Annotated in this window: 166 protein-coding genes, 2 tRNA genes and 4 pseudogenes (1 of these 172 only partly in view); 118 read left to right on the top strand and 54 right to left on the bottom strand. The window is 35.7% G+C overall.

Annotated features, from left to right (window positions below; genetic code table 11):
- Positions 1-84 precede the first annotated feature (84 nt).
- From PK35_RS01335 to cmk, 4 genes are all read left to right on the top strand, one after another.
- Entirely contained in the window at positions 85-735 is a 651-nt protein-coding gene (locus PK35_RS01335) for a rhomboid family intramembrane serine protease (protein WP_044624851.1), read from the top strand.
- Positions 736-910: 175 nt separating this feature from the next.
- Positions 911-3,361: an endopeptidase La gene (gene lon, locus PK35_RS01330; protein ID WP_044624850.1), complete on the top strand. Its 2,451-nt coding sequence runs from the start codon at positions 911-913 to the stop codon at positions 3,359-3,361.
- A 160-nt stretch (positions 3,362-3,521) separates the two neighbouring features.
- Complete coding sequence (gene porQ, locus PK35_RS01325; protein WP_044624849.1) at positions 3,522-4,541, top strand: type IX secretion system protein PorQ; 1,020 nt, start codon at positions 3,522-3,524, stop codon at positions 4,539-4,541.
- 118 nt (positions 4,542-4,659) lie between these two features.
- Positions 4,660-5,361 carry a (d)CMP kinase gene (cmk, locus tag PK35_RS01320; protein ID WP_044624848.1) on the top strand — a complete coding sequence of 234 codons (702 nt, stop codon included), beginning with the start codon at positions 4,660-4,662 and terminating at the stop codon, positions 5,359-5,361.
- A gap of 93 nt (positions 5,362-5,454) precedes the next feature.
- On the opposite strand, the gene PK35_RS01315 is transcribed toward cmk, so the two are convergent.
- The 4 genes from PK35_RS01315 to PK35_RS01300 form a co-directional block, all read right to left on the bottom strand.
- The gene (locus PK35_RS01315) at positions 5,455-6,177 is read right to left on the bottom strand and encodes a dioxygenase family protein (protein WP_044624847.1); all 723 of its coding nucleotides are present in this window, start codon (positions 6,175-6,177) and stop codon (positions 5,455-5,457) included.
- A gap of 96 nt (positions 6,178-6,273) precedes the next feature.
- Positions 6,274-6,957 carry a LytR/AlgR family response regulator transcription factor gene (locus tag PK35_RS01310; RefSeq protein ID WP_044624846.1) on the bottom strand — a complete coding sequence of 228 codons (684 nt, stop codon included), beginning with the start codon at positions 6,955-6,957 and terminating at the stop codon, positions 6,274-6,276.
- Entirely contained in the window at positions 6,958-8,028 is a 1,071-nt protein-coding gene (locus tag PK35_RS17010; RefSeq protein ID WP_052825748.1) for a sensor histidine kinase, read from the bottom strand.
- A gap of 142 nt (positions 8,029-8,170) precedes the next feature.
- The gene (locus tag PK35_RS01300) at positions 8,171-8,551 is read right to left on the bottom strand and encodes a LysM peptidoglycan-binding domain-containing protein (protein ID WP_044625197.1); all 381 of its coding nucleotides are present in this window, start codon (positions 8,549-8,551) and stop codon (positions 8,171-8,173) included.
- Between the two features lie 327 nt (positions 8,552-8,878).
- Between PK35_RS01300 and rpsA the strand changes: the two genes are divergently transcribed.
- The 6 genes from rpsA (at position 8,879) to PK35_RS01270 (ending at position 14,169) form a co-directional block, all read left to right on the top strand.
- The gene (gene rpsA, locus PK35_RS01295; RefSeq protein ID WP_044624845.1) at positions 8,879-10,711 is read left to right on the top strand and encodes a 30S ribosomal protein S1; all 1,833 of its coding nucleotides are present in this window, start codon (positions 8,879-8,881) and stop codon (positions 10,709-10,711) included.
- 119 nt (positions 10,712-10,830) lie between these two features.
- Positions 10,831-11,370 (top strand): bifunctional pyr operon transcriptional regulator/uracil phosphoribosyltransferase PyrR, encoded by a 540-nt coding sequence (gene pyrR, locus PK35_RS01290; protein ID WP_044625196.1) that lies wholly within the window; start codon positions 10,831-10,833, stop codon positions 11,368-11,370.
- 151 nt (positions 11,371-11,521) lie between these two features.
- Positions 11,522-12,451: an aspartate carbamoyltransferase catalytic subunit gene (locus PK35_RS01285; protein ID WP_044624844.1), complete on the top strand. Its 930-nt coding sequence runs from the start codon at positions 11,522-11,524 to the stop codon at positions 12,449-12,451.
- 4 nt (positions 12,452-12,455) lie between these two features.
- Positions 12,456-12,788 carry a hypothetical protein gene (locus PK35_RS01280; RefSeq protein WP_044624843.1) on the top strand — a complete coding sequence of 111 codons (333 nt, stop codon included), beginning with the start codon at positions 12,456-12,458 and terminating at the stop codon, positions 12,786-12,788.
- Between the two features lie 2 nt (positions 12,789-12,790).
- The gene (locus PK35_RS01275) at positions 12,791-13,267 is read left to right on the top strand and encodes a DUF3291 domain-containing protein (RefSeq protein ID WP_044624842.1); all 477 of its coding nucleotides are present in this window, start codon (positions 12,791-12,793) and stop codon (positions 13,265-13,267) included.
- On the top strand, positions 13,264-14,169 hold the full coding sequence (locus tag PK35_RS01270; protein WP_044624841.1) for a ribonuclease Z: 906 nt from the start codon (positions 13,264-13,266) through the stop codon (positions 14,167-14,169). The genes PK35_RS01275 and PK35_RS01270 overlap by 4 nt, the downstream gene beginning before the upstream one ends.
- Here the strand turns inward: PK35_RS01270 and PK35_RS01265 are convergent.
- Entirely contained in the window at positions 14,159-14,581 is a 423-nt protein-coding gene (locus PK35_RS01265) for a hypothetical protein (RefSeq protein ID WP_044624840.1), read from the bottom strand. The genes PK35_RS01270 and PK35_RS01265 overlap by 11 nt on opposite strands.
- An 86-nt stretch (positions 14,582-14,667) precedes the next feature.
- Between PK35_RS01265 and pdxH the strand changes: the two genes are divergently transcribed.
- From pdxH to PK35_RS01250, 3 genes are all read left to right on the top strand, one after another.
- Entirely contained in the window at positions 14,668-15,315 is a 648-nt protein-coding gene (gene pdxH, locus PK35_RS01260; protein ID WP_044624839.1) for a pyridoxamine 5'-phosphate oxidase, read from the top strand.
- 170 nt (positions 15,316-15,485) lie between these two features.
- Positions 15,486-15,983: a CAP domain-containing protein gene (locus PK35_RS01255; RefSeq protein WP_044624838.1), complete on the top strand. Its 498-nt coding sequence runs from the start codon at positions 15,486-15,488 to the stop codon at positions 15,981-15,983.
- Between the two features lie 399 nt (positions 15,984-16,382).
- Positions 16,383-17,135 carry a lysoplasmalogenase family protein gene (locus PK35_RS01250; RefSeq protein ID WP_044624837.1) on the top strand — a complete coding sequence of 251 codons (753 nt, stop codon included), beginning with the start codon at positions 16,383-16,385 and terminating at the stop codon, positions 17,133-17,135.
- Between the two features lie 10 nt (positions 17,136-17,145).
- Here PK35_RS01250 and PK35_RS01245 read toward each other — a convergent pair whose 3' ends face one another.
- Complete coding sequence (locus PK35_RS01245; RefSeq protein WP_082048491.1) at positions 17,146-18,234, bottom strand: heparan-alpha-glucosaminide N-acetyltransferase domain-containing protein; 1,089 nt, start codon at positions 18,232-18,234, stop codon at positions 17,146-17,148.
- A 104-nt stretch (positions 18,235-18,338) separates the two neighbouring features.
- Here PK35_RS01245 and PK35_RS01240 point away from each other — a divergent pair, with 104 nt between their 5' ends.
- Genes PK35_RS01240 through PK35_RS01230 form a run of 3 tightly spaced genes read left to right on the top strand, consistent with a single transcriptional unit; the run spans position 18,339 to position 21,688 of the window.
- Positions 18,339-19,757 carry an alanine/glycine:cation symporter family protein gene (locus PK35_RS01240; protein ID WP_044624835.1) on the top strand — a complete coding sequence of 473 codons (1,419 nt, stop codon included), beginning with the start codon at positions 18,339-18,341 and terminating at the stop codon, positions 19,755-19,757.
- Positions 19,714-19,968 (top strand): DUF4212 domain-containing protein, encoded by a 255-nt coding sequence (locus PK35_RS01235; protein WP_044624834.1) that lies wholly within the window; start codon positions 19,714-19,716, stop codon positions 19,966-19,968. Before PK35_RS01240 ends, PK35_RS01235 begins: the two co-directional genes overlap by 44 nt.
- Complete coding sequence (locus PK35_RS01230; protein WP_414629292.1) at positions 19,958-21,688, top strand: sodium:solute symporter family protein; 1,731 nt, start codon at positions 19,958-19,960, stop codon at positions 21,686-21,688. Before PK35_RS01235 ends, PK35_RS01230 begins: the two co-directional genes overlap by 11 nt.
- A 54-nt stretch (positions 21,689-21,742) precedes the next feature.
- Here the strand turns inward: PK35_RS01230 and PK35_RS01225 are convergent, their stop codons facing one another.
- Positions 21,743-22,663, bottom strand: a complete 921-nt coding sequence (locus PK35_RS01225) for an AraC family transcriptional regulator (RefSeq protein WP_044624832.1) — start codon at positions 22,661-22,663, stop codon at positions 21,743-21,745.
- A gap of 228 nt (positions 22,664-22,891) precedes the next feature.
- On the opposite strand from PK35_RS01225, the gene PK35_RS01220 reads away from it, so the two are divergent.
- From PK35_RS01220 to acs, 3 genes are all read left to right on the top strand, one after another.
- Positions 22,892-24,388 carry an aldehyde dehydrogenase family protein gene (locus PK35_RS01220; protein ID WP_044624831.1) on the top strand — a complete coding sequence of 499 codons (1,497 nt, stop codon included), beginning with the start codon at positions 22,892-22,894 and terminating at the stop codon, positions 24,386-24,388.
- A gap of 212 nt (positions 24,389-24,600) precedes the next feature.
- Complete coding sequence (locus PK35_RS01215; protein WP_044624830.1) at positions 24,601-24,957, top strand: DUF779 domain-containing protein; 357 nt, start codon at positions 24,601-24,603, stop codon at positions 24,955-24,957.
- Between the two features lie 37 nt (positions 24,958-24,994).
- The gene (acs, locus tag PK35_RS01210; RefSeq protein ID WP_044624829.1) at positions 24,995-26,902 is read left to right on the top strand and encodes an acetate--CoA ligase; all 1,908 of its coding nucleotides are present in this window, start codon (positions 24,995-24,997) and stop codon (positions 26,900-26,902) included.
- On the opposite strand, the gene PK35_RS01205 is transcribed toward acs, so the two are convergent.
- The 4 genes from PK35_RS01205 to PK35_RS01190 are packed head-to-tail and all read right to left on the bottom strand — an operon-like array spanning position 26,903 to position 31,396.
- A complete protein-coding gene (locus tag PK35_RS01205) occupies positions 26,903-27,538 on the bottom strand; it encodes a 3'-5' exonuclease (RefSeq protein ID WP_238320849.1) in 636 nt (211 codons plus the stop codon).
- A gap of 38 nt (positions 27,539-27,576) precedes the next feature.
- A complete protein-coding gene (locus PK35_RS01200; RefSeq protein ID WP_044624827.1) occupies positions 27,577-29,493 on the bottom strand; it encodes a DUF294 nucleotidyltransferase-like domain-containing protein in 1,917 nt (638 codons plus the stop codon).
- Between the two features lie 24 nt (positions 29,494-29,517).
- Positions 29,518-30,132, bottom strand: a complete 615-nt coding sequence (locus PK35_RS01195) for a fumarylacetoacetate hydrolase family protein (RefSeq protein WP_044624826.1) — start codon at positions 30,130-30,132, stop codon at positions 29,518-29,520.
- 52 nt (positions 30,133-30,184) lie between these two features.
- Positions 30,185-31,396, bottom strand: a complete 1,212-nt coding sequence (locus PK35_RS01190) for a multidrug effflux MFS transporter (protein WP_044624825.1) — start codon at positions 31,394-31,396, stop codon at positions 30,185-30,187.
- Positions 31,397-31,496: 100 nt separating this feature from the next.
- Here PK35_RS01190 and PK35_RS01185 point away from each other — a divergent pair, with 100 nt between their 5' ends.
- Positions 31,497-32,081, top strand: coding sequence for a Crp/Fnr family transcriptional regulator (locus PK35_RS01185; RefSeq protein WP_044624824.1), 585 nt, complete (start codon positions 31,497-31,499; stop codon positions 32,079-32,081).
- Positions 32,082-32,187: 106 nt separating this feature from the next.
- Positions 32,188-32,757, top strand: coding sequence for a YceI family protein (locus PK35_RS01180; protein WP_044624823.1), 570 nt, complete (start codon positions 32,188-32,190; stop codon positions 32,755-32,757).
- Between the two features lie 70 nt (positions 32,758-32,827).
- On the opposite strand, the gene PK35_RS01175 is transcribed toward PK35_RS01180, so the two are convergent.
- The 4 genes from PK35_RS01175 to PK35_RS01160 form a co-directional block, all read right to left on the bottom strand.
- The gene (locus PK35_RS01175) at positions 32,828-33,391 is read right to left on the bottom strand and encodes a DUF1579 domain-containing protein (RefSeq protein ID WP_044624822.1); all 564 of its coding nucleotides are present in this window, start codon (positions 33,389-33,391) and stop codon (positions 32,828-32,830) included.
- Positions 33,392-33,464: 73 nt separating this feature from the next.
- Positions 33,465-34,145: a PrsW family intramembrane metalloprotease gene (locus PK35_RS01170; protein WP_044624821.1), complete on the bottom strand. Its 681-nt coding sequence runs from the start codon at positions 34,143-34,145 to the stop codon at positions 33,465-33,467.
- Complete coding sequence (locus tag PK35_RS01165) at positions 34,146-34,700, bottom strand: NUDIX hydrolase (RefSeq protein WP_044624820.1); 555 nt, start codon at positions 34,698-34,700, stop codon at positions 34,146-34,148.
- A gap of 120 nt (positions 34,701-34,820) precedes the next feature.
- Positions 34,821-35,909, bottom strand: a complete 1,089-nt coding sequence (locus PK35_RS01160; protein ID WP_044624819.1) for a M42 family metallopeptidase — start codon at positions 35,907-35,909, stop codon at positions 34,821-34,823.
- 103 nt (positions 35,910-36,012) lie between these two features.
- On the opposite strand from PK35_RS01160, the gene PK35_RS01155 reads away from it, so the two are divergent.
- The 3 genes from PK35_RS01155 to PK35_RS01145 are packed head-to-tail and all read left to right on the top strand — an operon-like array spanning position 36,013 to position 37,815.
- Positions 36,013-36,696 carry a DUF4294 domain-containing protein gene (locus PK35_RS01155; protein WP_044624818.1) on the top strand — a complete coding sequence of 228 codons (684 nt, stop codon included), beginning with the start codon at positions 36,013-36,015 and terminating at the stop codon, positions 36,694-36,696.
- Complete coding sequence (gene trhA / locus PK35_RS01150; RefSeq protein ID WP_044624817.1) at positions 36,696-37,322, top strand: PAQR family membrane homeostasis protein TrhA; 627 nt, start codon at positions 36,696-36,698, stop codon at positions 37,320-37,322. The genes PK35_RS01155 and trhA overlap by 1 nt, the downstream gene beginning before the upstream one ends.
- A 1-nt stretch (position 37,323) precedes the next feature.
- Positions 37,324-37,815, top strand: a complete 492-nt coding sequence (locus PK35_RS01145; protein WP_044624816.1) for a GNAT family N-acetyltransferase — start codon at positions 37,324-37,326, stop codon at positions 37,813-37,815.
- 87 nt (positions 37,816-37,902) lie between these two features.
- Here the strand turns inward: PK35_RS01145 and PK35_RS01140 are convergent, their stop codons facing one another.
- From PK35_RS01140 to PK35_RS01125, 4 genes are read right to left on the bottom strand one after another with little or no spacing between them, the layout of a single operon-like run.
- Complete coding sequence (locus tag PK35_RS01140) at positions 37,903-38,331, bottom strand: DUF4268 domain-containing protein (protein WP_044625195.1); 429 nt, start codon at positions 38,329-38,331, stop codon at positions 37,903-37,905.
- Between the two features lie 43 nt (positions 38,332-38,374).
- Entirely contained in the window at positions 38,375-38,677 is a 303-nt protein-coding gene (locus PK35_RS01135) for a GIY-YIG nuclease family protein (RefSeq protein WP_044624815.1), read from the bottom strand.
- A gap of 40 nt (positions 38,678-38,717) precedes the next feature.
- Positions 38,718-39,392 (bottom strand): ZIP family metal transporter, encoded by a 675-nt coding sequence (locus PK35_RS01130; RefSeq protein ID WP_044624814.1) that lies wholly within the window; start codon positions 39,390-39,392, stop codon positions 38,718-38,720.
- A 32-nt stretch (positions 39,393-39,424) separates the two neighbouring features.
- Positions 39,425-40,156, bottom strand: coding sequence for a class I SAM-dependent methyltransferase (locus tag PK35_RS01125; RefSeq protein ID WP_044624813.1), 732 nt, complete (start codon positions 40,154-40,156; stop codon positions 39,425-39,427).
- A gap of 210 nt (positions 40,157-40,366) precedes the next feature.
- Between PK35_RS01125 and PK35_RS01120 the strand changes: the two genes are divergently transcribed.
- Together PK35_RS01120 and PK35_RS01115 are read left to right on the top strand one after the other, a co-directional pair.
- The gene (locus PK35_RS01120) at positions 40,367-41,521 is read left to right on the top strand and encodes a THUMP domain-containing class I SAM-dependent RNA methyltransferase (protein WP_044624812.1); all 1,155 of its coding nucleotides are present in this window, start codon (positions 40,367-40,369) and stop codon (positions 41,519-41,521) included.
- Positions 41,522-41,885: 364 nt separating this feature from the next.
- Entirely contained in the window at positions 41,886-42,488 is a 603-nt protein-coding gene (locus PK35_RS01115; protein ID WP_044624811.1) for an MCP four helix bundle domain-containing protein, read from the top strand.
- A 60-nt stretch (positions 42,489-42,548) separates the two neighbouring features.
- On the opposite strand, the gene PK35_RS01110 is transcribed toward PK35_RS01115, so the two are convergent.
- From PK35_RS01110 to galK, 6 genes are all read right to left on the bottom strand, one after another.
- Positions 42,549-43,589 carry an agmatine deiminase family protein gene (locus tag PK35_RS01110; RefSeq protein ID WP_044624810.1) on the bottom strand — a complete coding sequence of 347 codons (1,041 nt, stop codon included), beginning with the start codon at positions 43,587-43,589 and terminating at the stop codon, positions 42,549-42,551.
- Complete coding sequence (locus PK35_RS01105; protein ID WP_044624809.1) at positions 43,589-44,482, bottom strand: carbon-nitrogen hydrolase; 894 nt, start codon at positions 44,480-44,482, stop codon at positions 43,589-43,591. Before PK35_RS01105 ends, PK35_RS01110 begins: the two co-directional genes overlap by 1 nt.
- Positions 44,483-44,745: 263 nt before the next feature.
- Positions 44,746-46,233, bottom strand: coding sequence for a ComEC/Rec2 family competence protein (locus tag PK35_RS01100; RefSeq protein ID WP_044624808.1), 1,488 nt, complete (start codon positions 46,231-46,233; stop codon positions 44,746-44,748).
- Positions 46,234-46,309: 76 nt separating this feature from the next.
- Positions 46,310-47,875, bottom strand: coding sequence for a hypothetical protein (locus PK35_RS01095; protein WP_044624807.1), 1,566 nt, complete (start codon positions 47,873-47,875; stop codon positions 46,310-46,312).
- Positions 47,876-47,951: 76 nt separating this feature from the next.
- Positions 47,952-48,974, bottom strand: a complete 1,023-nt coding sequence (locus PK35_RS01090) for a UDP-glucose--hexose-1-phosphate uridylyltransferase (RefSeq protein ID WP_044624806.1) — start codon at positions 48,972-48,974, stop codon at positions 47,952-47,954.
- Between the two features lie 15 nt (positions 48,975-48,989).
- On the bottom strand, positions 48,990-50,138 hold the full coding sequence (gene galK / locus PK35_RS01085) for a galactokinase (RefSeq protein ID WP_044624805.1): 1,149 nt from the start codon (positions 50,136-50,138) through the stop codon (positions 48,990-48,992).
- A gap of 247 nt (positions 50,139-50,385) precedes the next feature.
- Here galK and PK35_RS01080 point away from each other — a divergent pair.
- Positions 50,386-50,459 (top strand) — tRNA-Arg (locus PK35_RS01080).
- A 200-nt stretch (positions 50,460-50,659) separates the two neighbouring features.
- Positions 50,660-51,637 (top strand): formylglycine-generating enzyme family protein, encoded by a 978-nt coding sequence (locus tag PK35_RS01075; RefSeq protein ID WP_238320848.1) that lies wholly within the window; start codon positions 50,660-50,662, stop codon positions 51,635-51,637.
- A gap of 1 nt (position 51,638) precedes the next feature.
- Here PK35_RS01075 and PK35_RS01070 read toward each other — a convergent pair whose 3' ends face one another.
- Positions 51,639-52,328: an NUDIX hydrolase gene (locus PK35_RS01070; RefSeq protein WP_044624803.1), complete on the bottom strand. Its 690-nt coding sequence runs from the start codon at positions 52,326-52,328 to the stop codon at positions 51,639-51,641.
- A 432-nt stretch (positions 52,329-52,760) separates the two neighbouring features.
- Between PK35_RS01070 and PK35_RS01065 the strand changes: the two genes are divergently transcribed.
- From PK35_RS01065 to PK35_RS00980, 19 genes and pseudogenes are all read left to right on the top strand, one after another.
- A complete protein-coding gene (locus tag PK35_RS01065) occupies positions 52,761-56,051 on the top strand; it encodes a SusC/RagA family TonB-linked outer membrane protein (protein WP_157841047.1) in 3,291 nt (1,096 codons plus the stop codon).
- Positions 56,052-56,060: 9 nt separating this feature from the next.
- Positions 56,061-58,184 carry a RagB/SusD family nutrient uptake outer membrane protein gene (locus PK35_RS01060; protein ID WP_082048490.1) on the top strand — a complete coding sequence of 708 codons (2,124 nt, stop codon included), beginning with the start codon at positions 56,061-56,063 and terminating at the stop codon, positions 58,182-58,184.
- Positions 58,185-58,560: 376 nt separating this feature from the next.
- A pseudogene (locus tag PK35_RS18005) lies at positions 58,561-58,629 on the top strand (hypothetical protein); the annotation flags it as partial.
- 85 nt (positions 58,630-58,714) lie between these two features.
- Entirely contained in the window at positions 58,715-60,265 is a 1,551-nt protein-coding gene (locus tag PK35_RS01055; RefSeq protein WP_044624801.1) for an alpha-N-arabinofuranosidase, read from the top strand.
- Between the two features lie 9 nt (positions 60,266-60,274).
- Entirely contained in the window at positions 60,275-61,996 is a 1,722-nt protein-coding gene (locus PK35_RS01050) for an arabinan endo-1,5-alpha-L-arabinosidase (protein WP_082048489.1), read from the top strand.
- A gap of 60 nt (positions 61,997-62,056) precedes the next feature.
- Positions 62,057-62,986, top strand: a complete 930-nt coding sequence (locus PK35_RS01045) for a glycoside hydrolase family 43 protein (protein WP_117624639.1) — start codon at positions 62,057-62,059, stop codon at positions 62,984-62,986.
- A 5-nt stretch (positions 62,987-62,991) separates the two neighbouring features.
- Positions 62,992-63,978 carry an arabinan endo-1,5-alpha-L-arabinosidase gene (locus tag PK35_RS01040; protein ID WP_044624800.1) on the top strand — a complete coding sequence of 329 codons (987 nt, stop codon included), beginning with the start codon at positions 62,992-62,994 and terminating at the stop codon, positions 63,976-63,978.
- Between the two features lie 3 nt (positions 63,979-63,981).
- Positions 63,982-65,943, top strand: a complete 1,962-nt coding sequence (locus PK35_RS01035; protein WP_082048488.1) for a glycoside hydrolase family 127 protein — start codon at positions 63,982-63,984, stop codon at positions 65,941-65,943.
- Between the two features lie 8 nt (positions 65,944-65,951).
- Positions 65,952-67,664, top strand: a complete 1,713-nt coding sequence (locus PK35_RS01030; RefSeq protein WP_082048487.1) for a GH39 family glycosyl hydrolase — start codon at positions 65,952-65,954, stop codon at positions 67,662-67,664.
- A gap of 21 nt (positions 67,665-67,685) precedes the next feature.
- On the top strand, positions 67,686-69,026 hold the full coding sequence (locus tag PK35_RS01025) for an MFS transporter (RefSeq protein ID WP_044624799.1): 1,341 nt from the start codon (positions 67,686-67,688) through the stop codon (positions 69,024-69,026).
- A gap of 3 nt (positions 69,027-69,029) precedes the next feature.
- Positions 69,030-70,031 (top strand): family 43 glycosylhydrolase, encoded by a 1,002-nt coding sequence (locus PK35_RS01020; protein WP_044624798.1) that lies wholly within the window; start codon positions 69,030-69,032, stop codon positions 70,029-70,031.
- Positions 70,032-70,215: 184 nt separating this feature from the next.
- Positions 70,216-72,198 carry an alpha-L-arabinofuranosidase C-terminal domain-containing protein gene (locus PK35_RS01015; RefSeq protein WP_044624797.1) on the top strand — a complete coding sequence of 661 codons (1,983 nt, stop codon included), beginning with the start codon at positions 70,216-70,218 and terminating at the stop codon, positions 72,196-72,198.
- A gap of 154 nt (positions 72,199-72,352) precedes the next feature.
- Positions 72,353-74,026 carry a ribulokinase gene (locus PK35_RS01010; RefSeq protein ID WP_044624796.1) on the top strand — a complete coding sequence of 558 codons (1,674 nt, stop codon included), beginning with the start codon at positions 72,353-72,355 and terminating at the stop codon, positions 74,024-74,026.
- 1 nt (position 74,027) lies between these two features.
- Positions 74,028-74,729 carry an L-ribulose-5-phosphate 4-epimerase gene (locus PK35_RS01005; RefSeq protein WP_044624795.1) on the top strand — a complete coding sequence of 234 codons (702 nt, stop codon included), beginning with the start codon at positions 74,028-74,030 and terminating at the stop codon, positions 74,727-74,729.
- A 24-nt stretch (positions 74,730-74,753) separates the two neighbouring features.
- Positions 74,754-76,256, top strand: coding sequence for an L-arabinose isomerase (araA, locus tag PK35_RS01000; RefSeq protein WP_044624794.1), 1,503 nt, complete (start codon positions 74,754-74,756; stop codon positions 76,254-76,256).
- 27 nt (positions 76,257-76,283) lie between these two features.
- A complete protein-coding gene (locus PK35_RS00995; protein WP_044624793.1) occupies positions 76,284-77,477 on the top strand; it encodes an aldose epimerase family protein in 1,194 nt (397 codons plus the stop codon).
- Between the two features lie 38 nt (positions 77,478-77,515).
- Positions 77,516-79,081 (top strand): solute:sodium symporter family transporter, encoded by a 1,566-nt coding sequence (locus tag PK35_RS00990; protein ID WP_044624792.1) that lies wholly within the window; start codon positions 77,516-77,518, stop codon positions 79,079-79,081.
- A 145-nt stretch (positions 79,082-79,226) separates the two neighbouring features.
- A complete protein-coding gene (locus PK35_RS00985; protein WP_044624791.1) occupies positions 79,227-81,545 on the top strand; it encodes a type IA DNA topoisomerase in 2,319 nt (772 codons plus the stop codon).
- The gene (locus tag PK35_RS00980; protein WP_044624790.1) at positions 81,538-82,119 is read left to right on the top strand and encodes a pseudouridine synthase; all 582 of its coding nucleotides are present in this window, start codon (positions 81,538-81,540) and stop codon (positions 82,117-82,119) included. The genes PK35_RS00985 and PK35_RS00980 overlap by 8 nt, the downstream gene beginning before the upstream one ends.
- Before the next feature lie 68 nt (positions 82,120-82,187).
- Here PK35_RS00980 and PK35_RS00975 read toward each other — a convergent pair whose 3' ends face one another.
- From PK35_RS00975 to PK35_RS00950, 7 genes and pseudogenes are all read right to left on the bottom strand, one after another.
- Positions 82,188-82,823 carry a hypothetical protein gene (locus tag PK35_RS00975; protein ID WP_044624789.1) on the bottom strand — a complete coding sequence of 212 codons (636 nt, stop codon included), beginning with the start codon at positions 82,821-82,823 and terminating at the stop codon, positions 82,188-82,190.
- A 5-nt stretch (positions 82,824-82,828) separates the two neighbouring features.
- Positions 82,829-83,323 (bottom strand): RNA polymerase sigma factor, encoded by a 495-nt coding sequence (locus PK35_RS00970; RefSeq protein ID WP_044624788.1) that lies wholly within the window; start codon positions 83,321-83,323, stop codon positions 82,829-82,831.
- Between the two features lie 101 nt (positions 83,324-83,424).
- The gene (crcB, locus tag PK35_RS00965) at positions 83,425-83,790 is read right to left on the bottom strand and encodes a fluoride efflux transporter CrcB (protein ID WP_044624787.1); all 366 of its coding nucleotides are present in this window, start codon (positions 83,788-83,790) and stop codon (positions 83,425-83,427) included.
- Between the two features lie 22 nt (positions 83,791-83,812).
- Positions 83,813-84,835, bottom strand: coding sequence for an SRPBCC family protein (locus PK35_RS00960; protein ID WP_044624786.1), 1,023 nt, complete (start codon positions 84,833-84,835; stop codon positions 83,813-83,815).
- A 392-nt stretch (positions 84,836-85,227) separates the two neighbouring features.
- Positions 85,228-86,559: a DUF5723 family protein gene (locus PK35_RS00955; protein ID WP_044624785.1), complete on the bottom strand. Its 1,332-nt coding sequence runs from the start codon at positions 86,557-86,559 to the stop codon at positions 85,228-85,230.
- A 437-nt stretch (positions 86,560-86,996) separates the two neighbouring features.
- Positions 86,997-87,212 (bottom strand): annotated as a pseudogene (locus PK35_RS17280) (helix-turn-helix domain-containing protein); the annotation flags it as partial.
- 52 nt (positions 87,213-87,264) lie between these two features.
- Positions 87,265-87,447, bottom strand: coding sequence for a hypothetical protein (locus PK35_RS00950; protein ID WP_044624784.1), 183 nt, complete (start codon positions 87,445-87,447; stop codon positions 87,265-87,267).
- 77 nt (positions 87,448-87,524) lie between these two features.
- Between PK35_RS00950 and PK35_RS00945 the strand changes: the two genes are divergently transcribed.
- On the top strand, positions 87,525-87,911 hold the full coding sequence (locus PK35_RS00945; protein WP_044624783.1) for a pyrophosphohydrolase domain-containing protein: 387 nt from the start codon (positions 87,525-87,527) through the stop codon (positions 87,909-87,911).
- Between the two features lie 65 nt (positions 87,912-87,976).
- On the opposite strand, the gene PK35_RS00940 is transcribed toward PK35_RS00945, so the two are convergent.
- Positions 87,977-88,051, bottom strand: a tRNA-Pro gene (locus tag PK35_RS00940).
- Between the two features lie 166 nt (positions 88,052-88,217).
- On the opposite strand from PK35_RS00940, the gene PK35_RS00935 reads away from it, so the two are divergent.
- The 8 genes from PK35_RS00935 to scpA all read left to right on the top strand — a co-directional run bounded on the left by PK35_RS00935 (position 88,218) and on the right by scpA (position 97,264).
- Complete coding sequence (locus PK35_RS00935) at positions 88,218-90,518, top strand: TonB-dependent receptor (RefSeq protein ID WP_044624782.1); 2,301 nt, start codon at positions 88,218-88,220, stop codon at positions 90,516-90,518.
- 23 nt (positions 90,519-90,541) lie between these two features.
- Positions 90,542-91,666 carry a PQQ-dependent sugar dehydrogenase gene (locus tag PK35_RS00930; protein WP_044625189.1) on the top strand — a complete coding sequence of 375 codons (1,125 nt, stop codon included), beginning with the start codon at positions 90,542-90,544 and terminating at the stop codon, positions 91,664-91,666.
- A gap of 7 nt (positions 91,667-91,673) precedes the next feature.
- A complete protein-coding gene (locus PK35_RS00925) occupies positions 91,674-92,075 on the top strand; it encodes a c-type cytochrome (RefSeq protein ID WP_044625188.1) in 402 nt (133 codons plus the stop codon).
- Positions 92,076-92,140: 65 nt separating this feature from the next.
- Positions 92,141-92,746 (top strand): uridine kinase, encoded by a 606-nt coding sequence (gene udk, locus PK35_RS00920; RefSeq protein ID WP_044624781.1) that lies wholly within the window; start codon positions 92,141-92,143, stop codon positions 92,744-92,746.
- Between the two features lie 4 nt (positions 92,747-92,750).
- Positions 92,751-93,065 (top strand): FtsB family cell division protein, encoded by a 315-nt coding sequence (locus tag PK35_RS00915; RefSeq protein WP_044624780.1) that lies wholly within the window; start codon positions 92,751-92,753, stop codon positions 93,063-93,065.
- Positions 93,066-93,067: 2 nt separating this feature from the next.
- Entirely contained in the window at positions 93,068-94,435 is a 1,368-nt protein-coding gene (locus tag PK35_RS00910) for a methylmalonyl-CoA mutase subunit beta (RefSeq protein ID WP_044624779.1), read from the top strand.
- Positions 94,425-95,036, top strand: a complete 612-nt coding sequence (locus PK35_RS00905; protein ID WP_044624778.1) for a hypothetical protein — start codon at positions 94,425-94,427, stop codon at positions 95,034-95,036. The genes PK35_RS00910 and PK35_RS00905 overlap by 11 nt, the downstream gene beginning before the upstream one ends.
- Positions 95,037-95,107: 71 nt before the next feature.
- A complete protein-coding gene (gene scpA / locus PK35_RS00900) occupies positions 95,108-97,264 on the top strand; it encodes a methylmalonyl-CoA mutase (RefSeq protein WP_044624777.1) in 2,157 nt (718 codons plus the stop codon).
- A gap of 12 nt (positions 97,265-97,276) precedes the next feature.
- Here the strand turns inward: scpA and PK35_RS00895 are convergent, their stop codons facing one another.
- From PK35_RS00895 to PK35_RS00880, 4 genes are all read right to left on the bottom strand, one after another.
- On the bottom strand, positions 97,277-97,744 hold the full coding sequence (locus tag PK35_RS00895) for a DUF7000 family protein (RefSeq protein WP_044624776.1): 468 nt from the start codon (positions 97,742-97,744) through the stop codon (positions 97,277-97,279).
- Positions 97,745-97,755: 11 nt separating this feature from the next.
- Positions 97,756-98,667, bottom strand: a complete 912-nt coding sequence (locus PK35_RS00890; protein ID WP_044624775.1) for a TIGR01777 family oxidoreductase — start codon at positions 98,665-98,667, stop codon at positions 97,756-97,758.
- A gap of 298 nt (positions 98,668-98,965) precedes the next feature.
- Positions 98,966-99,694 carry a tRNA (5-methylaminomethyl-2-thiouridine)(34)-methyltransferase MnmC2 gene (gene mnmC2, locus PK35_RS00885; RefSeq protein ID WP_044624774.1) on the bottom strand — a complete coding sequence of 243 codons (729 nt, stop codon included), beginning with the start codon at positions 99,692-99,694 and terminating at the stop codon, positions 98,966-98,968.
- Between the two features lie 8 nt (positions 99,695-99,702).
- Positions 99,703-100,206, bottom strand: coding sequence for a DUF4920 domain-containing protein (locus PK35_RS00880; protein ID WP_044624773.1), 504 nt, complete (start codon positions 100,204-100,206; stop codon positions 99,703-99,705).
- Between the two features lie 102 nt (positions 100,207-100,308).
- Here PK35_RS00880 and PK35_RS00875 point away from each other — a divergent pair, with 102 nt between their 5' ends.
- Positions 100,309-101,367 carry a branched-chain amino acid aminotransferase gene (locus tag PK35_RS00875; RefSeq protein WP_044624772.1) on the top strand — a complete coding sequence of 353 codons (1,059 nt, stop codon included), beginning with the start codon at positions 100,309-100,311 and terminating at the stop codon, positions 101,365-101,367.
- A 120-nt stretch (positions 101,368-101,487) separates the two neighbouring features.
- Complete coding sequence (locus PK35_RS00870) at positions 101,488-102,519, top strand: LacI family DNA-binding transcriptional regulator (RefSeq protein ID WP_044624771.1); 1,032 nt, start codon at positions 101,488-101,490, stop codon at positions 102,517-102,519.
- Between the two features lie 31 nt (positions 102,520-102,550).
- On the opposite strand, the gene PK35_RS00865 is transcribed toward PK35_RS00870, so the two are convergent.
- From PK35_RS00865 to PK35_RS00860, 3 genes are all read right to left on the bottom strand, one after another.
- On the bottom strand, positions 102,551-103,768 hold the full coding sequence (locus PK35_RS00865; protein ID WP_238320875.1) for a sialate O-acetylesterase: 1,218 nt from the start codon (positions 103,766-103,768) through the stop codon (positions 102,551-102,553).
- Positions 103,769-103,873: 105 nt separating this feature from the next.
- Positions 103,874-104,488, bottom strand: a complete 615-nt coding sequence (locus tag PK35_RS17790; RefSeq protein WP_238320847.1) for a sialate O-acetylesterase — start codon at positions 104,486-104,488, stop codon at positions 103,874-103,876.
- A 9-nt stretch (positions 104,489-104,497) separates the two neighbouring features.
- Positions 104,498-106,765, bottom strand: a complete 2,268-nt coding sequence (locus PK35_RS00860; RefSeq protein ID WP_044624770.1) for a glycoside hydrolase family 3 C-terminal domain-containing protein — start codon at positions 106,763-106,765, stop codon at positions 104,498-104,500.
- Positions 106,766-106,958: 193 nt separating this feature from the next.
- Here PK35_RS00860 and PK35_RS00855 point away from each other — a divergent pair, with 193 nt between their 5' ends.
- From PK35_RS00855 to PK35_RS00835, 5 genes and pseudogenes are all read left to right on the top strand, one after another.
- On the top strand, positions 106,959-109,136 hold the full coding sequence (locus PK35_RS00855) for an alpha-glucuronidase family glycosyl hydrolase (protein ID WP_044624769.1): 2,178 nt from the start codon (positions 106,959-106,961) through the stop codon (positions 109,134-109,136).
- Positions 109,137-109,171: 35 nt separating this feature from the next.
- Positions 109,172-110,283: pseudogene (locus PK35_RS00850) on the top strand (endo-1,4-beta-xylanase).
- A gap of 33 nt (positions 110,284-110,316) precedes the next feature.
- On the top strand, positions 110,317-111,771 hold the full coding sequence (locus tag PK35_RS00845) for an MFS transporter (protein ID WP_044624768.1): 1,455 nt from the start codon (positions 110,317-110,319) through the stop codon (positions 111,769-111,771).
- 13 nt (positions 111,772-111,784) lie between these two features.
- A complete protein-coding gene (locus tag PK35_RS00840) occupies positions 111,785-112,825 on the top strand; it encodes a glycoside hydrolase family 43 protein (RefSeq protein WP_044624767.1) in 1,041 nt (346 codons plus the stop codon).
- A gap of 356 nt (positions 112,826-113,181) precedes the next feature.
- Positions 113,182-113,751, top strand: a pseudogene (locus PK35_RS00835) (amidohydrolase family protein); the annotation flags it as partial.
- An 11-nt stretch (positions 113,752-113,762) separates the two neighbouring features.
- On the opposite strand, the gene PK35_RS00830 reads toward PK35_RS00835, so the two are convergent.
- The 9 genes from PK35_RS00830 to PK35_RS00790 all read right to left on the bottom strand — a co-directional run bounded on the left by PK35_RS00830 (position 113,763) and on the right by PK35_RS00790 (position 121,620).
- A complete protein-coding gene (locus PK35_RS00830) occupies positions 113,763-114,200 on the bottom strand; it encodes a hypothetical protein (protein WP_044624766.1) in 438 nt (145 codons plus the stop codon).
- On the bottom strand, positions 114,190-115,440 hold the full coding sequence (locus PK35_RS00825) for an ABC transporter permease (protein WP_044624765.1): 1,251 nt from the start codon (positions 115,438-115,440) through the stop codon (positions 114,190-114,192). Before PK35_RS00825 ends, PK35_RS00830 begins: the two co-directional genes overlap by 11 nt.
- Positions 115,437-116,066, bottom strand: coding sequence for an ABC transporter ATP-binding protein (locus PK35_RS00820; protein WP_082048485.1), 630 nt, complete (start codon positions 116,064-116,066; stop codon positions 115,437-115,439). The genes PK35_RS00825 and PK35_RS00820 overlap by 4 nt, the downstream gene beginning before the upstream one ends.
- A 112-nt stretch (positions 116,067-116,178) precedes the next feature.
- Positions 116,179-116,658 carry a DUF4625 domain-containing protein gene (locus PK35_RS00815; RefSeq protein ID WP_044624763.1) on the bottom strand — a complete coding sequence of 160 codons (480 nt, stop codon included), beginning with the start codon at positions 116,656-116,658 and terminating at the stop codon, positions 116,179-116,181.
- 7 nt (positions 116,659-116,665) lie between these two features.
- Positions 116,666-117,439, bottom strand: coding sequence for a DUF4625 domain-containing protein (locus PK35_RS00810; protein WP_044624762.1), 774 nt, complete (start codon positions 117,437-117,439; stop codon positions 116,666-116,668).
- A 41-nt stretch (positions 117,440-117,480) separates the two neighbouring features.
- The gene (locus PK35_RS00805; protein ID WP_117624638.1) at positions 117,481-119,805 is read right to left on the bottom strand and encodes a TonB-dependent receptor; all 2,325 of its coding nucleotides are present in this window, start codon (positions 119,803-119,805) and stop codon (positions 117,481-117,483) included.
- A gap of 159 nt (positions 119,806-119,964) precedes the next feature.
- Positions 119,965-120,261 carry a hypothetical protein gene (locus tag PK35_RS00800; protein WP_044624760.1) on the bottom strand — a complete coding sequence of 99 codons (297 nt, stop codon included), beginning with the start codon at positions 120,259-120,261 and terminating at the stop codon, positions 119,965-119,967.
- 31 nt (positions 120,262-120,292) lie between these two features.
- Positions 120,293-121,210: an NAD(P)/FAD-dependent oxidoreductase gene (locus tag PK35_RS00795; protein WP_044624759.1), complete on the bottom strand. Its 918-nt coding sequence runs from the start codon at positions 121,208-121,210 to the stop codon at positions 120,293-120,295.
- A 14-nt stretch (positions 121,211-121,224) separates the two neighbouring features.
- Positions 121,225-121,620: a MerC domain-containing protein gene (locus PK35_RS00790; protein ID WP_044624758.1), complete on the bottom strand. Its 396-nt coding sequence runs from the start codon at positions 121,618-121,620 to the stop codon at positions 121,225-121,227.
- Positions 121,621-121,741: 121 nt separating this feature from the next.
- Here PK35_RS00790 and PK35_RS00785 point away from each other — a divergent pair, with 121 nt between their 5' ends.
- Positions 121,742-122,113: a Fur family transcriptional regulator gene (locus PK35_RS00785; protein ID WP_044624757.1), complete on the top strand. Its 372-nt coding sequence runs from the start codon at positions 121,742-121,744 to the stop codon at positions 122,111-122,113.
- Between the two features lie 33 nt (positions 122,114-122,146).
- On the opposite strand, the gene PK35_RS17005 is transcribed toward PK35_RS00785, so the two are convergent.
- Entirely contained in the window at positions 122,147-127,000 is a 4,854-nt protein-coding gene (locus PK35_RS17005) for a LamG-like jellyroll fold domain-containing protein (RefSeq protein WP_052825738.1), read from the bottom strand.
- 325 nt (positions 127,001-127,325) lie between these two features.
- On the bottom strand, positions 127,326-128,216 hold the full coding sequence (locus tag PK35_RS00775) for a helix-turn-helix domain-containing protein (protein ID WP_044624756.1): 891 nt from the start codon (positions 128,214-128,216) through the stop codon (positions 127,326-127,328).
- Between the two features lie 228 nt (positions 128,217-128,444).
- Between PK35_RS00775 and PK35_RS00770 the strand changes: the two genes are divergently transcribed.
- From PK35_RS00770 to PK35_RS00690, 17 genes are all read left to right on the top strand, one after another.
- Positions 128,445-129,509 (top strand): Gfo/Idh/MocA family protein, encoded by a 1,065-nt coding sequence (locus PK35_RS00770; RefSeq protein WP_044624755.1) that lies wholly within the window; start codon positions 128,445-128,447, stop codon positions 129,507-129,509.
- Between the two features lie 186 nt (positions 129,510-129,695).
- Entirely contained in the window at positions 129,696-132,194 is a 2,499-nt protein-coding gene (locus tag PK35_RS00765) for an L-rhamnose mutarotase (RefSeq protein ID WP_044624754.1), read from the top strand.
- A 77-nt stretch (positions 132,195-132,271) separates the two neighbouring features.
- Positions 132,272-134,542, top strand: coding sequence for a glycoside hydrolase family 31 protein (locus PK35_RS00760; protein WP_044624753.1), 2,271 nt, complete (start codon positions 132,272-132,274; stop codon positions 134,540-134,542).
- Positions 134,543-134,567: 25 nt separating this feature from the next.
- Positions 134,568-135,317 (top strand): phytanoyl-CoA dioxygenase family protein, encoded by a 750-nt coding sequence (locus PK35_RS00755; protein WP_044624752.1) that lies wholly within the window; start codon positions 134,568-134,570, stop codon positions 135,315-135,317.
- A gap of 111 nt (positions 135,318-135,428) precedes the next feature.
- Positions 135,429-137,021 carry a sodium:solute symporter gene (locus PK35_RS00750; RefSeq protein ID WP_044624751.1) on the top strand — a complete coding sequence of 531 codons (1,593 nt, stop codon included), beginning with the start codon at positions 135,429-135,431 and terminating at the stop codon, positions 137,019-137,021.
- 2 nt (positions 137,022-137,023) lie between these two features.
- A complete protein-coding gene (locus PK35_RS00745) occupies positions 137,024-137,896 on the top strand; it encodes a hypothetical protein (protein WP_044624750.1) in 873 nt (290 codons plus the stop codon).
- A 68-nt stretch (positions 137,897-137,964) separates the two neighbouring features.
- A complete protein-coding gene (locus PK35_RS00740) occupies positions 137,965-139,332 on the top strand; it encodes an MFS transporter (RefSeq protein WP_044624749.1) in 1,368 nt (455 codons plus the stop codon).
- Positions 139,333-139,443: 111 nt separating this feature from the next.
- A complete protein-coding gene (locus tag PK35_RS00735) occupies positions 139,444-141,564 on the top strand; it encodes an alpha-L-rhamnosidase-related protein (protein WP_044624748.1) in 2,121 nt (706 codons plus the stop codon).
- A gap of 9 nt (positions 141,565-141,573) precedes the next feature.
- Positions 141,574-144,435, top strand: a complete 2,862-nt coding sequence (locus PK35_RS00730; RefSeq protein WP_202903798.1) for a glycoside hydrolase family 2 TIM barrel-domain containing protein — start codon at positions 141,574-141,576, stop codon at positions 144,433-144,435.
- Positions 144,436-144,623: 188 nt separating this feature from the next.
- Complete coding sequence (locus tag PK35_RS00725; protein ID WP_052825736.1) at positions 144,624-145,763, top strand: glycoside hydrolase family protein; 1,140 nt, start codon at positions 144,624-144,626, stop codon at positions 145,761-145,763.
- Positions 145,764-145,912: 149 nt separating this feature from the next.
- Positions 145,913-149,197, top strand: coding sequence for a glycoside hydrolase family 2 TIM barrel-domain containing protein (locus PK35_RS00720; RefSeq protein WP_044624746.1), 3,285 nt, complete (start codon positions 145,913-145,915; stop codon positions 149,195-149,197).
- Entirely contained in the window at positions 149,197-152,577 is a 3,381-nt protein-coding gene (locus PK35_RS00715) for a glycosyl hydrolase (RefSeq protein ID WP_052825734.1), read from the top strand. Before PK35_RS00720 ends, PK35_RS00715 begins: the two co-directional genes overlap by 1 nt.
- On the top strand, positions 152,567-153,997 hold the full coding sequence (locus PK35_RS00710) for a sialate O-acetylesterase (RefSeq protein ID WP_044624745.1): 1,431 nt from the start codon (positions 152,567-152,569) through the stop codon (positions 153,995-153,997). Before PK35_RS00715 ends, PK35_RS00710 begins: the two co-directional genes overlap by 11 nt.
- 140 nt (positions 153,998-154,137) lie before the next feature.
- A complete protein-coding gene (locus PK35_RS00705; protein WP_044624744.1) occupies positions 154,138-156,423 on the top strand; it encodes a DUF5703 domain-containing protein in 2,286 nt (761 codons plus the stop codon).
- Complete coding sequence (locus tag PK35_RS00700) at positions 156,413-158,866, top strand: pectate lyase family protein (protein WP_052825732.1); 2,454 nt, start codon at positions 156,413-156,415, stop codon at positions 158,864-158,866. The genes PK35_RS00705 and PK35_RS00700 overlap by 11 nt, the downstream gene beginning before the upstream one ends.
- 68 nt (positions 158,867-158,934) lie before the next feature.
- The gene (locus tag PK35_RS00695; RefSeq protein ID WP_044624743.1) at positions 158,935-160,950 is read left to right on the top strand and encodes an aceric acid hydrolase; all 2,016 of its coding nucleotides are present in this window, start codon (positions 158,935-158,937) and stop codon (positions 160,948-160,950) included.
- Between the two features lie 47 nt (positions 160,951-160,997).
- Positions 160,998-162,779, top strand: coding sequence for an L-fucose isomerase (locus PK35_RS00690; protein WP_044624742.1), 1,782 nt, complete (start codon positions 160,998-161,000; stop codon positions 162,777-162,779).
- Between the two features lie 382 nt (positions 162,780-163,161).
- Here the strand turns inward: PK35_RS00690 and PK35_RS00685 are convergent, their stop codons facing one another.
- Together PK35_RS00685 and PK35_RS00680 are read right to left on the bottom strand one after the other, a co-directional pair.
- Positions 163,162-164,631, bottom strand: coding sequence for a sodium:solute symporter family protein (locus tag PK35_RS00685; RefSeq protein WP_044624741.1), 1,470 nt, complete (start codon positions 164,629-164,631; stop codon positions 163,162-163,164).
- 76 nt (positions 164,632-164,707) lie between these two features.
- Complete coding sequence (locus PK35_RS00680) at positions 164,708-165,625, bottom strand: dihydrodipicolinate synthase family protein (RefSeq protein WP_044624740.1); 918 nt, start codon at positions 165,623-165,625, stop codon at positions 164,708-164,710.
- 262 nt (positions 165,626-165,887) lie between these two features.
- On the opposite strand from PK35_RS00680, the gene PK35_RS00675 reads away from it, so the two are divergent.
- From PK35_RS00675 to PK35_RS00495, 37 genes are all read left to right on the top strand, one after another.
- Positions 165,888-169,199, top strand: a complete 3,312-nt coding sequence (locus tag PK35_RS00675) for a SusC/RagA family TonB-linked outer membrane protein (protein WP_044624739.1) — start codon at positions 165,888-165,890, stop codon at positions 169,197-169,199.
- 19 nt (positions 169,200-169,218) lie between these two features.
- The gene (locus tag PK35_RS00670) at positions 169,219-171,198 is read left to right on the top strand and encodes a RagB/SusD family nutrient uptake outer membrane protein (RefSeq protein WP_044625182.1); all 1,980 of its coding nucleotides are present in this window, start codon (positions 169,219-169,221) and stop codon (positions 171,196-171,198) included.
- Between the two features lie 259 nt (positions 171,199-171,457).
- On the top strand, positions 171,458-173,164 hold the full coding sequence (locus tag PK35_RS00665) for a pectate lyase family protein (RefSeq protein WP_044625181.1): 1,707 nt from the start codon (positions 171,458-171,460) through the stop codon (positions 173,162-173,164).
- 13 nt (positions 173,165-173,177) lie between these two features.
- Positions 173,178-173,849, top strand: coding sequence for a DUF3826 domain-containing protein (locus tag PK35_RS00660; protein ID WP_044624738.1), 672 nt, complete (start codon positions 173,178-173,180; stop codon positions 173,847-173,849).
- A 142-nt stretch (positions 173,850-173,991) separates the two neighbouring features.
- Positions 173,992-175,680 carry a pectate lyase family protein gene (locus tag PK35_RS00655; protein ID WP_044625180.1) on the top strand — a complete coding sequence of 563 codons (1,689 nt, stop codon included), beginning with the start codon at positions 173,992-173,994 and terminating at the stop codon, positions 175,678-175,680.
- A 24-nt stretch (positions 175,681-175,704) separates the two neighbouring features.
- Positions 175,705-178,854, top strand: coding sequence for a DUF6298 domain-containing protein (locus tag PK35_RS00650; RefSeq protein ID WP_044624737.1), 3,150 nt, complete (start codon positions 175,705-175,707; stop codon positions 178,852-178,854).
- 6 nt (positions 178,855-178,860) lie between these two features.
- Entirely contained in the window at positions 178,861-180,288 is a 1,428-nt protein-coding gene (locus tag PK35_RS00645; protein ID WP_044624736.1) for a glycoside hydrolase family 140 protein, read from the top strand.
- 9 nt (positions 180,289-180,297) lie between these two features.
- Positions 180,298-181,866: a glycoside hydrolase family 28 protein gene (locus PK35_RS00640; RefSeq protein WP_044624735.1), complete on the top strand. Its 1,569-nt coding sequence runs from the start codon at positions 180,298-180,300 to the stop codon at positions 181,864-181,866.
- Between the two features lie 6 nt (positions 181,867-181,872).
- Complete coding sequence (locus PK35_RS00635) at positions 181,873-182,796, top strand: glycoside hydrolase family 43 protein (protein ID WP_238320845.1); 924 nt, start codon at positions 181,873-181,875, stop codon at positions 182,794-182,796.
- Position 182,797: 1 nt separating this feature from the next.
- Positions 182,798-184,648 (top strand): exo-alpha-sialidase, encoded by a 1,851-nt coding sequence (locus tag PK35_RS00630; RefSeq protein ID WP_044625179.1) that lies wholly within the window; start codon positions 182,798-182,800, stop codon positions 184,646-184,648.
- A 1-nt stretch (position 184,649) separates the two neighbouring features.
- Positions 184,650-187,433 (top strand): glycoside hydrolase family 78 protein, encoded by a 2,784-nt coding sequence (locus PK35_RS00625; RefSeq protein ID WP_052825728.1) that lies wholly within the window; start codon positions 184,650-184,652, stop codon positions 187,431-187,433.
- The gene (locus tag PK35_RS00620; protein ID WP_044624733.1) at positions 187,430-188,851 is read left to right on the top strand and encodes an acetylxylan esterase; all 1,422 of its coding nucleotides are present in this window, start codon (positions 187,430-187,432) and stop codon (positions 188,849-188,851) included. The genes PK35_RS00625 and PK35_RS00620 overlap by 4 nt, the downstream gene beginning before the upstream one ends.
- Positions 188,838-191,312 (top strand): glycoside hydrolase family 95 protein, encoded by a 2,475-nt coding sequence (locus PK35_RS00615; RefSeq protein WP_052825726.1) that lies wholly within the window; start codon positions 188,838-188,840, stop codon positions 191,310-191,312. Before PK35_RS00620 ends, PK35_RS00615 begins: the two co-directional genes overlap by 14 nt.
- 11 nt (positions 191,313-191,323) lie before the next feature.
- Positions 191,324-192,886: an MGH1-like glycoside hydrolase domain-containing protein gene (locus tag PK35_RS00610; RefSeq protein WP_044624732.1), complete on the top strand. Its 1,563-nt coding sequence runs from the start codon at positions 191,324-191,326 to the stop codon at positions 192,884-192,886.
- Positions 192,887-192,924: 38 nt separating this feature from the next.
- The gene (locus tag PK35_RS00605) at positions 192,925-195,636 is read left to right on the top strand and encodes a glycoside hydrolase family 78 protein (RefSeq protein WP_238320844.1); all 2,712 of its coding nucleotides are present in this window, start codon (positions 192,925-192,927) and stop codon (positions 195,634-195,636) included.
- A gap of 27 nt (positions 195,637-195,663) precedes the next feature.
- Positions 195,664-197,595 (top strand): exo-alpha-sialidase, encoded by a 1,932-nt coding sequence (locus PK35_RS17780; RefSeq protein ID WP_082048482.1) that lies wholly within the window; start codon positions 195,664-195,666, stop codon positions 197,593-197,595.
- Entirely contained in the window at positions 197,595-200,279 is a 2,685-nt protein-coding gene (locus PK35_RS00595; RefSeq protein ID WP_044624730.1) for an alpha-d-galacturonidase, read from the top strand. Before PK35_RS17780 ends, PK35_RS00595 begins: the two co-directional genes overlap by 1 nt.
- A gap of 28 nt (positions 200,280-200,307) precedes the next feature.
- On the top strand, positions 200,308-201,735 hold the full coding sequence (locus tag PK35_RS00590; RefSeq protein WP_052825725.1) for an alpha-L-fucosidase: 1,428 nt from the start codon (positions 200,308-200,310) through the stop codon (positions 201,733-201,735).
- A gap of 132 nt (positions 201,736-201,867) precedes the next feature.
- Entirely contained in the window at positions 201,868-202,842 is a 975-nt protein-coding gene (locus PK35_RS00585) for a glycoside hydrolase family protein (protein WP_202903797.1), read from the top strand.
- Between the two features lie 92 nt (positions 202,843-202,934).
- On the top strand, positions 202,935-206,468 hold the full coding sequence (locus PK35_RS00580; protein ID WP_082048481.1) for a malectin domain-containing carbohydrate-binding protein: 3,534 nt from the start codon (positions 202,935-202,937) through the stop codon (positions 206,466-206,468).
- A gap of 19 nt (positions 206,469-206,487) precedes the next feature.
- Positions 206,488-208,908: a glycoside hydrolase family 2 TIM barrel-domain containing protein gene (locus tag PK35_RS00575; RefSeq protein WP_044624729.1), complete on the top strand. Its 2,421-nt coding sequence runs from the start codon at positions 206,488-206,490 to the stop codon at positions 208,906-208,908.
- 8 nt (positions 208,909-208,916) lie between these two features.
- Positions 208,917-210,158 carry a ribulose-bisphosphate carboxylase large subunit family protein gene (locus tag PK35_RS00570; RefSeq protein WP_044624728.1) on the top strand — a complete coding sequence of 414 codons (1,242 nt, stop codon included), beginning with the start codon at positions 208,917-208,919 and terminating at the stop codon, positions 210,156-210,158.
- Complete coding sequence (locus tag PK35_RS00565; protein WP_044624727.1) at positions 210,159-211,544, top strand: four-carbon acid sugar kinase family protein; 1,386 nt, start codon at positions 210,159-210,161, stop codon at positions 211,542-211,544.
- Between the two features lie 26 nt (positions 211,545-211,570).
- A complete protein-coding gene (locus tag PK35_RS00560) occupies positions 211,571-212,233 on the top strand; it encodes an aspartate/glutamate racemase family protein (RefSeq protein WP_044624726.1) in 663 nt (220 codons plus the stop codon).
- A 77-nt stretch (positions 212,234-212,310) separates the two neighbouring features.
- Positions 212,311-213,552: a bile acid:sodium symporter family protein gene (locus tag PK35_RS00555; protein WP_044624725.1), complete on the top strand. Its 1,242-nt coding sequence runs from the start codon at positions 212,311-212,313 to the stop codon at positions 213,550-213,552.
- 122 nt (positions 213,553-213,674) lie between these two features.
- Positions 213,675-214,973, top strand: a complete 1,299-nt coding sequence (locus PK35_RS00550; protein ID WP_082048480.1) for a nucleoside hydrolase-like domain-containing protein — start codon at positions 213,675-213,677, stop codon at positions 214,971-214,973.
- Between the two features lie 11 nt (positions 214,974-214,984).
- Positions 214,985-216,412: a DUF1593 domain-containing protein gene (locus tag PK35_RS00545; protein WP_082048479.1), complete on the top strand. Its 1,428-nt coding sequence runs from the start codon at positions 214,985-214,987 to the stop codon at positions 216,410-216,412.
- Between the two features lie 7 nt (positions 216,413-216,419).
- Positions 216,420-217,877: a DUF1593 domain-containing protein gene (locus PK35_RS00540; protein ID WP_082048508.1), complete on the top strand. Its 1,458-nt coding sequence runs from the start codon at positions 216,420-216,422 to the stop codon at positions 217,875-217,877.
- Positions 217,878-217,884: 7 nt separating this feature from the next.
- Entirely contained in the window at positions 217,885-219,249 is a 1,365-nt protein-coding gene (locus tag PK35_RS00535) for a glycoside hydrolase family 88/105 protein (protein ID WP_044624724.1), read from the top strand.
- Between the two features lie 20 nt (positions 219,250-219,269).
- Positions 219,270-221,831 (top strand): exo-alpha-sialidase, encoded by a 2,562-nt coding sequence (locus PK35_RS17270; RefSeq protein ID WP_131474382.1) that lies wholly within the window; start codon positions 219,270-219,272, stop codon positions 221,829-221,831.
- An 18-nt stretch (positions 221,832-221,849) separates the two neighbouring features.
- On the top strand, positions 221,850-223,190 hold the full coding sequence (locus PK35_RS00525; protein WP_044624723.1) for a pectate lyase family protein: 1,341 nt from the start codon (positions 221,850-221,852) through the stop codon (positions 223,188-223,190).
- A gap of 23 nt (positions 223,191-223,213) precedes the next feature.
- Positions 223,214-225,577 carry a DUF5916 domain-containing protein gene (locus tag PK35_RS00520; protein WP_052825721.1) on the top strand — a complete coding sequence of 788 codons (2,364 nt, stop codon included), beginning with the start codon at positions 223,214-223,216 and terminating at the stop codon, positions 225,575-225,577.
- A 228-nt stretch (positions 225,578-225,805) separates the two neighbouring features.
- Complete coding sequence (locus tag PK35_RS00515; protein ID WP_044624722.1) at positions 225,806-226,573, top strand: DeoR/GlpR family DNA-binding transcription regulator; 768 nt, start codon at positions 225,806-225,808, stop codon at positions 226,571-226,573.
- 110 nt (positions 226,574-226,683) lie between these two features.
- Positions 226,684-228,099, top strand: a complete 1,416-nt coding sequence (locus tag PK35_RS00510) for an L-fucose/L-arabinose isomerase family protein (protein ID WP_044624721.1) — start codon at positions 226,684-226,686, stop codon at positions 228,097-228,099.
- 18 nt (positions 228,100-228,117) lie between these two features.
- Positions 228,118-228,942 (top strand): transketolase, encoded by an 825-nt coding sequence (locus PK35_RS00505; RefSeq protein ID WP_044624720.1) that lies wholly within the window; start codon positions 228,118-228,120, stop codon positions 228,940-228,942.
- 6 nt (positions 228,943-228,948) lie between these two features.
- Entirely contained in the window at positions 228,949-229,920 is a 972-nt protein-coding gene (locus PK35_RS00500; RefSeq protein ID WP_044624719.1) for a transketolase family protein, read from the top strand.
- Positions 229,921-229,931: 11 nt separating this feature from the next.
- Positions 229,932-230,686, top strand: partial view of a D-ribose ABC transporter substrate-binding protein gene (locus PK35_RS00495; protein ID WP_044624718.1) — the 5' portion only. Its footprint extends 205 nt past the window's final position; 755 of the gene's 960 nt are visible here — the first part of the coding sequence; it begins with the start codon at positions 229,932-229,934; its stop codon lies off the right edge, out of view.

Here is a 230,686-nt window from a genome sequence, read left to right as displayed (position 1 = left end):
TAAGTTTTAGATTTGTGCATGCAAAAATACAGCAAATTTTCATTTTAATTAAGATGAAAGCTTACAAAGTAAAAGCATAAAATTATGGGCAAAATAGATTTAATAACAGTAATTTTAATAGGAGCTAACGTATTAATTTCATACAAAGGGTTTAATGATTATAATTTTTTTGAAAAATATAAGTTGCAAGTTGACCCCATAAACAAAGGCGAGCAAATACGCTTGGTAAGTTCTGGTTTTTTACATGCTAATATGCAACATTTGTTGTTTAATATGTTATCGCTTTACTTTTTTGCCGATGTGGTTTTAATGCACTTAGGTAATGTTAAGTTTTTAATCGTGTATTTTGGTAGTTTGGTTTTAGGAAGCTTGTTATCGGTTTATTTTCATAAAAACGAATATCATTACAGTGCGGTTGGTGCTAGTGGCGCCGTTTCGGGTATTATTTATTCGGCTATTTTATTGCAACCTGGTATGAAATTGATGTTTTTTATGATACCAATTCCAATTCCCGCTTATATTTTTGGTGTAGGCTATTTATTGTATTCCATTTATGGTATGAAAAAACAAATTGGAAACATTGGTCACGATGCGCATTTTGGTGGTGCCGTTGGCGGGTATTTAATAACACTTTTATTATCACCTTGGCTTTTTAGCACTAATTTGTTAATGGTTGTTCTTTTAGCCATTCCTATTCTTGTTTTACTCGTTTTGAAGAAAACAGGGAAGATGTAAAAAATGAATTTTCGGTATTGTTTCTAAAATGGCACAGCAATTGACTTTATACTTGTGTTACTGAATGATTTGCGTTTTTTAAGTGATTGAAATTCAGTATATTTAATTGTTTTACTAGAAATAAAAATAAGAGTCAGTTTTGTTTTTTAATGACAGATTGACCTGCTATGTATATATGAAGAAATCTAAATTTACAACGCTTGACAGTTTGTCACTTCAAGATTTTGATGAAAATGCAGAATTAATTCCATTGATGACACCTGAAGACGAAGAAGCGATAAATAATGAAGAATTACCAGAGACTTTACCCATTCTTTCTTTAAGAAATACGGTGTTGTTTCCAGGTGTAGTTATTCCAATTACGGCGGGTAGAGATAAATCTATCAAGCTTATTAATGATGCCAATAAAGGTGGAAAAGTTATAGGTGTTGTTGCTCAAAAGGATGAAGCTGTCGAAAATCCATCAGCTAAAGAAATTCACAAAACTGGTACAGTTGCCCGTATTTTACGTGTTTTAAAAATGCCTGATGGTAATGTAACCGTTATTATTCAAGGAAAACGACGCTTTAAAGTGGCTGAGGTTTTAACCGAAGAACCTTACATGAATGCTACGATTCGCGATTTACCCGAAGCAAAACCTGCTGTAAAAAACAAAGAGTTTTCGGCAATTATCGATTCTATAAAAGATTTAGCGCTCGATATTATTAAAGAAAGCCCGAACATTCCTAGTGAAGCTTCATTCGCCATTAAAAACATTGAAAGCAACTCGTTTTTAGTGAATTTTGTGTCATCTAACATGAATTTGTCGGTTGAAGAAAAACAGTCGTTACTAGAAATGGACGACCTTAAGCGTCGTGCTTTGGCAACTTTAAAGTTTATGAATGTTGAGTTTCAAAAATTAGAATTGAAAAACGATATTCAATCCAAAGTTCAAATGGATATGAACCAGCAGCAACGTGAGTATTTCTTGCATCAACAAATGAAAACCATTCAAGAAGAATTGGGAGGCGTTAGTCACGATCAAGAAATTGAGGAGATGAAGCTCAAAGCTAAAGATAAGCAATGGGATGAAGAGGTTGAGAAACACTTCGAAAAGGAAATTGGTAAGCTGCAACGTATGAATCCGCAGGTTGCTGAATATTCTATCCAACGTAACTATTTGGAGCTGTTTTTAGATTTACCATGGAATGAGTTTAGCGAAGATAGATTCGACCTAAAACGTGCCATGAAAATTCTAGATCGCGATCATTTTGGTTTAGAAGATGTAAAACGTCGCATTATTGAATATCTAGCGGTTTTAAAGCTACGTAACGATATGAAATCGCCTATTTTATGTCTTTACGGCCCTCCAGGTGTTGGTAAAACATCTTTAGGAAAATCTATTGCAGAAGCTTTAGGGCGCGAGTATGTGCGCATTTCGTTGGGTGGTTTACGTGACGAAGCTGAAATTCGCGGGCATCGTAAAACCTATATTGGAGCTATGCCTGGGCGTATCATTCAAAGTTTAAAAAAGGCAGGAACATCAAACCCAGTTTTTGTTTTAGATGAAATAGATAAATTATCAAACTCGCATCAAGGCGATCCGTCGTCAGCGATGTTAGAAGTTTTAGATCCAGAACAAAACAGCGAGTTTTACGATAACTTTTTAGAAATGGGTTACGACCTCTCTAAAGTGATGTTTATTGCCACATCAAATAGTTTATCAACCATACAACCTGCGTTGTTAGACCGTATGGAAATTATTAACGTTACCGGTTATACCATTGAAGAAAAAATGGAAATTGCGAAACGTCATTTATTGCCAAAGCAACTTAAAGAGCACGGTTTATCTACTAAAGATTTAAAAATAGGTAAAGCTCAACTAGAAAAAATAGTTGAAGGTTATACACGCGAATCGGGTGTGCGTGGTCTTGATAAGCAAATAGCAAAAATGGTGCGTTTTGCGGCCAAAAATATTGCCATGGAAGAGGATTACAACATAAAAGTTACCAACGAAGATGTTGTTGAGGTTTTAGGTGGTCCAAAATTAGAACGCGATAAATACGAAAATAATAATGTTGCTGGTGTCGTAACAGGTTTAGCTTGGACGCGTGTTGGTGGCGATATCTTATTTATTGAATCGATTTTATCTAAAGGAAAAGGTGCATTAACTATTACAGGGAATCTTGGTAAGGTGATGCGTGAATCTGCAACCATTGCGATGGAATATATCAAAGCAAATGCTGATGCTTTTGGTGTTGATGCTTCGGTTTTCGATAAATATAACGTACATATTCACGTGCCAGAAGGAGCCACTCCAAAAGATGGGCCAAGTGCTGGTGTAACGATGTTAACCTCGTTGGTATCGTTATTTACACAACGTAAAGTGAAGAAAAGCATAGCCATGACTGGCGAAATTACGCTGCGCGGTAAAGTGTTGCCTGTTGGTGGTATTAAAGAAAAAATTCTAGCAGCAAAACGTGCTAGAATAAAAGAAATTTTACTTTGCGAAGATAACCGTAGAGACATCGAGGAGATTAAACCAGAATATTTAAAAGGTTTAACCTTCCACTATGTTAGCGATATGAGCGATGTTATTAAAATAGCTTTGACCAATCAAAAGGTGCAAAATGCTAAAAAACTCTAGTTTTATAAAGCTATAAATACTTTAAATGTCATTTTAAATTTAATGAAAATTCTACTCTAGAAATGAGTATTTCAAATTAGTTTAAAATGACATTATTTAATTAAAATAAATGCTGTTTATCGCCGTTTTAAGATAGATTTATTTACTTTGCGCTGTAAATATGCTAAGAAAAACTGTCCTACTTTTAATTGTTGTTATTGGTTATGTGTCCTATGCTCAAATAGGAGGCGAACATACCTATCAATTTTTAAATTTAATTTCTGCTCCACGGCAAGCAGCTTTAGGCGGTAAGGTGTTAACTAATGTAGATTACGATGTTACCCAAGCGCTTTACAATCCAGCCACAATAAATGTAGATATGGATAACCAATTGGCCTTAAACTACACGAGTTATTTAGGTGGTATTGGTTATGGTACAGCGGCATATGCATATACTGTAGATAGACGTACACAAACTTTTCATGCTGGGGTAACTTATATAAATTACGGGAAATTTGATGGCTATGATGAAGATGGTAACTCCACAGGAACATTCTCTGGAGGCGAAACTGCATTATCTCTTGGTTATGCGACGCAAATAGGGTATTCCGATTTTTATTTTGGAGGAAATTTAAAATTAATTACTTCTAAACTCGAAGAATACACCTCGTTTGGAGCTGCGGTAGATTTAGGTTTAATTTATATTGATGAAAATTTAGATTTTAATGCAGCATTAGTCGTTAGAAACTTAGGTTCACAAATTACTACTTATGCAGGTTTACAAGAATCACTGCCATTTGAGGTTGCTTTAGGTTTATCTCAAAAACTTGAAAATGTGCCTATTCGTTGGCATGTTACTTTCGAGAATTTACAGCAATGGCCAATTGCGTTTTCAAATCCCTCACGAACCACAAGCGATTTAAATGGAAATGAAACCGAAGAGAAAGTGGGGTTTTTAGGTGAAATTATTCGACATACCATTTTAGGCGCTGAAATTTTTCCAGAAGGCGGTTTTAACATAAGAGTTGGATATAATTTTAGGCGAGGCGAGGAGCTTCGTGTTTTAGAGCAACGTAACTTTTCTGGTATTTCGGTAGGTGTAGGTTTAAAAATGAACCGCTTGCGATTTAGTTATACTCATGCCAAATACACCAGTGCCGCCAATGCTAACTTTTTGGGCTTGCAGATAGATTTGCAATAATAGATAATCTATAGTTTTAAATTTTCATTGTTATTTTTACACTTTCAATTCGTTTTAATTTAAGTATTTTTGCCACTTCAAACTTTTAAATATTTAAGGTAATTACGTCAGTTTTATAATGCAAGAAATCACCATAGCTATAGACGGATTTTCGTCAACAGGAAAAAGTACAGTCGCCAAACAACTCGCTAAACATTTGGGTTATGTGTATGTAGATACGGGCGCTATGTACCGTGCTGTTACGTATTATGCTATGCAAAATGGTTTTATCGATGCATCGAATTTTAATGTTGATGGATTAGTAACGGATTTACCTAAAATTGAAATCGGTTTTAAATTTAATCCAGAGAAAGGTTTTGCTGAAGTGTATCTTAATGGTGAAAACATAGAAAAGCAAATTAGAACTTTAGAAGTATCGAGTTTTGTAAGTAAAGTTGCGGCTATATCTGAAGTTAGAAAAAAACTGGTAGAGCAGCAGCAAAAAATGGGGCAGGATAAAGGTATTGTAATGGATGGTCGCGATATTGGAACCGTGGTTTTTCCTGATGCTGAACTTAAATTGTTCATGACAGCGTCACCTGAGACAAGAGCAGAAAGACGTTACAACGAATTGATTGAGCGTGGAGATAATATTGAATACGAAGCAGTTTTAAAAAACGTACAAGAACGTGATTATATCGATTCTAACCGTGAAGATTCCCCGCTTGTAAAAGCAGAAGGCGCTATAGAAATAGATAATTCTAAAATGACTTTAGAAGAGCAGTTTACTAAAATTCTTCAGTTAGTTGAGGTTGCTATAAAACAAAATAGTGAGACCTAAAAAAGACTCTACTTTTTCAAGCAGAGCCTCTAAAAACAATTCAAATTAAATCAATCAAAAAAAAAGCTATTAACCCAAACTCAGGGTAAATATTTATACAGTAATTGTTTTTAAAAGAGTGTATCCGTCGGTAGTGTTGCCAGTAATTGAGTCTAGCATATTTCCGTCCAAACTATCGGAAAAAACATTGTCACTTTCATTTAAAGTATTGGCTTCTCCGTTATAATCGGATGTTGCATAAACTGTGTCGCAAATATCTTTAGGAAAAGCTATTTGTGTTACGCGAATAGAGTTTTCGTTTTGATCTAAAACTTCAATGTGTATGTGTGGTGCTCTACCATTGTACCAACCAGGAAAAATGCTAATAAATGAAGCTTGCCCGTTGGCATCGGTAGTTTGTCTTCCTCTTAAAAAGTGGTTGTTGGTGTAATTTGTGCTTTGCATCCCTGTGCCGCCATATTCGGAGTAATCGCCTTGAGCATCGCAATGCCATAAATCAACATAAACTCCAGAAAGAGGCTCGCAATCGTCGCTTTGGTCTTGTATGGTTAGTGTAATTAATAAGGCTACACCAGAGCGATCGCCAATAATGTTTTCTCTAACTAAATCGGAAGGAGTCTTAATTGGAAACGGACCCGCAGTCTCACTTGGCGATAGTGAGCAGTCGCCATCGGTTTCACTGCCAGTATCATTGCTGTCGTTTGTATTTTTAATGTCTTCAGAATCTTCAGTTGAACATGCCGATAATAATGCAGGAACCGCCACAATAGTGCCAAGACCTGCTAATCCTTTTTTAAAAAAATCTTTTCTTTTCATAGCTATTAGTTTTTCATATTAAAGTAAATGTATCTAATAGGTTATTGATAAAGAATTTTATGCGGTTTGTTATCTAAAATTTGCGGTAAAAATGAATTAAAGTAAGTTTTCTAACATTTTTTTATAACTATTTCCCAACGGAAGACTAATGTATCCTAACGATATTTCGCTTGTAGAGATGTGTTTAATATTTTTTGAAGGAATAATATAAGATTTATGAATGCGGATGAATTGATTTTCGGGTAAGTTTTCTAAAATACCTTTCATGGTTGATCGTGCTACAATGGTTTTTTCATCTTTAATATGAATTTTAACATAGTCGTCCATAGCTTCAATATATAAGATAGTTTCCAACGGAATACGATTAAGTTTATAGTTAGCACGAATAGATAAATGTGTGTTTTCTTCAGGATTATTATGTTCTGAAGCTTTTAGTTTCTGTACACGGTCAATAGCTTCGTTAAAGCGTTCAAGAGAAAAAGGTTTTAGTAAATAATCTACGGCATTTACATTAAAACCTTCAACTGCGTAGTGGTCGTAAGCTGTGGTGAAAATAACTTTGATTTCTCTGTTTAAACTTTTATAAAATTCGATGCCGTTAGTTTTGGGCATTTCTATATCTAAAAAAATAACATCAATAGGGAATTTGTTGAGGTATTTCTTGGCATTAGTTAAATCGGAAAAGGTTTTTTCTAAACGAACTACGGAAGAAGAATTGCAATAAACGTCTATTATTTGAAGGGCAAGAGGTTCGTCGTCTATGGCAATGGCTTTAATCATTTATTCTAATTGAATGGTTAAATGTACTCTAAATTTATCAGCTTCTTTCGAAATTAATAAATCGTGTTTGTTTGGGTATAAATACTTGAGTTGTTTTTTAGTGTTTTTTAATCCTTTTTCGGTTGGTTTATTCACTTCAGAATTAGCAACAGCAACAATAGTATTTTCAACGTTTAAAGTTAATAATTTAGTGTGGTCTACTTCAATATTAATAAAAATTTGTGACGATTCGGTGGTGTTTACGCCATATTTAAAAGCATTTTCAATAAATGAAATGAGTAACAAAGGTGCAATTTTACATCTATTAAAATCACCCTTAAAATTTGTAATGAGTTTTGTGTTTTCGTTTAAACGTAGCTGCTGTAAATCGATAAAATTTTTAATATATTTTATTTCTTTTTCTAAGGAGATGTAATCCTTATTGCTTTCAGACACGACGTGGCGCATTAAATCGGATAGTTTTAAAATAGCGTTAGGTGCTTTATCAGATTTTGTTAAAGCCAACGCATACAAACTATTTAAAGTATTAAAGAGAAAATGCGGATTAATTTGCGCTTTTAAATACGAAACTTCGGTTGTTAATTTTTCATTTTTAATTTCATTTAAGTGCTCATTAAATTTCAAGAATAAGGACAAAATAAAAACTCCAAAAAACTGAAATACATAATTATCGCGCGACAGTAAACCTACAAAAGGATGCTTTTTAAAACCATTAACTGGCGGAGGTGTATTTTGAAATGGATTATTTACTGGCGGGTTGAAAGGTGGAGCATTAAAATCTTGAATTAAAGCCTGAGGTAATTTTAAAATAATGAGATAACAAACAATCATAGTAAGCGCAAATAAAAGCCATTTTTTAGTGATGTAAAGTTTAGGAATAATGACATAATAATTCACATAGAAAAAAATGACTAGTAACGTGTAGCTGAGTAAACTTTGTTGAAATCCTTTTACGCTAAGCATATCAAAACCAGAGCTTAAATCTGGTGATGCTAAAAAAGGAATACTAATTAAACCAATCCCTATTAGTAGGTTTACTAGTAAAGGTTTGTTTTTTAAAATGCTTGTCATGAGTTTAATGTTGCTACAAACCTATTAATATTTGGGGTTACGAGAAAGAAATTGCGGTTTATGCATGAAATAATAAGGTGAATGCATAAAAAAAAGACGAACCCAAATGGCTCGTCTTCATAAAAACTATAAGTTTTATTATTTATAAGTTTGGAATCACCAATACTTGATCTGGGTGAATTAAATCTGGGTTTTTTAATATATCGGTATTCGCAGCAAAAATTTCTTTGTATTTCATAGCATCACCGTAGTAGTGTTTAGCTATTTTTCCTAAAGTTTCTCCGCTAGCAACAATATGTCTGTGGTAAACCGTTTCGTCTTCAACAGTTATGTTTGCTTTAATATCGGTTGGTTTTTCGCCACCAATTTCTTTTATTTTATCCCAAATAATGTTTTTTTCGTATTGGGTTTTAGCCATACCTTTTACTTTTAAAATATCGCCTTCAACCCAAACGTCGCCATTTTGAATGTTTAACGCTTCACCTAAATCTAGAACTGGTTGGTATTTTTCTTTTACTGCCATGTTGTAAGTTTTAATTAATTTATGTTTAAAGATAATAATTTTTTTACAAGAACTTATTAATTGTATTTTAACTTTGTTCTCACCTTTAAGACACACAAAACTTAAAAAAGTCACAAATAATTTATCTTCTCATAATTAGGTAATTAAGTTTAATGTTTGTATTTTTGCACTCCTTTTAGCGAATCGACGGAAAAGATAAAAGGAATCTGATTTAAAATAAATGATAACGCTTCTGTGTGTCAGTCGCTTAAATCTTCCGTAGCATACAGAATACAAAATGTAGGTTCAACTTTAAATATTAAAGAAAAATCTGCAAAAATTAATTAAATGGCTGAAAAAGCACAAGACGCTCAAGTAGAATCTACTGAAGCTAAAAAAGAAGAAGCTCCAGTAGTATCTGAAGCTCAAGCAAACCCTGAAAAATTCTTAAAAGAGTTTAACTGGCACAATTACCAAGAAGGTATTGATGAGGTTGACGATTTACAATTAAAAGAATTTGAAAAATTAGTAGCTGAAAATTTTGTTGATACTTTAGACGACGAAGTTGTTGAAGGTACCGTAATTCACATTACAGATCGCGATGCTATCATCGATATTAACGCAAAATCTGAAGGTGTAATTTCATTAAACGAATTTCGTTACAATCCTAACTTAGCAGTTGGAGATAAGGTTGAGGTATTAATTGATGTACGTGAAGATGCAACAGGACAATTAGTATTATCTCACCGTAAAGCTCGTGTAATTAAAGCATGGGATCGCGTAAATAAAGCTCACGAAACTGGAGAAATCGTTAACGGTTTTGTTAAATGTAGAACTAAAGGTGGTATGATTGTAGATGTTTTCGGTATCGAAGCATTCTTACCAGGTTCTCAAATTGATGTAAAACCAATTCGCGATTACGATCAGTACGTTAATAAAACAATGGAATTCAAGGTTGTTAAAATTAACCACGAATTTAAAAACGTTGTTGTGTCTCATAAAGCACTTATCGAGGCTGATATCGAAGAGCAAAAGAAAGAAATTATTGGTCAGTTAGAAAAAGGTCAAGTATTAGAAGGTGTTGTGAAAAACATCACTTCTTACGGTGTATTTATCGACCTTGGTGGCGTAGATGGTTTAATCCATATTACAGACCTTTCTTGGTCTCGTATTAACCACCCTAACGAGATTGTAGAATTAGACCAAAAACTTAACGTGGTAATCCTTGATTTTGATGAAGATAAATCAAGAATCCAATTAGGTTTAAAACAATTAAGCAAGCACCCATGGGAAGCTTTAGCTGATACTGTTGCTGTTGGTGATAAAGTAAAAGGTAAAGTTGTTGTAATTGCAGATTATGGTGCATTTATTGAAGTAGCTGATGGTGTTGAAGGATTAATTCACGTATCTGAAATGTCATGGTCTACACATTTACGTTCGGCGCAAGATTTCGTAGCTGTTGGCGACGAGGTTGAAGCGGTTATCTTAACTTTAGATAGAGAAGAGCGTAAAATGTCTCTAGGTATTAAACAATTACACCCAGATCCATGGACAGATATTACAACTAAATACCCATTAGGTTCTAAGCATACTGGTGTTGTACGTAACTTTACAAACTTTGGTGTATTTGTTGAATTAGAAGAAGGTATTGATGGATTAATTTATATTTCAGATTTATCTTGGACTAAGAAAATTAAGCACCCAAGCGAGTTCTGTGCAGTTGGCGATAAGTTAGACGTTGTTGTATTAGAATTAGATGTTGAAGGACGTAAATTAAGCTTAGGTCATAAACAAACTACCGAGAATCCTTGGGATAAGTATGAAACTGAATTCGCTTTAGAATCTGTTCATACTGCTGAAATCTCTGAATTAGTAGACAAAGGAGCAACTGTTGAGTTTAACGAAGATATCGTTGCATTTATTCCTTCTCGTCACTTAGAGAAAGAAGACGGAAGTAAACTTAAAAAAGGTGAAAGCGCAGAGTTTAAAATCATTGAATTTAACAAAGAATTTAAACGTGTAGTAGCATCTCATACTGCTGTATTTAAAGCTGAAGAAGCTAAAATAGTTAAGCAAGCGGTAAGAAAAGCAGAAGCTGCAGCTGCCGAAGCTAAACCAACTTTAGGTGATGCAAACGATGCTTTACAAGCATTAAAAGATAAAATGGACGGTAAAGCTTAATTTACCAAATTTTATAAAATTAAAAAGCCTCGCAAATTGCGAGGCTTTTTTTATTTCTAGGTTTTCACTTCAAGTTTTTTACATTACCTTTGTTTTCCAAATATATGTTTGGAAAAATTATGAGTCAAAAAGTGTTACTTAACGAAAAAGAGGTAAACATCATTCTTCATCGATTGGCTTGTCAACTTATTGAAAAACATCACAAATTTCAGAACACGGTTTTAATTGGTTTACAACCAAGAGGTATATTTTTAGCCGATAGATTAGCAAAAATTTTATCCGAAGATTACAAAATAAAAAACATCCCTTTAGGCTATTTAGATATCACTTTTTTTAGAGATGATTTTCGCCGCGGTGATAAACCACTTGAAGCCAATAAAACAAAAATAAACTTTTTAGTTGAAGATAAAAATATTGTGTTTATTGATGATGTTTTATATACTGGACGAAGCATTCGTGCGGCATTAACAGCTATTCAATCTTTTGGAAGACCAAACGAAATAGAGTTATTAACCTTAATAGATAGGCGTTTTAGTAGGCATTTACCAATACAACCTAATTACCGAGGTAGGCAAGTAGATGTTATAAACGAAGAAAAGGTTAGAGTAAATTGGAAAGAACGCGATCAAGAAGATTCGGTTTACTTAATTGAAAAATAAATAAAGGTTTAAGATAGAAACTCGTAGCTTGAAGTTTTGTATCAGGTTGAGTGAAATCTAATCTTGTAAAACAAAAATGATTAACTAAAGTTTAGTTTAAAGTAAGCAGAAGCAACTTTTAACTTTTAACTTATCAACTTTTAACTTAAACATGAGCGAATTAAGTGTCAATCACTTATTAGGAATAAAGTATCTTAACAAAGAAGATATTAAACTTATTTTTGAAACTGCCGATCATTTTAAAGAAGTTATAAATCGGCCAATTAAAAAAGTCCCTTCGCTGCGCGATATAACAATAGCCAATTTATTTTTTGAAAACTCAACACGAACCAAGTTGTCCTTTGAATTGGCCGAAAAGCGTTTATCTGCCGATGTTATAAACTTTTCTTCAGCCCAATCATCTGTTAAAAAAGGCGAAACTTTAATAGATACGGTAAATAATATTTTATCGATGAAGGTCGATATGGTGGTTATGCGTCATCCTAATCCTGGAGCAGGTGTGTTTTTGTCTAAGCATGTTAATGCGAGTATTGTAAATGCTGGCGATGGTGCGCACGAACACCCAACACAAGCTTTACTCGATTCATATTCTATTCGCGAGAAATTAGGCGAAGTTAAAGGAAAAAAAGTGGTTATTGTGGGCGATATTTTGCATAGTCGCGTGGCCTTATCTAACATTTTTGCGTTGCAATTACAAGGTGCTCAAGTTATGGTTTGTGGCCCAAAAACATTAATACCAAAATACATCGATAAATTAGGCGTTAAAGTAGAAACTAATTTGCGTAAAGCCTTAAATTGGTGCGATGTGGCCAATATGCTTCGTGTACAAAACGAGCGCATGGATATTAGTTATTTTCCAACAACAAGGGAATATACCCAACAATTTGGGGTTAACAAAGCGTTGCTAGATAGTTTAGATAAAGAGATTACAATTATGCATCCTGGTCCAATAAATCGTGGCGTGGAAATTACTAGCGATGTGGCCGATTCTAGTCAATCTATAATTTTAGACCAAGTACAAAATGGTGTTGCCGTTAGGATGGCTGTTATTTATTTATTAGCTTCAAAAATTAAACAATAAGGCTATGATTATAGATAAAAATGAAAACACAACCTTAATAACCCAAGAAAATGCTTCGGTTATCGAATTGGTTAAAAAAATAGAAAGCTTATACCCAAAATTTAAAAACGACAATATAATTGTTAATTTAAATACCTTAAAAGCTATTCCTTTAGAAAAAATTATTGAGTTTTTACAGCTTTCAAATAAACATCGCGGAGCAAAACATTCGTTTGTTATTGTAAATCAAGGCATAGATGTTGATAAAACACCCGATGAAATAATTATTGTACCCACACTTCAAGAGGCTTACGATATTATTGAAATGGAAGAAATGGAACGCGATTTAGGTTTTTAAACATGCAACAATTTTATCTCGCGCAAGTAAATATAGCCAAACGTTTGGCACCTATGGACGATCCTATTATGCAAGATTTTGTAAATAATGTAGATAGAATTAATGCCATTGCAGATAACAGTGATGGCTTTATTTGGCGTTTGCAAGACGAAGATAAAGATGAAGTTGCTCAAGTTTTTCAAGATGATTCAATTATTGTAAATATCTCTGTTTGGAAAAATTTAGAAGCACTGTTTAATTATACCTATAAATCAGGTCATGTCGAGATTTTCAAACGAAAAAAAGAATGGTTTTCAAAAATTGAAATGAGTCATATGGCGTTTTGGTATATTCCTAAAGGAGACATCCCGACCTTGCAAGACGCAAAGCATAAATTAGATTATTTAAACGAAAATGGCAGTTCGCCTTATGCGTTTACTTTTAAAGATAAATTTTCAATTACCGATTTTCTTAATTATAAACCTCTAAAGCAAATATGAGGTTAACCATTTTAGGCTGTTATAGTGCCACACCACGAACTTTAAATAATACCACATCTCAGGTGTTAGAAATAAACAATCACATGTTTTTAATTGATTGTGGTGAAGGCACACAGGTACAGTTACGCAAGCATAAAATAAAATTTAATAGGATAAAGCACATATTTATATCGCATTTACATGGCGATCATTTTTTTGGTTTGGTTGGTTTAATTTCAACCTTTAGGTTATTAACACGTGAAGCCGATTTACATATTTATGGCCCAAAGGGAATTAAAGAAGCGATTACCTTGCAACTTAAATTATCCGATTCATGGACAAACTATAAACTATATTTTCATGAATTAACATCAAAAAAATCAGAATTAATTTTTGAAGATGATAAAGTAGAGGTACACACCATTCCTTTAGATCATAGAATTTACACCAATGGTTATTTGTTTAAAGAAAAAGAAGGTGAGCGTAAACTAAATATTGATGCCGCAAAAGAAGCTAATATAAATGTAGCGTATTATCGTAAACTAAAACAGGGTTTTGATGTTGAAAATGAAGATGGTGTTTTAATCGATAATAAAACAGTAACCTTTCCTGCGAATGCGCCAAAAAGTTATGCCTTTTGTAGCGATACCAAATACAAAGAAGCAATTGTGCCAATTATTAAAAACTGTGATGTACTGTATCATGAATCTACATTTTTAGACAAACACGCGCATTATGCCGAAAAAACAAAACATACTACAGCAAAACAAGCGGCAACTATAGCTAAAATGGCGAGTGCAAAAACCTTACTTTTAGGGCATTATTCCACACGATATGATGATTTATCGGTATTTAAAAATGAAGCTAAAACAGTTTTTAAAAACGTAAAGCTTAGCGAAGACGGTAAAGTTTTCAATTTCTAGTCTTTAATGCCTCTATATTATTTGCCCAGGCAATGGCGTCTTTTAAACAGCTAAATCGGTTTAAATTGTTGCTGGCAAACACACTTTCAATCGAAGCATTCATTAGCGTATTATTGTTGTAAATAACAATAGCGCTAGCTACAATAAAACTGTAATGAGATCGCCATTTGACCCAAATTTGAGGATTAACAGAGTAGTCGTTAACCCGATTTGTTATATAAGCCAATTTTGGTTTAGTGTTGTAATGGTCGAGTAGCTCACAAATTAAAATTTCAACCTTTTTCCAGTCAAAATGTTCACCTTCATACACTTCGGCAACAACATAACGTTTAGTTAAGTAAAATGTACCAAAAGGTAGCAACAGTTTGTGAGGACTCTCAACCATGTAAAAGGGAGAATCTTCGAATTTCATATTAGTAACTTAGGGGCTACAAAATTAAGATTTTTATTACAATAAAATATTTATTTTCAATAAATTATTTTAGTTATTTTGTATTTATGAATACAGATTTAAGTAATTACAGAAAATCTTACGAAAAAGGGGCTTTATTAATTAATGAAACTCCCGAAAACCCTATGGAATTATTCCAAAAATGGTTTTACGAAGTTGATAAATTTTTTGTTGAAGATGAAACTAATGCCATGACCATTTCGACCATAGGTTTGGATGGATTTCCTAAAAATAGGGTGGTTCTTTTAAAAAAATATACTTTTGAAGGTTTTATTTTTTACACCAATTATAATAGCGAAAAAGGACAAGCCATAGCAAATAACCCCAACGTTTGCTTATCCTTTTTTTGGCATGGCGCCGAACGACAAGTTATAATTAAAGGCAAAGCGGAAAAAATTGCTGAAAATTTAAGCGACGGATACTTCGAGTCGCGCCCTAGGGGAAGCCAATTGGGTGCATTAGTATCAAATCAAAGTGAAATTATTGAAAGTAGAGATTTTATTGATAAAAAACTTGAAAGGCTACAACAAGAACTTGAGGGCAAAACAATTTCTAGACCAAAACATTGGGGCGGTTATATTGTAAAACCTGTTGAATTTGAATTCTGGCAAGGGCGACCAAACCGATTGCATGATAGAATTCAATATAAACTTCAGCCCGATTATAATTGGTGTAAAAACCGACTATCTCCTTAATTTAACGCTGAAATACTTGTTTTTTTGAGATCTAAATGCATTTCAACGATTAAAAACATAAAAAATCGCTGAAATACATGTTTGTTGTCGATTTTAACATTTCATTAACAACTTGTTCGGTATAAGGCTTGTAGTTTTACAATCCCAAACCTACAAAACTTAACCTACAAATGAAATTGTTTAACAAACTACCATTTTTGGTGTTTATGGCTATTATTACGTTGTCTTCTTGTACAACAGATAGCATGGATACCGAAAGCGCATCACTAGAGTTGCCCCAAAATACTCTTGATGCCAAAGATATTGAAATTGAAATATTAAATTTAATTAATAACCATCGTACATCTATAGGTTTAACACCTTTAAACGATTTGGATGTTGTAAAATCGGTAGCTTATAGTCATACCGATTATATGGTTGTTAATGATGAGGTTTCTCATGCCAATTTTTATACCCGTAGTAATTACTTAAAACAACATGCCGGTGCAACCAAAGTAACCGAAAATGTAGCCTATGGTTATAGTTCGGCAGAAGCTGTTGTAAAAGCATGGTTACGAAGCGAATCTCACAAAGAAAATCTAGAAGGCGATTTTACAAACTTCGATATTTCGGCTGAAACCAATGCCGATGGTCGCTGGTATTTCACAAACATATTTATTAAAAAATAATATTGCTTTTGCAATATACCCGCATAACCTTTTTAATTAACTGATTTTTAGCAATTACGAAATTAAGAGGTTATTATTAATAGCTTTTTTAAGTTATTACATATTTAGCTTTGGGATTAAGAACTCTCTCATTTATTTTGAGAGAGTTTTTTTAATTTTTGATATTCTGTTCTTAATTAACGTTTATAGGTGTTAGCTTTGTAAAGAAAAAAAATACTTTTTCTCTTACTTTAATTTGTTTTAACTAGAATTGATGTTATTTTTTTAGGTTTCTTCAGCTGTAATTTGTTTAAGAGTACTATCTAAAAGCAATGGTTATAATATTTCTAATTATTTATATAAGAATAGATTACACGCAATAGAAACTATCAAATTAATAAATAGTGGATTATTTTGGCCATGTGTTTTCCATTGCTAGGTAGAAAAGTATTTTTTCAATCTGTAATAATTACTATTGCCTATCATTTATTATTTTCTTTAAGTTACTTTCTGTTATCGGTAATAGATATTTTAGTAAAAACGTTTACCAACCTATTTTGGTTACGATTTACAACTAAGTGCTCGGTAATTATATTATTAATACTATATTTTTGGTTTAAAACAAAACCCGCAGCGGTAGGTAAAAATTATATTTTACTTGGGTTCTGCTTTTTCGCGCTTGGAGGTGTTACTACGCTATACGCTATCGATAAATCAGATTTTCCTTATGCTTCAATAGCTTTAATTATAGTAGGGAGGTTATTGATTAGTATTAAAATGGGAAAAATTATAGATTTTAATTTAACCAGAATACTGCTGTTTATTTTAATTTATAGTATTGTAACTTTTTTACTTTTTAAAACCATTTATCCCGCCTTGGGTGATTATTTTCAAATTATTTTTATTTGGTTTTATGTGTCACTAATTTTTATCGTATTTGCTTATTTACGAAAAGGTATTGTAACTAAAGCAAATTACTTAACCATATTATGTGGTATTATATCGTTGTATGTAAGCGATGCTTTAGTATTACTATTCTTTTTTGGTGGTTTTGTAGATTTTCAATTAATAGGTATTGGTATATCGTATCATTTAGGACATTATTTGTTGGGGATTGGGTTTTTAGAAGAAGTTTTTATTGATAATTCGAATGATGGAAATCCATTCTGTTAAAAGATAAATTTTAGCCTTTTATTTTATCTACCAGTTTTCGTATTAAATTGTAAATAAAGGTGTTGGTTTTAACATAATAAAATGCAATAAAACAGACTACTATCATAAAAACTACAGCCCCAATTACTGCTTCAATAGGTTCTAACGATTTGGTTAAATAGCGCTTTATTCCATATCCTGTAAAGCTTCCGTAAAGTAAAATAAAATGAATAACATATATCGATAATGTTTTTTTACCAATATTGGTTATTAATGATTGTTTTAAAAATTGCTCTAAAGCATAAAATAAACCAAATAAAATAAATACGTTACCAAGTCTGGAAAACAAATAATTGTAGTTTGCACTTAGTTTTAATAACTCGATACCCGTTATATGGCTTAATTCAATTAAAAACCAACTCGATAAATAAATTAAAAATCCGCCAGAAATAAAAAATGCGATGATAGCATACACTTTGAATTTTGATTTATGAGCATAGTTAAAAAATATGATAGATAAAAAAGCTCCAAAAGCAGTATAACCAAACCACGGCAACATGGTAAAAATAGAGCCGTTTGCTTTCGATAAATAATTTGAAAAAAATAGTGGTATGTTATTTAGAGTTAATGTTCTATAAAGTGGTTCGGTTACAAAAATTAAACAGCCAACAACCAATAATAGCAAAGAAAATACTAGTTGATGCTTTTTTAGTAGTATATGGAGTAATACTAATATAATTAGTGATAATCCTATGCATTGTAATACATCAATAACTAAAAGATAATTACTAAAATAACCATTTATCCAGTTTAATATATTAATTCGTAAACTGTAGCCTAAAACAATTAATAGTAAGCCTCGAAATAATCCTTTTTTTATACGAATTTTATCATCTCCTTTTTCAAAAGCGCGTAAAAGTAAATAGGTAAATACCAACCCCGAAATGGTAAAAAACACAGGCGCTGTTATGCCTCTAAAATAACTCCAAGTATTGTAAATTGAGTTTGTTGTATCTCTGTAAACTGGGGCAAGCAATGTATCTATAAAATGCCCTTGAAGCATCATTAAAATCGCAAATGCACGAACGGCATCAATAAAGTATAGTCGGTTTGCTTGCAATGTTGGTTAGTTTATTAGGGTTAAATATACTTTTTAATAATTAAAAACTTTATCTTGGTACAATATTATCAAATTTTCACAAAACGGATTCGCGATTAATTTTTATGAATGAGATTATAAAAACATTCTCTAATTACGCATGGGGCTTACCCTTGGTAATTTTACTTATTGGTGGCGGCTTGTATTTAATTTTCCTTTCAAAATTTTTACCATTTCGGTATTTAGGTCATGCTATTCAAGTATTACGCGGCAAGTACGATAACCCCGAAGATGTAGGCGAGATAAGTCATTTTAAAGCTTTAACAACCGCATTGTCATCTACAATTGGTATGGGAAATATCGCCGGAGTTGCAGTTGCCATTTCAGTTGGTGGTCCTGGTGCCATGTTCTGGATGTGGGTAAGTGCCGTAGTTGGTATGTCTACTAAATTTTTCACCTGTTCATTGGCGGTAATGTTTCGCGGAAAAGATTCTAATGGAAGCCTTCAAGGTGGCCCGATGTATTTTATAACCGAAGGATTAGGGAAAAACTGGAAACCTTTAGCCGTTATGTTTAGCCTTTTCGGAATGATAGGTGCGTTGCCAGTAGTTAACGTAAACCAATTAACCCAAGCGGTAAATGATATTGTTTTAACACCAAACGGCGTCGAAGTCGGATTAAAATCCAATCTTATTTTAGCATTGATTCTAGTTGTTTTTACTTCACTAATTATCCTTGGCGGATTACAACGTATAAGTAATGCCGCTTCCAAAATGGTACCAAGTATGGTGTTGCTTTATTTTGTGTTGGTGCTTTTTATTTTAATATCGAATTATCAAGAAGTGCCACGTTATTTCATTATGATTTTTGAGAATGCCTTTTCAGGAAAAAATTATAATGGTGATGCGTTTTATGGCGGAGTTTTAGGCGGGTTAATTTTGCTTGGTATCCGTCGCGGTGCATTTTCAAACGAAGCAGGTATTGGTACAGCACCTTTAGCGCATGGTGCAGCAAAAACAAGCGAACCCATTCGCGAAGGCTTAGTGGCTATGCTTGGGCCAGCTATCGATACACTAATTGTGTGCACGTTAACAGCGCTTGCCATTTTGGTTACAGGCGTTTGGGAAACAACCGAAAGTAATGGTGTGAGTTTAACCGCAAATGCATTCGATTACGCCATTCCCGTTTATGGAAAATATTTATTAATGATTTGCGTTTTGGTATTTAGCGTATCTTCCTTATTTTCATACGCTTATTATGGTGCCAAATGTTTGTCCTTTTTAGTAGGAGCAAACCATAAGCATTATTACAATTACATTTATATAATTAGTATTGTTTTAGCAGCAACAACACCATTTGCCACCATGTTAAATTTAATTGATGGTGTTTTTGCGCTCATGGCAGTACCAACTATGTTAGCAACCTTAATTCTTGCGCCACAAGTTATACAAGAATTTAAACGCTACATTTTTAAAATAAACCAACAAAAACTAAAAAAACATGACAAAAAACAAAGCGAAAGCCTATTGGAAAGAAAACATTAGGTATCTCATTATTTTATTATCCATTTGGTTTCTGGTGTCTTACGGTGCCGGAATTTTATTTAAGGATGAACTAAACCAATTTCGCCTTGGAGGATTTAAAGTCGGGTTTTGGTTTGCGCAGCAAGGGTCTATGTACGTGTTTGTGCTACTCATTTTTGTTTATGTTCGCCTGATGAATAAACTGGATAAAAAATATGGTTATGATGAGTAGTTTTTTGTTTGCTGAAGGCTTAGGTGTACAAAACTGGACGTACATTTTAGTAGGAATTACATTCGCTATTTATATAGGCATCGCCATTTGGTCCAGAGCAGGTTCTACCAAAGAATTTTACGTTGCTGGCGGTGGCGTATCCCCATTAGCTAACGGAATGGCAACTGCTGCCGATTGGATGAGTGCCGCTTCCTTTATTTCCATGGCTGGAATTATCTCTTTTGCAGGATATGATGGTGCTGTGTATTTAATGGGATGGACAGGTGGTTACGTGCTACTCGCTTTATTGTTAGCGCCTTATTTGCGTAAATTCGGAAAGTTTACCGTTCCCGATTTTATTGGCGATCGTTATTACTCAAAAACAGCGCGATTAGTCGCCGTATTTTGTGCGTTATTGGTATCCTTTACATACGTCGCAGGACAAATGCGTGGCGTGGGCATTGTATTCTCTAGATTTTTAGAAGTCGATATTAACACAGGCGTAATCATTGGGATGATTATTGTGTTATTTTATGCGGTTTTAGGCGGTATGAAAGGCATCACCTATACGCAAGTAGCGCAATATTGCGTGCTTATTTTTGCCTTTATGGTGCCTGCCATTTTTATATCTATTCAAATGACGGGAAATCCAGTACCACAATTAGGTTTTGGTAGTACCTTGGCCGATGGTTCTGGAACCTATTTATTAGATAAATTAGACGGATTAAGCACCGAGCTTGGTTTTAGCGAATACACCGAAGGTTCAAAAACCACCATCGATGTGTTTGCAATTACCTTAGCATTAATGGTTGGTACAGCAGGATTACCGCACGTTATTGTTCGGTTTTTTACTGTAAAACGCGTAAAAGATGCCAGAAAATCTGCAGGATTAGCCTTGCTACTTATCGTTATATTATACACCACAGCACCAGCAGTTTCGGTATTTGCGAGAACAAACTTAATTGAAACCGTGTCAAATCAACCATACGACAATGTTCCAGAATGGTTTAAAAAATGGGAAACCACAGGGCTAATTTCATTTACCGATAAAAACAACGATGGCTTAATAAAATATGTAGCCAACGAATCGGAAAACGAATTAACAGTAGATAGAGATATTATGGTGCTTGCCAATCCAGAAATTGCAAAATTGCCTAATTGGGTTATTGCTTTGGTTGCAGCTGGTGGTTTAGCCGCGGCTTTATCAACTGCTGCCGGATTATTATTGGTTATTTCTGCCTCAGTGTCGCACGATTTAATCAAAAAAATTGCAAAACCAGATATATCGGAAAAAGGTGAATTGATCGCAGCGCGTTTATCAGCAGTAGGCGCGGTTTGTGTGGCAGGTTATTTTGGCATCAATCCGCCAGGGTTTGTTGCTGCAGTGGTTGCTCTAGCGTTTGGTTTAGCGGCAGCGTCATTTTTCCCTGCCATTATTTTAGGAATTTTTTATAAAAAAATGAATAAAGAAGGCGCCATTGCAGGTATGGTGGTTGGTATAACCGCGATGCTGTTGTATATGATTAAATACAAACTCGGTTGGTTTGATGACACCTTACCCGATAAAAGCGAATGGTGGTTTGGCATCTCGCCAGAAGGCTTTGGTACGGTTGCTATGGTTTTAAACTTTATTGTTTCTATTGTTATTATGAAGTTTACACCAAATCCGCCAGAAGAAGTACAAGAAATTGTAGAAAATATTAGAATACCAAGTGGAGCAGGCGAGGCGGTAAATCATTAAAAAAATATTTACTGTTTAAAGCAAGTTTTACCTAAAAACTTTAAAAAGCATCTGTTACTTCGTCGAAACAGACGCTTTAAATTGTTGTGGAGTCATCAATTCCATCTTTTTAAATTGTCTGTTAAAATAACTCGTATTATTAAACCCAGATTTATAGGCGATTTCAGAGATACGTAAGTTTTTAGTTTCTTTAATAAGTTTTTTTGAAAACTTAATCTTTTCAGAATTTATATAATCAATAGGAGAAACGCCAAGGGTATTTTTAAATTTCTTATGAAAATGCGAGGCACTCATACATGCTTTTTCAGCAAGCAAATCAACAGTTATATCTTTATTAGTTAGATTTTTTTTGATGTATTTAATAACATATCCAATGCGCGTATCATTAAAAACACCATCGGTATCGTTAAGTAAAAAAGCCTTTGCCTTTGTTTGCAGTAAACGCACAATTAATTCCTGAATCATTAAATCTAACAGAACATCTTTTGATGTTGTATTTCTCGTAAATGTGTAAACTAAACGCTCAACAAGATGGTTAACATCGGTATTATTTATTAAATGAGATGCTTTATTACTTAGTTTCCAATTGTTGTTTTCGCGTTCAATGGCAACATGATTATTAAATTTATCGACCACTTCATTAATTTTAGTACTATCTATACCAAGTGCTAAACATTGTGTTGGGTGCTCTAGAGTTGCTACCGGAAAATCAATTACCATTTCTTTATTGGTTGGCATGACTACCGATTCACCTGGAAAAAAATCAAAAGAGGGCATACCATCTAAATGCATTACTTTTTGTCCAGACAACATACTTGCTATTACAGGAAAGTTAAATGTTAACGATACTTTTTCGGCGTATTTATGAGTTTCATAAATGTTTAACTCAGCATAATCGGCATTGTAAGTGGTTCGATTCTCAACCAAAGTAGTGAGTTTTCGGTTGTTAATATGATGACGTAGTAGTTGGCTCATAAACAATAATACTAAATTTTAGGTAGTAATTTTTTAAATGATAGATATGTTCAACTCAATAATAATTCTGTTCAAGTTTTTCACAATTTAATAAAATATCTTTATAAAAATTACAAATTAACTATGTTTTTAGGTGTAAAAATGAGATTTGTTAAAAAATGTTAACGTATTAATTATTCTAAAATCATCAGTTAGTAATTCATGTTAAACTAAAATAAATAAGAAAAAATGAGTTATTCTAAACCAGAATTTAAAGCTTCCTACGGAAATTTTATAAACGGAAAATTTGTCGATCCAATTGGAGGCGCGTATTTTGAAAACACGTCGCCTATAGATAAATCGTTAATAGCAAAATACCCAAGATCACAAAAAGAAGATGTTGAATTAGCATTAGATGCGGCGAATGCGGCTAAAGAAAGTTGGGGTAACACCTCGGCTACAGAACGTGCTGCTTTGCTAAATAAAGTTGCCGATATTATTGAAGCCAATTTAGAAGAATTTGCATTAGTTGATACCTGCGATAACGGTAAACCTATTCGCGAAACTTTAAATGCAGATATTCCTCTTTGTGTAGATCATTGGCGCTATTTTGCAGCTTGTATTCGTGCCGAAGAAGGTAGCGCAACCGAGTTAGATTCCAATACATTATCAATGAATATTAAAGAGCCATTGGGGGTAGTTGGCCAAATTATTCCCTGGAATTTTCCATTATTAATGCTCTCTTGGAAATTACCCCCAGCTTTGGCTACTGGTAACTGCGTGGTGTTAAAACCTGCAGAACAAACGCCATCTTCTGCTACCTTATTAATGGAAAAAATAGCCGATGTATTCCCTCCAGGTGTTATAAATATTGTACATGGCTTTGGTCCAGAAGCTGGAAAACCCATAGCATCAAGTTCTAGGGTTGATAAAGTGGCTTTTACAGGCGAGACTACCACAGGACAACTAATTATGCAATATGCCTCTAAAAACCTAAATCCGGTAACTATGGAGTTGGGTGGTAAATCGCCAAATATTTTCTTTAATAGTGTTATGGATGCCGATGATGCTTATCTGGATAAAGCTATTGAAGGCGCTGTGTTATTCGCTTTTAATCAAGGAGAAGTTTGTACTTGTCCGTCGCGTATTTTAGTTCAAGAAGATATTTACGACAAGTTTATGGAACGTGTTGTGACTCGAACCGAAGCCATAGTTCAAAATAGTCCATACGATTCAAGCTGTATGGTTGGTGCGCAAGTCTCAAACGACCAATACGAAAAAATTCAATCGTACATAAATATTGGTAAAGAAGAAGGTGCCAAAGTACTATGTGGTGGTGGTGCTAATAAGGATGGCGATTTAGCAAATGGATATTTTATTAAGCCAACAATTTTAGAAGGCCATAATAAAATGCGAGTCTTTCAAGAAGAAATTTTTGGGCCTGTAGTTTGTGTTACAAAGTTTAAAGATGAAGCAGAAGCCATAGAAATTGCAAACGATACGCTATATGGTTTAGGTGCTGGTGTTTGGACCCGTGATGCACATCAATTATATCAAATACCGCGAGCTATAAAAGCGGGTAGAGTGTGGGTGAATTGTTATCATGCGTATCCAGCTCATGCGCCATTTGGTGGCTACAAAAAGTCTGGTTTTGGTAGAGAAAATCATGTGATGATGTTAGACCATTATCGCCAAACCAAAAACATGTTAATTTCTTACGATAAAAACAAATTAGGATTCTTTTAATAGTATTTAAAACGATTAAGAATTGTTGACAGTAAATTTATTAAATCCTCTATTTTAGGTTTTGGTTTATTATGGTTGGAAAGGCTGAATATTTTCGTTCAGCCTTTTTTATTTTTCAAAAAGTTTTCCCTTCAAACCAAATGAAAACATAATTATTTATTAAAAGCTAAAATTGAATCAATTATATAAAAAAACTTTATTAATTTAATAATATGGAACGTATTGCAATTACAGCAGAAGCAGCCGAAATAGTTAAGCAATTAAAAGAAAAACACGGTGCATTAATTTTTCATCAAAGTGGAGGTTGTTGCGATGGATCTTCACCCATGATTTTTGAAAAAGAAGATATGTATCTAGATGAAAGTGATGTGTTTTTAGGTACACTTGAAGGTGTGAATTTTTATATGAATAAAGATCAATTTGAATATTGGAAACACACACATTTAACGGTAGGCATTACAGAAGGCCGTGGCGCCAGTTTTTCTTTAGAAATACCTTTAGGCTTACGTTTTATTATTCATTCTAGATTATTAACACCCGAAGAAGAAACATTTTTTAGTAAGAAATAGAAATGCTATTTTTAGCGAAATAAAAACTAAATAATTCATGAGTAATTACCACATAAAGCACTTAGAAGAGTATTATCAAGTCTACAGAAAATCAATAAGAGAGCCAGAAAACTTCTGGGAAGAAATAGCCGAAGAGCATTTTATGTGGCGTAAAAAATGGGACAAGGTTTTAAGTTGGGACTTTAGTAAACCCGAAGTAAAATGGTTTGAAGGTGCACAGCTTAACATTACCGAAAATTGTATCGATAGGCATTTAGCCACTCGAGGCGATAAAACAGCGATTTTATTTGAACCCAATAATCCAGATGAAGAAGCCGAACATATAACTTACAGTCAGTTGCATCAGCGTGTTTGTAAATTCGCTAATGTTTTAAAATCTCAAGGTGTTAAAAAGGGCGATCGCGTTTGTATTTATTTACCAATGATTCCTGAATTGGCAATTTCAGTATTAGCTTGTGCTAGAATTGGAGCTATTCATTCGGTTGTGTTCGCAGGATTTTCATCATCGGCATTAGCCACACGAATTAACGATAGCGATTGTAAAATGGTTATTACTAGTGATGGATCGTATCGTGGCTCTAAAACCATCGATTTAAAAGGTATTGTAGATGATGCCTTAGAAGATTGCCAAGGTGTAAATTCGGTTTTAGTAGCAAAACGTATCCATTCAGAAATTGAAATGAAAGCAGGTCGAGACCACTGGTTACAACCACTTTTAGATGACGCTAGCGATGTATGTAAAGCCGAAATTATGAATGCTGAAGATCCGTTGTTTATTCTTTATACATCCGGTTCTACAGGAAAACCAAAAGGTATGGTACACACCACTGCTGGCTATATGGTTTATACCGCTTATACATTTAAAAACGTATTTCAATACCGCGAAAAAGATGTGTATTGGTGTACTGCAGATATTGGCTGGATTACAGGCCATAGTTATATTGTTTACGGGCCTTTATGTAACGGTGCTACGTCTGTTATGTTTGAAGGCGTGCCAAGTTACCCAGATTTTGGTCGTTTTTGGGAAATTGTCGAGAAACACAAAGTCAATCAATTTTACACAGCACCAACAGCTATTCGTGCTTTAGCCAAGGAAGGTGTTGACCATTTAGAAAAGCATGATTTAACCTCATTGAAAGTTCTAGGAACAGTAGGTGAACCAATTAATGAAGAAGCATGGCATTGGTACGACGATAACGTTGGAAAGAAAAAATCACCAATAGTTGATACGTGGTGGCAAACCGAAACAGGAGGCATAATGATTTCTCCAATTCCGTTTGTAACACCAACGAAACCAACTTATGCAACTTTGCCGTTTATTGGTATTCAGCCTGCTTTAATGGATGAAAACGGGCAAGAAATTAAAGGTAATCAAGTCGATGGACGCTTGTGTGTTAAGTTCCCTTGGCCAAGTATGGCACGAACCATTTGGGGGAATCATCAACGTTACAAAGACACCTATTTTTCAGCGTTTGAAAATAAATATTTTACGGGTGATGGCGCACTACGCGACGAAGTTGGTTATTATCGTATTACAGGTCGTGTTGACGATGTTATTATTGTTTCTGGCCATAATTTAGGAACCGCACCAATTGAAGATGCTATAAACGAGCATCCAGCAGTTGCAGAAAGTGCTATTGTTGGTTTTCCTCATGACATTAAAGGTAATGCCCTTTACGGCTATGTTACTTTAAAAGAAACGGGAGAAAGTAGAGATCAAAATAACTTGCGTAAGGAAATTAATCAATTAATTACAGAGCAAATTGGACCTATTGCCAAATTGGATAAAATACAATTTACAGCAGGTTTACCTAAAACCCGAAGTGGTAAAATCATGCGTCGTATTCTGCGCAAAATAGCTTGTAAAGATACCAGTAATTTAGGCGATACAAGTACCTTGCTAAACCCTGAAATTGTTCAAGGTATAATGGATGAGGCGTTGTAATTAGCGCCCCAATAAATAGCCCCATTTTAGATTTTTACGTTTATCTAAGCGCGCTAAAATTTTTAAAAATACCATAGCAGTAATAAGCGCATCGCCACTGGCGGTGTGCCTATCTTCTTTGGTTACGTTTAACTCATCAGATAAATCGTCTAAACTATAGTGTTCCTTTAAATTATCGCGATAAATAATATGTTTCGATTTGTTGTATAAAATACCCGTGTCTATAAAACGGTTTTTTAGTTTATCTAAACCGTTTCTTATTAGCATTTCGTTTACCATTTTTTTATCGAAACCCGCATGATGCGCGACTAGAACAGCATCTTTTATATAGTCTAAAAATAGTTTTATAGCTTCGATTTCAGTTATTTTTTGTAACGATCCTTTTTTTAGTAAACCATGAATTTTAACAGTTTCGGGTTTAAAAACATCTTGTTCTATGTATATTTCTAAACTTTGATTGACTTGAATTGTTTTACCCGTTATAGAAACGGCTCCAATTGATAAAATACGATCGGTTTTTGAATCAAAACCAGTAGTTTCAGTATCGAAAGCAACAAAACGCGTTTCTTGTATAATACCTCTTTTTTTTGATTTGAATGTGTTTAAATATTCCAACCAAAAGTCGGGATAATTCACCTCATTTTTTTTTCTCTTAAACCAATTGAACACCATATTTAGCCAAAGTTTTTTAAATCGAATTTAAATTTTAAGGTTTCTTGTATTTCGTTAATGGGTTTAAAACAGCGGCGTAGTTTTAGTTTTTCTTCTTTTGTTAAACTTTCTAATTCAATAAACTTTCCAGAGTTTTTATGCAATAAACCTTGTCTGGCTTTAAATTTTGAAAGCGCTTTAAAAGCATAAGAGCAGGAGTGATAGAGTTCTTTGTTTTCAGGCTCTAATTCTGCCATTTTTTCGTAACGTTCTGCCGTATTGTTAATACCTTTTACTTTATTTATTAAAACAAGTAATCTTGCCGAATCAATAAGTGGCATTAAAGCACGGTTTTTTATATTAAATAAATCTTTTTGCTCGCCGTTTTGCTCCACCAAAAATTGTTTAAAGAAACCAACTGGCGACGGACTTTTTATGGCATCTCTTCCTAAATATTTAAAAAATAAAGAGGTTTGATCGATGGTTTCAAAAATAGTATCAGTTAAAGTATCAACTAAGGTGTCGTTTCCATAAATATAACTATAATCGAAAAATATAGATGAAAGCAGTACCGCCTTTTCATCGGGTTCTAAAATCCAATTTTTAAATTGCTCTTGCCATTCGCTAACCGATTTACACCATTCGGGGTTGCTTGCCATCATATCAGCTTCACAATATTCAAATCCAATTTTATTTAATCGTTCGGTAACACGTTTGGCAAGTTCTAAGAAATAGGTTTTAGTTTTTTCGTAATCGGCTTCAGGAACATCTTCAAAAATTAAAGCGTTATCTTGGTCGGTAAACAATAATTGTTCACGTCTCCCTTGGCTACCTAATGCTAACCACGCAAACGAAACTGGTGGTTCTGTAGCCATTTTACTTACGGCAATTTCAATGGCTTTGTGGGTTACAGCATCGTTAATTTGCGCCATAATTTTCACAATATGCGAAATAGGTATGTTTTGCTCTAAATAACTTTTAAGGAGCGTATTTGCTTTTAAGCGCGCTGTTCTTAGTTTTTTAGTTCGGTTAGCACGTTTAATTTCTTTTAAAATCACCGAAGGATTATTTCCTAAGGTAACTAACACGTCATGATGTGTTAAAATACCTATAGCCTCAGAATTTGTAGTACCATCTTTTGTAATGCATAAATGCCCAATACTATTTTTAATCATTTGTAATTGGCCATCGGCGACAGTAATGTCGGGTTTACTGGTTATAACGGGCGAAGTCATAATATCGGTAACCACAGTTTCAATAGGGAATTTACCAGTAGCAATTTTATTTTTTATATCGCTATTTGTAATCATACCAACCGGATGCTTCTTGCTGTTCGTTACAATAATACAACCAATTTTTAGCGTACTCATTTTAATAGCGGCATCACGAATAATAGTATTTTCTTTGCAGGTAACTGGGTTCTTGGTATATTCTGCAGTTTGAAAATTAACAATATCGTTGGATGTGGTAGGTATATAATCTACAAAAACTTCGGCGTTTTCTTCAGCGGTATAAGGGTCGTAAGCATTTGTAGCGAAGGCTGTAATTAAATATTTATAAACTTTTGCGTTGTTATCTGTTACCGATTGAAAAATCGCAATTGGTACGGCATACACAATAGATTCTTCGTTAGCGGTTGCTGTTAGTTTATAATTTTCTTTGGCAATAAGTGGGCGAACGCCAAAAACATCGCCCACATCGTTTATGTTTAAGTTTTTTTCAACGCCATTAAGATTGTAATGCAATGTGATGGCACCATCTCTAACCATGTAGAAATGTTCGTTAAAATGATCTCCTTGATTAAACACTGTATCGCCTTTTTCTAAATACATGATATTGACTTCGGAAGCGATTTTTAGTAAATCGGAAGTATTAATCATATTAAAGGGCGGATACTTATTAAAAAAATCGGCTACACGCTCTGCAATAGAGTTTTTCATAATGACATTCTAAACTGAAAGGTATTAAACTAATTTAAAATCTAGTAATAATTCGCCTTCAATTGAAGCTTGTAATTGGTCGCCTTTTATGTTTAAACCAGCTCCTGAAGCTGGCGTTCCAGAAAATATAATATCACCAGGTTCTAAAGTCATATATTGAGAAACAAAAGAAATAATTTCGCTAAAATTATAAATCATTAAGCTAGAATTACCTATTTGTTTTGATTCACCATTAATTTTTAAATCGAAATTTATATTATTTAAATCAGGAAATGCGCTAATAGGTTTAAAGTTCGATATTGGTGAAGCTCCATCAAAACCTTTTGCTAGTGCCCAAGGCCCTTTACTTTCCCTGCTTTTGGCTAGAACATCTTTAGCAGTATAATCGATACCAACGGCTATTTCAGAAATGTATGATTCTGCATCAGCTTCTAAAATATTTTTTCCTTGCTTTCCTATTTTCGCAACAAGCTCAACTTCATAAGCTAATTGTTCTGTTATGGCTGGAAAAGGAATATCGGCGTTATTGGTTACTAAAGTAGAATTGGCTTTTACAAAAATGGTTTGAAACCCCGTTTTTACAGCATCAATTTCAGATTTATCATTAACGTAGTTCTTTCCAATACCTATTATTTTCATGATTTAAAGTTTAATTGTTTTTAAATCATAAAAGTAATAAATAAAGGTAATTTTAAGCGTTAGCTAAAGCTCTTTTTTGCTTTCTTTTTAAGCCTAAAAAAACAAGTACCGATAAGATTCCGAAAAAGGAAAACCCTAAAAATAAAGGTAACACCGATGTTTTTACATAAGTACCAATAAAATTAGCGATAGGCACTGCTAACACGGTAGATAAAAAACCATTTACAGCTGCACCAATGCCAGCAATATGCCCAAGTGGTTGCATTGCTAAGGCGCGTAAATTTCCAAAAAGGAAACCTACAGCAAAAAATTGTAAAGCAAAAAAGCCAATTAAAATATAAATATTGGGGTTGTTGCCATTAAAAAATAATACTACAAATAATAATGAAATTGCAGCATAAGCAACACAAGCTTTAAAAGCGATATTAAACATACCAAAACGCTCTACCAAACGACTGTTTAAAAAGGTGGCTAAACCAATAGAAATAGCTAAACTCGCAAAAATATAAGGGAACATTTCTGCCAGTTTATATTGTTCTTGGAAGATTTGTTGCGACGTACTTAAATACACCATAAACGATCCTGTAATAAAACCAGAAATAAAGGTGTAAGCCACAGCTTCTCCACTTTTAAAAAACTTTTTTGTACCATCGATGTATAGACTCGACGAAAACTTAATACGATTTGCTTTTGCTAATGTTTCAGGTTGTCTTAACCAAAACCAAACCATAATACCAACACCAAATATGAGGTTGAAATAAAATATAGATTCCCAATTAAATAAATGAAATAAGAACTGGCCCAAAGTTGGTGCTATTACTGGAATTAGTAGAAAAAACATAACGATAATCGAGATGATTTTAGCCATATAATCACCTTCAAATTGATCGCGAACCATAGAAATACTAATAGTTCGTGCCGAAGCTAAACCAAACCCTTGCAAGGTTCGTCCAATAATCATTATCGTAAAACTTTCGGTAGTTAAACAAAAAATACTGGCAATTATAAAAATTACAAATCCCACGTAAACTATGGGTTTTCGTCCAAAACTATCCGATAATGGCCCTAAAACTAATTGTCCGCAACCAATACCTAAAAAAATCATGGTAATTAATAATTGATTTTTACTTGGGTCGGTTACATTTAAAGTATTACCTATTTCAGGAATTGCAGGTAAAAGGGCATCAATAGATAGGGCAACGATAGACATTAATGAAGCCATTAAGGCCACAAATTCAAACTTAAATTCTTGAGGTTTTTGCATGCGGCAAAATTAGATTAAATACTTTAGCCAAAATCATATTTGTCATTTATTAACATAATCTTATAATTGGTAAATTTGATACTTAAACTATCTTTGGAACATGGAAATACAACCACTTCTAAATTATATAAAAAAGGAAATAGATCTTACTCCAGACGAAGAAGCATTACTAACGCAGAAAGTAATTTTTAGAACGTATTTAAAAAATCAGTTTATAATACAGCAAGGTGATGTTTGTAAATTTCAATGTTTTGTAATTTCGGGTTGTACCAAAACGTTTTATGCCGATGATGATGGGCAAGAACATATTATGATGTTTTCTATTGAAGATTGGTGGGCATCGGATATGGGTAGTTTTATCACACAAACTGCCGCCGATTTTAATGTACAATGTTTAGAGAAAACCCAAGTGGCTATGTTCGATTATCATGATATGGAAACCTTGTGCAAAGAAATTCCAAAATTAGAACGTTTTTTTAGGATTATAATTCAGCGCGGTTTCGTATCACTTCAAAAACGATTAATACGTAATTTTAGCCTTCCTGCTAAAGAACGTTACTTGTATTTTAGAAATCAGTACCCTAAAATAGAACAACGTATTCCGCAGTATATGTTAGCTTCATACCTTGGTATTACTAAGGAATTCCTCAGTAAAATAAAAAGCCAAATACTATTAGAACAATAAAAGTTAAACTAGTTTAATATTATTTAATAATCTACTTCATTTTATAGGTTGTACAATGGTTGCATCTTTGCCATATAAATTTTAATACATTTTAAACCTATAAAAAATGAAACATTCAGTTAAAAGCTTAACAGCATTTGTTATAGTTGCTTTTGCTACATTCTCTGTGCAAGCACAAAAAAAATCAATTAAAACCGATGAAAGCCAATTAGTGTGGAAAGGTTACAAAGTTACCGGTTCTCACGAAGGAACAATTGCCATAAAATCAGGCTCGTTAACCTTTGAAGCAGATAAATTAGTAGGTGGCGAGTTTGTGGTAGATATGACTACTATTGGTGCAACAGATTTAGAAGGTGACTATAAAGGACAATTAGATGGTCACTTAAAATCTGATGATTTCTTTGGAGTAGAAGCACACCCAACAGCAACTTTAGTATTTACAAAAGTAAAAGCCTCTGGTAAAAATGCTTACGAAGTAAAAGGTGATTTAACCATTAAAGGAAAAACTAATCCAGTTGATTTTAAAATATCAATTTATGGTAGTAAAGCTACAGCGGCTTTAAAAGTAGATAGAACTAAATACGATGTACGTTACGGTTCTACAAGCTTTTTCGACGATTTAAAAGATAAAGCTATTTACGATGAATTCGATTTAGTAGCCGATTTACAATTTTAATAGCAACGTTGTACAAACTACTCTCTCTTTAAAGAGTTCTCAAATGCGTGAGAACTCTTTTTTAGTTTAATTACTTTTTCTTGGAATATAAAATTTCCATGTTTTTAATTTCTTGTCCGTCCATAATCATAAACATTTCAAATTTATGAGAATCTTCGGTTAAAATTTTAAAAACCTCTTTCACTTTTATGGTTTGTTCGCTAGCCGGATCGAACATATCTCCCTCGAGTACTAAGGTGTTTGTTGCTTCATCTAGCTGGCCTTTCATAAGCATAATGCTGCTTCCAAAGTTATCAATCCAGGTTGCAATAAATTCTTTTTTAGCAATATCGTAACCAGTAATGCTTTCACCCATAAAAGGCATTCCCATCATTTCGCCACTATGGCTAGAGCGTTGGTACAAACCATTTAAAATCATTTCGTTTGTGGTTGAAGCCTCCGATTCTGTTGCTGGTTGCGTAGGGTCCATCCACATTTTTATTTTAGCATGCCATTCACCATTCATAGTTGATAACCATTCGTGGTATTTTCCGGGAGTCATGTTTTTTTGCCATGCTTCCATTTCTTCTTGGGTTTGCGAAAAAGTATTAATACAGAAAAGTACTAATACCATTGAGAAAAGTAATTTTTTCATGTTTTATAATAGTAAGAAGTTGATAATTATAAATATATGAAAAAAAATAGGGCAAAATAAGATGCCTTTGAATTTAAATGACATCTTTAAAATTTGAATTTTTTTGATGTTGTTTTATAGCCTTCCGCGAAAGCAAAATCCCAATAAAAAGCGATATAAATACGCCCACCCAAATACCAGGAACAAAGTCTATAAACAAAAAGAAATCGTAAGCACCATGAAATAATACAGCAAGAAATAACCCGCTTAAATTCAATAGAATTCGGTTTTTAGAGAACTTCGCTTTGCCCATTAAAAAGCCCATTAAAATACCAAAGGTTGCGTGCGCAGGTACTGCTGTGAATGCTCTTAAAAATGCCACTTGGTAACCACCTTCTAAAACATAGAATACATTTTCGGTAGCTGCAAAACCCATAGAAACCATTACAGCGTAAACAATGCCATCAAAAGGTTCGTTAAAATCGGGTTTAGGCTGTGCATAGTAGCGTACAATAATGTATTTGCTAAATTCTTCACTTAAACCAACAACAAAAAAGGCTTGAATAAATTGCTGGATAATGCTCGTCTCATTGGTTAGTGGTAACACAATATTGAAGGCATAATACAGTATTGTGGTAATTATAATACTGGCGATAGCTCCGAATAGAAAACTAATAATTAAGAGTTTTGTTGGCTCTTTTTCGTATAAATCGCGGGTATAAATGTAGATTATAATAACAAAAATAGGAGCGATGGCCGTAAGTAATAAACTCATTTAGCTAAGTTTTTCTTCAATTTTATGACAAACAAGTTCGTAGTATTTTTTGTTACTAGGAACAAAATGATTGTCGTTATTGCCTAATGTTTTTATTAAGGTTTTAAATTCTTGAAGTGTAACCAGTTTTAAGGCATCGACTTCTTCGGGTTGTGGAGTAAGTTGATTTAGGGTTGAAGTAAATTCGGCTATAAAGGTGTTGTGGAATTCGTTGTCTTGAATACCGTTATCGTACGATTGAAAACATTCAAAAACACCAATTTTTTCTAAATCGGCTTCGTTTATCTTTAAACCTATTTCTTCATGAGTTTCTCTAACGGTGGCTTGTTCTGCAGTTTCGCCCGCATCTATATGTCCAGCAACCGAAACATCCCAAAGTAACGGACAAATAAGTTTTTTAGCACTGCGTTGCGATAATAAAATATCGCCGTTTTTTGTGTAAAGCCATAAATGCGCCGTATTGTGAAATAACCCTTTGGCATGAATAACCGATTTTAATGCAGTTTCGCCAGTTGGGTTGCCGTTTTGGTCTACGATGTCTATGAGTTCGTCCATGTAAATTGAATCAGTTAGAACCTTGTTAAGAAACTTAATAAAGTTCTTTTGATGTTCTATTGTTTGTTGATAAGATAAGTTCCAATAAAAAAGATTCCCGCTTTCGCGGGAATTTAAATGTTATTCAAAATAACTAAACGTATCGCCGTCTTTAATGTTAAGCAGCGTTTCGTAAATTAATTTTATCACGTTTTCAACATCACTTTTGTGTACCATTTCTACGGTAGTATGCATGTAGCGTAGTGGCAATGAAATAAGTGCCGAAGCTACACCGCCATTGCTGTAAGCAAAAGCATCGGTATCGGTTCCGGTAGCGCGCGATAATGCCGAACGTTGAAAAGGAATGTCTTTAGCTTCAGCCGTATCGGTAATTAAATCGCGTAATTTTTGTTGTACTGCAGGCGCATAAGCAACAACAGGACCTTTACCAATTTCTAAATGACCTTCTTTTTTCATTTCAATCATTGGTGTTGTCGTATCGTGCGTAACATCGGTAACAATTGCTACGTTAGGTTTAATGGTTTGGGTAATCATTTCCGCACCGCGTAATCCTATTTCTTCTTGTACCGAATTGGTGATGTAAAGTCCAAATGGTAAGGTTTTGTTGTTTTCTTTAAGTAAGCGCGCTACTTCTGCAATCATGAATCCGCCCATGCGGTTATCTAAAGCGCGACAAACAAATTTATCACCGTTTAAAATATGGAATTCGTCAGGATAAGTAATAACACAACCCACGTGAATGCCCATACTTTCTACTTCGGCTTTATCCTTGGCACCAACATCAATGGTTATATTGTCTGGTTTTGGTGGTTCTTCGTTAGTTCGGCTACGTGTGTGAATCGCTGGCCATCCAAAAACACCTTTTACAATGCCGTTTTTAGTATGAATATTAACCACTTTACTAGGTGCAATTTGGTGATCGCTACCGCCATTTCTAATCACATAAATTAAACCATTATCCGAAATATAATTCACGTACCACGAAATCTCATCAGCATGTCCTTCGATAACCACTTTGTATTTTGCATCTGGATTTATAACACCAACGGCAGTACCGTAGGTATCGGTAATAAACTCATCTACATAAGGTTTTAGGTAATCCATCCATAGTTTTTGCCCCGTCCATTCATAACCTGTTGGAGCAGCATTATTCAAATATTTTTCTAAAAAGTCCATAGACTTTTCATTCAGTATGCTTTTGCTTGTCATTTAATAAAGTTTTGCACTAAAATAATAATATAAATAGAAAAAAAATGTTTTCCAGAGTGTAAATTAGTAATTTTGGCATAGTGAATGCTCCAGTATTTTACAGATGAACTATTTAAAGTATTTATTCCTAATTTGTCCGTTTTTGATGGTGGCTCAGGTAACTGAAACCGAGCAAGACACCACCGAAACAACTTACCTAATTATAAAAGGCGATTCCATTCCGCAAACTACTATCGATTTAGATGAGGTGATGCTATTGCATAAGTTGAAGTTTGATAGTAGAGAAGATAGAATACGCTATTTGATTTTACGCCGAAAGACCTTGAAAGTCTACCCATATGCTAAGTTAGCCGCAGACCGTTTAGATTCTATGAATACACGTTTAGCGACACTTACTAAAAGTCGCGATAAAAAACGATATACCAAACGTGTTCAGAAATATATTGAAGGTGAATTTTCGGAAGAATTAAAGAAATTTTCACGTACCGAAGGTCAGATTTTAGTAAAACTGATTCACAGACAAACCGGAATTACAGCTTTCGATTTAGTTAAAGAACTTCGCAATGGATGGCGGGCCTTTTGGTACAATACCACAGCAAGTATGTTTGATATTTCATTAAAGCGGGAGTTCGATCCGTTTAACGAAAAAGAAGATTATTTAATTGAAGATATCTTGCAACGCAACTTCCAAAGCGGACGCTTAGAACGCCAGAAATCGGCATTAGATTTCGATTTTTACGATCTCACCGATAAGTGGTTAAATTCAAAAGAACCTAAAGCAGAATAATGCGTATTCAAACACCTTTCGAGGAAAAACTAAATGCGGTTTCGCACGCCATTGGTGCCATTTTTGGTATCGTAGCCTTAATCCTTTTAGTGTTGCATAACACCGAAAAAACCACTTGGAGTTTATTTAGTGTGGTGGTTTATGGTATATCAATAATCGTGTTGTTTACGGCTTCAACCTTTTATCATGCGATGCGCAATGAAAAGCGTAAACACTATTTTAGAATTTTAGATCACATTAGCATTTACATTTTAATTGCGGGAACTTACACACCCGTATGTTTAATTGCGCTCGATGCTAGCAAGGGATGGCTCTTGTTTTATTTGGTTTGGGGTATTGCAGCTTTCGGACTCATTTTAAAACTATTCTTTACAGGAAAGTTTGAAGTGTTTTCAACACTTTTGTATTTGGTAATGGGCTGGTTAGTGGTGTTCGATTATAGTTATTTGGTGCAACAAATTGGAGATAGTGGCATTTGGCTCTTATTTGCGGGAGGATTAGCTTATACAGGCGGCATTGTGTTTTATGCCATCGAGAAAATACCGTTTAATCATGTTATTTGGCATGTATTTGTGTTGGCTGGAGCGGTGTTTCACTTTTTAATGGTTTACTTATATATTATTTAAAATGATTCGTATTATTTCAGCGGAAAACAAATCCGATTACATAACAATAGAAACTTTAGGGCGTACCATTTGGGAACACCATTACACACCAATAATTGGTAAAGCTCAGGTAGATTATATGCTTGAAAAGTATCAATCGGTTCCCGCTATTACTGAACAAGTTGAAACTGGATATTGTTATTATTTGCTCAATTTTAATCAAAAGACCGTAGGCTATATCGCCATAAAACCAGAAGTTGAAGCTTTATTTTTGAGTAAAATTTATGTGTTATATGACTATAGAGGAAAGGGTATAGGCAAAAGCGCCATACAATTTATAGAAGCTGAAGCAGCACGTTTAAACTTGCCTAAAATTAGACTTACTGTAAACCGTGATAACAGTAATTCCATTAAAGCCTACGAAAAGATTGGGTTTAAAAAAACAGGTGAGTTAGTTACCGATATAGGAAATGGCTTTGTTATGGACGATTTGTTAATGGCGAAATTGGTTTAATTAGTCATTACGAGGCGTGTAACGACGAAGTAACCCTTTAATTTAATGAGATTGCCACATTACGCTAGGGCGTAATTCGCAATGACACTACCCTTCAATAACATCTTTATAGTCTTCAAAAAAGGCTTCAAAAAGACTCATGTTTTCATTGAAGAATTCCATAACCACTTGCCAAGTATTTTTATTGTGAATAGACACTTTTTCATTTAAAGACACGTAAATTCTAGAAACTTCTTTGTGGTTTTCTAAAAAATATTCTTCCTCAAAAATGGCATCGGGTAAAAAATCATCTTTTAAAATCGATTTTAAAGCTTCTAATTTTTCCCAATATTTAATGCGGAATTCCAAATCGTCTTCCACATCCAGCGCGACTAAAGCACTTTTGGTATCGAAATGAAATTTAAAACTGAAGCCTTTTAATTTTGTATCGTATAAAATCCATTTTCTTGGAAACGATTTTCCAAAACTGGTCCAGAATTCTTGTCGTAATATTCTTGATTCTTCTTTGCTAAACATATGTTCTCGTTTTGTCATTCTGCGCTACGACGCAGAATCCATTTTAGTTAAACCAATCGGAAGATAAATCTTTCCAATCAGCGTTATCTTTTTCAATCAAACCAATTTTCCATTGTCTTTTCCAGTTTTTTAACTGTTTTTCTCTTTTAATAGCATCATTAACATATTGAAAATGTTCTAAATAGATGAGTTTGTTTAAACTATATTTTTTAGTAAAACCTTCAACAAGTTTATTTTTATGTTCAAACATACGCCTTTCTAAATCATTTGTCATTCCAATATAGAGCGTGCCATTCTTTTTGTTTGAAAGAATATAAACATAAAAACTATATTGTCGATTATACATGATTTATGGATTCCGCATCAAGCGCGGAATGACAAAAAAATTACATCAAATAAGCCACAGCAACCCCTAAAATAATAGCGACAAATTTTGAAACATTAAATTTATGTCCGTCGCTACTTTCAAATAAAATGGTGGTCGAAATATGAAAAAATATACCAATTACCATCGCATTGATGCTTAAAACAGTACTTTCCTGTAAATTCGATAAATTTGAAATAAGTGTTCCCAGAGGCGTCATAAACATAAAAACAAGCAAAAATAAACCCATTTGTAATTTCGTAAACTTCGAGTGTAATAAAAACACGGTAATTAAGGTCGCAATAGGAATTTTGTGAACCAAAACGCCGTAAACCATATCGTTATGTTCGTGTATTGGGAAGCCTTCTAAAAAACTATGAATGCATAAACTTATAAATAATAACCATGGGAAATTGGCTTCATCTTTATGAATATGCACGTGCCCATGTTCGGCACCTTTCGAGAATAATTCCAAAACAATTTGCAACAAAATACCGCACATAATAAGCAAACCAATGCGTTTAGCCTCTAAATGATGATACACTTCTGGCAACAACTCAAAAAGCGTTAATGCCAACAAAAAAGCACCACTAAACGAGAGTAGGAGCTTGGTGTTCCACGATTTTTGCGATTTGGTAATAAAGGCCAAAATAACACCTAAAATAACGGCAAGTATGGGTAAAATAAAGTTAGTCATTAAAAAAATGGTCACAAAAACAGCCAATTGGTTTATTTAAAAATCATAATTAAACGTTCCGATGTTTTTGGGTGAAATTTTCGCAATTTATAATCTCCAAAAACATCCAATAAGTACGCATCGGCTTGGTCGAATAAGGTTTCAAAATCTTTCAACGAAAAGGCTCTAACACGTTCTTCAAACTGATAGCTTTCACCGTCGTTTTCAAAAGCAATCGTTTTAACAATATAACCATTTTCAACAAAACGTTTTAAGTTAAAAGTAATGCCGTCAACGGTTTTTGTTTCTTCAGGTACGAGGTTTTCAATCACGTAATCGCTATTCATAAAATCGATGACACCAAAACCAGTTTCGTTCAAATCGGCTTTAATTGCCTTTATCGTATTTAGATTGTCTTCATCTTTATCAAAATACCCAAAACTAGTAAACAAATTTACCACAGCGTCAAAAGTTCTACCAGTAGGCTGGCACATGTCGTGTACCTCAAAATGCAAATTACTATTCTCAAATTGTTTGGCGAATGCAATGCTATTTTCGCTTAAATCGGCTCCTGTAACGTTGTAACCTAAGCTACTCAAATAGCGCGAATGTCTGCCACGTCCGCAAGCTAAATCTAAAATAGAACCACCTTCAGGAATATTTAAATACTGGGTAAGGTTATCCATAAATGTTTGTGCCTCGGCCGAATCTCTATCCTTGTATAAAGTATGGTAAAACGGTGTGTTAAACCACGAAGTAAACCATTTGGTAGTCTGTTTTGTCATAGTTTTTTTTTGGAGGTTCCCACGCTAAGGCGCGGTCAGGCTTTTATTCACAATTTTTTATTTTCATTTTAAGGAGCTCATGAATGTAAACATTTCGTTATATCCCCGAACAAATTCGGGGGATGCCACTTCAATCCTTAACCTAATTATCAGTAAACATTATGTTTCGGGCAAAATTACATTATTTTTGCAATGTATTTTATAAAAACGATGGAAGAAAACTTTAAAATGATAGCCAAAACCTTATTTGGCTTCGAAGATTTATTAGAGAAAGAATTGGTACAGCTCGGTGCGCAAAATATAACTAAAGGTGTGCGCATGGTATCATTTGTAGGCGATAAAGGGTTTATGTACAAAGCCAATTTAGCGTTGCGTACGGCAATTAAAATTTTAAAGCCTATCCATTCGTTTCGAGTAAAAAACGAAACCGATTTATATAAAAATATCTACGCCATGGATTGGAGCCAATACCTAAAACCGACAGGTACTTTGGCAGTCGATGCTACCATTCATTCCGATTTGTTTTCACATTCCTTATTTATAGCCCAAAAAACTAAAGATGCCATTGTGGATAAGTTTAGAGATACTACGGGGCAACGTCCTAATGTAGATTTAAAATTTCCAGATGTTAAAATAAACGTGCATGTAAGCAAAAACCATTGTAATATTTCATTGGATACTTCGGGCGATTCTTTACACAAACGCGGGTATAAAACCGCAACTAATATTGCACCAATAAATGAAGTGTTGGCGGCGGGTATGATTATGCTATCGGGTTGGGACGGACAATCCGATTTCATGGATCCTATGTGTGGTTCGGGTACTATGCTAATTGAAGCTGCTATGATAGCCTGCAACATACCACCAAACCTAATGCGTAAAGAATTTGCCTTTGAGCGTTGGCAAGATTGGGATGTTGATTTATTCGAGAAAATAGAAGAATCATTACTTAAAAAAACACGCGATTTTCATTATAAAATAATAGGTTACGATAAAGCGCCGAGTGCTGTTTTTAAAGCCAAAGACAATGTTAAAAACGCGCAGCTAGACGATTTTATAAGCGTACAACACGAAGATTTCTTTAAAACCCAAAAGGGTGGAACAGGTAAACTGCACATGGTATTTAATCCGCCGTACGGTGAGCGTTTAAATATCGATATGGAACAGTTTTACAAAAATATTGGCGATACCCTAAAACAAAACTACCCAGGCACCGATGCTTGGTTTATTACCAGTAACCTTGAGGCTTTGAAGCATGTTGGATTACGTCCCTCACGAAAAATACAGCTTTACAATGCTAAATTAGAGTCGCGTTTGGTAAGGTATGTGATGTATGAAGGGAGTAAGAAGGCTAAGTTTAATTAGTGTCATTACGAGGAGGTAGGACGAAGTAATCTTTTAAATTGGAACTCAAAAATAAGCAGATTGCTTCACTGCATTAGCAATGACATAAAATTAGAAAAGATTTTTTCACTTTCGATTGGCTTTAGTGGCAATCGAAAGGTTCAGAATTACGTTTGAATTAATGTTACATGTAAATATTAAAATTACTGTTACTACGAGAAGGAATTTAACTAAAATATTAATGACTGTGATAATAATATCTTTTGACTAGTCTTATGATTTTGAGTAAATTTCATGTTATTTCTAAACTTAAAAATTAACATTTTTTCCTTTTCCGATTTTGTATCTTTACAATTAATCGCTGATCACTAAACTTTAAATTTATATGACATTTTACAATAAGATTAAATGGATTCTTGGAATACTAATTGTTTTTGTTTTAATAATAACAACTAATTTAATAGACAAAAATAATTTTGTTCGAGTTCGTGATTCTGTAGAAACCATATATGAAGATAGACTTATCGCTAAAGATTTAATTTTTGAAATGCTAAAATCTATCCAAGAAAAGGAGTTAGCGGTTTTAGTGTCTGATTCTACTTTTTTTAAATATCGAAATGAAACTATAAATGATCATTTAACCACTTTAGTTCTAAGATTTGATAAAACTAAATTAACTAAAGATGAGGCTGAGGTTTTTGGAAACTTAAAGGAAAATGTAAAACTCTTAATAGCTTCTGAAAAGTCTTTTGTAAAGACAGAAAAGTCTAATAATGTTGATATGCTTAAACATATTTCTGGTTTAAAGGAGAATCTGAATGATTTATCTAAAATACAAATTGATGAAGGTCGGCGTCAAATGTCTATAAGCAAACGCGCGGTAGATACAGTTGAACTTTTCACTCATATAGAGATTTACTTTTTAATATTTTTAGCTGTTGTTGTACAAGTTATTATAATGTACCAACCAAAGGACAAAGAAAAATAGCTTTTTTGAAAAGTTTTAAACAAAGCAATAAGCTCGAAAGTTTTATTGCTTTGTATTTTTCTACAAAGGAATCTGCTGACTCAAACAATGCAACGAGCCAAAACCCCAAATAAAATCGATGGCAGAAATACCAATAATTTCGTGTTTCGGGAAACAATTGGCAATAGTGTTTAAAGCCACACGATCGTTAGCATCGTTAAAGGTGGGCACTAAAACCGTTTTGTTTAGAATTAAAAAGTTCGCATAACTTGCAGGTAATGTAATACCATCAAACCAAAGCGGTTTTGGCATTGGTAAGGTTATAATATTTGGTTTGCTGCCATCTTCTAAAACGGCGTTTTCTAAACGCTTTAGGTTGTCTTGTAGCGGTTTGTAATTCGCATCATTTTGGTTGGTTTCAACAACCGTAATAATCGTATTTTCGTTAACAAAACGCGCTAAATCATCAATATGGCCGTGGGTATCATCGCCAATAATGCCATTGCCTAACCAAATAACATTGGTTACACCTAAATACTGATTAAAAGCAGCTTCGTAATCTGTTTTTGTAAAGCCTGCATTACGAACTTGAATCGTTGGATGAAGCAAACATTCTTCCGAAGTTATGAGCGTACCTTTTCCGTTTACATCAATAGCACCGCCTTCTAAAACAAAAGGTTTTCCGTTTATTTTAGCTTGCTCAATAGGCATATTTAAAGTTTCAGCTACTTTCGCAGGAACGCCCTTATCTAAACGGTAATTCTTGTATTTAGCCCAACCATTAAAATTGAAGTTGATGGCTTTACGTTGCTTACCATTCTTTACAATTATTGGCCCCGAATCGCGCATCCAACTTCGGTTGGTTTTATGGATAATAAACGTCACATTTTTTATATTAACGTGAGCTGTTTCCAGCATGCCAGTAACCTTAGTTTTTAGTTTATCATCAGCGACAATTAAAAAAACAGTTTCAACGGTAGCCACTTTTTTAATGAATTCTACAAAAGCCCATTGAATGGCTTCGTATTTCCCTGGCCAATCGTTACCGTTATGCGGAAAACATAATAAAATGCCTTCTTGTTTTTCCCATTCTGCAGGAAATATCCAGTTCTCGCTTTGCATTAGTCAATTACACGTTTAGTGATGTCACCGTATTTATCAATACGTCTGTCGCGTAAAAATGGCCAGTTTTGGCGTACGTTTTCTTGTAGACTTAAATCGACTTCAGCAATTAAAATTTCTTCTTGATCTACGGATGCTTGCGCCAAAATTTCACCTTGCGGACCGGCGATAAACGAAGAACCCCAAAACTCAATTCCATTAGTTTCTGGTAAATATTTTTCTAAACCGATGCGGTTTGCAGCAGCCACATAAATACCGTTAGCTACGGCATGACCACGCATCACGTTCATCCAAGCACCTTGTTGGTTGGTGCCAAATTCTTCTTTTTCTTGCGGATGCCATCCAATTGCTGTTGGATAAAATAATACCTCGGCGCCTTGTAACGCTGTTAATCGTGCTGCTTCAGGATACCATTGATCCCAACAGATTAATGTCCCTACATTTCCTTTTTTGGTAGGGAAGGACTTAAAGCCTATGTCGCCAGGAGTAAAGTAAAATTTCTCGTAAAAATGCGGATCGTCTGGAATGTGCATTTTGCGGTATAAACCAGCTTCAGAACCATCAGTGTCAATAATGTAAGCACTGTTGTGGTACACGCCAGCCATTCGTTTTTCGAAAAACGGAACAATAATCACCACACCTAATTCTTTTGCTAAGGCGCTAAATGCATTAAACGACGTGCTGTACAATGGTTCCGCGAAAGCGAAATTATCGACATCTTCGCTCTGGCAAAAATAATGACTGCTATAAAGTTCTGGTAAGGATATAACTTCAGCACCTTGTTTGGCAGCGTCTTTTACCCATTTTATGCATTTTTCCAGATTATTTTCTGGAGTGTTATTTAAGTTTAATTGAATAACGGCAATTTTGTAATTGTTACGATTACTTGACATTTTTTTTATAGTATTTAAGCAATGTGAATATACAAAGTTTTTAAATTTTTGCGGGAGCGAAAGTAAATTTTATTAAAACATACGCAACACTTCAAAATGCAAGTTATTAACAATTTTGTGTCCGTTAGAGTATCTCGCTTTGACCGGATAAATTAAGAACAGGATTGAAGTCAAAAATTTTATTCTTGATATAGATTCTGATCAATGCATGGGTGTAAGTTGTTAGAATTGAGAATTTTTTGCTTATAGAACTTTTTTCAATATCAAAATCTAGAAGCAAACGTTTTATATTCCCATTTACTTTTGCCTTCATTTAATGTTGCACAAAGTATTTTTTCGCCATCAGTACGAACGTTCACCAATCCGTAAACAATGCCGTCAACTACTTTTAAACGATTCATGGTTTTTACCCTATCGGAAGGATTTAAAGCGCCAGATTTACCGTGTTTGTAACGAATGTTTGTTTTAGCTTCGTTGGTTAAAACCACATCAATATCGCCGTTTGAGGTTGGATAGTTTTTTGAATTTACTTCGTAAGGATCACCAATTCGATAACTTCTTGAAATTTCGGTGCTGTAAATTAATGGAGTTACCATTTCGTCATTTTCAATTTTTTTGAAACCAGTTGCTCCTGAAGCTGCCACGATATTTGGTCTTGGATGTGCGTGCGTTTCGTCGTCGCCAGAAGAAATAATTGTTGCGGCGGCATTTACATACTGTAGAAACTCATACGAACAGTCGTCGCTACCATGGTGGCAGGATTTTACAACATCGGCGGCGAGTTCTATTAAATTTCCGGAAAGCGATTCTAAAATGTATCGCTGACTTTTCTTATTTAAATCGCCCGTTAATAAAATGCGAGATCTACCATAATCTACTCGAAGTAACACCGAATTTCCGTTGGTGTTTTTGCTGTAAGAGCCTAAATCTTTAAGTGTTGGTTTGCCATTAACTTTAGTTTCAATGGGCCCTAAAACTTTTATGGATGTAGATTTATCGGCTTCAAAACCATCTAAATAATCAAAATTAGCATTAGGATTGTGCGCTAATCGTTTTACTTTACAATTTGAAGCGATAATGCATTTTAAAAATTCAGCCCATTCGCCTTGTAATTTTAAATCTGCATTTTTACGTAATGCATTTTTTATAGAGGTTTTTCCGGTAAGCAAATCGTGTAGTTTACCATCTTCTTCCTTTCCAAGAAATCGCGATTTTTCTTCGGTTTTAAACCAAGATACGCCTGCATGATAAAATGTGTCAATATTAGTGGCTTTGGTGTCGAGTTCTTTTTGTTCGCGCTCATCAGGGTTTAGTAAATCCCACAATCCGCCGTAATGGTCGGCATCACAATGCGAGCAAATCATGGCATCGAGTTCGATGGTGTTTTGTCGGTAATCTTTTTTGAATTTCCAATCTACAAAATCGGCAGCACTTTTACCGTGTGGTTGTTTGGAGCGTTTGTAACCGCCATCTATTAAAATATGTTTGCGTTCTGGAGTTACAATTAAAACGCCATCACCTTGGCCAACATCAATAAAATAAAGTTCAAGCAATGGTTCGTCGCCTAAATCTTCAATTTTTATATAAGCGTAATTTGCCCAACGCACATGAACTTTTAAGCGACCATTAATTGGTGTGTTGTCTATAATTTCAACGCGATCGCCCCATAAGGCTTCTAAAAGTATTTTGTTTTCGCTGCTGTTTTTGTAAACTTTTGCAGTATTATGTTTAATATATTTTATGGTGGGCATGACTTATCTGGTTTAATTGATAGTCCAAAAGTTATAAAATATGTTGTATTAAAACAATACGTATTTGCACTAAATTTTAGTCATCTTCGGTAAAAGTAGTATGCTGATAAGCACCCAAATCTGGTGAAGTCGTTCTATTATTATTTAATATATCGAGTGGTACTTGATTTGCAAATAGGGCTGACCCTTGATTTATGGCTTCAGAATTTTCACCTATAATAAATTGATTGGTTTCGGTATCCTTGAAATCTGGTTCTTTATTAAAAAGAATATTCTCGTAACGCTCAGCATTATCAAAATCGTAATTATCACCTGTAAAATTGTTGTTGGTATCTCTAAAACGAATAAAACAATTGGTGAATTTAAAGTTAAAATCGACCGCATCGTCTTCAATTTCTTCAAGTTGAAACTCAATATTATCATTACCGTAAATAATACAGTTGTTAAAATTGGCTTCGGTTAAACTGGCTAATGTGGCGTTGTTTTCTTCATCTAAAATGAAATTATTTAGTAAAACAGCAGGATATTGTCTAAAGCCATTATTCCAATAATTAACTAGCGTCGAATGTGTAAAATTATATTTACCGCCAATAGTTCCTGCAAATGAGGATTGTCCAGAATTGTTTATCACTACATTTTCTCCTGAAATGGAGGTGTTTCTACCAAAAATACCAAAAGCACTTGAGTTGTAAATTTGAGAATTTGAAATGTTCAGTTTGTTATCAGATTCATTTGGGTTGCCATCGCTTAAAATACCAATGGTCGCATTTTTTATAGTTAAATAATTAATGGAATTGTTTACACTACCATCTAGCAACCAAATGGTTCCCCATTGACCTGGAATGTCTTCGAAATTTGGTTCTAAGCGGTCGCCTTCAAAAATAACTTCGTTTTCAAGTAATTCTTGATTGGTACTGAATGCGCCGTTAACATTAATTGATGCGCCGTTTGAAACAATAATGCCTGAATCGGCATGAAAATGAACGCGAGCACCAGCATCAATAGTTAGTGTTTCGTTTTCTGGAACCACTGCAAAACCGTAGACTACATAAGGTTTTTCGTTGCTAAATGTGAGTTCTTCAGGTTTTAATTCACGCCCTTGAAGTTCGGTTTCTACAATTTCACCACCAATATTTAACGATAAGGTTTCTACAACTTTCGTCGTGTTATCTCTATCAGGATAAATGAAAATAGCATCTTGAACTAAGGTGACAAGTTCTACTTTTTGAAGATTTGCGCCACCATCGAATTCAATTTGATCGGTGTATAAAAAGGATGTTTCGGAGTTACTAAAATCGTTATAATCAATAGTGGTTTCAATAAAAATGAACAGACTATCTTTGGCTAAAAGCTCCACATTTTCGAATGATTTACCTGAAATACCATCGACATTCAGTCTATAATTTGAAGCATTACCTAAAGCTAATTTAACCGATGGAATTAAAATATCATCATCACTTTTATTATACACTTTTAGGTTATAAGTGCTTGAACCAATGTTTGTAAAAACAGTGTCTAAATACACGGTGTCTTTTGAAAATTGAAGCGTTCCTGTGCTTGAAGTGAATTCAAAATCCTTACGGCAAGAGCTCCAAAGTAAAAGAAAACCAAGGGTTAGTATAAAGTAAAAATAGCGTTTCATTGATGATAACATTTGGTTGACTAAAAATATAACTTTTAGTGTTACGAAATAGTGTGTTTTACAGCTAAAAGTTATATTAAAGTAATGCTTTTAGCATTTTTACTGCCGTTTCACCTGTAATATCACGTTGTGGTGTACCAAACATTTCGTAACCTACCATAAATTTTTTAACGGTTGCACTTCTTAAAAGTGGCGGATAAAAACTCATGTGCCAATGCCAATGTTCATTATTTTCACTATTTGTTGGTGCTTGATGAATTCCGCTAGAGTAGGGGAACGAAGTATTAAATAACTTATCGTAAGCTTTTGTTATAACCGAAATGGCTTCAGCATATAAAAAGGCTTCATCATCATTCATTTCAAGAATGTTTTTTTGATGCTTTTTAGGCACAATCATGGTTTCAAAAGGCCAAATTGCCCAAAATGGAACCAAAACTACAAAGGCGTCGTTTTCAAAAATAATGCGCTCTTGTAAATCTATTTCTTGTTTTAAATAATCGCCTAAAAGGCTAGATTTTTTATTGCTGTAATACGCTAATTGGGTTTTGTTCTTCTTGTCAACTTCGTTTGGTAAGTTAGACTGACTCCATATTTGTCCGTGTGGATGCGGATTACTGCAGCCCATAACCGCACCTTTGTTTTCAAATATTTGAACGTAATTAATTTCAGGATTATCTCCGAGTGTTTTGTATTCGTTTTGCCACGTTTTTACTACTTGTTTAATATCGTTGGCAGACATATCGGCTAAACTTTTGGAGTGGTCTGGACTAAAACAAACCACTTTGCAAATGCCTGTTTCGCTTTGTGCTACTAATAAACCATCATTAACTTCAAACGATTTGGTGTTGCTTTGTAACGCTGCGAAATCGTTGGTAAACACGTACACATCCTTGTAATCAGGATTTTTTTCACCATTAATTCTGGTGTTTCCCGCACACAAATAACAGTTTTCGTCGTAAGTTGGTCTTGTTTCGTTGTTAACGGTTTCGTTTTGTCCTTGCCATGGTCGTTTAGCGCGGTGTGGCGAGACTAAAACCCATTCGTTAGTTAATATATTTAAGCGTTTATGAGAGTAATCTTGTAAATCGGTATTATTCATTTTAGTTTTAATAGGTTATTTTACAATGTGAGTGCCTTCAGAAAGTTCGACGAAGTAAACCGAACAGTCTTTGTTGAACTCATTTTTGTATGCTTTTGATGCTGTTTCGGCGAAATTTTTAGCTTCATCTTTAGCTACCAAATTAATGGTGCAACCGCCAAAGCCACCACCCATCATTCTTGCTCCTAGAACTTGCGGATTGGTTTTAGCGTGTTTTACAAGAAAATCTAGCTCGTCGCAGCTTACTTTATATTGATTCGATAGTCCATCGTGAGATCCATAAATAAGTTCGCCTAAAGTTTGTAAATCGTTAGTTTCAATTGCTTTTGATGCTTTTACAGCACGCTCATTTTCTTGAATAACGAATAAGGCTTTTTGGAAATTTTCGGGTGTAACTTTATCTTTTATTTTATCTAAATCGCTTTCAACAGCATCGCGTAAAGCAGTAATATCAAGCATTTCTGAAATGCTTTCGCATGCCGAACGCCTGTCGTTATAAGCGCTATCAGATAAACTGTGTTTTACATTCGTGTTTATTAAAAGTAGTTGGTGATCTTTAAAATCGATTTTATAAGGTTTCGATTCAACAGTTCGACAATCAAGCAGTAACGCATTGTCTTTTATACCAAACATACTGGCGTATTGATCCATAATCCCACATTTAACGCCTACATAATTATGTTCGGCTAGTTGCGAAATTAAAATCATATCGTGTTTGCTTAATCCTAAATTGAATAACTCATTAAGTCCAAAAACCACACTGTTTTCTAGAGCTGCAGACGACGACATACCTGCTCCAGCCGGAATATTGCCCTTAAACATCATATTGAAATTATCAACTTTAAGTCCTTTTTTCTGAATTTCGGCAACAACACCAAACACGTAATTTTCCCAACGGCCTTCTTCGAGTGGCGCTAAATTATTAATGTCGAATTCGGTTTTGCTATCAAAATCCAATGCATGCGCCGAAGATTTACCGTTAGCGCTTTTTTGTATGGCAGCAGCTATACCTTTATCTACAGCGGCAGGAAACACGAAGCCATCGTTATAATCGGTATGTTCGCCAATAATGTTTATTCTACCTGGTGAAAAAATTAGTAAAGGATTGGTTTTATGGGTGTCGATGAAATTTTGGTTTACATCATTAACTAATGTTTTATTCATTTTAATTAAGTTGAGTACTGGAATTTAATTACTGACTGCCAAAAATAGCGGTTTATTGAAGAGTATTAAAATTTTTAGAAATAAACTTTTAACTAAAAAAAATCAATTTTTTTTAGTGTTAAAAGTCTTATTTACTTTGTGTTAAAGTTGTTGACTATTGGTTTTTTAAATTTATTAAGAAATTCTTTTGGTTAGATTTGTAGTTAATTCTATATTTGCGCACCGGAAAATTAAATTATATATATTAGGTCGCGTAGCTCAGCTGGATAGAGCATCTGCCTTCTAAGCAGACGGTCACAGGTTCGAATCCTGTCGCGATCACAAAAAGCCTTAACAGTTTTGTTGAGGCTTTTTTGTTTCGAGATATTTTAGTGAAAATAAAATTAGTTGTATTAATTTTTAAATAAAAACAGTAATTTATAATGTTAACCCGAAGTTTAGTCCTTATTTGTAGTTTGTTATTGGTTACTGCCTGTAAAAATATAAGCAGGGAATCAGACAGTACAGATTTAAATAAGGTCATGGCTCCAAAAGGAATGATTTGGGTAGCGAATAAAACTTTTATTCAAGGAGCAAAGGCTAACGATTTTTATGCCATGGAAAGAGAAAAACCAGGGCATAAAGTTACAGTTGATGGTTTTTATATAGATGAAACCGAAGTTACTAATGCGCAGTTTAATGTTTTTGTTGAAGCTACTGGTTATAAAACCGTTGCAGAACGCCCAATTGATTGGGAAGTAATGAAAAAAAGTTTACCGCTAGGTATTCAAAAACCGCATGATTCTCTATTGCAACCAGGTAGTTTAATTTTCAATAAAAATATAAATAAAGTGGCCACTATGGGAGATTATTCGCAATGGTGGATATGGAAAATTGGAGCCAATTGGAAACACCCAGAAGGTCCAGAATCTAATATTGATGGTAAAGATGCTTATCCGGTTGTTCATGTGGCGTTTAAGGATGCTTTAGCTTATTGTAAATGGGCGAATCGGCGCTTACCAACCGAAGCGGAGTGGGAAGCTGCTGCCCAAGGAACACGCACTAACCAGATTTATACTTGGGGCGATAATCCAAAAGATTTAAATAGTAGAGCCAATACTTGGCAAGGTGTTTTTCCTGTTAAAAATGAATCTAAAGACGGATTCGCCTTTATAGCTCCTATAAAATCGTATGAACCTAACAGTATTGGTATTTATGATATGTTGGGTAATGTTTGGGAGTTAACTAGCGATTTATATAATGAAGGTTATTACAAAACTTTAGACGTTTCTAAACCAATAATTAATCCTAAAGGCGCAGCTAAAAGTTTTAATCCTTTCAATCCGTATCAAACAGAATATATAATAAAAGGAGGCTCTTTTTTATGCCATGCTTCTTATTGCGCAAGTTTTAGAATTTCAGCTAAAATGGGGTTTAGTTTCGATTCTGGATCAGATCACGTAGGATTTAGAACTGTGGTAACTAAAGCGATGTTAGCAGCGAAATCGCAAAGAAATTAACTTATAACTTCAAATAGAAGTTGTTTGTTTTTTTATTATCGTATTTTTCTTGGTCGAAAGTATGTAAAAACGATCCTTTTGTTGACGAACTCATGTCTTTTTCTTCCAATTTAATAAGAATATCCATTGAGTTTATTTTATTTATAAAGTTACGTTTATCTAGCTTTTTATCTAAAATGGCTTCATATAATTTTTGTAGTTGACGCATTGTGAATTTTTCGGGTAAAAGTTCGAAACCAATAGGGTTAATCGAGGTTCTTCTGCGTAAGCGCCGTATGGCTTTATCGAGCATAGCATTATGATCGAAAATTAAATCGGGTACTTCCTTTAAACTAAACCATTTTGCGTTGTAATTTTCAATAAGCTCTTCATTATGTTTTTCAATGTTTATTATGGCATAATAGGCTGTTGAAATGGTACGTGCTACAGGATCTCTATCAACTTCGCTAAAAGCGTAAAGTTGCTCCATATAAATATCATGCATACCTGTTAATCGATATAAAATGCGTGTAGCAGCATCATCAAGGTTCTCCTCCTGTTTTAAAAAACCTCCCATTAGAGACCAATTACCTTTTTCTGGTTCAAAATCGCGTTGAATTAGGAGTACTTTAAGGTCTTCATCATCAAAACCAAAAATAATACAGTCTACAGCTAGAAATATTTTATCTTCAGGATTATATCCTTTAATCATCTTAAATAGTTTTGTGTAGGCTAATATAGGATATTTTTTAAAATTGAATTTAGGATAGATTTAAGCTGCGTTTTTGAGATTTTTCAAGTTTTTACTAATTTAAGTAGGAAGAATTTAATGAAATGTTTTGTTAGGATTTTTTAATTATAAAAAATTAAGAAATATTGACTATAATTTTTTTTTTAATAAAAAGACTACTAAATAATTTGTTAAAACAACATTAAGTTGTAATATTGTAATCGATTACATTTAAAATATCTTGGTTGAAGATTGATTATAAAGGTAGCATTATTTACCACTAAACCCTACCTATTTAAATGTTTTGACAGAAATTATTAACTCTAAACTTACGTGCTTATGAAAATTTAAACCTTTAAACAACTAAAAAACCAACAATTTAAACTAACTAAATAAGTAAATATGATAACAAAAATGAATTTTAAAAGCCTGTTGGCTTTTATTATTGTGCTGTTGTATATGCCTATGCATGCACAAAACACTTCAAATGTTTCAGGTATTGTTAAAGACGAGGCAGGAGTGCCCTTACCTGGAGTTTCAATTATTATAAAAAATAGTTCAACTGGTACTACAACCGATTTTGATGGTGAATACACCATAAAAGCAAATGCTTCTGACGTATTAGTTTTTAGCTATTTAGGTTATAAAACTCAAGAACTAACAGTAGGAAATAACTCGGTATTAAATATTACTTTAGCCGAAGAAGCTGGCGTGTTAGACGAGGTGGTAGTAATAGGATATGGTAGTACTACAAGACGCGATTTAACAGGTTCGGTAGCTTCTGTTTCTGGAGAAAAATTGGCAGCAGTACCTGTGCCAGATGCAACGCAAGCACTACAAGGGAAATTACCAGGTGTAAATATTACCACTCAAGATGGTCGCCCAGGTGCCGATGTTAGAATTCGTGTTCGTGGAGGTGGATCTGTTTCGCAAAGTAACGACCCATTATATATTGTAGATGGTTTTCAAGTAAATACCATTTCTAATATTCCTGGAAGTCAAATTCAAAGCATTGATGTATTAAAAGATGCTGCATCTACAGCTATATATGGTGCTCGTGGTGCTAATGGTGTTATTATTGTAACCACTAAAGGTGGTTCGGTAGGAAAAACCAAAGTAACCTATGATGGTTACACTCAATTTAGTGTAATACCAGATTCAAAATATATTCCAGTGATGAATGGTTACGACTATATTGCGTATAACTGGGCTTACGCCGATGCTATTGGTGCACAGTATAGAGATGCTTGGGAACGTTTATGGTTAATTGGAGATGCCGAAGGAAGTAATTCGCAGGGTATAGACTATTACAAAAATGTATCAAGCAGAGATTTTACAAAAGAACTTTATAATAACGCTTTTACGCATAATCACAACTTTAATATTTCTAGCGGAACCGATAAAACAAAATATCTTTTATCGTTAAACCATATTGATCAAGAAGGTAATAAAGTACGCTCGTTTTATAAACGAACCAATTTGCAGTTAAAGCTCGATCAAAAACTAGGTGAAAAGTTAGATTTTAACTTAAACACACGTTTTTCTCAAGAATCTGAAGGAAATAACGATGGAAACTCAACGGCTTATTATTTCCGCCCAATTGGTTCTGCCGATATTTTAGGTGATGCCGATGTTACAAGTAATACACAATTAGGAGATTACGACTATGTGCTGTCTGATACTTTTAATCCGGTGTCTCAATTGTATGATACAGATTCAGAAAAAGTTGAAAGAGAATTAGTAGCCAACGGTTCGTTAGCTTGGGAAATTATTGAAGGTTTAACTGCAAAAACAAGCTTAAGTATCACGGCTGGTTGGAATAGAAACAAACAGTGGGCTGGAGCTATAGTTAATAATTACCTCGATGGAGATGGAAATGCTATTTATGGTGGTAATGCAGCAATATCTTCTACCGAATCTTGGAGAATGATTTGGACCAATACTTTAAATTATCAAGTACAAGGTTTAGGGGATAATCATGCTCTAAATTTATTAGCAGGTACCGAAGTAATTGATGGAGGTTCTGAAGGAATAGCTGTTGGTGGTCAACGTTATCCTTCGTCTTTTGATGCAGAGCGTGCTTGGGCAAATATAGATAGTTATTTAGTGGCCGAACAGCAATTTTATGCATTAGCCTCATCTATCGATGCACCGTCACGCTGGAATTCGTACTTCGGTCGTGTAAATTATGCTTTTAAAGACAAATACATGTTTACAGGAACATTTCGAGCCGATGGTTCTTCAAAATTTGCACCGAGTAAGCGTTGGGGGTACTTTCCAGCAGCAGCTGTTGCATGGCGTATTTCAGAAGAAAGTTTTGCCTCTAGTGCGAATTGGTTAAACGATTTAAAATTACGTATTTCTTACGGTTCTGTAGGTAACGACAGAATTCCTTCAAATGCATTTGTTAATTTATATGCCCCTTCATTAGGTACATTTTCTATTAACGAAGTATTACAACCGTTATACACGCCTTCTTCAGATTTATTAGCAAATCCAGATTTAACTTGGGAAACTACCATTACAAGAAATATTGGGTTAGATTTTACAATGTTTAATAGTAAATTATCTGGTACTATCGAATTTTATAAAAATTCGGTTAAAGATTTATTGTTAGTCGATACTTCGCTTTCCGAAATTACAGGGTTTTCTCGTCAGCTAAGAAACGTTGGTCAAACCAGCAATACAGGTCTTGAAATTTCGTTAAATGGCGATATTTACAATTCGCAAGATTTTAATTTACAAGCAAGTTTTAATATAAACTTTAACAGAGGAAATGTAGATAAGTTATCCGAAGGAATAAATAATGTTTACAATTCTGGATGGGGAGGTGTTCGCCATTCTCCAACAAACGGAGATTATATTTTAGAAGAAGGAAAACCAGTAGGTTTAATTAGGGGTTGGGTTTATGATGGTTGGTATACTACCGACGATTTTAACTACGATGCCAATACACAAACCTATACACTTAAAGATGGTGTAGCCGATTATGCAAGTGGTTTGCTTCCTAATGTTTATGGAACGTTTAGCAATAAACCAGGAGACCAAACAGCTTATCCAGGTGTGCAAAAAGTAAAAGATACTAATAACGATGGTGTTATCGACGATTTAGATTTACAAGTAATTGGCGATACAAACCCAGATTTTACTGGTGGTTTTAACCTAACAGGTAACTATAAGGCTTTCGATTTTGGTTTAAACTTTACTTACAGTGTGGGTAACGATATTTACAATGCAACACATGTTGAAGCTTATTTAGGAAACAAAGAATCTGGTTTATTTAGAAATAGATTCGATGAATTATCTGGACACTACAAAATTTACGATATAGTTGATGGGCAATTAACTAAAGTTGTTGAGCCAGCTCAATTAGATGCACTTAACGAAAATGCATCAACATTTTTACCTTACCCAGAAAGTAGTATAAATACAACATTTGGAGTTGAAGATGGTTCGTATTTAAGATTAAATACAGTAACATTAGGGTATACTTTACCAGAAAGTTTAATTAATAAACTAGGTATAAACCGTTTTAGAGTATATGGTTCTGTTTTTAACGCATTTACTATTACAGGATATAGCGGATTTGATCCAGAGGTGAATGTTGATGATACCAGTAGCTCAGATTATCCAACCCCAGGATTAGATTATGGGTCTTACCCACGCGCACGTACATATACGTTTGGTGTAAATATTGAATTTTAAAAAAAAAGAATGATGAAAAAAATAGTTTATATCATATGCTCTGTTTTAATGTTAATTACAACAGCATGCGAAAAAGATTTTTTAGAAACAGAGTCACCTTCTAGTTTAGATGAAGATTTCTTGTTTTCAGATCCAAGTGAGGCTTTTAAAGCTGTTGCGGGGATATACGATGTACAATACGATTTAGATAGATTGTTGTATTATGAAACTGAAGTGGTAGGATCAGATTCTGAATGTCACCCGGAAAACTATAGCTCACAAGGGCGTCATATTCCTGAGGGTTTGTTTGCATCAGAATTTAATATCAACGACGGAAACTCATCTAAAACATGGCGCGAATGTTATCAAGTAATTACTCGAGCTAATTTAGTTATAGAAGGCATTGAAAGTAATGCCGATTATCAAAACGATAAAGAAAGTAACACAAAAAGTGAATGGACTCAATTATACGGTGAGGCAATTGCATGTCGTGCTACGGCCTTTAAATTATTAGTGCGTTATTTTGGTGATGTACCATATTTTAATTATGCAATTAGAAGTGCTTCGCAAGCCGATACCATTGGTTTAACTTCTAGAGATAAAATTTATGATGGTGAAATTGAAGCTTTACAACAAGCGGTACCATTAATGTATAGGTTAGGTGAAGGTGGTATTACTGCCGAACGTTTTTCTGGTACTTATGCCGATGCCTTAATTGGTCGTTTGGCTTTTGATGCTGCTGGTTACCAAACGCGTAGAACCGATTTTGATTATGGCAGTGTAACTTTCGATCAAATTGGTGTTGAAAACTCAACGTGGCAAGCTAAATACGTACGTCGTTCAGATTGGAGGTCGTATATGGAATTAGCTAAAACGCATTATTTAAATGTAATGAATAATCCAGGGACAGCCATGTTAATTGAAGTAGACGAAAGAGGAGCTGGGTTTGATAATCCGTTTCAACGCAATTTTCAATATTTAATGGATTTACAAGTAAGCCCAGAATCGTTATACGAATCAGGTTATACTAGAGGTAAGAATTCCGATTTCCCATATTCTTTTGGGCGTCCTTCTGGTGGTGGAGGTTCAAATGCTTATCCACCAAAAAATTATGGACAAGCAAGAATTTACGCTAGTTTTTATTATGGCGACTTTTTGCCAAACGATAAAAGGCGAGATGTAACCGCTTGTATAACTGCAAATTCTGGAGCTGCTTCAGAGCGTTTAATTAATTTTGAACCAGGAAGTAGAGAAAAAGGAGGTTTAGCTATGAATAAATTAGACGAATCTCGTTTTGCCGATCCTTATACTGTACGCCAACGTCAATCTGGTTGTAACTGGCAACAATTAAGAATGGGTGATGTTATGTTAGATTTAGCTTATGCTGCGGCAGCAACTGGCGACGAAGCAACAGCAAAAACCTATTTAACAAAAGTACGTAGTCGTGCATTTTCATCTGCTGATCAATCGGTTCATGTAACCGGTTACATTAGTCCGCTTTCTGGTCAAGCTTTATTAGATGCTATTGCTTTCGAACGAAAATTAGAGCTTGCAGGAGAAGGTAAAACGCGCTGGGATATGACGCTTTACGGAACTATGCCAGAACGTATTTACAATTTACGTAATCGCCAAATAGCAATGGTTGAAGGTTTAAAGGATAATGGGTATTACACATTCCCAGATACTGGAATGACAATTTCAAATTATGTTTGGACCAAGTTTGTAAATATTAAAGATGATGTTGATGCATCGTTAAACTTGTTAACAACACAATCTCCTGACGGTATAACTTCCTCCGATCCAACTTATCCGGTATTAGTCCCTGGTTGGAGAGGTACAAGCGATTTATGGACTGATTATATTTCAACATTAGCTAGCGATAAGGTAAATCTTGCAATTATGGGGTTATATAGTTATATCGATCCTAATGGGGCAGAAGCTGCTGCGCTTGAAGCCGACGGGTATGTTATGTCACCGTGGGGAATTAATATAGTTAATAACGAAAGTCAATATACTTCCGATATTTTTAAAGGCTATCCAGATGCTTATTATTCCGAAGGACAACCACCACGTTATAATCGTGCTATACCGTTTACAACTTTAGCTGCATCAAACGGTTTAATTACACAAGGTTATGGACATGCTTCAGAGTAAATAAAAGTTAAAATATATCATTTTAATTTAACACCTCGTTTTTGCGAGGTGTTTTTTTGTTTAAAACTTTTGTAAAGCGTGAATTCTATTGCTACAAAAATGACAACGATTACATTTTTAAATTTTAAAATTACACTTGTAAGTAAAATTTATTTGGATATGTTAAATTTTTGTTATTATTTTACAAATGTAAGTTTTACACTTATAGTAAAAAAATAACTTAAACTAAATTAAACCAAACACGTATGTTAACAATTAAAAGAATAACATGCGATTACTTACTGCTTCCCTATTGTTTTTTAAATATTAAAAAAATAATAAATCGAGTAATTGTTAACTTCTGCATTCCAGATAAAGAGCCTACTTTTATAGAAATAGGTATTTCCCAATTCCGCAATTAGAAATGGATAATAATAAAGGAATGGGTCAAAACGATGGCTATTAATAGATAAGCATAATATATATTTTTTGAATTAGTTATTATATATGGCAGGCTTTAGGCTTGCCATATATTCTTAAAAAGTAATCCTATGAAAAAATCAACACACATTAAATTAACTTGTCTTTTTGTTTTGGCAACAGCACTTGTTAAAGCTCAAAACGTAACTAATGTAAAACTTACCAATCCAGACGATGCTCCAATAATTAGCAAACATATATATGGGCATTTTGCCGAACATTTAGGACGCTGTATTTATGGAGGTTTTTATGTTGGTGAAGACAGTGATATACCGAATACAAATGGTGTGCGTAATGATGTTATTAAAGCTTTAAAAGAATTAAAAGTGCCTAATTTAAGATGGCCAGGTGGTTGTTTTGCAGACACATATCATTGGAGAGATGGTATTGGCCCTAAAGAAGACAGACCAGAAATGGTAAACCGTTGGTGGGGTGGTGTTACGGAAGATAATAGTTTTGGTACACACGATTTTTTAAACTTATGTGAAGTTTTAGAAGCCGAACCTTATTTGGCAGCAAACGTTGGTAGTAGTACGGTACAAGAATTTACAGAATATATTCAATATGTTACTCATCCAGATGGGAGCCCAATGGCCGATTTACGTAAAAAAAATGGTAGAGAAAAGCCTTGGAGTATTGGTTTTTGGGGTGTTGGAAACGAAATGTGGGGTTGCGGTGGTAACATGACTCCAGAATATTATGCCAATATTTACAGACAGTATGCGACTTTTATGTCAGATTGGACAAACTCTCACGGTATGTACAGAGTGGCTTCAGGAGCTAATGTTGCCGATTATCATTGGACCGAAGTGTTAATGCGCGAAATTCCAAAAAGTTTAATTGAAGGTGTGGCTTTACACTCATATTCATTTGTAACATGGAGTAAAAAAGGATCGGCTACAGGTTTTAACGAAGCTCAATATTTTTCAACCATGGAAACGGCGTTAAAAATGGATGAGCTTATAAAAAAGCACACCGAAATAATGGATAAATACGACCCAGAACATAAAGTTGATTTAATTGTTGACGAATGGGGTGGTTGGTATGAAGTTGAAGAAGGTACAAACCCAGGGTTTTTATACCAACAAAATACCATGCGTGACGCTATGATTGCGGGTACAACATTAAATATTTTTAACAATTGGGCACACCGAGTAAAAATGGCAAACTTAGCACAAACCATTAATGTGCTTCAGGCGGTTATTTTAACCGAAGATGAAAAAATGTTGCTTACACCAACGTATCACGTTATGAAAATGTATAACGTACATCATGATGCCAAATTATTACCTGTAGAATTCGAGTCACCTAAATACGAGTTTGAAGGAAAATCGTTGCCTTCAATTTCTATTTCAGCTTCAAAAGATAAAAACAATGTGGTGCATATTTCATTGGTTAATATTGATGCATCAAAAGAAAATACTGTAGAATTAGATGTTGAGGCTTTAGGATTTAAAAAGGCAGAAGGTCAAATTTTAGTTTCTAAAAAACTTCAAGATCATAATACTTTTGATAATCCTAAAAATATTGTTCCAGAGTTGTTTAAAGATTTCAAAATTAAAAAAGGAAAATTGTCGGTTACTTTACCACCATTTTCGGTTGTTGTTTTAGAAAGTAAGTAATAATACAATATGGCTTTTACAATAAAAGAAATTAATTTAAAAAAGCATTGGCCTGTATTTTTTATTTCATTGTTTTTAGGTATAACAAACTGTACAAAAGATGAAGCAGGAGGCGATGATATAAATTATCAGGCAGCAGGAACAGTCATTAGTACGGAGTGTAGTGGTACTATAAGAGTGGTTACATATGCCGATGGTAGCGGTGGAACTTATAAAAACCGTTTTGAAAACTCAGTTGAATGTGGTTATGAAGAACCTGCAGAAGGCTTTAATGGGCCAACCTATCCCGATAATTATACATCAATGGCTTCTTGGGGTTTTAGAGCGCAATGGAACTTAGCTAATGTGCATGATCCAACAGTAGAAAAAGATGGTGAATACTATTACATGTATCAAACCGATGCGTCTTACGGTAATGCGCACGATGGGCATGGGCATTTTCATCACCGTCGCTCTAAAGATCTTGTAACTTGGGAATATTTAGGAAGCAGTATGCCATCGCCACCAACTTGGATAAAGGATACGTTAAATAATAAAAGAGCGCGAATGAATCCGGCATTACCAGCAATCGAAAATCCGCAATATGGGTTTTGGGCGCCTTACATAAAAAAAGTGGGTAGTGTTTATAGAATGTATTATAGCGTGGTAGTAATTAACCATATTGTAGGGAACAATACCAATGCTTCATGGACAGAAAGAGCTTTTGTTGGACTTATGGAAACGGATAATCTAGCTTCAAACAGTTGGACAGATAAAGGAATGGTGGTTTGTTCTATTGAAGATGGCCTTGAAACTTACACAAGAACTAGCGGTAACGATTGGAGTGGATATTTTAAATTTAATGCCATCGATCCTACAATGATTATTACTCCTGAAAATGAGCACTATTTAATTTACGGCTCATGGCATTCTGGAATTGCAGCAGTTAAGTTAGATCCAGCAACTGGTAAGCCAAATAAGTTGGAAACTTTAGATGATTATGGTGTTACCGTTGCAAAACGTGGTTTTAGCAGATGGCAAGCAAGTGAAGGTCCCGAGATTATTTATAATCCAGATACCGATTACTATTATTTGTTTTTAGCTTATGATGAACTTTCTGTGGCTTACAATACCAGAGTAGCTCGTTCTAGAAATGTAACAGGGCCGTATATTGGTATTGACGGTGGCGATGTTACCAATGGAGCCGATTGTTATCCTATGCTTACGCATCCGTATAAATTTAATAATCATACGGGTTGGGTTGGTTTTTCACATTGTTCTGTTTTTCAAAATCCAGATACAAACAAATGGTATTATGCATCGCAAGCCAGATTACCAGAAAATGTTCCAGGAATAAACGTGTCGAATGCTGTTATGATGGGACACGTTAGAGAAATTGAATGGACTTCAGATGGTTGGCCAGTTATTGCGCCAGAACGCTATGCGAATGTACCTGAAACCGAAATTACCGAGGCGTCTTTTGTTGGGAGTTGGGAACATATTCCTATGCAATATCAATATAGAACCGTTCAAAACGCGCAAACTATTTATTTGAATACAAATAATAATATTAGTGGCGATTTTTCAGGGTCTTGGTCTTATGATAGCGGTACTAAAACCTTAAATATTAACGGTATTGAATGCAAAGTTTTTGATGCCTGGGATTGGGAAGCTTCTACAAGAAAAGTTACAATTTCTTATTCTGGTTTAACAGCTTCAGGAATGCCTATTTGGGGTAAAAAAATTAATTAGGAAATGGAGAAACACACTATGAGAAAAGCGTTTCTATACTTAATCACTGTTGCAAGCATTATGGCTTGTAAAAGTGCTAAACAGACTAATAATAAATCAACCGATTTAAAATTAAACAATCCAATTATAACCGATAAGTATACCGCCGATGCAGCGGCTATGGTACACGATAACACGGTGTATTTATATGCAGGACACGATCAAGCGCCTAACGATGTAAATGCGTATCGTATGCATGAATGGTTGGTCTATTCATCAACCGATATGGTACATTGGGAAGAACATCCCGTACCATTAAAACCAACCGATTTTAAATGGGCGTCGGGTAGTGCCTGGGCATCAGAGGTTGTAGAGCATAATGGTAAATTTTATTGGTATGTAACCGTTGAACACGGAAGTATTCATGGTAAAGCTATTGGTGTGGCGGTATCCGATAACCCAACCGGACCGTTTACAGATGCTATTGGTAAAGCCTTAATTACAAACGACATGACAACCCAAACACAAATTAGTTGGGATGATATCGATCCAACGGTTTGGATTGATAACGACGGACAAGCTTATATTTTCTGGGGAAATACCGTTTGTAAATATGCGAAACTAAAATCAAATATGATTGAACTTGATGGACCAATCATGACCATTGATTTGCCAAACTTTACCGAAGCACCTTACATTCATAAAAAGGGCGATTGGTATTATTTGTCTTATGCGTATCAATTTCCTGAAAAAATAGCTTACGCCATGAGCAAATCTATCACTGGGCCATGGGAATTTAAAGGTATTTTAAATGAAGTCGCAGGAAATAGTAACACCAACCATCAATCTATAATCGAGTTTAAAGGAAAAGATTATTTTATTTATCACAACGGTAGTATTCCAACGCATGGTGGAAGTTTCAGACGTTCGGTTTGTGTCGATAGGTTATATTATAAGGAAGACGGCACACTAAAACGTGTTATTATGACTTCCGAAGGTATTCAAAATTAAATCCAATGAAATCAGCTAAACTTTTCATATTACAATGTCTTTTTTGTGCCAGTTTATTGTCATGTGCACAAACAACCAAACCCATAACGCACGATCCGGTGGTTGCAAAACAAGGTGATACCTATTATTTGTTTTGTACCGGACCAGGAATTACACAATTTACTAGTAAAGATTTAAAAACATGGACGAAAGCCAAACGTGTTTTTGCCGAAAGTCCAAAATGGGCAAAACAGGTAGCGCCAGGTTTTAACGGTCACATTTGGGCGCCAGATATTACGTTGCACAATGGCAAATATTATTTGTATTATTCCATTTCTGCATTTGGTAAAAATACTTCAGGAATTGGCTTGGTAACTAATAAAACTTTGAACCCAGATGATGAAAATTACAAATGGGAAGATCAAGGTTGTGTGATTCAATCGGTTCCAAATCGTGATATGTGGAATGCCATCGATCCGAATTTAATTTTTGATGAAGAAGGCACACCGTGGTTAGCTTTTGGTTCGTTTTGGAGCGGATTAAAAATGGTTCAATTAAATGATGACTTAAAAACTTTGGCAGAACCACAAAAATGGGTGCCTATTGCAAGTAGAACGCGCAGCGAAAATATACCTGATGCCGATGCTGGCGATGCCGCTTTAGAAGGACCATTTATATTTAAAAAAGGCGATTATTACTATCAGTTTCTGTCATGGGATTATTGTTGCCGAGGCGAAAACAGTACCTATAAATTGGTGGTTGGTCGCTCAAAAAGCGTTACAGGTCCTTATGTAGATAAAACAGGTAAAAAACTCACCGAAGGTGGTGGTAGCATGGTGATAGAAGGTAATAAAAATTGGTATGGTGTTGGGCATAATAGTGTGTTTACTTTTAATGGAAAAGATTATACATTTATGCACGGCTACGACGCTAGCGATAAAGGATTACCTAAATTAATTGTAAAAGAATTGACCTGGATAGACGGGTGGCCATCTGTAAAAGCAATGGATTAATTTATGAAAACACTAAAAAACTTAAGTTTAGGTTTAGCGCTGCTTACAATTGTTGGTTGCAAAACCGAAAATAAAATAGATGCAGAAGAAGCAACTACAGCTACAGATACTGGTTACAACATTCAGCCAGTAGATATTCAACATGTAAAAGTTACCGATGCATTTTGGTTACCTATAATCAAGCGCGTTCAAGAAAAAACCATTGCTTATGCCATTGCAAAATGTGAAGAAGAAGGGCGTTTAGATAACTTCTTAATCGCCGGAGGAAAAATGGAAGGTGAAGTTAAAGGTGAAATGCCTTTTGATGATACCGATGTTTATAAAATTATTGAAGGGGCATCTAATTCTTTAATAAGTGCACCTAACCAAGAATTAGAAACTGTTTTAGATTCTTTGGTTAACATTATAAAAGTAGGACAAGAAACCGATGGTTATTTAACAACCTGGAGAACAATTAACCCTGCAAAACCACCTGCAACTTGGGTAAAAACACCAAAAGGTGTACGTTGGGACGGATTATTTATGAGTCACGAGTTATACAATGCAGGCCATTTATATGAAGCCGCAGCGGTACACTACAAGGCCACAGGAAAACGTAATTTTTTAGATATAGCCTTAAAAAATGCCGATTTAATGGTGGACACTTTTGGCGAAGGTGAAGGGAAAATTCAAGCCGTTCCAGGGCATCAAATTATTGAAACGGGATTAATTAAACTGTATCAAATTACAGGAAAAGAAGCCTATTTAGATTTAGCAAAGTATTTTTTAGATAATCGCGGAAACCCCGATAATCATGAGTTATTTGGAGCTTATTCTCAAGATCATGTACCTGTGGTAGAGCAAGACGAAGTGGTTGGACATGCCGTAAGAGCTGTTTACATGTATGCAGCCATGACCGATATTGCGGCAATAAAAAAAGACAGTTTATATGCTGCCGCGGTTAACAATCTTTGGGAAAATATGGTAAACAAAAAAATGTATGTTACAGGCGGTATTGGTGCGCGACACGATGGTGAAGCTTTTGGTGAAAATTATGAATTACCTAACCTAACTGCATACAACGAAACCTGCGCTGCAATTGGCGATGTTTATTGGAATCACAGGTTACACAATTTATACGGCGATGTTAAATACTTCGATGTTATCGAGCGTACGTTGTACAACGGTTTAATTTCAGGTTTGTCGTTAGATGGAACAAACTTTTTCTATCCAAATGCATTAGAATCTGATGGCGTTTATAAATCCAATCGTGGGTCATGTACGCGTCAGGCTTGGTTTGATTGTTCGTGCTGTCCGACCAATGTTATTCGTTTTGTGCCTTCAATTCCAGGGTTAATATATTCGCAATCTAAAAATACGGTTTATGTCAATTTGTACGCATCTAGTAATGCCGATATCAATTTAGGTAGCGAGACTGTAAGCATATCACAAGAAACAGCATATCCATGGAACGGAAAGGTTAACTTCAAAATCAATTCAAATTCCGGTTTAACCGTTAAATTCCGTGTTCCTGGTTGGGTAAGAAATGAGGTTTTACCAAGCGATTTATACGCTTTCGCGGATACTTATAATGGCAAACCTACTTTAAGTATTAATGGGGAACAAGTTTATGCTTCCGTTAAGGATGGTTACTTTGAAGTTACCAGAAATTGGAAAATCGATGATACTATCGAACTTAATTTCCCAATGGAAGTACGAACTGTAAAAGCAAACGAAAATATAGAGGACGACCAAGGAAAACTCTCTTTAGAATACGGGCCATTAGTATATGCCGTAGAAGAAGTCGATAATGAAAATATTGATGCGATTACGGTTTCAACTTCCGATGAATTTACGGTGAAAAAAGAATCGACGCTCGAAGGTGTAAATACAATTTCAAATGAAACATTAAAAGCAATTCCTTATTACGCTTGGTCTAACCGTGGTGTAAATAAAATGAAGGTTTGGCTTCCAGAAACTAAATAACAAACATTATGACAAAGTATGATTTTCAAAAAAAAGTACGTTTTGCAATTTTAGTTGCAACAATTAGCGCATTCAGTTTTTGCTATGCGCAATCTGATTCCACTCAAATAGTGATTAATGCCGATAAAACTGAAGGCGAAATGAATCCTATTTGGGCTTGGTGGGGTTACGATGAACCCAACTATACCTACATGAAGGATGGTAAAAAATTACTATCAGAAATAGCATCGCTTAGTCCCGTACCGGTATTTGTAAGAGCGCATAGTTTATTGGTTACTGGTGAAGGAACGCATGCTTTAAAATGGGGTTCTACGAACGCTTATACCGAAGATGAAAATGGAAACCCAATATATGATTGGACTATAGTTGATAAAATTTTTGATACTTACATAGAACGTGGAATGAAGCCCATTGCTCAAATAGGGTTTATGCCAAAAGCGTTATCCTCAAAGCCAGAACCATACAGACATTACTGGAAACCAGGTGCTGCGTACGGAGATATTTATACAGGATGGGCATATCCACCAAAAGATTATGAAAAATGGGCGGAGTTAGTGTATCAATGGGTAAAACATTCTGTTGAGCGTTATGGAAAAACCGAAGTAGAAAGTTGGTATTGGGAATTGTGGAATGAACCAAACATTGGCTATTGGCAAGGTACAACCGAAGAATATATAAAACTGTACGATTATAGTGCCGATGCCGTAAAAAGAGCGTTGCCAACTGCCAAAGTAGGCGGACCAGAAACTACAGGTCCTGGTTGGGATAAAGCCGCTAATTTTTTACGTACGTTTTTAGATCATGTAAAAAGTGGAAAAAACTATGCCACAGGCAAAACAGGTTCACCGTTAGATTTTATAACCTTTCATGCAAAGGGTAGCCCAAAAGTAGTGAACGGTATGGTTCAAATGAATATGGGCGCGCAATTAAATGATATCAGTAAAGGTTTTGAAATAGTTGCTTCATATCCAGAATTTAAGCATTTGCCAATAATTATTGGAGAATCCGATCCTGAAGGTTGTGCGGCATGTTCGGAGGCCGATTATCCGCATAATGCATATAGAAATGGTACTATGTATGCAAGTTATACTGCGGCTTCATTTGCAAGAAAATATAAATTGGCTAAGCATTTTGATGTTAATCTTTTAGGCGCAGTAACTTGGGGGTTTGAGTTTGAAAACCAACCATGGTTTGCGGGTTTTAGAGATATGGCTACTAATGGCGTTGATAAACCTGTACTAAATGTTTTTAGAATGTTTGGTTTAATGGGAGGCGATTTAATTGAGGTAAATCAAGATAATCTTAATTATGATTTTTTAAAAATAAGAAATAAAAGCGTTCGAGAGGTGTATTCAGATGTGAATGCTTTGGCATCAAAAAAAGAAAAATCTATTACAGTAATGGTTTGGAATTATCATGATAATGACGACTTAACAATAAGCGATCAACTTATAAATCTTCAAATTAATAATATTGAATCAAAGAAGGTTTTAATGAATCATTATAGAGTAGATCAAAACCACAGTAATTCCTACACGGTTTGGAAATCAATGGGATCACCTCAAAACCCAACCGAGAAGCAAATTCAACAGTTAGAAAAATCAGGGCAATTACAATTATTAAATTCTCCTGAATGGCGTGAAATATCAAATGGTAAACTAGACTTAAAATTTGATTTACCTATTCAAGGCATATCATTAATACAGTTAACCTGGGAATAATTTCAGGAAACTTTTTAATAAATGAAATCAGATAATCAAAAATTAAGCATACTCGAAAAAATAGGGTATGGTTCTGGAGATGCAGCGGTAAACGTGGTAATATCATCCATGTTTTTAATTATAACATTTTTTTACACCGATGTTTTTGGGTTAAAACCAAAGGACATGGCGATGTTATTTTTATTAGTGCGATTAATTGATGCCATTACCGACCCTTTAATGGGGTTGTTAACCGATAAAATAACAACCAAATGGGGGCGATACAGGCATTACTTTTTATTTCTGGCTGTGCCATTTGGTATTTCGGTGTTCTTAACATTCACCACTCCGAGTTTCGATTACACAGGTAAAATGATTTACGCTTACGTAACTTATATTTTCGTAACTATCATGTTTACATCGGTTACAATTCCGTATATATCTTTAATTAGTGTGATGACTAGCGATCCTAAGGAGAAATTATCAGCCAATGGTTATCGCTTATTTTTTGCAAAAATAGCAGCGTTTTTAGTTTCTATAGTCGTTCCAATTTTAGCAGAAAAATTAGGAAAAAATGATATTGCACGTGGTTATCAATTAGCCATGGGAATTATGGCATTAATGGGTACATTATTATTTATTTTTACATTCTTCACAACCAAAGAACGTGTTGAGCATAAAGTAGATGATAAACCATTACTAGAACAATTTAAGCTCCTCGTAAAGAACTGTCAATGGACGTTGCTTTTCGGGGTATGTTTAACCGGAACCGTAGGTTATGTAATTCGTGGTTCTGTGGCTATTTTTTATGCGAAATACTTTTTAGGAGGCGATGCTAGTGTACAATCTACCTTTATGGGAACCGGTGTTGCTGCGGCTATTTTAGCAATGCCAGCGTCAACATTTATTACAAAAGTGTATTGTAAGGTTAAGATGTTTAAATACACACAATTGGCAGTTGGAGGTATTAGTTTGCTAATGTTTTTCATCATTAAACCAGGCGATATGATATTGGCTTATGTTCTGTATTTCATCTTATCTTTTGTAGTCGATTTACATGCGCCTGTATTTTGGTCGGCCATAGCAGAAGCCGTAGATTACGGTCATGCCGAAACTGGTAAACGCGTATCAGGATTGTCCTTTGGAGGTATTTCGTTCGCTCAAAAATTAGGAATGGGAATTGCTGGTGCTGCGGTAGGATATCTTTTAGATGGTTTTGGATATGTTCCAGATGTGGCACAAACCGAAACCGCTTTGCTCGGTATTACCTTAATGTTAACCATTATACCTGGTGTATTTCATGTTATCATGGGCTTGCTCATGTTCCGATATAAAATCACAGATTCTTACTACGAAACTATTAAAACTAAATTGAATATTTAAAAAATGAGCAATTCGTTTACAAACGAACCAATTGTAGAACAACGTGCCGATCCTTTTATTTACAAGCATACCGATGGGTACTACTATTTTACAGGATCTGTGCCAACTTACGATACCATAGAATTACGTCGTGCAAAAACCATAGCCGAATTACAAAATGCTGAAACATTTAATGTGTGGTTTAAGCATGAAAACGGACCAATGAGTCGCCACATTTGGGCACCAGAAATTCACTATTTAGACGGAAAATGGTACGTGTATTTTGCCGCAAGTGAAGAAGAAGATATTTGGAAATTACGACCGTATGTTTTAGAATGTACAGGGCAAAATCCATTACAAGATGAATGGGTAGAGTTAGGGCAAATGCAAGCAGCCGATGGTGATAATAAATCGTTTATAGATTTTTCATTAGATGGTACTGTATTTGAAAACAAAGGCAAACGCTATTTCTGTTGGGCAGAAAAAACAGGCGGACAATTTGCAGCTTCAAATTTATACCTCGCCGAAATGGAATCGCCCATTAAATTAAAAACCACGCAATTTATGCTTACAACACCCGATTACGATTGGGAACGCTTAGGGTTTTGGGTAAACGAAGGGCCTGCTGTTATAAAAAATAGCGGAAAAATATATATCGCATTTTCTGCAAGTGCAACAGGTTCTTGTTATTGTATGGGATTAATGAGAGCCGATGAAAATGCCGATTTGTTAGATAGAAATTCTTGGAAGAAAACCAGATATCCAGTACTTCAAACTAATGAAGAAAAAGGGATTTACGGTCCAGGTCATAACAGTTTTACTGTTGATGAAAACGGAAACCCATTAAGTATTTATCATGCTAGAGATTACGAGCATGCAGTTGGAGATCCAACGGTTGTGCCTAAAACCGATACGCGTCCGTTAGATGAAATTAAAGCGGATCCGTTATACGATCCTAATCGTCATGCCAGAGTTATGGAAGTGAAATTTGATGACGATGGCGCACCAATTTTCGAATATTTTTAGGCATATTTAATAAAGGGGACATGTATTCCAAAATTGGACAGTATGTACCCTTTTTTTAAACGATTGATACCCTATTTAAAAGCTTGAAATATGTCAATTTTATAAAATATTTCAGCGATTAATTAAATAAACCGTTTATATAAATTTACGGTTACTTTGTTATCACTTATTTATAAGTAATTTAATGAAACCAACTAAACCAATTACCTTAATCGCGGTATTGCTTTTTCAAAGCTTACTGCTTGTAGCTCAAGATGCACGTTTACAAATCGATCTTACCAAAAATGTAAACGAAATTCAGCCAACGATGTACGGTATTTTCTTTGAAGATATCAATTTTGCTGCCGATGGCGGTTTATATGCCGAAATGGTTAAAAACCGATCTTTCGAGTTTACAATTGCACCTTTCATGGGATGGCATCAGCCAAAAACCAATAGGTATTCTTTAAATGAAAAATCAGGAATGGCTTCTGTGGTAAAGCATAAAGAAGGCTCTGGTAATAAAAACTTTTGTCGTGTTACTATAAATGATGCATCGGGTTATGAATTGATCAACGAAGGTTTCCGTGGTATGGGCATAAAAGAAAACGCTGTGTATAACGTTTATCTATCTGCCTTAAATAAAAGTGGTAATATTTCAGAAATAACACTTCAGTTAATAACCAAAAATGGCGACGTTTTAGGTGAAACAAAAATTGAAACTAGCAGTGCTAATTGGAAAGATTATCAAGCACAAATTACGGTCAGTAAAACTGAAGAAGAAGCGCAGCTAAAATTGACTTTTAAAGGTACAGGAGTTATCGATTTAGATATGATTTCGATGTTTCCTGTAGATACTTGGAAAGGCAGAGAAAAAGGACTTCGTAAAGATTTAGTACAACTATTATACGATTTAAAACCTGGCTTTTTAAGATTTCCAGGTGGTTGCGTTGTTGAAGGAAGAACGCTTGAACGTCGCTACCAATGGAAAAAAACAGTAGGCGATGTTGAAGATAGAGAATTGTTAGTCAACCGTTGGAATACCGAGTTTTCACATAAAGCAGCACCAGATTATTATCAGAGTTTTGGTATTGGTTTTTATGAGTATTTTCAGTTATCTGAAGATTTAGGCGCAGAACCGTTACCAATTTTAGGTTGCGGTATGGCATGTCAGTTTAATACGGGCGAGTTGGCACCATTAGAAGAGCTTGATCCTTACGTACAAGATGCTATCGATTTAATTGAATTTGCAAACGGTGATGCTACAACAACTTGGGGTAAGCTAAGAACCGACATGGGGCATCCAGAACCTTTCAATTTAAAATATGTAGGAATTGGTAACGAGCAATGGGGGCCAGACTACATAGATAGATACAAGATTTTTGCCGAAAAAATAAAAGCGCAACACCCAGAAATTATTATTGTTTCGGGAAGTGGGCCATTCCCCGACGGTGAACAGTTTGAATACGGTTGGAAAGAACTTAAAAAATTAGATGCCGAAATTGTAGATGAACATTATTATCGTCCGCCACAATGGTTTTTAGAAAACGCAGGTAGATACGATGATTACGATAGAAACGGCCCAAAAGTATTTGCAGGAGAATATGCAGCTCACCCAAAAGGAGTTTCCGATGGAAACACAGAAAACAATTGGGAAGCAGCATTATCCGAAGCGGCTTTCATGACAGGTTTAGAGCGTAATGCCGATGTTGTGGTTATGACGTCTTATGCACCGTTAATGGCACATATAAATGCTTTTCAATGGGCACCAGACATGATTTGGTTTAACAATCTAGAATCTTATGGTACGGCAAATTATCAAGTGCAAAAGCTGTATTCAAACAATGCTGGAACACATACAGTATCGTTAACACAAAACGGTAAGAACGTCATAGGATCAGATGGATTGTATGCTTCAGCGGTAAAAGATGTTAGTACAAAAACACTAATTATCAAAATTGCCAATACCAGTAAATCAAACAAAAGTTTAAGTTTTAGTGTAAATGGTGCTTCTTTAAAAAGAAATGCCACTATTACTACTATTGAAAATACAGATTTAAAAGCATACAACGATTTTGATAATCCTGAAAAAGTAAGTCCCAAATCTTCAAACATCAAAGTAAAACGAAAAGCAATCAACGTTCAAATACCACAACAATCGTTTAGTGTTGTTAAAATAAAAATATAAGTGTAAATTTGACACTTATATGAAATTAAAATATATATTTGTACAAATTAATAATATATCAATATAAGCAGAACGTTAACTATAAATTTGCTAATATCGAGCATTTTAGTTGGTAATAAAGGTTGAATGTGACCATAAAAACACAAAATAACACATGAAAACATACGTAATAGGTCTAGATTATGGTTCAGACTCTGTAAGAGCGGTACTAATCGATACAAAAAATGGGGCAGAATTAGCTTCAGAAGTATTTTGGTATCCGCGTTGGAAAGCACAACAATACTGTAATGCTGGTATTAATCAGTTTAGACAACATCCACTAGATCACATTGAAGGTTTAGAGCATACTATTAAATCGGTAATCGCGCAAAGCGAAGTGGCTCCAGAATCGGTAGTAAGTATTTGTATCGATACTACAGGTTCATCACCGCTTCCTCTAAATAAAGAGGGCGTGCCTTTAGCTTTAGTTGATGGTTTTACTGAAAATCCTAACGCTTTAATGGTACTTTGGAAAGATCATACAGCGGTAAAAGAAGCTAACGAGATTAACGATTTGGCAAGAAGTTGGGGTGGTGAAGATTACACAAAATATGAAGGCGGAATTTATTCATCGGAATGGTTCTGGGCAAAAATATTACACATTGCTCGCGAGGATAAGGCGGTAAAAGAAGCGGCTTACACTTGGATGGAGCATTGCGATTACATGACGTACATGTTGGTTGATAATCAAGATTTAGCAACTTTTAAACGCAGTCGTTGTGCGGCAGGACATAAAGCCATGTGGCACGAAAGCTGGGGCGGATTACCAGATGAAGCCTTTTTAACGCAGCTTGACCCTTATTTAGCTGAATTAAAAGGCAACTTATACAGTGAAACTTACACATCTGATGAAATTGCTGGTAATTTAAATGAAGAATGGGCAACTAAATTAGGCTTAACAACAAAAACTGTAATTGCCGTTGGTACCTTCGATGCGCATTCTGGTGCGGTTGGTGCCAAAGTAGATAAGCACGCTTTAGTTCGCGTAATGGGAACTTCAACTTGTGATATTATGGTTGCCGATGAAGTGGTAATTGGCGCTAATTGTGTGAACGGTATTTGCGGACAAGTAGATGGCTCGGTAATTCCAGGTATGATTGGTTTAGAAGCTGGTCAGTCGGCTTTTGGTGATGTTTTAGCGTGGTTTAAAAACGTATTATCATGGCCAATTGATAATTTAGTGATGACTTCTGATATCCTTTCGGAAGAACAAAAAACCAAATTAAAAGATGAAGTTGAAGCTAATTTTATTAGAACGTTAGCGGTTCAAGCAGAACAAATTCCGTTAGAAGAAGCAGTGCCAATTGCTTTAGATTGGGTAAATGGTAGAAGAACGCCAGATGCTAACCAAGAGTTAAAAGCTGCTATTTCGGGTATTTCTCTAGGAACAAAAGCACCTCATATTTTTAAAGCTTTAGTAAACGCGATATGTTTTGGTTCTAAAATGATTGTAGATCGTTTTGAAAGCGAAGGTGTAAAAATTGATACTGTTATTGGTATTGGTGGTGTGGCACGTAAATCACCATTTATCATGCAAACCTTAGCAAACGTATTAAACATGCCAATTAAAGTTGCAGAATCAGATCAAGCACCAGCATTAGGAGCGGCCATTTATGCAGCAGTTGCAGGTGGTGTTTACAGTGATGTTATCGAGGCTAGTAAAGTAATGGGTAGCGATTTTGAAGCGGAATATTTCCCACAGGCAACCGAAGTTAAAGTGTATGCTAAATTCATGGAGGCTTATAAAGCCTTAGCTAATTTTATAGAAGACACCATAAAAACAAAATAAAATGAGTACCAAATATAAATCGTTAAAAGAAGAATGCTACGAAGCTAACATGCAATTAAACGAGTTAGGTCTTGTAGTGTATACCTTTGGAAATGTAAGCGCTGTAGATAGAGATAATGCGGTTTTTGCTATAAAACCAAGTGGCGTGCCTTACGAAACTTTAAAGCCAGAAGATATTGTTATTGTAGATTACGATAATAATATTGTTGAAGGCGATAAACGTCCGTCATCAGATACGAAAACACATTCATATTTATATAAAAACTGGGATGATATAGGTGGTGTAGCGCATACTCATGCTAAGTTTTCTTGTGCTTGGGCGCAGGCGCAACGCGATGTGCCAATTTTTGGAACAACGCACGCCGACCATTTAACTGCAGATATTCCTTGTGCGCCTCCAATGGCAGATCATTTAATTGAAGGAAACTACGAACATAATACAGGTATTCAAATTTTAGACTGTTTTAAAGAGAAAAATTTATCGCATAGCGAAGTCGAAATGATTTTAATAGGAAATCATGGACCATTTGCCTGGGGTAAAAATGCAGCTAAAGCGGTTTACAACAGTAAAGTGCTAGAAGTGGTTGCAGAAATGGCCTATTTAACGCTTCAAATTAATCCTGAAGCACCAAAATTAAAAGATTCATTAATCAAGAAACATTACTTACGTAAGCATGGTAAAAATGCTTATTACGGACAATAATAAACAATCAACCAAGAAATTAAAATGATAGATATTTCAACTAAAGAAGTTTGGTTTATAACAGGTAGCCAAGACTTATACGGACCAGAAACACTAAAGCAAGTTGCAGAAAATTCAGCCGAAATAGCAAAAGCATTAGATGCTTCAGCAGGCATTCCAGTAAACGTGGTTATTAAGCCAATGGTTAAGTCTTCAGACGAAATCTTTGAAACTTTAACCGCAGCAAACCAAGAAAAAAACTGTATCGGTATTATTACTTGGATGCATACATTTTCACCTGCAAAAATGTGGATTCGTGGGCTAACGGCGCTTCAAAAACCAATGTGTCATTTACACACGCAATTTAACAGAGATATTCCTTGGGGTACTATCGATATGGATTTCATGAACCTTAACCAAGCGGCGCATGGTGACCGTGAATTTGGGTTTATGGTAAGTCGTTTACGTAAAAACAGAAAAGTAGTTGTTGGGCATTGGAGCGAAGCTTCAGTACAAAAAAGTATTGGAGACTGGACGCGTGTTGCTGCAGCTTGGGATGATTGGCAAGGTGCCAAATTCGCTCGTTTTGGTGATAATATGCGTTTTGTTGCTGTTACCGATGGCGATAAAGTAGAAGCTGAAACAAAGTTTGGTTTCTCTGTAAACACCTATGCTATTGGCGATTTAGTTGAAGTTATAAATGCAGTTTCAGATGCCGATATTGATGCTTTAGTAAAAGAATACGAAGCGTCTTATAATATGGCTGAATCTTTACTTGAAGGCGGAAAAAATAGAGCATCTTTAATTGAAGCAGCACGAATAGAATTAGGTTTAGAAAAATTCTTAGTGGATGGCGGATTTAAAGGGTTCTCTGATACGTTTGAAGATCTTCATGGTATGAAACAATTACCAGGTTTACCAGTACAACGTTTAATGCAAAAAGGATACGGATTTGCTGGAGAAGGCGATTGGAAAACAGCGGCTTTAACAAGAGCAATGAAGGTTATGGGATCAGGATTAGAAGGTGGTAATGCTTTTATGGAAGATTACACCTATCATTTAGATCCAGAAAATCCAAGAATTTTAGGATCTCACATGTTAGAAGTTGATCCTGTTTTAGCAGCCGACAAACCATCTTGCGAGGTACATCCGTTAGGAATTGGCGGAAAAGAAGATCCGGTACGTTTAGTATTTAACGGTAAAGCGGGCGACTCTTTAGTAGCGGCTTTAATGGATTTTGGTAACCGTTTTAGACTGTTAATTAATAAAACCGTTGGTGAAGAAGTTACGGAAGAATTACCTAACTTGCCAGTGGCTAGAGTGATGTGGAAACCGTTGCCAGATTTTAAAACCGCTTGTACAGCTTGGATTTTAGGAGGTGGTGCACACCATACTTGTTACAGTGAAAATTTAACTGTTGAGCAAATGGAAGATTTCGCAGAAATTGCAGGTATTGAAGCTTTAGTTATTGATGAAGATACAACCATTCGTAACTTTAAACAAGATATAAAAGCAAGTGAAGCATACCACATGTTTTATCATAAATAATAATTATTAACAACTAAATAAGAAAGGATGAGAACTCTAAAAAAATCCTTGTTTGCACTTTTTATAGTTACATTTACGCTGTTAAATACACAATGTAAAGACGCTAAAAAAGAACAAGCATCAGAAAATCAAGATACAATGACAGAAGTAAAATCAAGCATCGTAAAATCCGATTTTGGAACATTAAAAGACGGAACAGCCATTGAAAAATACAGCCTTAAGAATAAAAATGGTGTAGAAATGGATGTGATAACTTACGGCGGAAGAATAACGTCGTTAAAAGTACCAAATAGTCAAGGTACATTTGAAAATGTTGTTTTAGGGTTTGATAATATTGCCGACTACGAAGGCGATAATCCTTTCTTTGGTGCGTTAATTGGTCGTTTTGGCAACCGAATAGCGAAAGGTAAGTTTAGCTTAAATGGCGAAGATTATACGTTAGCAACAAACGACGGCCCAAATCACTTACACGGTGGTGTAAATGGTTTTGATCGCGTGGTATGGAATGTAACACCAATTGAAGACGAAAACAATCCTGGGTTAAAACTAACTTACTTAAGTAAAGATGGAGAAGAAGGTTACCCTGGTAATTTAAACGTTACTGTGGTGTACACGTTAACTAGCGAAAATGCGGTAGAAGTCGCTTACGAAGCAACTACCGATAAAGCAACTGTAGTTAACTTAACACAACATGCTTACTTTAATTTAACTGGCGATTTTAGCAAAGCAATTGTTGACCATGACATTGTTATTGATGCCGACGGATTTTTACCAGTTGACGGTGCTTTAATTCCAACAGGTGAAATTAGGAAAGTAGCAGAAACACCTTTCGATTTTACATCGGTTAAAAAGATTTCAAAAGAAATTAATGCAGAAAACGAACAACTTATTTTAGGTAAAGGTTACGACCATTGTTGGGTATTAAACGATGCCGAAGCAGGTATGCGTTTTGTAGCTTCTGCTTACGATGCAACTACAGGTCGTTTTATGGAAGTTTTCTCAGAAGAACCAGGTATTCAATTATATACAGGTAATTTCTTAGATGGGACGTTACCAATGCCAAATGGTGGTACTTACGCACACAGAACAGGTTTTTGTTTAGAAACACAACATTTCCCAGATTCGCCAAACAAAGAAGCTTTTCCTTCTGTAGTTTTAAATCCGGGTGAGACCTATAAAACGAAAACTTTGTTTTTATTTTCAGTAAAGGAAAATAAGTAGTATTATTGAATAATATATTAACCAACATTAACTAACATATGGGATTAATTTCTTTTATAGGTTTTACGCTTTTAGTAGCTGTAATTGCTTATTTATCAACTAGAAAAACCGATGAAACTTCTTCAGATGGCTATTTTTTAGGAGGTCGTAGTTTAACAGGGCCAGTAATTGCAGGTTCATTATTACTTACCAATTTATCAACAGAACAAATTATAGGTGTTAACGGTGTATCGTTTAGAGACGGTTTACCAATTATAGCATACGAAGTATTTGCCGCGGTAGCTATGGTGTTTACGGCATTTGTACTGTTACCAAAATATTTAAAAGTGGGTATTGCAACGGTACCACAATTTTTAGAAAGACGTTTTGGTAAAGCTACAAAAACAATAGTTTCAATTTTATTTTTATTAGGCTATGCTATTTCAATGTTACCAACAGTTTTGTACTCTGGTGCATTAGCAATTAATAGTATGTTTGATATTCCTGAAATGCTTAACATGGATCCAAAATCGGCCTTATGGGTTACAGTTTGGGCTATTGGTATCATAGGAAGTATCTATGCGATTTTTGGAGGATTAAAGGCGGTGGCTGTATCCGATTCAATTAACGCAGTAGGTTTAATTATTGGTGGATCTTTAATTCCTATTTTCGGATTAATGTACATTGGTGATGGCAACGTTTTAACAGGTTTAAACACCTTAACAACGGCATTACCAGAAAAGTTTAGCGTTATTGGAGGACCAGATTCCGATGTACCATTCTGGACATTATTTACAGGTATGGTTATCGTTAACTTTTACTACTGGGGAACCAATCAAGCGATTATACAACGTGCTTTAGGTGCGAAAAACTTAAAAGAAGGACAAAAAGGGTTATTATTAGCTGCTTTTATTAAAATATTAGGGCCGCTAATTGTTGCTTTACCAGGTATTATTGCGTTTTATATTTTCAATGGAAATTTAGATAATCCAGATGAAGCCTATCCAATGTTAGTAAAAACAGTGTTGCCTGCCGCATTTGTTGGCTTCTTTGCTGCTGTTTTATTTGGTGCGATTTTAAGTTCGTTTAATAGTGCATTAAACAGTTCGGTAACCTTATTTGGGTTAGATTTTTACAAGGAATACATCAATAAAGATGCTTCTGAATTACAAACAGTAAAAGCTGGAAAAACTTTTGGTATCGTGTTAGCCATTTTCTCTATGGCAATAGCACCTTTATTATATGGCGTTCAAGGTGGTATTTTCACCTACTTACAGCAGTTAAACGGTACGCATAGTGTACCAATTTTAGCCATTGTTTTAGTTGGTATTTTCTCTAAGAAAGTAACAGGTAGAGCCGCTAATATTTCTATTTTATTTAGTGCAGTTACTTATTTAGTGACGCTTTACATCATTAAACCAGATATTAGTTTCTTACACTTAATGGGTATTTTATTTGTATTAACTATTGTGTTTATGTTCTTAATAAGCTCAATAAAACCTAGAGAAACCGATTTCGAGGAAGAATACACAAAACAAGTAGATATTACACCATGGAAATACTTAAAACCTGTTGGTTTTGCTGTATGTGCCTGTGTACTTTTATTATACGTTTTCTTAGCTTAGAAATAAGATATTATAGATAAGTAAAAACGGGATGTGTTTAGCATCCCGTTTTTTTTATTTTTCTAGTTAATAACTCCTAATAATTCTGTTTTTTTAAACCTATTAAAATTTCTATTTTGCAACGCTAATTTAAAGTTGTTTTTACGTGAAAGTTTGCATAGCAGAAAAGCCAAGTGTAGCTCGCGAAATAGCATCGGTTTTGGGGGCAAAAACCAAACGCGATGGTTATTTTGAAGGCAATGGTTATGCCGTTACTTATACCTTCGGACACTTATGCACGCTAAAAGAACCTAACGATTACAAGCCCTATTGGAAAAGTTGGGATTTAAATAATTTACCCATGCTTCCTGAAAGATTTGAGACTAAAGTAGTTTCAAATTCAGGTATACAAAAGCAATTTAAAATAGTGAAATCACTTTTTGATAAAGCAGAAGTGGTAATAAACTGCGGTGATGCGGGGCAAGAGGGAGAACTTATTCAGCGTTGGGTTTTAAACGAAGCTAATTATAAGGGTGAAGTACAACGGCTTTGGATATCGTCGCTTACTACCGAAGCCATTAAAGAAGGGTTTAGCAATCTAAAACCAGCAACAGATTACGATAATTTATATTATGCTGGTTTTTCTAGAGCTATTGGCGATTGGCTTTTAGGTATGAATGCTACTAGATTATACACCGTAAAACACGGCGGTTATAAGCAAGTGTTATCCGTTGGTCGTGTACAAACACCAACTTTGGCAATGGTTGTAAACCGGTTTAAAGAAATTGAAAATTTTAAACCACAACCTTATTGGGAATTGCAAACTACTTATCGCGACACGCTTTTTAGCTACGAAGAAGGACGTTTTACCAAAAAAGAAGCTGGTGAGGCTCTAGCTGCAAAAGTAAAGGAGAGCGATTTTATCATTGAATCGATTACCAAAAAAAAGGGAAAGGAATACGCACCAAAACTTTTCGATTTAACGGGATTGCAGGTGTATTGTAATACCAAATTTGGGCTTTCGGCCGATGAAACTTTAAAGATTGTTCAGTTATTATACGAGCGCAAAGTGGTAACTTATCCAAGAGTAGATACCACATTTTTACCAAATGATATTTACCCTAAAGTACCGGCAATACTTAAAAATTTAACCAATTATGCAACTTTAACACAACCACTTTTAGGTAAAAAAATAAAAAAGTCGAGTAAGGTTTTTAATGATAAAAAAGTAACCGATCACCATGCCATTATACCAACAGGTGTGCAAATATCATTAAATCCAGTACAACAGCAGGTTTATGATATTATTGTAAAACGGTTTATAGCGGTTTTTTACGACGATTGTATGGTGTCGAATACCACCGTAATTGGTAATGCTGCCGAAGTGTTATTTAAAACCACAGGTAAAGAAATTTTAAGTAAAGGTTGGCGTATTGTTTTTGAAACTTCGTCTGCGCTAAGTGGAACAAATGATAAAATTTTACCATCATTTACTAAAGGCGAAAAAGGGCCACACGAACCGTCGTTTTTAGAGAAAGAAACCAAACCACCAAATCAGTTTACAGAGGCATCACTTTTACGCGCTATGGAAACTGCAGGTAAACAAGTAGATGATGATGAATTGCGTGATTTAATGAAAGAAAATGGTATTGGACGACCATCAACCAGAGCGAATATAATTGAAACCTTGTTTAAACGCCAATATATAAAACGTAATAAAAAGCAGGTTTTGCCAACCGTAACAGGAATTGCACTAATTGATACCATTCAAAATGAATTGTTAAAATCTGCGGAATTAACTGGGCAATGGGAAAAACAATTAAAAGATATTGAAAAAGGGGAGTACAGTGCTGCCGCGTTTATAAAAAATATGAAGCGTATGGTTGATGCTTTAGTTTATGAAGTGCGAACCGAAACTAAGCGTGCCAATATTTCTCAAGCTAATGTTATTAAAAGTCGAAAAGCTAAAGAAGCCAAAGTAAAAAAGGCTGGAATTACGGCAGAACCTTGTCCAAAATGTAAGCAGGGAACCATATTAAAAGGAAATTCGGCTTATGGATGTACACAATATAAATCTGGATGCGATTTTAAAATGCCTTTTAAGGTTTACGACAAAAAAATATCGGAAAAACAATTTGTTAGATTACTACAAAAAGGAAGCACGGTAAATTTAAAGGGTTTTAAAACAGAAACGGGCACTGCTGAAGGCTTACTGCGTTTTGGCGATAATTTTAATTTAACGTTAGAACCTAAACAAACTGAAACAAAAAAAAATACAGAAACTAAAACTGAAATTGCGAATGCTAATATATGCCCAAAGTGTAAAACTGGAACCGTGATAAAAGGTAAAACCGCTTTTGGATGTTCAAGTTACAAAGAAGGTTGCGATTTTAAAGTAACTTTCGATGTCGTTAAGGCTAAAATTAATGGTGAAAAACCAACTAAAGATTTAATTTATAAAATTTTGAGTGAAGCTTATGTGTAATAGTCATAAGCATTTTATTATTTACAAACCATATCGTTTTTTAAGTCAGTTTAAAAGCAACGATTCTAAGCAGCAAAAGAAACATTTTTTAGGTGAATTATACGATTTCCCTGAAGGAATTATGGCCATTGGACGTTTAGATGAAAAATCGGAAGGCCTATTATTTTTAACAACTAACGGGCAAACAAGTGATTATATTAACAGCCAAAAAGTAGCGAAAGAATATTATGCTCAAGTTGATGGTGACATAACTCTTGAAGCTTTAAAACAGCTAAAAAATGGTGTTGAAATAGGTTTTAATGGGAAAAAATATAAAACCAAACCATGTAAAGCTTTTAAGCTTAACGAAACACCAGAATTACCAATGCGTTCTCAAAAAATTCGAGATGAAAGACATGGACCAACCAGTTGGATATCGGTGACATTAAACGAAGGTAAATTTAGGCAGGTGCGTAAAATGACATCGGCTGTTGGTTTCCCTACCTTACGACTAGTTAGAGTACGTATTGGCACCGTTTTAATAAATAATATGCAACCCGGTGATGTTATTGAGGTTGGCAAACTGTTGCGTTAGGGATTGAGGTATTGTTGGAGCTACTCGCAGAGAGCGACTACCGAAAGCCCGCTTGAACTCCCAAGAACTTAATCTTCCAATTGTTTTAATTCGTTGTAATTACGGTTTAAACGCTTTAGTAATAAGCCGTAAATAAGTCTGTAAAATAGCCAAATAATACAAACAAAAATAATTACGACAGCAACTATACCGGCATATAAGCCAACGAGTTGCGAGTTGCTTAAATGGGCTATTTTGTCGGTTAGATTAACATCGTTGTGGAGCACATAATAGAACCCAATAGATAACGAAACCGCCGCCATAATGAGGTTATAAAGCACGTAATACTTAATAATTTTACGTGTTTTTAAGATGTTTTCCATGAGTTTTTTTGCCGAATCGGTAACCGAAATATTTTGGTACGATTTGTAAAGCAAGTAAATAAATACTAAAATTATACCATAGGTTATAAATGTAATTACGGTAAGCAAGGTGTCGTTTTGGTAAAGTGCTTCGAGTTTTTGTTTATGCTCATCGGAGTAAAAAACGGGTATGGCATTAATTAATAACCAAAACACGAGTTCGGCAATGCTTATGTAAAATAAAGTCTTAACAATGGAAGACGATTTTTTATGCAACATGGGGTAAATATCGTTTACCGATAATGTTTTATGGGCTTGCTGTGGTTTATTCCAGCTTTTCTTTAATAGATCTAATTCATCCATAGTTTTTACGGATTTAAAATAGCTTTTAGCTTGGTTTTTATTCGGTTCATTTTCACTCTAGCATTCACTTCGCTAATTCCTAAAGTTTCGCTAATTTCTCTATAATCTTTGTCTTCTAGGTACAAGAAAACAAGTGCTTTTTCAATGTCGTTTAGTTTATGTACGGCTTTGTAAAGTACTTTAAGTTGTTGCTCTTCGGTATCGTCATAATCTTCGGCTTTTATTTTAAATTCTACACCATCGTAATCTTGGGTAGAAATTTGTCGTTTCGATTTTCTATAAAGTGTTATAGCGGTGTTTAACCCAACACGGTACATCCAGGTACTAAATTTTGAGTCGCCACGAAATTTAGGATAGGCTTTCCAGAGTTGTATGGTTATTTCTTGAAATAAATCGTTATGCGCGTCGTAGTTATTTGTGTATAGCCTACAGACTTTGTGTACAATATTTTGATGTTTTTCAAGTAATTCTACAAAATTATGTTCGAGTTCGGTTTTCAAATTGATGGTTTAGTTACCTATTAGTAGCTTAATTTACTAAGTTGTTACAATGTTTCAAGATTTTTTTATTTAATAATGCACGAATTACATGAATTATGATACTATTTAACTAGAAACATACCTAAAAAAACAGCTAGAAACCCAAGAACAAAACTGGCAATGGTATATATGGCAAAGCTTGTAAAATCCCCCGATTTTAAAAATAGATGATTTTCGTAAGCAAAGGTTGAAAAGGTTGTAAACCCACCACAAAACCCAGTAGCCAAAAGTAGGGTTTGGTTTTGCGAAAGCGAGTTATTTTTTAATGCCAAACCTAAAATTAAACCAATTAATAAGCTGCCTAAAATATTGGCCACAAAAGTGCCGTATGGAATACCAGTATAGGCATTGTTTAAATACTTACCAATTAAGTAGCGCAATACGCTGCCAAAACCACCACCAACAAAAACAAGTAAAAGTTGTTTCATTTTAAATTACCTGTAGTAGCTATTATTTTATAGGAATATAAATTTCTGTCACCCAATTTGCTGGGTTTGGGAAATCACCAGGATCGTTAGTGTAAATTTCGAATGGCGGAATATTGGATTGTTCTAAATTATTTTTACCTAAGTATTGCATAGTTTGCTCCCAAGCTTTTGGTAAATTAGTGTAATTACCTTTTAAAGTGGTTTTAACCACCTTAGCTTTTGGTATATAACCACATAATATTTGGCCGTCGCCTTCTGGCGTTACTTTGTTTAAAACAGGAATTGCATTACTCATAATGATGCCACCGTTTTCAGGGTTCATATCGTTGTAAATAGTAAAAGGCATACCCGATGCAACTAAATTAATTTTACCCATATATGCCATAATTTCGCCAAATTGTTTGCCCATAATTTGACTAATGTTTTTGGTTGTGGCCGATGTGGTTTTATACATATAAAATCCGCCACCATATTCTGAAATGCCGTCAATATTTACAGTGAATTTTTTCATGTCGGCAGTAACAATACTATCAAGTTTAAACAAACCGCGGTCAAAATCGGGAGCAGTGTTTTCTTCAATAGTACCTGCAAATGTGGTGTACATCTTGGTCATAAAATCTTGTTTGCCGCTCATAGCCCAAGTTACTTTGGTACCTTGGTTGGTGTTCTCGAATGTCCAATTAATATCAGATTGAGATTCAAAAGGTTTTATAAACGTTATTTTTTGCGAAATAGATTTGTTTTGTTCTACGTTTAAAGTTTTCATACCACCTTCGCCTAAAATTTCGCCTTTCCAAGCGTTACTAGCCTTAATACCAACAGTAGTATCGCCATAGGTTAACGAGGCTTCAGGTTCGTGTTCAATCCAAGGAGAAAAACTAGGCCAGTTTTTGTAATCGTTAATTTTATTAAAAAGTAGCGTAGTAGGTGCGTTAATAACACGGCTACGAGAAAAACTAAAGCTGTTAGGTTGTACAGCTATGTAAATGGCAAGACCAATAATTACTATTAATAGTAAAAATAGAACGTATTTTAACGCTTTCATTAATATAGGATTGAGAATTAAACATATCAAATATAATCAAATTATAAATATTTAATAGGTTTACCTAAATTATTAGAAAAATGAAAGTGAAAATTGATGAATAAAATAAAATTAAGGTTCGGTTCTCTTGTTTACACTAAAAAATAGAAGTAATAAATTAACGATGAGGAGCACACTAATTAGCAATAATATTTTCATAATTTTTGGATTGGTTATTTATTAGATACAGAAATCTCAAAAAGGTTGCGTGTAAAAAGCACATTTATTTTTATAACAGTTTTGTTTGAAAAATTCCTAGCCTTTATAATTACTTTTTTTTAAAAAGAAAACCCTCGGATTGGAGGGTTTTCGATTTCAATAAATTAAAATAAGGTGACTAACTTCTTTTAAAATTATTGGTATAATGGAATTTTAAGACCTAAATAAATATCGGTAGTTTTTGTAGCGTCTGAAATTAAATTAGTAATAATAGATCCTGAACCAAGCATAAGCGGCCCAACGCGTAAACCTGCTCCCCAAGCAAAATCGCCATATTGACGCATACTAATAGGCGAGTATAAACTAAACCATTTAGTTTCTAGCCTTGGTGATAGCGTTGCCGAATTTATAATGGAGTTGGCATACATAGTGTTATCTTTAACTAAAGACATGTTGCCTTGAAAACTTAGGTATAATTTGCCTGCTAAGTGATAATCGACCAACAAATGAAACGCTGTTGGTAATTTAATTTTTTGATTCATTATAGATTCTGAGCCCGTATAATTATCTTCTAAAAATGCTTCAATATCATCTTCATCTTCGTACGATGAAGCATCAACGGTGCCATTCATATTATAAGTGGTTACTGATGCATCTTTATAATTAACCGAGCCAATATCGGTAATAGAAGCTCCAATTTTAAACTTGTATTTGTTGTGTTTTCTTGTAAGCGAATCGCTAGTTTCAGGTCTAAATTCGTAAGTAAATCCAATATCGACACCAAAACCTTGTGTTAAGTTATTAAAGTTAATATCGTCGTTATCAAAATCTTCAGAAGCTCCATAAATTAATTGTCCGGTTGTGGTTAAGGTTTCGTTAGTAGCGTCGTAATTACCTGTTAAATTAGGACTGTTTATAAACATACTACCGGCACCTTGTAAGTACTTTAATGTGGCTCCTGCTTTTAAAAAGTGTTTTTCGGTGCTTAAAATTTCGCGACCATAAACAAGTCCTAGTTCTGCCCAAGCATGAATGGTACCACTTAAATTTTCTTGACTAAAGCTGAAGTCATCATCAGAATCAAAATCTTCCGAAATAGTTTCAAAAAGTTCACCATTAATGTTGTTTACATTCATTAGAGTTCTAACCCTTGTAATTAAACCGACGCTACTTTTTGGGGTTATATTGAACATAAATGAAGGGCCTAAAATATCGGCATTTACAAAAAAATGATTGGCATCGGTTGGGAATTTTTCTGCATCCGTTTCAAAGTCGAAACCTTCATCGGAGTTTATAATATCACTAACGCTAATGCTGAAGTAATCACTACCTCCAAAAGCACTTACCGAAAGTAGGTTTATATCGGCTTTAAAACGAGAATCGAATACATTTGATGGGTTATAAGCCAACGATTGTATGCCCGCATAATTATCAATGGTGTTACCAATATAGCTTTGTGCATTAAAATTTAGACTATACAACGTAATTAATAGGCATAGTAATTTTATAGAAAGATTAATTTTCATAATGGATTATGGTTATGTTTTTATTGGTGTTTAATTGATTAATTCTGGTACACTATTACAGTCTTGTAAATAATGATGAGAACGTTTTAAAACTAAAGACATACTTTTTGAATTATAACTAACTTTTGAAATTAGTTTAGTAAAGACTTTTGATTGACTTTTGATTTTTTGGCTCAAGGAGTTTTGATTATGGCTGCAAAGTGCTAAAGGAGAGCATAGCAAAACAACCTGAAAAAGTGTTTGAAAATTTTTCATGTTATAAGAATAATTGATTAATAGCTACTCAAAGTTAAGGATTTAGGGGCAAAAAAAAATACCCAAATTTGGGTATTTTTTGTGCGTTTGTCGAAAAAACATCGATAAACCGTGTTGTATAGGTTGGCAGTAAATAGATAGATAAATGGAAATTTATAAGTTTTAAAAACTTAATTAAGTTATTATATATTAGTCTTATGAGATTTTATATATCGATAGTTCTTAAACCTATATTTTTTATTTAAAGTATAGCGCAACAGTTCTCCTTTATCATGAAGCCCTAAAATGCGTGCCATTTTTTTTCTATGCGTATCTACAGTATTAATACCAATAAATAGAATATCAGCAATTTTGCGAGAGGTTTTCCCTTTGGCAATAAGTTGTAATATTTCAATTTGACGTTTGGTAAGTTTACCTTTATTGTTTTAAGATGAAGTTGGAGAAAAGAGGTTACAATAAAAACTTAATCGCCGAAATTAAGCCAATAAATGCAATAAAAGCCAAAAGCACCCAAAAGCTACCTTTATAAAAACGTTTATGGATTTTAATATCTTTTCTGTACTGGTAACCAACAATTACAGCAAAAACTACAAAAAATAAAACCCCAAAAACAATTTGACCTTTACTAAACATATAAGTATTTTTATGCAAATTTAAATAAAACAGAATGAGATTTCCGCCTTTGCGGAAATGAAAAGTTAAAATTATTTATGAAAGATAAAATTGAAGCAGTAAAAGCATTTCACACCGCGTTTAAAATTGGTCATAGAGAAACTCCAAAAGCCAATTTAGGAGAAGCCAAAAACACCTTACGGTTTAATTTAATGAAGGAAGAAAATGAGGAGTATTTTGAAGCAGCACAAAACAACGATTTAGTTGAGGTAGCCGATGCTTTAGGTGATATGCTGTACATTTTGTGCGGTACTATTATAGAACACGGTATGCAACACAAAATAGAGGAGGTGTTTGCCGAAATTCAGCGTAGTAATATGAGTAAATTAGGTGAAGATGGACAACCTATTTACCGCGAAGATGGTAAAGTACTTAAAGGTCCCAATTATTTTAAACCTAATATTAAAGCAGTTTTAGATAAGTAATTAAATAAAAAAAACACCACTAATTAAACATTAATGGTGTTTTAATTTAACCTTTTACGGTTTTGTCGGGGTGGCAGGATTCGAACCTGCGACCTCCGCGTCCCAAACGCGGCGCGATAACCGGGCTACGCTACACCCCGAAAACATTAATCCGTTGCGCAATTTATCTTAAATTCGTTAATAAACAACGCCCTGAATTGTATAGCGCGTGCAAATATAATTTTTTTATTGAAATTAAAAAACATACTATCTAAAATATTTTTTAAATATAAACACTAAGTTTGTAATATCCTTTTTTAGATATTCATGCGTATAAAATTCAATAAAAGCCTGCTCTATTTTGTTTTTATAAGCCTTCATTTTAGTAGCCTGGGTCAATCTGCAATAATAGGTAAAATTATAGATGATAACAACATTGAAATTGACTCCGTAAAAATCGTTAATTTAACTAATAATACATTTAGCCTATCCTTAAACGATGGTACTTTTACACTCGAAAAGAGCGGAAGATACAGTTTTGAAAAATCAGGATTTATCAGAAAAGAAATCACTTTAAAAGCAAATCAATTCTATACCATTCAACTAAAATTAAATCCATCTATTCTATCCGAAATTATTATAAATTCTGAAGCAATTCCAAAAAAATTAAAACTTGCTTCAGTATCAAAAGATATTATTTCACCTGAAGCCCTCCAACAATCAAATCGCACAAATTTTGCTCCAATTTTAAATAAAGTCTCTGGCGTATTTATGCAAACAGGTGCGCTTAATACCAACCGCATTACTATACGTGGCGTTGGATCTAGAAGTCCTTATGGTACTTCTAAAATTAGAGCGTACTTTAAAGATATCCCCTTAACCAATGGTAGTGGGCAAACTTCAATTGATGACTTTGAACTCGCATCAATCTCTAATATTAACATTACAAAAGGTGCTGTACCTAGTATTTACGGAGCTGGTCTTGGCGGCGTTATTACTTTAATACCTCAAAATGCCTCATTTAACGAACTAAGTTTTAAACATGAATTTTTATTAGGATCCTTTGGTTTAGTAAAAAATACATCAAATTTTAATTTTGGTTCTCCTAAACATAACATTCTAACCGTTTATAGCAACACAAAAAGCAACGAATACCGAAATAACAACAACTACAACAGACAAACATTAACAACAACCTCAAACCATTTTATTAACAAAAAAAACGAATTATCGTTTTTAGCAAGTTATGTTAATTTAAAAGCATTTATACCAAGCTCCATTAATGAAAATACATTTTTAAACTCACCAAAATCTGCAGCTTATACCTGGCAGCAAGCGCAAGGTTTTGAAGATGCAAAACGTGGTATTTTTGGTGTAACTTGGCATCATAAATACAACGCAAATATTAAGCTATTTACTAGTGTTTTCTCATCCTTCAGAAAAGCTTATGAACCCAGGCCTTTTAATATACTTAAAGAAAAAGCATTCGCCACAGGCTTAAGAAGTAGGATTTTAGGCAATATTAAAGTTTTTAATAATACGATGCAATGGACCGTTGGTTTCGAGCTTTTTAATGATAAAAATAATTACCGAACATTTGATAATTTATACGAAGACTTCCCAGAAGGAACAGGCAGTGTTGAAGGAGAACAACTTTCTAATTTTAAAGAAAACAGAAGTTATTACAACATTTTTATTGAGACTAACTACACGTTAAGCAAAAAAACATTTGTTTCCGTTGGCTTAAATCTAAACAAAACATCGTATAATCTTGAAGATCATTTTCCAGAAAGCGATACTAACCCTAATCAAACTGGAAGTTTTTCTTATCAAACTATGGTTTCACCTAAATTTGGCATTTCTCATTTAATATCCCAAAACATAAGTCTGTACTCGAACGCTAGCCACGGATTTTCTCCTGTTTCGTTGGAAGAAACTTTGCTTCCAAACGGACAAATAAACCCAAGTTTAAAACCAGAAACAGGATGGAATTTCGAAGTTGGGACAAGAGGCGCCTTGCTAAAAAATAGAATGCAATTTACCGCATCAATTTTTCAATTAAAAATTAAAAACCTATTAGTATCGAGGCGCCTTTCTAACAATCAATACATAGGTATAAACGCTGGTAAAACAAGCCATAACGGCATTGAGTTAGAAACTAATTACGTATTAATTAAAAGTAAAACCTCTAAACTTAACTTAACAGCAAACTACACATTAAACCAATTTAAATTTGTAGAGTTTACAGACGCAGAAAACGACTATTCTGGAAATGATTTAACAGGCGTTCCTTCAAACGTTCTAAACATTATAGCTGATGTTGATTTTAGTAATGGTTTTTATGGCAACTATAATTACCAATATGTAGGCCGTATGCCTATTACAGACAGTAACAGTTTATACTCAATGCGCTATAATATTTCCAATTTTAAAGTTGGGTATAAAAAGAATTTGTTAGATAATTTAAACATGAATATATTTTTTGGATTAAATAATATTTTTGATGAACATTACGCTTCTCAAATTTTAATAAATGCCACTGGGTTTGGTAATAACGCTCCTAGATACTACTATCCTGGAAATCCTCTAAACTATTATTCTGGAATTGATTTGAATTATATTTTTTAATGTATCTTAATGAAAAATTATTTATGAAAAATTTACATGCCATTTTGTGTTTAGTTTTTTTAACTATCAACGCTTGCGCTCAACAAACCGAAACCGATATTAAAGCGGAAACCCCTACGTCTGTTGCTTATTCTACCGAGGTTATTGTTCAAGATTTATATATTCCTTGGGGAATGGCTTTCTTACCGGACGGTAGTATCCTTATCACCGAAAAATCAGGTGAACTCATTCATTTTAAAAACGGTAATAAAACATCTATAGAAGGATTACCTGAAGTTTATGTTCGTGGTCAAGGTGGTTTAATGGATATCAAGTTGCATCCTGATTATGCAAACAACGGCTGGATTTATTTTACTTACAGCTCTCCCGAAGGCGAACAAAATGGCGGTCATACTGCATTAATGCGAGCAAAATTGAGAGGAGATACATTAATAGAAAAACAACTACTCTATAAAGCCACACCAAACACAACAAAAGGACAACATTGGGGATCGCGAATAGCATTCGACAACGAAGGATTTCTATATTTTTCAATTGGCGAACGTGGCGAACGCGATGTAAATCCTCAAGATATTAAACGAGATGGTGGTAAAATTTACAGACTCCATGACGACGGTTCGATACCAAACGATAATCCTTTTGTAGACGAACTTTATCCTAAAACTGCCATTTATAGCTACGGTCATCGCAATCCGCAAGGCATGACCAAAAATCCTTTTACAGGTAAAATTTGGATTCACGAACACGGACCTCAAGGTGGCGACGAAATTAATGTAATTGAAAGTGGTAAAAACTATGGTTGGCCAGTTATTTCGTATGGCATTAATTATAGTGGCACTACATTTACTGATATTACCGAAAAAGAAGGCATGGAACAACCTTTATTTTATTGGGTACCATCAATTGCGCCTAGTGGTATGACTTTTGTTGCGTCAAATAATTACCCCGATTGGAAAGGTTCGCTTCTGGTTGGATCATTAAAATTCATGTATCTAGAGCGTTTAATTATAGAACAAGAAAAGGTTGTTAAACGCGAAAAACTATTAGAAGGTCTTGGAAGAGTTAGAAATGTTGTTGAAGCGCCAGATGGTTTTATTTATGTAGGTATCGAAGGTGTAGGTATTGTTAAAATTGTTCCTAAAAATTAATCGATTTATGAAAATATTTAAAATGATAGCTTTAGCGTTAATTTTTACTTTTATAAATGTGACCGAGGCTCAAAATTCAAACTTAAAGGACAGTATAAAAAAAGGAGAAGCCATATATCAAGATTTTTGCCTTACCTGCCATATGGCAAATGGTGAAGGCGTAAAAAAAACATTTCCTCCATTAGCGAAATCCGATTTTTTAAAAAACCGCGAAGCCACTATAAAAGCCATTAAATTTGGTTTACGTGGCGAAATAAAAGTTAACGATATAACTTATAAAAACGCTATGATGCCCATGGGTTTAAGCGACGATGAAGTTGCAGATGTTATGAACTATATAACAAATAGTTGGGGAAATAAAAACGAAAAAATGGTTACCGTAGCCGAAGTTTCTAAAATTAAAAAGTAAGTATTCTTTTTAACTTTACATGTACAATTGGTTAACTTTGCATCAATCAAACTAAAAACTAATCCATGTTAATTATTGGTATTGCTGGCGGAACTGGTTGCGGAAAAACAACCGTTGTTAATCAAATTTTAAAAGAACTTCCAGAAGGCGAAGTGGGCATTTTATCGCAAGATTCGTATTATAAAGATACCTCGCATTTATCATACGACGAACGCGTTAAAATAAATTTCGATCATCCAAGATCTATCGATTTCGAGTTAATTGAAGCGCATTTAAAAGAATTAAAAAAAGGCAATCCAATACACCAACCTGTGTATTCGTTCGTTAAACATAATAGAACAGGTGATACTATTTTAACACATCCGCGAAAAGTAATAATTGTTGAAGGTATTTTAGTGTTAAGTCATCCTGAATTACGCGATATGTTCGATATAAAAATATTTGTTCATGCCGATAGTGATGAACGATTAATTAGAAGACTAAAACGTGATATTTCGGAACGTGGCCGTGATTTAGATGAAGTTTTAAATCGTTATAAAAGCACATTAAAACCTATGCATTCTCAATTTATTGAACCCATGAAAGAGTATGCCGATATTATAATTCCTAACAACCATTACAACACCGTAGCGGTTGATATTGTAAAAACCATAATAAACGACAAATTATAAATAAATGAAATCATCGAAAACTAAATATTTAAAACCCTTTAAAAACTGGTTTGTAATTATTCTGGTAATTTTTGCGGTTTGGATGCTTTTTTTTGATGCTAACTCATGGTTAATTCATCACGAATTAAATACCGATATCGACAATTTAGAAAAAGAAAAAGAATACTACCAAAAAGAAATTGAGAAAGACAAAAAGACTTTAAAAGAATTAAGCTCTAGTGAAGGCCTCGAAAAATTTGCTCGCGAAGAATATTATATGAAACGCGACAACGAAGAAATTTACATTATTGAATATGAAGACAGCCTAAAAACCGATTAATTATGAGCAAGAACTTGTTTGATGATTTTAATTCGGTTTCGGCTAAACAGTGGAAACAAAATATTCAGTTTGAGCTTCAAGGCGAAGATTATAATAAACTTTTATGGCAAACTAACGATGATATTTTGGTTAAACCTTTTTATCACGCCGATGATTTAAAAACAACTTCCAATACAGTAAGCACCAAGGCTACGCAATGGAAAGTAGGTCAAACTATATATGTTGCTAATATTGAAAAATCGAATAAAAATGCGCGATTTGCTATTAAAAATGGTGTTGAGAGTATAGCTTTTATTATTCCTTCGGAAGACGTGCTAATTAACGATTTACTAGAAGATATCGATTTAGAAACCACAGAAATTCATTTTAAATTACTTTTTCAATCGGAAGCTTTCGTCAAAAAAATTCCGAAAAAAACCACCATTTTTATTCATATCGATGTTATAGGTAATGTTGCCAAAACAGGAACATGGTTTAAAAATTTAAAACAAGACCTCAATAGTTTTAAAGATATTTACAAATACACCAATACCATTTCGGTTGATGCTGCTCTATACCAAAATGCTGGGGCCAATAATGTGCAACAATTAGCTTATGCTTTGGCTCATGCTAACGAATACTTGCATTGTTTGCACCAAGACGGGATGCTTTTACCAAACACCAAAGTACAGTTTAAATTTGCAATAGGCTCTAACTACTTTTTCGAAATAGCTAAATTGCGAGCTATACGTTTGCTTTGGAAATCTCTAGCTAATGAATATAAAATAAGTGTTGATTGCCACATCGTGGCGTTGCCAACCTTAAGTAATAAAACCATTTACGAAAATTATAATAACCTTTTACGAACAACTACCGAATGTATGAGTTCTATTTTGGGTGGTGCAAATACTGTTTTTAACATACCATATAATAACGTTACTAAAAAAAATAATGCAGAAAACGAACGGCTTGCTCGAAACCAATTGCTAATTTTAAAACACGAAAGTTATTTTAATATGGTAAATAACCCTGCCGATGGGTCGTATTATATCGAATCAATTACAAACCAGCTAGCTCAAAAAGCGCTTATTATTTTTAAAGAGATTGAAAAAAAAGAAGGCTTTTTAAGACTGTTGAAAGAAGATACAATTCAGCGAAAAATAAGAGAAAGTTTTAATAAATCTGTTAAACAACTAGAGCAAAATGAAACCATTTTAGTTGGTGTAAATGCCCACCAATATCCTATTGAAAATATAGGAAAAACCATTAACAAATACCCTTTTGTAAGTTTAAAACCAAGATTAACATTAATTGAATCGATAGTTGAAAAACGAGTATCCGAAAATTTAGAACGTAAACGATTTTATAAAAAATTTAAAAATGAAAACTAATACTTTACACTTTATTATTTTAATAACCATTACACTTTGTTTAAGCTGTAAACAAAAATCTCAGGCCACTTTAACACAGTATAAATATGCCGATAAAAACCCAACAATAAGCTGTAATATAGAAACCGATGATTTGTTTAAAGAAGCGTTATATAGTTTTGAAAATGATATAATTAATGCTTACGACAAAAATGGATTAAACAAATTAAGGGCTTATCGAACTTTTATAACCTATTCTATGACTAATCGCGTTCAGTTCGATAAAATAATCTCGAAACAAACCAAAGCGGTATTCGATGTGCTTAAAACACATACCAATTTATGGGATGGCAATCATTTAAATTATAACCATAATTTGTTAAGTTGTTTAACCCAAAAAATGATGGATAAAAATTTAAAAACAACTTTTAAAGCCCTTGTAAGCACTAATAGTATGAGTCAACAGATTTTTACACCTGCCTTACAATCTAATACATCATATTCAAACGATCCTTATTTACAAACTTTTATTGCGCTCGATTATTTTTATGCAAAATTATTTCAAGTAGATTTTAATTCTGTCGATTTTGAAGCTAATGAAACAAACCAAAAAGCGGTTTAAGAAAATAGAAAAGAAGCTATTAAAAACTTAAAAAATGAGATGCAACAAAAGAAAATGATTAAGACGAAATAATGTCAAGAAAAAATCTTCAACATATCACTTTAGCTTGTAATGATGCTTCTTTGGAGTATGACGACTCGGTTATGCAAACCGCCGAAGGCATCAATATAAAATCGACTTATAAAAAAGAGGATGTTGAAGATTTAGAACATTTAAATTTTGCTGCTGGAATCGCTCCTTTTTTACGCGGGCCATACAGTACCATGTATGTAAAAAAACCTTGGACAATTAGGCAATATGCTGGTTTTAGTACCGCCGAAGATAGCAACGCTTTTTACAAGCGCAATTTAAAAGCAGGACAAAAAGGATTATCAGTCGCCTTCGATTTAGCCACGCATCGCGGTTACGATTCAGACCACGAACGTGTAGTAGGCGATGTTGGAAAAGCTGGTGTAGCTATTGATACGGTTGAAGATATGAAGATATTATTCAACCAAATACCGCTCGATAAAATTTCGGTTTCAATGACCATGAATGGAGCGGTTTTGCCCATTTTGGCATTTTATATTGTAGCTGCCGAAGAACAGGGGGTAAATTCCAATGAGCTGGCAGGTACTATTCAAAACGATATTTTGAAGGAATTTATGGTGCGAAATACATATATCTACCCACCAAAACCTTCCATGAAAATTATTTCCGATATTTTTGAATACACCAGTAAATTCATGTCAAAATTTAATAGCATCAGCATTTCTGGATACCATATACAAGAGGCTGGAGCAACTTGCGATATTGAGTTAGCATACACCCTTGCCGATGGTTTAGAATACATTAAAAAAGGACTAGAAATTGGTTTAGATATAGATGATTTTGCACCAAGATTATCGTTTTTTTGGGGTATAGGGATGAATCATTTTATGGAAATTGCAAAAATGCGTGCTGCCAGAATGTTATGGGCAAAATTGGTAAAGCAATTCAATCCTAAAAACCCAAAATCGTTGTCGTTAAGAACACATTGCCAAACTAGCGGATGGAGTTTAACAGAGCAAGACCCTTACAATAACGTGGCGCGAACAACCATTGAAGCTACGGCGGCGGTTTTTGGTGGTACACAAAGCCTTCACACAAATGCTTTAGATGAAGCCATCGCGCTTCCAACCGATTTTACAGCCAGAATAGCACGTAATACGCAAATATTTTTACAAGAAGAAACAGGGGTTACTAAAACGGTCGATCCTTGGGCAGGAAGTTATTTTGTTGAAAAATTAACTCATGATATTGCAGAAAAGGCTTGGGATTTAATTGAAGAAATTGAAGCCTTAGGTGGCATGACTAAAGCTATTGAAGCAGGTATACCTAAACTTAAAATTGAAGAAGCGGCCACTAGAAAACAAGCCCGAATAGATTCTGGACAAGATATTATAGTTGGTGTAAACAAATACCAATTACAGGACGAAAAGCCTTTAAATATTTTAGAGGTTGATAATGAAAAAGTAAGAACGCAGCAAATAGCGCGATTACATACCATTAAAGCTTCTAGAAATGAGGCTTTAGTGAAAATGACGTTAAATAATTTAACTCGAGCAGGAAATAATTTTGTAAATTCAAATACAAAAGCAACAGGTTATAATTCAGATTCTAATTTATTGGCTTTAACTATTGAAGCAGCTAGAGCTCGTGCTACGTTAGGCGAGATTAGTGATGCATTAGAAGTTGCTTTTGGCCGTTACAAAGCGCAAATAAAATCATTTTCGGGTGTGTATAGTAAAGAAATTAAAGACGATAGTAGTTTTAAAAAAGCACAAGCTTTAGCCGATGTTTTTGCCGAACAAGAAGGCCGACGCCCACGTATTATGATTTCGAAAATGGGACAAGATGGTCACGACCGTGGTGCTAAAGTTGTTGCAACCAGTTATGCCGATATGGGTTTTGATGTTGATATTAGTCCGTTATTCCAAACGCCAAACGAAGTTGCTAAACAGGCTATAGAAAACGATGTACATATTTTAGGCGTTTCTAGTTTAGCTGGCGCACATAAAACCTTACTTCCTCAAGTTATTGAAGCCCTAAAAGATTATGAGCGCGACGATATTATGGTTATTGTTGGTGGCGTAGTTCCTAAGCAAGATTATCAGTTTCTATTTGATGCAGGTGTTGTTGCTGTTTTTGGCCCTGGTACTAAAATTAGTGATGCAGCTATTCAACTTTTAGAAATTTTAATAGATTGATTTTTAAAAATTTTATTTAAGAAAACCTTCAACAGAATTTATAAACTGTAAAGTTTGATTTTCAATTGAATTTGTAATTTCATTTAAATTATTAAAATTAGGCGATTTTAAAGCAGAATAATTAATAATTGATTCTTGATTGGTCTCAGACAATTTATAATTGGTAAAGTTTTTGTCGAGAAAATAACTGTAATATTGTTTATTTACTTTCTTATTTTGTCCTACTAACCAAAGTTCAAACTGAATACGCTCATGGTTAAATACAACACCTACTTTTAGTTTATGAGCTTTTAAAACGGGCGTTGTAATTGGGAAATAAGTCATATCCATAAAACCTTGATAAAAACTTCCAACAGATATTTCATTTTTAAATGTATTAGCAAAATGTGTTCGCAATTGCATCAAATACTGCATTAAGCTTTTGTAACCTTTCCGACCTTCTTCGGAGTGAATGAGTTTAATATAATTTTCGATAGACATATTTTTACTTTTTAAACCGATTCTAATAAATCATTTAATGCAGGTTTTAAACAATTGTATTTAAAATTAAAGCCTTTATTTTCCATAGTTTTTGCGCTTACTCGCTGACTTTCAAATAATAAAATATGCATTTCTCCTAACGCTAAGCGCATAATTATTTTAGGAATTCCGGGTAAAAAACACGGCATTTCAAGGGTTTTAGCTATGGTTTTTATTAATTCTTTATTCGTTACTGGGTTTGGGGCAACGGCATTAAAAACACCGCTTAAATTATATTTTAAAACATGTAAAAAACATCTTGCCAAATCGGTAATATGAATCCATGATTGCCACTGTTTACCATAACCAAACGGTGCCGCTAAGCCAAACTTAGCTGGTTTAACCATTTGTTGTAAAGCACCGCCATTTTTGGCTAGTACTAAACCAATTCTAACTTTAGCTACATTGATGTTTAAAGTTTTAAACGCATCTGCCGAGGCTTCCCAGGCTTGCACAACTTTGGCTAAAAAAGTATGGTTTGATGCGGTCGAACTTTCATCGTAATAATTGGTTAACGAATCGGGATAAATGCCAATGGCACTGGCCGAAATAAATTGCTTTACTTGGTGGATTTCGGTTTTTAAAGTACGAAATAATAATGCCGCAGATTGCGTTCTGCTTGCTAGAATTGTTTTTTTGTAGGATGTTGTCCAACGCTTTGCAATACTTGCGCCAGCCAAATGAATTATGGTATCTACTTTGTATAAACAATTAACATCTATTTCGCCTAAAGCGGGATTCCAATAAAACCCTTTATAATTTTCTTTTTCCTCTAATTTAGATTTGTTCGTAGTTAAAAAATGGACTATTATTTCTTTTTTAAGGCAAAGTTTTACAATTTCACTTCCTACCAAACCCGTTGCTCCTGTAATTAAAACTCGCATGTGCTTTTTTTATAAAGTTACAAAATTGCAGAACGGCTTCTAAGGCTTTTAATGAAGGTTTAACAGTTTAATTTTATAGTATTGAAAATGAAAATATATGCTTATTTAAGGGAATTCATCCTTTTTTAAATTGATAAATCATTTTAGAATTTTAATGTAAGACGAGGGTATTTATTCGTTTTATTATAATCATTTTCACAATTCATAGCGTAAATATTTCTAACTTTAACTTTTAGCGCTTTCATAATATTTAGCGTGAATGCTTCGTTGCTCTCAGCATTTAGCGCTTTTATAAAATTCAGCGTGAATGCTTCGTTGCCCTCAGCATTTCACGTTTTCCGGGAGGACCAGGGAGTTTCTCAACCAGAAAGCCAACCGCTTGCATTGCTCTTCGAACGCTTCCTTTTGCAGCATATGTCACTAAAACACCTTCATTTTTTAAAGCTTTATACATTTTAAGAAATATTGTTTCTGTCCATAATTCAGGTTGAACGCGAGCTCCAAAAGCATCAAAATAAATAATATTAAATGCATTTTCATCATCAATAGCATCAAAAAACTTTTCTTGTTTTGTTAATGAAAAGTGCGTCGTTATGTCATGCTTCTCTTCCCAAGCAACCTTATGAATTTCTTGAAATAAAGTTTCTGATTGATTGATTTCTTCAGCATAATTTAGTTTTTCAACTTCATTTAAAGCTACCGGATAGCCTTCAACCCCAACATAATTAATATTTAGGTTTAATTTTTCGGCTTCAAAAAGAGTGATAAAAGCGTTTAAACCTGTGCCGAAGCCTATTTCGAGAATGGAAAGTGGATTGTTTTGGAGCTTCTCGACTGCTCCCGAAGATACATCCATAGAGTGAGATCCTGAAACAAGTTCAGGATGACAAAAGTGATGCAAGCCATGTTTTATAAATACGTGGTAAGCTTCTTGTATGGCGCCGTGTTTGGAGTGGTACTGCTCGTTCCATTCAGGAATATGAATGGTCGTGGAGCCATCGGCAGTTATTATAATTTCTCGTTTCAAAATAAAATTTACTGTACAACTAAAACGCCATCGGCTTCAAAAGAAAACGTTTTTTTAGGCTCAATAATTAAAGCGATTTCTTCTTTGCTTTTACCCGCATCTTCGGCATAATGGCGTTGCTCATCAACTGGAACTTCGTTAACAAAAGCTTTTCCATTAATTATTACCTCTTTTCCTTTTATATCTTTTGGTACAAAAAAGCCGTAGTCCTTAAACTTTACCATAACCTCGCTACCATCTTCTAAATCTAACGTCATCCAACAGCCTTTAGCTTGACAAACATCGGTTACTTTGGCTGTCATTTTACTATTAATACTATCGCCAACAGGCATACTTTTATAGTGTTGCGCCATAGATTTAGCAGCAATAGCATCATCTGCAATAATAGATTTCCCAAAGGACACATAGTTAACTTCCTCAACTTCTTCGGTCGATTTTAATGTTTCGTCACTTTTTTTCTTGCAAGAATTTAACACTAAAATGCAGATAATTAATAGTCTAAAGTATCTCATAATATAAATATTTCAATTTTATACGATTTATGTAAATATAGGGCTTTTTTAAAAACGTTTTTAACTAAATTTGTGTCTTAAACTATTTAAGCTATAAGCGCTATGATTAACGAAATAGAGGTTATAAAAACGAAAAACTCTAAAATTAACGAGGTAGATTTTAGTAATTTAAAATTTGGAAGCGTGTTTTCTGACCACATGTTAGAATGCGATTTTAAAGATGGTAAATGGCAAGCGCCAAAGGTTGTCCCTTATGCGCCAATTAGTTTAGATCCTGCAGCTAAAATTTTCCATTATGGACAATCGGTTTTTGAAGGCATGAAAGCTTACAAAGATGCCGATGGTAATGTTTTATTATTTCGCCCAATTGATAATGTGAAACGTTTAAATATTTCGTCGAAACGTTTGGCAATTCCTGAAATTCCTGAAAACTATTTTATGGATGGTTTAAAAACGCTTTTAGAAGTTGATGAAGCTTGGATACCTACGCAAGATGGTAGCTCACTTTACATTCGTCCGTTTGTTTTTGCGTCGGGAGCTGGGTTTCATGCCTCACCTGCAAACGAGTATAAATTTATAATTGCAACAGCACCTTCGGGCGCTTATTTTTCGGGTGAAGTTCGTGTATTAATTGAAGAAAAATACTCGCGTTCTGCTAATGGTGGTGTTGGTTATGCTAAAGCAGGAGGTAATTACGCTGGACAGTTTTACCCAACGCAATTAGCTATTGAAAAAGGTTACCAACAGGTTATTTGGACCGATGATAATACCCACGAATATATTGAAGAAGCTGGGGCTATGAATATTTTTGTACGTATTAACGATACACTAATTACAGGCCCAACAAGCGACAGAATTCTGGATGGTATTACCCGTAAAAGTATTATTGAGCTTGCGGAATCTGAAAACATAAATGTAGAAGTTAGACCTTTAAAGGTTGCCGAAGTTGTTGAAGCTGCTAAAAATGGTAGCTTAAAAGAAATGTTTGGAGCAGGAACCGCTGCGGTAATCTCTCCTATTTCAGGATTTGGTTACAAAGGTGACGATTTTGAGTTACCAAAATTAGAGGATACTTATGCGAGCTTTTTAAAGAAACGCATTACCGATATACAAACCAATAAAGTTGAAGACCCATTTGGTTGGAGGTTACAGGTTAAGTAATGATTTAAAAAAAACGTCTGTAAGTAAATTGCAGACGTTTTTTTTTACCTAATTTTTATTGAAGGTAGGGTTAAAATTATTTTACTGTAAAAGCGTATATTTGAAAACCAAGACCTCGATATGAAAGATTATAATGAAGTAACGATATATGATATTGCGGAAAAGCTAAATTTAGCGACTTCAACTATTTCCAGAGCATTAAAAGATCATCATACTATAAGTAAAAAAACCATTGCCAAGGTTAAAAAAACAGCCCAAGAAATGGGGTATAGACCCAATAATTTGGCGGCGAGTTTAAGAAGTAAAAAATCGAAGGCCATTGGCGTTTTACTACCAACCATTACGCAACCGTTTTTATCATCATTAATTAGTGGTATTGAAATTGCCGCCAGAAAAGCAGGTTATAGTGTTATTATCATGCAATCTCATGATAAACATAAAGATGAAGTAGATTTAACCAAGTTACTTTACGATCACAGAGTAAGTGGTGTAATTTGTTCTTTAGCTATGGAAACCGAAGATGCAGCACATTTTCAGTTGTTTAAAGAAAGTGCTATTCCGTTGGTGTTTGTCGACAGGGTTCCTAAAGGATTTAACACTTACAGAGTTGTTATTGATAATTATATTGCAGGTTATAAGGCTACAAAACACTTGATTGCTCAAGGCTGTAAGCATATCGCACATTTAACTATTGGTTCGGAATTTGGTACTATTTATCACGAGCGTAAACGTGGCTATTTAGATGCTTTAAAAGAACATAATCTTGAAGTAGACGACAAGTATGTAATTAGAGTTAAAGAGATAACTTACGATGAAGGCGCACGTGCAGTAAAGAAACTGTTAAGCTTAAAAAATAAACCGGATGGTATTTTTGCGCCAGGTGATATTTTAGGTGTAAGCGCGATTCAAACCGCAAAAAAAATGGGAGTTAAAGTACCTGAAGAATTAGCGGTTATTGGCTTTAACGACGATCCCATTTCTAGAATTATCGACCCAAATTTATCTACTATCACGCATCCTGCTGAAAAAATGGGGCAAGCTGCGGCTGAAATCATTTTGAACAGTTTAAAATCGAAAACCAAAGACGATATTCGAGAGATAGCATTTTTAAACACTGAAGTGATAGAACGCGAATCTTCAAAAAGAAATTAATCCATTCGAATTTTCGCGTTGTTTATAAATATTAGTTTTCTTTCTTAATTTGAAAAGGAGATGCGGGTAAATTGTTTTTTGAAAATAAATTAGCCTCATCGGGATTGTCACTCCAAGCATATCGAACAATTTTAGGTTGTGAAATACTATTGTGCCAAACAATAACTTTGTTACCTTTAATTTCAGCTTTAGCCCAAACAAAATGTTTACTATCATTAGATACAGAAAAGGTTTTTAAGGGCATTCCGTTTATGGATTGTAAGCCATCTTCCGCATTTTTAAAAGTGATAACAATTTTATCTTTTTTAAATTTAGTCTGTTTAGGCATGGGGCTCGATGCTTTTAAATCGGTTTCACCATAAGTCATTTTTCTAGCAAGTAACGCTAGTCGTTTACCTACATCTTTTTTGTTTAATGGATGAATATCGTTCCATTCGCCCAAGTCTATCGCAACGGCCATTGCGGTTTTTGGTACTTTTAGCGTTTCTAATTGCGCTTGTCTTAATTCCGCCCAAGAGCTTTCAACTGGTTCGGATTTCGTTTCCATAAAATTTGTAAGTTGAACATACAAAAAAGGAAAATTGCCTTGTTGCCATTTACTTCGCCAGTTTTCAATTAATGCAGGAAACGTTTTAAAATAAGATTTTGGGTTTTTGGTATTCGATTCGCCTTGATACCAAATCACACCCTTAATTTTTAAATTGAGTAATGGTGCGATCATTGCATTATAAAGCCCAACAGGTTTCCAACGAATAAAGGTTTGACCTTCAAGAGAACTCATTTTTGTACCAACTTTATATTTCCAACGACCGTTTAACTGAATAGTATCAGTTTCAGTAGCTAAATAATAAGGTTTTTCTAAAACAAAACCACCATTGCCTATATTGTTGATGACACGAACAGTTATGTTATTTTTTCCAGCTTGTAAAATATTATCTTTTATATGATAACGACGTGGCGGATATTGATAACCCGTAGTGCCTACAAATTCTCCATTAACGTATACAAAATCCTGATCTACAATTCTTCCTAACATCAATTTTGCCGGTTTTCCGGCCATATGCTCAGGTATTTCAATGGTTTTTCTAAACCAAACACAGCCATTAATATTACCAATTGGTTCATTTTTCCAGTAACCAGGTAAATCCATGGTGTTCCAAGACGTATCATCAATATTTTTAGTTTGCCATTGTGGGGAAGCAAGTGATCCTTCATCTTTAGAATTTAAATCGCTGTACCAACCATCAATACGTTGCTTATCGCTGGCAATTATAGAATCAATTAGTTTTTGGTCTTTAAATTTTAGTGCTTCTTGATAAGCTTCAGGAAAGGTTTTAATAGCATCTTCGCTTATTCAAGATTCCACGGGCGATCCGCCCAAAGCGCTATTAATTAGTCCGATAGGAATGTGGTGTTTTTCATAAATATTTTGAGCAAAGAAAAAGGCAACTGCCGAAAAATCCATTACCGATTCTGGGTTGGCAGCAATCCATTCGCCAGATTCAAAATCTTCAGATTCATTGTTGAAATTGTATCTATCTGGGACTAAAAATTGTCTAATTTCGGAGTAATTTGCCTTATCAATAACATTTTGGTATTTATCACTCACTCTATCCATCGTAAGTTCCATATTAGACTGACCAGAGCACACCCAAACATCACCAATTAAAATATCATTAATCGTAATAGTATTGCTAGCTTTCAAGGTCATGGTGAACGGTCTACCAAAATCTTGTGCGGGTAAAGATACTGCCCATTTACCATTGTTGTTGGCTTTTGTTGAGTAGTTTTCAGATTTAAAACTGATAGAAATGTTCTCGTTTGGTGCTGCGCAACCCCAAATTTTTATAGGTTGATCGCGTTGTAAAACCATACCATCGCTTACTAATTTTGGAAGTTTTATTTGCGCATTAAGCACAAGGTTTAGAGTAAAAATGATTAGTGTAAAAAACTTTAAAATTGTATTCATTTTTGTGGTTTATTGGATGGTAATTTGTGTTTCTAATAGTTTTGAAGCGCCTAGTTCTGTGCTTCTAGACATTGGGCTTGAGCCACCAATATAAATTTTGAAAGTTCCAGATTCAATAGTTTTTGAGCCATCGTTTAAAACAATTTCAAAATCTTTTGGTGTGATTGTAAAAGTTAACGTTTCGGAAGTGTTTGCTGTTAATGTTATGCGTTTTGTTTTTATAAGTTGAAAATTAGGCGTGGTAGCAGAAGCTGCTTCGTCTTTAATATAAACCTGAACAACTTCATCGGAAGTATAGTTTCCTATATTGGTCATTTTAGCGGATAGTGTAACGGTTTCACCTTTATTTATAGATGATTTGTCTGCAGAAACATTTGAATACTCAAAATTGGTATAACTCAATCCGAAACCAAACGGATACATGGGTTTTTCATTCATATAGCGGTAAGTTCGACCTTGCATACTGTAGTCGTCGTACGCTGGTAATTGGTTTAACGATTCAGGAAAAGTGATGGGTAATCGTCCAGAAGGGGAGACCTTACCAAAAATAATATCAGCTACAGCATTTCCGCCTTCTTCACCAGGATACCATACAAATAAAACGGCATCGGCTAATTCATGCACTTCTTTTAAGTTTATTGGGCTTCCACCTGTAATTACAGCTATTATAGGTTTTTTGTTGTTAGGATTTCTATCTGCTACTTTTCTTAGTTTACGCAAATAATCCAATTGATTTTCAGGAAGATTGTAATCCAATCTATCGCCTGCTGTAGCGGAAGCCAACGATTCGCCTTCTTCACCTTCAAGTAACGACGAAATGCCAAGAACTGCGATAGTGACATCACTATTTCCAGCGTTTCCACTGGCCCAATCAATTGGGTTTTTAGGAAATTCGCTTAACAAACAACCTTGTCTGTATTGAATTTGACTCGCAGGATCAACAGCGTTAACAATGCCCTCTAAAATGGTAACTAAATTGGAGTTTACGCCGTAATAATTCCCCAAAAGTATATCCACATTTGCGGCGTTAGGTCCGGTTACAAAATATTTCGATAAATCGTTTTTAAGAGGTAGAACACCATTGTTTTTTAATAAAACAATACTTTTTTGAGCAACTTCTTTGGCTAGTTTTCTATGTTTTTCACTATTAACAACAGCAATAGAAATACTATCGTATGGCGAACTTCCTTTTGGGTTAAATAAACCGAGTTTAAATCTGGTTTTTAAAAGATTAAAAAGTTGCTCGTCAATATCTTTTTCGGTAATTAATCCGTCAATTATTGCTTCGTCTAGGTGATTGTAAATACCGCCACAATTTAAATTGATACCACTTTTTAGGGCCATAGCAGCGGCTTCGGCTTTAGATTTTGCAATGCCATGTCCGCCATTGCTAGGTGTGTTGTAAAAATCTTCCAGCGCCCCACAATCGGTTACAATGTGGCCGTCAAATTGCCATTTATCTTTTAAAACATCATTTATTAAGTAAGTGTTAGCGCAACAAGGCATGCCGTTAGTACTGTTGTAGGCACACATTATGGTCTCAACTTCCGCATTAACTAACTGTTCAAAGGCGGGTAAATATGTTTCCCACAAATCTTTTTGAGAGGTTGTTGCGTTAAATTCATGGCGTAATTTTTCGGGACCGCTATGCACGGCGTAATGTTTCGCACAGGCTGCAGTTTTTAAAAAGTCAGGATTATCACCCTGTAAGCCTTTTACAAAAGCTTCGCCTAAAAGGCCTGTTAAATACGGGTCTTCGCCATAAGTTTCTTGTCCGCGACCCCAACGCGGATCTCTAAAAATGTTTACGTTTGGTGTCCAGAAAGTTAACCCGCCATATTTTTTATGATAACCTTTGGCTGTGGCAGCGTTGTATAGCGCTCGGGCTTCATCGGAAATAATGGTTGATACACGATGCGCTAATTCAGCATCAAAAGTTGCGCCTAAAGCAATGGCTTGTGGGAACACGGTTGCAGCACAAGAGCGACCAACACCGTGTAAAGCTTCATTCCAATAATCGTAAGGCGGAATATTTAAACGCGGTATTCCTGGAGTTGAATTCATCATCTGATCGATTTTTTCCTCCAGTGTTAATCTCGAAATTAAATCGGTTACACGTTCGTCTATAGTTAAATTAGTGTTGTAAAATTCAAAAGCAAAAGTTTCCGCTGTTTCAGTCTTTGTTTGTGTATTACTATTGTTAGACGTTTCATTTTTACAGGCGTGAAGCAATAAAACAATTAGTCCAATTTTTACAATTAAAGTAAAAGGTTTCATAGTGGTTATATAGTTTAGTGGTTATTTTTAAGTAAGTTTTGTAAATCTATGAAATTAAAAACAATAGTTTTACGCAACCGATTGCAAAATACTTAATTTTTTTTATCTTTACAACATATTAATAATTAGCAAGAGATACATTTTGACGATTTTTAATCTAAATTCGATTGTTTTTTTGCTTCACTTTTTATCAATGAAATATAGAAATAAACGTGTTTTTTTAATCCTTTTTACTTTTTGTTTAAGTTGGAATACTTTTGCGAATACTCCTAAAAATAAAGGGTATAACTTATGGTTGCAATATGAAACCGTTAATAATGTAGCGCTAAAAAAACATTACCAAAATAGAATACAAGGGCTAATGCCCTTAGGAGATTCACAAACCATTCAATATGCTTATAAAGAACTGGAATTAGCTTTAAGTGCGATGTTGGATAAAGCGTTTATTTCTGTTGATAATACTAAAAATTTAAACAACCTTGTTGTTTTCGGTTCGAAATCGAATTTAACAAAAGAATTTTTAAAAGCATTGCCAAATGAATTCCATAAAATAAATGATGAAGGCTTCATTATAAAAGCCGTAAGCGTAAAAGGTAAAAATCACATTTTAATTACAGGAAAAACGGATGTTGGTGTGCTTTACGGTGTGTTTAGGTTTTTAAGAGTAATTCAAATGCATCGTTCTATTGAAAATTTATCGATGATTGATTCACCAGCAATACAGGTGAGAACTTTAAATCATTGGGATAATTTAGATCGAACCGTTGAGCGTGGTTATGCCGGAAGCTCTATTTGGGATTGGCATCGTTTGCCCGATTATATCGATTCGAGGTACATAGATTATGCGCGAGCCAATGCGTCAGTTGGTATAAATGGTACGGTTTTAACCAATGTAAATGCGAATGCGCTAATTTTAACCGATCAATATTTAGAAAAAGTAGAAGCACTTTCCAATGTTTTTAGACCATTCGGGATAAAAGTCTACCTAACCGCTCGATTTTCGGCACCGATTGAAATTGGCGGTCTCGAAACTGCCGATCCTTATAATGAAGATGTCAAAAATTGGTGGGCAAATAAAGCCAAAGCAATTTACGAGAGAATTCCAGATTTTGGTGGGTTTTTAGTTAAGGCAAATTCTGAAGGGCAACCAGGTCCCCAAAATTACAATCGAAATCATGTTGATGGCGCGAATATGCTCGCTAATGCTCTAAAGCCTTTCGGCGGCATAGTTATGTGGCGCGCTTTTGTCTATTCCGAACACGATGTAACCGATAGAGCAAAACAAGCGTATTCTGAGTTTGTTCCTTACGACGGACAGTTTAAAGATAACGTACTTGTGCAAGTAAAAAACGGTGCTATCGATTTCCAGCCACGAGAACCGTTTCATCCTATGTTTGGCGCAATGCCTAAAACACCGTTAATGATGGAATTTCAAATTACACAAGAATATTTAGGTTTTAGCACGCACACGGTTTTTCTTCCGAAGTTATATGAAGAAGTTCTGCAATCAGATACGTACGCTCAAGGAAAAGGATCGACCGTGGCAAAAGTGATCGATGGTTCTTTATCTGATGTGAAACTTACAGGAATGGCTGGTGTTAGCAACATTGGAAGTGATATAAATTGGACAGGAAATGTGTTTTTACAAGCCAATTGGTACGGTTTTGGGCGCTTAGCTTGGAATCCTAATACATCATCAAAAACCATTGCAGATGAGTGGTTGCGTTTAACTTTTAGTAATAATAACAATTTTGTAGATGCTTTAACAACCATGTTAATTGAATCTCGCGAAGCTGTTGTAAACTACATGACGCCGCTTGGTTTGCATCATATTATGGGGACTGGTCATCATTATGGGCCAGGGCCTTGGGTGTCGAATTTATCGCGTCCTGAATGGAATCCAGTGTATTACCATAAAGCTGATGAACATGGCATAGGTTTTAACAGAACACACTCAGGAAGCAATGCTGTGGAGCAATACGAACCAAAAGTAGCCAATATGTTTAACGATGTGAATAGTTGCCCAGGAGAATTTTTGCTGTGGTTTCATCATGTGCCATGGGATTATAAGTTGAAAAATGGCGAAACGCTTTGGAATGGAATCGCATTAAAATATCAAGAAGGTGTAAATCAAGTAAAAAATATGATAAGTATTTGGGATAAAATGAAGCCTTATGTTGATGAAGAACGCTTCAATAACGTGAAAATGCTTTTAAGCATTCAATTTAAAGAAGCGAAATGGTGGCGTGATGCATGTTTGCTGTATTTTCAGCAGTTTTCAAAAATGCCATTACCTAAAACTGTAGATAAAACTGAACAAAATTTAGACTATTTTATGTCTTTAGAATTTCCTTTTGCACCTAAAGATTAAACCAAATTTAACTAAAACTAAAGTCAATAACTAAAATGAAATTACTACCATATTTTGCCTTGATACTACTTTTTATAAGTTGTAAAAATCAGCAGGAAACCTCAGAACAAATCCCTCAAAATAAGACCTTAAAAACAGTTTTTAAAGATGATTTTTATGTTGGTGTTGCTTTAAATGAAGCGCAAATTAAGGAAACCGATTCGGTTACAACTAACTTAATAGCTGAACAATTTAGTAGTGTGACACCAGAGAATTTAATGAAGTCGATGCACATTTATCCTGAAAAAGAGGTGTTTAATTTCACAACTTCCGATGTGTTTGTAAATTTTGCAAAAAAGCATCAACTACACATTCAAGGACATACTTTAATTTGGCATAGTCAATTAAGTCCGTTTTTTTCTGAAATTACCGATAGTACCGAATTGGCATCCGTTATCACGAATCACATAAATACCATTATAGGACGATACAAAGGCAAGATTGACGCTTGGGATGTTTTAAATGAAGCTTTAAACGACGATGGCGCCCTGCGTGAATCGGTATTTTACAAGGTATTAGGCGAAGATTATATTCCTATGGTTTTTCAAATCGCTTCAGAAGCAGATCCGAACGCGCAACTGTTTTATAACGATTATAGTTTAACTAACCCTGATAAACGTCGCGGTGCGATTAACTTGATAAAGAACCTTCAGAATAAAGGCGTAAAAGTTGATGGTATTGGTATGCAAGGGCATTGGGGACTAACCTCGCCAACTATTAGCGAGATTGAAACCAGTATTTTAGAGTATGCCGCTTTAGGAATAAAGGTTGATATTACCGAATTAGATATTTCGGTAATTCCTATGCCTTGGGATTTTTCTGGAGCCGATGTTAACGTTAAGTTTGAAAGTGATGATCCAACCATGAATCCGTATCCAACTGAATTACCCGAAGTAATTCAAAAGCAATTAGCAATAAGGTATCAAGAGATATTCAAACTTTTAAGCATAAAGACAAGATAAATAGAGTCACCTTTTGGGGTTTAAATGATGGCAATTCCTGGAAGAACGATTGGCCAATTAACGGACGCACCGATTATCCGTTATTGTTCGATAGGGAAAACCAACCCAAACAAGCTTTCGATAGTATTATCGCTTTAAAACCATAAACTAGAATTAACCAACCAACTAACTAAACATTTATGAGTAATACGGTTCAAAAATTATCCGTAAAGGAAAAAATAGGCTATAGCCTTGGCGATTTGGCAGCGAACTTAGTTTTTCAAACGCTAATGACGTATTTGGCTTACTTTTATACCGATATTTATAGGCTAGAGGCAAATCATGCTTCGGCCATTATGCTAGTTGTTGGGCTTATAGCAGCCTTCGGGTTTAATCCAATTATTGGCGCTTTAGCCGATAGAACTAATGCTAAATCGGGTAAATTTCGCCCATGGATTTTATGGACGGCTGTTCCTCTTGGAGTCATTTCAATTCTAGCTTTTAGTACACCCGATTTCACTTATAAAGGAAAAGTTATTTATGCGGCAGTAACGTACACATTGTTATTGCTTTTGTATGCGGCAAATAATTTACCATATTCTGCTTTAAGTGGCGTAATTACAGGTGATATGGGAGAGCGTAACAGTATTTCGTCCTATCGTTTTGTAGCGGTTATGTTTGCTCAGTTTTTTGTTCAGGTATTTATGTTACCGATAATTGAAGCTGTAGGAGGTGGCGATAAAGCACTAGGAATTGAGGTGGTAATGACGTGGTTGGCAGCCATTGGAACTATCATGCTCATCATAACCTTTTTTACAACTAAAGAACGTATTGTTCCAGAAATAGCACAAAAATCTAGCGTTAAACAAGACCTTTCCGATTTGCTGAAAAACAAACCTTGGGTTATTATCTTAATCGTTACTTTACTGGTTTTTGTAACACTCGCTATGAAAGGAGGTTCGTATGTGTATTATTTTGAAAACTATGTAGATAAAACTAGTTTAACACAATTTATTCAGCCTATACTTGATGCATTATCTCAAGTAGGACTTAATTTTTTCGGCGCAAATCCAGTGTCGGCAGGTTTCGGGTTGTTTAATGCGGGCGGAATTATTTTTATGATTGTTGGTATAACTTTTTCCAAACGATTTGCCGATAAATATGGTAAACGCGATGTGTTTCGTCTTGCTTTATTCATTTCTACAATATTTATAATAATCTTCTTTTTCTTTCCGAAAAATGCGGTGATACTCATGTTTGTTTCACAAATATTACACGGCTTTTTTTACGGATTAACTATTCCGTTGCTTTGGGCGATGATAGCTGATGTTGCCGATTATTCGGAGTGGATAAACTACCGTCGTGCTACGGCAATAATTTTTTCTGCGATGATGGTAGGATTAAAAGCAGGATTAAGTATAGGAAGTGCACTTGTAACCTGGATTTTAGGGCTCTATAATTACGTAACTAAAGAAGCTGTAATTACTGGTGAAGCCCTGTTACAGCCAGAAAGTGCCATACAAGGAACTAAAATGTTGGTAAGTATTTATCCTGCAATACCATTTTTAATATGCGTTGTGTTGTTGTCGTTTTATGCCATTGATAAAACGATGGAAAAAACTATTGAAAACGATTTAAAACAACGTAGAATTTAAATCTTTAATTATTATGCCAGAAAACTCTATAGATCATATCGATTTTAACGAATTAAATAAAAAAGCCATTTCGCAACCGTTGGTAACACACATGTATACCGCAGATCCGTCGGCGCATGTGTTTAACGGGAAAATATACATTTATCCGTCGCATGATATTGATGCAGGTATTCCTTTTAACGATAATGGCGACCATTTTGGAATGGAAGATTATCATGTGTTTTCTATGGATTCTGTTTGTAGTAAGGCGGTAGATAACGGATTGGCATTGCATGTTGACGATGTACCATGGGCCGAAAAGCAAATGTGGGCACCCGATGCCACCGAAAAGGATGGTAAATATTACTTGTTTTTTCCTGCTCGCGATTACGAAGGTTTTTTTAAAATAGGTGTGGCTATTAGCGATTCTCCAACAGGTCCTTTTACACCGCAACCACAGCCGATAAAAGGGAGTTATAGTATCGATCCTGCTATTTTTAAAGATGATGATGGTAATTACTACCTGTATTTTGGAGGTATTTGGGGCGGTATGCTTCAAAAGTATCGCAATAATATTTTTGATACGAAAAACGAGTTGCCTAAACCCGACGAAACCGCTTTAATGCCTTTGGTAGCTAAACTTCAAGATGATTTATTAGAGTTTTCTGAAGAGGTTAAGCAAGTACAAATAATAGACGAAAATGGTGATTTATTGTTAGAAGGCGATAACGATAGACGTTTTTTTGAAGCTGCTTGGATGCATAAATATAACGGAAAGTATTATTTCTCGTATTCCACTGGCGATACGCATTTTATTTGTTATGGCATTGGCGATAATCCTTATGGACCATTTACATACACCGGTAGAATTTTAAATCCTGTTGTTGGTTGGACATCGCATCATTCTATTTGTGAAGTAGAAGGGAAGTGGTACTTATTTTATCACGATTCTAGCTTATCGAAAGGTGTGACGCATCTGCGTTCTATTAAGGTTGCCGAAATAACTTATAATGATGATGGTACAATAAATACTTTGGATCCGTATTGCGAAAGTGATTCTGTAGTGATGGAATAAGATTAATTTAACTCATAAACACCAAGAATTAATTTTATAAAGCATGCTTAATTCTGATAAATTAAGTGTGCTTTTCTTTTTTCAGTCTTAAATAATGCGTCTGTTTTGTGCTTTTTTAGAAGAGATTTAGTTGAGGTTGCTACAAATTCATATTTCGTTATAATCTGTAAGTTGCGGTTCCTATAAAATTGAATAGCGCTTATATTTTGATTAATAAAAAAACTCCCAACACAACATGGTGCTGAGAGTTTTTGTCATTAAATCAACTAAACTATTTAATCTATTATTAATTCTACGGAAAACGTCCCGTAGAATGGTTATTAGATAATTGTAATGTCACCGAAAATTTTCATTTAGTCCATGCAACACATTTAAATGATGATGAAGTTGCAGGTATTGCCAAAGCACAAGCCAATGTGGTTTTATGTCCTTCAACCGAAGGTAATTTAGGCGATGGCATTTTTCGTTTTCACGATTTTAAAGCGTTAAACGGAAAGTGGAGTATTGGTACAGATAGTCACGTGGGTTTAAATCCGTTTGAAGAATTACGTTTATTAGATTACGGACAACGGTTAATCTCTCATAAACGCGATACTTTTTATGTTTCAAGAAAAGCAGATAGAGGCTTCAACGCCATAGAAATGATGTGGCAAACAGGTAAAAAGGCGATGGGTAATATCACGAACGATTTTTTTGACGTTGGTAAACCTTTCGACACCGTAATTATGGATGCTAATATGCCATTAGTAAAAAACACTTCTGAAAAACATTGGTGTAATACCTATGTGTATTCAAGTGATGCTAGTCACATTTTAGGAACCATTGTAGGTGGTAATTGGGTTGTGAAAAATGGGGTTAATAATGATTTTAATGCGATTTCATCTCATTTTAATAAAACATTAAAAAAACTAGCTTCTAGGGTTTAGGTTATTATTGTTTAGTTGATTTTTTCAGCTATACAATTTTCTAGAATATAATTTAAATGATCGACATCATCGGCATTTAATTTAAAAATTCCGGTGACGCGAACATAATCATCGGTTCTTAATTTGGGTTTATCTTTAAAATGAAGTTCCATGGCCGTTTCTGGTCCAACAGCGCCACAAAAAAAGCATGAAGCCATTGGGTTTAAAGATAAAATAAAGGTGTTTGATCCAGAAGCGACATCTAAAAAGTAGCCCTCAATAGTAATGGTTTTACCATTGATGTCTTGAATGGATTTATCGAACTTCGGATATAAAAAGTATTCATCGTACGCTGGAAAATACTTTTCTTCAAATTTTACTTTCGATAAATTTTCCCAGGTCACTTTTTTTTGAGCAAAAGCACTTATCGCAACAAACATAAAAGTAAAAAGGATGAGATTATTTTTCATGACTTAGGATTTTTGACACATTCATTTTTAAAATTGGTAAAATGGCAAGTAAAATAGCCAAGACCACCATAACCATTACCCAACTTAAAACTGTGATAACATTTGAAAATTCCAAACTTTGCGGAATGGTTTGCTTAAACTGATTACTTAACATTTTAAACACAAAAAACAGGCCAACTTTTGATAATATTAAGCCTATAAATATGGCTGCAAAAGTAGCAACAAAACCTTCGTAAGCGACAATTTTTATAAGCTGAAAATTACTCGCGCCATAGGTTCGTAAAAGGGCTAAATCGAATGCGCGTTCTTTTACCATTTTAAATAAGTTTATAAAAATGATAAGGCTAGAAATCAGTAAAATGGCATAAGCAATCCATGAAATGGCTTTTACACCAATGCCTGTAAATCCAAATAGGCGTTCCATTTCATATTTTGGTATGGCGGCTTGCATATTGGTGTTTGAGTTTATTTGTCTTGGTAAACGCAATAAACCCATTGGGTTTTTAAATTTAACCAATAGTGAGGTTATTTCTTGGTCGTTATGGGTTTCTTCATTATGTGCTTTATGATGATTTTCTTCCGCGTGATGGTGGCTTTCCTCTGAAGGATGTTCTTCGTTTTCTTCATGGTTATGAACATCCCAAATACTTTCCAATGGTGTAACAATCAAACGGTCTATCACTTTGTGGGTTTGTTTGTAAATGCCAACTACAACAAAGTTTTCTGGGTGTTCGTGAGAACCTTCTTCCGCTAAACCATGCGAACTTAAAAAGGTATCACCAATTTTTAATTGTAAAGCGTTTGCAACATCGCTACCTAAAACCACTTCCATAGGACTTTTAAAATCGTGTCCTTTTTCAATTTCAGCTTTATAAAACTTGGAAAAACTAATGTTGCTTCCAACAATTCTGTAGCCCTTAAAATTATCGCCGTAAGACATCGGAATTGCCATTTCTACAAGTCTGTTTTTTGAAATTTTTTTAGCTTCATCATACGAGATGTTACCCGTTGGATTATCGATATGTAATACTGAAGCCAGTACCAATTGCAGCGGACTACCTTTTGCACCAACTACTAAATCGATATCGGCTAAGTTATTTTCAAATTGTTGTTTTAAGGTGGCATCAAGTTGTTTTATGCTAATAAGTAAACCTATGCTAATGGTTAAAGCCAAAACACTTAAGGCCGTGTATAGCGGTTTATGCAACAGGTTTTTTATGCTAATTTTCCAAATATTCATAAGGTAAGGATGTTTTGGAATAACGATTTCACTCTTTGATCGTGTGTAATTACAATCAAATTTGATTTATTGGTTTTAGCTTGATTAATTAGCAATTGCATCACATTTTGGCAATTATCATCATCTAAACTTGCCGTTGGTTCATCGGCTAAAATAAGTTTGGGTTCATGTATTACAGCAAGCGCAATGCCTAATCGTTGTAACTGACCTTCACTGAGTTCGTTTATTTTTTGGGTTTGGCAACCTTCAATTTGTAAAGCTTTTAAAAGGTTAGGTATATTATTTTTATTGGCGGTTTTTCCACTAAAAAAAAGACGCGCTTCTAAGTTTTCTAAAACGGTTAATGAGCGGTTGGCGAAGTTTTTTTGAAATACTAAACCAATATGTTTCCCAATAAATTGATCGCGTTGTTTGCTATTTAAAGATTGTAAATTGGTGCCATCAATGGTAACTTCTCCCGATTTCGGATTTAACAATCCCGCAATTATGTGTAACAAGGTGGTTTTACCAATGCCCGATTTACCTAGAATTAATAGTGGTTCTTCCTTTCCTAAATTAATATCAGGAAAGGTAAAAACCGCATCGTTTTTTTGATATTGAAAGCTTATGTTTTTTGTTTGTATCACAAAGCAATTTACATTAAAAATTTATAATAAGCAGTGCCACTTAACATGACACTGCTCTTAAAAACATAATTAAATCATGATTAATTATGCACCCTATATTTTAAATTGTAGATTATTCTACAATCTTAATATCAATAGATGTTCTGGCTTGCCAACCAGTTTTATCAGTTGCCGAGTACGCACAATGATAATCGCCCGTATCTATATCGTTAGGAATAGTAACTTGTATGTTTATTTCATACGAGGTTAATCCTGCTTCAATAGAGAAATTTTCCATATAAATCATGGGGTTCATAGCCGATTTAACAGGGTTTAAATCACATAAAGCCTCTTGGTCGTCGTGTGTGTGATGATCAAAATTATGGTGGATATCTAAACTATAAGCTGCTAATTCTGCATTATCTGTTACCATTGCTCGAAAGTTGTAAGTTTCTCCGCGAACTAATTCGGCACAAGCCTGTGGAAAGCCGTTGTTGTAGTTTATACTTATAGTGGGCTTTGTTTCATCTTTATCTGCACTATCGTCTCCCGAGCAGGAAACGATTAGTGCGAAAATAAAGACTATACTAAGTTGTTTTATTAGTTTGGTCATGTTAAAACTATGCTGTAACATCAATGTGAGTTTCATACTCGAAAGTATTACCGTTTTCATCTTCAATAGTAAAAATCATGTGGTATTCACCAGCAGGCGCAGTTGCAGGTACATCGATATGCTCATGGAATTCAGCCTCGGTGCTTTCGTGGTAGCCATCTTCGTAAGCTTGCTCAAAATCCCATTCTGCTTCACCATCGCCAATGGTTAAACCGTGCGCATGTACATCAACAGAAATGTTATGGATTCCGTTTACAGCATAAATCATAAATTCCGCATGGAAATCGTTACCACGTAGCACTGTGCTGTCAATAGAGATATCGCTAATTGAAATAGGATCCATAATTTCGATATGGCCTTCAACTTCGGTGCTGTTACCTAATTCATCAACAACTGTTAATGTAATGTGATATTCGCCAGCAGGAATGTTACTTGGTACATCAATATGTTCGTGAAATGTGGTATTGATAACTTGGTAGCTAGCATCGGTATACGTTTGTTCAAAATCCCATTCTACTTCACCATCGGCAAGCGTTAGGTCGTGGGCATGAATATCAACCGAAATACTGCTAATGGTAGCTTCGGCTAGAATTTCTGCTTCCATGTGGATGTCTGCTCCTTTGTAAGCAACAGGCTCGGTAGAATGCGTGCTGCCTTCTCCAAACTCGAAATTGGTGATTTGTGGCGCATCATAAGTTACGCTATCATCATCATTACTACACGAGGTAAAGCCAATGGCTACAAGTAAAATGATTGCTAAATGTTTAAAATTTGATTTCATAATTGAATTGTTTTAATGATTAAAAATTTATAAGGTTTGTTCTAAAAAGGTATTGTTAATGAAACCGAAAGGTTTCTACCAGCTTCGGGTACATCAATAAGTCTGTAAAAACTGGTATGATTAAAATATTGTGTGTTAAAAACGTTGTTTAGTTTAAATCGGAATTGTGCTAATTTTTTAGCGTTTAACAGTTTAAATCCGCTATTAAATGACAGGTTTAACACATTATAGCCTTCGGTTTTTTCTTCTGGCGGAACAATATCATCTTGATTTGCGGTAAGCCTAAAATTTGCCGAAAACTGTGGGTTTTTAAAGAAAAATAGATTTTTGTTGAATTGATAATTTGCTGAAATTATTCCAGATAGCGGCGGTGAAAACGGAATAGTAAAATGTTTTTTAGGGCCTGTGGTTTGTCGGCTATAAACATATTCTAAAGATCCATCTAGCCTTAAATGTTTTAAAAGATGATAACCAAGTCTTAACTCGCCACCCAAACGGAAAACTTTACTTTGTGTGTACTCGTAAATTTGAAGCGTTTCGTAGTAGTTTGACGTCGGGTTGAGGTAAATGAAATTCTCAAACCAGTTTATAAACGGACTTACGCCAAAATCGAATTTTTTGGAAACAAAATCCACATCCATATCTAATTGATACGATTTTTCAGGATCTAAATCTAAATTACCACGCTCAAAACGATACATGTGATAGTTTACACCATCTGATGCTAACTCGTTTGCTAATGGTATTCTAAAACTTTTGCCAAGATTTATTTTATAGGTTGTTTTTGGGGTAACATAACTCAATCCAACCGAACCGCTTAGGCTATTAAAATTTAGGGTTTTGTTTAAAGCACGTTGTAAATAAATATACGATGTGCTGCCATCGGCATTATTTACGGTAGATTGAAATTTATCGAAATGCGATTTTGTTTTTACCACACCAAAATCGTAGCGTAAACCACCTTGAAAATGGAGTTTTTCACTAATATCAAAATGATCGAATGCAAACGCGCCTATTGTAAACCTATTATATTCTGGAATTAAAAATCCCCAACCACCAATATTGTTATTTTGGTATTCGGTATTAAGCCCAAAAACAAGCTGATGCTTTTCATTGGGTTTAAAAGCATCGCGTGCGTTAAACGACCAGGTATTTTTATAAAAAACACGTTCTTGACTATCATCTGGTTTTGGCATATAGCCATGAGGCACAGGCTCTGAGTGTTCCTCTCTGTGATTGTTTTGAAATCCTAATTCGAAATTAAGGGTATGCGCACCTTGATAAACCGTGGTGTTATTTACAATTTTAAAATGGTTGACTTTGTGGTACGGCAAATCGATGTCTCTATCATTGCTATCATAATCAATAGTTGAGGTGCGCACTTCTAAACCATGGGCATTTGCAAAAAATCCGTTTTTAGCGTTAACGTTGCTAAAAAAGGTTTCGGTTTTAAAATTTGTACCCACATAACCTAAGCTAAAAGCTGCATTTGCTTCACGACCAGCAGTGTTTCTAAGGTGGTTTTCATGTAATTCGAAAATGTAGCTTTCGTAGCTAATTCTATCTGTAGGTACTTTATAATCGCCGTAATCACGATAGGTAAGGCGTGTTCGGTAGTACCAATTGGCTTTTCGTTCTTGTAATCCTGCCGAAATTCCAAACAAGTCATTATTGTTTTCTGCTAGTAAATTAACAGCACCACTTAGTGTGTTTTCCATAGGAATTTTAGGTGCTTCAATATCAATTACACCTGCAATGGCATCAGACCCATAGAGTAATGAAGCTGCACCTTTTATAATGCGTATTTGCTCAATACCATATTGATCTATTTCCAAACCATGGTCGTTACCCCATTGTTGCGCTTCGTGTTTTACACCATTTTGAACCACACTAACACGATTAAACCCCAACCCACGAATTAAAGGTTTTGATTGCCCTGAACCAATATTTATGGTGCTAACACCGGGTATTTTACTTAAGGTTTGCATCAAGCTGTTTTCTCGGTTTAGATTCATAAAATCTTCTGAAACTTTTACAGTTGAAATAGGCGATTCATGCGCTTCGCGTTCTTCACTTTTACTATAAAGAGTAACTGTTTCTAACTCGGTGTTAGCAGCATCTAAAGCAACAGTTATGCTGGTTGAAGCACCATTAAAACGCACATTTACATGCTGTTCTTTATAGTTTTTGTGCGTAATAGTTACTTCATACGAACCGTTTTTAAAACCCGAAAGGATGAAACTTCCGTCGCTTAAAGATGTGGTTGATAACTGTTTTGAAGCAAGTAATGCTCCAGAAACAGGTACATTGTTAGTATTTAATACGTAACCTTTTAAGGTATAATTTGTTTGCGAAAAGGTTAGCATACACAGACTTACACAAGCCCATGTAGCTAGCGTTTTTATTAACATAAATAAATATGAATGAGAGATGTTTTCTTGATAAAACCAACACCATAGAGAACAGGTTAACGTTCTTGATAAGGTAAAATCAAAAAGCTATTTTAGTTTAAAATGTAATGGAAACTAAACAGTAGGTGGAGGTCTCGAAAAGAGGAAATTAGGGATGTTGTTCTTAACAAAAACAAACGTATAAGTTTCTACGTTTTGTGTTTTGTTAGGGAATTGTTGTACTTCCAAACGGAACACATCGCCATCAACAGGTAAAAACGGAATAACATTAACCGCAACTGCAATATCACAAACCACACAGGTGTCGTGGTCGGTATCGGAATGCGTAAGCTCATGCAATCCTGTTAGCTTTATAGAAGCGAACAAGATTAACAACATCAATGCTATTCTATGTTTAAATGTGCTTTTCATTGTTGAATGTGGCAAATGTAAAACAATCGTTTTATTTAGCCGTAAATTCTGCTTCAATTATTTCATTATTTAACACTGCTCCTGCAACGTTGCCAGCTGCAACGGCATAAGCTACTGAGCGCATGGGGCTAGCATTATCGCCACAAGCATAAATACTTTTTTGAGTGGTTTTTTGCATCATATCCACTTTTATAAAACCTTGTTCGGTAATCTCGCAACCTAAAGTTTCTGGTATTTTACAGTGTTGCTCAAAATTAGGTCGCGCGTACAAGGCTTTTAATTTAACTGTGGATTTATCTTTAAACATCAATGAATCAATGTACCCATTGTTATGATTAATTGAATTAATTTCGGTTTCAATGATTTTGATATTGTGCGAGTTTATTTGTTTTGTTTGCGCTTCGGTTAAGGTAGATTTGCCGTTGGTAAAAATGGTCAAATCTTTGGTCCAATGATTAATAAGTTGTGCGTAGTGAAATGCAAAATCACCATTCGCTAAAATACCCGTTTTTTCTTTTCTTACTTCGTAACCATGACAATACGGACAATGAATTACCGATATTCCCCAACAATCTGAAAATCCTTTTATATCAGGCATATTATCTTTAACACCCGATGCAAAAATGAGTTTTTGAGCATGAAATGTTCTGTTGTCGTCCGTTTCGATTTTATAGCCAGAATCGGTTTTTAAACCGTTAATGGCTAGTCCGTTGAAAAATTTCACCGTTGGATAAGCCATCACTTGAGCTTTGGCAACACTCGAAATCTCTTGAGGTGTTTTACCATCTTGGGTAATAAAATTATGTGAGTGTGGTGTTTGCCTGTTACAAGGTTTACCACTATCTATAATTAATACATGGCGTAACGCTCTACCAAGCGCCATAGCGGCAGAAAGTCCTGAGAAACTACCTCCAATTATAATGACATCAAAATGACTATCAGATTTCATATTCAAATAAGGATTTAGTGAATACAACAGTTATCGTCTTTACATTTACAGTATTTTTGATTGTAAAAGTGTAATGCTACAATGGCAAGTGATGGAACATAAATAAACGCTTCAGAGAAATACCCTAATTCAAAAGTTTCGTCTAAAATAGTAATCAGTAGTAAACTCCAAAATAGCCATAATGCTACTGCAATCCATTTTTTTGAGGTATTTTTAGAGGAATAAAATATAGCTACAAAAGAAATTGTTAAAAAGACATAGTCAAGACTTTGCCACCATACCGGTTTTTCAAAACCATAAAGGGAAGAACTCGCTTGAGCAATAAATAAAAAAGGTGTGGCTGCACAATGAATAAGGCATAAGCTACTTGATGCAATTCCTAAAGTATCGGCTTTTTGTTTTAATAACATATTATGGTTAATCGATATTATTTTAATATTTTTTAGTATCAGTGAAGACAAACGCAACACTGTTGCAAAATTAATTATTAAATTTGTAAATGCAACACTATTGCATTAAAATTATTTAAAGATGAGAAAAACGGTTGCTAATACCGAAATATTACGGTTGATAACAGAATCTGAAACTACTTTATCACACGCCGATATAAAATCGTTATTGCCAGAAGGTTTATGCGATAGAGTAACGATTTACAGAGTTTTAGATAGGCTAGTGGAAGAAGGTTTAATTCACAAAGTGGTGAATATAGATGGCGTGGTTAACTATGCGAGTTGCGATGGTTGCACAACCAAGCATCATCACAACCACGTGCATTTTAATTGCGAAAAGTGCAATGCCGTAACTTGTTTAGACAATGTAGAGCCAACCTTTAAACTTCCTGAAGGTTATAGCGTAAAAGAAATGAATTTTGTAATTTCTGGGTTGTGTCCTAATTGCAATTAATGTGTCCGATGATTTTTAAAGTTTAATAAAACCCTATTCCACCAAAACCTTTTTAGAAATTGTATGATTTTCAACATTTAGTTTTAGTATGTAAGTGCCAGAAGCTAAATGTTTTGTGTTAATTACAATGTTATTGCCGTTACCATTTTTGTGATGTGCTATTACGTTTTGTCCAATGATATTGAAAACGGTTAAGTTGTTTATAGCATGCGATTTAGGGTTGTTTATAACAATGTTTTTATTCTTGTTTGAAAAATAAATATCAATATTTTTCGAAATTGCTTCAGATATACTTAAAGATTCTTGATTACTACTTTGTGCAAAGGTAATTTCAAAGCGATCCAAATAAGTCCCTTTATTTAATTGTACTTCGTAATTTCCGGTATTTAAATTATGGTAAATATCGAGGGTTCTATCATGTAATAAAACATCCAAATTATTAGTGTTGTTTTTAAAATCGTCTAACGCAAAACTATTAATTCCAGTCTTTTTGGTATGAACACCTAATGGTAATATGGTTTGTTCATCTAAATTATTAATACCTTGAATGGTGTACTTTTCATTGTCAATAAGCCAGTACATGTCATCAATCTGCTTATCAATGTTTTTAGCATCGTAGCCCCAATCAAAACCATCTGAACAAGCTTCATCTATTGCTAGTAATAACTGACGACGAATGGTGTTTACTGAATTAAATGCAATTCTAAGAGTTGTTTTTGAAGCTTCTTTTCGGTCTTCTTTCGATTTTCTAGATTTAAAGTAAACTGAATTTGTACCGTCTTCTACTTGGAAAACACGTTGACCGTTATTAAATTGAATGGAACCAGAGTTTTCGGCTTCAACAAAAAAGCCTTGACCAACAGGAATAAAACGTCCCGGAGTTTTAGTGGGCACACCGCCAGTTGCAACATCGGGATGCGAACTACCTTGTGAAGCTGCCGGAACTCCACCAGCCAAGGTGTAGGTAGCGTAACCACCTTGATATTGCCCTAATGCATGCGAATTACCGCCCCAATGTTCCCAGAAATAAAGGGTTCCAGTTGAAGCACCCGCACTTGCAATATTTGCACCGTTATCTAAAATAAATTGGTTAGCATCAATAGCACTTGGGTATGGGTTTCCTATTAAATATTCGTTTCCAGCAGTTATTGGTAAATTAATATCACCATTGTTAGGCTTACCTTCAAAAACATAAGTTTGCTCATCGGTAATTGAACCTGTTCCAGGACCTTTCATAGTAAACCCTTCTCCAACTTGTAAGGTTCCAGTACTTCTTACATGTTGCCACGACGAGTAATCGTTACTTGGTAAGTTATTAAATTTCCAAATCCAATAATCGGCCACTGCCACAGGCGATGATGTCCCATTATAGCCGTATGTTAAAAAGTTAATATTGCTAATAACGTTTGGAACCGCATAGCTATTATTATTTGTTGAAGCATTTGAAAATCCGACCGGAGACGACCAATAATTATAAGTGTACGTATCGGCTGTTCCTTGTTGGTCCTTCTCTAAAGTTCCAGCACTAGTGGCATCAAGAGTACTGTTAGCACTTTGTATAAATTGCGAATCACCTTCCAAATCTATTTTACCATCAAGCTCTAAATGCCAATTATTAAAAAAGCCTTTGTCATTAGGTATTGTTAGTGTATTTCCGCTATCAATAATTAAACCAGATGTACCTTGAGTTATATAGCTGCCATTAACCGTTATATTGTGTTTTATATGAATTATAGAAGCTTCATCTGGATTGTTTTGTTTGGTTGAAATATCCCATTGGTCACCGTATAGCCAACTACTTGAATCGGTCCAGTTTCCGTTTGAAGCTGTTTCATATGGCATAGGAGCTCGTTGGAAGTAAATATCTTTAAAGTTATACATTTTTGCACCTACGGCATCGCGTGTACCTGTTGTTTTATCGTCTAAAATATCATCTTGGTAAGCATCCATTTTATAATATTTAATTAAATTGGATCCAAAGGATGCAGCGATATCTGCTGGTACAATTTTACCACTATTAAAGCTGTTAGTTTCATCGAGTTCTTGATAAATACTTCGGTTTAATGTGGTTTCTGAAAGTGCGGTATTAAAAACACGAACTTCATCAATTTCACCCTTAAAATAATTGTTATTTGTTGCGCTGCTACCAATTATAAAGTTTGAAGCACTTGTTATACCGCCTGATCCAGAAATATCACGAGCTTCTTCGTTGCCATTAATATACAGTACAACATCACCACCAGATTGGGTTGTTATGGTAATATGTGTCCAAATACCTGTTGTTATTGAACTTGAAGAGGTTAAAGTAATCCCTTCTGAAATGGCAGAAATTGTATTATCTGAACTATTAAGTTGAATGTAAAAATCGTTCTGTCCAGCAATTATTTGATTATTAGTGTTAGTATTGGCGCCATTCGATTTTATAAATGCCATTAGTGTAGCACTACCAGATGATATAACATTGCTATCTTCAACATAATCGTTTCTACCATCAAAACTTAAACTATAACTATCGTTTAAATCTCTTGGAGAACCAAAAACGGAGTCATCGCTATCTCGTGATGCTACAATACCGTCGCCATCTAAATCGGTTGTATCATCTAAAACCCCTAAAGTATTGGTTAAATGGGCGTAAATTTCTACGGTATCGATATCGTTTATTCCAGTAATATCGTTTGTTGGGTCTATATAATTTGGAATTCCGTCGCTATCGGTATCTAGGGCGAAATAAGGTGCCGATCCTTGATTAATATTCCCGTACGAAGCAGGGTAGGTGCTTGCGCCTTGATGAAAATCGTAAACATCTAAAATGCCATCACCATAATATTCTATAATATCGTCTCCTTCGGCATCTTTTTCTCTAAAAGCTTCCGTTTCTAGTCCGTCGCCAACACCATCACCATTAATATCTCCATCACCGTTTTCAAAATTAGCAGGTGCGCTAGTGCTTATTGTTTTGTATTCATCAACATCAAAAATACCATCGTTATCAGAATCTAAATCTAAATAATTTGGTGTTAAATCGGTATCAGAATTTATTGGAGAAATACCTTCAATCGAGTCGTGCATACCGTTTCCGTTAGCATCTACCCATGTAGAAACACCAGTTAAAGATGCTTTTCCTTCGCTTAAACTAGCACTTGTAGGATTGCCCTCAACAACATCTGGAATACCATCGTTATCAGAATCTAAATCAAAAACATCGGCAACACCATCGCTATCCATATCACAAAGGGTTTGTCTTACTTCAATATCATCTAAAGCTAAATCGTTACCAGCACCACCAGGCGCATTATTAACAAATTGCACTATAAACGCTGTTTCGCTAGTTGTAAATTGTTGGGTAAATTGTTGCCAAACCGAAGTTTCGCAAGTGTTGTAGGTTGCGTCGGCTGCATGAGGATAGGTTCCAGTATGGTCGCCTGCAGTATAAGTATCGCCACAACGTGTTATATCGCCGGTATCGAAAGTGGCAATAACGGTATTTCTATCAAGGGTTAAAAAGTTAACCGTTACATTAGGTAAAATTCGGTGCGAAAAGGCACTGGCATTTCCACCATTTTCTTGATTTATAAAACTTTGGTCTGGTTCATCTATATTTGCAGCCCAAAAGCTATAGGTTACAGGTACATTTGCTAAAGTACCTGTAATTTGAGTTTCGTAAAAAATTCCAGGGTCGTACGAAGCATTAAAAATTGCCATTCGGCCATTGGTGTCTCCTGGAGTATGATCTTCAATAGGAGCCCAGGCATACCACGCCCAAGAGGCAATAGCATCATTTGGTCCAACAGTTTCACCCGATGTACCTGAGGTAATGTGGCTCGCGACAGTATATTCGCCATCGCCCACACCAGCATTGGTACCCGAGCAACTCGAACCAGGCGTACCATCTTCTAAACAGTAAGTGGTTGATACGGCGTATAAAGAACTAATTCCAGTACCACGACCAGTACCAGTGCCAAAAGTTTCGTTTAAAAATTTATAGTCGGCTTGTGTTGCGGAGCTAGATAGTCGGCAAGCATTTTCTTCATCAGAGTCTAAAATACCATCGTTATCGTCGTCAACGTCAACATCATCATATACCCCATCATTGTCACTGTCAAAAAACACTTTATCACCTTCGGCAACTAAATTAATTTGATAATTTGATTCGTTTGAATCGTTTGAGGCAATACTTAAAGTAGTACTTTGAAAACCTTCGGTGGTAGTGTGAAACGAAATAGTAATGGTTTCTGTACCTCCTGAAGCAATAGCGGTTCCAGATGTTGGTTTAGCCACAATACTAAAATCGGTAGTGCCGGATAGTGAAATAGCGCCAAGTGTTAAAGGGGCATCGCCTGTATTTTCAATTATAAATGATTTGGTAACTGTTTCTGATACGATTTGTACTTTTCCAAAATCGGTATTATTGGTTAATACAGGAACGTTTGAGCCGTCGCCTATTATTGAGTTGTTACTTCCTGTAACATCAATTTCGGGAGCCGAAGTAACATTTGAAAAATTTATTATTTGGATTTCGCGTTCCGTTAAGTTACCACTGCTGTAACTCCAATGGGCGGCTTCGGTAAGTGAATTAAAGTAGTCGTTACCCCAACCTTTACCATAGTCAATACCAGTGCTAGATAACGCTGAACTTCTTAGTATTAATGATTCATTTAAATTTGTTAACCCTGCACTGTTAAGTCTGTTATTACTACTAATAACAAAAGCCTTACTTAAATTTGATACTGCTGTAAAATCGAATGGAGCGTTTAAGGTTAAACCTGCACTCGGGACGTCTACTTTTAGGTGTTGTACTTTTATATCTGATTTAGCATTTACGCAAAACACTATAAATAAGTTAAGTACAAGTAGTAGCCAACTTTGGGGATTAGCAATTACTTTCATAAATAGGTTAAGTTTAGTTTGGGACTAAAACTATAAGGCAAAGATAATTAAAAATCTATGAAACGCAAAAATAATCGATGAAATGTATTTTTAAATTGAGATTTTTTGAGAACAGACAAAAAAATTGAATTAAACTGGTATTAAGATTTATACATTTTGTTGTAATCTTTAATCCTTTATTTGTATAGAAAAATTTTTATTTGCGGTTTTCCGTAAGTTTTATAAACGGCACTTTTGTATACTTGTATCTAGTTATTAACAAAATTTTTAGGGACTTAAAGGCGCACTTAAATTAGTTTGGTGCGCTTTTTTATAACAGAAAAAATTATTTTTTATGATTTTTATATTTTCCGGGGCTAATACCAATACGTTGCGAGAAGGTTGATGTAAAATGTTGTAACGACGAAAATCCACAAGCATATGCGATTTCAGACATATTCGTTTCATCATTCATAATCATATCAATAGCTTTTTCTATTTTTAAATTAATAATAAAACTGTTAGGCGGGTAACCCGTAAGATTTTTTACTTCGTAAGTAAATTTGGTTTTTCCCATGCCAAAACGGTAAGCCAAATCATCGATAATCCATTTTTTATTTAAGTCTTTTAAAATAAGTTGGGTTAAATTATCGATAAAATTATTTTCCTCATGAATTTTTTGTTTTCTAAAGGATAGGTTTCGGTGTAATTCAATAAAAAAGTTTTCAATTATGTTTTTTACCATAATTTCAAAGCCCTCGTTTTGCGCCGTTAATTCTTTTTCAAGCTCAACAAAATACTTCTTAAAAATTTTCGCTTTTTCAATAACTAGGTTGTTATCGTCAGCAATCATAGCACCAAGACTTTCTTGAAAACTTACAGGTAATTTAGTCCAAGAACCAAAATTTAGTGGCGTGCTTTTTGTATATTTTTTAGGTTTAATTACAATCCAGTTAATTTGGCCAATATCCATTTTTCCTGTGGGGCTACCGTTAAGTTGCCATGGTGCAGTGATACACAAATTATCTGGTAGTAATTCAACTTCTTTATCGTCAACAACCCATTTGTATTTTCCGCTATTTACAAAATGAATTTCAATACCATCGTTTAAATGCGGTCGCATTGTTTCGTCTAGCCTTACTTTAGAAAATTTCATGCTTCCAAATTGTACGATGAAAGGTAAATTTTCTAAAGGGCCAAGGTTATCCTTATGCCACCAAGAACCTGGGTTGCCCATAGTAATTAATTTTTGTGATAATTTCTCTTTATTTAATTTAATTGGTAGGTGGTCAATTAATTATTGAGAGCTAATTTAAAATCAATTATAGCATCTTGATTTTTATAAAATTGACCACCGCATAAAAATAGCATAATTATTTTGTAAACAAAGTTAATTTTATGTTTAAATTACTGATTAATTAATTATTTCAATCGGTAGTTTTTTATAACCAATTAAACTACTATTATGTTAAATATTGCGATTCTTGGGTTAGGAGAAGGTAGGAGTACTATGTCTGCTGCTTTAGAAAGCGAAAAACTAAACTTGGTTACAGTTTGCGATTTAAACGAAAAACTATGTAAAAAACGTGCCAAGGAATTCGATTTTAAAAATTATACTACTAATTATAACGATTTACTTCAAGATGAATCGATAGATATAATTGCCATTTATACCCCCGACCATTTACATGCCGAACATGTTAAACAAGCTTTGATGTATAAAAAGCATGTAGTTTGTACAAAGCCTTTTATTGACGATTTATCTAAAGCCAAAGACTTACTAGAAATTGGTGAAAGATCAGGAAAAAAAGTATTTATTGGGCAAAGTTCTAGGTTTTCTGAACCCATGAGAAAACAAAAACTGGAATTCGATAAAGGTTTTATAGGAGATTTAATTACAGTTGAAGCCCATTACCATGCCGATAACCGCTGGTTTTTAAAAAAGGATTGGTCGTTATTAAAATCTTTTAAATGGTTATATGGAGGTTTAAGTCATCCGGTAGATTTTATACGTTGGTACATGCCCGATATAGTTGAAGTTATGGGATACGGGATGATAAGCAGCAACGGTAAAGATGCGGGTTTAAAAAATGAAGACGCAATGCACTTTATTTTTAAATCTAAACAAGGTCATGTAGCTCGTGTAAGCGGTGTGTATTCTTCTCCAACACAACCTACAAAACGCGATAGTACGTTGAGTTGTATTTTACGAGGTACTTTAGGAGCAAGTCAAGCCGATTACCATGAATTGCGTTATTCAATTACAACAAAAGAAGGCGAAGAGCAAATTATTTATTGGGGAGACGATAAGTTAAAATACTACTACCGCTTTGAAGGGCAAACACATCATGCTGGCGAATACCAAAATTATTTAGAATATTTTGTTGATAGTATTGAACAAAATTTTACTGCTTACCCTAATATGGAAGAAGGTATTGGTACCATTGTTTTGCTTCAAGCTATGGACAGAAGTTTACAAACTGGTTTACCCATAAAGATTAACGATATAAAAAACGAATTTAGTATTTGAAGCTTTATAAAATTGACCAAAGTTTAAAAATGCTATTCAAATATTGATAAATTAACAATATTAGCTAAAGTTTTAAAAGCCAATACCAATACGGCTTTTTTTATATAAACAGCCATCAACAAACTAAATAAAATAGATATTTATACTTTTAAGTATTATATCTAACTTTTAAGAGACATTAACAAAATGTACACTAAATTATTATTAAAATTTACTGTTTTTATTCTTGCCATTTGCACCTTTTTTTCTGGGCATGCTGCCGATATTTGGGTGAGTACTACGGGTAGTGATGCTAATTTAGGGACTAAAAATAGCCCGTTAGCAACAGTAAATATGGCTTTACGAAAAGCTAGAAATATGCGCCGTTTAAATGATGTGGGCATTAAAGATGGTATTCAAATTATTTTAATGGATGGCACTTATGTGTTAAATGAACCTATTTTTATTCGTCCTGAGGATTCAGGAACAGCCGAAAGTCCAACCTGGATTATATCCCAAAACGAAACCACTCCCATAATAAGCGGAGGAATTCAAATTACTGGGTGGAAGAAAGCCAAATCAATTAATGGATTAAAAGCAGGCACAGTTTGGGTTGCCGATGCACCAAAACAAGCAGGAAACCTTTTAAATTTTCGTCAACTTTGGGTAAATGGAGAAAAAGCTATTAGAGCAAAAAGTACTTCAGGAAACCACATGGATAGAATTTTATCATGGGATAAAACATCACAAACTTGTTGGATTCCTTTTAAAGATAAAAAACTAAAGTTTCAACCAGGAATGGAAATGTTTATCCAGCAATGGTGGGCAATTGCTAACCTGCGGATAAAAGACATGGAAGTAAAAGGCGATAGTGCCAAACTATATTTTCATCAACCAGAAAGTAGAATTCAAAGTGAGCATCCGTGGCCCGCACCATGGATTTCAAAAAAAACGGGTAATTCGGCGTTTTATTTAAACAATGCTTTGAGCTTGCTAAACGAGCCTGGAGAATGGTTTTTAAATCAAGATGAAGGCAAAATTTATTACTATCCAAAAACAGGAGAGCAAATCAAAAAGGCCACAGTTATTGTGCCTGTTTTAGAAAATTTAGTTGAAATTAAAGGAACAATTGATGCTCCAGTAAGTTATGTGTATTTCAAAAATATAGGATTCCAATATAGTAATTGGCTACGCCCTTCACAAAAAGGTCATGTACCCATTCAAGCCGGCATGTATTTATTAGATGCTTATAAGTTGAAAACTCCCGGAACACCAGATAAGGCGGGATTAGAAAATCAGGCATGGATTGGTCGACCAAGAGCAGCTGTTGAAGTCAATTTTTCAAATAATATTCGCTTTGAAGCTTGCGAATTTAAGCACTTGGCATCAACAGGTTTAGATTTACACAAAGGCACAAATAATAATATAATTCAAGGAAATTTATTTAAAGATATTGGTGGAAGCGCTATTAATGTCGGTGTTTTTTCCGATGAATCCTTCGAAACACATTTACCATACAATCCTAAAGATGTTAGAGAAGTTTGTAATAACGAAACTATTGTAGATAATTTAATTACCAATGTTACCAACGAAGATTGGGGTTGTGTTGGTATTAGTGCTGGTTTTGTAAAAAACATAACCATAGCTCATAACGAAATTGCAGAAGTATCATATACTGGTATTGGCTTAGGTTGGGGTTGGACAAAAACCATAAATGCCATGTCTGGCAATATAGTGGTGGCGAACAAAATTCATCATTATGGTAAACATTTATACGATACCGCTGGTATTTATACTTTATCGGCGCAACCAGGAAGTGTAATTAAGGAAAATGTTATTGATAGCATTTATTATAACCCGTATGCTCACGATCCGTACCACTGGTTTTATTTGTATACCGATGAAGGTTCTTCGTATTTTAATGTGGAGAACAATTGGGTGCCTGCCGAAAAATTTCTTCAAAACGCTAATGGTCCAAACAATAAGTGGCAGCATAATAACGCATTTGTAAACGACAGTATTAAACGTAATGCAGGTGTTCGATCACCTTATAAATATTTACTAAACGATGTTGTGGTTGATGAAAATTGGCCATTGCAAGAAGTGCCACATTTTGCCGCAGTTGAAATGATTGGGGAAAACTTCGATGTTGAAACTATAAAAAAAGTAGCAAAAACAAACGGGGTTATCAATGCACAATTATACCAGTGGAAAAATCATTTGGTGTTATACGGAAAATTAAATCATATCACGCATTTACAAAACGAATTGTCAGCAGTATGTCCTACAGCTAAAATTAAAACATATAACACACCTTTTTACCATTTTAAAAAGGCAGAACATTGTGAAGATAAGGTTTTAGCTGATGAATGGGAACACATTTTACTAACAGCAAATTTGGTTGAAGACGAAACGCTTCAAAAAGAATATTTGCAATATCATAACACGCAATTTAACGATTGGCCCGAAGTATCAAACGGATTTTGCAACGCTAATTTTCAGCAATTACAAGTATTTAAATCAGGGCGACAGCTTATGTTGGTAATCAGTATTCCAAAAGGAGAAAATTTAGATAATCTTAATCCAAAAACAACCGAAAATAATCCAAGAGTAGATGATTGGAATGCCATAATGAAAAAATATCAAACAGGTATTGAAGGTACCAAACCAAACGAAACTTGGGTGTTTTTAGAGAAACTAAACTAACTAATTATGATTACAACTTAATCATAAAAGCTACAAAGCAGATGTAAGAAGCTGCTTGGTAAAACATTAATGAATAAATGAACCAGACTAACCATCAGTTTTTCGATTTTTTAGAGTTTAATACCGATCTTTCAAAAGAGGAAGGCGTATCTAAACTATGGAAAGCGTGCAAACCAACAGCTATTTCGCAATCTGGACTTGGGGTAGTGCTTACGGTACCTTTTCAGTGCCAAAAGCTTTCAAACGAAATTGAACCAGATAAAAATATTGCAAAAAAAGAGTTTTACCTTTTTGTACGTGCCTTTAATGGTAAAATTTTAAGAGTTAGTATTGGTTTTGAAAAAGAAATTGAAGAAACCTCGCCAATGATAGAAATGGCGACTTATGTAGAAGAAGTTAAATTAAGTTTTACCAAAACAAAAAATAAATGGGTAATTAAAGATGCTAATAAAGTTACCCGAGCGGTTTTCGATTTATCGGAACCAGAAATTGATTATTGGAGCGATTTATTACCAAGCCCAGAAGAATCATTACAAGCCACCTTTTATCCAGACGGTAAAAAGGCTATTACGGTAAGTGCTTACGATCAGTTTTTTCCAGGGCGTATGGATGCCATGTGTTTATCGTTTATAGAGCAACATGGTAAACCTGCTAAATCCACAATTTCTTTTCATGCAAAACCAGACGAAAAGTTTGTGGGTACCGGCGAGCGTTTCAGTAAAATGAATCTTTCAGGAAATACCTTTCAGCTTAAAAATCAAGATGGACAAGGGGTAAATAATAAGCGTACTTACAAAAATATTCCGTTTTATTTATCGAGCGAAATGTATGGGTTGTTTTTACATACATCGTCGTATTGTAAGTTCTCAATGGCCGATTTTTCTACAAGATCGGTACAATTACTTGTTGAAGAACCTGTGTTAGATATTTTCTTAATTGGCGACGATTCTCCTGAGAAAATCATATATCAGTATAAAAAAATCACAGGATTTCCAGTCACACCTCCGCTATGGAGTTACGGCATTTGGATGAGTAGAATGACCTACTTTTCAGAGGAAGAAATAAATACGATTTGCAACAGATTAAGGGAAGAGGATTACCCGTGCGATGTTATTCATTTAGATACTGGTTGGTTTGAAACCGATTGGCTTTGCGAATGGAAATTCAATACCGAACGTTTCCCAAACCCCAAACAATTTGTTACTAATTTAAAAAATAATGGGTATCGCGTAAGTTTATGGCAAATGCCCTATATCTCCGAAAATGCAGCGCAGTACAACGAAGCTAAAACCAATAATTATATAGGTAAGTTAAATACAGAGGTGATGCGAGGCGGATCAAATTTTAGCAATTTAGATTATGCCGGAAGTATCGATTTTACTTACCCAAAAGCTGTCGAGTGGTACAAAAACTTATTACGTGATTTGTTAGAGCTTGGAGTAACGTGTATAAAAACCGATTTTGGCGAAGAGATACATTTAGATGCTAATTACCATAACATGGCACCCGAAAAATTGAATAATTTGTATGCTTTGTTATATCAAAAAGCAGCTTTCGAGGTTACCAAAGAAGTTACTGGCGATGGTATTGTTTGGGCACGTGCTGGTTGGAGTGGTTGCCAACGTTATCCCATTCATTGGGGAGGCGATGCTGCTGCGTCTTGGGACGGAATGGCAGGTTCCTTAAAAGGTGGTTTACATTTAGGCTTATCGGGCTTTGGCTTTTGGAGTCACGATGTACCAGGTTTTCATGGTGTACCCGATTTTATGAATTCGGTAATTCCTAACGATTTGTACGTACGCTGGACTCAATTTGGCGTATTTACTTCGCATATGCGTTACCACGGCACGTCAAAACGAGAACCATATTATTATCCTGAAATTACGCATATTATTAGAAAATGGTGGAAACTGCGCTATGCGTTAATTCCATATATTTTGCAAGAAGGCGAGAAGACAACAACGTCTGGCTTTCCGGTTACACGAGCCTTATTAATGCATCATCCTAAGGACAAAATGGTGTGGCACATCGACGATCAATATTATTTTGGAGATCATTTTATGGTTGCTCCTATGATGAATTCTGAAAATTGTCGCGACATTTATTTACCAGAAGGAAAATGGATAAACTTTTTTACAGGCGAAGCAATTACAGGCGGTGTTTGGTTAAATAATTTTGAAGCTAACATCCAAGATATGCCAGTTTGGGTGGTTGAAGGTGCTGAAATTCCAGTTTATCCTGAAGCTGTAGGTTGTACAGATCAAATGGATTTAAATAAAATAATAAAACTAAAAATAGATAAGAATTTTAAAGGTATTTGGAACCATTTAGAATTTTTAAATACATAATACAATTAACAAACAACTAAATAAGATGAGTGCAGTAATAACCAACGAGCAAATTTCCCAGTTTAAGGAAGATGGGTTTTGCATAGTAAAAAACGTAATTCCGCAAGAACTAATTAATCGTTTAAGAGACGAGTGTCAACGATTCATTAAAGAAAAAGATGATGAAATGGATGCAAAAGGTGTTGAAGTTGATGAAATTAACCATAAAGGAAAGCGTTACTTTATTGCTTTGCGTTACAAAGATAGTGAGACCATGCAAGACCTTATTTTTGGTAAGGAAATGGAAGAAATTACCCGTAAAATTCTAGGAGAACAAGTCTATTTATTTTTAGAGCAGTTTGTAGTTAAAGCAGCCGATAAAGGAATGACTTTCTCTTGGCATCAAGATTCTGGGTATTTAGATTTTGAGCATAAACCATATTTATCTGTTTGGTGTCCGTTGGATGATGTTACCGAAGAAAATGGAACCGTATACTTATTACCTTATAAAGATGCTGGTACCGAAAAACGAATAGATCATGTTTTACAAGAAGGTACCAACGATAAAATAGGATACTTTGGCGAAAACCCTGGTATTCCAGCAGTTTTAAACGCGGGCGATGTTGCTTTGTTTTCAAGCACCTGTTTTCACCGTAGCGGATCGAATACTACTAATAAATCCAGAAGAGTTTTATTAATTCAGTATTCCGCTGAACCAATTTTAAAAAATGAAACGGAGCCTTTATACTGGGCTGAACCTTTTATAAGAAAAGGTGAAAAAATAAGTATATATTAGTTTAGTTTATTAACACCCTAAATGTACTTAAATTATTATTTAATGTATTTTAGGGTGTTTTAATTTTTCAAAACAACAACAACAAACTAATAAAATTTTAAGCGATTATAAATGAATATTTACGAACAGTTAAATATTATCGATTTTGCCGTAGTAGGCCTGTATTTAGTAACCTTAGTAGGTTTAGGTGCATGGTTTAGTTTAAAAAATAAACGCGGTGTAGATGAGAATTACTTTTTAGCAGGAAACTCCTTAAGCTGGAAAAGTATTGGCTTTAATATGTGGGGAACCAACGTGGGGCCTTCTATGTTAATTGCCAATGCTAGTATTGGCTATACTACAGGGGTTGTTGCAGGTAATTTTTCGTGGTACGCATTTATTTTTATTTTGCTTTTGGCTATTGTATTTGCACCAAGGTATTTAGGAGCTCGGGTGCAAACACTTCCAGAATATATGGGAAAACGCTTTGGTAACTCTACGCAAAACATTTTGGCGTGGTATACCATTGTTACTATTTTACTGAGTTGGTTGTCGTTAACCTTATTTGCAGGAGGTATATTAATTCAGCAAATTTTAAATCTTCCTATGTGGCTTTCAGTTTTACTGTTATTAGCTATTGCCGCATTTTTTACGTTGGCAGGAGGTTTAAAAACAATCGTTTACACTAATGTAATTCAAATGGTATTGCTTATTGTAGTATCATTTATATTAATGTGGGTTGGTTTAGATCGTGTAGGCGGTTTTGGTGAGTTAGTCAGCAAAACGCCAGATAATTACTGGAATTTATTTTTACCAGCTAACGATGCCAATTATCCATGGATTGCCATATTACTAGGTTATCCGGTTATGGGTGTGTGGTTTTGGTGTACAGATCAATCCATGGTACAATCTGTTTTAGGCGCCAAAAATGTCAAAGAAGGACAATTAGGAGCCAATTTTACAGCCTGGTTAAAAATTATTGATGTACCCTTATTTATCCTTCCGGGGATTATGTGCTTCGTGCTATTTCCAAGTTTAGAAAATCCCGATGCAGCTTACATGACCATGGTTACGGAGTTGTTTCCAACAGGTATGAAAGGTCTTGTTATGGCTGTATTAATCGCAGCACTGGTAAGTACCATCGATTCTTCTTTAAATGCACTAAGCACCGTATTTACAATGGATGTTTATGTGAAGAAAATAAATCCGAAGGCAAGTCATAAACGCATTATTAAAATCGGACATTTGGTAACGGTAATTGGAGCCATTCTATCAATATTTATTACGCTAGCAATCAATAGTATAAAAGGTTTAAACTTGTTTGATGTTTTTCAATCGGTTTTAGGTTTTATTGCGCCACCTATGTCTGTAGTGTTTTTATTTGGAGTACTCTGGAAAAAAACAACAGCAAAAGCAGCCAATAGCATTCTTATTTTCGGAACACTTTTTAGTTTAACTATCGGCATTTTGTACCTGTGGGTATTTCCAAATAATCCAGAAGCAGGTGTTAAAATTTGGCCACATTTTTTACTGCTATCTTTTTACATTTTCGTGTTCTTATCGGTTGTAATAGTGGCAATTTCGTTGTTAGTAAAAGATAAATCAACACATCAAAATACATTAGATTATTCAGGAATTGCAAAAGTTTCACCTAGGGTTAAGCTTTTATGGGGCGTATTAATTGCAACAATGATAGGTCTGTATATTTACTTTAATGGACATTAATAATGAAAGCGATAAAAAATACAAATAACGGTACTAACAATGCACCTACATTGCGAATTGATATAAATTATAACACCTGTGATGAGTTGCCAGCTTTTTCATCAGGACCAAAAGGAAACGATAAAGAAAAGCATGAAGCTATAGCAAAAGCGGGTTTTAAAGGCATTCAAGATGGTGATCCAGAATTATGCAAAGCGTTAGGTTTAGAATTAACGGCTCATGCTAGAATTAATCAAGTAGGTGATTTAGATGAATTAATGCCCAAATGGAAGCAAGGAAATTATAACTGCGCGTCTATTCATTTAGGTTGGGGTATGGAATCTGATGCCGAAATAGATAATTTGGTAAGCTATGTTTTAAAGATTTCAGAGAAATACGATTTTCCAATTTATATCGAAACACATCGCGCTACGATAACACAAGATTTATGGCGGACTGTAGAGTTAACCAAACGTTTTCCTGAAGTTCGTTTTAATGGTGATTTTTCACATTGGTACACAGGTCAAGAAATGGTTTATGGCGGTATAGAAAACAAATGGGATTATATACAACCAGTTTTCAATAGAGTACGTTTCATGCATGGTAGAATAGGAAATCCAGGAAGTATTCAAGTAGATGTAAAAGATAAAAACGCCGAATATGTGCAGCATTTTAAAGAGATGTGGAAGCGTTCATTTTTAGGATTTTTAAAATCGGCGAATCCAGGAGATTATATCTGTTTTACTATAGAATTGCTAAAAGCGGAAATTTATTATGAAAGAACCATTTTTAATCAAGATGGTGAAGAAATAGAAGAGGGCGACCGTTGGCAACAAGCCTTATTATACAAAAAAATTATTGAAGAGTGCTGGGATTCTGCTCAAAAAGAATTTTAGGCAGAACTTCAAAACAAATAAGATGAAATTATGGCGTTGCTTTTAAAGCAATTGCAACACAAAGAATCATGGAACATAAAAAAGGAAGTTTAAAAAGTACCATTGCCGTATCTATAACCAATTATTTAGATGCAGGAGCTATTGTAGCCGGTGCAAGTGGTTTAACGCTTTGGCAAAATTACTTGTCGTTAAATGAAGGTAGCTTGGGCTGGTTAAATGCGCTTAGTGCAAATGCTTTTGGTGCTGCAGTGGGCGCCATTATTGGCGGGTTTTTAGCCGATAAATACGGAAGAAAAACAATTTACACTTATAACATGTTAGTATACATGTTGGGAGTAGCGGTAATTATGTTTACGGTTAATTTCCCCATGTTATTAGCAGGATTTTTAATTACAGGTATATCGGTTGGTGCTGGTGTTCCAGCATCGTGGACGTATATTTCTGAAAATTCTGAAGTTAAAAACCGTGGTCGCAACATGGGTATTTCTCAGTTTGCTTGGGGCGTTGGTCCAACCATAATTTTACTTTTAGGTATGCTGCTGGCTCCAGGTGAAGATGATGCTTCAGCAGGCGTGTTTTTTGGTTTTGTAAAATCTGTCGCAGAACTTTTTATTGGTAGCGATGCGAGTTTAGAAGCTGTAAATGTATTTAGCAGTCGTATCATTTTCGGCTCGCTATTTATTGTCGCTTTCATTGCATGGAATCTTCAGCGTAAGCTTAACGAATCCAAAGATTGGGAAGAAGCTAAGAAAAATCAAAATAAAGAACGCCAACCAAGTGTTTTTGCGTCTTTCGGCTCGCTGTTCACTAAAAAAGTCAACATTCGCACTATGTTATTTCTGGCGGGTATTTATGTGACTTGGAATATGGTAGCATCTGTGATGGGCTTTTTTCAGCAACATATTTACGAAACAGCCGGCGGATTATCGAACGAGGAAGCTAACATGGTTTCTGCGGTACAATGGCTTGTTATAATTGCCGTAACGTATTTTGGTTTTTCTATGTTGGTAGATAAAGTGAACCAACGTTGGCTCTATTTTATTGGTACCTTAGTTGGTATTGCAGCATGGGCGATCTTAATTTTTATTGGTATTAAAGATCATGCTGCATTATGGACATTCACCATACTTTGGGGTATTCATGCGGGTGTAAGTGTGCAAGCATTTTATGCGCTTTGGGCATCAGAATTATTTCCTGCCAAATATCGTGCAGCAGCACAAGGCATTATGTTTTTTGCAGTAAGAGCTATTGCAGCAATTTGGGGCTTTGGGTTTGTGTTTATTTACGGCGAACATGGTGAAGGCTTCCATATGGCAGCGAATATTATGATTGGCTTACTTATTGTGGCTTTAATAATTGGTACAATTTGGACGCCAAAAACCCAAGGGAAAACACTAGAACAAATTACAGAAGAACGCTATGGAGACGATATTTAATACCGTCTTGATAGGCTTAAAATACATTATAAATGACAAGTATTAAAGCTGAAAAGGAACTTGAAAGTATAGTTACTATGTGCTTGATACTTTAGTCTAAAATTAAAAAAAATGAACAACTCTCATTCACTTAATACCGCAACATGGATTTGGTATCCAGGTGATTTCGAAATATGGTTAAGTAACAAAATGCAGGTACGTCGCACCGAGCGAGAAGCGGTTTTTCCACCGCTTTGGCGTTATTACAGTCCGTACCCATTGGTAACGTTTCAAACCGAAGTCGAAATTCCAGAAGACGATGAGATAAAAATATATTCCGAAGGGCCTTTTCAGTTATTAATTGATGATGTTCAAATTTACGGACAACCAAAATCACTTAAAATTGAAGCCGGAAAGCATAAAATAGCTTTTAAAGTTTATAATCAGGAGGTTTTACCTGCCATTTTTATTGATGGTAGATATGTGAAATCTAACGCGTCATGGCAAGTAACTAACGAAGATAAACTTTGGATTGACGAAAACGGAAAAGCACAACAATCAGGAACACCATGGATGCCTGTGGGGTCATGGAATTTTGATGCACCTAATAAGAAGCCATCAGAATTTCAATTAGCAACCGAACCTTGGGAAGCTAAACACGCAGAAACAATTAACGGTGGCGAACTTATCGATTTTGGTAAGGAAACCTTTGGTTACATTAAAATTCATGGCTTAAATGGAGCAGGAAAGTTAACCTTGTACTACGGCGAATCTCGCGAAGAAGCTTTAGATACTGAAAAATGTGAAACCTTAGATAATTTAGAGTTTGATGGCAGTCAAGATGCGATTTATACTTTAGAAGGTTCAAAAGCTTTCAGATATGTGCAAGTACAAAAAGAAGATTCGTTACAATATGATTCAATCTCCATGTTGTATGAATATTTACCGTTGGATTATCGCGGTAGTTTCAAGTCATCCGATGCCAAACTAAACAAAATCTGGGATGTTTCGGCTTACACCATGCATTTAACATCTCGAGAGTTCTTTATCGATGGTATAAAACGCGATCGTTGGATTTGGTCTGGCGATGCTTACCAAAGTTATTTAATGAACTATTATTTGTTCTTCGATTCGCAATCGGTAGAGCGCACAATGGTTGCGCTTCGCGGAAAAGAGCCTGTTACAGCTCATGTTAATACCATCATGGATTATTCGTTGTACTGGTTTGTTGGGGTTTACGATTATTATTTATTTACAGGCGATACCAAGTTTATAAAAACCTTTTATCCGCGCATGAAATCCTTAATGGAATACTGCTTAGAAAGAAGAAATGAAAACGGATTTTTAGAACCGTTAGAAGGCGATTGGGTATTTATTGATTGGGCTGATGGCTTACCAAAAGCAGGAGAAGTGAGTTTCGAGCAAATGTTATTAGCAAGAAGCTTAGAGGTTATGCAAGTAAGCGCTAATATTACGGGTAAAGCTGAAGATGAATCGCGTTATAAACAATTAGCAAGTGAGTTAAAAAATGAACTTTTTAAGGTGTTTTGGGATGAGAAAAACCAAGTGATGAAACACCAACGACTTGATGGCAACATTCAAGATATGGTAACACGCTATGCCAATATGTTCGGTATATTTTTCAATTATTTTACCGAAGAACAAAAAGAAAGCGTAAAAAATAAAGTTTTATTAAACGACGATATTTTAGAAATAACCACACCATACATGCGTTTTTACGAGTTAGAAGCGCTTTGTGCCATGGGCGAACAAGCATTTGTTTTAGATGAAATTTGTGATTACTGGGGTGGTATGCTCAATCTAGGAGCGACCTCGTTTTGGGAAAAATACGATCCTAAACAAAACGACGATGAACACCTTGAAATGTATGGCAGGCCTTACGGAAAGAGTTTGTGTCACGCATGGGGCGCAAGTCCTATTTACTTATTCGGGCGCTACTATTTAGGCGTGCAACCAACAGCTCCTGGCTATACTGAATATGAAGTAAAACCAAATTTAGGCGGATTGGAATGGATTGAAGGTAAAGTACCGACTCCAAACGGTCAAGTTACTTTGTTCTGCAATACTTCAGAAATAAAGCTATCAGCTTCAGAAGGTGTTGGAGTTTTAATTATAGAAAGTTCAGTGCAACCCGAATCAAACCTCGGTGAAATCTCTAAAGCAAGTGAAAATCGTTACCAACTAACCATTCAACCAAATCAATCATATCAAATAAAATATAAAGCACTTTAAATGTTTCAAATGAATAATATTATCTATAAATCAGCATACATGTTAGCCTTTTTGGGATGGTCTATGCTGGCTCAAAATACCGAAATTCAATATTTATCTGGTAAAGGATATCAAGATACTAAGGAATGGGAGTTTAAAGTTTCCGATGGACGAAAAAGTGGCGAATGGAGCACCATAAACGTGCCTTCGGTTTGGGAGCAAGAAGGTTTTGGGAAGTATCAATACGGTATCCGATTCTACGGAAAACCATTTCCTGAAGGTATTGCCGATGAAGTAGGTTACTATAAATACAAGTTTACGGTGCCAAAATCATGGGAAAGCAAACGCATTAAAATTGTATTCGATGGTTCTATGACCGATACAAAAGTGCGTATTAACGGACGTTCTACAAGTGATGATGAACACCAAGGCGCATTTTACCGTTTTAAATACGAAATCACAGATTTGTTAAAGTATGGTAAAGAAAATTTACTTGAAGTTACAGTTAGCAAGGAGTCGAAAAACGCAAGTGTAAATTTAGCAGAACGTCGTGCCGATTACTGGAATTTTGGTGGCATTTTTCGTCCCGTATTTTTAGAGGCGTTACCTGCAACGCACATGGACTATACATCATTAAAAGCAGAGGCGGATGGCGAATTTCAAGCGAATGTATTTCTTGGTAGTGCGGCGAATAACACTTCCGTGGAAATAAACGTTTTGGACCAACGTGGTAAAAAAGTAGGGGCAACGATAAAGGCAAACGGCATTAATGGAGCCGATAAAATTCATTTAGAAGGTCAGTTTGATGATATCAAGCAATGGACTGCAGAAACGCCTAATTTATACACCGCCGAAATTAAGTTGTTAGAAAACGGAAAAGTAGTACATCAATTAACTGAAACCATTGGTTTCAGAACCATCGAGATCCGTAAAGGCGATGGAATTTATGTAAACGGACAACGTGTGTTGATGAAAGGAGTCAATCGTCATAGTTTCTGGCCAGAATCGGGCAGGACTCTAAACAAAGAATTAAACTACGCCGATGTGCGTTTAATCAAGGAAATGAACATGAATGCAGTGCGTTTATCACATTATCCTCCAGATCCAGAGTTTCTTCAAGCCTGTGATGAGCTAGGTTTGTATGTGATGGATGAACTTTGTGGATGGCATGGGCATTACGATGATGCTGTGGGTAAAAAATTAGTGAAAGAAATGGTTACGCGCGATTTAAATCATCCGAGTATTATTTTTTGGTCTAATGGAAACGAAGGTGGATGGAATACCAATTTGGACAATCAGTTTGATGTTTGGGATTTACAAAAACGACCTGTTTTGCATCCACAACAAGAACATAACGGGGTAGAAACCATGCATTATCGTTCGTATGGAGAGACTTTAGAATATTTTAGAGATGACAATATTTTTATGCCTACAGAATATCTTCACGGATTGTACGATGGTGGTCACGGTGCTGGTTTTGATGATTATTGGGAAGTCATGCGTAAGCATCCTAGAAGCGGAGGCGGTTATCTTTGGGTATTTGCCGATGAAGGCATTGCACGTACCGATCAAGACGGTCGCATAGATAATCAAGGAAACTATGGAGCTGATGGCATTGTAGGACCACATCACGAAAAAGAAGGCAGTTTTTTTACGGTAAAAGAAGTATGGTCGCCGGTAATGATTATGGAAAAACCAGAATTACCAACAGATTTTGATGGCATTTTTACCATCGAAAATCGTTACGATTTTACAAATACAAATACCTGTACTTTTGAATATGAATTGGTAAGTTTTACGTCGCCGTTAAACGGAAAAGCTGAACGAAAAACCATTAAAAAAGGAAGTTTAAAAGCACCAAATATCGCACCTCACCAAAAAGGAGAGTTGAAAGTGAATTTACCAATAAATTGGCAAGATGCCGATGTGTTGTACATAAAAGTTACTAATGCAGAAGGTGAAGAATTATGGACTTGGGATTTTGTTTGCGATAGTAAAAAAAGTAAAGTAAGAAATGCTATTTCTGTTGATGCTGATTTAGATGAAACTGATAACGAGTTTAAAATAAGTGCAAATGGAACCGAAGTTTCAATTGATAAATCATCTGGAAAGTTAACTAAGGTTATTCAAAACGGCAATATTATAAGTTTAACAAACGGACCTAAAATTATCATGGCACGTCGTAGTGACCGTACTTTAGATGGCACCATCGATCCAAAGTTCCTTAAAGGCGAAGATCGTATTTATAAAGAATTTGCATGTTGGGATGAAGAAGTCAATTGCTCTGAAAACCTATTAGATATTTCGGCTAAAAAGGAAAACGGCAATGTTATCGTTGAAGCAAATTATCACGGCATTCTGCAAAAAGTAATTTGGACGGTTTACACTGATGGACTCATTCAGTTAGATTACGAATACGAATACAACGGCGTAGTCGATTTAGCAGGTGTGTATTTCGATTATCCAGAGGAAAAAATGAAAGCTAAAAAATGGTTGGGTGATGGCCCTTACCGTGTGTGGCAAAACCGTTTAAAAGGAACGATGTTAGATATTTGGGAAAACGATTATAACGATCCAATTCCTGGAGAATCGTTCAATTACCCTGAGTTTAAAGGGTATTTTAACAATTGGCAATGGGCTGAATTTACAACGGAAGAAGGAAATATTTACATCGAAAATAAAGATACAGATACTTATTTAGGCGTGTATTCGCCTCGTGATGGTCGTGATGCATTGTTGTACACCATTCCAAGTACAGGAATTGCTGTGTTAGATGTCATTCCTCCAGCAAGAAATAAAGTGAATGCTACCGATTTAATCGGACCGTCATCGCAACCCAAATGGTTAAGCGGTTTGCAAAAACGAACTGTGTATTTAAAGTTTAAGAAATAATGTGAATCGTCATTACGAAGAGCGAAGTATGAGCGACGAAGTAATGTCACACTGAGCATTTGTTGAAAAGAAAATATAATTTCTTTGAAAACACCTTGAGAAACAAGTAGGAGTCTTTTTCAGGTTCTAATAAAAAATAAGATGAGATTCCGAATCAAGTTCGGAATGACAAAAAATAAATTTCAATAATGAAATCAAAAAATACATTCCCAATACTTGTACTAATCGGTGTGATGATCTCCGTTTTTGCCTGTGTCTCAAAACCAGAAAAGCCTAAAAAGCGTGAAATCACCGATGCCGTAATGCAAGAAATCTACGAAGAAATAAAAACACCCTATAAATACGGAATGGTGATGGTGCCTACTGACAACTCCTATAAAATGGACTGTCCGAGTATCTTTAAAAAAAATGGTAAATGGTACATGACGTATTTAATTTTTGAAGGTCGTGGTTATGAAACGTGGTTGGCAGAAAGTGATGATTTATTGCATTGGAATCATTTAGGAAAAGTTATGTCATTTTCAAAAGATACTACGGAATGGGATGTGAATCAAAAAGCAGGTTACATTGCGTTGCAAGACCCAACTTGGGGCGGTTCATATGAGTGGAATACCTATGATGATAAATATTGGATGAGTTATTTTGGCGGAAATACTACAGGGTACGAAGCTGGAATTTTATCTATGGGAATGGCTTATACCGATGAACTGCCAACCAAACCTAAAGAATTTAAACGTATACCAGAACCTGTTTTACGTCCCAATGATGATAAAGCCAAATGGTGGGACAACAGCACCATGTACAAGAGTTCGGTAATTCGTGATGTGGAAAAAGAAACGGGTCACGAATTCATCATGTATTACAACGCGCGTGGCGATAGTATCAATCCTGCCAAAGGAGCCGAGCGTATTGCCATGGCGGTTTCTAATGATATGAAAAACTGGAAGCGTTATGGAGATGCACCATTAATCAATCATCATAGAGGAATTTCTGGTGATGCTTATATTCAACGCATCAACGATACTTGGGTGATGTTTTATTTTGGAGCATTCTGGACAGGTTGGGACCAAGGAGCGTTCAACCGTTTTGCCGTTTCTAATGATTTAATCCACTGGAAAGATTGGGAAGGCGACAATTTAATTGAATCCTCTGAACCTTACGATGCTCAATTTGCTCATAAATCGTTTGTGGTAAAACACAACGGAATCGTATATCATTATTATTGTGCGGTGAACAAAGCTGGTCAGCGTGGTATTGCTTTGGCAACATCAAAAGATATCGGAAAAAGTGATTTGCATTTTGTGGCAATCGAATCGGATAAAAAATAGTGAAGATTGTTACCCTGAATTGTCACTGAGCGAAGTCGAAGTGTTATTTCAGGGTCTCATCAGATTAGGTCATAAATTAAAAGCTATTGAAACAATCCCGATAACTATCAGGATGGCATGACAACAACTGAATATTTTAAAATAAATTGATGAATAAAAACTTTAGTTTCATATTATTTTTTTTGTGTAGCGTTTGCTTTGTTCAAGCACAAACTGTTACAGGAGAACCTGCAGGAATTCCTGAAGCACCTAAAAAGTATGCTTTTACACCTTGGGAAAATCCTTCGGTCACCAGTGTAAACAGGCAACCTGCTAGAACAACATCCTATTCTTATAAAACGGTAGCGGATGCCTTGGAAGGCAACCGAGAAAAAAGTCGTTTTTTGTCATTAAATGGCGAATGGGATTTTAAATATTCGGTAAACTTAAATGAGGCTCCTAAAGATTTTTATAAAACCGAAGTTCTAGGTTGGGATAAAATTGACGTGCCATCCAATTGGGAGTTAAAGGGCTACGATATTCCTATTTATAAAAGTGCGGTGTATCCGTTCCGACCCATCAATCCGCCTTTTGTACCAAAAGATACCAATGGCATTGGCTCGTATCAAACGAAGTTCAAAATTCCGAAAGAATGGAACAAAGATATGACGGTAACGCTTCATTTTGGAGGGGTAAGTTCAGCTTTTCAAGTATGGTTAAATGGCGAATTTTTAGGCTATGGGGAAGATAGTTGTTTGCCTTCGGAGTTCAATATTTCTCCGTACGTAAAGGAAGATGAAAACGTGTTGTCGGTGCAAGTAATGCGTTACAGCGATGGGGTGTATTTGGAAGATCAAGACCATTGGAGGTTGAGCGGCATTCAGCGTGAAGTTTTTGTAATGGCCGAACCTAAATTGCGTATTCAAGACTTTTTTTATCAAACCAAATTGGATAAAGAATACAAAGATGCAGTGTTTCAATTACGTCCAGAATTGGAAAATTTAACAGGTGATACCATCAGAAATGCTTATTTTGAATTTCAAATTTACAACGCTAAAAACGAAGCACTTTTTGAAAAACCTATCGATACTTTAGCCAAAGCTATTATCAACGAAAGCTACCCAAGATTGGACAATGTGCGTTTTGGTTTCTTCGAAGCAAAGATTGAAAATCCGAAGAAATGGAGTTCCGAAGAACCTAATCTTTACACTTTGGTGATGACCTTAAAAGATGAAAATGGTGCTATTTCCGAAGTAAAATCTTGTAAGGTTGGTTTTCGTGCAATTGAGTTTTCAAAAGACAAGGGTAAGCTGTTAATCAACGGCAAGGAAACGTATATTTATGGAGTGAATCGTCACGATCATCACCCGATTCGTGGAAAAGCCTTAACGCGCGAAGATATTGAGCAAGATGTAAAAACCATCAAGCAATTCAACTTCAATACAATACGAACAAGTCATTATCCCAACGATCCGTATTTCTACGATTTATGTGATGAATACGGTATTATGGTAATGGATGAAGCTAATTTAGAAACTCATGGTTTGGGTGGAAAATTGAGCAATGACCCAAGTTGGACACACGCCTATGTAGAGCGTATGAATCGCATGGTAGAACGCGATAAAAATCATCCAAGTGTGATTATGTGGAGTTTGGGGAATGAAGCAGGAAAAGGACCAAATCATGCTGCGATGGCAAGTTGGACTCGTGATTTTGATATTACCAGACCCATTCATTACGAACCTGCTCAAGGAAATCCGAGATTAGATGGTTACATTGATGAACGCGACCCAAGATATCCTTCAACGGGCGACCATTCGCATCGATTTGAAAATCCGCAGGACGAACCTTATGTGGATATGGTAAGTCGTTTTTATCCAGGAGTTTTTACACCTCAATTTCTGTTAGATAACAAGGCAGATACACGACCTATTTTGTTCGTGGAATATTCGCATTCTATGGGGAATTCTACAGGAAACATGAAAGAGTTTTGGGATGAATTCAGAAGGTTACCTCGAATGATTGGTGGTTGTATTTGGGATTATAAAGACCAAGGTTTGTTAAAAACAGATACAGCAACAGGGCAAGAATTTTATGCTTATGGAGGTGATTTTGGTGAAGTTCGTCACGATGGTAATTTTTGTATCAACGGAATCGTAGCTTCCGATGGGCGACCAAAAGCTGCCATGTACGAAAATAAATGGGTGTACCAACCAGCAACATCATCTTTAAAAGACAATCAGCTAACTATTAAAAATCGTAAGGCGACTCAGTCTTTATCGGTTTACATTCCTGTGATTACAATCTTAGAAAACGGAAAGGTTAAGAAAACCTACGAGTTAGAACCTTTGGATATTAAAGCAGGAGAAGAAACGGTTATCGATATTCAAAAATACCTTCCAAAAATGTCAACGGATGCGGAGTATTTCTTAAATATAGAGTTTCAATTATCTGAAGACAAACCATGGGCAAACAAAGGTTTTGTGGTAGCTACTGACCAGTTTTTAGTAAAGCAAAAAGAAGTGTTTGAGTATGCTTTAAAATCAAAAAATAGATTAAAAGTAGCAGAGTCAAATACGGATTATCAAGTAAACGGAGAGCATTTCAATATCACATTCAATAAAGAAAATGGTGCGTTGAATTCGTTTGTTTTTAACGGGGAAGAGCAGGTGTTTGCACCGTTGTTACCCAACTTTGCCCGTCCATTAACCGATAACGATGCCAAAGGTTGGAAACCGCACAAAACATTAAAACAGTGGTACGATAATGAACCCAAACTGATTTCGATTAGCAGTAAAAGTTCGGAAAATGATGTGGTGTTGGTTTCAAAATATGAAATGATAAAAGACAGTGCGAGCGTTAATATTACTTACCATGTGAAACCAGACGGTATCGTAAAAGTCGATTACCAATTGAAGGCTTCAACCGAGTTGCCAAACCTTCCAAAAGTGGGCATGCAAATGGGAATTAAAGATGATTTAAGACAAATTTCCTGGTACGGAAAAGGCGAGTTGGAAAATTATATCGATAGAAGTTTCGGATTTCCAATTGCTCGTTACAGTTTGCCTTTAGACCACTTTATGGAACCTTATGTGCGGCCGCAGGAAAACGGAAATCGTACCGAAGTGCGTTGGTTGGCGAGTAAAACTGAAACGAAAAACAAAGGGATTTTGGTAGTTGGAAATCAACCGTTAAGTATGAGCGTTTGGCCATATACCGAAGAAAATATCAACCAAGCTAAACATACTTACGATTTAAAAGAATCGGGATATTTAACCTTAAATATCGATTTGATTCAAATGGGAATTGGTGGTAACGATAGTTGGTCACCAGTGGGTGCTCCGATGGGAAAATATCAAATTCCGTCTAAAAATTACGAGTATAGTTTTTACATCACACCCTTTCAATCGAGCAAGTCAGGATTAGAAAAAACTTTAGAAAAATTTAAGTATTAATGCGTTTTAAGTTCAAAAATATCGCTATTCTTTTGATGTTTTTTGCAGTTTTATCATGTAAAGAAAAATCGCAAAATTCAACAACTTTTTTCCAACCGACCGAAGATTCAGCAAAGCCTTGGGTGTATTGGTATTGGATGAAAAGTGCTTATTCTAAAGAAGGGATTACTGCCGATTTGGAAGCGATGAAACAAGCCGGCATTCGTGGTGCGTATTTAATGACCATAAAAGGACCGGGAGAAGAACCTTTAATGAGTCCACCCGTGATTCAGCTGAGCAAAGAATTTTGGAATTTGGTGCGTTGGGCATTGCAGGAAGCCGACCGATTGGGTGTAAAAATAGCCTTTCATCCTGCTGATGGTTTTGCGGTAGCTGGTGGGCCATGGATTACTCCAGAAATGTCCATGCAAAAGGTAGTTTGGGCAGATACGGTAGTGAATGCTTCTGCTTTAAAAAACTTAAAATTACCTATTCCAAAGCATTATAAAGATTATTATAAGGACATCGCAACTTTTGCAATGCCTGTCGAAAAAGCGTTTAAAACTTCAGTAGAAGTGCAACCAAAAGTGACTACTTCAAACCTAGAAAACGCTGATTTTCTAACGGATGATTCTACAGAAAACACCCAATTCAGAATGCGAGAAGTGGGTTATATTCAATATGAGTTTAATGAAGCTTTTGATTGTAAATCAATTCAAATTGAAACAAAAGGTAATAATTATCAAGCCCATCGATTGTTAATTGAAGTGAGTGATGATGGTAAAAAATTTAAAAGTTTAGGGCGATTAGAAACCCCGCGTTCGGGTTGGCAAGATACCGATGTTTTTTACACGCACAGCCTTTCTGCGAAAGCAAAATATTTCAGATTTATTTACAATCCTGAAGGTTCAGAACCTGGAGCTGAGGATTTGGATATGGCGAAATGGAATTCTTATTTAAAAGTTACTAAAATCATCCTTTCCGAAGAGCCTTTAATCGATAATTACCAAGGGAAATCAGGTGCGGTTTGGAGAATCAGTTCAAGAAATAATGCAGAACAAATTTCAAACTTGGATTGTGTAAATACTGAACAAATAATAAATATTTCTCAATTTGTTGATGAAAATGGTGTTTTAAATTGGGAAGCTCCCCAAGGTAATTGGCGAATAATGCGTTTCGGTCATACCTCTACAGGTCACGAAAATGCTACGGCAGGTGGCGGTCGTGGTTTGGAAGTTGATAAATTTAATGCAGATGCGGTACGTTTTCAGTTAGACCATTGGTACGGTGAAATGCGACGTGTGGCAGGAGAAGATTTGGCGAGTAAAGTAGTGGAGATTTTACACATGGACAGTTGGGAATGTGGAAGTCAAAATTGGTCACCCGTTTTTCGTGAAGCTTTTAAAGCAAAACGTGGTTACGATATTGTGGAGTACCTATCAGTAATGGCTGGAATTCCGTTAGATTCTGCTGAAAAATCAGAACAAATTTTATACGATGTTCGTAAAACCATCACCGAATTAACCGCTGAAAATTTCTTTGGGACTTTAAAAGAAGAAGCCGTAAAAACAGGCGTGAAATTCAGTACCGAAAATGTTGCTCCAACCATGACGAGCGATGGTTTGTTGCATTTTAAATATGTGGATTATCCGAGTGGTGAATTTTGGTTTAGAAGTCCTACGCACGACAAACCAAATGATATGCTAGATGCCATTAATGGCGGACATATTTACGGTCGTGATATTATTCAAGCCGAAGCATTTACACAATTGCGAATGGATTGGGACGAACATCCAGGGAATTTAAAAACCATGGCAGACAGGAATTATGCCTTGGGGATTAATCGCTTTTTCTATCATGTGTTTATGCACAATCCGTGGTTAGATAGAAAACCTGGAATGACCTTAGACCCGATTGGAACGTTTTTTCAACGCGACCAAACGTGGTGGAAACCTGGAAGTGCATTTTTTGAGTATTGTAAAAACGTTCAGTTTCAATTACAAAAAGGAAAACCAGTGATTGATTTTGCAGTATTTACAGGTGAAGAAATTCCATCGCGTTCGGTGTTGCCAGATCGATTAGTACCGTTTATGCCCAATGTTTTTGGAGCAGAGCGTGTCGCTTCAGAAAAAGTTCGATTAGCGAATGAAGGGCAAACATCGGCAAGAATGCCAAAGGAAGTAAAATACACTAAAAACAGCACAGATTTATCACAATGGGTAAACGCTTTAAATGGTTACAAATACGATTCGTTTAACAGCGATGTGCTATTGAATGCCGAAGTAAAAGACGGAAAAGTGGTGTTTGAAAATGCATTGACCTATAATTTCTTAGTATTTCCAGATGCTAGAAAAATGATGCCAACCAATATTCTATCCTTGGAAGTGGCCGAAAAAATGCTGGATTTGGTAAAAACTGGTGCTACCATTTTTGTGGGTGAAAAACCAACCGATATGGCCAATTTAAAAACAGATAAACAAAAATGGCAACAATTGGTTGATGAATTATGGTCAGAAACAAATCAAAAGCAATGGACGTTAGGTAAAGGAAAAGTGATTCAATTGCCTTATTTAGGAGCAGATTTTTCAGACTTAGGTTTTGAGCCAAATGTGTTAGTTGATAAAGATATAGCTTGGACTCAACGCGAATCTGCCGTTGAAAGTATTTACTTTTTATCCAATCAAAAAGAGGAGAAACGAACATTGGAAATATCGTTTAGAATTGAAGGAAAACAACCTGTATTATATCACCCGGTTTCCAATGAAACTACGATTTTAGAAAATTGGAAAATAGAAAACGGACGAACCATTATTCCTTTACAGTTTTTACAAAAAGAGGCTTATTTCATCATTTTTAAAGATGAAATTAATAAAACAGTTTCAGAAGGTAAACCGAATTGGACATCTTATAAAACTGAAAAAGTATTGGATGAAAATTGGATACTTCAGTTTGACCCTGAATTTCATGGAGCTTCAAAAGCAATAGAAATCAATACGCTTTTTGATTGGACGACTTCAGAAAATGATAGTATAAAATACTATTCTGGAACAGCGAGTTATTTCAAAATAATAGAATGGAATTCAGATAAAACCAACAATTTATACCTCGATTTTGAGGAAGTGAATTGCATCGCAGAAGTGATGGTAAACGGAAAAAACTGTGGTGTGGTTTGGACATATCCGTACCGTGTAAACATTTCCGAAGCGATAAAACAAGGAGAGAATACCATCGAAATAAAAGTCACAAACACTTGGGCAAATCGCTTGATAGGTGATGAAAAATTACCAAAAGACCAACGATTGACTTGGACAACCGCTCCGTTTAGACTAGACGATAGTATGATGGTGAAATCTGGAATTTTAGGAAGTATTCAAATTAAAAAGAAGACGAATGAAAAATAGAATAGCATTAGTTATAGTATGTGCTTTTAGTATATTGAGCCTACATGCTGAAATTAAATTACCAGCTTTGTTTAGCGACAATATGTTGTTGCAACAAAACATGGAAACGCCTATTTGGGGATGGGCAGAAAAAAATGAAACCATCACTATTTCTACATCATGGGATGCTAAAAGTTACGAGGTAAAAACCGATAAACAAGGACAGTGGAAAACCAACATCCAAACCCCCAAAGCTGGCGGGCCATTCACGATAACCATTTCCAACGGAAGTCAAACAAAAACAATAAATAATGTATTGATAGGTGAAGTTTGGTTGTGTTCTGGTCAGTCCAATATGGAAATGCCTTTAAAGGGCTTTCCTGGTCAACCCGTAAAAGGAGGTAACGAAGCGATAGTGCGTTCACAAAATAAAAACATTCATTTCATCACTGTTCCTAGAGCAACGGTCTTAGAGCCGAAAACCGATTTTGAAGGACAATGGGAAGTAGCATCGTCAAAAACGACTGGGAATTTTAGTGCGACGGCTTGGTATTTCGGTTCGTTATTGCAAGAGGTTTTGCAAGTGCCTGTAGGTTTAATTCACGTTTCGTATGGCGGTTCTAATGTGGAAGCTTGGATGAATGAAGAAATGTTGAAAGATTTTGATTTGGCTTTGGAATTACCAAAAACAGAAGCCGATTTAAAAAGCAATCCAAACCGAGTGCCGACAACCTTATTCAACGGTATGTTATCGCCTATCATTGGTTACGGAATCAAAGGTGCGATTTGGTACCAAGGGGAATCGAATTACGAACGTCCGTTTCAGTATAAAGATTTATTCAAAAAAATGGTGACTTCGTGGCGAGCATTATGGAATCAAGGTGATTTTCCGTTTTACTTTGCTCAAATTGCCCCGTTCGATTATTCACGTTTTCACCCAAACGAGTATAAACCAAATTGCAATTCGGCTTATTTAAGAGAGGCACAGTTAAAAGCTTCTACAGAAATACCAAACTCTGGGATGGCGGTTTTAATGGATGTAGGAGAAGAAATTAGTATTCACCCTATGGATAAAGAAAAAGGAGGTAATCGTTTAGCTTATTTGGCACTGGCCAAAACATATGGTATCGATGGTTTTGAATATGAAAGTCCAACCTTTAGGTCTATGGAAATTTTAGGAAGTACAGTTATTGTAGCATTTAATAACATACCTAATGGTATAACTTCCTTTTGGAAAGATGTAAAAGGATTTGAAATCGCAGGAAAAGATAAAGTCTTTTATCCAGCCCAAGTAATTGTTAGAACAAAATCAGTAAAATTATCGACTCCAAAAGTAGCTGAGCCCGTGGCAGTTCGTTACTTATTTAAAAATTATGCGAAAGCAGAGTTGTTTAGCACAGGCGGTTTGCCAATGTCGTCTTTTAGAACGGATGATTGGTAGGACACTTCGACTCCGCTCAGTGTGACACGTTGTTGTCAGTTCGAGCGGAGTCGAGAACTTTTAGTTTCAAAAATTAAAGATTAGAATTAGTGACAAAAACACTTCAAAAATACACTTTCTTAAGTTTTGTTTTACTGATTATGTTTTCAGTAAACGCTCAAATCCCTACGCTCAAAAACTACAATCAAATTTGGACGACACAAAGTAAGAATGCTTCAGAGTCGATGCCTTTGGGTGGTGGTGATATTGGTTGTAATGTATGGGTGGAAGATGGAAAATTGTATGCGTATATTTCAAAAAGCGGCACTTTTGATGAACATAATACTTTGTTGAAATTAGGTAGGATAAAAGTGGAACTAACGCCTAATCCGTTTCAAGATAATCAAGGGTTTAGTCAAGAATTGCATTTGGAGGATGGTTATATTTTAGTATCGCAAAATGATACCAAAGTGAAATTATGGGTGGATGTGTTTAGTCCAGTTATTCATATCGATGTAAAAAGTAAACAGGCTTTAGAACTAAAAGCATCTTACGAAAGCTGGCGATATAAAAACCGAAAAGTAGAAGGACGAGCTAACAATGCTAATTCTTACAAATGGGCTCCACAAGGTGATATTATTACTTATCAAGATTCTGTAAATTTAACAGACAATACAGTTCAGTTTTATCATAAAAATCGTGAAAATACGGTGTTTGATGTTGTGGTAAAGCAACAACAAATGGAATCGGTAAAAGACCAAATGATGAATCCATTAAAACACCTCACTTTTGGAGGCGTGATGCGAGGAAAAAACATGATTTCGGCAGGAACTTATAATGGGATATATCAAGACACCGATTTCAAAGGTTTTAGTTTAAAGAGTAAAAAAACGAGTAAAACACATCAAGTAAACGTGTATTTACATACCGTTCAAAATGAAAATATTGACGTTTGGAAAAAGGAACTAAAAAATTTGACAGCATCCTATAAACCCCAAGAAAAAAACACAAAAGCGTGGTGGAATAACTATTGGAAAAGAAGTTTTATTTATACCAATGCTGAAAACGATTCAGTGAATCAAATTGGGCAAAATTATCAATTGTTTCGTTATATGTTAGGTGCAAATGCCTATGGCAAATATCCAACCAAATTCAATGGTGGTTTGTTTACAGTCGATCCGGTGTACACCAAAGAAGACCATAAATTCACGCCTGATTTCAGAAATTGGGGAGGCGGAACGATGACACAACAAAATCAACGTTTGGTCTATTTTCCAATGTTTAAAAGTGGTGATTTTGATATGTTGCCATCTCAATTGGATTATTACTTAACGCTTCAAAAAAATGCGGAGTTGCGTAGTCAAGTGTATTGGAATCATAACGGTGCAGTTTTTACAGAACAATTGGAAAACTTCGGTTTACCCAATCCTGCAGAATATAGTTGGAAACGCCCTAAAGATTACGACCCCGGCATGCAGTACAACGCATGGTTGGAATACCAGTGGGACACTGTTTTTGAGTTTTGTAAAATGATGTTGGAACAACGGGAATATGTCCATGTTGATGTGAAAAAGTACAACGCTTTTATATTGAGTTGTTTGCGTTTTTTTGACGAACATTATCAATATTTAGCAAAAAAACGCGGTAGAAAAGCTTTGGATGCCAATGGGCATTTGGTTTTATATCCAGGTTCGGCGGTAGAGACTTACAAAATGGCTTACAATGCCAACAGCACCATTTCTGCTTTAAAAGTAATTAGCGAAAAATTATTGCAAGTATCGTCAAATGATTTGACTACAGAAGAAGTAGACTATTTAAAAGGGTTTCAAAAACGCATTCCGCCATTAAACTTCAGAGAAATCAACAATCAAAAAGTATTATCGCCTGCCAAATCTTGGGAACGCATCAATAATACGGAAGCCGCTCAGTTGTATCCTGTGTATCCGTGGAAATTATTCGGTTTGGGTAAACCCGATTTGCAGGTGGCTCAAAACACTTATTTTCTAGATGAAGACTTGCTGAAATTCCGAAGTCATGTGGGTTGGAAACAAGACAATATCATGGCAGCCAGATTAGGATTGACCGATGAAGCAGCAAAATATACCTTATTAAAAATGGCAAATTCCGAAAGACGTTTTCCTGCATTTTGGGGACCGGGATTCGATTGGGTTCCCGACCATAATTGGGGCGGTTCTGGAATGATAGGCATGCAAGAGATGTTGTTGCAAGAGGTTGATGGGAAATTATTGTTGTTTCCCGCATGGCCAAAACATTGGGATGTACATTTTAAATTACATGCTAAGAATAACACCACTGTTGAAGTGAAATTGGAAAACGGCCAAGTAAAACAACTCGCAGTTTTACCAAAAGAACGCGAAAAAGACATCATCAATCTTATAAATTATTCGTCAACCGAAAAATTAAATCTAAACCTAAATGAGAATTAAAAAACAGATATTAATTGGGATATTATTATCCGTAATAACTATCATAAACATACAATGTCAATCGAATGTTTCGACTGAAAAACAGACACTAAAAGTCGATTTTGATTTTTCAGGTCGACGTGTTTCAGAAGTTAACGATCCATTTTATAAATCATGGGTAATTAATGAAGCGGAGCAATCAGAAAACACTTTTAACGATTTAAAAATTCAACTTAAAGGAAACTTTAAGTCCAATTGGGTGAAAATAGGGATGAGCGCACCACATTATGCACAATTAGTAAGCGATGGTATAGTAAGCGAAAGCCCTTTGGAACTGACTATCTCAGGGTTGAAACCAGGGAAACACACCTTGTTAACCTATCATAATACCTTTAGTAATTTAAGAGGAAGAACGGTTACACCAATTAAAATTTTTATTGATGATAAATTGGTTGAAACATTAAGCCAGAGTAACCGTGCATTTGCAAAAATTGATGCGGCTACAAATTATTTAAACTTAGAAGTTGTAGATAATAAACCTGTAACAATCAGATTTGAAGGAGAATCAGGATTTGATATTTCAGAATTTGTCATTAACGGATTTGAAATCGATACACCCGATTTAAAAAAGCAAGCACATTCACCATTCCCAGAAAATGCCGATGAACATGTGATTGTTGAAGACCATTTGAATTTAAAATGGGAATCGCCAGAAGGCACGAAAGGTTATCATGTTTATTTCGGAATTGATGAAGAAACTGTAAAAAATGCGACTAATTCTAGTGAAGTTTATCAAGGTAAGCAAACCAAAAATGAGTTTCAAGTAGATGATTTGTACAGCATGAATACCTACTATTGGCGCGTGGATGCTGTAGATGCTAATGGCGAACTCATACAAGGTAGTGTCTGGTCGTTCAAACCAGCACAATTGGCATTTCCAGGAGCTGAAGGTTACGGACGTTTGGCTATTGGTGGTCGTGGCGGAAAAGTGGTTGAAGTCACTAATTTAAATGATGACGGACCAGGAAGTTTCCGTGAAGCTGTGACAAAAGATATCGGGCCAAGAACGGTGGTGTTTAACGTTTCAGGAAATATCGAGTTAAAATCGAGGTTGGTTATTAGTCAGCCTTATATTACGGTGGCAGGACAAACTGCGCCTGGAGATGGTATCACAATAACTCGTGCGCCTGTTGGGTTAACAGGCGATGATGGCATCATGCGATTTATAAGAGTTAGAATTGGTGCAGGAACCACTTTCGACGGTATGGGATTAACCGGAGCAAATTTCAGCATAATAGACCATTGTTCAATTAGTTGGACCATTGACGAATCGTTTAGTTCGCGTGGGGCGAATCACATTACTTTGCAACGCACGCTAATTTCCGAAGCTTTAAATATGGCTGGGCACGATAAATATACCAATGCCATGCACGGTTACGCGGCCACAATAGGTGGCGACATTGGTAGTTTTCACCATAATTTATTGGCTCATAACTACGGACGTAATTGGAGTATGGGCGGTGGTTTAAATGGCGATGGTTTTTATGCCGGACGTCTAGATATTCGAAACAATGTAGTTTATAACTGGGGAAAACGTGTTACCGATGGTGGCGCTAGTGAGGTGAATTTTGTTAATAATTATTATAAACCAGGAGCGGCTTCAAAAGTATTTTACGCTTTAAAAGTACAACATGAAGGCGTTGGAAAGGGAAGTCAACGTTATTATTTTGATGGTAATGTGATGCCGGGATATTTTGATGAAAATTCACAGGATGATGGACGTATTATCCAAACAAGTAAACATGCCATCGTAGATTTTGAAACCTTTGTTGATGAACCGTTTTTTCCATCGTATGTAAACACACAATCTGCTTTTGCAGCTTATAAAGATGTATTGTCCGATATTGGAGCCAATCAACCAAAATTAGATAATCACGATAAACGTATTGTTGATGAAACCTTAAAAGGAACTTATTCCAACAAAGGAAGTAAAACAGGATTTCCAGGCATGATTGATACCGAATTGGATGCTGGCGGTTTTCCTGAATATACTAGCGAAACGAGACCAGAAGATTGGGATACCGATCATGACGGATTGCCAAATTGGTGGGAAGAAGCTAAAGGCTTTAATATCAATTCTGAAGTTGGTGATTTTTCAGATGCTAATAAAGATGAAGACAAAGATGGCTTCACTCAATTGGAAGATTATTTAAACTGGTTGGCACAACCACATTACGTCATTCAAGCAGATGAAACTTTAAGTTTAATGGTATCAGAGTTTTTTAAAGGCTTTGAAAATAATCCTGTTTACACCATTTCAGAAGTACAAAATACTTCAGCAGTTATAGAAAACAATCAGATAAAAATTAATCCAAAATCAACAGGTTTTGCATCATTCAAAATATCGGTAAAAGATGCCGATGGAGACAACATGACAAGACTAGTAAATCTTTTTATAAAATAATTGAATGTCACCCTGAACTTGTTTCAGGGTCTCATCGATTTAATTTTCAACGCAAACAAATAAGACCAATGAAAAATAAAATCCTTCTTTCAGTTTTTAGTCTTTGTGGCCTATTGGCCATAGCTCAAAATAAAGGACTTACCGCAAACACAAACAGTCCGCATACCAAACTTAAAAGTCTAGATTTACAAGATGTGGTTTGGACTGATGGTTTCTGGAAAGAACAGTTTGATGTAGAAACCCAAAATACCTTGCCATACATGTGGGAGTTGTATCATAACGACAGTGTTAGTCATGCTTACGCAAATTTTAAAATTGCGGCAGGTTTAGAAAAAGGTAAACATGCAGGTCCGTCTTTTCATGATGGCGACTTTTACAAAATCATGGAAGGTATGGCATCGGCGTATGCGGTTACCAAAAACCCCGAATTGGATAGACAAATAGATGAAGCCATAGCCATGTTTGCCCAAGTGCAACGTAAAGATGGTTACATCAACACACCTGTTTTAATTGAAGAACGTTGGGGAACTTTAGGACCAGAAGAGCTTAAAAAGCAATTAGGTTTCGAGAAGTATAACATGGGACATTTAATGACGTCGGCGTGCGTGCATTACCGTGCCACAGGAAAAACCAACTTTTTAGAAGTAGCCAAGGGCGTAGCCGAATTTCTATACGACTTCTACAAAAAAGCATCGCCAGAATTAGCAAGAAATGCTATTTGTCCGTCGCATTATATGGGCATTGTCGAAATGTATCGTACTGTAAAAGATCCACGATATTTGGAACTGGCCAATAACCTGATTGATATTCGCGGAACCACAAACGATGGAACAGACGATAACCAAGACCGCATTCCGTTTAGAGAGCAAACTCAAGCTATGGGACACGCTGTTCGCGCAAACTACCTGTATGCAGGAATAGCCGATTTATATGCCGAAACAGGCGAGGCGAAACTCATGGAAAACTTGCAATCCATTTGGGAAGATGTGGCTTACCGCAAAATGTACATTACAGGTGGTTGCGGCGCGTTGTACGACGGTGTATCGCCAGATGGAACGGTTTACGACCCTAAAATTGTTCAAAAAACGCATCAAGCTTATGGGCGCCCGTATCAATTACCAAACGCTACGGCACACACCGAAACCTGTGCCAATATTGGTAATGTACTTTGGAACTGGCGCATGTTGCAACTTACAGGCGATGCCAAATACACCGATGTTATGGAATTGGCGTTTTACAATAGCGTATTGTCGGGTGTGAGTTTAGAAGGCACCGAGTTTTGTTATAACAATCCTTTAAACGTTTCAAAAGATTTACCATTTAAACAACGTTGGGGGCACGAGCGTGAAGGTTATATTGCATGGTCAAACTGTTGTGCGCCCAATGTTACACGCACTTTAGCACAGGTAAACAATTATGCTTATAACATTTCAGAAAAAGGTTTATATGTTAACCTTTACGGAAGCAATCACTTAAAAACTAAAACGTCTTCAGGTGATAAATTAGAAATTAAACAAATCACAAATTATCCATGGGACGGAAAAATCACGCTTAAAATAGTAAAAGCACCAAAAAAGGCTTTTTCAATCTTCACCAGAATTCCGGGGTGGAGTGAAGGCGCTTCAATAACAATTAATAAAACTTCAACTGATATTGAAATTAAATCGGGAGCTTATTCAGAACTGAACAGAAAATGGAAAAAAGGCGATATTGTTGAAATCAATATCCCAATGCCAGTACGTTTAATGCAAGCTAATCCATTGGTTGAAGAAACTAAAAGTCAAGTGGCTGTTAAGCGTGGACCAATTGTTTATTGTTTGGAAACTGATGATTTATCTGAAAAAGTAAACATCAATCAAGTGGTTTTAGATATTAATTCAAATTTTGAAACAAAACCTATCACGATAAAAAACAGAGAAGTTTTAGGAATTACGGCTAAAGGTTTTGTTGAAAACCAAGATTGGGATAAAGCGTTGTATAAACCTTTAAACTTATCAAAGAAAGCAATCGATATCACGCTTATTCCATATTACAGTTGGGGAAATAGAAATGTGGAGGAAATGACCGTTTGGATGCCTTACTAATTTAAAGTAGAACAAAATAATCAGCTAATTAAACTAAAAATATAACCATGAAATTCAAAACATTAATTGGCGAATTGCCAAAAATAGGAATCCGTCCAGTAATTGATGGACGTTTAGATGGTGTTAGAGAATCACTGGAAGAAACCACCATGAATATGGCAAAAAATGCCGCTAAATTTCTAACCGACAATTTACGTCATGCCGATGGAAGCTCAGTAGAATGCGTCATTTCAGATACATGTATAGGCGGAGTTGCCGAAGCTGCAGCATCGGCCGATAAATTTTCAAGAGCAGGAGTAGGCGTAAGTTTAACCGTAACACCTTGTTGGTGCTATGGTAGCGAAACCATCGATATGGATCCGTTAATACCTAAGGCTATTTGGGGTTTTAATGGCACCGAACGCCCTGGCGCGGTGTACTTAGCAGCAGCATTAGCAGGACATAACCAAAAAGGGTTGCCTGCATTCGGAATTTATGGTCGCGATGTTCAAGATAGCGACGATAGTTCCATACCCAACGATGTAAAGGAAAAATTACTGCTATTCGCAAAAGCAGGTTTGGCAGTGGCTACTATGAAAGGCAAATCATACTTGTCTATGGGTTCGGTTTCCATGGGAATTGCAGGATCAATCATCGATGCCGATTTCTTTGAAAGTTATTTAGGCATGCGTTGCGAAAATATCGACATGTCGGAGTTTATCCGTCGTATAGAACAAGAAATTTACGATAAAGACGAATACGAAAAAGCACTCGCCTGGGCAAAAGCCAAATGTAAAGAAGGCAAAAATTACAATCCGCCAGAAAAAGTAAAATCTAGAGAAGCATTGGATGCCGACTGGGAATTTGTGGTAAAAATGGCTTTAATTGGTCGCGATTTAATGATTGGTAACCCTAAGCTAAAAGAGATTGGTTATGCCGAAGAAGCTCTTGGCAGAAACGCCATTTCTGGAGGTTTTCAAGGGCAACGCCAATGGACAGATCATTTCCCTAATGGTGATTTTATGGAAGCTATTTTAACATCATCTTTCGACTGGAATGGCATTCGTCAACCTTTTATGTTCGCCACAGAAAACGACAGTTTAAACGGAATTTCCATGCTATTCGGGCATTTATTAACAGGAGCTGCTCAAATATTTAGCGATGTGCGCACATTTTGGAGTCCAGAATCGGTAAAACGGGTTACAGGGCATACGCTAACGGGAAAAGCCGAAAACGGATTTATACACCTAATAAACTCAGGAGCATCAGCACTCGATGGCACAGGCGAGCAAACCATAAACGGCAAACCAGCCATGAAACCGTGGTGGGATATTACAGAGCAAGAAGCCGAAAAATGTTTAGAAAACACCACTTGGGGACCAGGGATGTTGGAGTATTTTAGAGGTGGCGGTTACTCATCAACCTTTAAAACCAAAGGCGGTATGCCCGTTACCATGTGCCGTATAAATTTAGTAAAAGGCATTGGTCCGGTGTTACAAATTGCCGAAGGCGAAACCATAGAATTACCAACCGATGTTCACGAAACTCTAAACGAACGCACTAATCCAACATGGCCAACCACTTGGTTTGTGCCAAATTTAACAGGCAACGGGCCGTTTAAAGACGTGTACAGTGTTATGGCAAATTGGGGTGCCAACCACGGCGCATTTACCTACGGTCATATTGGTGCCGATTTAATTACTCTGGCGTCTATGTTACGAATTCCGGTGAATATGCATAATGTACCCGAAGACAAAATTTTCCGACCAAGCGCTTGGGCATCCTTTGGAATGGATAAAGAATCAGCCGATTATCGTGCTTGCGCAACATATAAGGCAATTTACGGGTAATCCTGTCATTACGATCAGAGCGAAGCAATCTGTTTTATTCTAATAAATAGATTGTTTCGTTTTTCTTTCTTAGGTCTGCAGGTTCTAAAAATTAACTATTAGGGCGCTACCCAAGGGTCGGGCTTTCCGTTATTAGTTTTGGCTCGATGCACGCCTCGCCAAAAGCTAGCCACTACAATCCCTAGCGCACCAGCACTAAGGTTTTTCATTATTTATGATGGTCAGCTACAACTTTGGAAAATAAAACTCATTTAATCTTTGCGCCTCCGCGCCTTCGTGAGAAAATTAATTAAAACTTCTCCGAATCATATTTAAACTGTCAAATCAAGGCATCTTTCAGAGAAACATTCAACTTTGTGCCTTTACGTCTAAAGTCAATAATTTAATTTTTAGGTTTCAAAAAAGAAGAGACCAAAAAGCCCACTAAAAATATAGCCATAGTTCCAAAAACAATCGTTAAATAGGTGTGGAAAGAAGCACCAATACTGTCGCTACCAAAAATTTGTTCCGATAAGGTTAACCATAAAATCACCAGAATTCCAGCAATCATACCAATAATAGCACTGGTTGTATTTTTTTTCTTCGTAAAAATTCCTAACAAAAATAAACCAAGCATGCCGCCGCTAAAAATCGAAGATAGCTTCCACCAAGCATCCAAGGCGCTTTTTACATTAATCATCGCAATGGCAATACCAATACCTAAAATACTTATAACTGCAGAAGCGATGTAAAGCACTTGCATACGTTTTTTATCAGAAATATTTTGTTTAAAATACTTGTTGTAATAATCGGTTAAAAAAACAGTAGAAGAACTATTAAAACTAGTAGAAATAGTGCTCATACCAGCAGCAAAAATAGAAGCAATCAACAATCCTGTAATTCCCATAGGTAAAGCGTTTACAATAAAATGCGGAAAAACTCTATCTGCTTTACTTAAGCCTTGCAAAGCTTCAGGTAAGGTATCGGCAGAATTGTAATAGGCAAAAAGCGAGGTGCCAATAAACAAAAACAACGCCGAAATAGGTAAATAAATCAATCCGCCAATTAAAGCCGATTTTTGAGCTTCCTTATCCGATTTTAAAACCATATAACGTTGCACGTAATTCTGATCAATACCAAAGTTTTGCAAGTTTATAAAAACGCCATAAACTAAAACCACCCAAAATGTTGGTTCCGATAAATTTAAATCGAAACTTCCTAAGCTGAATTTGTCATTTTCGTTAGCTATTGTAAAAACTTGCATGGGGCCTTCGGGCATGCTATAAAACATAAATGCAATACAAACTAAGGCGCCAACAATTAAAATAATGCCTTGTATGGCGTCTGTCCATAACACAGCACTTATACCACCTAACATAGAATAAACAGCAACGATAATTCCAGTAAAAATTATTATGGTGGCAATATCCCAACCTGTAATAGCATTTAAAGTTAAGGCGAGTAAATACAAAATGGTACCAATGCGCATAAGTTGTGTTAATAAATAGCAAACCGAAACATAAATACGCGCCCACGAACCAAAACGTTGTTCCATAAATGTGTATGCCGACGGACTATTAATTTTGCGATATAATGGTACAAAGTATTTTACAGCAATTAAAGTAGCAATTGGTAATGATAAGCTAAACACCAAGGCATTCCAGTTACTTTGAAAAGCATTTCCGGGTAAAGCCAAATAGCTAATGCTGCTTACAAAAGTGGCAAAAATAGACATGGTAACCACCCAACTTGGAATATCTTGATTACCTAACGTGTAAGACGCTGATGTTTTATTTTTTTTAGCAAACGAACCTCCAAAAAGTGCTATACCAATAATGTAAGCAAAAAATACAATAATATCTAGAGTGTTCATTCTATGTTGGTTTTAGTTGGTAAAAGTGGTAAAAGTAATTAGTTGCACTTTAAAACGGATTGGTTAGTTCCGTTATTTATGATAAAGCTGAGTCTATTTTACTTTTTAGAGCTTTAATGTTTGTTGCGATTGCTGTCATTTCTTTTTCATCAAAACAATCAAAAGGAGGTGCAATATTATGCTCTATTAAATTCAATGTAAAAAGTCCAGCTTTCATTCCTTTTAAATAACTCGATCCAAAGGAACCTAAGTTATATATTTTGGTAGAAACTTCCATCACTAAACTTTGTAGTTCATGCACACGTTCAAAATCTCGTGCCAAGGTAGCTTTATATAGTTGTACATATAGTTTAGGAAACATGTTAGAACCTCCATTTACGCCACCATGACCACCCATAATAACCGTTTGCGAGGTTACCTCTTCAGGACCAACAAGTAACGAGAAGTTATCGATGTTTTTTAATAAATAACACAGTTTTTGGTAGTAAACTATGTTTGCCGAACTATCTTTTAAACCAATTATATTGTCGTGTTGAGCAAGTTTTAAAACTGTATCAATTTCAATATTAATTTTGGTATGCGATGGCATGTTGTACAAAAACAGAGGTAAAGGTAACTGGTCTGCCAATCGACAATAGTATTTGTAAAGTTCTATTTGTCCTAAGCCGTAATAAAAAGGTGGTGCAGCAACCACAGCTTTAGCTCCAGCTTCTTTAGCGATTTCGGCTAAATGCACACTTTCTTCAATTGTGGTATCTGAAATACCTACAAAAACAGGAATTCGGTTATTTACAATGTTGCAGGCTTCATTAATAAGTTGAATTCTAGTTTTATAACTTAAACTTGTAGCTTCACCTGTAGTTCCTAAGATAAATAGACCGTGTACGCCACCAGAAATAATATGATTTATTAATTTATTGGTGTTAGCAATATCTAAAGAAAGATTATCAGATTGTAACGGGGTAACCATTGGGGTTATAATGCCATTAAACATACGTTAAAATTATAGTTAAAAATAGTTAGTTGTGTACACCATAAAAATAGTGGTGTAATAAAAGTGACTTTTATAATGATAAATAGACGCTTATGTCAAATTTCGATAAATACTCGAAAAAGGCTTTATAAAATTGGTCGTCGTTCAAAAATTACATCGAATAATTGTCAAATTAATGAAATTAGCATTAGATTAACATCATTCATTATGGTGTTTCTACCATAAAACAGCTAACTAAATTAATTAAACTAAATAATAGATAATGAAAAAAGCAATTTCAAAAATTTTGCTTTTGCTGCTCTTCTCTTTACTGAGTATTTTTTCTGGTTTTTCGCAGAATACAAGCAGTAAAAAAAATGTAACTGGCGTTATTGTAGATGAGGCCAATATTCCCTTACCAGGTGTAACAGTTATTGAAAAAGGTACAAACAATGGAGCTGTTACCGATTTTGATGGCGTTTACAGTATATCGGTAACTTCAAGTAGTACACTGGTGTTTTCTTTTGTAGGTTTAAAAACAAAAGAAATTGTAGTTGGAGACAAAACAACACTTAATGTAACCTTAGAAGAAGATACACAATCACTTGATGCAGTGGTTATAGAGGTGGGTTACGGTTCGCAGAAATTAGAAGCAGTAACAGGAGCTGTTGAGTCTATTAAAGCCGAAGAAATTGAAGCGCTACCCGTAGGTAATTTAGGTGCTGCTTTAGCTGGACGAGTGTTAGGTGTAAGTGTTTCAGGAGGAACTTCTCGTCCAGGATCGCCGGCACAAATAACCATTCGTAATCCAATTACAGGTACTAATATTAGAGCGAAAGACCGGGTTTCAGGTGATCCACTTTATGTAATTGATGGAATCATGCAAATTGATCCTAATACAGGATTAAGCGATCCTACTTTGTTTAATAACTTAGATGCTTCAGAAATTGAAAGTATTTCGTTTTTAAAAGATGCTTCAGCAGCCATTTATGGTGCTAGGGCATCTCAAGGTGTTGTGTTGGTTACCACAAAAAGAGGAAAAAAAGGGCCTGCAGTGTTTTCTTATTCAGGCAATTTTTCAGCGTCTGATGAAACCTACCGCAATAAAATGCTAAACGCGTCTCAATTTGCTAAAGTGTATAACATAATGAATGGCGCAAATGGGACAGGTATACTTTACGACGAGTCTTTAGATAATTTTAGTGAATATTTCTTTTCGCCAACCGAAATAGAACATTTTGAAAATAATTCATATGATGCTTTAGATCAATATTGGACATCAGCTGGATCGCAACGTCATAACCTTAATTTATCTGGTGGAGGTGAAGATGCTACTTATTTCGGGGGCATTTCATATTATACACAAGAAGGGAATTTAGGTACTTTAGATTACGACAGATGGTCTTTTAGAGCAGGTACAAATGTTAATTTGGCCAGAGGTTTTAAAGCAGGCTTTCAAGTTTCTGGGTATTTTACAGATAGAAGTCAAACAACTAGCAAAATTGGTAGTGAAAATGTAGAAAACGATTTTCGACAACTTCAAAACAGAGCACCGTTTTTACCAATGTATATTAATGGCTTACCAACGTTGCAAATTGGTGCAAGTGGTAATGATGCTTTAGCCGGATTTCATTATGGTGAAATTTTACGTTTACAAAACTTGGCCGAAACAAAAGATAATAACGTAAATGTTAATCTAAATATAGAGTACGAAGTTCCTTTTGTTAAAGGTTTAAAATTTAAAGGAACTTACACTAGACAAGAATCTGCGGATAGAGGAAGTCAAATAGGTGGTACCTTTAATTTATATGAATTTTATGGAGCCGACCAATTAGCTACGACAGATAGAAGACAAACTTACGTTTTATATGAGAGTGGTTCAGGACCATTAGGAACAAATGATATTCGTCAAGAAACAGAAATTATTAATGGTGATAGACTTTTAATTGATAATGGTAAAAGTAGTAATGAGCAATTTAGATTTCAATCAACGTTCGATAGAGAGTTTGGAGATCATGAGATAGCAGCATTTTTAGCTGTAGAACGTTCAGAGCGTTATCAGCACAAAGAGCGTATAATTAAATATGGAGTGCCGGACTATGCCGATGGTATGATTTGGCAAACTACGGGAATTTTCGACCCTGAAAACACTTATAACTGGCGTTATGAATCTGGAGATTTAGGATATATTGGTCGTTTAAATTATAACTACAACGAAAAGTATTATGCCGAGTTTTTATTTAGAAGTGATGCCTCTGCTAAATTCGCTCCCGAAAATTATTGGGGTAACTTTTACTCTGTTTCTGGTGGTTGGATAATTTCAAAAGAGTCTTTTTTCAAATCTGAAGTCATAGATTTTTTAAAGTTTAGAGGTTCTGTTGGTGTTGTCGGAAAAGATGATACAAGAGCATGGGAGTGGAGACAAAATTTTAGTACCGAAACAAGTGGTGGTGCTGTATTTGGAGGAAACTCTTCAGTTTCACAAGGTTTATCGCCAGATAGGGTTGCAAATCCAGATGTAAGATGGGGTAAAGAGTTAAAAACAAACTTTGGTTTTGAAGCACGTTTTTTAAACAGCCGATTATCTGCTAGTGCAGAAACATTTTACAACATGGGTAGAGAGTTATTAATAAACTTAAATTCTGGAGTGCCTTTTACTGTTGGTGGCGCAGCAGCATCTTCAAATTATGGTGAAGCTGATACATGGGGTACCGAAATTTCTTTAGGATGGAGCGATAATATTGGTTCCGATTTTAGTTATTCGGCTAGATTCAACATGGGATGGTATAACAATAATATTATAAAAGGAAACTTTACAGATGAAAGTAACTGGAAACCATGGGAAACAAATAGACCAGGACCTTCAGACAGAGGTGCTTGGGGATATGACTATGTAGGAATGTTTAAAACCCAAGACGAGATAGATAATTATATTTCAGAAACTGGGATTACCTCTATTCTTGGAGTACCTGCTAATGAATTAAGACCAGGAATGCTTTATTATAGAGATGTTCGCGGAGATTGGGATCCAGAAACTAGAACGTTTTTACCTAAAGATGGTGTAGTAAATGAGAATGATCAAATTCAATTAAAAAAGCGTCAAAGAGGGCCTCAAGGCTTTTCTTCAATCTTTAACGTGGGTTATAAAGGCTTCAAATTAAACACTGTAATTAGTGTTAATTGGGGAGGCTACAGAGAAGTAGGGGGAGCTAAATCAGTTTTAAATTCTGAGAAAATTACAGCCAATTATGAAAACAGGCCTGCATTTTGGGCTAATATGTATGATCCAGAACTAAACCCTTCAGGAACTATTCCTAATTTAACCAAAAGAAATCAAAATATAAATACGGTTTCATCTAAATTTTGGCAAGTAAGTAGTTTTAGTTTAGTAATGCGTAACATTAATTTAAGTTATGCGGTACCTAAAACCTTAACCGATAAATTAGGTGTTAGAAGCTTTAGATTGAACTTAGTGGGAATAAATCCTTTTATTTTGTACAATCCGTACAAAGATTATGGTTTAAGTCCTTATGGGGGTTACGACAGCTATCCAGTACTAAGAACATTTTCTTTAGGGGTAAATGTTGGTTTTTAAAAAATATAAATTGTTACTCATGAAAAATTTTAAAATAAATATACTTTTTTTCCTGTTTGCTTCTGCTCTTGTTGTTAGTTGCAGTACAGATTTTATTGAAGAGAAAAAGAACTTTCAAAAAGTAGATGTTGAAATCTATCAATACGAATCATTAGCCATTAATTATGTAGATTATGTTTATGGGTTGTTTTTGCCAGATGGCAATGTTAACATGTCTATGTGGTCTAAAGCAGCACGAGATAATTCAAATGTTCCTGGTACTGGTAATTCAACAATTTTTGCAAGAGCCACCGACGAAATTTCGGGAGAGGTTGATTTAAATAAAGAATGGGCAGAAATATCTAATTTAAATGATCATTGTTTAAAGTCTTTAGGAACACCTATTAGAACCAACCCTCAAAATATGAGTTATACACGCATAAGGTATTGTAACTTATATATAAATAACTTAGATGAGTATTCTGAATTAGATGAAGATTTTGAAAACCAAATTTTAGGACAATTATATTTTTGGAGAGCATGGCAATATTACGATTTGGTAAGACTTTATGGTGGTGTTCCAATAGTTTTAGAAGAACAGCCTTTGGCACTTGACGATCCTATGAACCAAACACCAAGAAGCTCTGCTGCCGATGTTATTGAGCAAATAGTTTCCGATTTAGAAATGTCTAAGGAGTTATTAGAAAACGCTAGACCTTATACAGCAGGTGATGCAGGTAGAATAACACCAGCGGCTGCGGCGGCATTAAAAGGGCGTGTATTATTATTATGGGCGAGTCCTTTATTTAATAGACAGGATGATGTGGCGCGTTGGCAACGTGCTTACGATGCAAATTTAGAAGCATATAACGTATGTTTAGAATCGGGTAAAGGCCTTGATCCAGATTGGAAAAATATGTTCTTTACAGATAATGGGATGGAATCAATTTTTGCTTTCGGCTTTAATAACTTTGCAGCAAATTCCGGAGGTATTCAAAAAAACAATTATACGGAATATGACACCAGATCCATTCCTCAAGGTGGAGCCGCTAATTTAGTACCCACTAAAAATATAATGGATGCTTTTCCAATGTCCGACGGAACAGCTTATGATGCAAATGGTAATTTAAATCATTTTTATAGAGATAGAGATCCTAGGTTTTATCACACCTTTGCTTATAACGGAAGTATTTGGCCTTATAAAGAAAGTCCAAATTATAAGCATTGGTCATACTATTGGTTTCCACTTGCTGCCGATCCAAGTGGACCAAAAATAGCAACTAACACACCTTTTCATGTTTCAGGTATTTATTTAAGAAAGTTTACAAACGATGCGTCTTCACAAACCAATATGTACCGTAATAATGGCGATGATTATATGGAAATTCGTTTTGCCGAAGTGGTGCTAAATTTAGCAGAATCTGCAATAGGTATTAGCAATTTCGCTGAAGCTAAAGGGTATATTGGTGATGTTCGTTCTAGAGCAGGAGTTCAAAATTTAGATGGACAATATGGTTTAGCTTCCATAAATACTAGAGATGCACTTTTTGCAGCAATTATAAACGAAAGAAAAGTCGAGTTTGCATACGAAAATAAGCGCTTTTTCGATCTTAGACGTTGGATGTTATTTAATGATGATTTTGGTACTTGTACCAGATTAAACCAAGATCCAATTGAAGGTATTAGAAGACAAGGATATTATACGTTTGCTAAATCGGATGAGTCATCTTATTATGTAGGTATTCCTGATCCATTCAAAGGTTCTAGTGCACCTGTTATAAATCGAGATGCAACGTCTTATCCAGATGGAGTTACTACTTACGAGGAATATGTAGACTATCTTTATGATAATCATTTTGAAGTTGTAGTTAAAGATGAAGCAATAGAAGCACGAGTTGATTTTACATTTAAATGGTATAACGAATATTATTTCTTCGGAATTTATCAAGATTTAATAGAATCGGCACCATATTTGGAGCAAACAGAAGGTTGGGGCGGTTCTTTTGTTCCGTACAATTAGTGTTCTAAGCATGAATTAAAACAAAACATACCTACGGCAATTTAACGTAGGTATTTTTTTAGTGTGAGTTTGATGATAGTATGGATTTTTTAATTATTCGATTACGCTCAAATTATCAGGCACTTAATCGATTAAGTTCACATTTTAGCCCTTTTTTCTTTGAAAAAACTTAGGGTTAAACAAAATTTAAAAGTATTAGTAATGGATGTTATCCATTACCACAAAACTTAAAATAAACAATAAAACATTAAAACTAGTTATGAAAAAACTTAGCTTATCTATATTATGTCTGGCTTTTTTAGGAATATGTAATGCCTATGCGCAATATCCTAAATTAACAGATGCAGATAGAGCCAAAGAAAAAGCCATTAAAGATGCAGCTTATAAACATTCTGATGAAGCCTGGGAAAAAGCTAAAATAATAGTACAACAAGAAGCCAGAGAGGGCAAGCCTTATATTCCATGGGCAGGTAGACCAACCGATTTACCTCAAGCAGAAATACCTGCATTTCCAGGTGCAGAAGGCGGAGGGATGTATACCTACGGCGGCCGTGGTGGTAAAGTATTAACTGTAACCAGTTTAGAAGATGACGGCCCCGGAACCTTACGTGAAGCTTGCGAAACAGGTGGCGCTAGAATTATCGTATTTAACGTTTCGGGAATTATAAAATTAGAAACGCCACTTATCATTCGTGCACCTTACATTACTATTGCGGGACAAACAGCTCCTGGAAACGGTATTTGTGTAGCCGGAGAAACAGTTTGGATTGACACGCACGATGTAATAATTCGTCACATGCGTTTTAGACGTGGTGAAACGTTTGTAGGACGGCGCGATGATGCTATCGGCGGAAATCCCGTCGGGAACATCATGCTCGATCACATTTCAGCTACTTGGGGATTAGATGAGAATATGTCTATTTATCGTCATATGTTTAGTCCAGGTGCCGATTATAAAGATGAAAAATTACCAACCGTAAACATCACTATTCAAAACAGTTTATTTGGTGAAGCTTTAGATACTTATAACCACGCTTTTGGTAGTACTTTAGGTGGTGAAAATTGCTCGTTTATGAGAAACATGTGGGCAAGTAATGCTGGTAGAAACCCATCTATTGGGTGGAATGGTATTTTTAATTTCGTAAATAACGTGATGTACAATTGGGTACACCGTTCTATTGATGGAGGCGATTATACCGCAAAATATAACATCATAAACAATTACTTCAAGCCAGGACCATTAACTCCTCTAGATCAACCTGTAAGCTACAGAATTTTAAAACCAGAAGCAGGACGAAGCAAGCTTGATACCATGGTTTATGGTAGAGCTTATGTAAAAGGAAATATTGTAGAAAATAACTCAAAAATCACCAAAAATAATTGGGATGGTGGCGTGCAAATTGAAGGTAAAGATGGTGAGTTGCTAGATTTTGAAGGTGCAAAACCGTACTTCGATTATATGAATTCAAATAGACCGTTTCCTATGCCGCATATTGGAAACATCATGTCTGCCGATGAAACTTTCGACTACGTAACTAAAAATGTAGGTGCCACTTTACCAGTACGCGATGTAGTAGATGAACGTATTGTTAGAACTGTAAAAACAGGACAATCGGAGTATGTAAAAGGATTAGATCCAGAGTCTTTCTATCATTTTAAACACAGACGTTTACCTAAAGATTCGTATAAGAAAGGCATTATTACCGATATTTCTCAAGTTGGCGGTTATCCAGAATACAAAGGAAAACCTTATAAAGATTCAGATGGCGATGGTATGCCAGATGCTTACGAAAAGAAACACGGTTTAAACCATAAAGATGCTTCTGATGCTAATCAAGATGCTAACAATGATGGTTACACAAACATCGAAGGTTACATAAACGGAATCGACCCGAGTATTACAACCAATTGGAAAGATTTAGCAAACAATAAAGAAACGCTAACAGCGCCTTTATTGAAGAAATAAAAAATCAATACTCATGTCAGCAAAACAATTAAAGCAAGGATTAACTTTAATGTTCGCGTTCGTTGCATTTACGGTAACGGCGCAGCAACACTTAGATTCAGAATATATAAAAGTAACCGTAGAACGCGCTTCTAAAATTGTAAAAACTTTAGATATTTCAAATGAAGAAAAAAGCGAAGCTGTAACTCAAATTATTGCGAAACAATATCAAAATTTAAGTAAGTATCACGATGCACGCGATGCAAAAGTAGATGCGATTAAATCCTTAGGTTTAGAGGATGAAAAAGAAGAAAATAAGATTGCTAAGGCTAAGAAGAAATCAGCTAAAAAAATTAAAAAGCTTCATAAATCATATGTGAGTCAATTAAATAAAGTATTAAGCAACGATCAAGTTGAAGCAGTTAAAAACGGTATGACTTATGGCGTTTTGCCAAAAACATATACGGCATTTTTAGAAATGATACCGAGTTTAACCGATACTCAAAAAGAATACATTTATAATAATTTAGAAGAAGCGCGCGAATACGCCATGGATGGTGGCTCATCAAAAGAAAAGCACGCATGGTTTGGTAAGTACAAAGGCCGAATAAACAATTATTTATCTAAAGAAGGTTACGATCTTCAAAAAGAAAGAGATGGTTGGTATGAGCGTATTGAGGCTCAAAAACAACAAGCAAATAAGTAATTATTTGAAAATAAAAAGAATAAGATAGATGTTAAATTGAGCAGTTAAAGCTCAATTTATTTCTATCGAGAAGTTCTTGTGAATGTATTTAGTAATGCATATATCTAAACAAAATCAGATTAAAAAATCAAGTTTCCTAACAATGAATCAAGCAACATCAACAAGTATAAAATGTCTATTAACAATCTTTCTGGGCATATTTTCAGTACAACTAACTTTTGCGCAGTATCCTGAAATTCCAAAAGAAATGCAGGACAAAACCGATGCCTTTTTAGCACAGGAAGAAGCACGTTTAAAAGACATTTGGGAAAAAAATTATCACATTATTTTAGAGGAAAGTAAACAAGGCAGACCTTATATTCCATGGGCAGCCACACCAGGCGATTTAATAAAAGCCAATATCCCTGCGTTTCCTGGTGCTGAAGGCGGTGGCGCTTTTACACCTGGCGGTCGTGGAGGTAAAATATTTGTTGTGACAAGTCTCGAAGATTCAGGTTCGGGTACGTTGCGCGAAGCTTTAGAAGCTGTTGGCGCGCGAACCATTGTGTTTAATGTAGCTGGAATTATTCAGCTTAAAAAGCCAATAAATATTAAAGCGCCTTACGTAACCATTGCGGGACAAACAGCTCCTGGAGATGGTGTTTGTATAGCAGGAGAATCTATTTTAATCGATACGCACGACGTTATTATCCGTCATATGCGCTTTCGTAGGGGTGAAACCGATGTTACCCGTCGTGATGATGCCCTTGGCGGAAATGCGGTAGGAAACATTATTATCGATCATTGTTCGGTAAGTTGGGGATTAGACGAGAATATTTCATTATACCGTCACATGTTTCAAGCTAACGAACGATCGAAAAGAGAAAAGTTGCCAACCGTTAATATTACCATTCAAAACACCATTTCATCAGAAGGTTTAGATACTTACAACCATGCTTTTGGTAGTACTATTGGTGGTTTAAATAGCACCTTTGCAAGAAATCTTTGGGCAAATAATATTTCTAGAAACCCTTCAATTGGTATGTATGGTAGTTTCAATTTTGTAAATAATGTTTTATTTAATTGGTGGAATCGTTCGATTGATGGTGGCGATTACCGTTCAAGATTCAACATCATTAATAACTACTTTAAACCAGGGCCAATTACTCCCGAAGCAGAGCCTATTAGTTACCGTATTTTAAAACCAGAAACAGGTTATTTAGAACCAAAACAATACGGACGTGCTTATGTTGCTGGTAATTTTATTGAAAATAATAGTGAAGTTTCAAAAAATAACTGGAATGGTGGTGTGCAAATTGGTGAAGAAGAAAAACTACAATACATCAAGCAAGATGCGCCTTTTGAAATGGCTCATGTAAGTATTATTAATGCTAAAGATGCTTATAATTTTGTGTTAGAAAATGTTGGAGCGACTTTACCAAAACGTGATGCGGTTGATGTTCGCGTAATTAATCAAGTAAAAACGGGTAAAATAAATTATCCTGATGGTTTAGATAATGCCATTGGAAAGGAGTTTGTGAAGCGCCGTTTACCTGACGATTCTTACAAAAAAGGTATCTTAACGCATCCAAGTCAAGCAGGTGGTTATCCTAAATATAAAGGCAAACCTTATAAAGATTCAGATGGTGATGGTATTCCTAATAAATGGGAGAAAAAATATGGTTTAAATCACAAAGATGCTTCGGATGCTAATCAAGATTTAAACGGCGATGGCTACACTAATATTGAGGCTTATTTCAATAATATCGATCCAACTCAAAAAATAGATTGGACTAAGCCAGAAAATAATAAAGATACTCTAGCGGAAGTAAAAAAAGGATTGTTACAATAAGTAAACCCTAAACCAATTTATCCATTGCATTTAGTAAACGTAACATATCAATTTAAGCAGTTTGTAAAAACAATAACACTGTTAAGCTGTGTTTTTTGTTGTGCTATAATTAGCGCGCAATCCCAATTTCCTGATATAAAAAAGAATAAAAACGGAAAAATAGAACGCATTCCTGATAGTTTAGGAAACACTATTCCTGATTTTTCTTATGCAGGTTATAAAGTTTCAGAAAAACCAATTCCAACAATTGAAGCTAAGGTTTTTGTGCCTAATCAAACTGAAGATGCTACGGAAATCATTCAAAAAGCCATCGATTATATTGTGCAATTAAAACCAGATGATCATGGTTTTAGAGGTGCTGTTTTACTTGATAAAGGTGTTTTTAATGTTGAAGGCACGTTGTATTTAAAAAATTCAGGTGTGGTTTTACGTGGTAGCGGAAGTAATGAAACACAAATTTTAGGCACTGGCATTAAACGTGAAGCCATTATTAGAGTGGTCGGAGAAGATAACATAGTTAACAAAGATACACTTCAACTTGCTAATAATTTTGTGCCGCTTTCTGCGGAAACTTTGCAATTAAAAACAGCGAGTACGTTACAAGTGGGAGACAACATTATCATTAGAAAACCATTAACCAATACTTGGTTAAAAGCTTTAAATACTGAATATTTTGGTGGTGAAAGTGGTTGGATTGGTTGGAAAACACGCGATTGGGATATTCAATCTTTTAGAACCGTTACAAAAATTGAAGGTAACACTATCACACTAAACGCACCGTTAACAATCACGTCCAACGATTATAGCCAAATTGAGGTAATCAAATATAATTGGTCGGGTAGAATAGAAAATATTGGTATTGAAAATTTAAGTATTCAATCGACTTACGATGTGTCAAATCCAAAAGACGAGCAACATCGTTGGTATGGCATTACAATGGAGAATGTTAAAAACGCTTGGGTACGACAAGTCAATTTTAAACATCTAGCAGGAAGTGCTGTTGCCTTATTAAAAACGGCGCAACAAATTACGGTTGAAGATTGTATTTCAGAACAACCAATCTCTGAAATCGCTGCCCATCGTCGTCAAACATTTTATACCGAAGGGCAACAAACCTTATTTCAAAGGTGTTATTCTGAGTTTGGTTATAACGATTTTGCAGTTGGTGGTTATGGTACTGCTGGACCGAATGCTTTTGTGCAGTGCGAATCATATTTATCAAATAGCAATAGCGGTTCCATGGGGAGTTGGGCAACAGGCGTATTGTTTGATGTAGCGTATATTGATGCCAATGCGATTCTTTTCGATAATCAAGAGCAAGCAAAACGTGGTGCAGGTTGGACGGCTGCAAACAGTGTTATTTGGGAATCTTCAGCTTCAAAAATAGCGTGTTATAGTCCGCCAACAGCGCAAAACTGGGCGTTTGGTGTTTGGGGTGGTATCATGACAGGAAATGGCCATTGGAAAGATGTAAACAATCACATCATGCCACGAAGTTTATTTTATGCACAATTAGAAAATCGATTGGGTAGTTTACCCTTCGAATCTTACGTTTACGATACAGGTTCTGAGCCAACTTCAAGTCCAACTATCGATCAAGCGCAGCAACTCACTTTAGAAGCTGTAGCACCAAAAAAGACTTTAAAAGATTGGATTAAAAAAGTTTCAGAGGAAAACATTATTTCTTCAGAATCTAAAAAAGTAAAATCCGTTCACGACATCAAAGTAAAATATACTTCTAAATCAGCAGTAAATACTTCAAAAGTGAGTATTAAAAACGGCTGGTTAACACACAACGGAGCTGTAATTACAGGCAAAAAAAGTAATGTGATGTGGTGGCGTGGTAGTTTAAGAAACCACGACGTTAATAAAGCTTCGGCACATGTTACTCGTTTTGTACCAGGAAAAATTGGAAAAGGATTTACAGATGATTTAACAGAAGTTGTAAACAAATTCAAATCCACGAATGTAGCAGCTTTAGACAATAATTACGGTTTGTGGTACGAACGCCGAATGGACGATCATGAGCGTGTACGCCGAATTGATGCCGATGTTTGGGCTCCATTTTACGAGCAACCTTTTAACCGATCGGGCAAAGGGCAAGCTTGGGATGGTTTAAGTAAATACGATTTAAATCAACCAAATAAATGGTATTGGAATCGTTTAAAGCAGTTCGCGAGTTTAGCCGAAGCTGAAGGACAAATTTTAATCAATCAGCAGTATTTTCAGCATAATATTTTAGAAGCAGGTGCGCATTGGTCGAGTTCGCCGTGGCGTTCTGCAAATAATATCAACGAAACCGATTTCCCTGAGCCTGTGCCTTATGCGGGAGACAAACGCATTTTTATGGCAGAGCAATTTTACGATGTTACTCACGAACATCGCAAAAAACTCCATCAGCAATTTATAAAGCAATCTTTAGAGAATTTTAAGGAGAACAGCAATGTTATTCACTTTACGAGTGCCGAATATACGGGTCCGCTTCATTTTATGCAGTTTTGGTTAGATGAAGTAAAAAAGTATAAACAGGAAGCTGTTTCTGGCGGCTTTATAGGATTAAGTGCAACCAAAGATGTGCAAGATGCGATTTTAAATGATTCTGATAGAACTGATGTTGTTGATGTGATTGACATTCGTTACTGGCATTATCGCGAAGATGAAACTACCTATGCGCCAGAAGGTGGTAAAAATTTAGCACCAAGGCAACATGCTCGTAAAATGAAAACGGGCAAAGAAACCGAGGAGCAAATTTACAGAGCGGTTCGAGAATACCGTAAAAAATATCCTGAAAAAGCGGTTTTGTATTCTACAAATGCGGCACCACGATTTGGTTGGGCGGTTTTAATGGCTGGAGGTTCTTTGCCAGCACTTCCAAAAATTGAAAATGTGGGATTCAATATAGCTTTATCGAACATGAAGCCAGCAATGGAATCTAATTACGAAAGTGCTATTTGGAAATTGAAAAATGAAGGCGTTAACTACTTATCTTACTTAAGAAATGCAAAAGAAGTTTCAGTCGATTTATCTAAATACAAAGGTAAGTTTCAAGCATTTTGGATAAATCAAAAAGATGGAAGTATAGCATCAGTTTTAACCTTAAAAGGCGGAATAAAACACACAATAAACGCTTCAAGTAATAACGCTAAAGTGTTGTTCATTCAAAAGAAAAACTAATCAATAATGAGACATAAATTAAAAATATCAACAATTACATCAGCATTACTTTTTGCGACACTAATGCTGTCTTGTAAGGATAATAAAAAGGTTGAAAAAGAAACCGTTTTAGCTGAAGAAGAAGGATTTCCGAAAATAGAAGTTTCCGAAAACGGACATTATTTTCAAACCGAAAACGGAAAACCATTTTTTTGGTTAGCTGATACGGGTTGGTTGACCTTTAATAAATTAAATCGAGATGAAATAAAAACCTATTTCAAAGATCGTAAAGAAAAGGAGTATAACATTATTCAAATTATGACGGTGCATTCGCTTGGTGTAGCTAATGTTTACGGTGATTCTGCGCTTGTAGCTAAAGATTTATCGAAACCTTTAACAACCGAAGGCAACGATTTTAAGAATGCCGATGCTTATGATTATTGGGATCATATAGATTATGCACTTGAGGTTGCCAAAGAAGAAGGGTTGTATTTGGCAATGGTTCCTGTTTGGGGTTCGCCAATTAGCGATGGAAAAGTAAATTTAGAGCAAGCTAAAACCTATGCTAATTTTTTAGCTGAACGTTTTAAAGATCATGAAAATATCATTTGGTTAAACGGTGGCGATACCTTTGGAAACAAAAATACCGAAATATGGAAAGCCATCGGAAGCATACTAAAAACGGCAAATCCTGATCGCTTGGTAACCTTTCATCCGCGTGGTCGTACCGATTCTTCTGATGATTTTCATAATGAAAACTGGCTCGATTTCAATATGTTTCAATCTGGGCATCGTCGTTACGATCAAGATGATACGGAGCGCGCTTACGGGCAGGATAATTACAAATATGTTCAGGTCGATTTCAACTTAAAACCCGCAAAACCGACACTTGATGGCGAACCATCATACGAAGGCATTCCGCAAGGGTTACACGATACGTTGCAACCACTTTGGAACGACAACGATTTACGTCGTTATGCCTATTGGTCAGTGTTTGCTGGTGCTGCAGGTTTTACTTATGGAAACAACCATATCATGCAAATGCACGAAAATCATAGCAAACCAGAGGCTTACGGAAGCAAAACCTATTGGGTTGATGCTTTAAATGATCCTGGAGCAGGACAAATGAAGCATTTAAAAAACTTAATGTTAGAGTTTCCTTATTTCGAGCGTGTTCCAGATAAGAGTTTGGTAGATAATCAAGGTGAAAAATACGATTTTAAAGCCGCTACAAAAGGAGAGGATTATGCACTTATTTATGTGTACAATGGAAAATCTATTGTTGTAAATATGGGTAAAATTAAAGGACAGCAAGTTGTGGCATCATGGTTTAATCCGAGAAACGGTAAGAAAACTAACATAGGTGAATTTAAAAATGAAGGCACTCAAGAATTTAAACCTGAAGGTGAAGCGGTTGATGGTAACGATTGGGTTTTAATACTAACTTCAAAATAAGAAAGATTGATGAAAAAATTAAGCGTAATATTGTTTTTTGGTTTATTATCTTTTAGTGTTTTTGCAACTAACGGTTGGTACAATATTTTAGAAAATGGCGGAAATAATACGGGGGAATTGTGTACCAAAGCCATTCAGAATACCATAGATAAAGCAGCGAAAGCTGGTGGAGGAACCATTTATTTTCCAGCTGGCGACTATTTAACGGGCGCATTAGAATTAAAAAGCAATATTGTTTTACATGTTGAAGCGGGCGCTTTAATTAAGTTTTCAACCAACTTCGATGACTATTTACCATTTACCGAAGTGCGTTGGGAAGGCACCGTAATTCAAACCTTCAAACCTTTATTGCATGCTCGTGATGCCGATAATATCACGATTACTGGGCGTGGCACAATCGACGGACAAGGGGAAGCTTGGTGGAAAGAAATTTGGCGCATCGAATCTTCAAAAGAAAAATTGGAGCTTACCAAATATCAAAAAATGACGCAGGAAGCCAATAAAGATGTTAAAACTGCCGATTATTACAAACGCACACGAAGCTATTTATTTCATAGGCCACCGTTGTTTCAAGCCTTTAAATGTTCGAATATAACTATTGAAGGTGTCACGATTCAAAATTCACCGTTTTGGACGATAAACCCGGCGTTTTGTGATAATATTACGGTGGATAATGTCACGATTTTTAATCCGTATTCTCCAAATACCGATGGTATAAATCCAACCTCTTGTAAAAATGTACACATTTCAAACTGCCATATTAGTGTAGGAGACGATTGCATTACCATAAAATCTGGTCGTGATGTTGATGGTAGAAAATGGGCAACTCCAACCGAAAACGTTACTATTACCAATTGCACGATGTTAAGCGGTCATGGCGGTGTGGTTATAGGTAGCGAGATGTCTGGAAGTATTAAAAAAATTACGATTTCTAATTGTGTTTTCGATGGCACCGATAGAGGTATTCGCTTAAAAGCGGCGCGTGGTCGTGGAGGTGTGGTTGAAGATATTCGCGTGTCCAATATTGTGATGAACAACATTCAACGTGAAGCTTTTATGCTGAATTTGTTTTACGATAAAAACACCGTTGAAGGACCAGTAACCGAAGAAACGCCCATTTTTAGAAACATTCATATTAGCAACGTCACAGCAACGAATGTGAATATGGCAGGAAAGATTTTAGGAATTCCAGAAATGCCCATTCATAACATTACATTTTCAGATATCGATATTGATGCTAAAGAAGGTTTTTCGGTGCATACTGCAAAAAACATCGAGTTTCATGATGTTAAAATCAACACCACTTTAGGGTCAGCATTCAAAATTGAAGATACCAAACAAATCCTTTTAGATAATATAGGTACAGCAACGCCTATAAAAGAAAAACCTGTAGTGCATTTTAAAAATGTAGAAACAGCATTGTTAAGCAATACGTTTTTAATGCAACCAACTCATATTTTTTTAGAAGTTGAAGGCGCTAAAAATGAGTCTATTTATTTAAAGAATAGTGTTTTAAATAACGTGGAAATAGCTGTTAAAGCTGGAAAATTAGTGAAGTCTAAAATTACAGAAGATTAAATCAAGATGATGAAAAAACTCGCAGTTGTTCTACTTATTTTTATCGGTTTTGGTTGTGCTTCAAAACAAGAGTATTATCTATTTACATCATTTAGAGAGCCTGCCACCGACGGATTATATTTAGCGTACAGCGAAGATGGCTACCAATGGGAAGATTTAAAAGGGCCCTATTTAAAGCCAGAAACAGGGGCTAGTAAAATTATGCGTGACCCATCGATTGTGCGTGGTAAAGACGATGTGTATCACATGGTTTGGACTACTGAATGGCGAGGAGGCAATGGTTTCGGCTACGCCAGTTCTACAGACCTTATAAATTGGAGTGAACAACAATACATACCTGTGATGCAGCATGAACCCGATGTGGTTAATGTGTGGGCACCAGAGATTTTTTATGATGATGAAGCCGATAGATACATTATTATTTGGGCATCAACCATTCCGTTTCGCTATGAAAAAGGTGCCGAAGACGAAGAAAACAATCACCGCATGTATTACACAACTACAAAAGATTTTAAAATCTTTTCAGATACAAAATTGTTTTTAGAACCCGGTTTTAGTGTCATTGATTGTGTGATTGTAAAACGAGCGAAAGATGATTATGCTTTAATTATAAAAGATAACACCAGACCAAACAGAAATTTAAAAGTAGGTTTTGGTAAAACACCGCTTGGGCCTTTTACAAATATTTCAGAGCCTTATACAGGGTTCCTTTCGGAAGGACCAAGCTTCATTAAAAAAGATGGTAAATACGTGATTTATTATGACAATTACGGTGAAAAAAATTATAAAGCTGTCAGTACCGAAGATTTTAAAACCTTTGAAGATGTATCAAGTGAAATTTCACTTCCTGAAGGTCATAAACACGGTACAATAACCACCATATCGAAATCAGTTTTAAGCAAATTAATTGAAAAAAGTAAAGAAAAATAATATGAAGTTAGGTTTTAAATCCATACTCATTACCCAATTATTATGTGTGGTTTCTGTGCTAAACGCACAACAGGATACCATAAAATATGTTGGTAAAACCTTATCAAACGTCGATTACCATCATGGTATGTTAGAACCAGCGGTTGGTGTGCATGCCACTCAAATTATGAGGGCAAGTCGTGAACACCCTGAAAAAGCTGATGGTTATGGATGGACGTACAATCACGCACCAAACATAGCCTATTGGAATGATACGTTTTTTATACAATATTTAAGCGATCCTGTTGGTGAACATATTCCGCCTAGTCAAACCTTTATGTTAACTTCAAAAGATGGAGAAAAGTGGAGTTTCCCGCAGGTTACGTTTCCTATTTATAGCATTCCTGATGGTTTTGTTAAAGAAGGCGTAGAAGGTGTTGCTAAAAATTTAAAAGCTACCATGCATCAACGTATGGGCTTTTTCACGTCATCTGATAATCGCTTTTTCACATTGGCGTTTTACGGTATTTCTATGCACGAAAAAGACAGTCCTAACGATGGTAACGGTATTGGACGTGTTATTCGAGAAATCTATAAAGATGGTAGTTTAGGGGCTATTTATTTTATTCGATACAATCATGGTTGGAACGAAAAAAATACCAACTATCCATTCTATAAAAGCAGTAAAGATCGCGGTTTTAAAAAGGCTTGCGAGGAGTTAATGGCGCAACCACTATTAATGCAGCAATGGGTTGAAGAAGCCGATAGAGACGATCCGTTAATTCCGTTGCAAAAACAATATAAAGCCTTTAGTTTTTACGATATTCCAGATGGAAGAACCGTTGGTTTATGGAAACACGCCTTAACCTCAATGAGTAATGATGGTGGTAAAACATGGCAATACGACCCGTTACGCGCACCAGGTTTTGTAAACAGCAATGCTAAAATTTGGGGACAAAAAACAACAGACGGAAAGTATGCAACAGTTTATAATCCTTCAGAATTTCGATGGCCTTTAGCGGTTTCAACTAGTAATGACGGATTGAATTATGATAACTTATTTCTTGTTCATGGTGAATTGTCTCGCATTCGCTATGGTGGTGCTTACAAATCGCACGGGCCGCAATATGTGCGTGGAATAACGCCAAACAACGGTACGCCTAAAGATGGCAATATGTGGTTAACCTATAGTGTAAATAAAGAAGATATTTGGGTGGCTTCAGTGCCCGTTCCTGTTACCAATACAGTTAGTGAACATGCCAATGATGTGTTTACAAATATGCCTGATGGCGAAGAATTAAAGCTTTGGAACACATACGATTTGCAATGGGCAACCGCAAATATTGAAGCAAAAAATGGTGAAAAATGGTTAACCTTACGCGATCAAGATCCTTTTGATTACTCACGTGTGGAGCGTGTTATTCCATTTTCTGAAAAGTTAGAAGTTACGTTCACGGTTAAACCAGAGCAAAACAATCATGGCATGCTTCAAATTGAATTGCAAAATGCACAAGGTTTGCCTTCGGTACGATTAATTTTTGATGAAGCAGGAAATATAAAGCAAAAAATGGGGTATCGCTTGCGAAATATTATGCCATATGATGCCGGAAAAGAATACCAAATAACTTTATCTGTTGATGCTTCAACGCGTTTATACGACATTAAAATTAATGATGAAAAGGAAGTGAAAGGCATCTTTTTTATGCCAACAGACGGAATTTCAAGAATCATGTTCCGTACAGGCGAACAGCGCTACTATCCAAATGTAGATACACCTGTTGATACACCAAATTATGATGATGTGCCGTTTACAGGTGCGTCAATTCGCGAGGCTGTGTTCAATATAAAATCATTGATAACCAAAAAACTGTAAGTTGAAAGTTTTAAAAAGCATATTCATTTTTGTTGTTCTGTTTTCAGCTTGTAAATCGGTTGAAAATAATAAGACTATTTCGGTTACCAATCTAACCTGTAATATGGCCAGTAATCCGCTTGCTGTTGATGCATCACCGCGTTTTAGTTGGAGAATAATTACCGATGCTTTTAATGTAGAACAAGCCGCTTATCAAATTTTGGTAGCATCTTCCGAAGAAAAATTAAATCAAAACCAAGGTGATATTTGGGATAGCGGAAAAGTAAGTGAGCACAAAAGTCATTTGGTTAATTACAACGGAACTACTCTAAATCCCGAACAGAAATACTTCTGGAAGGTTAAAATTTGGACGAACGATACCGAAACACCATGGAGTGAAACAGCTTTTTTTAGAGTAAAACCAGAGATTGAAAGTTTAAATCCAACTTGGATTGGTGCCATTACTAAAGCCGAAAGTAATCTGCCTGAAGGTAGAACTTACCACACGGCTTCAATGAAAAAGTCGAGACGCCAAGAAATTATTGATGCGTCACACCCCATGGCACGACAAAGCATCATGCTTCGTAAACCATTTTCAATGGATAAAAAAATTAAAGCAGCTGTTGTTTATATTTCAGGTTTAGGTCATTACGAATTAACAATCAATGGTGAAAAAATTGGCAACAGCGAATTTGCACCACTTTGGACAGATTACGATAAATCGGTTAATTTTAATACTTACGAAATTCCTGAAAACCTTTTAAAACAAGGTAAAAACGCTATTGGCGTGATGCTAGGAAATGGTATGTACAATACGGTACAAGAGCGTTACACCAAGTTTTTTGTGAGTTTTGGTCCGCCAACGTTGTTTTTTAAAATGAAATTGATTTTTGAAGACGGTTCAGAATCCATTATAAATTCCGATGAAAGTTGGACATACAGTAACAGCCCGATTACCTACAATGGTATGTTTGGTGGTGAAGATTATAATGCCAATTTAGAACAAACAGGTTGGAATACAGCTGATTTTGATGCTTCAACCTGGAACCCTGTTGTAAAGCAAGAAGCCCCAAAAGGCAGTTTAAAACCGCAATCGGCACCTGCAATTCACATTCAAAAGGAATATGAAGTTAAGGAGGTGAACAAAGTTGATGAGCACACCTATGTGTTCAATATGGGACAAAATCTTTCTGGTTTTCCAACCATAAAAGTGAAAGGTAAAAAAGGAAAAAAAATAAGATTATGGACGGCCGAAAGTTTAAAAGATGACGGCACCATCCGTCAAGGGCGTTCTGGAAAACCCTATTATTTTGAATATACACTTAAAGGCGATGGTGTAGAGGAGTGGCAACCTAAGTTTAGCTATTATGGTTATCAATACATTCAAGTGGATAGTGTGAATTATAAGGAAGATACCAATAAAGAATTACCAACACTTTTTGATTTAAAATCAAATTTCATCTATAATTCGGCGGGTGAAGCGGGCACGTTTACAAGTTCCAACGAGATCTTTAATAAAGCGCATGAACTTATAAATAATGCTATAAAAAGTAACTTTCAAGCGGTTTTAACCGATTGCCCACATCGTGAAAAGTTAGGATGGTTGGAAGAAGCGCATCTAAACGGACCAGGGTTACTATTTAATTACAACCTCGAAACCTTTATCCCGAGCATCATGGAAAATATTAAAGATGCACAACGCGAAAACGGTATGATTCCAACCATCGCACCAGAATACGTGGTGTTTGGTGGCGATTTTACCGATTCTCCAGAATGGGGTACTACGGGCGTTATTTTACCTTGGATGTATTACGAATATTACGGCGACGATAGCTTAATTGAAGATTATTACGAGGTTATGAAGCGTTATGTTGATTATCTCACTTCAAAATCTGAAAATTACATTGTTTCTTACGGCTTGGGCGATTGGTACGACTACGGCGAGCATGCTGCAGGATATTCAAAAAATAGCCCAATTGCGTTGTCGGCAACCAGTCATTATTTCTATGCCACCAAATTGTTTGCAAAAGCAGCAAAACATTTGAATAAAACGGATGATATTAACAAGTACAACACTTTAGTTTCAAATATAAAAAAGGCCTTTAATACGGAGTTTTTTAATGAAGAAACCAAGCAATACGGTACAGGAAGTCAGTTTAGTAATGCGGTTGCTATTTTTATGGATATTGTAGCTTCCGAAAACAAAGAAGCTGTGATGAAAAATTTGTTAGCTGACATTGAAAAACGAGGCTTCCGCTTAACCACTGGCGATGTTGGAAACCGTTATTTATTTCAAGCTTTAGCGATGAATGATGCTAACGACGTCATGTATAAAATGAACAATCATTACGATACACCTGGTTACGGTTTTCAAATTAAATTCGGATTAACAACGCTAACCGAACAATGGGACCCAAGAAAAGGCAATTCTTGGAATCATTTTATGATGGGACAAATCGAGGAGTGGTTTTATAAAAGTTTAGCAGGTATTGTTCCCGATGCAGAACAACCTGGTTTTAAGCACTTTTTTATTGAACCAAAAATGGTGGGCGATTTAAGTTTTGTAAAAGCCAGTTACGAGTCGGTTTACGGTACAATTGTTTCAGAATGGGAAAAGGCTGAAGATAAATCGGTTTTTAATATTGCCATTCCAGCCAATACAACGGCAACTTTGGTGTTACCAATTTCAGATGCTTCAAATGTTGAAATTAATGGTGAATCGTTTAATGATTTTGTTGTTGAAGGAACGGTGTCAAAATTCACATTAGGTTCAGGAACCTACACCATTGAAAGTTTAAAGAAATGAAACAGCGATTGAGATATAGCAAAGTTTTTTTATTACTGTTTTTAGGAGCTAGTCTTTTAAACGCGCAAACCAGCGATTCCAATTTTAAACAAGGCTTGCCTGAAACCATGGAAACCGTGGCGTCTATTTTTAATATTGAAATTAAAGATAACGACGGTTTATTAAATGAAAAGACTTTGGAATACGCCCAATGGAAAATCGATGCTACTAATTTAGAAGTAACTTTCGCGAATTTGTTGAGTCCGTTTAACTTGTCTGCTCAAAAACAAAACGATTCGGTTTACAAAATAAAGCCATTTCAATATCATAAACTAACCGAAGAACGAGGAGCTGAAAAGTTAGCGTTTTTAGCATCAAAATATGACAATTTAGAAGCTTGGGAAGCTCGAAAAGCAAATCTTAAATCGTGCATGATTGACGCTTTTGCTATCGAAAAGGCGCCAAAAATGCCCAATTCTAAGCCTATTTTAACCAAAAAGCGAAAATACAAAGGATATACTGTTGAGAATATTGCATTAGAAGTTTTACCAGGTGTTTATACCACAGGTTCTATTTATAAACCCTATCCGCTACGTGGGAAAAATGCGGTTGTAGTAACGCCAAACGGACATTTTGCTGATGGACGTTATCGAGAAAGCGAGCAAATACGTTGTGCACTTTTAGCCAAAATGGGCGCGATTGTAGTTAATTACGATTTGTTTGCTTGGGGCGAATCGCAATTACAATTTCCATACGAAACCCATCGTAATAGTGTTGCTTCAACCATACAGGTTTTAAGTGGCATGCGATTATTAGATTATATATCAACTTTAAAAAATGCCGACATGACTCGCGTTGGCGTTACTGGTGGTTCTGGCGGTGGTTCGCAAACCATGTTTTTAGCGGCTTTAGATGATCGCATTACGGTTTCCGTTCCTGTGGTTATGATGTCATCTTACCATTCTGGAGGTTGCCCATGTGAGAGTGGTCGTGGCATTCATTTATGCGGTAACGGCACCAATAATGTTGAAATTGCGAGTATGGCAGCTCCAAAACCACAATTAATTATTTCAGATGGTGGCGATTGGACAAATAATACGCCTGAAGTGGAGTTTCCTTTTGTAAAGCGCATTTATAATTTCTACGGAAAACAAGAGCTTGTTGAAAACAGTCATTTCCCAAAGGAAGGTCATAATTACGGCGCATCAAAACGCAAAGCGATGTATCCATTTATGGCAAAGCATCTCAATTTAAATTTATCGAAAATTATAGATAAAAACGGAGAAATTGATGAGTCTGGATGTACGATAGAGCCTTATGAAAATTTGCTTGTTTTTGGCAAAAACGGTGAAAATTTACCGAAAAATGCCCTGAAAGATATAGACGAATTGTATAAACTTTTTGGAGAAGAAAATAAAAGAACGAATGACGTTAAGTAATAAACATACATTTTTAAGTTTCCTAATTATTGCCATCATTGGCTTAAATCAAGTTTTTGGACAAACTTCCGAACTAAAATTATGGTACAAAGAACCAGCAGAAATCTGGAATGAAGCTTTACCATTAGGAAATGGACGATTAGGAGCTATGGTGTTTGGCGATCCTGCTATCGAACGTTTGCAACTTAACGAAGAAACCATTTGGGCAGGTTCGCCAAATAGTAATGCTCATCCAAAAGCATTACAGGCGTTGCCAAAGGTACGCCAGTTAATTTTTGATGGACAATATGCCGAAGCACAGGCATTAGCAACTTCCGATATTCGTTCGCAAACCAATAACGGGATGCCATACCAAACTTTTGGTTCGGTGTTTTTATCTTTTCCTGGGCATCAAGATTACACCAATTATTATCGCGATTTAAATATTGAAAATGCCACCGCAACGGTAAAATACACGGTTGATGATGTGACCTTTACCCGTGAAATAATCACCGCATTTAAAGCAGATGTGGTTGTTGTTAAACTGAGTGCGAACAAACCTGGACAAATCACTTTTAATGGATTTTTAAACAGTCCGTTTGATAAAACCAAAACCACAACCGAAGATAATCAAGTTACGCTAGCAGCTGTTACAAGTACCGTTGAAGGTCAGAAAGGGCGCGTTAAGTTCCAAGGGCGAATGACGGCTAAAAATAAAGGCGGAAAACTAGCTGTTAAAAACGGTATTATTAGCGTTGAAAATGCAGATGAAGTAACCTTGTACATTTCAATTGCAACAAACTTTAAGAATTATAAAGACATTACAGAGGATTATATCGCGAAAAGTAAATCGATTCTAGATAAGGCCATTACCAGTGATTTTGAAAGCATAAAAACAAATCATGTAGCCTATTACCAAAACTTTTTCAATCGTGTGTCTTTAGATTTAGGAACTACAGATGTTTCAAAGGAAACTACAGATGTTCGAATTAAAAAATTCGATAGCCAATTCGATCCGCAGTTAGCGTCTCTGTACTTTCAATTCGGTAGATATTTGTTGATTTCTTGCTCACAACCTGGTGGTCAACCTTCAAATTTACAAGGTATTTGGAACGACATGTTATTTCCGCCCTGGGAAAGTAAATACACCATGAATATTAATGCTGAAATGAATTACTGGCCAGTAGAATTAACCAATCTCACCGAAATGCATGAGCCTTTTATTCAATTGGCTCGTGAGGTTGCAGAAACCGGTAAAGAAACAGCAAAAATAATGTACAATGCCAATGGTTGGGTATTACACCACAACACCGATATTTGGCGTATTACAGGTCCGATAGATATGGCGGCTTCCGGTATGTGGCCAACGGGCGGCGCATGGCTTTGTCAAGATTTATGGGAACGCTATTTGTACACGGGCGATAAGAATTATCTAAAAGAGATTTTCCCAATAATGAAAGGTGCCGCACAGTTTTTCTTAGATTTTATGATTCAAGACCCGAATTCGGGATATTTAGTAATTGTGCCATCAAATTCACCTGAAAACACGCATGCAGGCGAAGATGGAAAATCTACCATAACCGCAGGAACAACCATGGATAATCAATTGGTGTTTGATTTATTCAATAATATTAAAAATGCGACTAAAATTCTTGGTGAAGATGAAGCGTTTGTTTCCAAATTAGAATCAGCTTTATCAAAAATGGCACCGATGCAAGTTGGTAAACACGGGCAGTTACAAGAATGGTTGATTGATTGGGACGATCCTGAAGATCACCATCGCCATGTATCGCATTTGTACGGTTTGTTTCCAAGTAATCAAATTTCACCGTTTAAAACACCAGAATTGTTTCAAGCAGCAAAACAGTCGTTGCTATATCGTGGCGATGAATCTACAGGTTGGTCAATGGGTTGGAAAGTGAACCTTTGGGCGCGTTTATTAGATGGCGATCATGCTTATAAATTATTACAAGACCAATTACATTTAGTAACAGCCGATCAGCGTAAAGGTGGTGGAACCTACCCGAATATGTTAGATGCACATCAACCGTTCCAAATCGATGGAAATTTTGGTTGTACCGCAGGAATCGCCGAAATGCTTATGCAAAGTCACGAAGGCGCCATTCATCTATTACCTGCTTTACCAAGCGTTTGGAAATCGGGCGAAATTACAGGTTTAAAAGCTCGTGGCGGTTACGAATTGGATTTAACTTGGAACAACGACAAGGTTTCAAAATTAAAAATCACAGCCAAGTTTGATGGGAATTGCAGATTACGCTCAAAATCACCATTAAAATATGCTAACGGAAAAGCGTTAAAACGCGCCAAAGGTGAAAATAGCAACCCGTTATTTTTCGAAGTAGAAGTTAAACAACCAATTATTTCTGAAAAAGCAGACCTACAAAAACTAAAATTACCAAAATATTACGAGTACGACGTGCCTATGAAAGCAGGCGAAACGTACACGTTCTACAGCAGATAAAATTAAAACTAATGACATTACTTAAACTAAATATAAAATTTATTTTGCTGTTCTTAGCGATTGCGCTATATGGTTGCAAAGCTAAGTCAGCTAAAACAAATCATTCGGCTGAAATTTTAAACGTAGATGATTACAAGCATTACGTAGATTATTTCAACAGAATGGAAGATGAAAATATCGCCAAAGCTGTACCAAACGATAGTGCCTGGAGCTGGATGCAAAAGAATATTCCGTTGTTCGATTGTCCGCAAGACAACTTCGAAGAAATGTATTATTTCCGTTGGTGGAGCTTAAGAAAGCACATCACCAAAACGCCAGAAGGTTACGGTATTACTGAGTTTTTGGTAGAGCGGTCGTATGCCGATAAGTATAATTTAATTGCTTGCGCTCTGGGGCATCATATTTACGAATTCCGTTGGGTGCACAATCCAGAATATAGCAATCAAAACGTGCATTTATGGTATCGTGGTAACGATGGTAAACCCATGAGCAGACTGCATAAATTTAGTAGTTGGACGCCCGATGCCTTGTACAATCAGTATTTAGTAAACAAAGATGAAGCTTATTTAATAGACATGTATCCAGATATGGTTAGTGATTATGCACGATGGGAAGAAGAACGCCAGCGACCTGATGGTTTATTTTGGCAGAATGATGTAAAAGATGGTATGGAAGAATCTTTAAGCGGTGGGCGACATGTGCGTAATGCGAGACCAACCATAAATAGCTATATGTTTGCGAATGCGAAAGCACTCTCAACAATGGCAACCATGAAAGGTGATACTGAAAAAGCCGATTATTTCAATAAAAAAGCGGATACTTTAAAACAGTTAATTGAAACTAAATTATGGAATACTGAGGCTGAATTTTTTGAAACCTTAACCGAAAAAGACACGTCTTCTAATGTGCGCGAAGCTATTGGTTTTATTCCTTGGTATTTCAATTTACCATCTAAAAACAAAGGATACGAAGCAGCTTGGAATCAATTTAAAGATGAAGAAGGCTTTGCAGCACCATTTGGACTTACCACTGCCGAACGCCGTAGCCCACGTTTTAGAAGTCACGGTACAGGAACCTGCGAATGGGATGGTGCTGTGTGGCCATTTGCCACTTCGCAAACCTTAACGGCTTTGGCCAATGTGTTAAACAATTATCCGCAAGACGTGGTGGATAAATCAGATTATTTCCATCAAATGAATTTGTATGTGGAGTCGCAATATTATCGTGGCAGACCATACATTGGCGAATATCTTGACGAAACTACCGGCTATTGGCTAATGGGCGATAGAGAACGCAGCAGATATTACAACCATTCCACATTCAACGATTTAATAATTACTGGTTTAGTTGGATTGCGCCCGCGTGCCGACGAAAAAATTGAAGTCAACCCTTTAATTCCAGAAGAAACCTGGGATTGGTTTTGTTTAGATAATATCCTATATCACGGAGATATTTTAACCATTTTATGGGATAAAACTGGTGAAAAATACAATAAAGGCAAAGGCTTTAAGGTGTTTAGAAATGGTGAAGAGGTTGCATCAGCTGCAACTTTAACTAAAGTAATTTCAGAATAAAAATGCGAAAAATTATATTCATAATTTGTATAATCTTAATGTCTTTTTCAGCAATAGCTCAAAACGATATTAAATTGAAACAGCTGGAATGTGAAATGTTAACCAATCCGTTGGGAATTGATGTTCTGAATCCGCGATTGAGTTGGCAGATAGATACGAATCAATCTCAAGTTGAACAAACGGCGTATCACATTTTGGTGGCTTCTTCTCAAGAAAAATTGAATAATAACGAAGCCGATTTATGGGATTCTGGTAAAGTACAAAGCGATGCTTCCATCAATGTTTATTACAACGGAAAAACCTTAGACAGTAGAGATGAAGCCTTCTGGAAAGTTAAGGTTTGGACAAACAAAGGCGAAACCAATTGGTCCGAAAGGGCATTATGGAGCATGGGTATTTTAACCTACGCCGAATGGAAATCTACGAGATGGATTGGGCATAACACCTTATTTGAAGGCGATAGCATTGGGCAGTTTTCAAAGTTATCGGCGCGTTATGTTCGTAAAGCAATAAACTTAGAGAAAAAGGTAAAACAAGCCAAAGTTTACTTAATGGGCATGGGCTTATATGAGTTTTACATAAACGGTGAAAAAATAGGAAGTCAAGTTTTAGCGCCTGTACCAACCGATTATACAAAAAACGTAAAATACAATGTTTTTGATGTGTCGTCGCAACTGAAACAAGGCGAAAATGTGTTAGGAACGATTTTGGGTAACGGTCGGTTTTTCGCTATGCGACAAGAATATAAACCCTATAAGATTAAGAGTTTTGGGTTTCCAAAAATGGCACTTCAATTACAAATTGAATATGAAGATGGCAGTAAAGAAACCATTAAAACCGACCAGTCTTGGAAGTTTTCGCCTCATGGACCAATTCGTGAAAATAACGAATACGATGGCGAAGTTTATGATGCTACAAAAGAAATCCTGAATTGGAATACAACAAATTTTGATGATAGCGATTGGTTAAATATGATGTGGGTTCAAGAACCCGGCGGTTTTTATGAAGGCCAAATGACACCCAACATGAAAGTGATGGATAGTGTAAAACCTAGCGCCATTACAAAAACCAAAAACGGCAGCTATATTTTAGATATGGGACAAAATATGGTCGGTTGGTTGGAAATAAAAGTAAAAGGAAACAAAGGCGACACTATTAGTATGAAATTTGCCGAATCGTTAAAAGCAGATGGTTCGCTTTACATCGCAAATTTGCGTGATGCTCGCGTTACCGATACCTATATTTTAAAGGGTGAAGGCGATGAAATTTGGGAACCTAAATTTGTGTATCATGGGTTTCGATATGTAGAAATTAAAGGCTACAATTACCAACCAAAATTATCTGATTTTATCGGAAAAGTAATTTATGACGACATGGAAACCGTGGGCACTTTTGAGTGTTCAAACGAAACCATGAATCAGGTGTTTAAAAATGCGTTTTGGGGAATTCGCGGTAATTATAAAGGTATGCCAATTGATTGTCCACAGCGTAACGAACGTCAGCCATGGTTAGGCGATCGTACCACAGGCGCTTATGGCGAAAGCTTTATTTTCGATAATCAGACCTTGTATAGAAAATGGCTGGACGATATTAAATATTCGCAAACTTTAGATGGAGGTATTCCAGATGTAGCACCAGCATTTTGGCGTTATTACGGCGATGGCGTGACATGGCAAGGCGCTTATTTAAAAGTTGCCGATATGTTATACCAACAGTTTGGTGATGAAGAAGGTATAAAAAAGCATTATCCGTACATGAAAAAATGGGTGTTGTATATGGAAGACAATTACCTTAAAAATGATTTAATGACTAAGGATAAATACGGCGATTGGTGTGTGCCGCCAGAATCTCTGGAAATTATCCGCTCTAAAGATCCTGCCCGTTTAACCGATGGTGAAGTGTTGTCGAGTGCGTTTTATTACCATTTGCTTCAATTGATGAAAAAATTTGCCAAAATTTCCAACACAAAAGCATCAGATATTGAGTATTACGATGCATTAGCTAATCGCGTAAAAACTGCTTTTAACACTAAATATTTCAATAAAGAAAACTTTAGTTATGCCAATAATACAGTAACGGCAAATGTATTGCCATTGGCGTTCAATATGGTTCCTGAAGGGTATTCCGATAAGGTGTTTGAAAATATGGTACACCAAGTAGAGGTGGTTAAAAACGGGCATGTAAGCACAGGTGTTGTGGGTATTCAGTTTTTAATGCGCACCTTAACACAATTTGGTCGTGGCGATTTAGCCTTTAAACTGGCTTCGAATAAAACGTATCCGAGTTGGGGATATATGGCCGAAAATGGTGCTACAACCATTTGGGAATTGTGGAATGGAAATACTGCAGATCCTAAGATGAACTCGCAAAACCACGTGATGCTTTTGGGCGATTTAATTATCTGGTATTACGAAAATATGGCGGGTGTTAAAAGCAGTGAGACGAATCCTGGATTCAAAGAAATTATTATGAAACCCGATTTTGATGCAGGCTTATCATACGTAAAAGCATCCTATAAATCGAGTTATGGTATCATCAAAAGTCATTGGAATAAAAAAGGTAAGCGATTAACTTGGGAGGTTACGGTACCTCCAAATACTTCCGCTAAGGTGTATTTAACTCTCGGGAATCAGTCAAAAATCAAAATCAATAAAATCAAACTCGATAAATCGGAAACAAAATTTTCAACAGAAAATAATGAAACTGTTTTAGAGTTGAAGTCAGGAACGTATCATATTTCAGTCAATTAAAATTAACAGATTAAACTAAATAGCAACATGAAAATATACCAACCTTTAATTTTACTTTTTGTAGCACTTCTTTTTGGAAGTTGTAAAGAAACAAAAGAAGACGTGCCGCAAATTGCTTTAGCCGATAAAACTTGGCGCGAAGGCATCGAAATAGATGAATTTGTATATAATAGAGCACCATACCCATCGTGTCATGCAGCTACAATAGCCGAAAATACGAATGGCGAATTGGTTGCGTCTTGGTTTGGTGGTACGCATGAGCGCAATCCAGATGTGTGTATTTATGTAAGTAAACGCAAAAATGGCAAATGGACGGAAGCGAAAGAAGTTGCCAATGGTGTTCAAAACGATACATTGCGTTACCCAACTTGGAACCCAGTGTTGTATCAAGTGCCAAATGGCGATTTATTATTGTATTATAAAGTTGGTCCGCATCCTTCAACGTGGTGGGGTATGTTAAAACGTTCAGCTGATGGTGGCGAAACCTGGTCTGAAGCCGAAAAACTACCTGAAGGTTTTTTAGGTCCAATAAAAAACAAACCAGAATTATTAGAGGACGGAAGGTTATTATTACCATCGAGTACCGAAGAAAATGGATGGAATTTACGCTTGGAATCAACTTCTGACTTTAGTAAAACACACCAAATGCAAGATACATTGCCAAAAGGACTAAACGCTATCAATGCTATTCAACCAAGCATTTTATTCCATGAAGATGGTAAATTACAACAAATAGGACGCACCAGAAACAGACATTTATTTTCAACTTGGTCTGAAGATAATGGTAAAACATGGTCGCCTTTAGAATTGTTGAACATGCCCAATAATAATTCAGGTACAGATGCTGTTACCATGAAAAACGGAGAGCATGCCTTAATTTATAACCATGTTTGGCCAAATGAGGATATGCAGAAAAGCTATAGAAGTCCATTAAATTTAGCAATTTCTAAAGACGGCATTAATTGGAATGCCGCTTTGGTGTTGGAAGATTCACGTATCAGTCAATATTCCTATCCATCAATTATTCAAGGATCTGATGGCATGTTGCACTGTGTTTATACTTGGCGACGTCAAAAAATCAAATACGTAAAAATAGATCCTTCAAAACTCGTTACGTTCCCAATAAAAGATGGTGTATGGCCTGGGCCACAAAAAGAACGCTATAAAATTGCGGTCTGCGATTGGATGATTCTCAAACGTCAAAAATTGGGTTCTTTTGAGCGTGCTAAAGAAATTGGTGCCGAAGGCATTGAAATGGACATGGGTGGCTTAGGAAATCGTGAAACTTTTGATAGTAAATTTATAAATGGCGACACAGCTAGTGTGCGCGTGTTTAAGCAAAAATCAACTGAAACGGGTGTTGGTATTAGTTCTGTGGCTATGTCTGGTTTTTACGCGCAATCTTTTGCAAAGCGAGAAACCGTAAAACAAATGGTTGAAGATTGTATTGAGGTAATGAAAATTTTTAATGTTGAAGTGGCTTATTTACCATTGGGAACTCAAGGCGATTTGGTTAAAAATCCAGAATTGCGTCCCGCGATCGTAGAGCGTTTGCGTTGGGCAGGTGAGCAGGTTGATAAAATAAATGGCATTATTGCTGTTGAAACTTCACTTTCGGCGGACGAAGAGAAAAAGCTACTGGAAGAAATTGGTAATAGAAACATTAAAATCGCCTTTAATTTTGCAAATGCAATTAAAAACGGACGAGATATTTCTAAGGAATTAAAAACTTTGGGACGTGATAATATTGGTGAAATTCATGCCTCAAACACCGATGGGCATTGGATTGAAAACGATCCAGCAATCGATTTGCCAAAAATTAAAGAAACCTTAGATAAAATGCACTGGAAAGGTTGGTTAATTGTAGAACGTTCTCGTGACACGTCTATGGTACGCGAAGTAGTGAAGAACTACAGAGCTAATGTAAAGTATTTAAAACAAGTATTTAAAGTCGAGTAATGCGAAACATTTTAGTTTTATTAGTTACGTTAATCTTGCTTTCTTCGTGTTCGGAAAAGCAACAAGTCATCATTGTAGTTGATTCGGAAAACTCTAGAATTGGTTTTGCTCAAGAAAAGCTTGAAAAAACGTTATTAGATTTAGGTTATCAGGTAAGTCTAGCTTCAGCTAATGAAGAAAATACAAATGATGCACTTATAATTTCAATTACTGAAAAATTAGATAAAACCAATAAAGAAGGTTTTAAAATAAGCTCAACAAAAAATACCATAACTATTGAAGGTACTGATGCCTCTGGAGCCTTATACGGTGCTTTAGAATTATCTGACAGAGTTGAGGCTTCTGGCGAAATTCCTTTAAATCTAAATATTCAAGATAAACCAGAAATGGTTTTACGTGGTACCTGCATTGGACTACAAAAAACTGAATATTTACCCGGGCGTACCGTTTACGAATATCCATACACGCCCGAAAACTTTCCTTGGTTTTACGATAAAGCACATTGGATTGAGTATTTAGATATGATGGTTGAAAACCGTTTTAATACATTGTATTTATGGAACGGACACCCGTTTGCTTCTTTAGTAAAATTAGATGATTATCCTTATGCCGTAGAAGTTGATGATGAAACATTTAAAAAGAATGAAGAAGTTTTTAAGTTCTTGACAGAAGAAGCTAATAAACGAGGAATATGGGTAATTCAGATGTTTTATAACATTATAGTTTCAAAACCTTTTGCAGAAGAGCATGGTATAAAAACTCAAGAACGTAGCCGACCAATAACACCACTAATTGCAGATTACACCCAAAAATCGATTACCGAATTCATAAAAAAATACCCAAATGTTGGCTTTTTGGTAACGTTAGGCGAAGCGATGCATACCATTGATGATGATGTGGAATGGTTTACAAAAACCATTATTCCAGGAGTTAAAAATGGTTTAGAAGAATTAGGCATAACCAACGAACCGCCTATTGTTTTACGAGGGCACGATACCGATGCCAAACAAGTTATGGAAGCAGCATTACCAATTTATAAAAACTTATATACAACGTTTAAATACAATGGCGAGTCGCTAACAACTTATCAGCCTAGAGATGCTTGGGAATCTATTCCTAAGGCATTGAGCGAACTGGGTTCGGTGCACATCTCTAATGTTCATATTTTGGCGAATTTGGAGCCTTTTAGATATAGTTCACCCGATTTTATTCAAAAGAGTGTGAAGGCTATGAGAGACATTCAGGGAGCCAATGGGTTACATCTGTACCCACAGTCGTCATATTGGGATTGGCCTTATACAGCCGATAATACTACTGAACGATTAAAACAAATCGACCGTGATTGGATGTGGTATCAAGCTTGGGCTAGATATGCATGGAAATCGCAAAGAGATAGAGGTGAAGAAGTTGATTATTGGACAGACGTAATTGGCGATTACTATAATTGTGACGAAGGAGGAAAAGATATTTTAGTTGCCTATGAGGAAACTGGGGAAATTGCTCCAAAATTACTTAGAACTTTCGGGATTTCAGATGGAAACCGTCAAACTTTGTTGTTGGGTATGTTCATGGGGCAATTAGTAAACCCATACAAATATCATGTTTACAAAAACTTCTTGTCTTCTAACGGGCCTATTGGAGAGATACTTATCGATTATGCAGCAAAAGAATGGAAAGGAGAACCTCATGTTGGAGAAACACCACCTCAGATTATTGAAGAAGTTGTAAACCATGGGAAATTAGCTGTAGAAGCTATTGAAAGAGCTACTTCATCAATTGGAAAAAACAACGAAGAGTTTGAGCGTTTAAAAAACGATGTGTATTGTTATAATGCCTTTGCTAATTTCTTTGCTGAAAAAGTAAAGGCGGCTATGTTAGTTTTACAGTACAAATACTCTAATGATATTACCGATTTAGAAAAGGCGAGTCCTTATCTAGAAAATAGCTTGAAGTATTATAACGAGTTGGTGGGGCTTACAAAATACACTTATTTGTATGCCAACAGTATGCAAACAGCCCAAAGGCGTATTCCTATTACTGGAAGAGATGGCACCAATAAAACTTGGGAAGAATTATTACCTCATTATCAAAAAGAGTTAGAAGTATTTAAGCGTAATATTGAAATGCTTAAGTCAAAAGATAGCGGCAATATTGAAGAGAAAAAAGTTAAAGCGTATGAACCTGCTCAAGTAACAATTCTTAATAAAGGCGTTAAACAGTTTAAATTGCAAAAGGGACAGCAAGTATATTCGGATAATACGGCAAAAATAGAAGAAGTTGCCGATGAGCTAAAGAAATTATCAGGAGTTCAGTTTTCTGATGAGCTGCAAAGAGAAGAAGGAACGGTTTTAAAGTTTAAAAATGACCAGCCAATCAAAATATTAGTAGGGTATTTCAATACAAATAGCTATACGGTTTTAGAACCACCAACATTAGAAACCAATGCGCAAGCTAACAATAGAGGACAGGCGGATATTAAAATAGCTAATGCTATGCTAGTTCCAGGGCTTTATCCTGTAAATATTTACAGTTATAGTTATGAACCTGGTCAACATGAATTAGTACTTGGTAAAGGTCGAGTTTTAATTTTAGGCTTTATTGATGATAAAGAAAACATTTTAATTCATGATGCTGGTATTACCGATTCAGAAGCAGGAAAGACCGTAGATTGGTTATTTTATTAGAAAATTATTTAATTTATATATTGAGAATATGGGAATAAATAAAATAGTATTTATATGTCTTTTGCTTATAGGAATTCAGTTCCATGCGCAACAAAAATATGAGTCTAATTGGGAGTCGCTTTCAAAACACAAAAGTGTACCAGATTGGATGCGTGACGCCAAATTTGGAATTTATTGTCATTGGGGAATATATGCAGTGCCAGCCTATAATAATGAACATTATATAAAGGCCATGCGTGATACCTCGAGTTACTCTAAATTAGGAACACACAAAAGGCATGTGGCAGTTTATGGACCGCTTAGTGAATTTGACTATCACCATTTTATACCAGACTTTAAAGGCGAAAAATTCGATCCTGATGCATGGGCAGAACTATTCATTAAAGGTGGAGCAAGGTTTGCTGGATTGGTTGGGGAACATCATGATGGATTTGCCATGTGGGATAGTGATTTAACACCTTTTAATGCTAAAGATATGGGGCCTAAACGCGATATTGTTGGGGCTCTTGGAGAATCCATTCGTAAGCAAGGAATAAAGTATTTTGTGTCTCTTCATCATGAGCTTAATTATACAAATTTTAAAATGAACCCTTCATGGGCAGGCTATGATTCCAAGTATCAAAAACTTTATGGAAGTACCATGAACGAAAATGACTGGCAGAAAATGTGGAAGGATAAATGTATTGAGGTTATAGATAAATACCAACCAGATATACTTTACCATGATGCTTGGCTAGAAAGGGTCAATCAGCAGTATTTAAAAGAATATCTCGCATACTATTTTAACGATGCCCAGAAAACTAACAGAGAAGTTATTGTTACTTATAAAGGAGATGATATAAAAGGAGGCGGTATGCTGGATCATGAAAATAGTAATCCAAGTAAAATATCTAAAATCCCTTTTTTATGTGATTACTCTATTGGCACAGGATATTCGTTCTCATGGGGATATACCCATGGCATGCAACTAAGATCTGCTCATGATATTATTAATAAATTAATTGAAATTGTAAGTTGTAATGGACAAATGCTTTTAAATTTATCGCCTATGGCAGATGGAACATTCCCAGAAGCACAGAAATTGATAGTTTACGAAGTAGGACGTTGGTTATGGACCTTTGGTGAGGCCATTTATGAAACCAGACCATATTATGTACCATTTGAAACCATTGAAGAAGATTTAAAGGTGACCTTTACAAAAAATAAAGATGCCGTGTTTGCTATAACTTCAAAATGGCCAGGAGGAGTAACAAAGGCGCCATCATTTTCTTTTAAGCTAAAAGAACTTTCAACAACTAAGCTTGGGCGCAAAGTAAAATCAATAGAACTGTTTGGCTTAAAGAAAATTGAATCTTGTTCTTTTAAGCATACAACAGAAGGTTTAACAATAGTTGTACCAGATAGAGTAAGACTACCTTCGGATATTGCGCAAGTTTTTAAAATAAATCTTAAATAAAAAGCAATGTTTCACAAGAGCAAACAGTTTTTATTATATCGATTCGTTCTAGCTTCTTTATGTTTCTTTCTTCCGTTGTATACTGCGTTTTCACAAAAAGAAATTAAAGAAAAGGGTAAAAAGTTAGTTTTGTTGTCAGATTATATTGGGCCAGTTATAGGGAATAATCATAAAGATGTTTTGGGCACAAATAATCAAGCTGGTTTTGAGACAGGACAAGTGGTAAAGGTCAATGGTATTTATCACATGTTTGTAAACGAAATGTTCTTTCGCCCTCATAGGGATTTAAGGATATCTTATTGGATTAGCGAAGATGCTGTTAATTGGAAACGACATTCAACGATAAAGGAAAGTATTCCAGGGAGGTCGCCATCAAACCCCAGATCTGAAGTTTGGATAACTGGTGTTGAGTTTAATGAAATGGAAGATGCATGGAATATTTTTTATGTAGCTTATCGAGGAGGGGATAGTGAAAATGGAGAATATGCAAGAAGCGATTATCAGGGAAGAATATGGCGCGCAAAATCAGTTTTTAAAGGCATTGATGGTATTTCAGGACCTTATGCCGATATGGGTATCGTATTACAACCTGACGAGAATTCCCAGTCATGGGAAGGCCAACAGGCAGTCGCTACTTTTAACCCTTATAAAGTTGGTGATAAATGGTATGCATTCTATGATGGACATAATTATATTCCTAAAGGACCATGGCCAGTTGGTCTTGCAAAAGCATCAAAATTAGAAGGACCATGGGAAAGATTGCCCGAAGGTATTAACCCATTGCCAATTGCAGAAGAGTTTATTGAAAATCCTCAGGTAACAGAATTAAAGGCAGGTGGATATTTAGCCGTTTTTGACTCTTTTGGCAATCACGAAATATCCTATAGTTTATCTGATGATGGCATTAATTGGAGTCCGGAAATTAGGATTAAAATTCAATCAGACAAGAACCTCTGGGGTAAAGAAGGCGACCACGCCATGCGTACACCATTATGTGCTATTGAAGAAGATGATGGCACTTTTACAGTGGTTTACACATCTATGGTAAATGATGATAAAAAAACTTTTTATGCCATAGGGAAATGTACTTTGGCTTGGGGAAAATAGTAAAAGTAGAATGAGATCATTTTATGTGAAAAGTAAAAATCTAAATATATACATATATATAGTTTAAAATTAAAATAGTGTTTAATTTAATTATGACAAAAACAACTAAAATAATTATTCAAATCTGCATCTGTTTTTTTATAGTTGTTTTATCTGCTTGTCAAGGAAAAAATAGGGTATTTGAACCAAGAAAGGAGTTTTCACTAAATGCGAACTGGCAAACCATCCATTTGGATAGTTTAAGTCAATCAGAATCTACTTTTGTTAAAAATATACCTGCTAATTTAAATTGGGAAACCGTTTCTGTACCACATAACTGGGATCAATATTACGGTTATCGCCGCATGAAACATGGCAACTTACACGGTATAGCTTGGTATAAAAAAATAGTTGAGGTTGATAAAAAGAATGCTGATAAACAACACTTTTTGTTTTTTGAAGGCGTAGGAAGTTATGCCACGGTTTGGGTAAATGGAAAAAAAGTTGGCACGCATAAAGGTGGACGAACAACTTTTACTATTAATATTTCTGAAGCACTAAATTTTGAAGCTGAAAACACCATTTTGGTAAAAGCAGAACATCCAGCGTTTATAGCTGATCTACCTTGGGTTTGTGGCGGTTGCTCAGGCGAATGGGGCTTTTCCGAAGGTTCGCAACCTATGGGCATTTTTAGACCGGTATCTTTAATTGTAACGAATAGTGTTAGAATCGAACCTTTTGGCGTTCATATTTGGAATGAAAATATCAGCAAAAAAAACGCAACAGTAAATATTACTACGGAGCTTAAGAACTACAGTAATTCAGCAAAAACCATCACGATTGAAAATAGTTTACTAGACGCAGAAGGCGCTGAAGTTACTTCAGTTGAAACGAAACTTGAAAACTTTTCAGATCTAAAAACCATCAAGCAAACCCTACCCGAAATTAAAACCCCGAATTTATGGTCGCCTAAAAACCCGTATTTGTATCAACTATCTACAAAAGTTTATGAAAATGGTGAGTTGATCGATGCGCAAACCACACCTTATGGCATGCGTTGGGTAAGTTGGCCAATTAATAGAGAAGGTGAGGATAATCGATTTTACATAAACGGCGAACCGTTTTTTATAAACGGTACCTGCGAGTACGAACACAGTATTGGTAAAAGTCATTCTTTTTCATCCGAGGAAGTTCAAAGCCGAATATCGCAAGTAAAAGCTGCGGGTTATAATGCCTTTCGTGAAGGGCACCAACCACATAATTTGCGATATCAAGAACATTTAGATGCAGAAGGTATTTTGTTTTGGAGTCAGTTTTCGGCACATATTTGGTACGACACGCCTGAGTTTAAAGAAAACTTTAAAACCCTTTTAAAGGAATGGATAAAAGAGCGTCGTAATAATCCGTCGGTGGTGATGTGGGGCTTGCAAAATGAAAGTACCATTCCTAAAGTTTTCGCTGAAGAATGCACGCAAATTATACGCGAACTCGATCCAACATCGGCGCAACAACGCCTTGTTACCACTTGTAATGGTGGCGAAGGCACCGATTGGAACGTGATACAAAACTGGTCAGGAACTTACGGTGGCGATCCTTATAATTACGGTGAAGAAATGACTGAACAGTTGTTAAACGGCGAATATGGGGCATGGCGTTCGGCAGATTTGCACACCGAAGGTGAATTCAACCAAAAAGGCATTTACAGCGAAAACCGTTTTGCACAACTTATGGAAATTAAGGTGCGAGAAGCAGAATCGGTGCGCGATAGTATTGTTGGGCAATACCATTGGTTATTGTATTCACACGAAAATCCAGGGCGTTCGCAAAATGGTGAAGGTTATCGTGATATCGATAAAGTAGGCCCAGTAAATTACAAAGGTATTTTTACTATTTGGGGCGAACCAACCGATGCATTTTATATGTATCGTGCCAATTATGTTTCAAATAAAACGGAACCGATGGTCTATATCGTGTCTCATTCGTGGCCAACACGTTGGAATGATGTTGGGGTTAAAAATGGTATCGATGTATACTCAAATTGCGATGAAGTGGAGTTGTTTAATGATGTTGAAAATATATCGTTAGGAAAACTTAAAAACCCAGGATTAGGGAAACATTTTCAATGGAATAACGTACCGATTAATTTCAATGTGTTGTACGCCGTTGGATATGTTGATGGCAAACCTGTTGCAAAAGATTATATCGTGTTAAACCAGTTGCCAAAAGCGCCACATTTTGAAAAACTAGAAACCGAAACAAATACCATTTTAGAGCCAGAAACCGAATCTAATTACTTGTATCGTGTTAATTGTGGCGGCTCTGATTATGAAGATACAAACGGAAATTTATGGTTAGCTGATGTGCATAAAACATCTGAAGCTACTTGGGGTTCTTTGTCATGGACAGATAGTTTTGAAAACCTTCCAGCTTTTTATGCCAGCAAAAGACAAACTTACGATCCTATAAAAAACACCAAAGACTGGAAGCTATTTCAAGATTTTCGATACGGCGCGAATCAATTAAAATATGAGTTTCCAGCACCAGAAGGTGATTATCAAGTGGAGTTATTTTTTATAGAACCATGGTATGGTACTGACGAAAATATGAACTGTGAATCTTGGCGCCTTTTTGATATTGCCATTAATGGAAAAATAGTTGAAAAAAACGTAGATATTTGGAGCGAAGTTGGTCATGATGCTGCACTTAAGAAAACGTATCAAGTGAAAAGTGAACATGGAAAAATTGTGATTCATTTTCCAAAAGTAGCATCAGGTCAAGCGGTTATTTCGGCAATTGCCATTTCAACTAAAGACAAAGAGATTACGCCGGCAAAACCTTCATCAAAAAATATTATCAATCTTTCCGTAAATAGTTCCGCAGAAATTGCCTCATGGTTAAATATAACCGACAAGCAATTTTTAAATTCAGAAGTTAGCTTTGCGAGTCTGCCTTCCGAAGTTTTTGGAGCAGATTATATCAAGTTTTCAAAGAACATCAATAAACCAATTTCAGGACAATTTACTTCAAAAGAAAATGCAACTGTTTATGTGTTTGAAACCGCTGAAAATCCAAAATCAACTTGGTTAAATGCTTTCGAAAAAACGTCTGATACAGTTCAAAATTCGTTAGGGCAACAATTCAATGTTTACAAAAAACAAGCAAAACAAGGCGAGGTTGTTTCGTTTGCTTTTAAAAAAGGAGAAAACCCTTCAACCATTGCTGTTGTTCCAGAATACAATATGGAAGAACATGATGATAGACCGGTGCTAAAATTAGAAGCCGAAAATGCACAAACCTCTGGAACAGGTGTTACCAAAGCCTTTTTTAAGAAAAGTGATTACGTCGAGTTTACCGAAAACGCGCAAAATAGCATCACGTTTACCGTAAATCCTGGAGTTGCCAATATTTATTTGATGCGTTATCGTTTCATGAATATGAATAATCATCCTGTAAAAGTGCGCTTAAAAATTGAAGATGCCAACGGAATTTTATTGCGAAATGATGATATAGAATTTCCGATTAGAAATGATAAATGGAAGGTTTTAAATACCACTTCTGGCGGATTTATTAATGCCGGAACGTATAAAATAACATTAGAATCTAATAACATGAAAGGGTTACGAATTGAATCTTTCGAATTTCAATAAAATAAAAAGTAGAAAGAACATGAAACAATGGTTGTTGATATTAAGTAGTTTTTTAATCTTGTGTTTTTCCTGTAAACAAGATGAAAAACGGGCAAGAATAGTTGAAGATTTTAACTTCAATTGGCAATTTCAATTAGGTGATTTTCCGAAGGCGGTCGATTCAACTTTTAAAAGTGACGATTGGAGAACTTTAAACTTGCCTCACGATTGGAGTATTGAAGGCGATTTTAGCGAAGAACATCCTGCAAAACCAGAAGGCGGCGCTTTACCGACAGGTGTTGCTTGGTACAGAAAAACGTTTAAACTTTCAGAAACCAACAAAAACAAGATCATTTCTATTGAATTCGATGGCGTCTATCGTAAAAGCGAAGTTTGGATAAATGGCCATTATTTAGGCATTCGCCCAAACGGTTATATTTCGTTTGCCTATGATTTAAGCGACCACTTAAATTTTGGTAATGCAACCAATGTTATTGCTGTAAAAGTTGATAATTCTGAACAGCCCAATTCGCGTTGGTATTCGGGTTCTGGAATTTACCGAAATGTGCGTTTAGTTACCACCGAAAAATTACATGTTGCACACTGGGGCACGTATGTTACCACGCCTGAAATTTCAACAGAAAAAGGAACTGTAAATCTAGAGGTTACGCTTCAGAATGATTCTGAAATCAAAAAGCAATTCAAATTAGTTAGTACAATTTTAAATGCTGAAAATTTAGAAGTGGCTTCGGTTACTTCTGAAGGTGAAATTGCTAAAAACTCATTAGCAGTCAACAATCAAAATTTTGAAGTTTTAAACCCTAATTTGTGGGATACCGAAAATCCATATTTATATAAAATAGTAACCAAAGTTTTTGAAAACGACCACTTGGTTGATGATTATGAAACACCTTTAGGTTTTCGATTTTTCAATTTTGATGCTGAAAAAGGCTTTTCATTAAACGGTAAACCGACTAAAATGCGTGGGGTTTGCTTGCATCACGATAATGGTGCTTTAGGTGCGGTTGCCAATTACGAGGCTATAAAACGCAAACTTCAAATTATGAAAGATATGGGTGTAAATGCCATTCGTGTATCTCATAATCCGTCGTCGTTAGAGCTTTTAGAACTGTGTGACGACATGGGTTTTATTGTGCAAGTTGAAGCTTTTGATGTTTGGAAAAAGAAAAAAGTAAAAGCCGATTATAATTTGTATTGGGACGAATGGCATGAGCAAGATTTAAAAGATTTTGTAAAACGCGATAGAAATTTCCCGTCGGTAATGATGTGGAGCATTGGTAACGAAATTCGCGAACAGTTTGACAGTACAGGCGTTTCCATAACTAAAAAGTTGGTAAACATTGTGAAAAGTTTAGATAAAACTAGACCGGTAACTTGCGCATTGACCGAAAATGTTCCAGAAAAAAACTTTATTTATCAGTCTGAAGCGTTGGATTTATTAGGATTTAATTACAAACACGCCGATTACGACAGTTTTCCTAAAAATTTTAAAGGACAGAAAATTATTGCTTCCGAAAGTGTTTCGGCATTAGAAACCCGAGGACATTACGATTTGCCATCAACTGAAATAAAACGATGGCCACCAGCGCATAACCAACCTTTTGATGGCAACGACGATTTAACGGTTTCGGCTTACGATCAAGTTTCGGCTTATTGGGGTGCTACACACGAGGAAAGTTGGAAAGCGGTAAAAGCCCGAGATTACATAGCGGGAACGTTTATTTGGACGGGTTTCGATTACATTGGCGAACCTATTCCGTATCCGTATCCTGCGCGTAGTTCTTACTTCGGAATTGTTGATTTAGCAGGCTTCCCAAAGGATGTGTATTACATGTACCAAAGTGAATGGAGTAAAAAAGATGTTTTACATATTTTTCCGCATTGGAACTGGGAAGCGGGACAAACCGTGGATGTTTGGGCGTATTACAACAATGCTGATGAAGTTGAATTGTTTTTAAACGGAACATCTTTAGGGAAAAAATCAAAAGAAAATGACGATTTACACGTGATGTGGCAAGTGCCTTTTGAAGCAGGAACACTAAAAGCAGTGTCCAGAAAAAATGGAACGACCGTTTTAGAAAAGGAAATACACACCGCTTTTGAGGCTACTAAATTGGAATTAGAACCACACAAAACAACCATTAAAAACGATTATTATGATTTGGTTTATGTGGCCGTTAATGTGTTAGATGAAGGTAATAATTTAGTGCCAAATGCCGATAATTTAATTGAATTTGAAGTTTCTGGCGGTGGAAAAATTGTTGGTGTTGACAACGGTTATCAAGCCAGTTTAGAGCCTTTCAAAGCCAATTACAGAAAAGCTTATAACGGAAAGTGTTTGGTAATCATTCAATCGAACGGAAAACTTGAAAACATTGAATTAACAGCAATTTCCAACGGGTTGACTTCTAAAAGCATTACCATAAATACGTCAAATTAATTAGAAAGATGGAAAGAGTTTTTGCTGAATATTATATCGAAACACCTTATGATGTAGAACATGCCGCAGCCGTTTTAGCTGGTGAGCAATCTTCAGGAACTTTTGTTTCTGTTCCGGGTGAAACTGAGGAGTTAAAACAACGGTTTGCTGCACGTGTTGAAGATTTACAACTACTTGATATAGCTGATAATCCTTCAATTCCAGGAAATTCCATACCAGGAAAAAAATACCAACGTGCTAAAGTAAAGGTGAGTTGGTCTATTGAAAACTTCGGGTATAATTTACCTGTTTTGGTAAGCACGCTTCAAGGTAATTTGTATGAAATCAGTCAGTTTACAGGTTTAAAGCTGATGGATTTAGAAGTGCCAGATTCGTTTAAAAATCATTTTTCGGGACCAAAATTCGGTATCAAAGGTTCAAAACAATCGTGTGGTGTAGGAGACAGACCCATGATTGGTACCATCATAAAACCAAGTATAGGTATGTCGGTTTCAGAAACCGCAAATTTGGTGAAATCGTTAATTGAAGCAGGTATTGATTTTATAAAAGATGATGAATTAATGGGGTCTGCAGCAAATTCACCATTTGAAGAACGTGTAAAAGGCATTATGGAGATCATTCGGGATAACGAACAAAAAACAGGTAAAAAGGTAATGTATGCCTTCAATATTTCCGATGAAATAGACCAAATGCAAAAACACTACGATACCATTGTTACGGAAGGAGGAAGTTGCGCTATGATTAGCGTAAACAGTGTTGGTTTAGCAGCAACAAAAAAATTGTGCGACAGAGGTGAACTGGTAATTCATGGCCACAGAAACGGTTGGGGCATGATGAATAGGCATCCGTTATTAGGAATTGAATTTCCAGCGTATCAAAAATTACAACGCTTAGCAGGTGTAGATCAGTTGCATGTAAATGGCATTCAAAATAAATTTTGGGAATCGGACGATTCTGTAGTAACCTCAATAAAATCCTGTTTAAAACCAATGTTTGGAAACGATGAAATTTGTCCTGTGGTTTCATCGGGGCAATGGGGCGGACAAGCATTTGAAACCTACAGACGCACACAAACAACAGATTTACTCTACATGGCAGGAGGCGGTATTTTAGCGCATCCGTTAGGTCCAAAAGCAGGCGTAACGGCATTACAGCAAGCTTGGAAAGGCGCCGTAGAAGGTTTAACTTTAGAAGAAACAGCAGCAAAACATGAGGAGTTTGCAGCTTCGGTAAAGAAATTTAAAAAGTAAATGACGGGGCAAAACAACATATTATTAGGTTTTTACGGTGATGACTTTACAGGCTCCACCGATGCTTTGGAGTTTTTAACCTTAGCGGGATTAAAAACCATTTTGTTTTTAAAACAACCAACAAAAGCCGATGTTGAGCAATTTCCAGATATTCAAGCCATTGGAATTGCGGGAAAAAGCCGTTCGATGGCTCCCAAAGCTATGGAAGAAGAGCTTGACCCTGCATTTAAAATATTAAAAAATTTTACACCTAAACACGTGCATTATAAAGTCTGTTCTACATTCGATTCGGCTCCACATGTTGGCAATATAGGTACTGCCATTGCGGTTGGAAGTTCGGTATTTAATCAGCAAACTGTTTTTGTTTCGCCATCGGCACCGCATTTAGGTCGCTATTGTGCTTTCGGAAATCTTTTTGCGAAAATGGGAACAGCAGGCGATGGCGATATATACAGAATCGATCAACACCCGTCTATGAGTAAACATCCCGTAACACCAGCTTTGGATGGTGATTTAAGAACTCATTTGGCAAAACAAACCAAAAAATCTATAAACTTAATTGATGTTACAAAAATGGAATCTGGTGTAGAAAAAGTGCTAAGCGAAGTTGAAAATAATTCAGCCGAAATTCTATTTTTTGATGGCTTAAATACATCGCATTTGCAAACCATAGGAAGCGTTTTTAATACCTATGCCGAAAAACAAACCTTATTTTCGGTAGGTTCGTCAGGCATTGCTATGGCATTAGGTTTAGATTGGGCTTCAAAAGGTATCGTTTCAGCTAAAGAAATGAGTGCTCATTATGGCGAAAACGGACCTATTTTGGTATTGTCTGGAAGTTGCTCGCCAGTAACTCAAAAACAAATTGAATATGCTGTAAAAAACGGTTTTGAGGAGATAGCATTACCAAGCGAAGCAGTGAATTCTTCTAAACAAAAAGAAATTATTGCTTCTGTGGTTTCAGAAATAGTAAGCTATTTGAAACAAGGTAAAAGTGTTGTTTTGCATACTAGCAAAGGCTCGAACGATCCTCGTATTTTAGAATCGGAACAAATTTTCAAATCACAAGGCATTGCTCAAGAAGCCATTCAAAATGCCTGTAGTTCTACTTACGGCTTTGTGTTGGGAGAAATTGCTAAACAGGTTCTAAAACAAGTCGATTTAAAACGTATTCTATTTGCAGGTGGCGATACATCGAGTTACGCTGCTTCAGAATTACATATTTCAGCACTAGAAATGATTGCACCTTTGGCTCCAGGAGCGCCATTATGTAAGGCCATTTCTGATGATGCTTTGGTGAATAATTTAGAACTTAATTTTAAAGGCGGACAAGTAGGAACGCCAGATTATTTTTTAAAAGTTCTAAAAGGAGAAAAAATTAATTAAAAACTAAAAAGAAATACACTCATAAAATGAAAGCGAAAAAATTAGGATTTGTACATACCTCGGCAACATTGGTGCCTTTGTTTCAGCAACTCACAAACGATTATTTAAAAAACGTAGACACCTTCAACATTGTAGACGATAGTTTAATTAAAGATGTTATTAAAAAAGGTGAATTAAAAGCAAACACCGCAGCTCGTGTGGTTAAACACATTCAAGCCGCAGAACACGCTGGTGCCGATGTTATTTTGGTGACCTGCTCGTCTATTGGTGTGGCTATAGAAACTGGCGCAACTTTAAGCACAGTGCCTGTAATTCGCGTAGATCAAGCTATGGCAGATGAAGCGGTTAAAACAAGTAATAAAATAGGTGTGATTGCAACATTGCCAACTACTTTAGAACCTACAACCGATTTAGTAAAACGTCGCGCAGAAGTAGCAGGAAAGCAGGTTGAAATTACTTCAAAATTATGCGATGGCGCATTTGAAGCGTTAATGAGCGGTGATGGCGCAAAACACGATGCCATGGTAGCATCTGCTTTAAAAGGACTAATGAAAGAAGTTGATGTGATTGTATTAGCTCAGGCATCAATGTCTCGTGTTGTAGATGGTTTAACTGCCGAAGAAAAAGTAGTACCCATTCTTGCAAGTCCTGCTATTGCCATGAAAAAATTGGCTGAAGATTATTTTTAGAATAATTCGAAACATAAAATCCGTCAGAGATATAAAACTGACGGATTTCAATCCAACTAAACAAAAACCACCACACCATGCGTAAATATTTTCTTTACATAGCTTTTCTATTTCTTTTAGTTTCTGCCATTTCATTCGGTATTGAAACCTATTGGTTTAGTAAATTATGTGTGGTTTGTGGGTTAATTTCCTTTGCAATAGGTATAGGTTCGGTAAAAGCATTAGCTAATTATCAATACACGTTTTGGATTGTTACGGCGGTAGTTTCAGGATTAATCTATCCTAAAGAAATTTTAAATGTAGGTGGTATCGATTTGCGAAATAAATGGCTCATTTTAATCATCGTACAATTGGTTATGTTTGGTATGGGCACCCAAATGAGTATTAAGGATTTTATAGGCATAAAAAAATCAGGTAGAGGTGTTTTAGTTGGATTATTATGCCAGTTTACTATTATGCCTGTAATCGGATTTTTAATAGCAAAAGCGTTTCAATTTGAACCCGAAATTGCAGCAGGAATTGTGCTTATTGGCTCGTGTAGTAGTGGTTTAGCTTCCAATGTTATGACTTATATTGCTAAAGGCGATTTGGTGCTATCGGTTACGGTTACAGCGATTTCAACTTTAACAGCACCCATTATGACAACATTTTTAATGAAGGTATTTGCAGGAACCTTTATTGAAATTGATTTCCTCACCATGATGATGAATATTGTAAAAATAGTTTTGGTGCCACTTATTGCCGCCATGATTCATGATGCTTTGAAAATCTATAATTCTAAAACACGTGCATTTATCTTTAAAATTTCTATGATTTGCGGACTTTGGTTGTTACTGGTTCTGTTTTTATCGGAAACCATTTTTGGTAAAACGATGCCTAACGTAATCATTATTATAAACTTTTTATGTGCTGCTTTTGTTGTTGGGGTTTTATATCATATGGTTTATAAATCCTTTTGTAAAATTGATAGTTACATGCCGTTATTTTCCATGTTTGGTATTGTGTATTTCACGTTAGTCACTACCGCAGCAGGAAGCGAAAACCTACTCGAAATTGGCTTGTTATTATTTTTAGCGGCTATTCTTCACAATTCGGCAGGTTATGTTTTTGGGTATGCCATCAGTAGGATAGGAGGTTTGAGTAAAAAACAAAGTCAGACTATTGCTTTTGAAGTCGGTTTACAAAACGGAGGAATGGCATCTGGATTAGCAGGAGCGATGGGAAAACTGGCTACTTTAGGATTGGCAGCGGCTGTTTTTAGTCCGTGGATGAATATTTCAGGTTCTGTACTTGCCAATTTTTGGAGAAAACGAAACTAATACTTAACCAAAGTACTTTTTCAAATTTTCGTTTTATTTCATTTATTTTTGATTAATTATGTTTATTTTTGGTTAATTATGTTTTGTAAGGCATACTAATTTGTTTTAAATCAATTGAATAAATGTTTCTTTCGCCAACTAAAATCACCACATTTATTTGTGCTTTGTATTCTGTTTTTTGTTTTTTGGGGTGTGCTCAAAGCAGTTCAGAGATAACTAAACCAAGAATCTTAATCAGTACCGATATTGGGGGTACTGACCCTGACGACAATCAGTCAATGATTCATCTATTGATGTACGCCAATGAATTTCAAATTGAGGGATTGGTGTCCACTTCTTTCCAAACGGGCACTACTGATAATATTTTTGAAATGATTGATCTTTATGAAAAAGATCTTCCGAAGTTAAGAGCTCATGCTCCAGATTTGCCCAATCCAGATGCTTTAAGGGCTTTAACCAAGCAGGGCACTACCAAAGAAGCACCGTATAAAGGATATCGTGAATCTTCCGAAGGATCGGATTGGATCATTAAATGCGCGAAAAAGCAAAGCGACCAACCACTGTGGGTGCTGGTTTGGGGCGGTATTGAAGATGTGGCCCAAGCGCTGCATGACGCTCCAGAAATTGAAGATAAAATAAGGGTGTATTGGATTGGCGGTCCCAATAAAAAATGGGGTGCCAATGCTTATGCGTATATCGCCGAAAAACATCCTAACCTTTGGATGATTGAAAACAATGCGACTTATCGGGGCTGGTTTATGGATTCGGAATCACCAAAAGATTTAAAAGCCAAGGTCTTTTTTGAAAACTATATTAAAAATGTGGGGCACATGGGCACCGATTTTATAAACTACTACGAAGGGCGAATTAAAATGGGTGATACCCCATCATTGGCCTATGTTATGAATGGAAACCCTGATGACCCTACCACCGAAAGTTGGGGTGGTGAATTTGTAAAAATCAACCACAGTTCGCGTACCATATTTCAGGGCAATAGTTCAATAGCCGATACAGTAGTGGCCTATGGCATTCAAGAATGGCATTTTAAAGGGCCGGAATTGGATATTCCGCAAGATTCGGTGTGTTTCACCATGGAAATTTCCAAGCAAGTTTGGCCAGGTTATTATTTGGGTAAAGGTGTTTACGCTACTAGATATTCTTCTAAAAAACCAGAAGCGGCCAGTTACAAAACGTCAAGTGCTATTCCTGAATTGGATGGTCATACTGGGCAGTATGTCAGCATCAAACCTTGGCCAGGTAAAAAAGACAAAGATGACTATGTTTTGGGAGAAAATTGGTACGGCGACTTACCCGATGAAGCTTTATTCTTAAAAGACCAACAAGGAGCAAAAACTATTTCAAGACACCGCGAAGCCTTTTTAATGGATTGGGCCAAAAGATGGGCGTGGCTCAACAACTAAACAACAATTAAATGAGACTATTTAAACTAACATTGTTACTGGTATTTACAGTAATAATTAATTTTTCCTATGCACAGGAAAAAAGCAGGGTTTTTGTACTTACCGATATTGAAAATGAACCGGATGATGCCATGTCTTTGGTAAGATTTTTAGTGTATGCCAATCAGTTCGATATTGAAGGTTTAGCGGCAACAACTTCTATTCACCAAAAAAATAAAGTGGCCACATGGCGAGTAAAAGAGATTGTAGAGGCTTACGGAAAAGTGAGAAACAATCTTGAAAAACATGAATCTGGATTTCCAACGGGCCAATTTGTAGAGTCTGTTATTTGTGAAGGCCTTCCCGAATACGGGATGAAAGCTGTTGGCAAGGGGAAAAATTCGCAAGCTTCCGAGCAACTTATTCAAGCTGTTGATAAAAATGATGAGCGCCCATTATGGGTAACCGTGTGGGGTGGCCCTAATGTATTGGCACAAGCGTTGTGGGAAGTGCGCGAAACACGTTCTACAAAAGACTTGGAAAAATTCGTTAGTAAACTGAGAGTTTACACTATTTCAGACCAAGATGATAGTGGCCCTTGGATAAGAAAGGAATTCCCTAATTTATTTTATATCGCAAGCCCCGGTTTTAATGCAGGAGGTGGGTATCATCATGCTACTTGGAGCGGTATTAGTGGCGATTATTTTCATGCACGCTGCGATGGTGCCGATTTTACTCTAGTTTCAAACGAATGGTTGGAAAGAAATATTAGAAAAAAAGGGCCTTTGGGAGAGGAATATCCACATTGGGATTTTTTAATGGAAGGTGATACGCCTTCGTTTTTATCGTTAATCAATAATGGATTGAGTAATCCTGAACATCCGGAATGGGGCGGCTGGGGTGGTCGATACGAGTTTTATACGCCACGAACGCAAAAATGGTTTTTGTACCCTGAGAGCAGACCATTTTATTCTGATGCTAAAGATGAAGTTATGGGCGTGGATGGGCGTTGGCATTCGGGCAACCATGAAACCATTTGGCGCTGGCGCGAAGCGTATCAAAACGATTTTGCAGCCCGAATGGATTGGACCATAAAAGATTATGAAAAAGTTAATCATCCACCAATTCCTAAGTTGGCCAACGAAAAAAGGATAAGAGCAAAAAAAGGAGATAAAATCCTGTTGAATGCCAAAGCATCTTCCGATCCAGATGGCGATGCCTTATCTTACCATTGGTTTTGTTATGAAGAAGCCGGAACGTTTTCGGTTTCCGATTCCCGTAGCGGTCAACCGTTACATATTCAAAATTTCGACCAACCCGAGGCATGGTTTACAGTGCCGAATAAACGTATAGGAGCTTTAGGTTCTACCGGAACTTTGCATGTTATTTTAGCTGTAACCGACCACGGTTCACCGCGTTTAACGCGTTACGAACGTGTTATTATTGATGTGATTGAATAGTAAAACGATGATAATAAAAAAGAAGTTATCCATAATTATGTTTGTGCTTTTTTGTCTGTCTCAAACAATTTTTTATGAACAAAACTTAAAACCGAGAGTAATTGTAACTTCCGACGGTGAGATTGATGACGAGTGTTCCATGGTGCGATTTTTATTGTACACTAACGAATGGGATGTTGAGGGTATCATTACTTCGAGTTCTCAATACCATTGGCGGGGCCATAAGTGGGCTGGTGATGATTGGGTAGAACAATATTTAGATACCTACGGCCAAGTTTATTCCAATTTGGTTAAGCACGATAAAGCTTATCCGTCACCAGAATATTTAAAATCGATTGCTTTCTTGGGTAATGTAGATGCAGAGGGGGAAATGGAAATTGTCACTCCGGGTTCAGAGCATATAGTTAAGGTGCTTTTGGACGAATCCGATAATCGTCCTGTTTGGATTCAGGCATGGGGAGGCACTAACACTATTGCAAGGGCGCTTAAAACTATTGAAGAAAATCATCCTGAAAAAATGGAATATGTAGCCAGTAAACTTCGTTTTTTCTTTATCTGGGAACAGGATAATACTTATCAAACCTATATCCGTCGTGTTTGGGGGAAATTCAATATTCAAACCATAATTTGTGATCAATTTTGGGCTATAGCCTACCAATGGGATAAAGTTATGCCTGAAGATAAATTAGGTTATTTCAGCAATGGCTGGATGAAATCTAATATATTGGAAGGTCATGGAGCATTATGTTCGCTATATGAAGCTTACAAGGGCGGGAGTGATAATGAAGGCTGGAGAGCCGGAAGTCCTAAGCAAAAAGGAGCTTTTCGTTCAGAGGGCGATTCGCCAGCTTTTATTTATACCATTCCCACGGGGTTGCGCTCTTTAGAATCACCAGATTTTGGTGGTTGGGGCGGTCGTTATATAAAAGTTAGGGAAAATACTTGGTTGGATCCGGTGCCTGAGGCAAATTATACTTATCCAGAGGGCCGATGGTATACACAATCGGCTTGGGGTAGAAATTATATGCGGAATATCTACCCTGAAAATCAAGATTTAATGAATGCCTATTTTAATCCCCTAACACGTTGGGCTGACGCGCTTCAAAACGATTTTGCAGCACGAGCCGATTGGTGTGTAAAGTCTTTTGAAGAAGCTAATCATGCACCTGTGGTACTTGTCAATGCTTTGGATATTGAAGCCAAAGCTGGTGATAAAATAAAGTTGTCGGCCAAGGGGACATTTGATCCCGATGGTGATAAATTAATTTACAAGTGGTGGCAATATGATGAGGTTGATAGCTACAATGGAAAAATAGAAATTCTAAAACCTAATAAAATCAGTGTTGGGTTTATGGTGCCAAAAGATGTCAAAGAGGGAGATACTATACATCTTGTTTGCGAGGTAACGGATACAGGAAAACCAGCATTAACCCGATACAGAAGGATAATTATAAAAATTAAATAAGTTGAATATGAAGAATAGTGTTCTATTAATAGCTTTACTTGTATTGTGTAATGCTAGAATTATTGCCCAGCAAAACATTAATAGTAGAATACCCGAATATAATATCCCATACGAACTGCCTTCCGTAGAAAACATAAAGGACATTTTGAACCGGATTAGGGTGTATTATGAAGAGTCGAGCAATCAAAGTATTGTTGACTCCAAAACGGGAGAGCCAATAACCGATTTTAAATCGTTCAATATAAACGCTGTACCCTCTAAAGGTTTTTCAAGTGAGTGGTCTTATACGCATGGCGTAGTGCTTTCGGCTTTTGAATATATTGATGATGTACTTGGTGACGATGCGTTCTTCAGCAACAATGTCAAATTTTATGATTATGTGGTGGAGAGCTTGCCCTACTTTCAAAAGAATAAAGCTAAGATTCATAAAGAAAAAATAGGGGGCTGGGGTCGTATTTTGAATTTCCATGCTTTGGACGATTGTGGCTCCATTTCAGCAGCCATGATAAAAACCTATTTAAAAAATAAAAACAGTGACTATTTACTTCTAATTAATCAAACAGATGCGCATATTTCCAAAAATCAATACCGTTTAAATGATGGCACATTGGCCAGAAATAGGCCGCAGTATCAATCGGTTTGGGCAGATGATATGTATATGAGCGTTCCGTTTTTAATAAACATGGGCGTGCTTACACAAGACCATAAATATTTTGATGATGCCGTAAAACAAGTGCTGCAAATGGCAAGTTATTTATATGTTGAAAAAGAAGAACTGTTCGACCATGGTTGGAATGTGACTTCAGGCGATTACGACCCTCGTTTTTTCTGGGGGCGAGCCAATGGATGGGTGTTGATGTCGATGGCTGAGGTGCTCAGTATTTTGCCCGAGAATTATAAAGGAAGAGCAGAAATTTTACATTTATACCGATCCATGGTACGAAGTTTGGCAAACCTTCAGGATGGTTCTGGATTTTGGTATAATTTGTTGGATAAGAACAATAGTTATACCGAAACGTCTTGTACCGCCATGTTCACTTTTGCCATTGCGAAGGGCATCAACGAAGGTTGGATAAGCCATGTTTACGGGCCTGTGGCACTTACTGGATGGAATGCTACCCAAACTAGAGTGCAGGAAAACGGAGCTGTTGATGGTACTTGCGAAGGTACCACCTTTGCACATGATAACACTTATTATTATCACCGTGGAAAAAGTATTTACGCAACCCATGGTTACGGACCGGTGCTGTATGCCGGTGCCGAAATCATCCGATTACTTCAGAACGACAAAATAGAAATCAAGCCTACTAAAAGAAACGCACGTAATAGCACGTTCCATTTCCTTTTAAAAAGTGAATGGCCTAAAAATTAGTATAACTTAAATCATAAAGAATGAAACTATCTTTTTTTTGCATGATACTTTGTTTGATAATACTGTCATGTCATTCAAATAAGAAAAACGATAACATTGGAACTGTAGATTTAGCCATGGCTGTTGAGAGTAAAGATTCCCGGTTAGCTTTTCCAACCGCAGAAGGATATGGAAAATACACCAAAGGTGGCCGTGGTGGTCAAGTTTTCGAAGTCACCAATCTAAATGACAACGGCGCGGGAAGTTTGCGAGCAGCTGTTGAGGCGAATGGACCAAGATCCGTAGTTTTTAGGGTGTCTGGAAATATTGAGTTGGAAAGTCCAATCCGCATTAAAAACCCTTATATCACCATTGCAGGACAAACTGCACCCGGCGATGGAATTTGTCTTAAAAACCACCAATTGAGCATAGATGCCGATGAAGTGATTATCCGTTACATAAGGGTAAGACCGGGTGATGTGTCAGGCAAAGGTTATGATGCCGTAAGTGGGCGATACATAAAAAATGTAATCTTAGACCATGTTTCAGCCAGTTGGAGTGTAGATGAGGCCATGTCGATTTATAGATGTGATAGCCTAACCGTACAATGGAGCATCGTTTCAGAAAGTATGTTTCTCTCAAAGCATGAAAAAGGAAATCATGGTTTTGGAGGCATTTGGGGAGGGAATTATACCTCTTATCATCATAATTTATTGGCGCACCACAGCAGTCGAAATCCGCGTTGGGCCTCAGGTGTAGGTTATACGGATTATCGCAATAATGTGATTTATAATTGGGGTTATAATTCATGCTATGGAGGAGAAAAAATAGAAAATAGCAATCCGCAGAAGTACAATTTTTTCGAAGTAAATATGGTTGGCAATTATTATAAACCTGGGCCTGCAACCCAACCGGGAGAGGTGTCTTATCGAATTGCTAATCCATCTTTTAGAAGTGAAGAAGACCACGGTAAGTGGTATGTCGCCGATAATGTTATTGAAGGTAACGAGAAGGTTTCCGAAAATAATTGGAACGGTGGTGTACAAACAAAAATGGCTTTGGAAAAGTTAAAGATGGATGAACCTTGGCCGTCAATGCCCATAAATGAGCAGCCCGCCGAAGTGGCTTTTCAGCTGGTTCTAAATCAGGCAGGGGCAAATTTGCCTAAAAGAGATGAAATAGATACCAGAATAGTTAAGGAAACGCTTGGCGGATATGCTACACATGAGGGAGAAGCTTATAAAAAGCTAAAAAAAGTTGCTGATAAATCTAAAATATGCGGAATTATTGATTCGCAAAATGATGTTGGTGGCTGGCCAGAATTAAAATCGCTTCCAGCCCCAAAAGATTCAGACCACGATGGTATGCCCGATGATTGGGAAATAAAAAATGGCCTGAACCCAAATGATACTTCAGACTGCAATTCAGATAGGAATAATGATGGGTATACCAATTTAGAAGACTATTTAAATGAATTGGTTGCTGAAGGTAATGCGAAAATTGTGGCGCAATCACCGTCAAAGAAGGCAATTGTGTCAGAAGAATTTGTCTTTACCAAACAGCCGACTCGTGATTGTCATGCTTCTTCTATATTAGAATTGGAAAATGGTGATTTGCTTTGTGTGTGGTTCGGTGGAACACGAGAAAGACACCCCGATGTAAATCTTTGGATTTCCAGAAAGCCTAAAGGAGGAAAATGGAAAACACCCGTGGTGGTTTATGATGGGGACGGAAAAACATTGTTTAACCCTGTGTTGGTTCAATTAAAAGGTGGCGATATTCAAATTTATTTCTTGAGCCCTGAAATTGACGACGGACAAGTTACCACTTCAACAGATAATGGGCACACTTGGAGCAAGCCTCAAAAATTACCGAAAGGATTTACGGGGCCTCTTGTAAACAAACCTATATATATGGATGATGGAACCATTATTGCTGGGGCCAGTTTGCAGGGAGACCCCGGAAAGCGCGTTCATGTGGAGCGCAGTACCGATAATGGCAAAACGTGGACACGAACAGAATCCATAAGCGACCCCGTGAATACCAAATATCAAATTATACAGCCTACTTTTTTAGTGCATTCACAGAAAAAATTACAATTGTTGGCACGGCCTAATGGAAAAGGTGAGGATACCAGAATAGCACAGTCGTGGTCAGATGATGGTGGGTTGACTTGGTCGCCCGTTACCGATACCAATTTGCCTAATAATAATTCGGCCATTGATGCCGTAACTTTAAAAGATGGCAGGCACTTATTGGTGTACAATCACTCTACTCGCGAAGACCCTATTGGAGGTAGAAAAGGCCGTGGCATCCTTGCTGTGGCTATTTCTAAAGATGGAATTAACTGGGAAGCTGCCGCGGTTTTAGAATACAGAACAGGAGCAGTGCAGTATTCATATCCTGCCGTGATTCAAACAAAAGACGGTTTGGTGCACATTACCTATTCGTGGCATCGTAAGCGTATAAAGCACGTGGTTTTAGATCCTGATAAATTAGAAACTTTCCCTATTGTAAATGGCGAATGGCCAAAAGATAAAATGCCTTGGATTATGAGTCAGGAAAGTGAAAATGCCAATGTACAATCGGAGGTTTTAGATTAGAAATTAAATCAGTTCAAAATGAAAAAATTAAAATTGACAGTGCTTGTTTTGTTTTTCAGCTTAAATGCAGTAATGGCACAGCAATTGGCTTTTCCGACGGCAGAGGGCTTTGGTGCTTATGCTAAAGGCGGTCGGGGCGGAAAAGTGTTGTATGTCACCAATTTAAATGATGACGGAGAAGGCAGTTTGCGTTGGGCGGTTGAGCAAGAAGGAGCGCGTACGGTGGTTTTTGCCGTTTCGGGAACCATTGATTTGAAAAGCAGATTGGATATAGAAAACCCTTATATAACCATTGCAGGACAAACAGCTCCTGGAGATGGCATTTGTTTAAAGGGTGAAACTCTAAAAATACTAACACATGATGTTATCGTCCGTTATATTCGAGTTCGTTTGGGTGATGGAAAGTTTGGTGAAGGTGGCACTAATCAAGGTAAAGACGCCATTGATATATCCTTTGGAAAAAACATTATTGTAGACCACTGCTCAGCAAGTTGGAGTTTGGATGAAGTATTATCAACTTCTAGCTACAGGCCAACCCTAACTAATGTTACTGTGCAATGGTGCTATATTACAGAAGGCTTAAATGTTGATGGACATGGTTTTGGTTCTCTAATTAGAGGAACGGGTGGTGCGCGATACAGCTATTTGTACAACCTTTATGCCCATAATTATGGACGCAATCCACGCCCTGGAAACTACGATTCAAACCCACATACTGAAGATCCGGAAGGCCTTTTGTTGGATTTCAGGAATAATGTTATTTATAATTGGGGAGGAGGGCATGCCGGTTATAACGCAGATAAAGTAAGTGTAGCTAAGATTAATTATGTGGGCAATTATCTTATTCCTGGCGCAGATTCAAAGGCTAACGGAATAGCGTATTCAACAGGATCTCCATATAATCAAGGGTATTTCCATGGGAATTATTACGATGGAATCAGTCCGAAAAACCAATGGCGGTTAGTGAAATTTAATAAAGAATGGAAAGAAGAGCAGATTGAAGCTTTCAAACAAACAAAACCTTTTGAAACAGGATTGATTAATACTAAAGATGCTGTTGAAGCCTATGATAAAGTTTTGAAGTTTGGTGGAGCTGTTTTGCCAAAACGTGACGCAGTAGATGAGCGCATTGTAGCAGGCATTAAAAACCGATCGGGTAAAATAATAAAAAGTCAAGAAGACTTAGGAGGTTGGCCAGAGTTAAAAAACAAAAAATCACCAAAAGATACCGATTTGGATGGAATGCCTGATGATTGGGAAATAAAGAATGGACTCAACCCCGATGATGATGAAGATAGAAATATTGTATCAGAATATGGTTATACTATGCTAGAAAATTATTTAAACAGTATTAATTAAAGAATAAATATAAAAGAGCGTATATGAAGGTGTTAAAAAAGGCATTTGTGATTTTCGCAATGTTGAGTGCTCAGTTTAATGGTGTTTTATCGCGAAAAATAGAGTTAGCATGTTTTGCTTTTTATGTAAAGTTTGTTTGTGTAAACCTAGCTTTAATAATGCCGTTTTTATTATTTTCCCAACACACAGCGAGTGCTAAAAAAAATGAGGAAATAAGTCAAATTCACATAAGAAAAACTACCGATAAAATTGTGATTAATGGAAGTTTGGATGAATTATCCTGGCGACAATCTCAGTTGGTTTCAGGTTTTAATCAATATTTTCCAAAGGATAATATTGATGCAATAGGCGACACGGAAATTATGATGTGCTATGATGATAATTTTCTGTATGTCGCTGCAAAATGCTATTCATCTGGTAAAAATTTTAGAGTAGAGTCTTTAAAGAGAGACTTTAGCTTTTCAACAAACGACAATGTAAATTTTATTTTCGATACCTACTTAGATAGAACCAATGCTTTTCAGTTTAGCCTAAATGCTATGGGAGCACAAAAAGAAGCGCTTATTTCCAATGGGGGAAAGAATAGTAATGCTATTGATATTTCTTGGGATAACAAATGGTATGGTGATTCAAAAATCTATGATGGATATTGGGTTTGCGAATTAGCAATTCCTTTTAGTTCCATAAGGTATAAGGAGGGAGCGTCCAAATGGGGGTTTAATTGTTACAGAAATGATGTGCAAAACAACGAGATTTCCAATTTGACAGGTACTTCACGGGAGAACAATTTAATGAATTTAAACTTTACGGCTGATATCGTATGGGAGCAACCTCTTAAAAGACCGAGTCAAAGAGTGTCCTTGATTCCTTATACCTTAATTGGTGCTTCCAGAGATTATGAAATTCCGTCAGAAACAAAATTCCAACCAAGCTTTGATGTAGGTGGCGATGTAAAGCTAGGCATTACGTCGAGTCTTAACTTAGATTTGACTATTAATCCCGACTTTTCTCAAGTAGAAGTTGATGGGCAGGTAAATAATCTTGATAGGTTTGAGATATCACTTCCAGAGAAACGGCAATTTTTTCTTGAAAATGCAGATCTTTTTGGAAGTTTTGGTACCAATTCTGCCAGACCGTTTTTCTCCAGAAGAATAGGTGTGTCAATTGATACATTAACCGAAAACAATATTCAAAACACTATTTATGGTGGACTTAGATTAAGTGGTAAGCTCAATAAAAGATTGCGAATTGGTTTGTTGTCTTTGCAGGCTGCATCTCAAAGAGAGAATGATTTGCCCAGTTTTAATTATACTGTTTTAGCTGCCCAACAACAGGTGTTTGATAGGTCGAATATTGCTTTCATATTGGTAAACAAGCAAGCTTTTAATTCAAATAGATTTGGTGACAGCGTGGATGCATTTGACCGTGTTGCGGGTATTGAGTATACATTGAACACAAAAAACAATTATTGGCTAGGAAAAGCAAGCGTGATGAAAGCCATGACACCAGATGACAAGCAAATGAAGTATAATTCGTTTTTTCAATTGGAATATAACCGTAGACGATTTAGGGCTGAAATCGTATCATTGTTGGTGGGTGATGGATTTGATGCCGAAGTGGGTTTTGTTCCTAGGAGAGATATACTTATGTTTAGTCCAGAGTTTGATATTAGATTTTTCCCAAAGACAAAAAAAATAGCTCAAATAACTTTTCAGGCAGATAGTCGGGTTTTTTACAAATTAGGAAAAGATGACAACCCGATAATTGAAGATTTTGGTTTGGAAGAATGGCAACTGAAATTTGATTTAAAAACGAGTTTTTCAAATAATCATAATTTTGATGTGAGTTTCGAATTTAAGGACTTTACTTTGTTGAGAAATTTTGATCCAACACGAATACAAGCAACCGATTTGTTCTTTCAGTCCGGTACAAAACATAAAAATACAGTCTTTACTGCTTCCTATGAATCTGATGTAAGAAAGGCATTCTCTTATCAAATAAGTCCAAATGCCGGACGTTTTTATGGAGGGACAAAAGTTGGCATTGAAGGAGGTATTAAGTATAGATTTCAGCCGTTTGGTTCTATTGCAATGGATTGTGAATATACTAAAATTGATATTGGAGGAAATTTTAAAAAGGCAAATTTTTGGCTTGTTGGTCCACGAACAGAATTCACTTTTTCCAAAAAACTATTTTGGACTACTTTTTTACAGTACAATAGCAGGTTAAACAATCTAAATATCAACACTAGGTTGCAATGGCGTTTCGCTCCAGCTTCAGATTTCTTTTTGGTGTGGACAGATAATTACAATACAGAGGTTTTTAGTAATTTTCAAAAAAGAAATAGAGCTTTAGTGGCAAAGTTGACCTACTGGCTCAATATTTAAAACTAAAAACTTAATGGTTTTAATTGCTTGGTCGACCTTCTTATTAGGATTTAATTATAACTTTTACCAGCACCATAATTAAATTCCAAATATAAAATTTAGAAAACAGGGGGCTCTGTGCAAAGGAAGAATGGTTTTAAAAAATCGGTTAATGAGAAAAACTGTCTTTAAGTTATATTTTACTGTCTGTTCTTCGTTAATTTACGATTGTTTTCGTTTATTTGCATTATGGCATTATTACCCAACCAAAGAAGAGAAAAAATAATTGAACTGTTAAAAGAGGACGGTTCTGCAAAAGTGGCTGATTTAGCCAAATTATTTAAGGTTACAGAGGTTACTATCAGGCAGGATTTAGAAAAGCTAGAGTCTAAAGATTTGATTGTTCGTGAACATGGTGGAGCATTTCTAAAAGATATGCAAGACAACGTAAGGAATTTTGCACTTGTCAATCAGGAAAACCTTGCGCTAAAAGAAACAATAGCTTTTAAGTGTTTGGATTTTATTGAAAGTGGCGATACCATTATTTTAGATTCGGGAAGTACAACTACAGAAATTGCCAAAAAACTTAAAGGTTATAATAACTTAACCGTGATAACAAATGCATTAAATATTGCACTAATGCTAGGTACCGAACCAGGAATTGAAGTGATTATGACCGGAGGTGAATTTAAACCGCCTACTTTATCATTAACTGGGCAAAAGGCAGCTGATTTTTTTAATGGATTAAACGTTCAAAAATTGTTTTTGGCGACCGCAGGAATATCCCTTAAGTCAGGTTTGACTTATCCTAGTATCAGTGATTTAGTGGTTAAAAAAGCAATGATAGACGCTGCTGATATTACTTATTTAGTGGCCGATAGTACCAAAATAGGAAAAACAGCATTGGCAAGTTTGGGCGCGTTATCCTTAATAGATTTCTTAATAACAGATTCAGCAATAAAAGAAGACGATAAAAAAGTGTTTAAAAGACATGAAATAGAAGTTATCATAACATAACGAATCATTTTTATGAAATTGACCGCCGTTTAAAAAGTAATAATGACTTTTATCGTATTCATTAATTTTAACGACCAATTAAAAAAACTAAATAAACGAAAATATATAACATGTCGAAACAAGCATTAAGCATTGGAATTATTATTGGAAATCGAGATTTTTTCCCTGATAGTTTAGTAGAAAAGGCAAGAACGGAGATTATTGATGTTTTTGCAAAAATGAACATAAAACCCATTCTTTTGGAAACTTCTGATACCAAATTAGGTGGTGTCGAAACGTATAAAGATTCGCAAAAATGTGCCGAATTGTTTAAAAAGCATAGCGAAGAATTGTCGGGTATTCTCGTTTTGCTTCCAAATTTTGGAGACGAACGAGGTGTTGCTGATACTTTAAAGTTAGCCAATTTAAATGTTCCTGTTTTAATACAGGCATACCCAGACGAATTATCAAAAATGAATGTGGTTAATCGTCGTGATTCTTGGTGCGGTAAAATTTCGGTTTGTAATAACTTATATCAATACGGTATAAAATATTCATTAACAAGTAATCATGTTTCTTTTCCAACAGATGCCGAATTTCAAAAAGATTTACTAGATTTTTTAGCCGTTTGTCGTGTGGTAAAAGGCTTAAAAAATATTCGTATTGGTGCCATTGGTGCACGTCCAGGAGCTTTTAATACAGTTCGTTTTTCTGAAAAAATATTGCAAAGAAATGGAATTACAGTAGTTACAGCCGATTTATCGGAAATTTTAGGTAAAGCAGAAAAATTAACTAAAGATGACGCATCGGTTAAGCAACATATCGAGGCTATAAACGCTTATGCTCCTAAAGGTAAAACGCCAGATGCAGCAATGATTCAAATGGCAAAACTCGATGTCGTTTTAAAAGAATATGTAGAAGAATATCAGCTTGACGCTACGGCCATTCAATGTTGGACGTCGTTACAGCAAAACTACGGTTGTAATGTATGTACTAGTATGAGTATTATGAGTGAAAACATGTTGCCATCAGCTTGCGAAGTAGATGTAACAGGTACATTAAGTATGTACGCCATGCAATTAGCATCAGGTTCGCCAAGTGCCTTGGTAGACTGGAATAACAATTATGCAAACGATCCCGAAAAATGTGTGCTATTTCATTGCGGAAATTGGGCAAAATCGTTCCTTCCAGATATTGAAATTAGCAATGCGCCAATTTTGGGAACTTCAGTAGGTGTTGAAAATACTTATGGTGCTCTTGATGGAAGAACACCTGCAATGCCATTAACCTACGGAAGAATAAGTACCGACGATCCAAAAGGCATTATTAAAGCCTACTTTGGTGAAGGTGAATTAACCGACGACCCGTTAAATACCTTTGGGAATCGAGCCGTTGCTAAAATCAATAACTTACAAGGATTAATGAATCATGTTTGTAGAAATGGTTTTGAACATCATGTTGTAATGAATGCTTCAAAAACAGGTGCTATTTTAGAAGAAGCTCTTGGTAATTACATGGGCTGGGAAATTTATAACCATAAAGGTTAAATAAAATCATTTTAGAAAATGACAAATAAAGAATTAAAGTTAAAATCTGTTTTTCTTAGAAAAAGCCTGTTAAAATACATTTATAACGCCAAAGCAGGTCATACAGGTGGAAGTTTATCGTGTGTCGATACTTTAAATGTGCTTTACAATCGTGTTTTAAATGTAGATCCTAACGATTTTAAAAATCCTAATCGAGACCGTTACATACAAAGTAAAGGCCATTGCGTTGAGGCTTTATTTGTAACATTAGCAGATCGCGGATTTTTCCCAATGTCCGATTTAGAAACACTTTGCCAGCATAAATCGCATTACATTGGTCATCCCACGAAAAAAGTAAACGGCGTAGAGCAAAATACAGGAGCTTTAGGTCATGGTTTACCTATTTGTGTGGGTGAAGCTATTTCTGCTAAGTTAGATGGTAAAACGCACCGTGTGTATACGCTTTTAGGCGATGGCGAATTGCCCGAAGGTTCCAATTGGGAAGCTTTTCTGGCAGCTGCTCATTATAAATTAGATAACCTTTACGCTATTCTGGATTATAATAAACAACAAATAACAGGCGACAATAGTGAAGTTATGAATACCGATTCGGTAAGCGAAAAACTTCAGTCTTTTGGTTGGGCTGTTAAAGAGGTTGATGGACATAATTTAGAAGAATTAGAAGCCGCTTTAAATAGCGGGCCATTAGAAGCCGGAAAACCAAACTTTATTATAGCGCATACTGTAAAAGGAAAAGGTGTGAGTTATATGGAACGTAACTTAAAATGGCATCATGGTGTGCCAACTCCTGAGCAGTACGAATTGGCATTATCAGAATTAAACGAAGCCGAAGCACTTATTTAAATTATTATGGAATTAGATAAAATTGAAGAGAAAGATTTAAAAATGGGTATTGCTAATCAGGTTGTTTTTTCTGAAACGATGCAACAATTGGCAGAAACCGATAAAGACATAATTGCGGTAACAAGTGATTCCCGTGGTTCGGGAAAACTTGTGCCTTTTGCACAAAAATATCCAAACCAAATTGTTGAAGTTGGTATTGCTGAGCAAAACTTAGTGGGTGTTGCTGCAGGTTTGGCTTCTGCAGGAAAAAAAGCATTTGCTGTATCTCCAGCATGTTTTTTAAGTGCACGTGCTTTAGAGCAAATTAAAAATGATGTTTGTTATTCCGACAATCCGGTAACCTTAGTTGGTATTAGCTCTGGTATAAGTTACGGTGCTTTAGGCACAACACATCACAGCTTACATGATTATGCGGCATTAAGAGCCATAAATAATATAACAATTGTTGCGCCTGCGGATAATTTTGAAACCGAACAAGCCGTAAAACTGGCAGCGAAGCATAATAAGCCCGTTTACATGCGTTTTGGTAAAAAAGCAATGCCTTTTTTAGATGAAACTAATAGCGATTTTGAATTCGGAAAAGGGCGTATTGTTCGTAATGGTGGTGATTTAGCAATTATTGCCTGTGGAGAAACCGTTTACCCAGCGTGGTTAGCTGCAAAAAAGCTTGAAGACGAACACGGTATAAAAACAACTGTGGTAAGCATGCATACTATAAAACCTCTGGACGTTAAATTATTAGAAAATTTAGCTGAAAATGGCCGACCAATAATCACCGTGGAAGAACATATGGTTTATGGCGGATTGGGAGAAGCCTGCGCCTCACATTTGATGCAAAACGGTTATAAGAATTCGTTTAAAATTATGGGAATACCAGATGAGTATACGGTTACAGGATCTCAGGTTGAAATTTTTAACTACTACGGAATTTCGCGAGATGGCATATATAAAACCGGGAAGAAGCTGCTCAAAATTTAAAAGTATTTTTCATGACTATACTACCTAAATTAAATAAGACATTTTTAATAATCCTTTTACTTGCCATCTTCACCACATTGGGCTGTAAAAACAAAAAGCAAAACACTACCAAAAAGGTGGCTGTTGTTGTGTCAACCCTTAATAATCCATGGTTTGTTGTTTTAGGGGAATCAGCTGCACAACGTGCACGTGAATTAGGATATGAAGCCACAATTTTTGATTCACAAAATAATACATCAAAAGAAGCTGAACACTTTGAAAATTTAATTGCAGCTGGATACAATGCCATTCTTTTTAACCCTACAGATTCCGAAGGTTCTGTATCTAATATTAAACGCGCAAAACAGGCAGGCGTTCCTACATTTTGTATGGATAGAGAAGTCAATTCGTTGGATGGACCAATATCTCAAATCATTTCAGATTCTTTTTCGGGATGTGTGGAGTTAGGGGAGTATTTTGTGCGGCAACTTAATAAAAAAGGAAAATATGTAGAGCTCTTGGGGTTAGTTGGAGACAATAATACATGGAATCGATCCAAAGGGTTTCATAGCGTTGTTGATCACTTTCCAGAACTGAAAATGGTAGCACAACAAAGTGCCGATTTTGATAGAAGTAAAGCTATGGAAGTTTTGGAGTCTGTACTGCAATCCAATCCAGATATTGATGCTGTTTTCTGCGGAAATGACGCCATGGCTATGGGGGCTTACCAAGCCCTGGTGGCAACAGGTAAAGCAAACAACGTTATGGTTTTTGGTTTTGATGGTGC

It is taken from the genome of Neotamlana nanhaiensis (assembly GCF_000943555.1).
GTDB classification, from domain to species: Bacteria; Bacteroidota; Bacteroidia; order Flavobacteriales; family Flavobacteriaceae; genus Neotamlana; species Neotamlana nanhaiensis.
Note: the sequence above shows the minus strand (reverse complement) of the source record. Positions and strands in the feature narration are given on the sequence as shown.

Coding starts and splice junctions, on each gene's coding strand:
- PK35_RS00750 (WP_044624751.1), top strand. CDS start 135,429: ATGAATATTTACGAACAGTTAAATATTATCGATTTTGCCGTAGTAGGC.
- PK35_RS01120 (WP_044624812.1), top strand. CDS start 40,367: ATGGAAGAAAACTTTAAAATGATAGCCAAAACCTTATTTGGCTTCGAA.
- PK35_RS01035 (WP_082048488.1), top strand. CDS start 63,982: ATGAAAACACTAAAAAACTTAAGTTTAGGTTTAGCGCTGCTTACAATT.
- PK35_RS01125 (WP_044624813.1), bottom strand. CDS start 40,156: ATGACAAAACAGACTACCAAATGGTTTACTTCGTGGTTTAACACACCG.
- PK35_RS01100 (WP_044624808.1), bottom strand. CDS start 46,233: ATGCCCACCATAAAATATATTAAACATAATACTGCAAAAGTTTACAAA.
- PK35_RS00925 (WP_044625188.1), top strand. CDS start 91,674: ATGAAAATATTTAAAATGATAGCTTTAGCGTTAATTTTTACTTTTATA.
- PK35_RS01315 (WP_044624847.1), bottom strand. CDS start 6,177: ATGAAAAGAAAAGATTTTTTTAAAAAAGGATTAGCAGGTCTTGGCACT.
- PK35_RS01015 (WP_044624797.1), top strand. CDS start 70,216: ATGAAACCAACTAAACCAATTACCTTAATCGCGGTATTGCTTTTTCAA.
- galK (WP_044624805.1), bottom strand. CDS start 50,138: ATGAATAAAACATTAGTTAATGATGTAAACCAAAATTTCATCGACACC.
- PK35_RS01065 (WP_157841047.1), top strand. CDS start 52,761: ATGAATTTTAAAAGCCTGTTGGCTTTTATTATTGTGCTGTTGTATATG.
- PK35_RS00825 (WP_044624765.1), bottom strand. CDS start 115,440: ATGAATATTTGGAAAATTAGCATAAAAAACCTGTTGCATAAACCGCTA.
- PK35_RS00765 (WP_044624754.1), top strand. CDS start 129,696: ATGTACACTAAATTATTATTAAAATTTACTGTTTTTATTCTTGCCATT.
- trhA (WP_044624817.1), top strand. CDS start 36,696: ATGCGTATTCAAACACCTTTCGAGGAAAAACTAAATGCGGTTTCGCAC.
- PK35_RS00755 (WP_044624752.1), top strand. CDS start 134,568: ATGAGTGCAGTAATAACCAACGAGCAAATTTCCCAGTTTAAGGAAGAT.
- PK35_RS01300 (WP_044625197.1), bottom strand. CDS start 8,551: ATGGCAGTAAAAGAAAAATACCAACCAGTTCTAGATTTAGGTGAAGCG.
- PK35_RS00570 (WP_044624728.1), top strand. CDS start 208,917: ATGGAAAGAGTTTTTGCTGAATATTATATCGAAACACCTTATGATGTA.
- PK35_RS00690 (WP_044624742.1), top strand. CDS start 160,998: ATGAAATTCAAAACATTAATTGGCGAATTGCCAAAAATAGGAATCCGT.
- PK35_RS00740 (WP_044624749.1), top strand. CDS start 137,965: ATGGAACATAAAAAAGGAAGTTTAAAAAGTACCATTGCCGTATCTATA.
- PK35_RS00770 (WP_044624755.1), top strand. CDS start 128,445: ATGTTAAATATTGCGATTCTTGGGTTAGGAGAAGGTAGGAGTACTATG.
- PK35_RS01030 (WP_082048487.1), top strand. CDS start 65,952: ATGACAAAGTATGATTTTCAAAAAAAAGTACGTTTTGCAATTTTAGTT.
- PK35_RS00910 (WP_044624779.1), top strand. CDS start 93,068: ATGAGCAAGAACTTGTTTGATGATTTTAATTCGGTTTCGGCTAAACAG.
- PK35_RS01215 (WP_044624830.1), top strand. CDS start 24,601: ATGGAACGTATTGCAATTACAGCAGAAGCAGCCGAAATAGTTAAGCAA.
- PK35_RS01140 (WP_044625195.1), bottom strand. CDS start 38,331: ATGTTTAGCAAAGAAGAATCAAGAATATTACGACAAGAATTCTGGACC.
- PK35_RS00635 (WP_238320845.1), top strand. CDS start 181,873: ATGATGAAAAAACTCGCAGTTGTTCTACTTATTTTTATCGGTTTTGGT.
- udk (WP_044624781.1), top strand. CDS start 92,141: ATGTTAATTATTGGTATTGCTGGCGGAACTGGTTGCGGAAAAACAACC.
- PK35_RS01115 (WP_044624811.1), top strand. CDS start 41,886: ATGACATTTTACAATAAGATTAAATGGATTCTTGGAATACTAATTGTT.
- PK35_RS00605 (WP_238320844.1), top strand. CDS start 192,925: ATGTCTTTTTCAGCAATAGCTCAAAACGATATTAAATTGAAACAGCTG.
- PK35_RS00760 (WP_044624753.1), top strand. CDS start 132,272: ATGAACCAGACTAACCATCAGTTTTTCGATTTTTTAGAGTTTAATACC.
- PK35_RS00535 (WP_044624724.1), top strand. CDS start 217,885: ATGAAGAATAGTGTTCTATTAATAGCTTTACTTGTATTGTGTAATGCT.
- PK35_RS00845 (WP_044624768.1), top strand. CDS start 110,317: ATGAGTAATACGGTTCAAAAATTATCCGTAAAGGAAAAAATAGGCTAT.
- PK35_RS01235 (WP_044624834.1), top strand. CDS start 19,714: ATGACAAAAAACAAAGCGAAAGCCTATTGGAAAGAAAACATTAGGTAT.
- PK35_RS01175 (WP_044624822.1), bottom strand. CDS start 33,391: ATGAAAAAATTACTTTTCTCAATGGTATTAGTACTTTTCTGTATTAAT.
- PK35_RS00915 (WP_044624780.1), top strand. CDS start 92,751: ATGAAATCATCGAAAACTAAATATTTAAAACCCTTTAAAAACTGGTTT.
- PK35_RS00675 (WP_044624739.1), top strand. CDS start 165,888: ATGAAAAAAGCAATTTCAAAAATTTTGCTTTTGCTGCTCTTCTCTTTA.
- PK35_RS17005 (WP_052825738.1), bottom strand. CDS start 127,000: ATGAAAGTAATTGCTAATCCCCAAAGTTGGCTACTACTTGTACTTAAC.
- PK35_RS00715 (WP_052825734.1), top strand. CDS start 149,197: ATGCGTTTTAAGTTCAAAAATATCGCTATTCTTTTGATGTTTTTTGCA.
- PK35_RS01195 (WP_044624826.1), bottom strand. CDS start 30,132: ATGAAAATAATAGGTATTGGAAAGAACTACGTTAATGATAAATCTGAA.
- PK35_RS01190 (WP_044624825.1), bottom strand. CDS start 31,396: ATGCAAAAACCTCAAGAATTTAAGTTTGAATTTGTGGCCTTAATGGCT.
- crcB (WP_044624787.1), bottom strand. CDS start 83,790: ATGAAACAACTTTTACTTGTTTTTGTTGGTGGTGGTTTTGGCAGCGTA.
- PK35_RS00515 (WP_044624722.1), top strand. CDS start 225,806: ATGGCATTATTACCCAACCAAAGAAGAGAAAAAATAATTGAACTGTTA.
- rpsA (WP_044624845.1), top strand. CDS start 8,879: ATGGCTGAAAAAGCACAAGACGCTCAAGTAGAATCTACTGAAGCTAAA.
- PK35_RS00815 (WP_044624763.1), bottom strand. CDS start 116,658: ATGACCAAACTAATAAAACAACTTAGTATAGTCTTTATTTTCGCACTA.
- PK35_RS01010 (WP_044624796.1), top strand. CDS start 72,353: ATGAAAACATACGTAATAGGTCTAGATTATGGTTCAGACTCTGTAAGA.
- PK35_RS17790 (WP_238320847.1), bottom strand. CDS start 104,488: ATGAATACAATTTTAAAGTTTTTTACACTAATCATTTTTACTCTAAAC.
- PK35_RS00580 (WP_082048481.1), top strand. CDS start 202,935: ATGACAAAAACAACTAAAATAATTATTCAAATCTGCATCTGTTTTTTT.
- PK35_RS01220 (WP_044624831.1), top strand. CDS start 22,892: ATGAGTTATTCTAAACCAGAATTTAAAGCTTCCTACGGAAATTTTATA.
- PK35_RS00805 (WP_117624638.1), bottom strand. CDS start 119,805: ATGCTAACCTTTTCGCAAACAAATTATACCTTAAAAGGTTACGTATTA.
- PK35_RS01145 (WP_044624816.1), top strand. CDS start 37,324: ATGATTCGTATTATTTCAGCGGAAAACAAATCCGATTACATAACAATA.
- PK35_RS00830 (WP_044624766.1), bottom strand. CDS start 114,200: ATGAAAAATAATCTCATCCTTTTTACTTTTATGTTTGTTGCGATAAGT.
- PK35_RS00665 (WP_044625181.1), top strand. CDS start 171,458: ATGAAAAAACTTAGCTTATCTATATTATGTCTGGCTTTTTTAGGAATA.
- PK35_RS00795 (WP_044624759.1), bottom strand. CDS start 121,210: ATGAAATCTGATAGTCATTTTGATGTCATTATAATTGGAGGTAGTTTC.
- PK35_RS01070 (WP_044624803.1), bottom strand. CDS start 52,328: ATGATTAAAGGATATAATCCTGAAGATAAAATATTTCTAGCTGTAGAC.
- PK35_RS01240 (WP_044624835.1), top strand. CDS start 18,339: ATGAATGAGATTATAAAAACATTCTCTAATTACGCATGGGGCTTACCC.
- PK35_RS00855 (WP_044624769.1), top strand. CDS start 106,959: ATGAAATATAGAAATAAACGTGTTTTTTTAATCCTTTTTACTTTTTGT.
- PK35_RS01050 (WP_082048489.1), top strand. CDS start 60,275: ATGGCTTTTACAATAAAAGAAATTAATTTAAAAAAGCATTGGCCTGTA.
- PK35_RS01055 (WP_044624801.1), top strand. CDS start 58,715: ATGAAAAAATCAACACACATTAAATTAACTTGTCTTTTTGTTTTGGCA.
- PK35_RS00505 (WP_044624720.1), top strand. CDS start 228,118: ATGACAAATAAAGAATTAAAGTTAAAATCTGTTTTTCTTAGAAAAAGC.
- PK35_RS17010 (WP_052825748.1), bottom strand. CDS start 8,028: ATGACAAGCATTTTAAAAAACAAACCTTTACTAGTAAACCTACTAATA.
- PK35_RS00555 (WP_044624725.1), top strand. CDS start 212,311: ATGCGTAAATATTTTCTTTACATAGCTTTTCTATTTCTTTTAGTTTCT.
- PK35_RS00610 (WP_044624732.1), top strand. CDS start 191,324: ATGACATTACTTAAACTAAATATAAAATTTATTTTGCTGTTCTTAGCG.
- PK35_RS00930 (WP_044625189.1), top strand. CDS start 90,542: ATGAAAAATTTACATGCCATTTTGTGTTTAGTTTTTTTAACTATCAAC.
- PK35_RS00975 (WP_044624789.1), bottom strand. CDS start 82,823: ATGGATGAATTAGATCTATTAAAGAAAAGCTGGAATAAACCACAGCAA.
- PK35_RS00525 (WP_044624723.1), top strand. CDS start 221,850: ATGAAAAAATTAAAATTGACAGTGCTTGTTTTGTTTTTCAGCTTAAAT.
- PK35_RS01180 (WP_044624823.1), top strand. CDS start 32,188: ATGAAACATTCAGTTAAAAGCTTAACAGCATTTGTTATAGTTGCTTTT.
- PK35_RS01110 (WP_044624810.1), bottom strand. CDS start 43,589: ATGCAAAGCGAGAACTGGATATTTCCTGCAGAATGGGAAAAACAAGAA.
- PK35_RS00710 (WP_044624745.1), top strand. CDS start 152,567: ATGAAAAATAGAATAGCATTAGTTATAGTATGTGCTTTTAGTATATTG.
- PK35_RS00875 (WP_044624772.1), top strand. CDS start 100,309: ATGATTAACGAAATAGAGGTTATAAAAACGAAAAACTCTAAAATTAAC.
- PK35_RS00860 (WP_044624770.1), bottom strand. CDS start 106,765: ATGAAACCTTTTACTTTAATTGTAAAAATTGGACTAATTGTTTTATTG.
- PK35_RS01045 (WP_117624639.1), top strand. CDS start 62,057: ATGGCTTGTAAAAGTGCTAAACAGACTAATAATAAATCAACCGATTTA.
- PK35_RS00510 (WP_044624721.1), top strand. CDS start 226,684: ATGTCGAAACAAGCATTAAGCATTGGAATTATTATTGGAAATCGAGAT.
- PK35_RS01090 (WP_044624806.1), bottom strand. CDS start 48,974: ATGAATAATACCGATTTACAAGATTACTCTCATAAACGCTTAAATATA.
- PK35_RS00880 (WP_044624773.1), bottom strand. CDS start 100,206: ATGAGATACTTTAGACTATTAATTATCTGCATTTTAGTGTTAAATTCT.
- PK35_RS01060 (WP_082048490.1), top strand. CDS start 56,061: ATGATGAAAAAAATAGTTTATATCATATGCTCTGTTTTAATGTTAATT.
- PK35_RS01160 (WP_044624819.1), bottom strand. CDS start 35,909: ATGACAAGCAAAAGCATACTGAATGAAAAGTCTATGGACTTTTTAGAA.
- PK35_RS00500 (WP_044624719.1), top strand. CDS start 228,949: ATGGAATTAGATAAAATTGAAGAGAAAGATTTAAAAATGGGTATTGCT.
- PK35_RS01275 (WP_044624842.1), top strand. CDS start 12,791: ATGCAACAATTTTATCTCGCGCAAGTAAATATAGCCAAACGTTTGGCA.
- araA (WP_044624794.1), top strand. CDS start 74,754: ATGATAGATATTTCAACTAAAGAAGTTTGGTTTATAACAGGTAGCCAA.
- PK35_RS01310 (WP_044624846.1), bottom strand. CDS start 6,957: ATGATTAAAGCCATTGCCATAGACGACGAACCTCTTGCCCTTCAAATA.
- PK35_RS00890 (WP_044624775.1), bottom strand. CDS start 98,667: ATGCGAGTTTTAATTACAGGAGCAACGGGTTTGGTAGGAAGTGAAATT.
- PK35_RS00595 (WP_044624730.1), top strand. CDS start 197,595: ATGCGAAACATTTTAGTTTTATTAGTTACGTTAATCTTGCTTTCTTCG.
- PK35_RS00905 (WP_044624778.1), top strand. CDS start 94,425: ATGAAAACTAATACTTTACACTTTATTATTTTAATAACCATTACACTT.
- PK35_RS00645 (WP_044624736.1), top strand. CDS start 178,861: ATGAGACATAAATTAAAAATATCAACAATTACATCAGCATTACTTTTT.
- PK35_RS00520 (WP_052825721.1), top strand. CDS start 223,214: ATGAAGGTGTTAAAAAAGGCATTTGTGATTTTCGCAATGTTGAGTGCT.
- PK35_RS01155 (WP_044624818.1), top strand. CDS start 36,013: ATGAACTATTTAAAGTATTTATTCCTAATTTGTCCGTTTTTGATGGTG.
- PK35_RS00790 (WP_044624758.1), bottom strand. CDS start 121,620: ATGTTATTAAAACAAAAAGCCGATACTTTAGGAATTGCATCAAGTAGC.
- lon (WP_044624850.1), top strand. CDS start 911: ATGAAGAAATCTAAATTTACAACGCTTGACAGTTTGTCACTTCAAGAT.
- PK35_RS01230 (WP_414629292.1), top strand. CDS start 19,958: ATGATGAGTAGTTTTTTGTTTGCTGAAGGCTTAGGTGTACAAAACTGG.
- PK35_RS00660 (WP_044624738.1), top strand. CDS start 173,178: ATGTCAGCAAAACAATTAAAGCAAGGATTAACTTTAATGTTCGCGTTC.
- PK35_RS01225 (WP_044624832.1), bottom strand. CDS start 22,663: ATGAGCCAACTACTACGTCATCATATTAACAACCGAAAACTCACTACT.
- PK35_RS00545 (WP_082048479.1), top strand. CDS start 214,985: ATGAGACTATTTAAACTAACATTGTTACTGGTATTTACAGTAATAATT.
- PK35_RS01005 (WP_044624795.1), top strand. CDS start 74,028: ATGAGTACCAAATATAAATCGTTAAAAGAAGAATGCTACGAAGCTAAC.
- PK35_RS00720 (WP_044624746.1), top strand. CDS start 145,913: ATGAATAAAAACTTTAGTTTCATATTATTTTTTTTGTGTAGCGTTTGC.
- PK35_RS01265 (WP_044624840.1), bottom strand. CDS start 14,581: ATGAAATTCGAAGATTCTCCCTTTTACATGGTTGAGAGTCCTCACAAA.
- PK35_RS17270 (WP_131474382.1), top strand. CDS start 219,270: ATGAAACTATCTTTTTTTTGCATGATACTTTGTTTGATAATACTGTCA.
- PK35_RS00960 (WP_044624786.1), bottom strand. CDS start 84,835: ATGAAAGCGTTAAAATACGTTCTATTTTTACTATTAATAGTAATTATT.
- PK35_RS00870 (WP_044624771.1), top strand. CDS start 101,488: ATGAAAGATTATAATGAAGTAACGATATATGATATTGCGGAAAAGCTA.
- PK35_RS00560 (WP_044624726.1), top strand. CDS start 211,571: ATGAAAGCGAAAAAATTAGGATTTGTACATACCTCGGCAACATTGGTG.
- PK35_RS17780 (WP_082048482.1), top strand. CDS start 195,664: ATGAAAATATACCAACCTTTAATTTTACTTTTTGTAGCACTTCTTTTT.
- PK35_RS01285 (WP_044624844.1), top strand. CDS start 11,522: ATGAGCGAATTAAGTGTCAATCACTTATTAGGAATAAAGTATCTTAAC.
- PK35_RS00725 (WP_052825736.1), top strand. CDS start 144,624: ATGAAATCAAAAAATACATTCCCAATACTTGTACTAATCGGTGTGATG.
- PK35_RS01165 (WP_044624820.1), bottom strand. CDS start 34,700: ATGGACGAACTCATAGACATCGTAGACCAAAACGGCAACCCAACTGGC.
- porQ (WP_044624849.1), top strand. CDS start 3,522: ATGCTAAGAAAAACTGTCCTACTTTTAATTGTTGTTATTGGTTATGTG.
- PK35_RS00695 (WP_044624743.1), top strand. CDS start 158,935: ATGAAAAATAAAATCCTTCTTTCAGTTTTTAGTCTTTGTGGCCTATTG.
- PK35_RS01280 (WP_044624843.1), top strand. CDS start 12,456: ATGATTATAGATAAAAATGAAAACACAACCTTAATAACCCAAGAAAAT.
- PK35_RS00945 (WP_044624783.1), top strand. CDS start 87,525: ATGAAAGATAAAATTGAAGCAGTAAAAGCATTTCACACCGCGTTTAAA.
- PK35_RS01130 (WP_044624814.1), bottom strand. CDS start 39,392: ATGACTAACTTTATTTTACCCATACTTGCCGTTATTTTAGGTGTTATT.
- PK35_RS00810 (WP_044624762.1), bottom strand. CDS start 117,439: ATGAAATCAAATTTTAAACATTTAGCAATCATTTTACTTGTAGCCATT.
- PK35_RS00785 (WP_044624757.1), top strand. CDS start 121,742: ATGAGAAAAACGGTTGCTAATACCGAAATATTACGGTTGATAACAGAA.
- PK35_RS00640 (WP_044624735.1), top strand. CDS start 180,298: ATGAAAAAATTAAGCGTAATATTGTTTTTTGGTTTATTATCTTTTAGT.
- PK35_RS00565 (WP_044624727.1), top strand. CDS start 210,159: ATGACGGGGCAAAACAACATATTATTAGGTTTTTACGGTGATGACTTT.
- PK35_RS00700 (WP_052825732.1), top strand. CDS start 156,413: ATGAGAATTAAAAAACAGATATTAATTGGGATATTATTATCCGTAATA.
- PK35_RS00935 (WP_044624782.1), top strand. CDS start 88,218: ATGCGTATAAAATTCAATAAAAGCCTGCTCTATTTTGTTTTTATAAGC.
- PK35_RS00550 (WP_082048480.1), top strand. CDS start 213,675: ATGTTTCTTTCGCCAACTAAAATCACCACATTTATTTGTGCTTTGTAT.
- PK35_RS00775 (WP_044624756.1), bottom strand. CDS start 128,216: ATGGGCAACCCAGGTTCTTGGTGGCATAAGGATAACCTTGGCCCTTTA.
- PK35_RS00745 (WP_044624750.1), top strand. CDS start 137,024: ATGAAAGCGATAAAAAATACAAATAACGGTACTAACAATGCACCTACA.
- PK35_RS00735 (WP_044624748.1), top strand. CDS start 139,444: ATGAACAACTCTCATTCACTTAATACCGCAACATGGATTTGGTATCCA.
- PK35_RS01020 (WP_044624798.1), top strand. CDS start 69,030: ATGAGCAATTCGTTTACAAACGAACCAATTGTAGAACAACGTGCCGAT.
- PK35_RS01135 (WP_044624815.1), bottom strand. CDS start 38,677: ATGTATAATCGACAATATAGTTTTTATGTTTATATTCTTTCAAACAAA.
- scpA (WP_044624777.1), top strand. CDS start 95,108: ATGTCAAGAAAAAATCTTCAACATATCACTTTAGCTTGTAATGATGCT.
- PK35_RS01095 (WP_044624807.1), bottom strand. CDS start 47,875: ATGAAACGCTATTTTTACTTTATACTAACCCTTGGTTTTCTTTTACTT.
- pyrR (WP_044625196.1), top strand. CDS start 10,831: ATGAGTCAAAAAGTGTTACTTAACGAAAAAGAGGTAAACATCATTCTT.
- PK35_RS01250 (WP_044624837.1), top strand. CDS start 16,383: ATGTGTTTTCCATTGCTAGGTAGAAAAGTATTTTTTCAATCTGTAATA.
- PK35_RS00575 (WP_044624729.1), top strand. CDS start 206,488: ATGAAACAATGGTTGTTGATATTAAGTAGTTTTTTAATCTTGTGTTTT.
- PK35_RS00955 (WP_044624785.1), bottom strand. CDS start 86,559: ATGAAAATTAATCTTTCTATAAAATTACTATGCCTATTAATTACGTTG.
- PK35_RS01185 (WP_044624824.1), top strand. CDS start 31,497: ATGGAAATACAACCACTTCTAAATTATATAAAAAAGGAAATAGATCTT.
- PK35_RS00980 (WP_044624790.1), top strand. CDS start 81,538: ATGTGTAATAGTCATAAGCATTTTATTATTTACAAACCATATCGTTTT.
- cmk (WP_044624848.1), top strand. CDS start 4,660: ATGCAAGAAATCACCATAGCTATAGACGGATTTTCGTCAACAGGAAAA.
- pdxH (WP_044624839.1), top strand. CDS start 14,668: ATGAATACAGATTTAAGTAATTACAGAAAATCTTACGAAAAAGGGGCT.
- PK35_RS00705 (WP_044624744.1), top strand. CDS start 154,138: ATGTTTTCAGTAAACGCTCAAATCCCTACGCTCAAAAACTACAATCAA.
- PK35_RS01335 (WP_044624851.1), top strand. CDS start 85: ATGGGCAAAATAGATTTAATAACAGTAATTTTAATAGGAGCTAACGTA.
- PK35_RS01270 (WP_044624841.1), top strand. CDS start 13,264: ATGAGGTTAACCATTTTAGGCTGTTATAGTGCCACACCACGAACTTTA.
- PK35_RS01255 (WP_044624838.1), top strand. CDS start 15,486: ATGAAATTGTTTAACAAACTACCATTTTTGGTGTTTATGGCTATTATT.
- PK35_RS00590 (WP_052825725.1), top strand. CDS start 200,308: ATGGGAATAAATAAAATAGTATTTATATGTCTTTTGCTTATAGGAATT.
- acs (WP_044624829.1), top strand. CDS start 24,995: ATGAGTAATTACCACATAAAGCACTTAGAAGAGTATTATCAAGTCTAC.
- PK35_RS00895 (WP_044624776.1), bottom strand. CDS start 97,744: ATGTCTATCGAAAATTATATTAAACTCATTCACTCCGAAGAAGGTCGG.
- PK35_RS01105 (WP_044624809.1), bottom strand. CDS start 44,482: ATGTCAAGTAATCGTAACAATTACAAAATTGCCGTTATTCAATTAAAC.
- PK35_RS00950 (WP_044624784.1), bottom strand. CDS start 87,447: ATGTTTAGTAAAGGTCAAATTGTTTTTGGGGTTTTATTTTTTGTAGTT.
- PK35_RS00995 (WP_044624793.1), top strand. CDS start 76,284: ATGAGAACTCTAAAAAAATCCTTGTTTGCACTTTTTATAGTTACATTT.
- PK35_RS00990 (WP_044624792.1), top strand. CDS start 77,516: ATGGGATTAATTTCTTTTATAGGTTTTACGCTTTTAGTAGCTGTAATT.
- PK35_RS00615 (WP_052825726.1), top strand. CDS start 188,838: ATGACGTTAAGTAATAAACATACATTTTTAAGTTTCCTAATTATTGCC.
- PK35_RS01200 (WP_044624827.1), bottom strand. CDS start 29,493: ATGAAAAACTCTATTGCAGAGCGTGTAGCCGATTTTTTTAATAAGTAT.
- PK35_RS00685 (WP_044624741.1), bottom strand. CDS start 164,631: ATGAACACTCTAGATATTATTGTATTTTTTGCTTACATTATTGGTATA.
- PK35_RS00680 (WP_044624740.1), bottom strand. CDS start 165,625: ATGTTTAATGGCATTATAACCCCAATGGTTACCCCGTTACAATCTGAT.
- PK35_RS00630 (WP_044625179.1), top strand. CDS start 182,798: ATGAAGTTAGGTTTTAAATCCATACTCATTACCCAATTATTATGTGTG.
- PK35_RS01040 (WP_044624800.1), top strand. CDS start 62,992: ATGAAATCAGCTAAACTTTTCATATTACAATGTCTTTTTTGTGCCAGT.
- PK35_RS00540 (WP_082048508.1), top strand. CDS start 216,420: ATGATAATAAAAAAGAAGTTATCCATAATTATGTTTGTGCTTTTTTGT.
- PK35_RS00670 (WP_044625182.1), top strand. CDS start 169,219: ATGAAAAATTTTAAAATAAATATACTTTTTTTCCTGTTTGCTTCTGCT.
- PK35_RS00840 (WP_044624767.1), top strand. CDS start 111,785: ATGCCAGAAAACTCTATAGATCATATCGATTTTAACGAATTAAATAAA.
- PK35_RS00655 (WP_044625180.1), top strand. CDS start 173,992: ATGAATCAAGCAACATCAACAAGTATAAAATGTCTATTAACAATCTTT.
- PK35_RS01170 (WP_044624821.1), bottom strand. CDS start 34,145: ATGAGTTTATTACTTACGGCCATCGCTCCTATTTTTGTTATTATAATC.
- PK35_RS00620 (WP_044624733.1), top strand. CDS start 187,430: ATGAAACAGCGATTGAGATATAGCAAAGTTTTTTTATTACTGTTTTTA.
- PK35_RS01025 (WP_044624799.1), top strand. CDS start 67,686: ATGAAATCAGATAATCAAAAATTAAGCATACTCGAAAAAATAGGGTAT.
- PK35_RS01075 (WP_238320848.1), top strand. CDS start 50,660: ATGGCTCCAAAAGGAATGATTTGGGTAGCGAATAAAACTTTTATTCAA.
- PK35_RS00730 (WP_202903798.1), top strand. CDS start 141,574: ATGAATAATATTATCTATAAATCAGCATACATGTTAGCCTTTTTGGGA.
- PK35_RS00800 (WP_044624760.1), bottom strand. CDS start 120,261: ATGAAAAGCACATTTAAACATAGAATAGCATTGATGTTGTTAATCTTG.